Origin of the sequence: Nesterenkonia halotolerans (genome assembly GCF_014874065.1) — a bacterium.
Classification (GTDB): domain Bacteria; phylum Actinomycetota; class Actinomycetes; order Actinomycetales; family Micrococcaceae; genus Nesterenkonia; species Nesterenkonia halotolerans.
In genome coordinates this window covers 287,110-511,425 of sequence record NZ_JADBEE010000001.1, presented here as the reverse complement: position 1 = coordinate 511,425, position 224,316 = coordinate 287,110, and the positions used below count along the sequence as shown (strand labels likewise).

Sequence of the window (224,316 nt, the reverse complement as noted above, 5' to 3'; positions counted from 1 at the left end):
TAGAGGCGGGTCCGGACTGCCAAGCCGGCGCAGAGAATGACGGCGAAACCGCCCAACGCGATCGAGATCGAGATCTGTTCTCCTAGGATCAGCGCAGCCCAGAGGATGCCCATCACCGGTTGTACTAGCTGGACCTGGCTGACTTGGGTGATCGGTCCGATGGCAAGCCCTCGGTACCACGCGAAGAATCCGAGAAACATGCTGATCACGGCGAGGTAGGCGAATGATAACCACTCAGCCGGCCCCCCAGAAGGCGATTGTTCTATGATCGCGATGACGGTGAAGAGGCCCATGACCGGAGCGGCTACTACAAGCGCCCAGCAGATGGTCTGCCAGGATCCCAGTTCACGGGAGAGCAGCCCACCTTCGGCGTAGCCGAACGCGGCCGCGATCACCGCGGCGAATAACAAGAGATCTGACCAGGCGAGCTGGCCGAACCCGCCGCCCTGCAACGAGGCGAACACGATGGCCGCCGCTGCACCGAGCAATGCGAATACCCAGAACGACGGTGTCGGGTGTTCTCGTCCTCGCACGACCGCGACGATCGCCGTGGCAGCCGGTAGGACTCCGATGACCATCGCCCCATGACTGGCTGAGGCCGTATCCAGGGCGTATGAGGTCAACATTGGGAAGCCGATTACCACTCCGCCGGAGACAATCGCCAACCGCGCCCACTGAGCCCGGTGCGGCCAGCGCTGGCGCGTCACTGATAGCACCAGCACCGCCAAGACAGCGGCGATGACTGCACGGGCCGAGCCGATGAACAGGGGAGACAAGGTGCCCACCGCGATGCGGGTGAAGGGGAGCGTGAATGAAAAGGCCGCCACGCCTAGCAATCCCCATAGGAGACCGACACGAGAAGATAACACTGGTCCGCAGTACACTGTAGCGCTACTATAGTCTGACATGAACAACGATAGCACTGAGCGAGTGTCTACTGGCCTCCAGACCTGGATCCGGTCAGCGGCGCCAGGATCCCAGCTGCCTTCTAACCGCGAGTTGGTTGCGCAATACGGGGTCAGCCCGGTGACGGTACAGAAAGCCATGAAGGTACTCTCCGCGCGGGGCTTAGTGGAATCCCGGCCTGGAGTCGGCACGTTCGTCCGGCCCGCGCACACTACGGGCCCAGTTGATTACAGCTGGCAGACCGCCGCATTAGCAGCGCCCCAGCATCGCGGCCCGTCCCTGTCGGCGACACAGCGCACCGTTACCGCAGAGATGATCAGTCTGCATTCCGGGTATCCTTCCCGCGAGTTATTGCCTGAGAAGCTCGTGCGAACAGCCCTGGCACGCGCTGCCCGGACTGAGTCCGCGATGACGCGATCACCGGCACAAGGCCTACCCGAGTTGCAGGCGTGGTTCGCAGGACAAGTCGCAGCGGAGACCCCACATCATGTGACGCCGCCAGCGGCACGCGACGCGATCATTCTCAATGGCAGCCAGAGTGGTCTCAGCTCGGTGTTTCGCTCTGTCGTCGGAGCGGGCGGGACTTTATTGGTCGAGTCACCTACCTATTGGGGCGCAATCCTCGCTGCCCGCCAGACCGGTGTCGAACTAGTTCCTGTTCCCGCTGGCCCTTCGGGGCCAGATCCTGAAGACCTGGACCGGGCCTTCGCGGAAACGGGGGCACGAGCGTTTTACGCTCAACCGAACTTCGCCAACCCCACCGGAGTTCAATGGAGCCTGGAGCGGGGAGAGGCGGTGCTCGGGGTAGTCCAAGAGCACGGAGCGTTTCTCATTGAAGATGACTGGGCTCATGACCTGGGCATCGACGCGGAGTCCCGGCCCCTGGTGGCTCACGACCGCGACGGACGAGTCATCTACCTGAGGTCACTGACCAAGAGCGTGTCCCCGTCCCTGCGGGTGGCGGCGGTGATCGCCCGCGGTCCCGCGCGAGAACGGATCCTCGCCGATCGCGCCGCAGAGGCCATGTACGTCAGTGGCATCCTCCAGGCCGCAGCGCTGGACGTGGTCACGCAGCCCGGTTGGGCAACCCATCTGCGAGGGTTCCGCACCCGACTGCGCACCCGTCGGGATCACTTGATCGGGAGCCTTCAAAAATGTCTGCCCGAGGCCCATATCGAGCGCGCGCCCTTAGGGGGCCTTAACCTGTGGGTTCGTATGCCAGATGGAGTCGACGTTGACCAGCTCGCCCGTGATGCTTACGTCAAAGGCCTTGTCATCGCGCCAGGAACTGAGTGGTTTCCTGCCGAGCCCGCAGGGCCGTATATCCGACTCAACTACTGCGGCCCAGACCCGGAGCGCTTCGACGAAGGAATCGAGCTTCTAAAGCGTGCCCTCGACGATGCACACTGACAGATCGTCTTGCGCGGGATATGACTGTGTTAAGGAACGCACAGGGATCCTGGAGGGAGGCACGCTGGGTCGAGTCATTTGGTCAAAGCTTCACGGTGAAAGACTGGTCAGATGATCTCCAACGTGCCACTTCCAGAGTCACTACTCACGAACACCGGGAGTTTTACGCTTCGTCGCGCCTGCCACAATGATCTATCCGGCCTGGTGACACTCCTCGCAGACGACACCATCAGCGCAGGACGTGGCGACCGCGCCGCTTCGGAGGACACGACGCTCTACGAGACTGCGCTCGAAGAGCTCATCGCAGATCCATCTAATGAGATCCTTGTGGTCGTTGATGAGGGCGACTGGCCAGTGGCGACGATGCAACTGACTCGCATACCAGGTCTGTCCCGACGAGGCTCCACACGACTCTTGGTCGAAGCGGTGCGAGTTGCGAACAACCAGCGATCCAACGGTCTTGGCTCGGCCATGATGAAGTGGGTGATCGATGTTGCTGCTCGAGCCACGGGAGCTTCTCTAGTGCAGCTGACATCGGACGCCGCGAGGGTTGACGCCCACCGGTTTTACGAGCGGCTTGGTTTTGTGGGTTCCCATCGCGGATTCAAGTTCCAGATCGAACATTAGTTACAGCTGGTACCCCCGGTGAAGAACTGGTCATCTGCTTTAGAACTCTTCAAGGCACAGCCAGGTCTGTGCACCGGGTGGGTTCTGCCAGAATTACCGGGTGATCTCCTTTCTCTCCGCGCCCACAAACCTTGGGCTTCGACCCCCAGTCCCCGGCGGTGTGCCTGGTACGAACAAGGCCCCTGAAGCCCTTCGTCAGGCAGGATTGATTCATCGACTCACGGCCATGGGTGGGCGTGAAGCGGGAATCGTTTTACCGGGGCGCTACGTCGATGATGACGCGACGCGCCCGGCCGGTCGTGTCCGCAACCAAGAGGCGATGGTCGATCACGCGCGCCGACTCGCATCCAGTGTCGAGGACATTCTCGAAGCAGGTGACACGCCGCTGGTGATAGGGGGCGATTGCAGCCTCCTACTGGGGGGTTGGGCTAGCTCTCTCGAGACGGGGTCGCGCAGGGTTGGTCCACGTCGATGGGCACACCGACTTTCGTCACCCAGGCAATAGTCAGCGATGCGCGAGCGTCGCTGGAGAGGACCTAGCGGCTGCGGTCGGAATGCACTGGCCGGCTATCGCTGACATCGACGGCATGGGTCCGTACTTCACGCCCAGTCGGGTGGTGCATATCGGACATCGCGATGATGATGAGGAAGCCGAGGAAGCGCACCGCAGTCTCGGTCTGGTCATTTCGGCAGGCGGAGCGATCACCACTGGGCCGGCGAGCATGGTGTCGCAGGTCAGCGAAGTCGCTGGTGAAGGGTACTGGCTCCAGGTCGATGTGGACGTCCTTGATCCCACAGTGATGCCAGCTGTCGATAGTCCAGACCCCGGAGGCCTCGACGCTGAACAACTGATCGAGCTCCTTGATCACCTCGCTCCCCAGGCCATAGGCGCCTCGGTGACGGTTTTCGATCCAGATCTTGACCCCGATGGGCAATATGCGAGGGTCGTCACTGACGTGATCGCGAAAGGCCTTCACCGGTTGGGGCGGGACGTTCTACCGCTGGCTGAAGGACACCGGACTTCGTGGGAGCTCGAGTGAGACAAGACGCGGTTCACGCAAGAAGACCCACGCCCACAACATCAACAATGGCCACACCGGCGAGCCCCAAGTACACGGCACCGGCGATGTAGCTCAGGGTTGCGGCTCCCTTTCTCGAGCTAGTGAAGCGCGCGTTGAAGGTTCCAGCCAAGACGCCGATCGCCCCGTATAGGACGACTTCCATTACGACGTTGACCGCGCCCAGCATTGCTAGCTGGAGTCCTGTGCTCTGAGCGCGCCCCATGAACTGCGGAAGGACCGCCACGAAGAAGAGAATGATCTTCGGGTTCGTGAGGCTGATCAACAGACCCCGCACGTAAGGCCGTGCCGTGACGCTGACCTCGTGGCCATCGGTCGCCCGACGGGCGCTGCGAAAGGTTCCGATTGCCAGCCAGATCAGGTAGCCGGCGCCGAGTAGCTTCACCAGGTCGAAGAGCAGTGGGTGTGCTTGGGCTAGTTGTCCTATCCCGGCGACGGCTCCCGCGGCGTAGAGACTCATCCCGGTCCCGATGCCGAGGATCGCCGTGACGGCAGCCCGTCGACCTCGCTCGAGGCCCACGGCGACCATGAAAGCCATATCGGGTCCTGGAGGGATCAAGAACAGCAAGATCACGGCGATAAACGCCGGCAGGACCGCGGCATCAACCACCCCGCACCACCGAAGGATCAGTGTTGTCGATGTGGATGGAAAGCCCGGTTTCACCTGGGGCGATGTCTGGGACTAGTTCCCATTCGTCGGTGTACTGGCCGGTGAACTGGGGACGGTAAGGGATTGGTGTCTCGGTGGGAAGCTGATCCAACTTCTTCAGCAGGCTCTCACGTACTTGGTCGTAATCCTTGGTGAAGTCCGCGCTTGGTAGCGCCCATGGGGTCAGGACGCTCATCCCGGTGTAGGCGAACGTGCCGTGCAGAATGCCGTGGAGCAGTTCGGTGATCTCACCGCTCTTGCCCCTGGGGCCGATCGAAGCTGGGTGGTCACCCAGTGTGGTGAGAACCAGTGCTTTTTTATCGGTGAAGGGGCCCTGTTCGTAGCGCAGTCGCTTTCCGGTGTCTGGGTCTTTGCCGAAGGCGAAGCCGCTGATGAACAGTCGGTCGAACCATCCTTTGAGGATGGCCGGCATCCCGTACCACCACAGCGGGAATTGAACGATGACAACATCGGCGCGCAGGATCTTCTCGTGCTCCGTGCGGAGCTCTGCGGGCAGTGCGTCGTCGAGGTAGGCCTGGCGGACATCGGCAGAGACTCGGAACCGATGCCCCTCTGGAAGCTGTGCATCTGAGGCCCGGACGACCGGATCCCACCCCGTGGCGTAGAGGTCGGACTCCAAGACTTCGTGGCCTTGCGCGCGAAGGTGAGTGATGCTGTCGCGGCGGAGCTGATGTGTCAAGGACTGAGGCTCCGGGTGAGCACTCACCCAGAGAATGGTCTTCGCGTTGGTCATAGACCAATCGTCCCTGTTCGGGGGACACTTGTGTAGTACGGTCATTTTTGTCGCCAGGAGGTTCGGATGCGTGTACCGGTGGAGCGAGCGATGCAGGTGTGCCCGGTCGAGGTGGCTGTCTCAGTGCTCGGTGGCGCGTGGAAGCTGACGTTGGTGAAGTACTTGCTGGAGGGGACCCACCGTTTCGGGGAGTTGGGGCGCCGGGTGCCGACGGCGAATACCAAGACGTTGACTCGTCAGCTGCGTGAACTGGAGCAAGACGGAATCGTGGCGCGCAAGGTGTTCCAGCAGGTGCCTCCGAAGGTCGAGTACTCGCTTACCGAATGGGGATTGTCGTTGGCGCCGCTGGTGGCGTTGATGAATGAGTGGGGCACAGCGTTCGTCGATTCACCGCCATCATCTCGGTGATGAATCCTCCAAACATCGTCCGAGCATATCGACGCCGACGATGTAGCCGCTGCACGTATACCCCGCGCGAATATAGGCGCGCGAAAGGACCCCTCAACGTTCACCGGATAGTCGACAAAAGCTTAGGTGCCCGGAAGCGGACCCGCATATCGGTCACATGTGCCCGCGCAGCACCCACATTCGTTCTCACCCCTCATGCCCGGGCCACACCAAAAGACCCGACGGGCGAGGTGCCCTGCACCGTTACAGGCCCCTAACAATTCCTCGAAGTAGTTGCCGACCTGATCCACCATCTGCCTACGGTGAAGTATCAAGACGAGATTCACCCCGGGCTTGGAGGCCATCACATGACCCGTCGCCCCATGGCGTTCACTGCTGCCATCGCTGCCAGCACTCTGGCACTCACCAGCTGCGGAGCCTCCGATGACGACACAGAACCTGACCCGGCCACCACCGAGCAGGCTCCCACAGAGCAAAAACCATCAAGCGAGGCGTCGGGCACCGAGACCGCGACGCCTGAGAATGACGGGTCGTCCCCTGAGGCCGAGGACACCCCCACGGCCGAGCCCACGCAGTCTCAAGAAACCCCAGTGGACAAGTCTGAGCCCTTTGACCCTGAGGAATTCACCCTCGACGGCGTCCAGCAGGACACGGGATCGGCCGATCTTGGCGACATCACCGATGTCCGGCGCGGGCTCCACGACGGGTTCGAACGGGTGGTCTTCGAGTTCAGCACCAACGCGGAGCCGAGTTTCTACTCTGTCCAATGGGCAGAGGACCCGAGCTCCATGATGATGCAAGAACCTATCGACGTGGCAGGAGACGCTGCTCTCTTGTTCCGCGTCAATGGTGTCCATGCTGGCCTACCCGAGGACAGCCCCGCCGGTGATGAACTCTTCGAATTCGACGAGGGAGACCCGTTTGTGATCGAAGGAAGCTCCGTCTTCACTGAGGTCCATCCCGGTGGCCGTGTCGAAGCAGACGCCCAGTACTTCATCGGTCTGGATACTCAACGCGAGATCCGAGTAGAAGCACTCGGTGATCCTGGCCGGATTGTCATCGACGTCGCCACCGAATAAGACCAGGTCCTCACCCTATGGCCGGGTTGCGCCGCCCAGGCAGACGGTGCGCGACCCCTCACCCTTGGCTGACCATATTCCTGCCCAGTCCGAGTGCCGCTACGGAGTGACGCCTCTCCGACCGACAAGCGTGCGAGTTGCCTGGACTGCTGACAGAACTGCAAGCACGAGGACCAGAAAGCCTACAACCACACTGAGCGCTTCCCCTGTCATCCACAAAAGTCCACCGCCAATGGACAGCGTGTCGGAGAGCATTCCTAGAACTGTCGCAGCACACGACACCAGAGAAATGACACCTATCGCGACCAAAAGCTTTTTCGCGGCTCGGGACAGCCGCAGGACCAGGAGAGTGAGGATGAAGATCGCGATTGGGATGACAAGTCTGCAGGACCTCGGAACTCCCATATCGATCTCTAGCTCGTACTGCGAAATGAGATTCTGCCATGCACGAGCGCCGATAGCCGCGATAGCGACGAGAACAGCAAGACCGCTCACCAAAGCATGTCTCACCACTTGCCAATCTAGTTTCACGTTCGCCTTGGCAACCCTTCTTTTGGTGTCAGCCTAGCGTCAGGCCCATTCGAGGTTGCCGAGAGGATCAAGGATTGGAGGGGGTCTGCGGCTCTGCGCCCGTAAGCCAATCCTCTAGCGCGCGATGCAGTCGCCGTCCCGGAAAATCGGTCAACCCGCTAGGAAGTCTCCCGACGATCGGTCGTGTCCGGCTGCCACCCCTCCTTCTCTCGAATGGCACGCTGAATCCGCAAGCTGATATCCCGCAACTGGTGCTTCTGGGCACTTGTGAGCGGGTTCAGGATTAGATCCTTGACCGTTTGCGTATGCGTAGGCGTGGCGCGTCTGACTATCTCTGAGCCCTTCCCGGTCAATGTCGCCAAAGTGGACCTTCCATCAGAGGGGTCTTGAGACCGCTGGACCCATCCACGGCCTTCGAGCCGGGACGCCGCTCGAGAGAGGCGCGAAAGCGAACTGTTGGCGTACCCGGCCAGGGTGCTCATACGCAGTACGCCATCTGGTGCATCGTCCAACGCGAACAGGATGCCGTACTCGAAATGAGTGAGTCCATGGGCATCGCCCAAGGCGGAATCGAGTGCTGGTGGTAACCATTCAAGCACTGTCGCTAGTGCCGCCCACGTCTCGAGTTCCTCGCTCGCGAAGACCGATGTGCTGTTTGGATCGATCATGCCCCCAGGCTACACAGATACTTGCCCGAGTAACTAAACCGGCGTAGGTTTCGCTTGATCAATCAAGTAACTACGGGAGTCGAGAAATCCATGGATCTGCAGCTGGCAACTAAACGCGCCTTCATCAGTGGTTCAACCCAGGGCATCGGATACGCCATCGCAGGGGCACTCCTCCGTGAGGGTGCAGAGGTGGTGATCAATGGTCGCGACTCTGATCGTCTCGAGCAGTCAGTACAGACTCTGCGACACGAAGTGCCCGACGCGAACGTGACGGGTATGGCCGCCGATTTCGCCGACCCTGCCGGGGTGGACAATCTGCTGAGTTCACTTGGCAGCGTGGACATCCTGATCAATAACGTGGGGCTCTTTGAGCTCACTCCCTTTGCTGAGATCGCCGACACCGAATGGACGCGCTACTTCGACGTGAACGTGATGAGTGGGGTGCGACTATCCCGAGAGCTGTTGCCCGGGATGCTCCGCGTGGGGTGGGGTCGGATCGTCTTCATCGGGAGCGAATCAGGCGTAAACATCCCTGCTGACATGCTGCATTACGGCGTCACAAAAGCCGGAGTGCTGGCCTTGAGCAACGGCCTCGCCAAGCTGACCCGAGGAACGGGTGTCACGGTCAATACGATCCTGGGCGGCCCAACGTATTCGGATGGAGTGGCGCGCGCGATCACCGACATTGCACAGACCCAGGGGTTATCCCCGGACGAGCTCAAAGCAGGAATCATCGCAGGAAATCAGACATCACTCCTCGAACGCTTTATTGATCCTGAAGAGATCGCAAACCTCGCGGTTTACCTCGCAAGTCCTCGGTCCTCTGCAACCAACGGGAGCGCCGTGCGTGCAGACGGCGGAGTTCTGACCACGATGCTGTGACTGCCGTGACGGGTCCGCAGAACGACCTCGAAGAGAGCCCCTCTGTGTGATCGATTTCATTGATCAGAGACCGTCTGCTCCGAGACCTCCTGAATGGGCCGTGAACGCTGAGGGATCGTCTTACGTGCAGGCCAAGAGCCGCTGTGAGGGAGCCCGTGATTCCGCGTCCGGTGCCCGTGCAGCGAAGGCATCACCCTCTAGATGTCGAACAGGTGCAGAACTAGAAAAGCAGATGCCGTGAGCAAGAGGAGCCCTCCGGTCACCCAGCACACTCGAGCAGGTCCGGCCCGTTGAGGTTCTTTCGGCGCCGTTAACATCACGACCACTGCAGCGATGGAGATCAAGACAGCCATGACGATGTACCCGGGGGTCTGGTACAGCCATGAGTACAGCACGAAGTGCATGCTGACCATCGAGGCAAACGCTATCGGCAGCAACGCGTAGCGCTGGGTGATGACCAGGTAGATCATGAAGGGCAAGCCCAGTACCTGTGAGATGCCGATGAGAATGGAAAGCTGAGTGATGTCTCGGGGAACCGGGCTGGGCTCGCCGAGGGCCCCGACCAGGAAAGACAGTCCGATCGCTACGGGAAATGCGACCATCCCCTGAAAAAGCGTTGCTAGGGCAGCCGTGCGCGCGGTGGCCTTCTGCCACATCACTGCGCATACCAGCCAAGTTGCTCCGTATGCGATGAGAAAAGCCGCCCCGGAGATGTTCTGGTTGGCTAGTTCTTCCAGCGCAGAGGTGAGGTCCATGATCGGAGTGCTCCAACGGTCGGCAAATCACCAGACTACGGGAGCAGGTGTTCTCTCCGACCATGTCCACATTGGGCCCGCCTGAAGAACGCTGACACAAGGGCACTCCGCAACGACGTTCCCGGTAGCGTCTAGATGTACTGAGTCGCGACGTTGGTGACAACCGAGGAGCAGAAGGCATTCTCTTGCCGGTGTGGATGCGTTCAGTGTTGCAGTAGAGCTACGGGCTTTGGCTCAGCAGATGTACAGCTGGGTCGAGCGGATCAGGCGGATATACGGCGGAGAAGCGGGTCTGTCACAAGGCGTGATGGACCGCAGAGTGTTTGTCCAAGAACGGCAAAGGCGTCATCACGATTCGCGAAGTAGCCGTGATCGGCCCTGATGAAGTGCGACAAGTCGTGAGCGCCGCCCGCCTCTCGACCGTCCCAATCCACAGCGCAGCGTCCTACTGCCTCGAACAGCGTCTCTGATCCGTTGTTGGTGAATGAGCCGCCTCCGCGACATCCGATCGAACCGAACAGCTCTGAGGCAGGTGTCCACTGATGAATCCTGAATTCAGGCCACGCGAGCAGCATCTGATCGGGGAGGACGAACTTCACCCTGGGGAAGCGCGGGTACCAGAATGAGCGGTCAATGAGCAGGGCCCGCACGCGGGTCGGGATGTCTAGTGCGCGGGCGACGCTTTCCAGGATGGCGAGACGCTGGCTGCAGGAGCCGAAGCCACGGGAGAGTACATGAGAGGCGGGAGTGCGCTCCTCGAGTGCATAGACGGCGCGCACCTCATCTCGGATGATCGAATGACATTCCCCCAGGACCGCCACAGGATCGCCGCTTCCCGCCGATCGGTGTGAGCGTTTGACCAGGTGGGAGATGGCACTGGACCTGTGATCGAGAATCGCAGTGGGCTCAGTGGATCCAGGCTGATCGTCGCTTCCCGTCGAACGAGTGGGGACGCGCCTGTACCAAGGAGTCAAGAGCACCGTCATCGAGGTCACGGCTGGACCTCCGAAGTGCTGTGGTTGCCGGGCTTTCGCGTCTCACGCAAGGCCGTCTCCGAAGTTTCTGATCCGCCGGACCGGCGCCGTCGGATGCGGATCGGACCCCGGGCGGTCGCTGGGTCCACCACTTCGCCGCGCTGTGTGATGTCCACGGCGCCGACGGCCTCCAGGCGCCGCGCCGCTGCCCGGGCTGCATCCATCTGATCCCGCCATTCTTCTCCGCCGACGGCGCGTGCGGCATCGGAAGGACAGATCGTCGCGGACTCGGCGCGTTTCGCGAGCAGCTCGAGGATCGCGCTCTCCATATCGCGCTCGGATACTGCGGGTGAGTCGTCCATGGCTCCATTCTGCACCCATCCGTGTCAGTGTCGGACCCTAGGCTCACTCCTGTTGCTATCGAAAGTATGTTCGAATACGATGAGGCTCCCGGGCTTCCCATCGGCTTCGTCATACCTCTTGGAGAGATGAAAGAGGAGCCTGTCCATGTCCACTGTTATTCGTCCCGAAGCTGATCGAGCACCCCGCCGCGGAGCGGTGACGTTCACCGAATCCATCGAGGTGGAATGCGATGAACAGTCGCTGCCCCACCGGGTCATCTGGCAAGAGCGGAGGCACCTCGTGGTGGAAACACCGATTCGCTGGTTCCAACGGCGCAGCTGGTGGCTCGAAGAGCCTCGGGCCGAACGTGGCCGTCCCGGCCTGGTGGCCCATGAGATGTGGCGTCTGCAGGTCGAGCCCGAAGCCGTCTCCCGCACCGAGGTCGCCGAAGTGCGCACCATCGACGTCAGCCGCCATCTCGCCTCCGGGCGCTGGCGTGTGGTGAGGGTCCATTGACCTTCACCCATCTGAACGTGGCCAGCTCCTTCAGCAGCCACTACGGCACCAACCGCCCCCAGGAACTGGTGGCTGCCGCCGCAGCCGATGAGATGCGGGCGCTGGCCATCACCGACCGTGACGGGCTCTACGGCGCCGTCAAGCACATCGGTGCCTGCGTGGACCTCGGTGTCGCCCCGATCCTTGGTGTCAGCCTCGCCGTGGAGGAGCGCGGCCGAGCAGTGGTGCTGGCCAGCGGCGCCACCGGAGGATATGCCGCCCTGTGCCAGCTGATCTCGCGCGCCCACGAGCGTCCACAGGGTGAATCCGCGCGAGTGAGTCTGCAGGACCTGGCGGAGTTCGCCGCCCCTGCCGCAGGTGAGGTGCGGCGTCGTCTGTTTGTGCTGGCCGGGCCGGAGAGTGAGATCGGTGAAGCCGCGGCCTCCCGGGACTACCGGAGCACCCGGGCGCTGCTGCGGCAGTGGCGCGAGGTGCTGGGGGAGGCTCTGCGAGTGGAGGTGGTCTCACATCTCGCGCCTCCCGGTGAGGCATTGTCCACCGCTCATGCCGTGCGGATGCTCAGCGCCGCTCAGGTGAGCCGGGTCGCCCCGGTGCTGACCAATGCCGTGCGACTGTTGAGCACCGATGAGGCCGCCACTGCCGATGTGCTCGACGCCGTCCGGGTGCTCTCGGACCTGCATCACACCGCCGCGCTGCAGCCCACCGATCAAGGCTGGTTGAAGCCCGCCGCGCAGATGGAAGCCCTGGCCGCCGAGATCTGCGCTGCCAGCACCACCTCCACCTCCGCAGAAGAGCTGCTGGAGAACACGGCACGGCTGGCACGCCAGTGTGAGCTGGATCCGGTCACAGACATGGGCTGGGGCCAGCCCAAAGTGCCTGAGGCCACCGTCATCGGGATCGAAGGTGACCCCGATGAGGAGCTGCGCGCCCGCTGCGAAGCGGGCCTGGCGGAGATGCTCGCCGCCGAGGAGCAGACATCAGCAGACCAGGGGAGCGGGGCAGACTCGAGGAGCGGGACAGCCCAGGAGAACACAGCCCGGGAGCGTGCCGGCACGGCACGGGCGCGGCTGGAGCATGAGCTCAGCATCATCGCCGACCTGGGCTTCGCGCCCTACTTCTTGACCGTGGCCGAGGTGGCCCGGCTGATCCGGGAGATGGGTGTCCGGGCCGCCGCCCGCGGCTCGGCGGTCTCCTCCCTGGTGGTCCACGCGCTGGGGATCAGCCCCATCGACCCGCTGCAGCACGGCCTGATCTTCGAACGCTTCCTCTCCCGGAGGCGCTCGACCCTGCCCGATATCGACATCGACGTGGAATCGGCCGAGCGGCATCGGATCTACCGGGCGGTGTTCAAACGCTTCGGCTCCCAACGGGTGACCCTGATGAGCATGCAGAACGCCTACCGGATCCGCGGCGCGGTCCGGGACGCCGGGCTCGCGCTGGGACTTCCCGAGGAGGAGATCGATCAGCTGGCGGAGATCATGTGGCGCTTCCCCGCCCGGGAGTTCCGCCGCGCCTTGGAGGAGAAGCCTGAGCTGCGCAGCCTGGCCGAGCGGATCGAGACCGAACGCACCTCCGGACGTCAACAGCTGGACCTGCTGGTGGACCTCTCCGAGCGTCTGGACCGGCTGCCCCGGCACATCTCCACCCACCCCTGCGGTGTGATCCTGGGCAACAACAACCTGCTCAAGCTCACCCCGGTGGAACGCTCCGGGGTCAACGGGTTGCCGATGAGCCAGTTCGACAAGGACGATATGGACCCCATGGGGTTCATCAAGCTCGACGTCCTCGGGGTGCGCATGCAGTCAGCGATCGCCTATGCGCTGACCGAGCTGCAGCGCACCACCGGTGAGGTGATCGACATGGTCAAGGACGTGGACTATGCCGATCCCGCGACCTTCGCGATGATCCAGTCCACCCACACGCTGGGCTGCTTCCAGATCGAGAGCCCCGGCCAGCGTGAACTGATCGGCAAGCTGGTCCCCGAGACCCTCAATGACCTGGTGGTCGACATCTCGCTCTTCCGTCCCGGCCCCATGGGCTCGGGCATGGTCAAGCCCTACCTGGAACGTCGCCACGGTTATGAGGAGGTGGGCTACCCGCACCCCGACCTGGCCCCGATCCTGGATGAGACCTACGGCGTAGTGGTCTTCCACGAACAGGTGCTGCGGATCTTCGACACGATGACCGACTGCGGCCTCGACGTGGCCGATGAGCTGCGCCGAGCGATGAGCAAGGACAAGTCGGGACCGGTGGAGATCTTCTTCCGCGAGGAGACCGCCAAGCGAAACTATTCCGCCGCGGTGATCGACCGGGTCTGGGAGATCCTGCTCAGCTTCGGCAGCTTCGGATTCTGCAAGGCCCACGGAGCCGCCTTCGCCGTGCCCACCTACCAGTCGGCCTGGCTGAAGACCCATCACCCCGCCCACTTCCTCTGCGGCCTGTTCGAACATGATCCCGGCATGTACCCGCTGCGGCTGCTGGTCTCCGAGGCGCGCCGGCTCGGGATCCCGCTGCTGCCGATGGACGTCAACCGCTCCACCAGCAGCTATCACGTGGAGGCCACCTCCGTGGCGGGGTTGCCGGTGTGGGGAATCCGGATGTCGCTGAACGGGCTGAAGGGGATCTCCAAGACCGAGCTGCGCCGCATCGAGGCGGAGCAGCCCTTCTCCTCGCTGGCGGATCTGCGGGATCGTCCCCGGTTGAAGCGCTCCACGCTGCGCGACCTGGTCAAGGTCGGCGCCCTGGACTGCCTGCTGCCCGAGGGGCGCAAGGGCCGCAAGGACCTGATCCAGTGGGTGGAGTCCACCAACCTCGAATTCGGCAAGAAGCCGCCGGCCCGCCAGGTCCAGGGCCAGCTCTCCCTGCCCATCGAGGATGTGGAGATCGCCAATATGCCCACCGGGGCGGGGGAGCTGCAGGCCCGCGAGATCGTCACCACCGAGCTGGACCTGACTTCGCTGGACACCAGTGGTCACGTGATGGAGATCCACCGCCCGGTGCTCGAGGCAGCGGGCGCGACCTTCGCCGAGCAGCTGCTCTCGCTGCGCAATGGCGCCACCGTGCGGGTGGCGGGGATCCGTGTGGCCACGCAGACCCCGCCGATGGCCTCGGGCAAACGGGTCGTGTTCATCACCCTCGATGACGGCACCGGCTGCGTGGACCTGAGCTTCTTCGAGGAGGCCCAGTACAACACCGGTGAATGTCTCTTTGCAGCGAAGGTGCTCATGGCCGAGGGCACCATCCGGCGCACCGGACCCCGGGCGGTCACCGTGCAGGCGACGCGAGCCTGGGATCTGCGCGGGGAGACGGTGCCGGGACAGCTTCCCGCTGCAGCAGGCTCTGCTTGATCTCCACCCCGTAGCGGAAGCCGCCGAGCCCGCCGTCGGTCCGGATGATCCGGTGACAGGGCACGAACAGCGCAGCCGCGTTCTTCGCACACGCTCCCGCCGCCGCCCGGATCGCCGCCGGACTGCCTGCCCGCTGCGCGTACTCGGCGTAGCTGACCGGCTGCCCGGGGCTGACCTCTCGAAGGGCGGCCCATGCGTGTTCCCGGAAGGGTCCTGAGCGTTGACGCACCGGCACGCGGTCCACTGCGGTGAGGTCCCCGGAGTAATAGGCCTCCACCGCCTGTTGCGCCTGGGTGAGCACCGGGTGTCGGTCGTCCTCCGGGACCTGACTGGTCTGCGCGATGCCTCCGCGCAGCTGCGGGTGGATCAGGCTGAGCAGCTCGTTGATCTCCGCGGTCCATCCAGAGGCCAGCACGTCGGTCTCATCCGCGATCATACTGAAAGGGCCGTCGGGTGTGTGCAGCGTGAGGTGGCGCAGGGGTGTGTCGAGCAGGGTCATGAGCTGGGGTCCTTTCGGGGCTGATCAGCGGCATGCTGCGCTGCGGCTTTCCAGAGGTACATCGCGGCATAGGAGCGCCACGGAGACCACCGTTGCGCGTGGGTCTGCAGCGCGCGGTGAGCGGCTGCCTTGTTCAGTTCGGGGTCCAGAAGTCCAAGCTTCTTGGCCCCGGTGAGCAGGACGACGTCGCCGGTCATCCACACATCCGGATCGCCCAGCACCCGCAGCATCAGATAGGAGGCGGTCCATTGCCCGATCCCGGGCATAGCGGTGAGCTGGTCATGCAGCGCCCGGGTGTCTGCGCCCTGGTGCAGCTGCAGCTCTCCGCTGGCCAGGGCCTGGGCGGCGACCCGCACCGTGGAGATGGACCGGGCGGGGAGCCGCAGCGGACGCTCAGGGTCCAGCGCCGCATGAGGACCAGGTCCTTTCCGTGAAGGGGGTTCCGGCACCCCGGCAAGAATCTCCTCCGGGGTGGGGAACAACCGGGAGAGCCCGGTGAAAGAGGAGACGAGCGGGGTGCCCAGCACGTCGACCAGCCGAGTCAGCTGGGTGCGTGCCGCGACCACGGAGATCTGCTGACCCACGATCGCGCGGATCAGGTATTCGGGCCCGTCCGCGGTGCCCGGCATCCGCAGACCGGGCGACTCTCTCACCCAGGGCGCAAGGGCGGGGTCAGCGGAGAGCGCCGCCACCACGGCCTGCGGGTCGGCGTCGAGGTCAAAGATCCGGCGAGCCACCGCGACGGCCGCCGGGATGTCCGCGAAGGAGCTCAGCTCACAATCGAGCTGCAGCTGCCACCGGCGCGCCTTGGTCGAGGAATCGCCACCGTCCAGCGTGGAGGAGACCTCAGTGTCGGGGACTTCGATGGCGGCGGGCCCGTGGGTCAGACGCAGCGTGCGGGCGTAGACGAGCGCCTCGCCGTCGAGCTGGGTGGCTTCAACACCGGGGATCGCGCGCTCATCCAGGAAGCGGAAGACCTCCACAGCATCGAAGGGCTCGCGCACCGGCAGGGCCAGTCGCAGCGAGAGCCGTGGCCCGGCATCTGCCACTTTATGGCCGACCGGAGGTCTCTGCGCAACTTTCGACGATCTATGGGCACGCTGGCGGATCTCCCGCGGCGCGGCACCGAAGAGCGTGGATGCCGTCTCGTTGAACTGCCGCACCGAGGAGAAGCCTGAGGCGAAGGCGATATCGGTGATCGACATCTGGGTGCTGACCAACAGGCTGCGTGCCAGATGCATCCGGTGCGCTCGGGCCAGGGCGAGGGGGCCCGCGCCCAGTTCTGCGGTGAGTGTGCGGTGCAGGTGACGGCTGCTGTACCCCAGCCGGTCGCTCAGGGTCCCCACCCCGCCGTCGTTCATGGCGCCTTCCCGGATCAGCCGCATGGCACGCCCCGCGAGGTCCTGCCGGATGTTCCATTCCGGGGTCCCCGGGGTGGCATCGGGCAGGCAGCGTTTGCACGCGCGGTAGCCGTGCTCATGGGCAGCAGCAGAGGTGGAGAAGAAGGTGACGTTCTCCGGCTTGGGGGTCTGTGCCGGGCAGGAGGGACGGCAGTAGATCTTCGTGGAGGAAACGGCCGTGTAGAACTGCCCGTCGAAGCGGCGATCCCGCGATTGCACAGCCCGGTAGCGCCGGTCGAAGTCCTCGCTCTGCTCCATATGCTCTATTTCACAGTCTGCCCCGATAGAAAGCTAGCGGGAATCGGACCTGGCCGTGGGTGGTTGTGCGCAGAGCGCCCGGCACGGAAAGTGCCTGGGCACAGAATGACGACAGACTCGACTCCGCGAGGTATCGAGTCGGTGACTTCACGGAAGGACGCATATGACTACCGTTGCACTTATTGGAGCAGGACGCGGCCTGGGAGCCGCTGTGGCACGTCGATTCGGCCGCGAAGGTTTCAGCCTCGCACTGATCTCCCGCAGCCAGGAGCGCGTGGACGCCTTCGCCGAAGAGCTCAACGCCGAGGGCTTCACCGCCCGAGGCTTCGAAGCCAATGTGCGGGACACCCGGAGCTTGACCGAGGCTCTGGACAAGGCCGTGCAGGAACTGGGACCCATCGAGGTCATTACCTACAGCCCGCTGCCGCAGAAGGAATTCCTGCGCCCGCTGCTAGAGACCACAGCTCAGGATCTCGAGGGTGCGGTGGAGTTCTCCATCTACGGCCCCGTGGCAGCAACGCATCAGGTGCTGCAGGGCATGCGTGCCCTGGGCCGCGGCACGGTGCTGTTCATCAACGGCGGCAGTGGTGCGCGCCCCAGCGCGAAGGTCGCAGGAACCTCCATCTCCTTCGCCGGCGAGAGCGCCTTCGCCCAGATGCTGCACGATGAGCTGGCGGAGGAGAACATCCACGTCGGCCAGCTGATCATTCCCGGACAGATCACCGAGGGCAGCGAGAACAAGGACCCCCAGGTTCTGGCCGAGAAGCTCTGGGCCATGCACGCGGGGCGCAACGAGTTCCGCGTGTTCGCCGAACCCATGGATCAGTAGTTCACGCAGCAGCTCGACGAGTTCCGTCGCCTCACCCCAGCGGGCCCTGGTCATGTGACCGGGGCCCGCTGTCGTGTTCCTCTCCGGAAGGTCAGCAGCTCAGGCGCTGAACACTAGACTCACTGCTATCAGGCGCTGGAACCTACTGACTGCGGAGACATGACATGAGCGAGGAACGGCGCAGGGAGCTGGGCGACAACGACACTCCCGTCGAAGAAGAGCTGCAGGAGTCCTTCGACAACACCGTGCATGAGGGTGCCGAGCGGCTGCAGCGGACCTTCCGGGCGATGCTCATCACCGGGCTCTTCGGAGGCATGGAGGTCGGCCTCGGTGTGATGGCCTACTTGGCTGTGCTGCACGAGACCGACAATCATCTGCTGGCCGGCTTGGCCTTCGGCATCGGACTGGTCGCGATCCTGCTCGCCCACAGCGAGCTGTTCACCGAGGACTTCCTCATGCCGATCGCCGCGGTGGTCTCGCGAGAAGGCAGCATCGTCCAGCTGTGCAAGCTCTGGGGCGGCACGCTCGTGGCGAACCTGGTCGGCGGCTGGGTCTTCATGTGGCTGGTGATGCAGGCCTTCCCGGAATGGGAATCCACGGTGAGGGAATCCGCCGCCCATTTCCTCGACGCACCCTTTTCACTGCAGACCATGTCTCTGGCGATTCTGGGTGGAATGATCATCACGCTGCTGACGCGCATGCAGCAGGGCACCGATTCCGATCCGGCGAGGATCATCGCGGCAGTGGGCGCAGGCTTCCTGCTGGCCGGGCTCCAGCTCTTCCATTCGATCCTGGATTCGCTGCTGATCTTCGGTGCGATGCAGACCGGCGCGGACATCCCGTTCTTGGAGTGGCTCACCTGGTTCGGATTCACCCTGCTGTTCAACATCCTCGGCGGCGTCGGCCTGGTGACGGCGCTTCGCCTGGTCCGCACCAAAGAGCTCGTGGAACGACGACGCCGCGCCTCACCGGAAGATCCCGACGCCGCCCGCGGCGAGTAGGGGAGGGGAGCGCTCTTGGCTCCCGCGCCCTCCCCACCCGGCGCCCTGCCCACCCGGCGCCGGGTGATTATCGTAGAGCTTTAGCAAATCGTCGAGCTATAGCGCTACGACTTTTCATCAGCTCTACGATTCTTCGCCGGTGGCGCCGGCTGATCATCTGGTGATGGGCGCAGAGCCTAGGTCTCTCCGCGCTGCTCCTTGATGCGTTGGTTGCGTCCAGCGATGTAGGGCTCGAGGTCATCCACGCTCACCAGGCTCACTCCGGCCGGGTCAATATTGCGGGCCTCAACTGCGATCCCGTATCCAGGACGGCTCACAGCGGCCCACCAGCGTGACTCGTCCTCCCACACGTCGAACTCGAGGACCGCGCCGTCGATGGCGATAGGTCTCTGCACAGGTGCCTGAGCTTCAAATTCCAGGCGCCGCAATGCATGTTCCGCCTTGTCCTTGGACGGGCCGCTTCTGTTCACCCACAACTCACGCGCTGCTTCTCGGCCAGCGCGGGAACTCACGAGGACAGTGACGCAGGGTCGGCCATTTTCAGGATCGCCATGCACCAACGTCCGGTTCCCAGCGCCGAATGACCACTCGCCCAGGGCCCGTGAGCCTGACCAGTCTGCGGGTGCGAAGGCGGGCCGATGTGCCAATGACTCCCGGACCTGATCGTCGAATCCTCGCATGAGGGCCCAGAACTCAGCTGCGGAGTACATGCCCTTGAGTTCCATGCCGCTCAGTATGGCACTCGGCAAACTTGCCGGGCCGGGGGAGCGGTGCCCATGTGGACCAGATATGCGGCCTCGGACTTCAATGAGTTACCCATCCGGCAAGTCACACGTATAGTTGCCACTATGGCAAATCATTCTGTGCGTCCCAGCCACTCTGAATCCCACGACCCGCTCGCGCCAGCCGACGCGTTGAATGCCCTCTCGGACCTGGATCGCGACAGCGCGAATCTCGCGGAGCGGGTGATCACGCCGTGGTGGTACCACGCAGCGCTCGGAGCGATCGTGGCGTTGACCGTCGGAGCGCAGGCGCTGCCGCAGCCTGCCGCCAGCACGCTGGTCGTTCTCGGAATTCTTGCGATACCGCTGGTGATGCACTCATACAGTCGACGCCATGGCCTGGCCACGACCCAGCCCGCGGGTCCGCGCAGCAGGCGTCTGCTCCTGATCTCGGTGGGGGTGCTCGTGGGAGCTTTCATCGCTGTTCTGGCATTCAAGCTGATAGGCATCCCAGAGGTCTGGTTGCTCCTGCCCGCATCGGTGGCCGGCATGGCCACTGTTGCTCTGGGTCGTCGGTACGACGTGGCTCTGCGTCAGGAGATCGCGGAGGGATGGCGCCACAGGGCATGAAGGTCGCACCAGTTTTCAACCCCGTCATCCATTCGCCCGTCCGGCTGAGGGTATGTGCACTGATGCGGAAGATGCCCGAGCTGGAGTTCTCGGTCATCCGCGACACCCTCGAGCTCACCGATGCCCACCTGTCAAAGAATCTGAGGGTGCTGAGCGAGGTGGGCTTGGTGACTGTGCGCAAGGAGCGCTCGCCCAGCCGGACGGATTCGAGGAGGCTCACGTGGGTGGCGCTGACCGACGAGGGCAGGAGCGCCCTTGAAGCCCACCTCGCGGCACTTGCTGAGATTGCGGAGGGCAATCCCGGGTCCGCGTAACTCGAAACCCCCGCCACCGCGTTTATCGTAGAGCTCTAGCAAATCGTCGAGCTATAGCGCTACGACTTTTCATCAGCTCTACGATTTTCTTCCGCTGGCACCAGAGGACCCCTTGTCCGACCAGCCGCGATCCCACAGAATCGAGAAGATGGGCGTCAAACACCTCAGACTGTTTCTGATCTTCTTCGCGGGGCTGGTGCTCAGCACCTCCGTCCTGATGCTGCTGATCCCGGTCCTCTTCGCCTCGCCCTCGTCCCCATTGGGCTGGACGGCAGGAGTCCTGGGAGCACTGGCAGTCGTGTGCGGCATATGCGCCATCCGGCTGCGGCCTCCCCGCCCCGGTCCAGCTCAGGGGTAGCGTCCCGCGAGAAGACTTCGCTGGTGTACCCCTTCGGCCAAGGCGATTGCCGCGGACACTCGCATCTGCAAAGCTCAGACCATGTGTGGACGCTATGTCATGGCCAAAGACACCGGTGACCTGGCCGATGACCTCAACCGCGCGAGGCTGGGGCCGGTTCAGCCACCGGCCTTCGGGCTGCCCCCGAACTGGAACATCGCTCCGACCTCCACGGTCCCGATCCTGGTGGAACGCTACGACGACGCCGGGCAGCTGCTGCGCGAGCTCCACCCGGCGCGCTGGGGACTTCTCCCGGTGTGGGCCAAGGACATGACCTTCAGTTCCCGCACCTTCAATGCTCGCTCCGAGACCGTGGTCTCCAAGCCGAGCTTCCGCTCCGCAGCAAAGTCTCGGCGCTGCGCCGTCCCCGCCGAGGCCTACTACGAATGGAAGGCAGGAGGCGCGAAGAAGCGCCCCCACGCGATTCGCGCGGCCGACGGGTCGCCGCTGGTCTTCGCGGGTCTCTACGAGTGGTGGAAGGACAGAGACGCCGAGGCTCGGGGTGAGTCAGACCCCTGGATCCTCTCCTGCTCCATCCTCACCGGCCCCTCACCGGAGACCGCTGATGACGAAGCCGCCGGTGGCCAAGCCGCTGGCGGTCAGGCCGGCGTGCTCACCGACCTTGCTGATCTCCACGACCGGATTCCGCTGGCCATGACTCCGGAGTTCGCCGCCCAGTGGATCCAACCCGGGGACAAGAGTCCCGAGGAACTTGAGGTCCTGCTCGAACAGCTGCGCACCGAGATCCTCGAGGTCGCCAGCGGCTGGGAGATCTACGAGGTGGACCCTGGTGTCGGCAACGTCCGCAACAACGGGCCCGCACTGCTGGACCCTGTGCCCACGCTCTGGGGATGACGCCGGGAATGAACCCGCCCCGACGGGCCTTGGGATCAGCAGACTGATCCGCAACCCAGGAGTTGAACATGATCGCATTGGACCTCAGCGGCAAGACCGCCTTCGTCAGTGGTTCCACCCAGGGGATCGGCTGGGCGATCGCCAAGCGCCTGGCCGAGGCCGGAGCGCGGGTAGCCATTAACGGGCGCGGCGCCGAGCGGGTGAACGCGGCAGTCCAGGAGCTCGTTGCCGACGGGATCAGTCCGGAGAATCTGCTGGCCGCACCCGGTGATGTCACCACCGGTGAGGGGCTCTCCGCGGCGCTGGAGGCCACCGGACAGATCGACATCCTGGTGAACAACCTCGGCATCTTCGGAGCCGAACCGGCCCTGGAGATCTCCGACGCTGAATGGCAGCGCTTCTGGGAGGTCAATGTCCTCTCGGCGGTCCGCCTGATCCGAGCCACCCTGCCGCAGATGACCGCCCGTGGCTGGGGTCGCATCCTCAATATCGCTAGCGACTCTGCTGTGGTCATCCCTGCAGAGATGATCCACTACGGCGCCACCAAGTCGGCGTTGCTGGCGGTCTCGCGAGGTTTCGCGAAGGAAGCGGCGGGTTCGGGTGTGACGGTCAACGCGGTCATGGCCGGACCGACACTCACCGAGGGAGTGGAGGATTTCGTGTATCAGCTCGTGGACGCGGATACGCCCTGGCCCCAGGCCGAGCGCGAGTTCATGAAGGAGCACCGGCCACAGTCGCTGCTGCACCGGTTGATCGAGCCCGAAGAGATTGCGAACATGGTCGTCTACCTCGCCTCGCCGCTGGCCGCGGCCACGACCGGCGGTGCTCTGCGAGTCGATGGTGGCTACGTCGATTCGATCCTGCCGTGAGCCCGCACCCCTCATCTGGGGCGAGCAGTCTGCCGAGCAGCCCTGAAGGCGTCGCCCAGGGCTTCGCCGCAGCCTGGAACGCGGCCGACGCGGACGCACTGGCTGCACTGTTCGTCGAGGACGCCGACTTCGTCAACGTGGTGGGGCTGTGGTGGAACAACCGGGAACGCATCCGAGCCGCGCACGACTACGGCTTCCGCCGGATCTTCGCCGACTCGCAGATGCACCTGGACGAGGTCCGGGTCCGCGAGCTGGGGGAGAGCCTCGCCGTCGTCCACGCGCTCTGGACGCTGTCCGGCCAGTCAGCCGCCCCAGGCGAAGGCCCGGAGAACCCACCCGGAGACCGACAAGGCGTCATCAGTTTCACGGTGCAGAAAAAACAGCCTGACGACGACGGCGCCTGGCTGGCCGTCAGCGCACAGAACACCGACCGCGTTCCCGGCGCAGAGACCCTGACCGCCGAGGGTGAGGCCTTACGCCCGACGGCCTACCAAGACCTCGGTGGCCCGACTGGGGGTTAAGCAGATTTGGCTTGCCGACTTGGGTGGCCCCGGTCTACGAGGGCGGGACGACACGAGGCAGCGGCATCGTGTCTGCGACTCGTGTAGGGAACCTTCGTGTACAGCTAGGGCCGGGTCGGTCTTTTGTCCAAAATCGGGGGACCGTGCTGAGCCGCATTGAGCGGCGCACCCGGGCGAAACATCGTGCTCGCCGTTTAGTTCTCGAGCAGCGTCGCGAGCTGGTTCAGAGCAATCGAGTGACCATTCCGAGTGCCATCAATCATTTCTTGGCCGACGAACGACGTGACCTGGTTGGTGATCGAGACTAGTGCACCGTCAAGATTCTCCCTGAACTCCCAGGTGACGAGACTGCTAGAGAGTAGTTCATCGCCGGCTGTGACGGTTTCCGTATATACCATCAAGGACTCTGGCTCGACCACGAGGTATTCCCCTCGGACGTGGTACTTGAGTTCGCCAGGAGTCCCACACCGGTACTCTGTGAGGCCACCGCGTGTCAGTTGGTCGCGGGAGTAGACCATCTGCTCACCGGCCGGGACCGCCCATTCAGCTCGTCGTGCGGTGTCTTGGTATGCAGCCCATGCTTTATCGACGGGGATTCGTATCGAGCGGGATACTTGGACGGTGTCGTGAACAATCGTGACCGGGGACATAGAACCGATGATGCCAGTGGGCTAGTCCGGCTACAAGACTCGGCGAGGCAGCAGCAACCCTGAGACGCGTCGATCGTCCCCGGACACGCCGCGCATAACCAGTCGCGTGACTTCCGACTCGGACGGCGGTGTCTTGAGCACTTGTGGGTTGCCGATCAGCGTTCGTCGCCGCGCGGTGTAGCAGGCTGATCCCCGCGCAGATAGAACGCGCCGAGTGACCCGGCCAGAGTTGCGAAGACGCCCACCGAATACACCGCGAGCACCAGCTGCACTCCCTTGGAGAAGGGATCCTCGGTGGTGATCCCTGCGCCGGTCACGGTAGCCATCGCGGATTCATAGAGGGCAGCGCCGTAGCTGGTGTGAGATTCGAAGGCGTAGAGCAGCTGGCTCGCCGCAAGGATGACCACGACCGTCACTGCGGCCAGCCATCCGATCCTGCTGGAGAGCAGTCGGCCGGCCGAGCGGGAACCGCGTACGCCGGCCGAGAGGATGCCGCCGACCCTGGCCACTCGAGCCACGCGCAGCAGTCGTACGGCCTGCAGCGCGCGAACGAAGCGCAGGAAGGGCACCAGCAGGAAGATCACCTGCCACCAGTTGCGCCGCCAGAAGGTCGCCTGGAACCCAGCGATGTAGGCGCGCAGAAGAAACTCCGCGACAAAGACGGCCCAGAAGCCCCAGCCTGCGATGGTGAGGATGCGGCTCCACCCGGGTTCGGTCACCAAGAGCTGCCCCAGGAACACGAAGAGGAAGAGAATGCCGAGCAGGCCCATCGGCCGGTCGAGCTTGGCGGCCAGGACTTCCGCAGCCTCGACTCTCTCCGCCTGTTCGCTGGAGGCTGGCTGGGCTGCACTGCTCACGGTGTGGTGACCTCCGGGGCCGATGAGGATGGGTTTTCTTCCACCACTCTACGATCATGGCACCGCGCTAAGGCACCGACGCCGAGCGGTTTGTTGACCAAGGCAACCTGCAACGGGTGCAATAGCAGGATGGAGCTATTAGCGATCGTCCTCTGGGTTCTTGCGGCGGTGCTGCTCACCGCCTCCTTCGACATGCTCAGGCGGGTGAATCCCCACTCGCGGTTGCCGTTCTTCTTCGGAAAACCGCCGATCAACCCGCCGCAGGTATATGTGGTGCGGCTCCTGGCCTTCATCTTTTTCCTGGCGAGCGGGTGGATGTTCAGCGACATCTACGGTGGGGCGATGGGGCCCATCCTGATTCTGCTGGGCGCGGCCCCTGGGTGCGTGCGCAACTTTATGCATAACCGCAGGGTGGCGGTCGCTGAGGCCCAGACCCGGTAGGGACTCTCAGACGCCTAGGACGCCAGCCGCTCCGGGGCTTCGTGATCTGTCTCTCGCATCGGCCCATCGCGTTCCGGTGCACTCATCTCCGCCCACACTGTGTCCAGCGAGAGATCCAGCACCTGGGCGATGGCGGCGATGGTCGGGAAAGCTGGCGTCGCGACTCGGCCTGATTCAATCTTCCGCAGGGTCTCCGGAGACACGCGCGCCTCGAGGGCAGTGGCGAGCATGGAACGCTCGCCACGGGCTCGGCGCAGCAGCGCACCGAGCCGTTCTCCGCGTTCCACTTCTGCAGGGCTGAGCGGCAATCTGACCATGGCACCGATTCTAATACCGGGATAATATGACCGGTATAGTTATTGGCTCGTCGAGAGAGGCCCCGCATGATCGAAATCCTGAACGCCACCGCCCTGGGTCGGGCGCAGACCACCGGAACATTGGTCGCTGACATCCTGCAGACCATGAAGCGCCGTGCCACGGTGGGGACCAACCTGCTGGAGATCGATCAGTGGACCAAAGAGATGATCCTCGAAGTGAGAGCCACCTCCTGCTACGTGGGTTACGAACCCTCCTTCGGCCGCGGACCGTTCGGCCACTACATCTGCACCTCCGTCAACGATGGCGTGCTCCATGGCCGGCCCCACGACTACGCCCTCGGCGACGGCGACCTGCTCACCCTCGATCTCGCGGTCTCGCTGAACGGGGTCGTGGCGGATTCGGCGATCAGCTTCCTGGTGGGGGAGTCCGCGCAGCCGGAGAGTCTCGCGATGATCGACGCGACCGAACGCGCCTTGGCAGCGGGGATCGCCGCTGCGGTGCCGGGAGCCAGGATCGGGGACCTCTCGCACGCGATCGGCGCCGTGCTCAGCGAAGCCGGTTACCCGATCAACACTCAGTTCGGCGGCCACGGTCTCGGCTCCACGATGCACCAGGACCCTCACATCGCAAACACCGGACGTCCGGGCCGTGGCTACAAGCTCCAGCCCGGGCTGCTGCTCGCGCTGGAACCGTGGGTCATGGCCGACACCGATGAACTCGTCACGGCGGAGGACGGTTGGACGCTCAAGAGCGCAACGGGCTGCCGGACCGCGCACAGCGAGCACACCATCGCCATCACCGAGGAGGGCGCCGATATCCTCACCCTGCCCACGCGCTCCAGCGACGGTTCAGGCGTCTGAAGACATCGACCGCGCCGCGTGTGAGGCCACCACTGAGGCCGTGATGATGAACACCAGCAGCCACACCGTGCCCGCCATGACCCAGACGATGCCGTCCTGGCCGAGGACCAGAAGTGCGACCCCAGAGATCACCGGTCCTGCACCAGCAGTGACGATCCAGCGCCACGCGGCCTGATGCGACCGTGTCCAGGTCTCAGCGTCGACCATGGTGGAAGGGATCCGGATCCCGACGAGCGCGTTCATCGGAAGCTTCCCATCCCGACAGGTGAATCCGAGCCAGCTGGTGAGCAGCCCGGCCGCGCTCAGGGTGACTCCAAGGATGATCACCGCAGCCATCTAGCGCTGTTCCGTTTCTGCTTCCACTGACCGGTCCTCCCGGCGCTCGGCCAGGGAACGATCGTGCGATCCGCGCACCACGTTCGGTTCACCCGATCGGCGTGCGCTCCACAGGAACGCGGCGAATGGCACCACCCAGAGGCTCCAGGCGATGTCGGTGAGGGACCGCTCGCCCTCTACGAGGTAACGCACCACCTCGACGACGACGGCGAGGAGAAGCCCCAGCGCCGCTCCGACGAGCAGGTCCTTGGTCTTCTTCCCCATATCTTCCCTCTCCGTCCGGTCCGACGTGGCCACCACACTAGCTGGTCACTCCAACCTCCTGGCAAGGATCACCAGGTCTTCCAGGGTGGCCTCCTGACCATCAGGTCCCACCGCGGGCCGCTCCCGCAGCTCACCGACCTCGACCTCCCAGGCCACACGTGGATGCAGCGCCTCCAGGTCCCCTTCGAGGGTGGGCATCTCATCGGGCCCGTGCTGGTGCTGGGACCACGGCGGGGCGCTCGCGTGGGAGATCACCAGCAGGCAGCCCCCGATCGACACGCGCTCGGCGGCTGCGCTGAGGATCTCGAGTCGGTCCAGCGCTACGGGAGACTGCAGGAAGGAAGCCGTGATCAGGTCGAACGGGCCGGCGGGCATTTCCTCTGGCAGCGTGCCGACGAAGAACTCGGCGCTGCCCTCCTCGAAGTCCTCTGCCTCAGCGTGGGACTGTGCCCGGGCGACAGCGGTCTCGGAGATGTCGACGCCGATGGCCTTCCAGCCGCGGTGGGCCAGCCACAACACATCGCCGCCCTCCCCGCAGCCCAGATCGAGCGCGCGGCCTGCCGACAGACCTGTCACCAGCGAGCTCATCGTCGGATTGACCCGGCCGGACCACACTCGGTCCGAGCCGGCATAGCGGTTCTCCCAGAAGTCCTTCGGGCTTGCCTCGGTCACGCTCGGGCCCCTCTCGTCTCATGATCATCAGCACGGGCTGACCCGCGGGATCGCGATGTCCGCGGGCGTGTGGCCGCATACCAGCCAGCGAACAGCAAAACTATCAGCGTGACGTCGACAACGTCTCCGCCGTAGTACATCAGCTGCGCCCCTGCACGCCCGTCAGCGGGCTCCACCCCCTGCGGGGGATGGGCAAAAAGCCACTTCGCCAGAATCGAATGCGCGGCGATGAAAAGCACCAGCACCGCGGAGCGCACTGGCATCGAAGCACGGTGCGGATCAGGATCGGGCCCGATCAGCGAGGCGGTGAGGAGGTAGCCCGCGGCGAAGAGATGCAGGTGCACCAGGGCGTAGACCGCTGCGGAGGCATGCATCATGTGGAACAGCTCGGTGGTGTAGAGCAGCCAGAGGCCACCCGCATTCAGTGTCGCTGCAATCACCGGGTGAGTGAGCCCCCTGATCCAGGCACTGCGCAGGAGCCGGCTCAGCCTCCTGGCCGCGACGGCGGGCAGGGCGCGCATCGCCAGCGTGATCGGCGCGCCGAGCACCATCAGCAGCGGTGCGATCATCCCCAGCAGGAGGTGACCGAGCATGTGCGCGGTGAAGCTGGTGTGAGCCGCCTGGGCGACCGGCCCCAGGAGCCCAGCAGCGACGCACCCGATTCCGACATACCAGAAGAGGGTGCGTCGGAGCGGCCAAGGACTGCGGCCCCGGGCAGCCCAGAGACCCAGGGCATAGACCAGAGCACCGACACCGAGCAGCAGCACGACGACGACGTCGAGCACTTCCCAGTCCATACCGGCCATGGCAGGGTTCGCGCTGTGGCCGCCGTCGTGCTGATCCATGTGATGAAGGGGAACGGAGATGTTCACGGCGCTCAGGTCGTGGCGGGGTGATGACGAGTGCGGCGCAGCATGAGCAGTCCGATCAGCAGCAGCACCACGGCGCTGCCGATCCAGACCACGTCGTAGAGCAGCAGGTCCACGCCGTAACGGATCTGGTGGATGCCGAGCACCTTATGGCTGACCACGCCGTCCAGAAGCTGGAAGAACCCCACCCCGGTGATGACGGCACCGGCCCAGCGCTTCCAGGGAATCGCGGTGCGGCGGCGCAGATCCGCCAGCAGGAAGAGGCCCCAGACGGTGATGAACCAGCCGAAGGCGTGGAAGAAGCCGTCGGCGGTCAGGGCCACTTCAGTGGTGGAGAGGTCATAGAAGTGGTGCCACTGCAGAGCCAGATGGAAGATGAACAGATCGATCATCGAGGCTGCGATCCCTGAGCCGAAGAGCACACCGGAGAGCAGCACACGCCGGTCGAACTGGGCCTTGGAATGTCTGCTCACAAGGCCAGCCTAGTGATGCGTCAACACTCCTGGTTCGGAGTGCCGCTGGTGGCAGCGCATCACGCGTGGGTGTAGGTCAGGCAGTCTGCATTGTCGGCTCCCGGACCGACACGGACTTCGGGCGCATTGCACATCAGGTGATCGTTGTGGACGCACTCACTGCGCTGGCAGGCCCCGACCCCTGCGAGCACCTTTGGCAGTCCACCGTCGATGCCGATGTCGATGAAGGTGGCACAGGTTGCATGGTCTTCTTCCCCACCGACCGTGATGGCGGCCGCGTTGCAGTGGGAATGGTCGTTGAAGGAGCAGCGTGCGACGCTGCATTCCGAAACTTGTGTGCTCATGACAAGGATCCTCCTCGGTGTGGACGCCCGGTTGGGCTGCTCCATGTCACCACCGTAGACCTGAAAGGGGTGATCAAAAAGGGCCAGTGGTGTGACCTAATTGGGCTCCGCGACGCAGCTGCCGCGAGGTCGAGTCTGAATCCCCGGGCCGTCGTCCTCGGCCTGTTGCCACCGTCGAACCGTCCCGGTCATGCAAGAAGGCGGTCAGGTTTCGTCCAGTTGGTAGCCAGTTCTTGCTACGGAAACACTGTTGCAGTCAGAGCTGTATGGGGTTGAATGATCGGGCTCACATTCAGCGTCGTCGGCTGCCCCATCCGATGACCGCAACGCACTACCCACGAAGGACGTGACATGACTCAGGCTGACCTGACTTATCGAACACTGGGCCGAAGCGGCGCCATCGTCTCTACCCAGGCGCTGGGCACGATGACCTTCGGAGCGGAGGCCGACGAGGCGACTTCGCATGCGCTCATCGACACCTACGTCGCAGCCGGCGGCAATTTCATCGACACGGCCGATGTCTACAGCGAAGGCACGAGCGAGGAGATCATCGGCCGGTGGCTCGGCTCTCATCCGACCGAGGCGCGGCAGATCGTCCTCGCCACGAAGGGGCGGTTCCCGATGGGCCAGGGTCCCAACGATCTCGGGACCTCGCGCCGGCACCTGCGTGATGCGCTCGATGCGTCGCTGCGCCGCCTCGGCCTGGACCACATCGACCTGTACCAGCTGCATGCCTGGGACGCGATCAGCCCACTGGATGAGACCTTGCGCTTCCTCGATGATGCGGTCACGGCAGGAAAGATCGGATACTACGGCTTCTCCAACTTCACCGGGTGGCAGCTCACCAAGGCCGTCCATATCGCGGAGCGGCACGGCTGGTCGCTCCCGGTGACCCTGCAGCCGCAGTACAACCTCCTCGTCCGTGGAATCGAACAGGAGATCGTCCCCGCAGCCCTCGACGCCGGACTGGGCCTGCTGCCGTGGTCACCCCTGGGAGGCGGCTGGCTGAGCGGAAAATACCGCCGAGATGAGGCGCCCACCGGTTCGACGCGCCTCGGAGAGAACCCGAAGCGCGGCATGGAAGCCTGGGAGAAGCGCAACTCCGACGAACGGACATGGCGCGTCATCGACGCGGTCTCCGCCGTCGCCGAAGAGCATGGTGCGTCTCATTCGCAGGTGTCGCTGGCGTGGCTCAAGGCCCAGCCGACGGTCACCTCCGTGATCCTTGGAGCCCGCACGATCGAGCAGCTCCAGGACAACATGGGGGCGGACTCACTCGACCTGAGCACCGAGCAGCTGGATCGGCTGACTGCCGCCAGTGAGCCCGAGACTGAGGACTACCCCTACGGTGCCGCCGGTGTTCAGCAGCGCCACCGCAAGATGAGCGGCGGACGCTGAGAAGACGGAGGGACACGTATGAGCACCGTCGAGAGTATCGAGGCAGAAGCCTCCGACGTCGCTTCAGCTGTAGGGGCGATCCTCGCGGAGCGAGGCTTGACCGTGGCTGTGGCCGAATCTTTGACCGGCGGGAAGCTTGCGAATCAACTCGCTGCGGCCGGGGGGTCCGGTGACTGGTTCGTCGGAGGAGTGGTGGCCTATCAGTCGGACGCCAAGCATCGAGTCCTGGGTGTGCCTGAAGGCCCGGTGATATCCGAGGAGGCTGTGGTCGGCATGGTCGAGGGGGTCACGTCCATGTTCGGGGCGGATTCAGGAGTAGCTGCCAGTGGTGCCGCAGGCCCTGACGGGCAGGAGGGGCAGCCCCCGGGAACGACGTGGATGGCTGCAAGCGTATTCGGCGTCGTCCAGACGGCGCTTCACCACTTCTCGGGTGAGCCGCTGGAGGTGCTGGCCCAGACCCAGCTGCGTTCCCTGCAATTGCTGCGAGCCCTCCTGGCCAAGCAATCTCCTGAGGCGCCCCAGGGGCAATGAGCTCTGGTCCATGGTGTGGACGTTGTCCTGGGAACCTCGGTTGCCCGGCCACGAAAAACGCCACGTGCGCGGCGAAGCCTTGGGGCAAGTCCGCAGAAGCGGACTCCAGGCTCCGCCGCGCAGCATGGCGTTCAGCGGTGCGCATCTTCGTGAACCACGAGTGGTGTCACCATGAGCAGGAACTGAGGCGTCAGTTCGCGCTGAGGTACATGGTGTTGGACCAGTACGGGGAGTCCAGGGAGTACTGCACCGTGCCCACGCGGGGGTTGTTCGCGCCGATGAGCTGACCATTGCCCACGTAGATGGCGGCGTGGCTGCCACCGTTCTGGATGACGATGTCGCCCGGTGAGGGGGAGGAGACCTGCCGCATGGAGCTCATCATGGCGTAGGTGCTGCGGGGCACGTCCACTCCGGCCTGGGCGTAGGCCCAGTTGATGAATCCGGAGCAGTCCCAGCCGCTGGGGCTGGTCCCACCGAAGGAGTAGGGATTGCCGAGGCCTGCATACGCCGCCCCGACGATCGAGCCGTTGCCTCCGTTGGAGGCTGGCGCCTCGCTCTGTGCTGGCTCGGAGGAGGCGACCTGGGTGTTCCCCTGCGACTGCCCGCCGCTCTCAGACCGTTCAGCCTGCTGCCGCTGACCGTTGTCGGCCTGCTGTGTCTGCTGCTGCGGTGCTTCCTGAGTCTGCTCCTGCTGGACAGGTTCGGAGGGTGCCTCCTGCTCTGCCGGCTCAGCGGGCGTCTGCTGCTCTGCGGGCTGAGCAGGTGCTTCGGGCTCGGCGGGAGCGTCCGGCTCGGCCTGCGGGGAGGCGGGCACGACTTCTGCGGCCTGCTCGACGACCGTCTCAGGTTCTGGGGCTGGCTCCGGTTCCGGCTCGGGCTCCGGCGCGGGAGTGGAGGTGACGACGGGACGGTCGAAGGAGAGGTCAACCTCACGCGATGACGTGACCTCCACGGAGGAGGTGTTGCTGGCGCGCTCCACGCTGAGACCAGTTGCTGCGACCTCGAGGGTGGTGATCTCGGGGGTCTCGACGGTGGTGGATGCGTTGGCGGCGGCTCCAGAGGTGATCACCAGGCCCGAAGCTGCCATCGCGGCTACGGCGCTTCGTCCCATGGTGCCGGCATTGACTGCCACGGCCTGAGCCAGTGAAGGCTTGGCCTGGCGGCGCCGGTCGCGGCGTGGAACGGAAGTCATGTTGTGCGTCATTGTGGAAACCTCTCCCTGTAGGTTGCGGGGCCGCCTTCGTGAAGTGTGAGCCGGGAAGCCCACAGTCTTCAGGTCACGAGTGACAGCGAACCCGCACCCTGCCTAGCGGTAGTTTTTCGAACGGCACCGGTCAGCGGCAGGAGTAAATCTGGCCGGAGGAGCTTGCGACATCGGACAGCCGCCGCAAGCACGACTACGACGGTATAACAGATAGATAACGAATGTCACGTTATGGTCACGAACGTCACGTATGAGGCCGTGATGCTCCGGAGGAGGTCCAAGCAGACGCGAGAAATTAACGGGTACCGTCAAGTCATGTCGACGCCCAAACCCACTGTGCGACTTCGATTTCGAGAGATGGCCGAATCCGATCTTGAGGAGATCTCTTCTCTCCTCGGGGACCCCGTCGTCATGCGCTACTACCCCGCGCCCAAGACTCGCGAGGAAGCGTCACGCTGGATCTCATGGAACCAAGACAACTACGCTATCTACGGTTTCGGACTGTGGATCATCGAGACGAAAGCCGGAGACTTCGTCGGTGACTGCGGCCTGACCTGGCAGCAGGTCAACGGGGTGCCTCGGCTCGAAGTGGGATATCACGTCCGATCAGAGCTGCAGGGCCGCGGATACGCCACGGAGGCGGCCGGAGCGTGCCTGGAATTCGCGCGGACCTCTACAGACGCCGACGCGCTCGTTGCGATTCTGCACCCAGAGAATCGCGCCTCCGAGCGAGTGGCGGAGAAGCTCGGTATGACTCGTGTCGGCGACGACCGAGGCGGCAGCTTCCCGCGACGCGTGCTCAGTGTTTCGATTCACTGAGGTGGTTCGATTGACCGATGAAACATGGCGTACACGCGAAACGGCCCGCGCCATGGCAGATTGGTTGCTATGACTTTGGAGGAGGAACTCGACCAGATCTTCGCCGCCCGCGACCGTGACAACATGCAACCCACTATTGACGCGCTGCTCCGCATTCTCGACTCCCATCCAAGGAATGCGCGGGCCCTCTACGAGGTCGGTGGCGCGTATGACACCGGAGGGCACGGGGAGACCGCCCGAAGCTTCTATGAAGAGGCCCTGGCTGAGGGTCTCGACGGAGACCTTCTCCGGCGGTGCTACGTTCAGTACGGCTCCACACTCAGGAACCTGGGTGAGTACGAGAGGTCCCGCGAGGTGTTTCGGGCAGCCCGCGAGGCATTCCCAGATTCCCCTTCGCTGGGCGTATTCGAAGCCCTCACGCTCCAGGCCGCCGGAGAGCCCAACGCATCCGTTGCGAGTCTGCTTGACGTGATCGTGGCACACGTCGAAACGCCTGACATCGACCGCTACAAGGCGGCGATCACGGCGAATGCGACCGCCATCCGGGGCCAGACGACGCCGCTGTCCCGCTAGCAACGGCTTGTGCCCCCAGCGCGAGCGTCAGCCGGCCCCCACGGTGTGGGCCGGCGACACAGACTTGCCTCCCGATGTCAGGGCTTGCCCACCGATACCCCTCCAGTGCTCTTCGATCCTCTTGTCTCGGGGATGACCGAGAACCACCTCTAGGGCTCCGAGCGCGGACGACAACGTCTGATTCGTTGAGGTGATGAAGCGCTCTCCTCTGACAAATTGCGGACCCTGGTCGATGTCAAAGCGCAGCGCCCTTAGGTGTGCGGTACGTGAGGCCAGGTACCGCTCGAGCGGCATGAGCGAGATGCGGGTGAGCAGCAGACCCTTGTTGCAGGGCACACCACGCCGCAGAGCAAGTTCCATCAGAGGTTGGCTCATGACGAAGCGATACTCATCGCGCCACCTCAGGCCGGTGATGTCGTCTGGATCTTTGACGCCCAGATGACTTTCGTAGAGCTGATCAGTCCATCGAATCCTGTCCGGCGGTTCTATGAGGCGAATCATGTCGTGGCTCCTCTTCGTGGGTGCTGATGCAGAACGGCTCGGCCATGGCTCGTGCAGCGAGATGCGTCGTGCGTCGCTTCCGGCGTCAGTCCCTTCTCCTCGAGTCCCTGCTGTCTCTGGACGGGCCATGAGTCTCACGTGTCTCATTCTGCCGAGGGGCTTGCGGACATGTCACCGGCAGGGCGCATACTCTGGATATGCCCATGCACCCCACCGCAGACCGCAGCTTCTTCGAGAAGATGATCGCCGCCCATATTCGCCACTACGGAACGCCTACTTCGACTCAACGTGATTATCTTCAGCATGTGGCAGAGGACCTCGTGGCAGACCTTGGCGTCGGAGTCCAGTTCGCGGCCTCAGCTGGGCGCGGGGCGACGTCGGAGTGGAGCCGATCCCGGTTTCAGGCCCAGGGTCGGGCCGTCTCGTCGAAGCACCGCGTCATTCGACGTTTCGATACGCGGTCTGAAGACGACGACTAGCGCCTCGCGGGAGCTGCTGTCGAAGAGAACGCGGCCTCGCTCTCCAGCCGGTCGTCCCCCTCGGAGGAGACGATCCGCAGACCAGTCGAACTTGCTGGGGCGCAGTGGTCGCAGCAGTAGAGGTAGCCTCCCAAATGGGTGCCGTGCCCAAGAATCCTGCAGCCGCACTCTCGGCAGGTAGGTGCCATGCTGTGGATCGCGCATTCGAAGCTGTCGAAGGTGTGCATCACTCCCTCGCGAGCGATGGTCATCAGGGTGCTGCTGGGATTGCCGCAGGTGTCACATGCATCCATGTGCGTGCTCCTCTGGTAGCCGCCAGGGCGTTGAGGGAGCTGCTGATGCAACCCACGAGTCGCTGAGGCCTACTTGTCACAGTCCTCTACCCGAGCGAGTCCGTCAAGGCTCCGGCAACGCTGCGAGAACGGCCAGGCGACGGAGAGCATGAGCGGATTTGCACATACGTCGGAGAAGAACGCCGCCCCTGGTGACGGTGAAACGCTGGGAGCAGCTGCTGGTGCCCGGGCGAAGGCCCTGGATGCTGACTTCCCCTCGGCGGAATGGTCAGGACGGGCGGCGCGTCGACCAGACGGCCAGACCGATCAGCGCGGGCTGGAAGAACAGCCGCACCAGACGCTTGCGATCCGTATCCAGCCCGAACCCATCACGCTTGTGCACATATTGTGCGATGTTGCCGGGGAAGACAGCGGCGAAGAAGAGTCCTGCCGCATTGCCCGCCACGGGCCGGTGCTGCTGGGAAGAGAAGAGAAGCGCGGTTCCCAGCCCGATCTCGGCCACCCCTGAGGCCAGGACCGTCGTATCGGGATCCAGCGGCAGGGACTTCGGAACCTGGGCGCGAAACTCTTCACGGGCCCAAGCCAGGTGCGAGACCCCGGCAAAGGTGAGGGCGGATCCGAGGAAGATTCGGCCGGTGGTGCGCATAACGGAAGCCATGCCATCACAGTAACGCCGGGATCGGCCGCGAAGGCTGGAGGAGGAGGTTTTCACTCTAGAAGCGAAATGGTGGGCCCTGCCGGGATCGAACCGACGACAACCGCGGTGTAAACGCGGTGCTCTACCAGCTGAGCTAAAGGCCCGGGCGCAGATCCCGCCCGCAGGGCGCGATCTGCCGCAGCAAGAAGTGTAGCAACCCTCGGGTCGGGATCAGGACCGTCCGCGGGACTGGTTCAGCTGGGTCTGTTCGGCCGCATACAGCGCCGCTCCGACGATCCCGGCGTTGTTCTGCAGTGCCGCGACCTCCACCTTCGCGCGCAGGTCTTTGACCTGGGGCAGGAAGTCCTCGCTGCGCTTGGAGATCCCGCCGCCGATGATGAACAGTTCGGGGGACTGCAGCCGCTCCACATGCTTCAGGAATCGGTTCAACAGCTTGCCGTACTCGTCCCAGGGCATATCGGTGCGTTCGCGCGCGGCGGCAGACGCCTTCTTCTCAGCCACCTCGCCCTCGAACTCCAGGTGGCCCATCTCGCTGTTGGGGACCAGCACGCCGTCGTGCACCAGGGCCGAGCCTATGCCGGTGCCCAGGGTGATGGTCATGACCGTCCCCTCCAGGCCCTTGCCCGCTCCGTACCGGGCCTCAGCAAGACCCGCGCCGTCGGCGTCGTTGAGGGTGTGGATCTGACCGGGCAGATGCTTCAGCAGCGCGGCGGCGTCGGTGTTGATCCACGACTCGTCGATGTTAGCCGCGGACAGGACGATGTTCTTGTCCACGATCGCCGGGAACAGCACGCCCACCGAAAGCTCGGACTCCGCCGGAGACTTCTCCCGGCCCAACAGCTCCTCGAGGATCTGACCGATGACTTCGGCCACCGCCTCCGGGGTCGCCGGCTTCGGGGTGGGGATGCGGAAGCGTTCACCGGTCAGCGTGCCCTTGTGCAGGTTGACGATCCCGCCCTTGATCCCGGTGCCGCCCACGTCGATGCCGATCGCCCGCTTGGGCAGATCAGAGACGGTCTCGCTGGCAGGGGCGACGGCCTGGGCAGCCAGCGGCTGCTCGTGAGAAGAGCTCATAGTGGTGCAGTATCTCCGTGCTGTGGGGGGAGGGGACCGGACTCAGTCGCCAGAAGGCAGCGTGAGGATCTCGGCGCCGTCATCGGTGACGACCAGAGTGTGCTCGAACTGCGCGGTGCGCTTCCGGTCGCGGGTCACGGCCGTCCAGCCGTCCTCCCACATGTCCCAGTGGCGCGTGCCCAGGGTGAGCATCGGTTCGATGGTGAACACCATTCCCGGTTCCATCAGGCGCGCGTGGTCCGGTGCCGCATCGAAGTGCGGGATCACCAATCCGGTGTGAAACGCCTTGCCCACTCCGTGGCCGATGAACTCGCGTACCACACCATAGCCGAAACGCTTCGCGTAGGACTCGATGGCGCGACCGATCACATTGATGGGCCGTCCGGGCTTCACCGCGCGGATGGCGCGCATCATCGCCTCCTCGGTGCGCTCCACCAGCAGGCGGGACTCCTCATCAACCGCGCCGACGAAGAACGTGCGGTTGTGATCCCCGTGGACACCGTCGATGTACGCGGTGATGTCCAGGTTCACGATGTCGCCCTCAGCGAGCACGGTGGTGTCCGGGATGCCGTGGCAGATGACCTCATTGACCGAGGTGCAGATGGCCTTGGGGAACCCGCGGTAGGACAGGCAGGAGGGGTACGCGCCGCGATCGGTCAGGTACTGGTGTGCGTAGGCGTCGAGCTCCTCGGTGGTGACCCCGGGGCGGATCAGCTTCGAGGTGGCGACCATCGCGTCGGCGGCGAGCTGGGCGGCGCGGCGGATCCGCTCCACGGTGGGGGCGTCATAGACGTCCTCACCGGTGTACTCCGGCGGCGCCTCCAGGCCCACGTAGTTGGGCCGCTCGATATGGGCCGGGACCGCCCGCTCGGGGGAGACGGCACCCTTGGTCAGGGTGCCCACCGGGGCATGGGAGGACAGGGGAGTGGACTGCTGGGTAGCCATGGGCGCCATCCTATCGGTCAGCCGCGGCCGCGCTGCGGCGTGGGATCAGCCGCAGCACGAGGTGGGCGCAGCTGCAGCACCAGGGCCAGCACGGCGATGGCCACCACCACGCTGATCGCCACCGGCAGGGAGGAGCCCTGGGTCATCACGCCGATCGCCGGGGACAGGCTCAGCATCACCGCGCGCATGGCCCAGCTGATCCAGGTCACTCCGCTGTGGTCCGGAAGCCCCGGGACACGATCGGCCCGGGCGAAGGCCAACGGTACGGTCACCGCGCAGCCCAGTCCCGCGACGGCGAGGCTCACCAGGGTCAGTCCGATCCCCGGGGCCCAGGCTGCCCCGAGCAGCCCGAGGATCACGGCGCTCAGGCTGCCGATCAGCGAGGCGCGCTCACCGAGCCGGTCGATCACCCGGTCACCGAGCATCCTCCCGATGAACTGGGCACCCAGCAGCACGCTGAGTCCGACGCCGGCCGCGGCAGGGTCCATGCCCCGCTCCGTGGAGAGCAGCACCGCGGACCAGTTGTTGCCGATGTCCTCCACGGAGATCCCGGCCAGCGCGATCAGCGCCAGCGGGAGCAGGATCTTGGCCGTGGACCAGCCCGAGGGTCGCGCCGGGGCGTCGGCCGATTCGTCTCCCACCACAGGCTCGGGCATGAATGCCCGCGCGGCGAGAGCCATCGCGAGAACGCAGAACAGCGCCCAGATCGCCATGTGCGCCAGCAGCGGCACACCCAGCACCGCCGCCAGTGTTCCCACGCCGCCGCCGATCGCCGCGCCGATGCTCCACCCGGCGTGCATGGAGTTCAGCAGAGACCTGCGATAGGCCGCCTGGACGCGCAGGCCCTGCGAATTCTGCGCCACGTCCACGCTGGCATCGCCGAAGCCGGTCAGCAGCAGACCCAGCACCACCACCCAGGGGCTGCCCAGCGCGACCCCGGCCGCAGCCAGGGTAAGTGCGGCTCCCATCCAGACGCTGCCGAAGCTGGCGGTCCTGGCCACGCCGATCCTGCGCGCGATGACTCCGGGGAAATGCAGCGCCAGGGCCCCGCCCAGCCCGAAACCGACCACCACCAGACCGAAGATCGCCGGGCTCAGCCCAAGCGTGTCCTTGACCTCGGCGTACCGGGCGAGCAGCGAGGCCGGCAGGGCGCCGTTGGTGGCGAAGGCGGCCATGGTCGCCAGCCGGCTGCGTCGCAGGGAGGGCGCGCTGCGTCGTCGTCGTGAGGTGATTGATTCCGTGCCGGGTGGGGAGCTTGCGTGCATGAGCAGAAGTCTGGCACGTCGCCGCTTCTCTGACGGGAGAAGATCGTACGATGTGGGCATGCCGCATATCGTGAAGAGCCGCTGGGTCGTCACAGGAGCTGCCGGAAACATCGGTGGGGCCTTGCGTGCCGCGCTCCACGAACGGGAGGTGGAGTTGGTATCCACTGACGTCCGCCCGACCTCGCCCGTGGGTCCGTACGACCGGATCGTGACTGCCGATCTCTCGGACTTCGAGGCGCTGCTAGACCTCTTTGAGGGTGCGGACGGCGTGATTCACCTCGGGGGCATCCCGGACGAAGCCGATTTCCACGACTTGGCAGCGGTGAACATCGTGGGGACCTATCACGTGCTCGAAGCGGCCCGCCGCTCAGGAGTGCCCCGGGTTGTTTACGCCAGCAGCAATCGCGTGACGGGCATGTACTCCATGGGGACGATGGTTTCGTCGGAGATGCCGGCGCGTCCGGACGGCTTCTACGGTGTATCCAAGGCCTCAGGCGAAGCCCTGTGTCGCCTCTATACCGACAAGTTCGGCATCAGCACCGTGGCAGTCCGTATCGGCAGCTATGAGAAGCAGCCGGGCACACCGCGGGAGCAACGGACCTGGCTCAGTCCCTCCGATGCGGTGCGCGCGTTCCTTGCGGCTATGACGACCAACGAGTCTTTTGCCGTCTTCTACGCCGTCTCGGCGAACAGCGAACGTTGGTGGGACCTGGACGCTGGCGTCGCCGTCGGCTATATCCCCGAAGACGATGCCACCGATGGGGGCCCTGCCGAGCCGATGATTGGCAGCCTGCCACAGGGTGGCCCCTTTGCAGCCAAAGAATATTCAGTTGATCGGATGAATCACTGAACGCCTGCTGCCCGGAGCCCCGCTCGGTGAGGAACCGGATCAGGTCCCCGGGTGGAGTCGCACACCAGGGGCGTATTCTGGGTGCATGAGTACCGAATACTGGTTCAACGTGCGCACCGGAGCGATCGAGGAGGGTGCGCAGTCCTCCTGGAAACACCTGCTGGGTCCCTACTCCAGCCGGGATGAGGCTGCCGAGGCACTCAAGCGGGTGGAGGCCAACAACGAGGCCTGGGATGAGGAGACCTCCGAGCACTGGGACGACGACGGCGGCCACGGTCGCACCCCTAAGAGCTGAGTCAACGCTGGATCAGGACGGCGGACCAGTACTGAGTCAGCACTGAACCAGCGGCAGTTCTCGCTGAGCCGCCGGTTCAGTTGGTGAAGCTGTGCTCCTCGGCGGGGAAGTTGCCCTCGCTGACGTCCTTGCGGTACTGCCCCGCGGCGCGGGAGACCACCTCGCGGAGATTCGCGTACTGCTTGACGAACTTCGGCACCCGCCCGGTGCCCAGACCCAGCATGTCCTGCCAGACCAGCACCTGACCCGTGGTGCCGTTGCCGGCGCCGATTCCGATCGTGGGCACGCGCAGCTTGCCGTCCACCTCGGTGGCCAGGTCCGCCGGGACCATCTCCATGAGTACGCAGAACGCGCCCGCCGCCTCCAGCGCCAGCGCGTCGGCGCTGAGCGCCTCCGCGGCCTCCCCGCGTCCCTGCACTCGGTAGCCGCCCAGGGCATGCTCGGACTGCGGGGTGAACCCGATATGCGCGATCACCGGGATTCCGGCTGCGACCAGCGCACGGACATGCTCGGCCATCGCCGCGCCGCCCTCGATCTTCACCGCCTGCGCTCCGCCCTCCTTCATGAACCGCACACCCGTGGCCACCGCCTGGGCGGGGGAGGACTCATAGCTTCCGAACGGCAGGTCGGCCACGACCAGCGCGCGGTTCGCGCCGTTGACCACTGACCTGGTGAAGACCAGCATCTCTTCGGTGGTGATCGGCAGCGTGGAGGAGTGCCCCATCATCACGTTCGCCGCAGAGTCACCCACCAGCAGCAGCTCGATCCCAGACTCGTCGAAGATCGAGGCGATCTGCGCGTCATAGGCGGTCAACATGGAGAATTTCTGACCGGCATCCTTGAACTGCTGAAGATGCACGGTGCGTACCCGCTTGGGGCTGATCTGCTCGGACATGGGATCAGGCTACCGAACTCTGCGCGGACTCACCCGTGCGAGCGGGAGTAGTTGGGTAGAGTGGTCCCGGCGACACCCACGGCACTTCAGGAGGCTGCACCGCATGGATCGACAGCAGGAATTCGTACTGCGCACCATCGAGGAGCGCGACGTCCGCTTCGTGCGCCTCTGGTTCACCGATGTGGTGGGCTCCCTGAAATCCGTGGCGCTGGCCCCGGCCGAGGTCGAAGGGGTCTTCAGCGAGGGCCTCGGCTTCGACGGCTCCTCGATCGAGGGACTCTCCCGCGTCTTCGAATCCGACATGCTGCTCAAGCCGGACCCCTCCTCCTTCCAGATCCTGCCCTGGCGCGGTGAGGAAGAACCCACCTCGCGGATGTTCTGCGACATCCTCACACCGGATCAGGAACCCGCCGCCGGGGATCCGCGCAACGTGCTGCGCCGCCAGCTCGATGTCGCCGGAGAGATGGGCTTCACCTGCTACACCCATCCGGAGATCGAGTTCTACGTGCTCGAGTCCGATGAGACCGACGCCGATGGCAGCCCCGTGCCGGTGGACCGCGCCGGGTACTTCGACCACGTCACAGGCAGCGTCAGCCAGGACTTCCGCCGCCACACGGTCAACATGCTCGAGGCCGTGGGCATCTCCGTGGAGTTCAGCCACCACGAGGCCGGCCCCGGTCAGAACGAGATCGACCTGCGCTACGCCGACGCGCTGACCACCGCAGACAACATCATGACCTTCCGCACGGTGATCAAAGAGGTCGCGATCACCCAGGGCAAGTACGCCAGCTTCATGCCCAAGCCCTTCACCGAGCACCCGGGCTCAGGCATGCACACCCACTTCGGGCTCTTCGAGGGCGACACCAACGCGTTCTTCGCCCCGAACACCGAGTACAACCTCTCCACCACCGCGCGCCAGTTCATCGCCGGCATCCTGCGCCACGCGCCGGAGTTCACCGCGATCACCAGCCAGTTCGTGAACTCCTATAAGCGTCTCTGGGGCGGCGGCGAAGCTCCCTCCCACGTCTCCTGGGGCCACAACAACCGCTCCGCGCTGGTCCGGGTCCCGCTGTACAAGCCCACCAAGGGCGGCTCCGCCCGCGTCGAGTTCCGTGGGATCGACTCCGGTGCGAACCCGTACCTCGGCTACGCCGCAGTCCTCGGCGCAGGGCTCAAGGGCATCCGCGAGGGCTACGAGCTGATGGATCCGGTGGGCGAGGACGTGTGGTCGCTGACCACCTCCGAGCGCAAGGCGCTGGGCATCAAGCCGCTTCCGGGCACCCTGCATGAGGCGCTGCGCCAGATGGAGGATTCCGAGCTGATGGCCGAGATCCTGGGGGAGCAGGTGTTCGAGAACTTCCTGCGCAACAAGCAGCAGGAGTGGGACGACTACCGCGTCAACGTCTCCCCGTTCGAGATCAAGCGGTATCTCGGCCTGATCTGATCGTGGCCTCCTCCACGCTGACCCACCGGGACCTGATCGCCGCGGGCTTCCAGGAGCTCGAGCGGGCATCGGGCTTCCTCGCCGATGAACATCTCAGCGGGCTGGACGCCGCGGTCCTGGTGCGCACCCTGCACTACGCGCCCAACCCCGATCAGGCGCTGCTGCTGCTGATCCGCCTGGTCGAGCGTGCCGGTGACGTCTGTGACCTCTTCACCGACGACACCGACGGGGTCTACCTGCGGGCGGTTCCGCTGATTCGGCTGCTCGGGGCCTCCGAGGCCCTCGGCGAGTTCCTGGTCCGCCGTCCGGAGAACTGCGATCTGGTCTTTGAGATCGCCGACACCCTGGAGGCGGACCGGGACGAACGCCAGCACCACCACACCCCCGACGACGCCGCGGCCCTCGCCGACCCGGCGGTCACCGAACCCGAGGTGCTGCGCGCCCGGCTGTTGGAGTCCGTCCATGCCTACCCTGCAGCGGAGACGCCCTCCGCGGAGCTGACCGAGGAGTTCACCGCCAAGGAGGCTGGCGTCGCACTGCGTAGGGCCTACCGGCGTGAGCTCACCGCACTGGCGCTGGCAGATCTCAGCGCGGCCGATCCCGCCGCCTACCAGCCGCTGGTCTCCCGTCAGCTCGCCGACCTCGCCGCCGCTGCCATCGACGCCGCCCTGGCGGTCAGCCGGGCGGAGCTCACCGTGCGCAACGGTCGCACCGCTGCCACGGTGGAGCTCGCGGTCATCGGCATGGGCAAGTGCGGGGCGCGGGAGCTGAACTACATCTCCGACGTGGACGTGATCTTCGTGCACCGCGCCGCCGAGGACATCGACTCCGCCGCCGCCCGGAACACCGCCGTCGCGATGGCCTCGGGCATCTCCAAGGTCATCAACGGCAGCGGCCCCGAACCCGGCCTGTGGGAGGTGGACGCGAACCTGCGTCCCGAGGGTCGAGAGGGAGACCTTTCCCGCACGCTGGAGTCCCATCTGGAGTACTACAAGCGCTGGGCACACGGCTGGGAGTTCCAGGCGCTGCTCAAGGCTCGTCCCATCGCGGGCAGCCGCAGCCTGGGTCAGGACTACATCGAGGCGATCTGGCCACAGGTCTGGACCTCCTCCGCGCAGGAGAACTTCGTGGAGAACGTCCAGCGGATGCGCCGACGGGTCTTCGACAACATCCCCGCCGACGAGGTGGACCGGGAGATCAAGCTCGGACGAGGCGGCCTGCGCGACATCGAGTTCACCGTGCAGCTGCTGCAACTGGTCCACGGCCGGGTGGATGAGTCCCTGCGGGTGCGGGACTCGCTGACCGCCATCGAGATGCTTGAGGCCGGGGAGTACGTGGCCCGGTCCGATCGCGACGCGATGTCTCGCTGCTACCGGATGCTGCGACTCTTCGAGCACCGGATCCAGATGAGCCATATGCGCCGGACCCATCTGATGCCCGTGAAGTCCGATGAGATCCGCGCGCTGGCCCATGCCGTGCGGCCGCCGAACCGGCGTCGTCGTCCGGCCGGGGATGAGGTGCTGAACCAGTGGCGTGACATCGCCCGGGAGGTGGCCAGCTTCCACGAGCGGATCTTCTACCGCCCGCTGCTCTCCACCACGGCCGTGCTCTCCGACGACGAGGTGCGGCTCACCGCCAAGGCCGCCCAGGATCGACTCTCGGCACTGGGCTACCACGACGCCGCCGGCGCCATGCGGCACATCTCCGCGCTGACCTCGGGGCTGACCCGCCGGGCGAAGCTGCAGCGTCGGATCCTGCCGATGATGCTGGGCTGGTTCGGTGAAGGCGTGGACCCCGACGGTGGACTGCTCGCCTTCCGCCGGCTCAGTGAGTCCCTGGGCCAGAGCCCCTGGTACCTGACCATGCTGCGGGACTCGTCTGTGGCCGCCGAGCGGCTCTCACTCATCCTGGCCGGGTCCAAGTTCATCTCCGACATGCTGGAGCACTCGCCTGAGTCCACCAAGTGGCTCGGGGACAACGCGGCGCTGGCTCCGCGCAGCTTCGAGACCCTATGGCGCGAGGTCAGCAACAAGATCACCCGACACAAGGGTGACCTGGAGACCGGGATGCGACTGACCCGGCTGGTCCGCAAGCGCGAGACCCTCCGCGTGGCCATCGCCGACGCGGTCGGGCTGCTCGACGTCTCTGCCGTGGGCACGGCGCTCTCCGATGTGGACCGCGCCGCCACCCTGGGCGCGCTGCGAGTGGCCGAGCGCGAGATCTGGGACGCCGAGGGCCGGCACGCGGACCTCGCGGTCATCGCGATGGGACGTCAGGGCGGCCGCGAGATCGGATACAGCTCGGACATGGACGCCCTGTTCGTGCACACCGTGGCCGAAGGCGGGGACGCCTCCCTGGCCGATGTGCAGGCGCAGAAGCTCGCCGCGCGGGTCAGCGCCCTGCTCTCGAAACCGCTGAAGCCCGCGATCCGCGGCGAGTTCCCGCTCAAGCTTGACGCTGACCTGCGCCCGGAGGGCAAGAACGGGCCGCTCTCACGCTCCCTGGACTCCTACGGCGAGTACTACCGGCGCTGGATGGACGTCTGGGAGCGGCAGGCGCTGCTGCGTGCACGCCCGATCGCCGGAGATGATCGGCTCCTCGCGGAGTTCATGGAGATGGCCGATGCGGTCCGCTACGGCTCCGCTCCCAGCGCCTCACAGATCCGCGAGATCCGCCGGATCAAGGCGCGGGTGGAGTCCGAGCGGCTGCCCCGCGGAGCGGATCCCTCCCGCCACGTGAAGCTGGGCCGCGGAGGGCTCAGCGACGTGGAATGGCTGGTGCAGCTCCTCCAGCTCGAGCACGCCCATGCTAAACCGAGGCTGCGCACCACTTCTACGCTGACCGCGCTGGATGTGCTGGTGGACGAAGAGCTGCTCAGCCCGTCAGAGGCGGAACAGCTCACCGAGGCGTGGACCCTGTGCACCCGGGTGCGCTCGGCGAGCACGGTCTGGAGCGGCAAGACCTCAGACGTGCTGCCCTCGGCCCGGCGGGACCTGGACGCCGTCGCCCGGTGGTGCGGATTCGAAGCCGGCGGCAGCGCCGAGTTCGAAGAGCATTATCTGCGCACCACTCGGCGCTGCCGCCAGGTCTACGAGCGACTGTTCTACGACGAGGCCTGAGGTCAGCTGCGACCAGCCATTGCTCGCTCCGATGATGTTTCTGCGGTCAGACGCCGAGGACCGATAGCAGCTGCAGCTTCTCGTAGCTCTCGCTGCCTGGCGTGGCCGTGTAGACGAGAAGCATGTGCGGCTGGTTGCCATCGAGAAGGGTCTGGCAGTTCAACTCCAGCGCCCCCACCTGTGGATGGACGAAGTGCTTGACCTCGAAGGCACGAAGCCCCACTTCGTGCCGGTTCCAGGTATCCCGGAACTCCCTGTTGCTGTCGAAGAGCCGATTCACCAGCTGCGCAGCCTCTGAGCGGGGACCACGGAGCGTCGACACCTGACGAAGATGTGAGACCCAGAGTCGGGTGAGGAATGGGTGGTCCTCGGACCGGTAGAGCTCACGCGCACCGGGGTCGGTGAACCAGCGGTAGCCGATGCTGCGCGCAGGACCGGTGAATGAGGTCAGATTTCCAGTGAGAGCGACTCCGAGCGGGGTCTGCTTCAGAGTCTGCCCGAGTTCGGTGACGATCTCGGCCGGGGTGTCATTGAGCCGGTCAAGGATCCGCAGGAGACCTGGGCTGATATGGGCGCTTCCCGGGCCGCGGCTCGGCGGGTTGCGTCCAGCGAGCCGGAAGAGGTGGTCCCGTTCATCGAGGGAGAGGTGAAACCCCTGGGCGATCGAGGCGATCATCTGTTCGGATGGCTGAGTGGCTCGCTGCTGTTCCAGTCGTGTGTAGTAGTCGGTAGACATGTGACACAGGCTCGCTATCTCCTCACGCCTCAACCCGCCGGTCCTTCGGCGTTCTCCGCGGGGAAGTCCGACGTCTTCAGGCTGCAGAAGTTGCCGGCGTCGTCGCAGGAACTGCGCCAACCCGCTGCGGTCCAATGCCATAGAAGTCTCCTGTGTCCGTGGTCTCCTCAGTTCTACAGGCGCGCCGCATCTGGTGCCAGGGATAGTCCATCCCTGGATAAGCGAGCTCTGCCTGATTCTCTGCGACACCGCCACAGTGATTATGACCATCACACACCAAGGAGTGAGAAATGAACCGAAAAGCCGAGACTGCTGTTCCCGATCTGTCCGGTCGTCGCGCCGTCATCACAGGTGGCAGCGATGGCATGGGTCTGCAGATCGCTGCGCGCATCGCCGCGGCGGGGGCAGAGGTGGTCCTGCCGGTGCGCAACCGAAAGAAGGGGGAGGCAGCCGTCTCCGCGATCCGGCGGGAGAGCCCCAGGTCCCGCGTCGAGCTCGCAGACCTGGATCTGTCCTCGCTCGGGTCGATCGCGGCTTTCGGGCAGAAGGTGCGAGACGCTGGAGCGCCCATCCACATGTTGATCAACAACGCGGGAGTGATGACTCCACCCGCCCGGACGACGACTGCAGAGGGCCTCGAGCTTCAGTTCGGCACCAACCACCTGGGCCACTTCGCGCTCACAGCTCAGCTCTTCCCGATGCTCAGTGCCGGCCGCGCGCGAGTGAGCACGCAGCTGAGCGTGGCCGCCCGCAGCGGGGAGATCAACTGGAGTGACCTGAACTGGGAGCGCTCCTACAGCGGGATGAAGGCCTACCAGCAGTCCAAGATCGCCCTCGGGTTGTTCGCGCTCGAGCTGGATCGGCGCAGCAGAGCAGAGGGCTGGGGTCTGAGCAGCAACATCACTCATCCTGGGATTGCCCCCACGTCATTGCTCGCTGCTCGCCCGGAACTTGGGAGAGCTCAGCCGACTCATGGGCGACGCCTCATTCGTGCGCTCTCCCGAATGGGTGTGACAGGTACCGCTGAGAGCGCCGGCATGCCGGCGGTGGTGGCCGCCACAGCCGAGGACGCCCAGGGAGGACAGTTCTGGAGCCCAGATGGGTTCCAGCGCCTGGCTGGTGCACCGGCGCTGCAGAAGCTCTACGCGCCGCTGACTGATCGACATGCTGCCGCACGGATCTGGACGGTGTCCGAGGAACTGGCGGGAGTTTCATTCCCCGCGGCGTGAGCACATGTCACTTTGACCGGATTCCGGCGTGAGAGACAAAGGAACGGCCCCCGTCGCGGACGATGTGTCCACCACGGGGGCCGTCGAGCCAGCTCAGCTGTAGGTCAGGAGGTGAGCTTGGCGATCAGTGTCTCGGCAGTCTCTGCGGAGGACTGAGGGTTCTGCCCGGTGATCAGCAGACCATCTGCGACCACGTAGGAGCTCCAGTCATCGCCCTTCGAGTACTCGCCGCCGAGCTTGGTCAGCTCGTCTTCTACCAGGAAGGGCACGACGTCGACCAGGTCGACCCCGGCTTCCTCGGTGTTCGTGAAGCCCGTGACCCGCTTGCCCTTGACAAGCGGCGCGCCCTCCTCGTTGGTGGTGTGGCGCAGCACGCCTGGTGCGTGGCAGACCAGCGCGACGGGCTTGCCCGCGCTCAGGGTGGCTTCGATCAGCTGGATCGATGCGGGATCCTCGGCGAGGTCCCACAGCGGGCCATGTCCACCGGGGTAGAACACCGTGTCGTAATCGGCCTCGGTGACCGTCTCCAGGCGGACGGTGGATGCCAGCGCGGCACCTGCCTCGGCGTCGTCTTCAAAGCGGCGCGTGTCATCCGTCTGGAAGTCAGGCACATTGCTTGCGGGATCCAACGGCGGCTGGCCACCCTTGGGGGAGGCAAGCGTGATCTCATACCTGGCATCCTTGAACCGGTAGTACGGTGCGGCGAGCTCTTCGAGCCAGAACCCGGTCTTCTTGCCGGTGTCGCCGAGCTCGTCGTGAGAGGTGAGTACGATCAGGACCTTCATATGGTTCTCCTTGAAGTATGGGTTCTTGGGTTGAACTCCGGCGAGCAGGACTCAGGCCACCTGAGAGGCGTCCTGCGCGGAGTTCTTCTGGGATTCGGCCGCGCTGGGTGCGAGCAGCTCAAGGGTCCGGTGCTGGACGGACTCATCGGGCGCCAGATTCACCAGCATGAGCTCATCGGCCTGGACCTCTGCGGCGAAGGAGTCCAGCCAGGCGACGACCTCGCTCTGCGTGCCGACGGCGGCGCGCGAGAGCATGCTGAGCACCTGCCGGCCCGCGGGGTGGTCCCTGAGCATGTGGACGTCGTCGTCGGTGATCTGCCGGTTGCGTCCCAGGTGGTTCTTGATCCAGGCGTTCTCCGCCTGGGTCTTCTGCTCCTGAGCGACCTCGGCGTTGTCGTGAGCGATCACATTCGCGGCCGCGATGAAGTGCGGCTTCGCGTTCGGCCCGGCGAGGGAATTGGCCGCGTCGAAGTGTGTCCGGTAGGTGTACGCAGCCTCGTTGAGCATCTGCGGAGCGAAGTGCGAGGCGAAGGCGTAGGGCAGGCCGAGCTTCGCGGCCAGCTGCGCGCCGAAGAGCGAGGAGCCCAGGATGTAGAGCGGCACGTCTGTCCGCGACCCCGGGTAGGCGTTCACCCCCGGGATACGGCTGTATCCAGAGAGGTACCCGCTGAGCTCCATCACATCGGACTGGAACCGGTCGGCCTCGGTGCCGTCCCGGCGCAGCGCGCGCATGGTGGGGCCGTCGGTGCCGGGCGCCCGGCCCAGTCCCAGATCGATCCGTCCCGGGTAGAGCGTCTCCAAGGTGCCGAACTGTTCAGCGATCATCAGCGGCGCGTGGTTGGGGAGCATGATGCCTCCCGAGCCGACTCGCACGTTCTCCGTCTGCGAGGCCACATGCTGGATCAGCAGCGCGGTGGCGCTGGAGGCGATGTTGGGCATGTTGTGGTGCTCAGCGAACCAGATGCGCGAGTATCCGCGCTGATCTGCCGTCTGCGCCAGGCGCACGCTGCGAGCGATGCCGTCTGCAATCGTCTCTGGTGGGCGGACGAAGGCGAGGTCCAGCAGGGACAGCGGAGTAGATGCGGTTGTTGACATATCCCTTGCAACATCGTCGAGGTTGGATCTCATTCCGCAGCGCCCGCGAAATTTCCCAGAACCGACGGCTCCCGCAGAATCATCACTCATCAGCACGTTGAATGGGCACGGAGAGCTACTCGATATGTTCAACTTGAAGCATGTCGACCAAGAGACTCTACCCAGCCCTGATCGTGGTGAGCATCGCGCTGGCGGTGCTCATCTACGCAGCGATGATCTGGTCCAACTGCGGCTCCGTGGGAGCTGCCGACTTCCTCGGTGACCTCAGGTCATTCCATTCCGCCACTGGATGTTAACCGGTAGTGTGAGCCCATGGCTCTCATCTCCAGCAATGGCTTAGCCCATGTCCGACTGACCGTGACCGACATCGAAAGGTCCAAGAAGTTCTACGACCAGGTCTTCGGCTGGCCGGCCGCAGTGGACATGTCTGATCAGGCCGAGGACCCTGAGGTGCGAACGTCTCAGGAACAGTTCTACGGCGGCGTGATCTACCAGACCCCGCAGGGCACCCTGTTCGGACTTCGTCCCGTGGGGGAACAGTCCTTCGACGCCGACACCACAGGTCTGGACCACGTGAGCTTCTCCGTGGAGTCCCGCGAGGCGCTTCAGCAGGCGGCTGAGGCGCTCTCGGCAGCGGGGATCGAGCACGGTGAGATCAATGATCTGCACGACGCCGGACTGGCCATCCTCTCCTTCCAAGACCCCGACAACATCAACCTGGAGCTGACCGCACCGCTGTAGTCGGCGCGCTTCACACGCCGGGCACCGGAGGCAGTGTGCGAGTCTGGATGAGCTCTGAGTACCACCGGGCACTGTCCTTCGGAAGCCGCTCCAGGGTGTCGTAGTCCACGCGGACTATTCCGAACCGCTTGGAGTAGCCGTAGCCCCACTCATAGTTGTCCAGCAGGGACCACACCTGATACCCGCGCAGATCCACGCCACGGGCCATCGCGCGGTGCGCGGCGCTGAGATGCCGGCGGATATAGTCCGTCCGCTCGGTGTCGTGGACCGCGCCGTCGATCACCTCGTCCTCGAATGCCGCCCCATTCTCGGTCACCATCAACGGAAGCCCCGGGAACTCTTGGCTGAGTGAGACCAGCAGCTCCTCCAGCGCCTCGGGGGCGATGTTCCACCCCATGGCGGTGTAAGGACCGGGCTGTTGGATGAACTCCACATCATCGGCACCGGGCCAGGCAGATCCGCCCATGTCCTTATGGCCGTCGTTGCTCTGTTTGGCGGTGCTGCCGTCCCATTGCCGCACGGTGGTGGTCGAGTAGTAGTTGACGCCCAGCATGTCCAGGGGTTGGGAGATCTCCTTGAGGTCGCCGCTGTAGACGAAGGACCAATCAGTCAGTTCAGCCGTGTCTTCCAGCAGATCTGCCGGGTATTCACCGCGGAGCATCGGATGCGTGAAGGCCCGGTTGGCCAGGGCATCGACCCTCCTGACCGCGTCATGGGAATTCTCATCTGCAGCGCGGATGGAATGGAAGTTCAGCGTCACCGAGAACTCCGGGTCATTGGTCGCCACACTTCGCAGCCGCTGGATCGCCAGGCCGTGGGCCAGATTCAGATGGTGCACCGACTGCAGCGCGGATACCGGGTCGGTCCTGCCGGGGGCGTGGGCGCCGGAGCCGTAGCCCAGGTAGGCCGAGCACCATGGTTCATTCAGCGTGGTCCACATGCTCACCCGGTCACCCAGGGCCGCCCCCACGAGTTCCGCGTAGTCTGCGAACTTCTCGGCCGTCTCACGTCGTGGCCACCCGCCGAGGTTCTCCAGCGCCTGGGGCAGGTCCCAGTGGTAGAGGGTGGCGATCGGTCGAATGCCGCGTTGCAGCAGCCCATCGACCAGTTTGTCGTAGAAGCCGAGTCCTTCGGACAGCGCTGGACCGGTCCCGAGGGGTTGAATCCTGGGCCACGCGATCGAGAAGCGGTAGGCCTCGAGGCCCAGCTCCGCCATGAGGTCAAGGTCCTCTTCGACACGGTGGTAGTGGTCCACGGCGACGTCGCCCGTGTCCCCGTTGAGCACCTTGCCCGGGGTCTTGCTGAACGTGTCCCAGATCGAGGGTCCTCGCCCGCCCACGTCGAAGGCGCCCTCCACCTGGTAGGAGGCTGTGGCTGAGCCCAGGAGAAACTCCTCCGGAAAGATCAGTCCAGAATCCCTGAAGTCTGCTGAATATTCGGTCATGGGTGAACCTCCACCGTGATCTCGGGTGCGATGTGCATGGACTGTTCCGACTCCCCGGCTCGTACCGCGAGTGTGGCGCCCTCGCGGACATAGAGCGGCAGAGAGTCGAAGCCGTGCCGCTGCGTCAGCCAGCGACCGCCCTCGACGGTCTCGCCGGTGAGCAGCTGTGTCCAACGGCCCTGCGGAAGGTAGAACTCGACGGTCCCGTCCTCCTGCATCACCGGGGCGACCAGCAGATCCGGCCCGAGCATGTACTGCCGGTCGAGGTAGGCCACCGCGGGGTCCATGGGAAAAGCCAGTTGCATGGGTCTGAGGATAGGCGTCCCCACTGCTGCGGCGGTGCGACCCGCCTGAAGCAGATAGGGGGTGAGGGAGCGCTTCAGCTCGGCGAACTTGCGGGTCACCGAAACGGCACTCTCGGGGTGCTCCTCCGCTGTGCCGTCTGCCTGATCGAAGAGCCACGGCACGCGGTAGCTCTCGGACCCGTGGAGTCGACTGTGGCTGGACAGGAGCCCGAACGCCACCCAGCGCTTGAACACTGCGGGCGCCGCGGTGCCTTCGAACCCGCCGATGTCGTGGCTCCAGTAGCTGAAGCCGCTCATGGCAAGGGAGAGACCGCCACGCAGCGTCTCCGCCATGGATTCGAAGGTCGAGGTGGAATCCCCACCCCAGTGGACCGGCATGCTCTGACCCCCCGCGGTCGCGGAGCGTGCGAAGACCACCGCTTCCCCGGACCCGTGCGTCTCTTCCAAGACCTCGAAGACCGCGGTGTTGAAGAGGTGGGTGTAGTAGTTGTGCATGCGTTCGGGGGAGGAGCCGTCGAAGTAGTCGACCTCCACCGGGATCCTCTCGCCGAAGTCTGTCTTGAAGCAGTCGACCCCCTGGTGGACCAGCCGGCGCAGATGGTATTTGTACCATTCGACGGCGCCTGGGTTCGTGAAGTCCACCAGCCCCATGCCGGGTTGCCACAGATCCCACTGCCACACGTCGCCGTCGGGACGCTTGACCAGGTATCCGTTCTCCATAGCCTCGGCGAAGAGAGGGGATCGCTGGGCGATATAGGGGTTGATCCACAGCGAGACCTTCAGTCCACGGTCATGGAGTCGCTTCAGCATCGCCTCGGGTTCAGGGAAGACCCGGGGATCCCATTCAAAATCGCACCAGTTGAACTCGCGCATCCAGAAGCAGTCGAAGTGGAACACGCTCAGCGGGATGTTTCGAGCGTCCATCCCGTCGATGAACTGGTTGACCGTGTCCTCGTCGTAGTCGGTGGTGAAGCTCGTGGAGAGCCACAGCCCGTAGGACCACTCCGGGACCTCCGGCGGCCGGCCGGTCAGGGCCGTGTAGCGTTCCAGCACCCCGGCGGGTGCGCCCCCGTTGATCACGAAGTATTCGACCCGTTCGCCCGGCACCGAGAGCTGCACGCGTTCCACCGCCTCGGAGCCGACCTCGAACGAGACATGGCCGGGGTGGTTCACGAAGACGCCGTAGCCGCGGTTCGTCAGATAGAACGGGACGTTCTTATAGGACTGCTCACTGGAGGTCCCGCCGTCGGCGTTCCAGATGTCGATGGTCTGCCCGTTGCGCACCACCGGCCCGAATCGCTCACCGAGGCCGTAGACGAGCTCCCCGACTCCCAGGCTCAGCTGTTCATGGACATAGGTGTCCGAGGTGAATCGGGTGCTGCGCTCGCGTCCGTTGCCCACCGGGCCCCGGTCCACCTGGGCGTCCGGGTCCAGCCGCATGTAGCCCAGCGCCTTGTCCTTGCTGGAGGTGAGGATCTTGCCCGTCGAGGTGTCGATGAAGCGCAGGTCCCACGCGGCGCCGAGTGAGACCTCAGCGGTGATGTCGCCACTGACCAGGCGGGCGACGCCGTCGTCGACGGTGGCCTTGCCATGACCGGCCTCAGCGCCTGGCAGGTCGAAGGAGAGCTCCTTCCTCCGGCCCTGGTGGTGCTCCACCGTCACGCCGATGATGCCTGGCAGGGGCGAGGTCAGAGTGACGGTGAGGACCGGGCGATTCAGCGTGTCACCGCGCCCCTCGATCACCTTGGTGGGCACGGTGACCTTTATCGTCTTCGCCTCGGTCCAGGCCTCGTAGGCCTCTCGTCCGTAGAGGGCATCCACGCCTGGGCGGACTTGCCAGAATCCATCTGTGAACTTCATTTACTTGACTGCTCCTGCCGTGATTCCTCGGGTGAGGGTGCGCTGGAAGATGAGAAAGAAGATGAGCGTGGGGATCATGCCCAGCAGCGCTGAGGCGCTGGTCGTGGTGACATCCATGAGTCGATCGCCCTGCAGGGCTGTGATCGCCACCGGAACCGTCTGGTTGGCGTTGCTGATCAAGAAGGTCAGCGGAATCAGGAATTCGTTCCAGGTCCAGATGAAGAAGAAGACCATCAGCACGCCGAGGGTCGGCCAGCTGATCGGCACGACCACCGACCACAGGGTCCGCCACCGTCCCGAACCGTCGATAGCCGCTGCCTCGAGGATCTCTTTGGGGAATGTGCCGAAGACCGAGGACAGCAGATAGGTGCCGAAGGCGCTCTGGATCACGACGAAGGTGATGATCACTGACCACACGTTGTCGTACAGCCCGATGGTGCGGAAGATCGTGTACAGCGGGTACAGGAGCACCTCCTGCGGCAGCATGTTCGCCAGCAGGAAGAGCAGGATCAGTGAGACCCGTCCTTTGACCCTTCCGATCCCGATCGCGTAGGCGTTGAGCACGGAGATCACCACGGCGAGCACTGCGACGACTCCTGCGATGAAGAAGCTGTTCCAGACCTTCTCCGGGAAGTTCACCCTCTCCCAGAAGGTGGTGATCCCGTCCAGGTAGATCGAGGTCGGCAGCGACAGCGGACTGCCCGTGGCATAGTCGGTCGGCGACTTGAAGGAATTGATCAGGATGACGATGAAAGGAAAGACCACTGCCAACGCGAACGCCACGATGGCGGCGAGCACGATCCAGTCTCCCAAAGACCGGCGGCTGGTCTTCTTGAACTTCGGCGCAGGCTCGGGAGTCCCCGAACTGGTCTTTGGAGTTTCGATGGTGGTCTGCATCAGTGCCCCTGATCTGCTCGCTCGGAGCGGGTTTGTGCCACGACGAACAGGATCGAGACCGCGAGGATGACGATGGTGAGGGCGGTGGCGATGGTCGCTCCGTATCCGACCTGCTGGCTCTGGAAGAACTGGCTATAGGTGTAGTAGCTGGGAACGATCGTCGCGTTGTTGGGACCTCCACCGGTGAGTGCGTAGACCGGCGCGAACACCTTCAGTGCTGCGATCGTGCAGGTCAGTGCGACCACGAACGTCTCTGGGCGAATCTGCGGGAGCGTGATCGCATGGAAGCGCCGGAACCAGCCCGCGCCGTCGACCTCGGCTGCCTCGTACAGCTCGGGGTCCACCCGTTCCAGGGCGGCCATGAAGATCACCACGGGATAGCCGATCTGAACCCAGACCAGCACCGCCATGATGCTGATCAGTGCAGTGCTCGGGTCACCGAGCCAGTTGCGCTCGAGGGAGCCGAGCCCGACCATTCCCAGCAGTTCGTTCAGCGCCCCGTTCTCGGACCGGAGGATCCAGCCGATGACGATGGCGGCCACGACAGCGGGGATGATCTGCGGCAGGTAGTAGGTGGCGCGCAGGAAGCTGGCGAGCTTCGAACCGAACTTGCGGCCGATCACATCGAAGAGTGCAGCCGCGAGCACCAGGCCGACAAGCGTCGGAACGAGAACCATGGCGATGATCATCGCGATGCTGTTTCTGAAGGACAGCCAGAACGTCGCGTCCCCCAGCAGTCGAGTCCAGTTCTCCAGGCCGATCCATTGGGGCGACACCACGCCGCGATAGTCGGTGAAGCTGAGATAGATGTTCCATCCCAGCGGCACGATGATCACGATGGCGAGCAGCGCGAATCCGGGCAGCAGGTACCACCAGTAGCTTCGACCGCCGACCACACCGCGGTGGCGCGGCAGTGGCCTGGTCGCTTCTGACGTTTCTCTTTCCAGGGTTGTCATAGGACTCCTCCCATTGACCCGCTGTCGTCCACTCCGCCAGGCGGAGGCACGACAGCGGGTCCTCGTTGTGACAGGGGGATCAGTCCTGCGGAATGCCGGACTCGTAGTCTTCGGCGATCTGGGCGTTCATGGCGTCCGGATCAAGTCCGCCATTGACAAGGCCCTGCAGCCCGGCGTTGAGATCGTCGTAGAAGGTGGGGGTCGGCCAGTCCGGGTAGAACGCAAGGCCGTCACGGTCCAGGAGAGTGTTGAAGTTCTCGACCAGCGCGAGAGATTCCTCATCCGTGATGTCGGCTTCCTCGGCGGCCACTGGGACGCCTCCGCTGTTGCCCATCAGTGCCTGGATCTCGGCGCGCAGCGTGATGTCGATGAACTCGTAGGCAAGGTCCTTGTTCTGCGACGCCTCAGGCACCACCCAGAGGTTGCCGGAGGAGCCCGGGGACATTCCCTCGTTCGGGAAGAGTGCGGTCTCCCAGTCCTGGTCGACCTCTTCGAGGAACCGGCCGTACCACCAGCTCCCGGAGAAGAACATCGGATAGGTGCCGTTGATGAACGCGGTTCCTGCGTCCTCCGCGGTCAGGCCGGTGGAGTCCTCGGAGATGTAGCCATCATCCAGCCACTCGTCGAGGGTCTCGGACGCATACGCCAGCTCTGGGCCTTCGAAGTCGACCGGGTTTTCGTAGATCTGGAAGTCATTGACCCACTGCTGGTCGGCCTGTGTCAGGGCGAGCTGGTACCAGAGCTGGCCCAGCGGGTATTCGCTGGCTGCCTGCGCCAGGGGAGTGACTCCCTCGTCGACGAAGGCCTGCATCACGGACTCGAGCTCCTCCACGGTCTCTGGAACTTCCAGGCCGTATTCGTCAAGCATCTCGGTGTTGTAATACATCATCGTGAACTCGCCGTAGGTGGGGATTCCGTACCATGAGCCGGATCCCATGACCCCGTCCTCGTCGTAGCGGGAGGTGGTCTGCAGCGACTCCGCGAGCTTGGAGTCCCACCCGTATTCTTCGACGGCGCCGTCGAGGGGTTCCAGCAGACCCTGGCTGGCGAGAAGTCCAGCGGTGGCGTTGCCCTTGTTGTATTCCAAGATGTCCGGAGCTTCATCGGAGTTGATGACCTGGCTCGCGGTCTGGCGAATCTGTTCGAAGCTGCGCTCCTCGAACTCCACGGGGACGCCGGTCTCTTCCTCGAAGATCTCGATGGCGCGATCCCAGGCAATGCCCATCGCGGAGGTCTCGTTCTCGTAGTGCCAGAGCTTCAGGGACTCGCCGGCCCGGTCTTCGCCCTGAGAGCAGCCCGAGAGCATCGCGATGCTCATTGCCGTGATGCCGAGTACGCCGGCTGAACGTCGAAGTGTCATGTCTCTTTCACCTTCCACAGTGATCTGTTTGCTTGAGTTTCTAATGGTGTGTCGAAGCGTTTCGATAATGGTGACGAAAAGCTCTGAAGGAGTATGCGGGGAGCTATCTCTTATGCAGCGATCCGCGATCGATGAACTTGGGTTGCAGCAGGACCGGTTCGGCGGGCGGAAGGCCGTTGATCACGCGCATGGTCGTCTCCACGGCAACGGTGCACATCTCTTCGATGGGCAGCGAGATGCCGCTGAGCGGAATCTCGAGGGATGCGGGGTCGTAGCTCGCCGCGGCAGCAAACAGCGAGATCTGCTCCGGCACCCGGAGGTCAAGTTCACGCACGCGGCGTTCGACCTCCTCGACCACAGGTTCATTGCAGTGGAAGATGACGGCACTGAGGTCGGGGACCTGGCTCAGGAGAGCGTCGAGTGCCTTCCTGCCTGAGCCGCGCTCGAGGCCCGCCCACTGGGTGATGATCTGCACGTCGCGCTTCTTCGCCTCTTCCTGCAGAGCGGAGTCGAAGCGCTCGATGAAGCCGGAGTGGCGGTTGACGTAGCCATAGGGGTGTCCGACCAGCCCGACCGTGTGATGACCGAGCCCCGCGAGCCGCCCGATACAGTCTCGGGCCGCCGCCGCGAAGTCCAGGTCGACGTAGGCGTAGTCCTTCATCTGCTCCGGAATGCCGATGAAAGAGCCGGGAAGCTTCAGCTGGCGCAGCAGGGCCAGTCGTTCGTCACCCGTGGTGACGCCCATGCTGACGACACCATCGACGATCGAGGACGCTGCCACCCGCTTGATGCCTTTGACCTCGTCGTCAGTGGCGAGCATGACGACGTCGTAGTCGTGCTTTCTGGCGGCTCGGATGACTTCGGTGACGAAGCGCATGTGGGTGGGGAGGTGGCCGTCTTCGTGCAGCGGGGCGCTCAGCGCGATCAGATGAGTCTTGTCGCCCGCCAGCACCTTGGCCCCGAAATGGGGGTTATAGTCCAGTTCCGTGATGACGTCCATGATGCGCTGCCGAGTCTTCTCGGCGATCGAGCGCTTGCCGCTCAGTGCGTAGGACACCGTGCTGATCGAGACGCCGGCTGCGTCGGCGACATCTTTGATCGTGGCCATATAACCTCCCTCCGAGTGTGCGTGATGTAGATCATATTCGAAGCGCTTCGAGTCTGGCAATAGTTTTTGAGATCAGACGAAAGAGGCCCCGCACCAGGAGCTGGTGCGGGGCCTCTTATGCTGAGATTCAGCGGGGGATCAGACCGAGTAGTACAGCTCGAACTCGTAGGGGTTCAGCCGCAGGTTCAGCGGTGCGATCTCTTCTTCACGCTTGTATTCGATCCAAGCCTTGATCAGGTCCTCGGTGAACACGCCGCCTTCGAGCAGGAACTCGAAGTCGCCCTCGAGGGCGTCGAGTGCCTCTTCCAGCGAGCCGGGAGCCTTCTGGATATCGGCGAGCTCCTCAGCGGGCAGCTCGTAGAGATCCTTGTCCACCGGGTCAGCGGGCTCGATCCGGTTGCGGATGCCGTCCAGGCCAGCCATGAGCTGGGCTGCGAACGCCAGGTAGGGGTTCGAGGAAGGATCCGGTGCGCGGAACTCGAGGCGCTTGGCCTTCGGGTTCGAGCCGGTGATCGGGATGCGGATTGCCGCGGAGCGGTTGCCCTGCGAGTACACCATGTTGACCGGGGCCTCATAGCCCTTCACCAGGCGCTTGTAGGAGTTCACGGTCGGGTTGGTGAAGGCCAGCACTGCCGAGGCGTGCTTGAGCAGGCCGCCGATGTACCAGCGAGCGGTGTCGGAGAGGTTGGCGTAGCCCTTCTCATCGAAGAACAGCGGCTTGCCGTCGGTCCAGAGCGACTGGTGGCAGTGCATGCCGGAGCCGTTCTCGCCGAAGACCGGCTTCGGCATGAAGGTCGCGGACTTGCCGAACTGGTCCGCGGTGTTCTTCACGATGTACTTGAACTTCATCAGGTCATCGGCAGCGTGGGTCAGCGTGTTGAACTTGTAGTTGATCTCCTGCTGACCGGGGCCGGCGACCTCGTGGTGGGAGCGCTCGACCTCAAGGCCGACGGCGTCCAGCGCCACGCAGATCGCGTCGCGCAGGTCGGCGCTCTTGTCCTGCGGGCTCACGGGGAAGTAACCACCCTTGTGGCCCATCTTGTGGCCGAGGTTTCCGCCGGGGATCTCCTCAGAGGACTGCCAGGAGGCCTCATCGGAATCCAGGGAGTAGAAGGAGGCGTCGGGGCTGGACTGCCACTTCACATCGTCGAAGAGGAAGAACTCTGCCTCGGGGGCGAAGAATGCGGTGTCGGCGATGCCGGAGGCCTCGAGGTACTCCTCAGCCTTCTGCGCCACGCCGCGGGGGTCGCGGGCGTAGGGCTCACCGGTGCGCGGGTTCACGATCGAGAAGGTCATCACCAGGGTCTTCTCGGCGCGGTACTCATCGACGAAGGCGGTGGCCACATCGGGGATGAGCTGCATGTCGGATTCGGCGATGCCCTGGAATCCACGGATGGAGGAGCCGTCGAAGAGCTGCCCGTTCTCAAAGAAGTCGAGGTCAACGGTCTTGGCCGGGACATTGAAGTGGTGCTGAAGACCGGGAAGGTCGGTGAATCGAACATCGACGAATGCGATGTCCTCTTTCTCGATGAACTTCAGAACTTCATCAGGGCTTGTGAACATACGTCCGTGCTCCTCGTCAGGTGTCTGGGCTTGCGCGCGTAACAGTGGTGAACGCTCTGCTCTACGCTATGGGCCAGGCATTTCCCGGCCATCACGCAAATGTTTCGGTCATGTAACTTAACTTGCTCATGGAGCCGGTGACGAGGGCGCCTGGCCGGAGGAATAGACTGACCGGGGCCGTCGTCGCGCGGCGACATGCTCTACATCACCTTCTCATATCCCGTGCACAAGGAGACCTGTGGCGAAGAACGACGGCGCGCGCTCACCCGGAGCCGGCGCAGACCCCGGCGAGCCGCGATGGGCGGGCGAACAGCTGGGTCTGCCAGAGACCGGGCCGGGCAGCATGGCTCCCTGGAGCCAACGGATCATCGCCCTGTTCATCGATTGGGGCCTGGCCCTGCTGATCTCGCTGACCTGGTTCGATGGCAATGAACTGGTGACCCTGGGCGTCTTCGCCGCCACCGAGATCCTCTTCATCGGCCTGTTGGGCGTGACCGTGGGGAAGCGGCTGATGCGCATCCAGGTAGTGCGTGGGAACAGCATCCCGGGTCCGCTCTGGTCCACCGTCCGCACGCTGCTGCTGATGCTGATCCTTCCCGCCATCATCATGGGTTCCGACGGTCGCGGCGCTCACGATCGGGCAGCTGGCACCGTCCAGCTGCGGATGTGAGCGCGACCCCTCCTCCCCGGGTGAGTCGTCTGGTCGACCGCCCGGGACGCGGGCTGGCGGTGATCAGCGCCAGCGCGGTGAGCACTCAGTTCGGGGCCGCCGTCGGCTCGCTGGCTTTCACCGGTCTCACCCCGGTCGGTGTGGTCGCCGTGCGTCAGGTGGTCGCCTCCACAGTCCTGCTGGCACTGACGCGTCCCAGGTTCTGGCGCTTCACGCGCAGCCAGTGGTCCCCGGTGCTGCTGCTCGCGCTGTTCTTCGCCGGCATGAACACGGCGCTCTATGCCGCACTGGAGCGCGTGGGTCTCGGCACCGCCGTCACCATCGAGTTCCTGGGACCACTGGCCGTTGCGGTGCTGGCCTCCCGGCGCCTCCGCGATGGCGTCTGTGCCGTGATGGCTCTGATCGGGGTCGTGCTGCTGACCCGGCCCGGACCCACCAGCGATCTGCTCGGGCTGGGCTTCGCCGTGCTCGCGGCCGGCTGCTGGGCCGGATACATCCTGACCAATCGCGTCGTGGGTCAACGCCTCGACGGTGTCCAGGGTGTGGCGATGGGCACCGCGATCTCGGCACTGGGCCTGGTGCCGATCGCCGCCGTCGTCGTCTGGCACCTGCAGCCGCCCCTGGAGGCCTTCCTGTTCGCAGCGGTGGCCGGGGTCCTGGCCTCGGTGGTGCCGTACTCGCTGGACCTGATCGTGCTGCGGCACATCAGCCCGGTGATCTTCGGCCTCGGGATGTCCCTGCACCCGCTCTTCGCAGCTCTGATCGGCGCAGTGTTCCTTCACCAGCTGCTCCCAGCGGTGGCCTGGGTGGGAATCCTGCTGGTGGTGCTCAGCAATGCGCTGACCCTGGGCGGGGGAGAGCGCCGCCCGCGTTGAGCGGCGGATTCTACGAGTAGTTGAGTGCGTTCTAGGCCCTAGATGCTCGTAGAAGCCGCCCCCCAACGGAGAAGCCGAGAACGTGCAGCCTGCATCCTGAAAACAACTCTTTCCAGGCTGTAACCTTGAATGACCATATTGAAGGCTGTAGCCTGCTTGCATGTTCGTTCTTACCGCAGACCAGCATCGCAGCACCGAATCCGGGGAACGGGTCGATGAGCTGCTGAGTGAGCTCGCCGGCTGGAGTGCACAGTGGCGCGAGCAGATCGTGCTGCCGCTGGAGCGCACCGTGGGCGACGAGGTGCAGATCCTGCTGGGCAGCGCGGAGGCCGCCGTCGACCTGGCTCTGCAGCTGTGCCGCACGGAACAGTGGGCCGTGGGCATAGGGGCCGGCCCGGTGGATCAGCCGCTGGGTTCCAGCGCACGGGCCAGCTCCGGCGGCGCCTTCATCCATGCGCGCCACGCCGTGGAACGAGCCCGCGGTCGCACCGAACCAGTGCCTCTGGTGGTCCAGGGAGAGGACGCCGACGCCGCCGTGGCCGCCACCGCCGTGCTCCAGCTGATCGGGGGAGTCCTGCGGCGCCGCGCCGAGACCGGTTGGGAGGTCGCTGACCTCACCGCCGCAGGCCGCAGCCGCGCGGAGATCGCCGCGGCGCTGGGCATCACCGTGTCGGCCGTGAGCCAGCGCGCGCGCTCTGCCATGCTCGAGGAGGAACGACGCGCCCGCCCGGTGGTCCATGCTCTGGTCACCGCCGCAGCGGGGGAGCCCGGGTGGAGGGTCACGCCCCTGCCGGAGAAGGAGGACTGAGACCATGACGTGGCTGTGGATCACCGCCGTGGTGCTGCTGGCACTGGGAGTCTCGGCCCTGCTCGGCGCTGCCCTGGTCGGCCTGCTGCTGCGCCGGGTGGAGCCAGAGGGCTACGGTCCCGGCATCCTGCGCGGCGGAACCTGGATCGGCATCCTGGAACGCCTCGCCATCACCGGCGCGGTGTTCGCCGGCTACCCAGAGGCCATCGCGGTGGTGCTCGCGATCAAGGGGCTCGGTCGTTACCCCGAGCTGCGCGCCTGGAAGGCGGAGCACCGTGCGAAGGCCACCGAACGTTTCATCATCGGCACCCTGGCAAGCTACATCTGGGCCGGAGCGGTCGGACTCATCGGGGTGGCAGTGCTCGCCGCGATCAGCTGACTCGCACCTCTGGCGACCCTCATGATCAGTTGAGGCACATCAGCTGATGATGATGCCCGCTGACTGGTGCTCGGAAAGCCGAGTCTCGATGCTGCGGGCCAGCGCGAGCGCCGTCGAAGGAGCCAGGTGCAGATTCAGCGCAGGCTCGAAGAGCTCGGCCTCCAGCAGCACGGTGCCGAACTCCGCGGAATCCACCAGATCGACTCGACCGTAGAGCGGCATGGGCGTCTCGGTGCGCCGTCCCGCGGCCGCCAGCACACGCTCCCCGAAGTCCACCTCGGTCGCGGTGGCCTCCACCAGCTGCGGATCTTCCTGGTAGCTGCCCCCACGCAGTCCGCCGCCGCGAGCCAGCAGCGCCCCCTTGGCGATGGAGTGCGTGTGATGCCCGTCGATGAAGTACAGCGCCTTCTCCCGGCCCTCGCTGAGCTCTGGGATCTCGGGCTGAATCATGACCGTCAGACCGCGGGCCAGAATTCGCTCACCCAGGGCCATCGCCGCGGCGGAGTCCGCGCGCAGCAGCCCGGTGTCGAAGGACCCGGCGGAGATGGTCGGCTTGATCACGACCCATCCCTCGACGTGGGTGGCCAGGCCGCGGCGGAGTGCTGCGTCGTCGTCGGCCCACTGGGTGGGCACGGCGGCGATCCCCTCGGTCTCGAGCTCGCGCAGGTAGACCTTGTCCAGGTTCCAGCGGATCAGCGCCGGAGAGTTGAGCACCTGGACCTGCTCCTCAGCCCGGTCCAGCCAGCGCAGGAACTCTGCGGGGCGCGAGGAGTAGTTCCACGGGGTGCGGATGACCAACAGGTCATACTCCGGGTGAGGGGTCCACTCGTGCCAGATGACCGGCTCGGCCGCGATCCCGAGCAGCTGCAGCTGCGCGATCAGCGGAGCGGTGTCCCGGTCGGGAGCTTCCGAGTAGTCATCGGTGACCACGATCCCGACCCGGCGCGGCTCCGGGGTCGGGACCAGCGCATGCTCGGCGAGCCAGCGGAAGCGCTCGACGACGATGAGGTCCCGCTGGTCCCATCGCTCCTCGCTGAGCTCGCCCGTGCTGCGCCAGAAACGCTCATGCGCTTCGCGCCAGGTCTGCACAGAGTCGAATCCCTCACCCTCACCGCGGGCGATCTCCTGGGTGATCTCCCCCAGCGGCACCAGCGTCACGTCCACCACCTCGACGACGCCGAGGCTCTCGTCCCCGTGGCCCACGAGGCGCTGGAGCCCCGGGACGGGCAGCGGCTCGGAATCCGCCAGGTAGGAACGATGCAGGCTCGTGGTGATGGTCTTCACCCCGGCGATGACGGCCGTGGTCAGCGCCGTGCGAAGCTCGCCGTCGCCAAGCTCCATGGCGGGGAGGTCACGGATGTTCGCAGGGGTCATGGCTTCATGCTGCCTGTGCTCTGGTAGTTGCCGTGCCAGCTCAGGGCCTCGCTCAGCAGATGCGGGGTGTGCCGGCCGCGCGGGTTCTGCGCCAGGGCGCGGTCGAAGTAGTCCTGCAGCAGGTCCTGGTAATCCGGGTGGGCGCAGTTGGCGATGATGGTGCGGGCACGGGCCGCAGGGGAGAGGCCGCGGAGGTCCGCGAGACCCTGCTCTGTGACCAGGATCTGGGTGTCATGCTCGGTGTGATCGATGTGGCTGGCGAAGGGCACGATCGAGGAGATCGCCCCGCCCTTGGCCACCGAGCCTGAGACGAAGAAGTTCAGATAGGCGTTGCGGGCGAAGTCACCGGAGCCGCCGATGCCGTTGATAATGGAGCTGCCCATGACGTGGGTGGAGTTCACGTTGCCGTAGATGTCAGCCTCCACCATGCCGTTGATGGAGATCACGCCGAGGCGCCGGATGGCCTCCGGGTGGTTGGAGACCTCCTGGGTGCGCAGCAGGATCCTTCCCTTGTACTCCTCAGCGCGGGCGTTGAACTGTTCGGCCCGCTCCGCGGAGAGGGAGAAAGAGGTGGCGGAGACGGCGGTGAGCTTGCCGGTGTCGATCAGATCCAGCATGCCGTCCTGGATGACCTCGGTGTAGGCCAGCAGGTCCTCGAACTCGCTGTGTGCCAGCTCGGCCATCACCGCGTTGGCCACGTTGCCGATCCCTGACTGCAGCGGCAGAAGATTCTTCGGCAGCCGGCCATGGTTGATCTCATGGCGCAGGAAGTCCACCACATGCGAGGCCATCGTTTTGGATGCCTCGTCGGCGGGCTTGAAGGGCAGGTTCCGGTCCGGGGCGTCGGTCTGCACCACCGCGACGACCTTCTCCGGGTCGACGCGCAGGTATGGGTCACCGATGCGCTGCAGCGGATCGGTCAGCTGGATGGGGCGGCGCTCCGGGGGCAGCTTGGTGCCGTAATAGATGTCGTGGAAGCCCTCATAGGCGCGCGGATGCCAGTCGTTGACCTCGAGGATGACCTTGTCGGCGAGCTGGAGCCACGTCTTGTTGTTGCCCACCGAGCTGCCGGGGACCAGGAGCCCGTTGGGCAGGATCGCGGCGACCTCGATGACGGCGACGTTGAGGTTGCCGTAGAAGCCGAACCAGGCCTGCTGAGCAGAGTGGCTCAGGTGGGTGTCCACGTATTCGGTCTCACCGGTGTTGATGGCCTCGCGCAGGCTGGGATCCGACTGGAAGGGCAGTCGCTTGCGGATGGCACCGGCCTCGGCGAGCACGCCGTCCAGCTCGGGGGCGGTGGAGGCGCCCGTCCACAGGTCGATACCGAAGTCCTCGCCACGATCGTGGGCGTCCTTGACCCGCTCCGCCAGGGCGGCGGGCACCGCCTTGGGGTACCCGGCGCCGGTGAACCCGCTCATGCCGACCCGGTCGCCATCGTGGATGTGGGTGGCGGCCTCGGCGGCCGTGGTGACCTTGGTGGCCAGCGTGGGGCAGGTGATTCGACTCGGAACGGCACTCATTTTCCCAGCCTAGGCGACCGGTGACCCTGCTGCGATTCAGCGACTCCGGGCTACGCTACGTGTCATGGCACCGCGTGGAGTTCCTCCGGCGAGATGCTCCAGACCGCATGTGAGTCCTCATGGAAGGAACACCATGGACACCTTCGAGTCCTATCCGGTTCGAGACACCTATCGGCTGATCGAGCCGGGGCCCACGGTGCTGATCTCCACCTCCGATGGCGACCGTGACAATCTCATGACCAACGCGTTCAACATGCCGGTTCGTCACGACGGGATTCTGGCGGTGGTCGTGGGCACCTGGGACGCCAGCTTCGCCACGCTGCAGAAGAGCCGGCAATGCGTCATCGGGGTTCCCGGGGCTGAGCTCATGCAGACCACTGTGGAGGTGGGGAACTGCTCCGGGGATGACCTGGACAAGTGGGAGCATTTCGGGCTGACCCGGGTGCCCGGAATCAGCGTGGCGGCACCGCTGATCGGGGAGTGTGTGGCGAATATCGAGTGCAAGGTCGAGGACGACTCCCTGGTGGAGGACTACTCGCTGTGGCTGCTGCGCGCCACGGCCGCCTGGATCAGACCGGGCGCCGAGTTGACCAGCGAGTTTCACCACCGCGGGAATGGCACCTTCTCCACCAACGGTGAGCTCCACGATCTGCGCGAGCACATGACCAAGTGGAAGTACTTCTCGAACTGACCCGCCGGGTGAAGGCGCCCACGGGGTTTGCGGTGCCCTTTGAGTGCTCTGCGCTCAGTGCGCCCCGACCTTCCGAGCAGCCTCCACTGCGGCCTCGGCGCCGTCATGCCAGGCCTCCCCGTGTCCGGGCAGCACATGCTGGGCCTCGGTGAGCGCGACGGCCCGCAGCGAGTCCATGGCGTCGGCGGTGTTCTTCGTCGCCGCGCCGGCCACGATCTGCGGCCCGGTCTGGGCTGTGTAGGGGTCGAGAGTGACGAGCGCGTCGCCGGTGAACACAGCGCGGCGATCCGGCAGGTGCAGGATGCAGTGCCCGTCGGTGTGTCCCGGGGTATGCACGGGGACCGGGCTGCCTGGGATCTCGAGCATCACACCGTCAGGCATGAGCTGCATCCCGTGCACCCCTTTGACGTTGAGGGCTCCAGAGACTGCCATCTTCCCCAGCAGCGGCAGCGACCGCGGATGCGTGAAGGGGTGGAGGAGCCGGTTGCGCTCGGTGGCGTAGCGGTATGGGTGAGCGGCGAGCCATGCGTCCTGGTGATGCACGATCACCGGGATGCCGAGGCTCTGCTGGGCCCGCAGCGCGAATCCCATGTGGTCGAAGTGCGCGTGGGTCAGCACCAGCGCCTGGACCTCATGGGGCATGCGGCGGCGGGTCTTCAAGATCTCCATGACGCCTTCCCACATCCGCGGGAGCCCGGCGTCGACCAGGGTGATGCCCTCCTGGTCCTCGATGACGTAGCAGTTCACATTCGCTTCGGAGACCCGATGAATGCCTGGGGCGACGTCAAGCGTGATCATGGGGCAGACTCCATTCGGTCGACGAGCACGGGGATTAAACCAATCCTGGGGGTCCTGGACTGCTTGGTCAAGCAGGCCACCGCGGCCGGTGTGACGTCCGGTGCCTGCCTGGATCCGTGCTCAGACAGAAATGGCCCCCGTCCCTGGAGGAACGAGGGCCATCTGCTGAAGAGCTGCGGTCAGCGCGCTGGGCGCTGGGACCGTCCGGCCGAGCTGGACCCGCCGCGCGGGGCGCCGCTGCGCCCGCCGCGTGAGGGTCCACCCTGACCGCCGCGGGACTGTCCACCGGAACCACCCTGACCGCCGCGGGAGGATCCGCCGCGTCCGCCGCGAGCCGGACCGGCACCGCGGGAAGAGGGAGGACCGGAGCGACGGCGGGGCTGCTGCTGCTGCACGGCTGCGCGGGGGGAGGGCTTCACGAACGGCGCGGTCTCACCGACCAGATCGCTGACGGCCTCGGACTCGCTGTTGACCCGGACCGGGTGCACGGCGATGGCAGCCTTGCGCAGCAGGGCCTGGGTGTCGCGGCGCTGCTCGGGGAGCATCACCGTGACCACGTCACCGGCGCTGCCGGCGCGCGCGGTGCGGCCCGAGCGGTGCAGGTACGCCTTGTGCTCGGCCGGCGGATCCACGTGGACCACGAGTTCCACGGAATCCACGTGGACGCCGCGGGCGGCGACATCGGTGGCCACCAGGACCTTGATGTCACCCTCGCCGAAGGCTGCCAGGTTGCGATCTCGCTGGGACTGGGACAGGTTGCCGTGCAGGTCCACCGCGGGGGTGCCCTGCTCGGTCAGCTGCTTGGCCAGCTTCTTGGCCTGGTGCTTGGTGCGGGTGAAGAGGATGCGACGGCCGGTGCCGGAGGCGAGCTGCTTGACCAGGTCACGCTTGTCGTCGTTGTTGACCTCGAACACGTGGTGGGTCATCGCGGAGACGTGGGAGGTGGCCTCGTCCACGGAGTGCAGCACCTCGTTGTTGAGGAAGCGCTTGACCAGCTTGTCCACGCCGTTGTCCAGGGTGGCGGAGAAGAAGAGGCGCTGTCCCTGGGAGCCGGTCTTCTCCAGCAGGCGGGTGACCACGGGCAGGAAGCCGAGGTCGGCCATGTGATCGGCCTCGTCCAGCACGGTGATCTCCACGGACTCGAGGCTCAGCGCGCGCTGGTTCAGCAGATCCTCGAGGCGACCGGGGCAGGCCACCACGATGTCCACGCCGGACTTCAGCGCGTTGATCTGGCGTGAGGCTGTCACACCGCCGAAGACGGTGGTGGTCTTCAGGTTGTATGAGGCGGCCAACGGTTCCAGCACAGCGTTGATCTGGGTGGCGAGCTCACGGGTGGGTGCCAGCACGAGGCCGAGCGGGCGGCCCGGACGACGGCGCTTGGCCGCATCCTTCTCGCCGAGTCGGGCGACCATCGGGATGGAGAAGGCGAGGGTCTTGCCGGAGCCGGTCTTGCCGCGGCCGAGGACGTCGCGTCCGTTCAGCGTGTCGGCGAGGGTCTGCTGCTGGATGGCGAAAGCGTCAATCTTGCCGTCTGCAGCGAGTGCGCGCACCAGCGGTGCGGGGACGTTGAGATCGGCGAAGGTCTGGGTCTCAGAAATGGCGGGAGCCTTTCGGAAAGCGCAAGACGCAGAGAAGGCAGGGGTCACCGGCCGGGAACTGGTCTGGCAAAGGGCGAAGGCATCGGTTGATGCACTCGGTCGCCGCGAGAAAATCACTGCTGAAACGTGGGCCGGTGGAACGGCACGGCCCCGTTGATCAAGGCGTTCTTACGACGCAGGCAACCACACGAGGTGGGCACCAGGTTCTCCACTATACCTGTTCAGAGGCTCAGCCCTAATGTCAGCCCTTGCCGCTGATCTGGCTGTAGTGCGCCAGGGCCTCCTCGCGAGAAGCTTTCAGATCGATGATCGGGGTGGGGTAGTCCGGTGTGTTCAACTCTGGAATCCACGCGTTGATATAGCGCCCCTTCGGGTCGAAGCGGTCGCGCTGGCGCTCCGGGTTGAAGATCCGGAAGTACGGTGCGGCGTCCATCCCGCTCCCGGCCACCCACTGCCAGTTGGCGGGGTTGGATGCGGCGTCGGCGTCGACCAGGGTGTCCCAGAACCAGGCTTCGCCCTCACGCCAGTCGATGCCGAGGTTCTTGATCAGGAGGCTTGCCGAGGCCATGCGCACCCGGTTGTGCATATGCCCGGTCTCCCAGAGCTGACGCTGACCTGCATCGACCCAGGGGAAGCCGGTGCGTCCCTTTGCCCAGGCCTGAAACTCCTCGGGCGATTCGCTGCGGGACTTCCAGGGGTAGGCGTCGAACTGGGAGCGAAGATTGGTGTGCGGCAGGTGAGGGAAGTGGAAGAGCAGGTGCCAGCAGAACTCTCGCCAGCCGATCTCGGAGAGGAAGGTGCTCACCGAGTCGGGGCTCTGCTGGTGGGCGGCTTCCCAGACCTGGCGTGGGCTGAGCTGGCCGAAGCGCAGGTAGGGGGAGAGCCGCGAGGTGTCATCATCGGCGGGAACATCGCGGGCGTCGTCGTAGTCCTGCACCTGGGTCTCGAGGAAGTCGTGCAGACGCTCCTGGCCGCCGGCCTCGGTGGGGGTCCAGGTGCTGCGCAGTCCTGACGCCCAGTCCGGGCGGGTCGGCAGCAGCTCCCACTCCTCGAGTGTCTCTGTGCCCAGGCGGGCGTGCGGCAGCGAGTCCTCGGCGGCCTCCAGACTGCCCAGGGCCGCCGGTCGGTCCCGCGTGGGTCCGGGGTCGCGCACGCTGATCTGGCGCCAGAACGGGGTGTAGACCTTATAGGGCCCGCCGGTGTTGGTCTGCACGGTCCAGGGCTCGTGCAGCAGGGAGGCGTTGAAGCTCTCCACCTCGATGCCGCGCTCGGGCAGCGCGGCCTTGATGCTGGCATCGACCTCGCGTTCCGGGCCGCCGTAGCGCCGGGACCAGTGCACCCGCTGCGCACCGAGCTCGCCGCTGAGCTCGCGCAGGATCTGCCCCGGGTCACCGCTGCGCAGCAGCAGCGGGATGCCCAGCTCGGCGAGGTTCTGCTGCAGGGAGTCCAGCGCGTGGTGCAGCCACCACTTCGCCGCACCCCCGAGGGTCCTGACACCGGGGCTGACCTCGTCCAGGATATAGAGTGCGACGACGTCGCCCGGCCGCTCTGCGCGACGGCAGGCCTCCGCGAGCGCCTCGTGGTCTGCCGTGCGGAGATCGTCGCGGAACCAGACGAGGGTGCGGGTCATGAGTGCCTTTCAGTGAAGCGATGCCGCCGGCGCGGCCGTCCTGGCTGGCACAGTAGCAGGAGTAGACGTTCAGAAACTGGGCCGGTGAAGGAGATGTCGATGGCGGAGGACGCTGAACCTGCTGAGAGTGCGGAGGAGGAGTCCGCGCGCTGGCTGGTGATCAAGGGGCGACGCTGGCGGCGCGCAGACCCCGCGCTCCCGGCAGAGCTCGAAGCGAAGCTGAAGTCCCATCTGGGGCGGGGCAGGTCCGCTGTGGGAGCCGGGAAGAAGACCGGCGACGACGAGCGGGTCGCCCGCGCGCGGAAAAGGGTGAACCTCGCCAAGACCGGCCTGGGGGAGCGCGGTCCCTACTGGTGGGAGCGAGACGAGTCAGCGCGGCTCGAGGCGGCGCGCGCCGCTGTGGCGGAGCTCGACGGGCTCCCCGAGTGAACCTGTATGGCTTCCGCGTCTAGCATTGACCCATGTCAGCTCCCGTGACTTCCTCCCAGCGGCCAGCGCTCATCGTCATTGACGTGCAGCGCGGATTCGATGACGCGCAGTTCTGGGGACCACGTGACAATCCGGACTGCGAGCGCAACATCTCGACGCTGCTGGCGCACTGGCGAGACCGACAGTGGCCCGTGGTCTTCATCCAGCACGACTCAGAGCACCCCGACTCGCCGCTCGCGGCAGGTTCTCCCGGCCACGAGTTCAAGGACGTCGTCTCCGGCAGCCCAGACCTCCTGGTGCACAAGAGCGTCAACTCAAGCTTCTACGGCACTCCGGACCTTGATCACTGGCTTCGTTCGGAGGGCATCGAACAGGTCGTGATCTGCGGGATCACGACGAACCACTGCTGTGAGACCACTGCTCGGATGGCCGGGAATCTCGGCTATGAGACATATTTCGCCATCGATGCCACCCACACCTTCGACCGCGCCACACCTGAGGGTGAGACGGTCTCCGCGGCCATGCTCGCGAAGATCACCGCGACGAACCTGAACGGAGAGTTCGCCACGGTGCTGCGCACTTCCGCGCTGCTCGACGCGCTGGCAGGAACAGGTGCGCAGCAGTCTCGAGTCTTCTCCCCGAACTGGAAGTGACATCACGTGACCGTAGAGCTTCTGCACTGGAACCCCGAGCGCCCAGCTGTGAAGGGGCGACTCGGCGAGCGCTTCGCCCCCAAGCGTCCGCTCAACAATTTCGGGGACCTGCTGGGACCGGTGATCAGTCACGAACTTCTCCGCCGCTCCGGGATCGACACCGACGAACAGGGGCAGGCTGATCAGGCGAGCCCGGCACAGGACAAGAGACCACAGGCTCGGCTGGCCACGGTCGGGTCCATCCTGCACTTCTGCCGTAATGGGGACACGCTCTGGGGCACCGGGCGCAACGGCAAGATCAGCGACCGGCGGCACAAGTTCACGTCTCTCGACGTCAGGGCGGTCCGCGGCCCATTGACCCGCGACTTTCTGCGCGGCCGCGGGATCGACGCCCCGAGTCTCTTCGGGGATCCCGGCATCCTGGTGGGGCATCTGTGGGACCGCGAGCAACTTGCTGCAGGACACCGACTGCGTCCGCACCGGATAGTCCCGAACTTCCACGACTTCAGGGAAGTCCGCGACCGGATGTCCGCCCCAACACTGGACCCTCGCGGTGACCTGTGGGACGTCATCGGAGGCATCGCGGCCAGCAGCCTCATCGTCGGTTCCTCACTTCACGGCATCATCGTGGCGGAGAGCTTCGGCATCCCGGCACGGCTGGTGCTCCCACGCACGGAGACACTCTTCAAATATGAGGACTACTACCGCGGAACCGGACGCCGCAGCTTCACGCCGGCCCCGGATGTCAGAACCGCACTGAGCTGGGGAGGGGAGCCACTCCCGCAGTACGATCCTGCGCCCCTGATCGACGCGTTCCCGCGCGAGCTCTGGTCCAGCTAGCGCTGGGGGACTGTGCGGTCTGCTCGGCGCAGCAGATACCAGCCGAGACCCGCCAACACGATCTCCAGCGCAGCCACCGCGGTCGCGAGCGGAAGCAGCACAGGGTGCAGACCCGCGAGGCTGATGACGGAGTCCCCATGGCTGTGTGCCGGAATCGCGACACCCTCCGCGAGGACCCTGCCCGCAGCGCTGGTGAGTCCTCCCGCCGGAGCGAGCTGCGCAGAGTCTGCCGCGGTGAGCATCCCCAGATGCACTGCCAGCATGCCGGAGTTCATCACGCCGATCAGCGCCCAGGAGCGCACGCTCGCCATGCGCCAGAGATGACCGGCGCAGGGGAGGCAGACGATGGCCATGGCCGCCATGAGCAGGCTCCACCCCAGATGACCTCCGTGTCCCAGCATCAGCAGATGGAGGATCCCAGAGGTGGCCGCGCCCACGGCGGCTGTACGCCGGATACGCAGCATCACGTCCATGAGACCCTTCCGAAATACGTGTGAAATGTGTCATATTTATTCTTGAGCGTGCGCTCAACTATAAGGAGGACCACCATGGCTGACAAGACGTCAACCCCGCAGCCCCGACACCCCCTCACCCCACTCTCTGTGGAAGAGATCGAGTCCATGCGCGGCGTGCTCGAGAGTGAAGGGCTCATGACCGAGGCGACCCGCGTCTCCTATGTGACACTCCGGGAACCCGAGAAGCAGGCGGTTCTCGACTGGTCCCCGAAGGATCGGCTGCCGCGCGAGGTCTCACTGCTGCTCACCGACCTCTCTACGCTGACCCTGACAGACCTGGTGGTCGACCTCGATCAGCGCAGCATCGTGGAGCGCCGCGACGTCGATGCCGTCGCCGAGGGCACCGCCCCGAGCTTCGACGAGGACCTCGCCGGGGCGGACCCGATCGTGAAATCCGATCAGCGCTGGGTGGACGCCATCGCGAAGCGCGGTGTCACCGATCTGGACAAGGTCATCGTCGTCGGACTCTCAGCCGGGGTCTTCGGCTATGAGGATGAAGTGGGCGTGCGGGTGGTGCGTGCCTTGGCCTTCCGTCAGGACTACCCGACGGATTCTGTCTGGGCGCACCCGATCGACGGCGTCGTCGCCCATGTGGATCTGACGAACAAAAAGGTGCTGCGCGTCATCGAGACCGAGGTCATGGATGTCCCGGAGGAGTCCGGAGACTATCTGGATCCTGCGGTGCGCGGTGAGTACCGCACGAGCCTGAAGCCGATCTCCATCACCCAGCCCGAGGGAGTCAGCTTCTCCCTGGAAGACGGCGTGCTGGCCTGGGAGAACTGGAAGGTCCGGGTGGGATTCAACGGTCGTGAGGGACTCACGCTGCATCAGCTGAGCTTCCGGGACCAGGGGGAGGACCGGCCGATCCTCTACCGCGGCTCCATCGCCGAGATGGTGGTCAACTACGGCGACCCCACCCCCTCCCACGCCTGGCAGAACTACTTCGACGTCGGGGAGTACCAGTTCGGCCGGCTCGCCAACGCCCTGGAACTCGGCTGTGACTGCAAGGGCGAGATCACCTACGTGGACGCCGTCGTCGTCGATGACCTCGGTCAGCCGCAGACGCTGAAGAACGCGATCTGCATCCATGAGGAGGACTTCGGGGTGCTGTGGAAGCACAGCGATGACTTCTCCGGCACCCGGGAAGTCCGCCGCCAGCGCCGCCTGGTGATCTCCTTCTTCGTCACCGTGGGCAACTACGACTACGGCTTCTACTGGTACCTCTACCTGGACGGGAAGATCGAGCTCGAGTCCAAGGCCACCGGCATCGTGTTCACCTCCGGGATGCCTTCGGCTGACTACCCCTACGCGACGCATATCGCCCCCGGACTGGGTGCACCGGTGCACCAGCACCTGTTCTGCGCACGGCTGGACATGAGCGTGGACGGGACCCGAAACTCGGTGGACGAGATCGACGCCGCGCGCGTGCCGTCCAGCGCTGAGAACCCCTGGGGCAACGCCTTCACCCGCGACATCACCCGGCTCACCAGCGAGCAGCGTGCCGTCCGCGACGCCAAGGGGTCCGTGGGCAGGGTGTGGCGGGTCAGCAGCGCCGAACGGACAAACCGGATGGGCGCCCCGACCTCCTATGTGCTGCATCCTGAGGAGAGCCCCACGCTGCTCGCGGCCGAGGACTCCTCCATCCGCAGGCGCGCAGCCTTCGCCGGACACCACTTGTGGGTGACCCAGTACGACCGGGACGAGCGCTTTCCGGCCGGGGATCAGGTGAACCTCAACCCGGGTTCCGGAGGGCTTCCCGCGTTCATCACCCAGGATCGCTCGCTCGAAGGGGAGGACGTGGTGCTGTGGCACACCTTCGGGCTCACCCACTTCCCCCGCACGGAGGATTGGCCGATCATGCCGGTGGACTACGCCGGGTTCAAGCTGACCCCGGATGGGTTCTTCGACCGCAATCCCACGCTCGACGTCCCGCCCGAGACTCCCGGGCACTGTGCGACGGGCTCAGGAACCGCTGCCGATGGGTCGGCGGAGGCTGGCGGCTGCTCCTGTCACTGAGCGGAGCGGGGTGGCGCTGAGCGCAGGCTAGCGATCCGCCCAGCGGGGGCTGCTCGTGGAGGCCTGTGCGATGGCGCCGGTCCCGGTCTCGGTGAGCCAGGCGGAGAGGCAGTGGTGGATGGTCTCCCACTGCCTCTGCGCTGAGGCCAGGGTGGTCTGCAGCGCGCATTCCACCTGGAAACCGGTGATCAGCACCATCACGATATCCGCAAGTCCCGCCGCGGGGGCGGCCGGGGTGAGTTCACCGGCGTCCACCGCCTCCTGCAGGTGTGCGAGGATCTGCCGTCGCCATTGCGCGGTGACCTCGGTCTGAAACTGCGCCATGTCGGGTTTGGACGTCGCGCGGCCCCAGAAGTTGACGACGACGAAGGCCTCGCGCTCGGTCTCCGGCCCCACGGGGAGGATCTCCTCGAGCATCTCCCACAGGGCGCACAGCCCCGTATGCTCTGCCACGCCCTTGGCGATGCGGTCGTTGGTGCGATCGAAGATCAGCTGGAATGCCCGGAAGACCACATCATCGAAGCCGGCGAAGTAGTGCCAGAGCGATCCGGTGGAGACGCCCAGTTCGTTCGCCACGGCACGCGAGGTGGTGCTCTCGAGCCCGTCGCGCGCAGCGATCTTCAGATAGGTCCGCACGATCTGCGCTCGGCGGGCTTCGCGGTCGATCTTCTTCGGCATGGTCTTGATTCTTCCCCACCAGAGGCCGTCCGTGGTCACCGGGCGCGCTGAGGCGGTCGGGAGGCTGTGCTGGGGCGAGCCCGCTGACTGCCTCCTAGGACGCTGGGGCGAGCGCGTCGTGGCGCAGTCGCTGTCGCCGGTAGGCGCTGGGTGACTCGCCGTACTCGGCCCTGAACACCCGGGAGAAATGAGCCGCATCATGGAGCCCCCACCGTCCGGCGACCCAGGAGACCGGACGCTGAGCATAGACCGGGTCGAGGAGATCGCGGCGAATATGCTCAAGTCTGCGGGCCCGGATCCAGGCGGAGATCGTCTGGCTCTCCTCGGAGAAGATCGTGTAGAGGTACCGGACCGAGACGAAGTGGGCAGCCGCGATGGAGGCGGGGGTCAGCGTGTCATCGGCGAGATGGTCCAAGATGTACTCGCGGACCTCGCGCTCCAGCCCCCGGGTGGGAGAGCTGGGCCCCTCGCGGTGTGCATCGAGCTCGTGGGCGAGCATCGTGACCATCAGGTCAAGGGCGGAATGCACCAGCCGACTGCCGTAGGCGTCGGGCAGCTGTTCGATGCTGTTGCAGAGCTCCACGAAGAATGGATTGATGAGTCGGCCGAATCCATGTTCGCGGGAGAAGCAGATCGCGGTCACCCGGGAGATCTGTTCCGGGGTGAGGTCCACCGGCTCCTGTGGGATGACCATGACCATGGTGCGGCTGGATTCGGGGAAGTGCAGCGAATACGGGCGGTGGGTGTCGTAGATGGCAAGATCCCCGGGGCCCAGCACCGCGCGGCGGCCGTCCTGTTCCAGCACTGCGTGCCCGGAGAGCTGAAGACTGAGCTTGTAGAACCGTGAATCCTCACGCGAGATCAGCTCCGGGGTGCGCCGGACGGTGTGGGCCGTGGTGGCCAGCTCGAAGAGGCCCACGCCGTCGAAGGCGGTGTGACGCAGGTGGCCCTGGAAGGGGACTCCCGGCTTCTCTCGGATCTCCAGGGGCACGACGGCGGCCGCGATGGCTTCGCGCCAGGTGGCCAGGTTCACCGCGGGACGGGCGCGGTCGGGGGCAGGGCCGAAACGGTGGCTGGTGTGCATAGTCCCTCCTGCAAGTGAGTTCCCTCCATGATATTGAGCAAGCGCTCAATATCGATGGCAGGGGCATTTCGGGTATGTAAACCTTCGTGCTTGCTGAGTGTGACACCCCTCACAGGGCTTGTAAAGCATCATCCCGCGGGACGGTGGAGCCGGAGCCCGCCGGAATGGACAACTCAGGTGCACCGTGATGCAAGACTCCTCCGTCCTCTGCTCGGGATACTTCTCGACAACAGGTGGCGACGACGTCACCCAGATTCCGGAGAGTTCACCAGATGAGGAGAACAGACATGGCTGAATCCGCCGCGCCGGCACGACCGCCCACAGCCGAGGAGACCGCACTGGCCCGACGCACCCTGGGAGTCCCTGCCCTGGTGTTCCTGATCATCGCCGCCTCCGCGCCGCTGACCGTGCTGGCAGGAGGCGCCACCACCAGCTTCGCCATCACCGGGCAGACCGGGGTGCCCGTGGGCTACCTGCTGCTGGGCGTGATCCTCGGGCTCTTCGCCGTCGGGTACGGAAGGATGAGCACCTACGTGCAGAACGCGGGCGCCTTCTACGCCTACGTCTCCGCGGGGCTGGGAGTTCGACCGGGGATCGGCACCTCCTTTCTGGCGCTGGTGACCTATAACGCGATGCAGATCGGCATCTATGGTGTCTTTGGCTTCACTGCGTCCTCGATCATCCATGACCTCTTCGGGGTCACCCTCGCCTGGTGGATCTGCGCGCTGGTCGGCTGGCTGCTGGTGGCAGTGCTCGGGGTCAATCGGATCGATCTCTCGGCGAAGCTCCTCGCGGTCATCGTGCTGCTGGAGTTCCTCGTCGTGATCGTGGTCAGCCTGCTTTCCCTCTCCGTTGCTCCCGAAGGCGTCACCGCCGAGACGCTGATGCCGGAGAACTGGTTGAACGGCAGCCTCGGTGCGCTGCTGGCCTTCGGCATGGCCGCCTTCATGGGGTTCGAGTCCGGCGCGATCTACTCGGAGGAGGCGAAGAATCCCGAGCGTTCCGTGGCGCGAGCCACCTATATCGCGGTCGCCATCATCTCGGTGTTCTACGCCGCCTCCTCCTGGGCGCTGGCAGCTGGCCTCGGCCCCTCCCAGATCGTCGCGCAGGCCCAGGAATGGGGCCCTGATCTCGTCTTCGTCTTCCTGGACGGGAAGCTGCCGGCCCTGCTGGTCAACCTCGCGGCAGTGCTCTTCCTGACCAGCATCATGGCGGCGCTGGTGGCGTTCCACAACGCTGCGGCTCGATACTTCTTCTCCATGGGGCGGGCACGGGTGCTGCCCGCAGTGCTTGGACGCACAGGGAGGCTCAGCGGCGCTCCGGTGGCCGGCTCGCTCACCCAGAGCGGGCTCGGACTCGTGATGATCATCATCTTCGCCATAGCAGGGGCCGGCTCAGAACTGGGTCCGCTCTTCCCCGTGCTGACGATGTTTCCGTGGCTGACCAACGCCGCAGGATTCGGTCTGGTGCTGCTGCTGTGCATCACCTCCGTGGCGGCGCTGCGCTACTTCAACCGAGATCCCGAGCGCCACCCGCTCTTCGCGCGGACCATTGCCCCGCTGCTCGCAGCGATCGGACTCGGCATCATCGCCCTTCTGATCATGTTCAACTTCGACGTCATGATCGATGCGGAAGGGTTCTCCGTTCTGGTGATCCTGCTGCCCGGGGTGATCATCGGCTCTGGCCTGGTCGGTCTGCTCTGGGGGCACCACCTCAAGCGCTCACGACCCGAGATCTACCGCGGTGTCCGAGAGGCGAACATCGGTTGATCCCCGACTCCTGACGGGCAGAGGGGTGCAGCTGGGGGATGTCTCCAACGGCTGCACCCTTCTTCTCGCGTCTGCGCAGAAGTGGGCCCACTCAGGAGCGGTGCACAGAATCCCCAGCAGGGGTTGTGCGACAGATCACATAGCGTATACGATCTGGAATATCATCCCGCCGGAGCGATCCGGACCGGCTCGTCGAGGAGACCTATGACCGCGCATACCCTGGGCACACCCGGCAAGATCATCGCTGTCCACATCAGCTACGAGTCCCGCGCGGCCGAGCGGGGCCGCCGGCCGGAGGCACCCTCGTACTTCTTCAAACCGACCAGCTCCATCGCCGCCTCCGGGGAGACCGTGGTGCGTCCCGCCGGCACCGAGCTGCTGGCCTTCGAGGGTGAGATCGCCCTGGTGATCGGCACCGCCGGCCGCCATATCCGCACGCAGGACGCGTGGTCCCATGTCAGCGCGGTCACCGCCGCCAACGACTGGGGCCTCTATGACCTGCGAGCCGCAGACAAGGGATCCAACGTCCGCAACAAGGGCCGCGACGGCTACACCCCGCTGGGCCCGTCCCTGATCCCCGCGGCCGAGGTGAACCCGGACTCGCTGCGCCTGCGCACCTGGAAGAACGGGCAGCTGGTCCAGGACGACACCACCGACGCCATGATCTTCCCGCTGCGCCAGCTCCTCGCCGACATCTCCCAGCACCTGACCCTGGAGGCGGGGGACGTCATCCTGACCGGCACCCCGGCGGGAGCCTCTGTCGCAGAGCCCGGCGACATCGTCGAGGTCCAGGTGGATGCCGGCGAGCTCACCAGCGGTCGGCTGATCAGCACGGTCACCGAGGGCCGCGCGGGCTTCGATCCTGCCCTGGGCAGCCTGCCCCAGGTCAATGACACCCAGCGTGAAGAGGCCTGGGGCTCACGTGCATCTGCGGGACTCCCACAGGCGCCTGCCTCCATGCTGGACCAACAGCTGCGCGCGAAGCTGCTCGAGGCTCCGGTGGCCGGCCTGTCCCAGGAGATGCGCAAGCGAGGCTTCAACAACGTGACCATCGACGGCGTGCGCCCCACCCGCAGCGGAACCAAGCTCATCGGCACCGCCCGCACCCTGCGTTTCGTGCCGAACCGCGAAGACCTCTTCGCCTCTCACGGCGGCGGCTTCAACGCACAGAAGCGGGTCTTCGACTCCGTGGACGAGGGCGAGGTGATCGTGATCGAGGCACGCGGAGAGCGTGGCTCCGGCACCCTCGGCGACATCCTTGCGCTGCGCGCCCTGCAGCGCGGAGCGGCCGGCGTCGTGACCGACGGGGGAGTCCGGGACTACGCCACCGTGGCCGATATCGCACTGCCGGTCTTCAGTCAGGGCGCCCACCCGGCTGTGCTCGGCCGCAAGCACGTGCCCTGGGACGCCGATCTCACCATCGCCTGCGGCGGAGCCACAGTGCAGCCAGGAGACATCATCGTGGGTGACGACGACGGGGTCATCGTCCTGCCTCCCGGCATCGCCGAGGATGTGGCAGATGCGGCGCTGACCAAGGAGACCGAGGACGGCTGGATCGCGGACCAGGTCAAGGCCGGGCACCCCGTGGACGGGCTCTTCCCCATGAACTCCACCTGGCGCGCTCGCTACGACGCGGCCCAGGGCCACCGCGAGGCGGCGGGGCAGACTCAGGTAGAGGCTCCCGCCACCGATGGGGAGGGGCCGTGATCCGGATCGATGAACGCATCAGCAAGTCCGAGCTGACCTATGACTGGGTCCGGGAGCGCATCATCGGCCGTGAGTTCAACCCCGGATACCGGCTGGTGCTCGGCGCGATCGCCAAGGAGCTCGGGATCAGCGTGGTTCCCGTGCGGGAGGCCGTGCGTCGGCTCGAGGCCGAGGGCCTGGTGGAGTTTGAGCGCAATGTCGGGGCCCGGGTCGCCATGGTCAACAGCGCTGAGTACATCGACACCATGCAGACCCTCGGGGTCCTCGAAGGTGCAGCCACCGCACTGGCCCTGCCGCAGATGTCCCAGGAGGACATCGACCGGGCACAGTCGATCAACGATTCCATGCGCGCCATGCTCGAGAACTTCGACCCGGTGGTGTTCACCTCGCTGAACGAGAAGTTCCACCGCGCGCTCTTCCACCGCTGCCCCAACCCGCACATCGCGGAACTTGCCGATCGCGGATGGAACCGGATGGCCGGGCTGCGCAGCTCCACCTTCAGCTTCGTGCCCGAGCGCGCGCCACGCTCGGTGCAGGAGCACGACGAGATCCTGCGGCTGATCCGTGAAGATGCCGACCCCCTGGACATCGAGATGGCAGTCCGCCAGCACAAGTGGCGCACCGTGGAGGCCTATCGCGAACAGGGCCGGCACACTGCCACGACCGCCCGCTGACCTGCCACGAGCACCCATTGAGCCCAGCGCCCGAGCGCCAGAAGGAGAACACATCCGATGAACGACTATCAGACCCCCGTCCCGGCTGATCTGCCCGAACGGATCCAGCACTACATCGACGGCGAGTCCGTGGACTCGGCCGAGGGCGGCACCTTCGAGGTGCTCAACCCGGTCACCAACGAGACCTATATCCACGCCGCCGCCGGCACCAAGGCGGATGTGGACCTCGCCGTCGCCGCGGCCCGACGGGCCTTCGAGACCGGGCCCTGGCGCGAGATGCTCCCGCGCGAGCGTTCCCGGGTGCTGCACCGGATCGCGGACCTGGTCGAGGGCCGCGGAGACCGCCTCGCCGAATTGGAGTCCTTCGACTCGGGCCTTCCGATCACTCAGGCGCTGGGTCAGGCGCGCCGCGCCGCCGAGAACTTCCGCTTCTTCGCCGACCTGATCGTGGCCCAGGCCGACGACGTCTACAAGGTCCCCGGACGGCAGGTCAACTACGTCAGCCGCAAGCCCATCGGCGTCGCTGGACTGATCACCCCCTGGAACACGCCGTTCATGCTGGAGAGCTGGAAGCTCGCCCCCGCGCTGGCGGCGGGCAACTCCGTGGTGCTCAAGCCCGCCGAGTTCACTCCGCTCTCGGCCAGCCTGTGGGCCGGCATCTTCGCCGAAGCGGGACTGCCCACTGGAGTGTTCAACCTGGTCAACGGGCTGGGGGAGCAGGCCGGCGATGCGCTGGTGAAGCACCCGGACGTGCCACTGATCTCCTTCACGGGAGAATCCAGCACCGGGCAGACCATCTTCGCCAATGCCGCACCCGCGCTGAAGGGGCTCTCCATGGAGCTGGGCGGGAAGTCGCCCGCCGTCGTCTTCGCCGACGCCGACCTTGAAGCCGCCATCAACGCCACCGTCTTCGGAGTCTTCTCCCTCAACGGCGAGCGCTGCACCGCGGGCAGCCGGATCCTGGTCGAGCGCAGCATCTATGACGAGTTCGTCGAGCGCTATGCCGCCCAGGCCAAGCGGGTCAAGATCGGCTTCCCGCATGAGCGTGAGACCGAGGTCGGTGCGCTGGTACACCCGGAGCACTTTGAGAAGGTCATGAGCTATATCGAGATCGGCAAGGGCGAGGCCCGACTCGTAGCAGGCGGCGGACGCCCAGAGGGATTCCCGACAGGAAACTTCGTGGCTCCCACTGTCTTCGCCGATGTGCCCAGCGACGCACGGATCTTCCAGGAGGAGATCTTCGGCCCGGTGGTCGCCATCACGCCCTTCGACTCCGAGGAGGAGGCCCTCGAGCTCGCCAATAACACCAAGTACGGGCTCGCCGCCTATATCTGGACCAACGACCTCAAGCGTTCGCACAACTTCGCCCAGTCGGTGCAGGCCGGAATGGTGTGGCTGAACTCCAACAACGTGCGCGACCTGCGCACCCCCTTTGGCGGGGTCAAAGCCTCCGGTCTCGGGCACGAGGGCGGCTACCGCTCGCTGGACTTCTACACCGACCAGCAGGCCGTGCACATCAACCTCGGTGAAGTCCACAACCCCGTCTTCGGCAAGGCCGACTGACCACCCTCCTCCACCCTCACGTTTTCACCATCAAGCAAGGACGCTTCAGATGACAGACACCTCCTTCCCTCGAGTCCCGACTCCCTCCGTCCCCGCACCCGACATCCTGCGCTGCGCCTACATGGAGCTCATCGTCACCGATCTCCAGCGGTCGCGGGACTTCTACGTCGACGTCCTGGACCTCACCGTCACGGCCGAGGATGAGGATGCGATCTACCTCCGGTCCATGGAGGAGTTCATCCACCACAACCTGGTGCTGCGCCGCGGCGAGCAGGCCGCCGTCGCCGCCTTCTCCTACCGCGTGCGAGCCCCCGAGGACCTGGACAAGGCTGAGGCCTTCTACGCCGAGCTCGGCTGCGAGGTCATCCGCCAAAGAGAGGGCTTCACCCGAGGCATCGGGGATTCCGTGCGGGTCCAGGATCCGCTGGGCTTCCCCTACGAGTTCTTCCACGAGGTCGAACACGTGGAACGGCTCGCCTGGCGCTATGACCTCTACACCCCCGGCGCACTGGTCCGCCTGGACCACTTCAACCAGGTCACCCCCGATGTGCCCAAGGCTGTGGCGTACATGGAGGACCTCGGGTTCCGAGTCACCGAAGACATCCAGGACGAGCATGGCACCACCTACGCGGCGTGGATGAGACGCAAGCCCACCGTCCACGACACCGCCATGACCGGAGGTGCGGGACCACGCATGCACCACGTCGCGTTCGCCACTCACGAGAAGCACAACGTGCTGGCCATCTGCGACAAGCTCGGGGCGCTGCGTCTCTCGGATCATATCGAGCGCGGCCCCGGACGCCACGGCGTCTCCAACGCCTTCTACCTCTACATCCGTGACCCCGATGGGCACCGCATCGAGATCTACACCCAGGACTACTACACCGGAGATCCCGACAACCCCGTGGTGACCTGGGACGTGCATGACAACCAGCGCCGCGACTGGTGGGGCAACCCGGTGGTCCCGTCCTGGTATACGGAGGCCTCCACGGTGCTGGACCTCCACGGACGTCCCGTCCCCGCCGCGGAGCGCACCGATGCCTCCGAGATGGATGTCACCATCGGCGCCGACGGGTTCTCCTACACCCGCAAGGACGACGAGGAGTCCATGCCCTCCTGGAAACAGGGCGAATACAAGCTGGGTCACCAGCTCTGAGCCGTCGGGAGACACACCATGCTTGAGAAGAACCAGATCACCGCGATCGCCGATGAGCTCGCCGTCGCCGAGTCACAGCGCAGCACGATCCCGCTGCTGACCGCCCGGCACCCGGAGATGACCATCGAGGACTCCTACGCGGTGCAGAACGAATGGCGACGCCGCGCCGTCGCCTCCGGACGACGACTGGTGGGCCGGAAGATCGGACTCACCTCGAAGGTCATGCAGGTGGCCACCGGGATCACCGAACCCGACTACGGCGCCATCTTCGACGACATGGTCTACGAGAACGGCTCGGTGATCGAACACTCCCGCTTCTCCAACGTGCGGATCGAGGTGGAGCTCGCCTTCAAACTGGGCAAGCCGCTCTCCGGGCCAGGGATCACCGTCTTCGACGTGCTGGACGCCACCGACTACGTGGTGCCGGCCCTGGAGATCCTCTCCAGCAGGATCGAGATGGCCGGACGCACGATCGTGGACACGATCAGCGACAACGCCGCGATGGGCGCGATGGTCTACGGAGGCAACCCCGTGGCCCCGGATGCGGTGGACCTGCGCTGGATCTCGGCGCTGCTCTACCGCAACGAGACCATCGAGGAATCCGGGGTGGCCGCCGCAGTGCTCAACCACCCCGCCATGGGAGTGGTCTGGCTGGCCAATAAGCTCGCCGAACACGGAGACGGCCTGCAGGCAGGAGAACTGATCCTCGCCGGATCCTTCACCCGCCCCATGTGGGTCGAACAGGGCGACACCGTGACCTGCGACTACGGAGAACTGGGAACCCTGACATGCCGTTTCAACTGAAGCCCACGCTGCGCGAGGACCTCGCGACCGCGGACCGAGCGCTCGTCGGGGGCTGGGTCTGCTCAGGCTCCCCGGTGATGGCAGAGATCATGGCGGGATCCGGGCTCGACGTCGTGCTCATCGACATGGAGCATGCGCCGAACACCTTGGAATCCGTGCTGGCCCAGCTGCACGCGCTCTCCGGGTATCCGGTGACACCGATCGTCCGGGTGCCCTCCGCCGATCCGGTGATCATCAAACAGGTCCTGGACCTGGGCGTGCAGAATCTGCTGGTGCCGATGATCTCCACGCCGGAGCAGGCGCGCGATGTGGCCGCGGCGACGCAGTACCCGCCGCGCGGCATTCGAGGCATCGGCAACGCCCTGGCCCGGTCCGGACGCTGGAACCGGGTGCAGAACTACCTGGGGGAAGGCGCTGCGCACGTGAGCGTCTTCGTCCAGCTCGAGACGATCGAAGGTGTGGAGAACGCGGAGGTCATCGCCGCCGTCGAGGGCATCGACGGCATCTTCGCCGGACCCAGTGACCTCTCCGCCTCCATGGGGCTGCTGGGTCAGCAGACCCACCCCGACGTCGTCGCCGCCGTCAAGCGCACCTTCGCCGCGGCACGGGCCGCCGGCAAGACGGCCGGGGTCAATGCCTTCGATCCGAGCGCCGCCCACGACTACCTCGACGCCGGAGCGGCGTGGGTCCTCGTGGGCGCGGATGTCGCGCTGGTGGCGCGCGGTTCGGAGAATCTCGCCGCGGACTTCATCCCACCTTCCGCTCACTGAGGAGTCAGACATGCAGTTCCATCACCACGGCTACGTCTCGCAGAACCCGCGGGTCCAGGCCCCGGCAGGGATCGGACTCGATCGGCCCGAGCAGCTGCCCGAGCACATGGACGTGCTCATCGTCGGCACCGGACCCGCCGGGATGATCGCCGCCGCCCAGCTCGCGCAGTTCCCGCAGGTGCACACCCGCATCATCGAGAAGCGCGACGGACGCCTCGAGGTCGGTCAGGCCGACGGGATCCAGGCCCGCAGCGTGGAGACCTTCCAAGCCTTCGGCTTCGCCGACGAGATCTCCAACGAGGCCTACCACATCACCGAGATGGCGTTCTGGAAGCCGGACCCCGAGGCGCCGGAGAACATCACCCGCACCGCCCGGCCTGACGATGATCCCGAGGGAATCAGCGAGTTCCCGCACCTGATCGTCAACCAGGCCCGGGTGCTGGACTATTTCGGAGAGTCCATGGCCAATTCGCCCTCGCGGATGGCCCCCGACTACGGCTGGGAATTCCTCGGCCTGACCGTCCATGAAGAGGGCGAGCACCCCGTCGAGGTCACCCTGCGCCGCGCCGCCGGAGCGGAGGCCGGAGCCGAACGCACCGTCTGGGCGAAATACGTGCTCGGCGCCGACGGTGCCCGCAGCGGCGTGCGCACGTCCATCGGTCGCAGCCTCACCGGAGACCGGGCCAATCATGCCTGGGGCGTCATGGACGTGCTGGCAGTCACCGACTTTCCCGACATCCGCCGCAAATGCGCCATCCAGTCCCACTCCGGAGGCAGCATCCTGTTGATCCCCCGCGAGGGAGGCCACCTGTTTCGAATGTACGTGGACCTCGGCGAGGTTCAGCCGGGCCACGGCGAGCAGGTCCGCCAGACCACGATCGAGACGATCATCGAGAAGGCGAACACGATCATGGCCCCGTTCACCGTGGACGTGAAGCACGTGGCCTGGCACAGCGTCTACGAGGTCGGACACCGGGTGACGGACAAGTTCGACGACGTCCCCGAGGAGCTGACCGGCGAACGCGACCCCCGGGTGTTCATCGCCGGAGATGCCTGCCACACGCACAGCGCGAAGGCCGGGCAGGGCATGAACGTGTCCATGCAGGACGGCTTCAACCTGGGCTGGAAGCTGGGTCAGGTGCTCCAAGGGCGCAGCCCCGGCGCGCTGCTGCGCACCTACTCCGGGGAGCGTCAGGTGATCGCGCAGAACCTGATCGACTTCGACAAGGAATGGTCCACTCTGATGGCGCAGAAGCCCGAGGAGATGGAGGACCCCTCCACGCTGGAGGACTTCTACGTCAAGACCATCGAGTTCCCCGCCGGGTTCATGACCCAGTACAGCCCCTCGATCATCACCGGAGCCGACACGCACCAGGACCTCGCCAGCGGATTCACCGTGGGCAAGCGGTTCAAATCGGAGCTGGTCTGCCGGGTCAGCGACGGCAACCCGCTGCACCTGGGTCACCTGGCCACGGCCGACGGACGCTGGCGGCTCTACGCCTTCGCAGATGCTCCGACCGCGGGAGAGGACTCCGCGCTGAAGGACTGGGCGCACTGGCTGCACGCCGATCCCCGCTCCCCGGTGCGCCGCTTCACCCCGGCCGGAGAGGATGAGGACGCGCTCTTCGACATCAAGGTCATCTATCAGCAGCGGCATCCCGCGCTGGAGGTCACGGACGCCCCGCGCGCCTTCCTGCCGGTGGTCGGGCCCTTCGGCCTCACCGCCAGGGACCGTGTCTTCGGCACCCACCCCGAACGGGACATCTTCGACGAGCGTGGCATCAGCCGGGCGGGCTGCGTCGTCGTCGTGCGTCCTGACCAGTACGTGGCCCACGTGCTGCCGCTCACCGACCCCTCCGCCCTGGCCGACTTCTTCGCACCGATCTTCCTGGAGCCCACCTCATGACCATCGAGCACACCCAGAACGGCACCCTCGCCGTGTTGAACCCTGCCACCGGCGAGACGGTCGGTCGCGTCCACGATCACTCCGCTGCGGAGGCCGCAGCTCTGGTCGACGCTGCGCAGGCAGGCTTCGAAGCCTGGCGCGCCACCACGCCGCGGCACCGCTCAGAGGTGCTCACTGCTGCCTTCCTGGGCATGCGCGCCAATGCCGAGCGGCTGCGAGACCTGATCGTGGCGGAGAACGGCAAGTCTCGGGCCGATGCGGCCGCCGAGGTGAGCTATGCCAGTGAGTTCTTCCGCTGGTACGCCGAGGAAGCCGTACGCACCCCCGGGGGGTACACAGAGGCCCCGTCCGGGGGAGTGCGCAATGTGGTCACCCGGCACCCTGTCGGAGTGGCAGTGCTGATCACGCCCTGGAACTTCCCGGCGGCCATGGCGACCCGCAAGATCGGACCGGCCCTGGCGGCGGGATGCTCGGTGCTGCTGAAGCCCGCCAGCGAGACCCCGCTGACGGCCTCCGCCATCGCCGAGATCCTCACCGAGGCAGGAGTGCCCGAAGGCGTGGTGCAGGTGGCCGCCTCCAGCAGCGCCAGCACCGTGGTCTCCGCATGGTTGGCCGATGACCGGGTCCGCAAACTCTCCTTCACCGGGTCCACCGGTGTCGGCCGGAAGCTGCTCGCCCAGTGCGCCGAGCGGGTGGTCAACACCTCCATGGAGCTCGGCGGCAACGCACCGTTCATCGTCACCGCGGGAGCTGACATCGATGCCGCCGTGGAAGGAGCCATGCTGGCGAAGTTCCGCAACGGGGGACAGGCCTGCACTGCAGCCAACCGCTTCTACGTGCATCAGGACGTCCTCGGCGAGTTCACCGAGAAGTTCGGCGCCAGGATCGCGGCCCTGCGCGTCGGAGATCCCGCCCAGGGTGCCGACATCGGTCCGGTGATCACGCAGAAGGCGGCTGCGGAGATCCGGGGTCTGGTGCAGCGCGCCCAGGAGCAGGGAGCTGTCATTGCCGCCCAGGCGCTACTGCCCGACGACGCGAACCCGGCCTTCCTCGCGCCCACGCTGCTGACAGGGGTGCCCACGGACGCCGAGATCCTCAGGGAAGAGATCTTCGGCCCGGTGGCCCCCGTGGTCGCATGGACCGACCTGGACGCGATGATCGAACTCGCCAACGCACCCGAGGTCGGGCTCTCCTCCTACGTCTACGCCGGGAAGCTGCAGACCGCGATGAAGATCGCGGAGCGGCTTGAGGCCGGCATGGTCGGGGTCAATCGCGGGATCGTCTCGGACCCCAGTGCTCCGTTCGGCGGAGTCAAACAGGCCGGGATAGGCCGCGAGGGTGGGGCCTTCGGGATGGAGGAGTTCACCGAGGTCCAGTACCTGAGTGTTGATTGGTCCTGACAGACACGAGTCTGACGGGACTACGCACCTGACGGAATGACGGTCCTGGCAAGTGTCAGAATGTGCGATGCAGAAGGTCCTGCGCAAGGCTCAGCTGCGCAGGACCTTCTCCATCGGCCTGCCCTTGGCGAGCTCATCGATGAGCTTGTCCAGAGAGCGTATCTCGCGCATGGTGGGCTCCTCGATCTCCTCGACCCGGACACCGCAGATGACCCCGGTGATCAGGGACCGTGCGGGGTTCATGGCGGGCGCCTGATCGAAGAACGTCTCACAGTCGGTGCCGGCGTCCAGGACCGTCTGGAGCTGCTGCGCCGAGTATCCGGTCAGCCAGCCGATGACCTCGTCCACCTCGGCCTGGGACCGCCCCTTCTTCTCCGCCTTGGCCACATAGTGCGGATAGACCGCGGCGAAGCTCATGGTGTAGATCCGATGCCTGCTCATACGGGGTCCTCTCTGCGACGCCATTGAACTGCGATTCCGGTGAGCTGTGATCCCGTCCGATCCCCACACATCCCCTCCTTGAGGAGGGGACAAGGTCCCTCCGCTGGGAGGGGGTGCTTTCTCGGCCGCTGCGATGGACTGGAGTCACCGAACTTCCAGGACAGGCGCAGCAGCGCCGGGACGGACACTGACCACCATGACCACCACATCACCCAGCATAGAGATCACTCATCTCGCCAAGAGCTACGGCTCCACTCAGGCGGTGGCGGACGTCAGCTTCCATGCTGAATCCGGCCGCGTGCTGGCCCTGCTCGGCCCCAACGGTGCCGGCAAGACCACCACGATGCGCATCCTGCTCGGGCTGGCCACCGCAGAGAGCGGACACGCCCTCATCGACGGCACGGCTTATTCCGACCTCTCTTCGCCAGCCCACCGCGTCGGCGCCGTGCTCGACGCCGGCGGACTTCATCCCGACCGCACCGCACGGGAACACCTTCGGATCACGGCCGCCATGATCGGGGCCAGCCAGCGGATCATCTCACCGGTGCTCCAGCAGGTCGGCCTGGCCGATGCTGCCGACCGCCCCGTCCGCGGCTACTCCCTCGGCATGCGCCAGCGCCTTGCGCTGGCCAACGCGCTGCTCGGTGACCCTTCGATCCTGGTGCTGGACGAGCCGGCGAACGGGCTGGACCCGGCAGGCATCCGCTGGCTGCGCCAGTACCTGCGCGCCTTCGCCGCCCAGGGCGGGACGGTGCTCCTCTCCACCCACGTGCTGACCGAGGTGGCGCTGGTCGCCGACGACCTCGTGATTATCGATCGTGGCCGAAGCCTCATCACCGGAGCACTCGATGCGCTCACCGCGCACAGTGATCTCGAACAGCTCTACCTCTCCATGACCTCCGCCGGCTCAGACCAGCCCATTCACCACGCCTCCGGCGCACCCGCCGGCTCCACCTCGACAGATCGTGAGACCCTGCGATGATCCGCGCCGAACTGCTCAAGATGACCACCACGAAGGCCCCGAAGATCGCCGCCGCCGTCGGCATCCTCGGCGTGGCCGCCACCCAGCTCGCCAGCGGGTGGCTGCTGCCGGCCATCAGCCATATGGATCCTGACCTGCAGGACAGCGTGGCCGAGATGGCCACCTCCACGGCCGATCAGCAGCTCGCAGCCATGAACGTCCTCGGCGGCGGCTCGCTCTCCAGCGGATCCGTCAGCATCGGACTGGTCGCCGTGCTGCTCCTCGGCGCACTGATCGCGACCTCCGACTTCCGCTACGGCGGCATCATCGGCGCCGCGCTCGCCTCACCCCGTCGAGGCCGCATCCTGGGAGCCAAGACGGCGGCGACCGCCGTGGCCATGGCGACCCTGGGCATAGGCTACGCGCTGGTGCAGGGACTGCTGGTGGCGGTCGCCCCCAGCACCATCGGGGCTGGAGGGCTCTCGGCAGGCTGGTGGGACATCGCCGACGTGCTCGGCCGCGGGGTCCTCGCGCTGATCCCGCTGGGCGTGCTCGGCCTGTCGGCGGGGATGGTCATCCGCAGTCAGAGCGCCACCTTCCTGGTGCTCATCGGTGCCGCCGTCGCCGATGTCACCCTCGGTGCGATCCTTGCCGTCATCCCGGCCACCAGCAGCTGGGCCAGCTATACCCCGCTGGCCCTGGTCTCCACCGCCACAGGACCGTCCGGGGGTGCCGGCTCAGCCCTGGCGCTGGGCATCCTGACTATGATGGCGCTGGCAGCGGCAAGCGTGGCCTGGGTGACGCTGCGCCGCCGGGACCTCTGAGACTCGCCGCCCGGACCGCTGACAGGAGAAGACCCATGGAGCATTCCACGGCGACCGCGACCACCGCGCACACCTGGACGTGGACCCCCTCGTTGGTCATCCTGGCCATCATCCCGCTGCTCTTCGCCGTGCCGGAGTTCCTGAACTCCGGCACGGCGGTCTTCCTGACCACCGGAACGCTGGTGGTTCAGGCGTTCCTGCTGCTGGGCAGCTGGAGATGGCCCGGGACGATCCTGGCGGTGGTCACACTCAGCGACTGCCTGCTCTTCGCGCTGGATGAGGGCAATACCAGCGCTGGGCTCGCAGTGCTGTTTGCCGCCTATGCCACCAGGAGATCCCTGCCCCGTGACGCGGCGGCTCGGCGGATCATCCCCTGGGCTGTGATCAGCGTGATCGTGGCCGCGACGACCGGCGCCACCGGAGAGCTCGCCCAGTACGGTGAGATCCCGCTGGCCTTCGCCCGGGGCCTCGTGCTCTTCGGACTCGCCTGGCTGACCGCCGAGATCGTGATCGGACGGGCCCAGCTGATCCAGGCGCTGATCGAACGCGCCGAGATCGCCGAGCGCGAGCAGGAGCTCGTCGCCCAGCAGGCAGTCCAGGAGCAGCGCACCATGATCGCCCGAGAGCTCCACGACATCGCGGCCCACCACCTCACCGGGATCATCGTCAGCGCCCAGGCCGCCAATGCCCTGGCACAGACCGACCCGCAGGCCCAGCGGGGATACCTGAGCTCGGTGCAGCGCGACGCCCGGTCGGCGCTGGAGAACCTGCGCCGCACGCTCGGTCTGCTCCGCGCTGAAGAGGGTGCCACCACGCTCGGGGCACCCTCCATGGCCGATCTCCCGCAGGTCATCGAGGAGGCCGAAGCACGGGGAATCCGCGTTCAGCTGCGCCAGCAGGGTCAGGCCTGGCCGCTAGGACCGGTGGCTGGCGTCGTCGTCGTCCGCGGCATCCAGGAGGCGCTGGCAAACATCATCAAACATGCCCCTGGGGCCCGCGCGCGGCTCACGGTGGACTGGGGGAGTGATCAGCTGAACATCGAGGTCCACGACGACGGAGCCGAAGAGCCCCGCACCTCCCTGCCGGCCAGCGGCTATGGGTTGACCGGGCTGCGTGAACGCCTCGGGCTGGTCCATGGAAGCCTCGAGGCTGCGCCCATGGCGACCGGCTGGCGCACCGCGTTCAGCATCCCGCGGGAGCGCACCGAGAGCGCCGAACCGGCTGCGAAGGGACAACTGCTGTGATCAGCGTGCTCATCGTCGATGACCAGCCCGTGGTCCGCGCCGGGCTCGCCGTCGTTCTGAATGCGGAACCGGACCTCAAGGTGCTCGGCCAGGCCGCCGACGGCGCCGAAGCGGCCCGACTGACCGCAGAACTGGCTCCAGACGTGGTCTGCATGGACGTGCGCATGCCCGGCACGGACGGGATCACCGCCACTCGAGAGATCATCGCCTCGGGCTCCACGGCGAAGGTGCTGATCCTGACCACCTTTGACATCGATGAGTATGTCTTCGCGGCGCTCGAGGCAGGAGCCTCTGGGTTCCTGCTCAAGGGCGCTGAGGAAGAGGTGATCGCCCAGGCGATCCGCTCGGTGGCCGCAGGCGGGGGCACCCTTGATCAGCGCGTCACGCATAAGGTCATCACCGAGTTCGCCCAGCGCAGCGCTGGCCCCCGGGCCGGGACCCAGCCGCAGACGCTCACTCCGGGGACCCCTGCGCTGACGCAGCGGGAGACTGAGGTGCTGCGGCTGATCACTCAGGGTCTCTCCAACGCCGAGATCGCGGAATCCCTCGTCGTGGAGGTGACCACGGTGAAGTACCACGTGCAGTCGGTCCTGATGAAGACCCAGAGCCGGGACCGGCTGCAGGCAGCCATCTGGGGGCTCCGACAGGGTCTCACCGGGGAGGATCTTCGCTGAACGGTGCCGATCGAAGCCCCCTGGAAGTGCCCAGCGCCGCGTGACAGGATCGGAGGTGCAGGACCCGGCGAGGCGGTTCGACGTCGCTCTTCAGCGCTTCTGGGGCGCCGCCGCTGTGCACCTGGGTCAGGCACCAACCCCTGAGGAGGAACACGATGAAAGCACTCCAGTACGTCGCCATCGGCCAGCCGCCGGAAGTCCGCGAGGTCCCCACGCCAGAACCCGGACCGGGTGAGGTCAGGCTGCGGATCACCGCCGCCGGCGCCTGCCACTCCGACAGCTTCGTGATGAGTCTGAGCGAGGAGCAGTACGCGGACTTCGGCTACCCGCTGCCCATGACGCTGGGCCATGAGGGGGTCGGCGTCGTCGATTCGCTGGGGGAGGGGGCCACCGGTGTGGAGCTCGGTGACGCCGTCGCCGTCTACGGTCCGCTGGGCTGCGGTCGCTGCCATTCCTGCGCCCAGGGCTTCGAGAACTACTGCCCGCATGCAGCGGGCATGGGGATCACCCCTCCCGGCCTCGGCCGCGACGGCGCCATGGCGGAGTACCTGATCGTCAGCGACCCGCGTCTGCTGATCCCGATCAAGGATCTGGATCCGGTCAAGAGCGTGGCGCTGACCGACGCCGGACTCACCCCGTACCACGCCATCAAGGGCTCCCTGGACCTGCTGGTGCCGGGAAGCGTGGCCGTGGTCATCGGGGTCGGGGGTCTCGGCCACATCGCCGTGCAGCTGCTGCGCAGCCTCACCTCAGCCACGGTGGTGGCGCTGGACATCAGCGAGGACAAGCTCGAGTTCGCGCGCGAGGTGGGGGCTCACCATGCCTTCCTCTCCGACGACGACGCCGCCGCGAACGTCGCCGAGTCTGTGGGCCCGGGTCCGGTCACCGCGATCTTCGACTTCGTCACCAATGAACCGGTGATGAAGATCGCCCGGTCGCTCAGCGGGCCACGCACCGACCTGGTGCTGGTCGGAGCAGGCGCCGTGGAGACCAGCGTGGGTCTGCTCGGACAGCCCTACGGTTCGCGGATCCGCGCCCCGTACTGGGGGGCACGCCCGGAGCTGATGGAGGTCGTCGAACTCGCCCGGACCGGGCACCTCGAGGTGGAGACCGAACAGTTCAGCATGGACCAGGCGCCGGAGGCGTACCGCAAGCTGCACGACGGTGAGCTGCGCGGCCGCGCCGTCGTCGTGCCATAAGGCACCACCGCCGAACACGTAGCGCGTGCCAGCGCAGTGGGTAGAGTGGTAGCTGACGGGGATGGCCCTCATTGCGGGGGCCGCCAGCCCCGTCGGCTGCCACGAGGCCCCCGCGGGAGCGTCCTCATGAGCCACGAAAGCCACCACACCACCAGGCCGATCCCCTTTGAGCCCGCCCGGAGGGAGCTCGGGGTCATCGTAGGATTCGACGGCTCCAAGCAGGCGGTCCTGGCACTGCACTATGCAGCCCGTGCCTCCCGGCGCAGCGGACGCGTGCTGACCGTCATCACTGCCTTCACCGTCCCCACACCGCTGTACACGACCCTGGCGGCCGTCCCAGAGCAGTCCGAGGCCGAGGCCCATCTTGCGGGTGCCAGGAAGGTGCTCGAAGAAGCCCGGAACTACCTGAAGGACTACCCCGGAAAAGTCATCTACCGGGCTGAACGCGGCGATGCCGCCGGGGTGCTGGTGGATCTCTCCAGCATCGCCGAACTGGCAGTCGTCGGTGCGCGCGGTCGCGGCGGATTCCTCGGACGAGTCCTGGGGTCCGTGTCTTCGGCACTGCCAGCCCATGCTGACTGCCCGACTGTGGTGGTGCCCCGGCAGTATCAGGTCGGAGAGTCCGAGGGAGAGGCGCGGTTCGAGCCGAGCGCCGACCAGCGTCCCGTGGTGGTGGGGATCGACGGTTCGGCCCAGGGCCGGGTGGCCACGCTCCAGGCGGCACAGGCCGCGCAGAACCGCGGTGTGGAGCTCCATCTGCTGCTCGCCCTTCCTTCCCTGGAGGGATGGCTGGAATGGTATCCGGAGCTGGACACCCCCGAGGAGGCGGTGACCGATCACCGAAAGACCCAGCTGGAGAAGTCGCTGGAGGCTGAGGTGGAATGGCTGAAAAGGCACTACCCGTCCCTGGACGTCACCGCAAAGGTCAGGCCGGGGGATCCCACCGCGCTGCTTGCCAAACAGACCGAGCAGGCACAGCTGACGGTCCTCGGCACGCGCGGCCGAGGCGAGATCGCGGGCACGATGCTCGGTTCCGTCTCGCGCGGGGTGCTGCACAAGGCGACCGGCCCGGTGATGGTGGTCCCATATCTCAAGGATGATCGGTTGGCGGATCAGCCGGAGTTCATTCGGTGAGCAGCGCGGTGCCGCGCATCATTCTCATCCGCGCCGTAAACGTCGGCGGCACCGCGAAGCTGCCCATGGCGCAGTGGCGGGCACTGGCCGAATCACTCGGTGCCACCGGGGTGCAGACCTATATCGCCTCCGGCAACATGGTCTGCACCCCGGCCGGTGACCCCCAGGCCTTTGACCGTGCGCTGGAGAACTCCGTGCAGCGAGAGCCTGGCTTCTTTCGTGAGGTCATCAGCCGCTCTCTTCATGAGGTCACGTCCGCGCTGGCTGCGCACCCCTTCGAGGAACTCGACCCCAGGTTCTCCTACATCACGTTCCTGGCCGGCGAGCCGACTGCCGAGGCGGTGGCGAAGGCACAGAGCTTCGAGACCGGCGCAGATCAATGGCGGGTCATCGGCCAGGAGATGCACATCCTTTACGCCGAAGGTGCCGGCCGGGCCCAGATGAAAGATGTCGCGATCGGGCGGGCGCTGGGGGTGCCCGGCACGGCGCGGAATCTCAACACGGTGCGTCGGCTCATCAGTCTCGCCTCCGAATAGTCCGAACCGCCTCGGCTGATGCCGAAGAGGCAGATCTCCATATCAGAGCCATTCTCGTGACCTGGCGTACCGCGCGGCCTCGCGGCGATTGCGGGTCTGGGTCTTGTGCATGGCGTTCGAGAGGTAGTTCCGCACGGTTCCTTCGGCCAGGTACAGGCGAGCGGAGATCTCGCCGACGGAGTACCCCTCCAGCGTCTCGCGGAGCACATCGAGTTCCCGGTCGGTCAACGGGGAGTCATCGACCACCGCCAGCGCGGAGATGTCCGGATCGATCCAGCGTCTGCCCGCGTGCAGGGTCTCGATCACCTCAGCGATCAGGCTCGGATGGGCGGACTTGCTGACAAACCCACGGACGCCGAGTCTGAGCGCGCGGCGCAGCACTCCTGGCCGCGCGTGACGGGTGAGCATGAGCACCACCTGCTCGGGCCGCTGCCGAAGGATCATCTCCACTGCTGTGAGTCCATCGGTGCCGGGCATCTCGAGGTCGATGACCAGCACATCGGGACGGTGTGCCATGACGACGTCGACTGCGGCGGCCCCGTCGGCGGCCTCGGCGACGACCGTGATGTCAGCCTTCAGCGGCAGCAAGGAAGAAAGCGCTGAGCGCAGCAGGGCTTCGTCATCGACGAGCACGACACTGATCATGACAGGCTCGACTCCTCGGGTGAGGCGGTCATCGTCGGAAAGTGCACCGAGGTGCTGAATTCACCCTCCGCCTGAGCCACTGTGAGCGCCCCACCTTCGTTGGCCACCCGGGCGCGCAGAGTCTCCAGTCCGTTCAGGGCGGGCAGCGGGCCAGGGTCTGCGCCGTCGTTGATGATCTCGATCCCGGTCTCGGAGATCGTGATCGTCACCTGGCCTGAATCTGCGTGGCGCAGGATGTTCGTCGTCGTCTCCCGGAGTACCTGACCCAACAGCTCGCTGTGGCCGTCCGTGACCTCGCCGTGCCGAGTGATCCGCACCGACACCCCCGCGGCCTCGAAGAGATTCCGCGCATTCTCCAGCTCTGCACGCAGATTGAGCCTGCGACGTGCATACGCAAGGTTCTTCGTCTCTCGAATCGTCTCCTCCACCTGCGTGTAGACCTCGCGCAGTTCGGTCACCGCCCGTTCCGGGTCCCGCGTGACCAGTTCCTCGGCGAGTGCGATCTTGAGGTTGACCACGTGCAGCGTATGCCCCTGGATGTCGTGGAGGTCGCTGGCGAAGCGCATGCGTTCGCGCATGATGCCCAACTCAGCCTCCGCCTCCTGGGCACGCTCGAGGTCCCGCAGAATCCTCCAGTAGCTCTGCATCATGAGGATCACCGCGGCGACGAAGACGCTCAGCCCGCCCGGGATCAGGACGTAGCGCACCACATTGACCCAGGTGACGGGCTCGTTGAGGAAGTAGAGCGCACCGATGGCAGCGATCAGCACACCCAGGCCGATGATCCAGGACAGCGGTCGCCTCAGCAGCTGGGGGATCAGCACCCCGCTGAGCATCGCGGCGCCGAAGAACGCCACCGGATTCAGCGCGAGCACCGCACAGATGGCCCACACCAAGAACGAGAACCCCAGTGCCAGTGCGGTGGAGCGTGGGTGGCGCATCGGCGCGAACTCCAGCAGCACCAGGAAGGTCAGCAGTATGCCGGCACTGAAGCCGAGACCCTCTCGCCAGGACTGCGAGGTCATGGCCACGATCGCCAGCGCCACCGGCGCAATGGCCACCACTGTGGTGAGAACGGTGGCCCGGTGCATGCGCCGCTGGGCCGCGATCGAGGTCGAGGACATCAGCGGGCACCTCGGAGCGCGATTCTGGTCATGATCACCCATCCTCCCGGATTCACCTCCGCGGCAGAAGTGACAAAACGTCATGCCCGCTGATGACACCCTGTGACTGCCGCGCAGGCCCCTCGCGACGTGAAATGGAGTCATGAACTCAGAAACAGTCATCGACGTCGAACGTCTCAATGTCAGCTACGACGACTTCCACGCAGTCAAAGATCTCACGTTCGACGTGAGACGGGGAGAGCTCTACGCCCTGCTCGGGACCAACGGCGCCGGGAAGACCTCCACCCTCGAGGTCATCGAGGGCCACCGGGCTTCCTCTTCCGGGAAGGTGTCGATCCTCGGTGAGGACCCGCGGAATCGCAAGGCCGTGCGCCCACGCATGGGCATCATGCTCCAGGACAGCGGATTCGCCGCAGACCTGAGCGCCATGGAGACCCTCACGCTCATCGGTGGTCTCACGGGTCGCGAGGATCAGCCGAGCCGGGTGCTCGACGTCGTCGGGCTCACAGCTAAGGCCGAGACCCGTGTCTCGGCGCTCTCCGGGGGTGAGAAGCGCCGACTGGACTTCGCCACCGCCATCTATGGGTCACCGGAGCTGATCTTCCTCGATGAACCGACCACCGGACTGGACGTGGCGTCCCGCGATGACCTGTGGGATGTGGTGGATCGGCTCCGGGAGGACGGCGCGACGATCGTGCTGACCACCCACTACCTGGAGGAGGCCCAGCAGCGTGCCGACCGGATCGGACTCATGCACGAAGGCACCTTCCGGATGCAGGGCACCGTCTCCGAGCTGACCCAGACCCTGCCCGGCACGATCACCTTCCACCTCGCCGAGAACGCCCCACCGCTTCCCCTGGAGAGCTCACTCTCCGGGAACGGCACCCTGCTCATCGAGACCCACGGGCTGCAGCAAGACCTCCACACGCTGCTGTCCTGGGCCCAGGAGACCGGCACCGAACTGCGAGACCTCGACGCCGGGCCCACCCGGCTCGATGACGTCTTCCGCTCGATCACCCGCCACTGACCCGCACCTCGAGCGCGCATCCGACACTGACCCCCAACCTCTCCACAGCAAAAGGACACTCACATGCTCACCATTGCTCGCAGCGAGCTCCAACAGATCCTTCGCAACCGGATGGTCTTCTTCAGCGCCACCGTCATCCCCGTAGGCCTGAGCCTGCTCTTCATCGCCCAGCGTGAGGCTTTCAGTCAGGTCCCCACCGGCATGGGGTTCCTCGCCGGGGCCTTCATGATGATCCTGATCAGCATGGGCCTCTACTCCACGGCCGTGACCACCTTGGCCGCCCGCCGGCAGACGCTCTTCCTGAAACGGCTGCGCTCCACCGCGGTCAGTGACCCGGTCGCCCTCGCCGGGATCCTCGGACCCCCGGCGCTGATCGGGATCATCCAGGTCACCGCGGTGCTGACCGTGCTGGCGGTGCTCACCGAGGCCCCGGCAGAGATCCCGCTGCTGATCGTCTCCGGGCTCTCCCTGGTGCTGATGATGCTCGGACTGGCATTGGCCACCGCCGGGATCACCACCTCGCCCGAGCACGCGCAGGTGACCACGCTGCCGGTGACCATGGGCACCTCCGCGGTGGCGTTCTGGATCGGGTTCACCGGAACCGATGAGCTGGGCATGCTCAAGCGGGCGCTGCCGGGCGGTGCCGCGACCGAGCTGACCATCAACGCCTGGAACGGGGGCGTGGATCTGGTCGACAACCTGCTGCTGCTGCCACCGACGTTGGCCTGGATCGTCATCGGGGTGCTGCTGGCCAAGCGCTTCTTCCGCTGGGAGCCCCGACGCTGACGCGGGTGCTAGCGTCGCCTCGCGCGGGTGGCGGCCTTCTCGTAGAGGTTCTCCACCACGCGCTGGAAGTCACGCATGACCTCGGCTCGCCTGATCTTCAGCGAAGGCGTCAGGTGGCCGGAGTCGATGGTGAAATCGTCCTCGAGCACCGTGAAGCTGCGAATGGACTCGGCCTGTGAGACCGAGGCGTTGGCCGAGTCGATCACCTGCTGTACATGGGTCAGGACCTCCGGGTGCTCGGTGAGCTCCTTCATGGAGGTCTCGGGATCCAGCCCCTTCCCGCGCAGCCAGCTCGGCGCGACATCACCGTCCAAGGTGATCATGGAGCTGATGAAGGGCTTGCCGTCCCCGACGACCACCGCCTGGGAGACTAGAAGATCTGCTCGTATGGCGTCCTCGAGCTGGGCGGGGGAGACGTTCTTGCCTCCGGAAGTGACGATGATCTCCTTCTTGCGTCCGGTGATGATCAGCCGACCCTGCTCGTCGAGCCGCCCCAGGTCTCCGGTGTAGAACCAACCGTCGGCGCTGAAGGACTCGGCGTTGAGCTCCGGCCGATTGCGGTAGCCGCGGAAGAGCGAGCTGCCCCGCACCAGGACCTCGCCGTCCTCGGCGATGCGCACCGCGTTGCCGGGCAAGGGATGCCCGATGGTTCCGATCCGGTAGTGCGCCGGCAGATTGCCCGTGACCGGGGCGGTGGTCTCGGTGAGCCCATAGCCCTCGATGATCTGGATCCCGACACCGTTGAAGAAGTGTGCGAGGCGATCACCCAGCGGAGAGCCGCCGGAGAAGGCATGAGTGACGCGCCCGCCCATCCGGGCCCGAAGCTTGGAGTAGACCAGTCGGCTGAACAAGCGGTGCTTCAGGCGCAGAGTCCACGGCACCCTGCCCTCGGCGCTGGCCTGGGACCAGCGCACCGCCGTGTCCACCGCAGCGTCGAAGATGCGCGTTCTGCCGTCGCCGTCGGCCTTCAGCGCTGCGGAGTTGTAGATCTTCTCGAAGACCCGGGGCACGCCGAGCAGGAATGTCGGCTGGATGTCGCCGAGGTCCTCGATGAGCTGCCTGATGTCGGTGGTGTGCGCGACCCGTCCCCCGGCGGCGATGAACAGCACCGAGACGAAACGGGCGAAGACATGGGCCATGGGCAGGAACAGGACAGTGGAGGACTGCCTGCCCACGACCCCTTCCATTGCGGCGATGGTCTGCAGGCTGTGCTCGACGAAGTTCCCGTGGGTCAGCTCGCAGCCCTTGGGCCGTCCGGTGACTCCGGAGGTATAGATAACCGTGGCCAGGTCTTCGGTGGTCGCGGCGGCGCGCCGAGACTCCAGCTCCTGCGCGGAGACCTCGCGGCCAGAGTCCCGGAGCGCGGCGAGGTCCTCGCCCTCGATCTGCAGCACCGACGGCCGGGACTGCAGCGCGGACGCCTCCAGTCCTTCGTGGATGGTCTGCGCGTGCCGCGGGGTCTCGGCGAAGACCAGGCTGAGTTCGGCGTCCTCGGCGATCCACGCGATCTGCGCGGCCGAGGAGGTCTCGTAGATCGGCACCGAGACCGCTCCGGCGTACCAGAGGGCGAAGTCCAGCAGGCTCCACTCGAAGCGGGTGGCCGACATGATGCCCACCCGGTCTCCCGGCTGCGTGCCGCGGCTGATCAAGCCCTTCGCCAGGGCCACCACCTGGGCGTGGAACTGTGCCGCGGTGACGTCCACCCACGCTCCGGTCGAGTCCCGGCGGGTGAAGAGAACGTTATCGGGGTCTTCACGGCTCTGCTGCTCCAGGAAGTCGGTGGTGTTCATCTGTGCTGGCACATCGATCAGCGCCGGTGTCGCGGTGTCCTGCAAGGATGGCCTCCGTCTCGGTGACGCCCTCGTGGCGGGTGCCGCCGCTGAGGTCTCATGGCGACTGCTGCAGAGTACAGAATATCCTGCCCCTCACCCTGGGCGGGTGCGAGCGTCATATGCCCGGCTGAGCTTAGACTGCTGTGATGGCGGATGAGGACGAAAGCTCCACGAACCATCTCGCGCTCGGGATTGCCCTGGGATCGGTGTTCGGAATGCTGCTGGGACTGCTGTTCTTCGACAACGCCGGAATGGGCCTCGCCCTCGGCGCGGGAATGGGGGTCGCGCTCGGCGCGGGCCTCGAGTCACAGCGCTCGAAGAAGAAGGAAGAGGACGACGACGGCGCCGCCTCGACTTAGGAGCGGGCTGGGTGTTCGGGAGCCCCGAGCGAGGGGAGCCCGATCTCCCTGACCTTGTCTCCGCGCAGCAGCAGACGCACCTTCTCCGGCCGCGGGGCCCCGCCGATCTCGCGGTACTCCAGCGTGTAAGGCTCCGAGGGCGTCAGGGTGAAGGGAAGGCTGAGCGGCTCGAGCTTCAGGGTTTCACCCAGGGCGTCGTCGTCGTTGGTCACCGAGAGGATGTCGATCGGTTCACCGGCGGTCAGGGTGATCTGTCCCGGTCGATGCTCCGCCGTGATGGGCACATCGGCCCGCAGATGTCCCCGCACGATCGCGGCGATCACGGCGGCCACCGCCACTCCGCCGATAGCGAGGTAGGCGAGCGTGTCAGCAGTGATGGCATCCATAAAGGCAAGACTACGCATCATTGCCGCTGTGCCGGTCCACGCCGAGCCGCGCGACACGGGTTGAGCATCCAGCCCGTGCCCCGGTGTTCACGGCGACTCAGACGGGATCCTCCCGGGTGTCCTTCATCCGGGGGCTGCCATCCTCGATCAGTTCCGGCCGAGCCAGCACCGCCGCGACGATGCCGTGACTGTTGAAGAACCCGTGGCCGGTGGCTGCCGCGGCGATCGCGACTGCCAGGTAGCCGATCACGATGCCCACAATGTCATCCACCACGTAGTGCCAACCGAAGTAGAGCGTGGAGAGGACCGTCAGTCCGAAGAATGCCCAGGCGAAGATCCGCACCCCGAGGTGCTGACCGGTGCGGTGCATGAAGTAGGCGGCGGCGAAGGTGATCGAGACGTGCAGCGAGGCGAAGGCCGCCACCCCATGGATGGCTTCACTGGTCTCCGGGCTGGAGAGGAACCGCAGACGATTGCTCAGCAGGGATTCCTGCAGCTCGGCGACTCGCGTCTCGGGCAGGCTGTCATAGAGGTCGGGGCGCGCGTAGATCGGCCCCAGGGCCGGAAGCAGGTAGTAGCTGAGGGTTCCGATCACCCAGTTCAGGCTCAGCGTGGTGGCGTACCACGCGCCCACCGCAAGATTGCGGTTGAGCACCAGGAAGATCCCGAGCGTGAGCGGGATCAGCGGCAGGTACGCCATGTAGATGAAGGACAGCACCTGGGCTGTGAGCTCCACTCCGAAGATGTCGTGCAGCACGCGGGCCGGGTCCACGCCACCGAAGATCCAGCGGTCCAGCTGCAACAGCTCGCGGTCGAAGAGCACACCGTCGCGGTAGACCGGCAGCACGTTCTTGAGGTTGCGATACCCGACGTAGCAGACGTAGAAGGTCCCCAGACCAGTGGCGATGTAGAGCACGCGCCGAACGCTCCACTCGTGTCGCAGCACGTCTCGGACGCCGGACCCCAGGTTCCTCCAACCGGATCGCCGCACTGCGGCAGGCAGGAGTCCGATGGCGAAGAGCAGCAGCGCCAACAGAGGCAGCCGAACCCACGCCGGGCCGAGGAATCCTTCGGGATCCTTCAACGGGATTCCAGCGGAGACCGATGCCACCACCGCGATGGCTCCTACAAGAATGGAGACGCTCACCGCAAGGGTGTAGGGCCATGGCGAGGCAGTGTTCTGACGCTGTTCAACCTGCGTTTGCATTGTGGACATGGAACTACACCTGGAGAATCTAGGACCGGAATGGTGGCGAACTGTCAGAAGTGACGAGTCAAGATGGTGCTCTGACGGAACGCAGCTTCGAAAAAGGTAAAAATATCATGCGAACCACGCCTTCGCCGTATTTGCGCAGGCCGGCATTGAACGGCGGCAGCGCGAACAGCCACGTGGTCAGCACGGCGAGGAGCACACACGCGACAAGCATCACGGGGGAGGAGATGTGGTCCAGGCTGTCATCCAGCGGTATGTCGAGAAGCCTGACCACGAAGCCGTGGAGGAGGTAGACCGCCAGCGAATTTCGCCCCACAGTGCACAGGTAGCCCGCCCGGTTGGACATGAAGGTGCAGAACGCCACCGTGGTCAGGGCGGCGCTGAGGCCCACGATCAGGCGCGTGGCCGCCCCCTCAGGGACGCTGACATCGTGCCAGTCGAAGTTTCGGACGCCGTAGAACCAGATCTTGTTGGGATCGTAGAGATAGAACAGCAGCATTGGTGTGGCAGCCGCGAGGGCCAGCCCACCCTTCTGGCTCGGAGTCCGACCGCCGGCCCAGGTGAGGACCTGCGAGCCATAGAGCTTCCCGATGACGAAGAAGGGCCAGAACACCAGTGTTCGGGACAGTGACAGCTCGTAGTCATAGGTGGGGATGAGGCCCCCGAACAGGGCTGCCAGCACCGAGATCGCGAGGAGGGCGCGGGGGAATCGTTCGATCAGCGGCGTGCTGAGGGTCCACCACACCATGGCGAGCAGGAACCAGGTCAGCCAGTACGGCACCAGCGAGTCGAACTCTGGGTTGAGCCCGATGAGGCTCATCCAGCCGTAGTAGAGCGGCATGGCTGTGGCGAGCAGCACCAGGAAGAAGGCGACGCGCTGGGGCAGTCTGTCGGATTTCGCGGTGATGCCTGCCAAGAAGACGAAGGCGGGGATGTGAAAGGAATAGATGGCTGTCTGCAGCACCCGCAGGACATCCGAATCCCAAGGCGAGACTGCCGCCAACATGTGTCCGAGGACGACAAGGAACACCAGCGCACCCTTGGCGCGATCAAGTCGATGGTTTCTCTGTCCCACACCGTCACGCTATTCAGTGTTCTTCAGCACAGTCTTGATGCGCCCTGGAAGGACGCTGGGGGCGGGCCCCGCCACAGGAAGGGGATTCGACGCAACTCCTGCTCTGCTCAGCCGCACGAAGCAGTCAGGAAGAAAAACACCCCGAACCAGACGGTTCGGGGTGTTTGCTTTCTCTTCGAAGAAGACATGGGGTGAGCGACGGGGCTTGAACCCGCGACCCTCGCGACCACAACGCGATGCTCTACCAGCTGAGCTACGCCCACCATGTGAGCCGTGACCGGCTCCCTGACTCGCTGCGGATCGGTCTGAAACGGCCGAAAAGCAACGCATATCAGTCTACACAGAATCCCGTGCTTTCCCGAAATCCGCGCAGCTTCGGGTCACTCACCCCTGCTTGAACACGGTCCGCCGGTAGTGCTTCAGCTCCTCGATGGAATCCTGGATATCTCCGAGCGCCCGGTGGTTGCCGGTCTTGGCTGGGGCCGTCTTCTTCGCCTCCGGGTACCAGCGGGAGGAGAGCTCCTTGATGGTGGAGACGTCGATGATCCGGTAGTGCAGGTGCTTCATGAGCTCGGGCATGCCGATCCGCAGGAAGGCCTTGTCGGCGTGCACCGAGTTCCCCGCCAGTGGGGCGACTCCAGCCTCAGGAATCCACGCCTTGACGTACTCGAGCACGCGTTGCTCGGCCACCTGCGCGGAGACACCGTCCTTGAGGTCCTCGAGCAGGCCTGAAGCGGTATGCATCTTCTGCACGATCGGCGCCATGGTCTCCAGCCGTTCGGCAGGGTCCGGAGCGATCACCACCTGAACACCCTCGCCGAGGATGTTCAGCTCAGCGTCGGTGACCAGGGCTGCGATCTCCACGAGCACGTCGTGGTCAGGATTCAGCCCGGTCATCTCACAGTCGATCCAGACCATGCGCCCCGCCCAGGATCCTCCCGGGCGTGTGGGTGCTTCTGGAGTGGATGAGTCATTGGTCTCAGTCATATGGGAACTCACGCTGACCACTCTACCGACGGGCGCGAGCGCGCGGGGGAGGCCGGGAACGGTGGTGATAAATTCAAGGGCAATGAGCGCTGAGGCTGGAGCCGCCGAGAACAGCCCCGCACCCCGAGGTGCCGAGGGCTCCACTGGGCTCGCCACCACCAGCTCCACCCCAGAGGATGCGCCCGGCCCGCGCCGCGCCCGGCGCCGCGACCTCTGGCTGCACATCCTGCGCTCCTCCACCCGACCCAAGCACCTCTGGTCGCCCCTTCTCGAAGGGGTGCTCGGCTCGCTGCTGGTGCTGTTCGGCTCCCTGGGGGTGGGCTGGCTGGTCAGCTCCTCCCCGCTGTCCCGGGACCCCTGGCTCATCGTGCTGCGCACCGAGCCCGCCGGCGTCGTCGTCTCCACCATCGCCCTGACACTGGGCTGCTGGATCATGCTGCGCGCCTGGCTGCGACTGAGCCGAGTGCTGGAGGACCCTGACCCGCGCCGGCATTGGCCGGCCAGCTCACTGCGAGTGGTCAACTGGGCGGTGGTGCTCTGGTCCATCCCGCAGCTGATCACCGTGCCGATCTTCTCTCGAGACGTCTTCGCCTACCTGAACCAGGGAAGGCTCGTGCTGGCAGGGCAGGATCCCTACACCACCGGAGTCTCGAGCCTCAACAACTGGTTCCACCTGGGCACCGACATCCTCTGGGCCGAGTCCGAGACTCCCTATGGTCCGCTCTTCCTCTGGATCGAAGCCGCGGTCATGCGCACCGCCGCCGACAGCCCGGACCTGGCGCTGTTCCTGTTCCGCCTCGCCTGCGTGGGCGGGGTGGTCATGATGATGATCTTCGTCCCGAAGCTCGCCCGCCTGCATGGGATCGATCCGGCCCGTGCGCAGTGGATCACGCTGGCCAACCCGCTGCTGATCGTCAGCTTCATCTCCAGCGCGCACAACGACGCAATCATGGTGGGCTTCGCGCTGGCCGGAATCTACGCCGCGGCGCGCGGCAGGGGAGTGCTCGCCACGCTGCTCGTGGTGGTCTCCATCGGCATCAAACCGATCACCATCGTGCTGCTGCCCTTCATCGGACTGCTCTGGGCAGGACAGGGCGCGTCCTGGTCGCGGAAGTTCCAATACTGGTTCTTCACCGCCGGACTGGCCGCGGCCGCCATGATCACCATCGGCCTGGTGCAGGGCTATGGCTTCGGCTGGCTCGCCGTCCTGGCGGGCACCGGCACCGGCAGCGTCTACTGGTCTCCGATCGGCATCGCCGACGGCTGGCTGGGCACCCTGCTGCGCTCCTTCGGTCTGGACAGCGGGTGGACGCTCGAGGTGTTCAAGATCGTCGGCCGGATCCTGTCCGTCGCCGCGGTGCTGTGGCTGATGTTCCGCGGCAGCGACAAGTTCATCGTCCAGCGCATGGTCTGGGCCTTCACCGCGCTGGTGGTGCTCTCACCGATCATCCAGCCCTGGTACCTGCTCTGGCTGCTGCCGCTCTTCGCGATCACCGGGATCCGCAAGGACTGGCAGTTCAAATGGGTCGTGTTCACCATCGTGTTCTTCCTCGCCTTCGGCGCCTCGGATCAGCTTTCGATCTACCAGTTCCTGGAGCTGGACCAGCAGATGCTGGCCCTGTCCATCGCCGTCTCCTGGTTCGCCATCATCTGGCTGGCCCTGGTGGACCGACAGACCCGCTGGGTGATCTGGGACGACTGGGGTCTGCCACCGATGCGCTGGGAATGGCCCCGCCGACGACGGCGCGAGACTCTCGCCTCCGTCGAGCCCGGCGCCCCTGCAGACCTGGCAGAGCCCAAAGACCTGAAAGACCCTGCAGACCCCACCGGAGAGGAGCGCCCCTCCGGTGCACGCTAATCCCGTCTCGCGCCACGCCGAACGCGTACGCACGGCCCTGGGCCAGTGGCCTCCCACAGCCTGGCTCATCGGAGGCGAGGAGGCCGCGGCCTCGCACACCGCTCGACAGGGCCTGCTCGCCGCGCTCATGATCATGGTGGGCTCCTGGGGCGTCGGGTGGCTGGCCATGACCCCACAGTCCCTGCTGGCGCTGAACCCGCTGCTGCTGCCGCTGCGGACGACGACGGCCGGCGTCGTCGTCTGTACGGTGCTGCTGGTGCTCGGGGCGCTGTTGCTGCTGCGGTCCTGGCTCCGACTCTCCCAACGCGTGGGGTCCTGGTCACCGCGGGCCACACCGGTGATGCGCCGAACCCTGTTCATGTGGGCCACTCCGCTGATGTTCTCGCTGCCGATCTTCTCCCGCGACGTCTACTCCTACCTGGCGCAGGGCCGCGTGCTGCACGCGGGGCTGAACCCCTACGAGGACGGCGTGTCCGAGCTGCCCGGCTGGTTCATGGAGGGCGCCGACGGGCTCTGGGCGGAGTCGCCCTCTCCCTATGGGCCGCTTTTCCTGGTGCTGGCGCAGATCATCTGGTTCGTCTCCGGCGGGGTGCCGGAGATCGCCATCCTGCTGTTCCGCTGCCTCTCGCTGATCGGCATGGCGCTGATGCTCTACTGCATCCCGCGGCTCGCTCGCGCTTTCGGCTCAGAACCGTCCTGGGCGCTGTGGCTGTGCCTGCTGAACCCTATGACGCTGCTCGTCTTCGTCGCCGCCGCGCACAATGACTCGCTCATGATCGGGCTGATGCTGGCCGGAACGCTCGCCGCGCTGCGCCGTCGCCGGCTGCTCGGAGTGCTGCTGCTGGTCGCGGCGATCGCGGTGAAGCCCATCGCGCTGGTGGTGCTGCCCTTCATCCTGCTGCTGCCGCTGAAGGACACCGCAAGCCTCTGGCGGCGCGCGCGTGAATGGGCGCTCGGCGCAACGGTCGCCGTCGTGCTGCTGGTGGCCGGGGGAGCCGCGCTGGGCATCGGTCTGGGCTGGGTCTCCGCGGCACTTGGAGCGGGCGCAGCGGTGCTGCAGGCGGCCCCCGTAGGACTGCTGGGCATCGGCATCGGCGCCCTGGTCGAGGTTCTCTCCGGCGTGGACGCCACCCTGGTGACCGAGGCCGTCTACACCCTGGCGCGGGTCCTCGCAGGGGTGGTGGTCGCGACCCTGCTGCTGCGCCGCAGCGTGGGCAACCCTGTGCTCTGGGCCGCCTACGGTCTGACCGTGGTGGTGCTGACCTCCTCCATCATCCAGCCCTGGTATCTGCTGTGGCTGCTGCCGTTCTTCGCGGTGGTCCATGTGTATCGCGGGCGCGCACTGGTGCTCGTCACGACCATCATCACCGTGATGGTCCTGCTCTCCATGGTCGGTCAGCTCTCGGTGGCGCAATGGATCGACGCCGCGGTCATCAACGCGATCGCCATCTCGGTCGTCTCGCTGTACCTGATCTATGTGGTCTTCCTGGACCCCAACACCACTGAGTTCTTCGACATGAGGCGCCGCTCACAACGCTGGAATGCCGAGCTCGGCTGGAAGCGCCTGCGAGAATTGACTCCGCCGCGCCGCTCCTGGGCGGCCGAGGACATCTATGACAAGGACCCCAGGTGAAGATCCCCGGCTCACGATTGCTCTGGCTGCTGCTCGCGGCCACGGTGCTGGGCGCTGCACTCTCCGTGCTGGCGGTCCAATGGTGCCGCCTCAACGGCTGGACCGACCCGGGCCAGCACATCCACATGTGCTATTCCGACTTCTCCCTGCTGTTCAGTCAGCGCGGCCTGGGCGAGGGGCTCTTCCCCTTCGTCGACGACGTCCCGGCAGAGAAGGTGATGGAGTACCCGGTGCTGCTGACCATGGTGGCCGGAGTGCTCGCGCAGCTGGTGCCTGGCGAAGGCATCAGCGAGGCGCGGATCCTGGCCTTCTACGACCTCAACCACGTGGCGGTCATCCTCTGCTGGATCGGCGTGGTGCTCGCCACCGCCTACTCCACTGCCGGGTGGCGCCGCCACGATGCGCTGATGGTGGCGCTGGCACCGGGGATCATCCTCTCGCTGTCCATCAACTGGGACATGTGGGCGGTCTTCCTCGGCGGGCTCGCGCTGCTGCTGTGGGGACGTTCGCATCCGGTCTGGGCGGGGGTGCTGATCGGCGTGGGTGCCGCGATGAAGCTCTATCCGCTCTTCTTCCTGGGCGCGATCCTGGTGCTGTGCGTGCGCAGCGGTCGGCTGCGCTCCTTCGTGCTCACCACTGCAGTCGCCGTCGTGACCTGGCTGGCGGTCAATGTTCCCTTCATGCTGCTGCAGTTCGATCAATGGGCGACCTTCTACCGGTTCTCCTCGGACCGCGACGTCAGCTTCTCCTCGGTATGGCTCTTCTTCAGCTGGCTGCCGCTGGACGGGGCCGGATTCTCGCTGCTCTCCAATGGGCTGTTCCTGCTGTGCTGCCTGGGGATCGCCTATCTGACCTGGGCGGCGCCCACACGGCCACGGCTGGCGCAGATCTGCTTCCTGATCGTGGCGAGCTTCCTGCTGCTCGGCAAGGTCTACTCGCCGCAGTTCGTGATGTGGCTGATCCCGCTGCTGGTTCTGGCGCGCCCGCGCGTGCGTGGCTATCTGCTGTGGCAGGGGGCGGAGGTCTTCCACTGGGTCTCGGTCTGGATGATGAGCGCGAAGATCACCTCCGGAGGGGAGTTCGCCGGCGGCACCGAGCTGATCGACTGGGCCTATCACCTGGGCATCCTGGCGCATATGGCGACACTGATCTACCTGATGGTGCAGGTGATCCGCGAGATCCTGGATCCCGCGCGGGACATCGTGCGCAGCGCACCTTTCGAGCAGAGTGCGTCCCAGCAGGATCTGGGCACGACCGATCCGCTGGCCGGAGTCACGCGGGGCCACGAGGACGTCTTCGCCCTGCCGGGGCTGGGCCGCAGAACATCTGTGAAGCTGCGCTGGTGATCGGCGCCCGCGAAGCTGCACCGATGAGGGCAGCCCGGCTGACCGTGCCGGCGCGCCCGGCGGCAGGGGCGGTGTCCGATGCTTGAGATGCTCGGGGTCATCGGCCCGATGTTCCTGGTGATCGCCGTCGGATTCGCCGCGGGCTTCATCCCGAGATTCCGCGCCGGTCAGGACCACCTCAACGGCTTCCTGTTCTATTTCGCGCTGCCGACCTTCATCTACACCGCCATGGTCACCGCACCGCCGACTGCAGGTTTCCCCGTGCTGGCGGTGGTGATCGTCGCCGTCGTCACACCGCTGGTGTCAGTCGGCCTGTACTACGCGAGCTTCCTGCTGGGCACGCTCGCGCGGGATGGCGCGGCGGCGACCTCGCTGGCCGGAAGCTTCGGCAACGTCGGGTACTTCGGGATCCCGGTGGCGATCAGCGTGCTGGGTCCGGAGGCCGGACTCGCGGCGGGCATCATCCACATGCTGCACAATCTGATCTACCTCAACGGCTACCCGCTGGTGCGCACGGTGGTGGCAGCCCGCGCAGCGCCCGGCCCCCAGCGCGTGGGTGGAGTGGGGGAGCTGCTGCGTCGGCAGGTCGCGCCGATCCTCAAGCGTGCGCTGCTGATGAACCCGGTGTTCATCTCCATGGCACTGGCCCTGCTGGTGGTCTTCAGCCCGCTGCGGCTGCCTGCCGCCGTCGATGAGTCAGTGGGGCTGCTGGGCCAGACGGCTGTCCCGCTGGCGCTCTTCTGCGTGGGCCTCGCCCTGCATCCGGCCATCGAGGGCATCCGGAGCGGCGGGGTGCCCAAACGGTCCATCGCGCTGGGCACACTGGGCAAGATCGTGCTGCTGCCGGTGCTGACCTGGCTCGCGGTGCTGCCCTTCTATGACCAGCTCGGGCCGGTCTGGGCGGGCACACTGATCATCATTGCGGCCATGCCCTCCTCGACCACGGTCTACGTCTTCACCCAGCAGTATGAGGGCGATGGTCGGCTGGCGGCCTCGATCCTGGTGAGCAGCACACTGGCCTGTCTGCTCACGCTCCCGGTGCTGGCCGAGCTGCTGCTCTGAGCAGCCCCTGGTCGATCTCGTAGACGGTCTGCACGTGGCGCAGCACGGCGCTGCGATGGGCGATCATGATCACCGTGGCGCTGGTGGCCTCCGGCATCCGGCGCAGAATCTCCGCCTGGGTCAGCGGATCCTGGGCGGAGGTGATCTCATCCAGGATCAGCACCGGGCTGCGCCGCAGATACCCCCTCGCCAGCGCCAGGCGCTGAGCCTGTCCGCCGGAGAGTCGCGCCCCCTCGGCGCCGGGCTCGGTGTCCAGACCCTCGGCCATTGCCGCAATGTCGCCCTCCAGGCACGCTGCGCGGCAGGCGGCGAGGATCTCCTGCTCGCTCGCAGCCGGGATTCCCAGCAGCAGGTTCTCCCGGATGGTGCCGCTGACCAGCACCGGGCGCTGCTCGACCACGGTGATGTTCGCGCGCAGCGACCGCAGCGAGACCTCGCGGATATCCGTCCCGGCGAGCTGCACCTGACCCTGTTGCGGGTCCCAGACCCTGGTCAGCAGGGAGGCGAGCGTGGACTTGCCCGAACCGCTCACGCCGACGACGGCGGCCACCTCGCCCGGTTCGATGCGCAGGTCCACGCCGCTGAGCACCTCGCGGTCGGTGCCCGGATAGCCGAAGCTCACGTCGCGGAAGCTGACGGAAGCCGCGCCTGGCTCCTCGGGATGCACCATCACGGGCTGGGTCGGCTCGACGACGGCAGGCGGGCTCTCCTCGAGATCGCGAAGATTCGCCGCTGAAGCCAGCGCCGCCGGAAGCGAGATGCCCAGCGCCTCGACTGCCGAGAGCGCCGGGGCGGTGGCCGGCACCAGGGCGAGCACCACGAGGAGCTCGGTCCACCCGATCTCGCCTCCGCGCACCAGGGGCAGCCCCAGGAGCAGGACCGTGAAGAGGGCCGCCACCTGCCAGCCCTGTCCGGCCGCGGCCCGCAGCCCCTGCATCACCGACGTCCTGCGGGCGCTGGAGGCCAGCTGTGCGCCGAGCTCATCCACCCGCTGGGCGCGCTGTTCCTGGGCTCCGAAGATGGTGATCTCGCTGCGTCCGCGCAGGTCATCGCTGACCTCCTGGGCCAGCGAGCCACGGGTGCGGACCTGCGTGGTGCTGGTGGTGCGGCTGCTGCGCCTGCCGATGCCGATGAGCGCGGCCGCGGCGGCGAGGTAGATGCTCAGCAGAGCGATGCCCATGCCCGCGCCGGCGAGCATAGAAGCCAGCCCCACGGAAGCCAGCGGCAGCAGCACCGCGGTGATGACCGGGGCAAGCGTGTGCGCGAAGAAGACCTCCACCCTGTCCACATCTCGGGTCGCGCTCGAGAGCAGTCGACCGCTGCCGCGCGAGGCGGTCACTGCAGGAGCCAGCGGGATGAGCTTCTCGTAGAGCCTGACCCGCAGCTGCTCCAGCAGCGCGAAGGCCGCGGTGTGTCCCGAGAGCTGCTCGGCGTAGCGGGTGAGCCCCTTCGCGAGCGCCAGTCCGATCATCACCGCGATCACGGTTCCCAGTCCGGGGACGCTCAAGCCCTCGGCGAGGCGGCCGACGAGCCAGGCGGGGAACACCAGCAGCGCCGCGCCGCAGAGCAGTGTCACTGTGCGGGCCGCAGCAGAGAGCGCGAGCAGACCGGCGGACCCCCGGGCCATGGACAACAGATGACCGATCATCGGTGTTCACCCTCTCCTGCGGTGGCCTCGGCGTAGTAGCCCGTCTGCTGGAGCAGGTCATCGGGGGTGCCCAGCCCCGCAGGGCGCCCCGAGTCCAGCACCAGCACCTGATCGGCCCAGCGTGTGGTGGCGAGGCGGTGGGCGATGATGACCAGCGTGTGCTCCCCGGCCAGCGCCTGCAGCGATTCGTCCACCAGGCGCTCGGCCCGTCGATCGAGATCCGCCGTCGGCTCGTCGAAGATCAGCAGCTGCGCGTCGGAGAGCAGCGCCCGGGCGATGGCCAGGCGCCGGACCTGGCCTCCAGAGAGGGCGCCGCCGTCTTCTCCGACCTGAGTGGCCAGGCCTCGCTGCTTGGCCGCGATCTCAGCGGCCAGCCGGGCCTTCTCCAGAGCCTCCCAGAGGTCCTCGTCGCTGGCGTCGGGACGCGCGAGGCGCAGGTTCTCGGCCACCGTCCCTGAGAAGAGGAAGGGCTTCTGCGCCACGGTCACCGCGGCCCGCTGCAGATCTCGTGGGTCTGCCTGGCGTCCCTCGAGGAGCAGCTGCCCCGAGGCCGCTGGAAGAAGCCCCTGGAGCAGCATGGCCACAGTGGACTTTCCCGCTCCCGAGGGCCCGACCACCGCGAGGGTGCTGCCGCGTGGGATGTCCAGAGTCAGCCCGCTCAGCACGCTGGAGCCGCCGCGCTCCACGCCCAGGGACTCCAGCCGCAGCAGCGGATGGCCCGGGTCGGTGGAATCGCCCGAGGACTCTGTCTCCGTGAAGTTCACGGGTGAGGTCCGCGCCGCAGTGCCTGCGGTGGGGGAGACGGCGGTGTCTGTGGTGTGGGTGTCGGTGGTGCCCGGCGTCGTCAGGGTCTGGGTGAACATTCCCTGCTGTGTGCGCCCAGCCATGGCGACGTAGAAGGAGCGGCCGAGCTTGTCGATGGGCTCATAGAGCAGCGTGGCCAGCAGGACGACGGCCAGGAAGTCTCCCTCCGAGATCGCCCCGTCCTGGAAGCGCCACAGGGCCAGCGCCACGGTGGCGGTGATCATCACCAGCGAAAAGACCGCATCGTTGACCAGGATCATCAGCTGACTGCGTTTCAGCAGGGCCACGGCCTGTACGCGCAGCGCCGCGGCCGCCTCCGCCACGGTCTTGCGACCGGTGTTCTCCGCGCCGAGCAGCACCAGGCCGCCCAGCGAGCGCAGGACCTCCTGGAACCTGCTGGTGGCCGCTCCAGCGAGGCGGCGGTACTGCGCAGTAGGTCCGCGGAAGCGTGCCAGGAAGAACCGGACGAGGAGCGGAACCAGCAGCACCAGTGCCAGCAGAAGCACGGCGATCACCGGGTCCACGAGCACGCCCATCAGCAGCAGCACCAGTGCGGGGGCGGTGAAGGCCGCCAGCGCGGGGCCGAGGAACTCGGCCCGATACTCGGCGATCCGCTCCACCCCGCCGGTGAGCAGCTCAGCCTCGCCGCCGCCGGGACGAACGCCACCATGACCGCTGCCGGGACGGGCACCAGCATGACCTCCGCCAGGCTTGGCACCGCCATGGCCGCCGCGTGGAGCTCCACCGTGCGCGCCGCCACTGCGCCCAGCAGTGGTCGGCGCGGGGCTCGCGGCAGGATCACGGTGCAGCACGGCGCGGATGCCGCTTCCTCGCCACAGCCGCTCTTCGACCGCACGAAGTCTGGGCGGCAGGGCCGCGGCGATGCCGGAGCACACCACTGCGACCCCGCCCGCAGCGGCTGCAAGGATCATCGCGGCAGAGGTGTTCCCACCGTCGATGGCTGAGTCCAGGACCTGCCCCAGCGCGAGGAAGAGGGTCGCCAGCGCAATCGTCCGGATCCATTGCAGCACCGTGGCGACCCAGGCGCGGGAGGGCATATCTCGCAGAAGCACGCCCCTGATCATTGCAGGTTCAGCGGACCCCCGGGGGCCAGTGCAACATTTGCGAAGCGTTCCCCGATGCGGAGGTGGGCCTCGCTGCCTGGATGCAGCTGATCGCGGAACGGGAGTTCAGCCTCGTCCGCAGCGCCGAAGAGCTCGAGTCCGTCCAGGAAGTGCAGATGCGGGTCGGTGGCCATGCGCTGATCCGCGATCTGCCGCAATGCGGTCCGCACGCCCTGCAGGTTGAGCCGGCCCTGGCTCACCTCGTCTGGATCTCCGAGGGCTGAGTAGCGAGGTCCCGCGTCGAGCTCCTCGAAGAGCAGCGGCCCTGGCGTGGCCTCTTGGATCCCGCAGTGCAGCGGCGAGATCAGCAGCAGCGGGGTGTGGGCGTGCCTGCCCTCGCGGATGGTGTCGAGGAAACCATGCACCGCTGGGACGAAGGTGCGCAGCCGCATCGTGTCCGCATTCACGATGTTGATCCCCAGCTTCACGCTGATCACGTCCGCCTCCGCCGAGCGGAGGGTGCGGGCAGTGAAGGGGTCCAGCATCGCCTGGCCAGCAAGTCCCAGGTTGGTCAGCTCCACTCCCGCGGCTGCCGCCGCCACGGCCGGCCACGTTCCGCTCGGGTGGGCGGCGTCGAAGCCATGACTGATGGAGCTGCCGTGGTGCAGCCAGTGCAGCCGCGACGCGGTCGGGCTCGGACGGACGTCCGCGTCGGAGAGCAGGCCGATCAGCTCGGTGGTCTCGTTGTGCGGCAACCAGATCTGCACATGGTGTTCACCGGCCGGCAGGTCGGGCACGCTGAGTCGTGCATCCGGGCCCTTGGTCGTGGTGACCTTCCCGGTCGCCTGATCGGTGCGCAGGGTGGTGCCAGCATCCTCTCCGGGGGAGGGCAGCCGGGCGAAGAGTGCGCCGTCGAGAATCACGTCGTAGAAGGCCTGGGGCGCAGCCGAGTCTGAAGAGACTCGTCGGGTCGGGTGGGTGAGCAGCACCACCGAGGTCGCCGCCGTGTGGAAGTCCAGACGGACTCCCGTCGGTTCCCCCGCCACTCGTCCCACGGCGGGGTCGAAGCTCTGTTCCCGCGCCCAGCTGGGTAGCCGCCACGGCATCAGTCCGCGTGCCGTGGTCTCGTATTCCAGCGCACCGCGCAGCAGCGGAATCAGGTCGACGTGGTTGATCTGCATGCTGTCCCTCCGCAGGCGCACCCCGGCGGTGCGGCCCGAATTCAACTGCTGTTCACTTTGCTGTTCCAGGGTATGCGGTGATGACGCACCCCCCGCAGACCCCCTCCGACGACGCCGACGACGTCGCCCCGTCTGCCCAGCGCCACCCGGGGACCGTCGTCGAGGTCTTCCTGGTGTTTCTGCGGCTGGGCCTGACCTCTTTCGGCGGACCGGTGGCGCACCTCGCGTATTTCCGCGAAGCCTTCGTCACGCGCCGTCGGTGGCTCACCGAGAAGGCCTATGCGGACCTGGTGGCGCTGTGCCAGTTCCTGCCAGGCCCCGCCTCCAGCCAGGTGGGCATGGCGCTGGGGCTGCAGCGCGCAGGCTATGCCGGCATGGCCGCAGCATGGTTCGCCTTCACCCTGCCCTCGGTGCTGCTCCTGGTCGCGTTCGCGTTCTGGGTGCAGAACGCCGGTGACCTGGCCGAGGCCGGCTGGATCCAGGGGCTCAAGGCCGCCGCCGTCGCTGTGGTCGCCCATGCCGTGATCGGCATGGCCCGCGCCCTGACGCCTGATGCCCCGCGAGCCAGCATCGCGGCGGGGGCCATGGTCTTCGTGCTGCTCGTGCCGCACCCCTTCGTCCAGGTGGCCGCGATCCTCGCCGCTGGCCTGGCAGGGGCGCTCTGGCTGCGCGCGCCGGAGTCCGGCCCCGGGCGCCAGGATGCGTTCACCGTCCGGGTCTCGCGCCGCGTCTCGGTCACTGCGCTGATCCTGTTCCTCGGACTGCTCCTCGCGCTGCCTCTGCTGGCGGCTCTCAGCGGCAGCGCCTGGGCCTCGGCGGCTGACTCGTTTTACCGTGCGGGCGCGCTGGTCTTCGGTGGAGGCCACGTGGTGCTGCCGCTGCTGCAGTCCGAGACGGTCCCGCAGCTGGTCGACGCCGAGGTGTTCCTCGCCGGATACGGGGCGGCTCAAGCAGTGCCAGGACCGCTGTTCACCTTCGCCGGCTTCCTCGGCGCCTCCGGCGGGGCGGGCGTGTCAGGGCTGGCCGGGGCAGGACTCGCCGTCGCAGCGATCTTCCTGCCCGCCGCGCTGCTGGTCCTCGCGGCCGTGCCCTTCTGGGAGCGTCTGCGCAGCAATCCCCGGGCTCAGCGGGTCCTGCTCGGCGTCAACGCGGGGGTGGTCGGCATCCTTGCGGCAGCCCTCTACACACCGGTGTTCACGGTGGGGGTGCTTGAGGTGGGCACCACGGCGCTGGTGCTGGCGGTGCTCGCATTCGTGGCGCTGAACAGCTGGCGGGCCCCGGCCTGGGCCGTGGTCATCGCGGCTGGCCTGCTGGGCTGGGCGGTGCTCTGAACGACGCATGCCGCCCCCTCCGTACCGGGAGGGGGTACAGTTTTGAGGTACCTGATCGCCCGGGCTAGGAGGACCCTCCCGCATGCTGAGCTCCCAGGCTCGCGGACTGAGTCGCCTCTACGCCCTTGATGTGGCGAGGGCGCTTGCGATCTTCGGCATGATCATCGTCAACGTCGGACCGTACAACACCGACGGCTGGGCGTCCTGGATCGTGCGGGGGCTCAACGGGCGGGCATCGATCCTCTTCGTCGTGCTCGCCGGCATCGGGGTCACCTTCCTGGCGCGCCGATCACTGACCAAGGGCATCACCCGGCGCAGCACTCTGCTCTGGCGGGGCCTGCTGCTGCTGGCGCTGGGCCTGGCGCTGCAGACGCTCGACCATGGGGTCAACGTCATCCTCCCCACCTATGCCGCGCTGTTCTTCCTCGCGGCGTTCATGGTGAAGATGTCCACGCGTTGGCTCTTCTGGTCAGCCACCGCCTCTGCGCTGCTCGGCCCGGTGCTGTGGATCCTTGCCCGACAGTCCACCGACTTCCACATCGAACCCGCGCAGCTGGGCGACTCACCGTTCCAGATCGTGGCGGCGATCCTCGTCTCGGGCCCCTATCCGCTGGTCGTCTGGATCGCCCCGTTCTTCCTGGGAGTCTGGATCGGGCGGCAGCCGCTGGGCAACGTCAAGGTCCAGCGACGGCTGCTCTACGTCGGTGCGATCGCCGGGTTCGGAGCCTTCGGACTCTCCCAGCTGCTGGTGCGGATCCTTGGCCAGCCGGACACCAGTGATGTGGACTTCGACCGGCTGATCTCCGCCGTCGGACATTCCCAGATGCCGCTGTGGCTGATCAGCGCCAGCGGCACCGCCGTGATGCTGCTGGGGATCCTGCTGATCGTGGTGCCGTACTTCAGCCAGCGCATCCGACTGCTCGTGGCCGTGGGTCAGATGCCGCTCACCGCCTATACGGCCCACCTGGTGATCATCGCCCTGCTGATCTACCCCGGTCCGCAGGACCCGCTCGAGGGCCTGCTGATCAGCTGTGCGATCATGCTGGGGCTGGTCCTCTTCGCCGTCGTCTGGATCGCCAACCTCCGCTATGGTCCGCTGGAGGCCCTGCTGCGCAAGGCCCCGACCTTCCTGCGAGTGCACTATCGACTGCCCGAACGCCACCGCCGACGGCAGCACGCCCGCGCCTATCCCCGGCGGGCCAAGCCCGGAACATCCATGGAGCAGAAGCCGACGCCTTCCTGAGGGAGACGAATCATGCAGCCACAGACCAGCCAACCCCACATTCCAGAGAACCCTCACGGTCCAGCCGGCAGAGGCCGTCTGGGACGCAGCCGGGCCGGACGCAGCGCCGCCCTGCTCGCCACCCTGGGCCTGCTCGCCTCCTGTGCGGCAGAGGAGGAGCCGCCGCCCCCACCGCCGACTGCCGAGCCTGAAGAGCCCAGCGTGGAACCGCCGGAGCCGAGCAGCTCCGCGGAGCCGGAGGACGAAGCGGTGCTCTCGCAGCAAGGCGTGAGCGCCGGCAATGAGCTCGCGGTCCAGGCCGGAGAGGAGGTCCTGGCCGAGGGCGGGAACTCCGTGGACGCCGCGATCGCCACCGCCTTCGCCGTGTCTGTGGTGGAGCCCTACGCCTCCGGGCTCGGCGGCGGCGGCTCCGTGGTGATCGCCGGGCAGGACGGTGACCCGCTGTTCTATGACTACCGCGAAGAGGTGGGGGTCGACGGCGAGATCCCCGAATCAGGGATCGGCGTTCCCGGGTTCGTCGCTGGGATGGGGCGGCTCCACGAGGAGCACGGCAGCCTCGAATGGGACCGCCTGGTCCAGCCGGCCCAGCAGCTGGCCTCCGAAGGCTTCGAGGTCTATGACTTCCTCGCGACCCGGATGACCGAGGACCTCGGACCCGACGCGATCGACGGGGTGGAGCCCTTCGAAGTCGATGGTGCCCCGCTGCAGGCCGGCGAACAGCTGGTCCAGACAGAGCTGGCAGAGACCCTGGGGACGATTGCCGAGGAGGGCTCGGAGGCCTTCTACACCGGCAGCCTGGCCTCCGATCTCACCGCGGTCGAGGGCCTCGACGAACAGACCCTGGCCGATTACGAGGTCACTCTCTCCGATCCGGTCTCCGGTGAGTTCGGAGACTACGGCGTGCTGGCGGCGGCACCCGCCCTCCCAGGGGTGGCCCTGGTGCAGATGCTGCAGGTCGCCGAGGCCCAGGGCATCGCCGAGATGGAGCCCGACTCCGCCGAGTACATCGAGACGCTCTCCGAGGCCTGGCTGGTCGCGGAGGAGACGGTGCTCACCGAGCTGGGGGATCCCGCCTTCGTGCAGGTCCCGGTGGAGGAGATCACCGACCAGCAGGCCAATGCGCAGATCGATCTCTCCGCGAACACCGCGCCCGAGCCCGAGCCGGGAGAGACCTCCGAGCAGGGAGAGGCCGCAGAGCCGGGCCAGACCTCAGTGGCTGGACGCGCGCCCATCGACGCCAACACCACCCACATCTCCGTGGTGGACGACGAGGGCGTGATGGTCTCGATGACCAATACGCTGACGAACTTCTGGGGCGCTGGGGAGGCCACGAACGGCTTCTTCCTGAACAACCAGCTCAGCCGGTTCGAGGCGGTGGACTCCCCGGCGAACCGCCCCGAACCCGGTCGCCGCTCGGTGACCTGGTCCATGCCGACCATCATCCTCGATGAGGACCAGCGTCCGGTGCTGGGCATCGGGACCCCCGGCGGCAACCAGATCCTCAACATCATGGGCACGGTGCTCACGCAGTGGGGCCTGCAGGACGCTTCGCTGCAGGACTCCTTCGACGCGCTGCGCTTCCGCTTCGACGACGAGTCCAGCACGCTGTTCCTCGATGATCAGCCCGGGGCGCAGACCGTGAGCGGACTCGAGGATCTGGGCTGGGAGCTGCAGGTCTGGCCCGACGAGTGGGGCGGCTTCGGCTCGGTGCAGGCGCTCGAGGTGGACTACGAGACGGGCGAGGTCACCGGCGCCACCGATGACCGCAGGGTCGGCACCTATTCGGTGCTGGAGTGACGATTAGCATGGGGCTATGAGCTCCACTTCCGCGCGCACGATCCCGAACATCCTCTCGATCGCAGGAACCGACCCCACCGGGGGAGCCGGCGTCCAGGCGGATCTCAAGAGCTTCGCCGCACATCGCGGGTACGGGATGTGTGTGGTCACAGCCCTGGTCGCGCAGAACACCCAGGGGGTCCGGGAGATCCATCTGCCGCCGGCCAGCTTCCTGCGTGCTCAGCTCGACGCGGTCTCCGACGACGTCGCCATCGACGCGATCAAGATCGGCATGCTCGGTACCGAGGAGATCATCACCACCGTGGCCGACTGGCTGGACACCACGTGGACCGACGACGACGCCGCGCGCCCACGGCTCGTCCTCGATCCCGTCATGGTCGCCACCTCGGGCGACCGGCTCCTCGATGCCGTCGCGGAGTCGGCGCTGATCTGGTTTCTTCATCGCGCCGAGCTGATCACCCCGAACGTCCCCGAGCTCGCGCTGCTCGCCGGAGCCGAACAGGCGCAGGATTCGCAGGCGATGGTTCTCCAGGCGCGTGCCGTGGCGGACGCCCATCAGGTGGTGGTCCTGGCCAAGGGCGGGCACCTGGAGGACGACACGGCGCAGCAGCAGGTGGTGGACACCCTGGTCTTCCCGCTGCACAACGGTGTGCGCCCGCGCGAGGAACAGTTCACTTCTCCGCGCATCCACACCCAGAACACCCACGGCACCGGATGCTCCGTCTCGGCGGCCCTGGCCACACTCGCCGCCCGCGGCTGCACCTGGACCGAGGCGCTGCCGGTGGTCAAGGAATGGATGACCCACGCGCTCGAGGCCTCGGAGACCCTCGATGTGGGAACCGGCCACGGGCCCATCCAGCACTTCGCGGACCTCTGGGGCTGAGCCGGCAGCTCAGGTCCGGTTAGGCCTGAGGACCTTCGTGGGGCCCGCTGGCATGCTTGGCGATGTCCTCCCACTGCCAGGTGGTGCCCATCGCATCGTCGGAGGGGAACCAGGCGCCCGTCGTCCGATCGCTGGGAGTCGGTCCGGTGGCGCCCTGGCCGGAGACCGGGGCCTGATCCTTCAGGGCGGTCACACGATCTCGGATGGAGGCCATCTGCTTGTCCAGGGCCGCCGCCTGCACCGCGGCATCGCGGAGCTCGTCGAGGATGTCCCCGGGGACCTCGCCGTCGTACGTGTAGTAGATCTTGTGCTCGAGCGAGGCCCAGAAGTCCATGGCCACGGTGCGGATCTGGACCTCGACGTAGACGAACTCGGTGCGGTTGGACAGGAAGACCGGGACCTGCACGATCACGTGCAGGCTCTGGTATCCGTTGAGCTTGGGGCGGCGGATGTAGTCCTTGACCTCCACCACGCGCAGGTCCGGCTGGCTGCACAGCATCTCCGCGACCCAGTAGGCATCGGAGACGAAGGAACAGGTGATCCGGATCCCGGCGATGTCGCGGATGGAGTGTTTGATGCTCTCCAGCGTGGGCTCGCAGCCGTAGCGCTGCACCTTGTCCATGATCCGATCCAGGGACTTGAGCCGGTAGTTCACATGCTCGATGGGGGAGTAGTCGCGGGTGTGCTCGAACTCCTCGCGCAGCACATTGATCTTGGTGAGCACCTCATCCATGCCGAACTTATAGTGCAGCTGGAATTCGGTGAGCTGGCGACGGATATCGGCCATCCGGACCGCGACGTCCTCGCCCTGCGTCCCCGATGTCGTGTGCAGCTGAGACAGCAGCTGCTGATAGACGTTGCTCTCGCTGCTCGGCGCTGTTCCGCCGGAGCCATCCGTCGGGGTCCCCGTCGGCCCGCTGCGCCGCGGGGTGTTCTGCCGGGGTCGCGCCGCCTGACGGTGACGATCCAGATCCCTGCTGCCCAGCCGGCGCCCGTCGGTGCCGAGGGAGGCCACATTGGGCGCCTCCGAGGGAAGAAACTGACTGTCAGTGGCAGGAGGGCGTCCAGCGGACATGGGGAAGATCTCCTTGGAGTTCAGGGACCCAGCAACGTGGAGCTGCGAGGCGTCGGTCACAGGACCGGTGGTTCGATTCTCGACCCTAAATGCCCAGTCTGTGAAGTCCCTCGACAGTTTCTGTCTGAGCTCTCAGTCCCACCCCCATCTGAGACTCGGAACACAACATCTAGTGCTATGACAGCTTCCAAGCCTCAACATCTTCGGCTGATGCGCGATGACACGCCGAGACACGCCGTCTGCTCAGAAACTTCTTCGTGGGAGTTTCCCCCTCCCCAGCTGTGGAGGACCGGGTGCCGAGCCCGCTGGTTCCGCGCCATTGCAACGAAGTGGTGATCCACAGGTCCTGTGGACTCGCGGTGGAGAACTACACGGGTGTGAGTACAGCATCTAGTGGCTAGTGATATCCCAGAACCCAAGATGTAGTATTGGAGCAACGCAAGAACACCACGGAAAATATCGGGGAGCCACATGTCTGTCACTGTCTACACCAAGCCTGCCTGCGTCCAGTGCAATGCTACATATCGCGCCCTGGACAAGAACGGCGTGACCTACGAGACCGTCGACATCACTCAGGATGCCGAGGCCCTCGAGCGGCTGCGCGCGCTCGGATATATGCAGGCTCCCGTCGTGATCACCGACGCCGACCACTGGTCCGGATTCCGTCCCGACAAGATCTCCGAGCTCGCCGTCCAGCATGCTGCGGTCAGCTCGGTCGCCTGATGCAGCCGTGAACACCACGGCAAGGCTGATCTACTTCTCTTCGGTGTCGAACAACACGCACCGCTTCGTGGAGAAGCTTCAGCACGGTGCGGGGGAGGTTGCGAGACTCCCGCTGCGCACCAAGGATGAGACCCTCGCGGCGGAGCAGCCCTTCGTCCTGGTCCTTCCCTCCTACGGCGCCGACGCCGGTGAAGGCTCGGTGCCGAAGCAGGTCATCAAGTTCCTCAACGTCGAATCCAACAGGAACCTCCTGCGCGGAGTGATCGGTGCGGGCAACACGAATTTCTATGAGAGCTATTGCATCGCAGGGGACATCGTCGCCGCCAAATGCGGAGTACCTCACCTATACAGATTTGAACTGATGGGCACACCCGAAGACGTGGCCACGGTCGAAACGGGATTGGAAGAGTTTTGGAAACAGCAACCAAGCCGCTGAACGCGGCGAGCACCGCACAGACCCAGAACGGCCGGGACACCATGGACGCACCGCTGGCCAAAGTGATGCCCGCTCAGTGGCAGGGCCTGAGCTATCACGAGCTCAACGCCATGCTCAACCTGTACGGCCCCGACGGCGAGATCCAGTTCGAGGCCGATCAGCTGGCCGCCCGGCAGTACTTCCTGGACCACGTGAACACCAACACGGTCTTCTTCCACAACCTCTCGGAGAAGCTCGGCTATCTGGTCGAGAACGAGTACTACGAACCAGAGACCCTGGAGCAGTACTCCGAGGAGTTCATCCAGGCCATCTTTGATCGCGCCTATGCCGCGAAGTTCCGCTTCCCCACCTTCCTGGGCGCCTTCAAGTTCTACACCTCCTATGCGCTGAAGACCTTCGACGGGGACCGCTACCTGGAGCGCTACGAAGACCGCGTCACCATGGTCGCGCTGCACCTGGCCCGCGGCGATGAACAGCTGGCTTGCCGGATGGTCGACGAGATGATCTCCGGCCGGTTCCAGCCCGCGACCCCGACCTTCCTGAACTCAGGCAAGAAGCAGCGCGGCGAGCTGGTCTCCTGCTTCCTGCTGCGCATCGAGGACAACATGGAGTCCATCGCGCGCGCCATCAACTCCTCCCTGCAGCTCTCCAAGCGCGGGGGAGGCGTGGCCCTCTCGTTGACCAACATCCGGGAGAACGGCGCCCCGATCAAGCACATCCAGAACCAGTCCTCCGGCGTGATCCCGGTGATGAAGCTGCTGGAAGACTCCTTCTCCTACGCCAATCAGCTCGGCGCGCGTCAGGGCGCCGGCGCGGTGTACCTCAACGCCCACCACCCGGACATCTTCCGCTTCCTTGACACCAAGCGGGAGAACGCGGACGAGAAGATCCGAATCAAGACCCTCTCGCTCGGCGTCGTGGTCCCCGACATCACCTTCGAGCTCGCCAAGAAGAACGAGCCGATGTACCTGTTCAGCCCCTACGACGTCCAGCGCGTCTACGGGAAGGCATTCAGCGAGATCTCCGTGACCGAGAAGTACCACGAGATGGTCGACGACGCGCGGATCCGCAAGACCAAGATCAACGCCCGCGAGTTCTTCCAGACCCTGGCCGAGATCCAGTTCGAATCCGGCTACCCCTATGTGATGTTCGAAGACACCGTCAACCGGGCGAATCCGATCGCCGGCCGGATCTCCATGTCCAACCTGTGCTCGGAGATCCTCCAGGTCTCAGAGCCCAGCGAGTTCGCCGATGATCTGAGCTACTCCGAGATCGGCAAGGACATCTCCTGCAACCTCGGTTCGATGAACATCGCGAAGGCGATGGACTCCCCAGACTTCGGGCAGACCATCGAGACCGCGATCCGTACGCTGACTGCGGTCTCGGACATGTCCTACATCAACTCGGTCCCCTCCATCGCTGAGGGCAACCGTCGCTCCCACGCGATCGGCCTGGGACAGATGAACCTGCACGGCTACCTGGCGCGGGAGCGCGTGCACTACGGCTCCGAAGAGGGCATCGACTTCACCAACATCTACTTCTACACCGTGCTCTTCCATGCGCTGCGGTCCTCGAACCAGCTTGCGATCGAGAGTGGTCAGAGCTTCGACGGCTTCGAGAACTCGCAGTACGCCAGCGGCGAGTTCTTCGACAAGTACACGGAGCAGCTCTGGGCGCCGGCGACCGAGAAGGTGCGCACACTGTTCAGTCACGTGAGTGTGCCGACCCAGGAGGACTGGAAGCAGCTGAAGGCCTCGGTCATGGCCCACGGCATCTACAACCAGAACCTGCAGGCCGTGCCGCCCACCGGTTCGATCTCCTACATCAACAACTCGACCTCGTCGATCCACCCGGTGGCCTCGAAGATCGAGATCCGTAAAGAAGGCAAGCTCGGGCGCGTCTACTACCCGGCGCCCTACCTGACCAATGACAACCTGGAGTACTACCAGGATGCCTATGAGATCGGGTACGAGAAGATCATAGACACCTACGCCGCTGCCACCCAGCACGTCGACCAGGGCCTGTCACTGACGTTGTTCTTCAAGGACACCGCCAGCACCCGCGACATCAACAAGGCGCAGATCTACGCATGGCGCAAGGGCATCAAGACGCTCTACTACATCCGTCTGCGCCAGCTCGCGCTCGAAGGCACCGAGGTCGACGGCTGCGTCTCCTGCATGCTGTGACCTCAGCAGCTGCAATCCATCGCGGTGGCCACCACGTGTGATCACCGAGGGAACATCCGGAACCGCACGCTTTTCTTAGAAAGAGATCCCTGACGTTGACACCATCTAAAGCGCTCCTCGAGCACGTCGAGGCGATCAACTGGAACCGCCTCGAAGACGAGAAGGACAGCGAGGTCTGGAACCGGCTGGTCAACAACTTCTGGCTGCCGGAGAAGATCCCGCTCTCCAACGACGTCCAGTCCTGGGCCACGCTGACCCAGGAGGAGAAGACCCTCACCATGCGGGTCTTCACCGGGCTGACGCTGCTGGACACCATCCAGGGCACCGTGGGCGCCGTCGCGCTGATCCCGCATGCGCTGACCCAGCATGAGGAGGCGGTGATGACCAACATCTCCTTCATGGAGTCGGTCCACGCCAAGTCCTACTCGCAGATCTTCTCCACCCTGTGCTCCACCAAGGAGATCGACGAGGCCTTCCGCTGGTCCAAGGAGAACGTGAACCTGCAGCGCAAGGCGCAGATCGTCATGGACTACTACCACGGCGATGACGGACTTAAGAAGCGGGTGGCCTCCACCATCCTGGAGTCCTTCCTCTTCTACTCCGGCTTCTACCTGCCGATGCACTGGTCCTCCCGGGCCAAGCTGACGAACACCGCCGACATCATCCGGCTGATCATCCGCGACGAAGCCGTGCACGGCTACTACATCGGCTATAAGTACCAGCGTGCCCTCGAGCGTGAGAGCCCGGAGCGTCAGCAGGAGCTCAAGGACTACACCTACGAGCTGATGTACGAGCTCTACGAGAACGAGCTGCAGTACACCCACGACCTCTATGACGGGGTGGGCCTCAGCGAGGACGTCAAGAAGTTCCTGCACTACAACGCCAACAAGGCGCTGATGAACCTGGGCTACGAGGCAATGTTCCCCAAGGAGATCAGCGACGTGAACCCGGCCATCCTCTCGGCGCTGAGCCCCAACGCGGATGAGAACCACGACTTCTTCTCCGGCTCCGGCTCCTCCTACGTGATCGGCAAGGCCGAGGAGACCGAAGACGACGACTGGGACTTCTAGAACCGAGCAGAGACGAAGAGATGACGCGCGCGGGCCGGCTTCAGGTCTACCGACAGCAGGCCAGCAATGGTGCTCAAGGGGACCTGGAGCTGGCCCTCGCGCTCTTGCAGCGCACGAGGAATCCGGGCCAACGCTCCGGTGACGAGCCTGCCCCGCTGCTCAGGCTCTATCGCCCCGAGCCCACAGTCGCCTTCGGTCAGCGGGATCAGCGGCTTCCAGGGTTCGACGACGCCGCGGAGGCCTGCCGCCGCTCGGGCTTCACTCCCTTGGTGCGCCGGGCAGGCGGACGTGCTGCGGCGTACCATCAGGGGTCGCTGGTGATCGACCACATCGAGCCGGACAGCGATCCGATCCGCGAGACCCAGGCGCGATTCACCGCCTTCGGAGAGCTGCTCCAGGAGGCGCTGCGCCAGGTGGGCGTCGACGCCCGGCTCGGGCCGATCCCGGGGGAGTACTGCCTCGGGGATCATTCTGTCCACGGAATCTCCCTGGTGGACCCGGACCGGCGCATCAAGCTCGTCGGCACCGCCCAGCGGGTTCTCGGCTCCGGCTGGCTGTTCTCCTCATCGATCATCGTGGAGGACGGCGCGGTGATTCGTCGGGTGCTCTCCGAGGCCTATGCGGCGCTGGAGATTCCCTGGGACCCGCTCACCGCCGGTTCAGCCACCGAGCTCGGCCTGGATCTCACCGTGGATGAGGTGGAGCAGTCGGTGCTCGATGTCTACCGGCGGCACTGGGACCTGGAAGAGATCGCGGAGTCTCCGGCGATCTCCTCCAGCACCCCAGCCCTGCAGCTCTGAAGCTTCGGCGTCACTCGCCGCGGTCGATCCATTCCTGCAGGTGCGGAGCCTCCGCGCCGATCGACGTCGAGGGACCGTGACCGGTGTTGACCAGCGTCTCCGTGGGCAGCTCCTGGAACAGCCGCGTCCTGATCGACTCGATGATCGTCTCGAAGCTGGAGAAGGATCGGCCCGTGGCTCCGGGGCCACCGGCGAAGAGCGTGTCTCCGGAGAACAGCACCGGCTGGACCGCGCCGTCGGGCCCTGCGAGGGAGGACGCGTAGAAGCAGGTGGAACCGGGGGAGTGGCCAGGGGTGTGGATCGCCACCAGCTGCGCGTCTCCCACCGTGAAGACGTCTCCGTCGCTGATGTCCACATCTGGCATGGTGCCCTCGTGGACCGCGTCCCAGAGCATCTGGTCCTCGGGGTTGAGGTGGATCCGGCCGCCCAGGCGCTTCTGCACCTGAAGGGCCTGGCTGATGTGGTCATCGTGCCCGTGGGTGAGCAGGATGTCGGTGACCGCGCGTTCGCCCACGGCTGCCACCACGGCATCGGCGTCGTGGGCCGGGTCGATCAGGATGACCTCGTCCTCGTCACCGATGATCCAGACGTTGTTGTCCACCTCCCAGGTGCCGCCGTCGAGTGAAAAGGTGCCGGAGGTGACAAGGTTCTCAAAGCTGGTGCTCATGGGGGTCCTCAATTCTTCGGGGCGGACTGGAGCTCGACGACGGAGCGCAGCACTTCACCGCGGTTCATCGTGTCGAAGGCCTCCTGGACCTGGTCCAGCGCCACGCGTTCGGTGACGAAGGCGTCCAGGTCGAGGTTTCCGTTGCGATAGTGGCTGACCAGCATCGGGAAGTCCCGGGAGGGCAGGCAGTCGCCGTACCAGGAGGACTTCAGTGAGCCGCCTCGACCGAAGACGTCGGCCAGCGGCAGGTCCAGGGTGTGCGAGGGGTCCGGGACGCCGACCAGCACCACGCGACCGGCGAGGTCGCGCGCGTAGAAGGCCTGCTTGTAGGTCTCGGGGCGGCCGACCGCATCGATGACCAGGTCTGCGCCGAATCCGCCGGTCAGCTCACGGATGCGCTCGACGGCGTCGGCTTCGCTGGGATTGACCGTGTGGGTGGCGCCGAGCTCGGCGGCCGTGGCCAGCTTCCGCTCATCGAGGTCCACCGCGATGATGGTGGTCGCGCCGGCAAGCTTCGCGCCGAGCACGGCGGCAGTGCCGACACCGCCGACGCCGATCACCGCGACCGACTCACCGCGCTTGACCTCACCGGTGTTGATGGCGGCGCCGATGCCCGCCATGATGCCGCAGCCCAGCAGACCGACGGCGGCGTTGGACTCTGCCGGAAGGTCCGCGACCACGGTGCACTGACCGGCTGCCACGAGGGTCTTCTCGGCGAAGGCGCCGATCCCCAGGGCCGCTTCGAGCTCGGTGCCATCGGTCAGCGTCATCTTCTGCTCGGCGTTGTGCGTGTCGAAGCAGTACTGCGGCTGGCCTTTGCGACACGCCCGGCATTCTCCACAGACAGCGCGCCAGTTCAGGATGACGGTGTCGCCGACCTTGACGTTCGTGACGCCCTCCCCGATCTGGGACACCCGGCCGGTGGCCTCATGACCGAGCAGGTAGGGGAAGTTATCGCCCACCTCGCCCTGCTGGTAGTGCTGGTCGGTCTGGCACACGCCACAGGTCAGGACGTCGACGACGACCTCCCCGGCGATCGGATCGGGAACCACGATCTGCTCGAGAACAGCCGGTCCGTTCTTCTCTTTGACGACGACGGCATTTACGGTCTGGGACATAGCCAGCCCTCCATATCAGCAGGTCTCAGGTGAAGCGGGGATTGCTTGCCTGATTCCACGATATCCCAGGGCCAGGAGGGGAGGTTCTCACCCGGTGAAGGCGTTGGGGAACTGCACGATGATGCTGGCCAGGACCACCAGATAGATCAGCACGATGGCGACCCACCACCAGTCGGCTGAGATCTTGCGCAGCCCAGGCCCGGCGGGGATGGCCCCATTGGCGATGTTGCTCTTCGTCACGACGATGAACATGGGCACCACGGCTGCCCAGACGACCATGCAGTAGGGGCACAGTGCCCCGATGGAATAGACCGCCTGTGACCACAGCCAGATGCAGAACCCGAAGGCGAATGTGACGCCGGCTTGGAGTCCCAGCCAGTACCAGCGGGGAAGCGGCACTCGGGCCAGGATCGTGACGGCCACCAGGATCGCCAGGGGGAAGCCCACGACGCCGAGGAAGATATTGGGAAATCCGAAGGTCGATGCCTGCCAGGAGTCCATCACCAGGCCGCAGGAGACCCAGGGATTGATGTCACAGGCGGTGGTGTAGTCCGCGTCCTGCCACAGCGCGATGCGTTCACGCATCAGCAGGAGACTCGCCACCGCGCCGATGGCCGCTGTCACCAGCAGCCACAGCCCGAGGGCCGGTGAGGAGGTGATGCGGGGCTGGGTGCGCTGGTCTGCGGGGTGAAGGGCCATGCGGGGATTCTACGCAGGATAGCTGGAGGGGTATGCGATACTGAGTGGCATCGGCGAGCGGACCACACCCGCAGACCGAGAAGGCTTGCACGCCATCGCTCCCGCATCGGACGAATGACGCCGCGGATGAACACCCCGCAGCAGATGCACAGGAGTGGTGAACAGCCACTGGAAGGCCGCGCAGAGCGCGCTCCGTGAGAAATGGGAGCAGCGCCCGGAACGCCAGTGGAGCTTGAATATAGGTTTGAGACAACATCAATACGTGGAATGAGCAGGTCGCACCCGTCGTGAGAGCCAGGGGCAACGCGACCGGCTGAATCCACCCAAGCAGAGCCGCGGACGCGGTGAGTGTGGCACCGTGGGAGCGGTCAGGAGCAGTTCCACAATGTCCCACAACGAGACCCCCGCAGACGACACGGCGGGCAATAACGATATCTTCAATCCCTTCAGCGTGCCCCCGGCCCCGAAGAGCGGATCAGAGACCGCCTCCAGCCAGGCGTCGGAGCCGGTCGAGTCGGCTCACGCCGCGGACCCGGTCAACGTGCTCTTCCAGGCACCCGACCTGGCCACTGCCAAGCCAAAGACGAACCGTCGCTCCAGCAAGGACGCGGATCCGCAGCCCGACTCGCAGGATCGCGACTCCGAGGACGACCGTGACAACGGCCGACAGACTCAGTCAGATTCCGCCCGGCAGGGGAGCTCCCAGCGCAGCGATTCCGACGACTCGCAGGATCGGGACTCCGAGGACGAAGACGGATCGGGTCGCCGCTCACGGCGCAAGCGCCGCCGCGGAGGTCGGAACAAGAACCGTAGCTCTGAGGCCGAGTCGGGCGATTCCACGCATGATTCCGGAGCTCGAAACTCGGGTCGAAACTCCAGTCAGAACGCCGAACAGGATGCAGAAGCCAGCGATCCGCGCGAGAATTCGGAGCCGCGGAACTCGAAGGGATCGGCCGCGTCTGACGCGGACAGCGATTCCGGCAACGACTCCCGTGACGGGGGGAGCTCGCAGCGAGGCGACTCCCACAGCAAGGATGACGAAGGCCCGGTGATCCGCAAGCGCCGCCGTCGTCGTCGTGGCACTTCGGACCTCGAGGTGGAGTCCAACGAGGATGATGCGCATACCGTCACCCGCGTGCGGGCTCCCCGCGAGGCGGCTGAGGCACCTGCCTCGGACAAGGTGACCAGCCTGAAGGGCTCCACCAGGCTCGAGGCGAAGCGGCAGCGCCGGCGTTCATCGCGCGAAGGTGGTCGCCGCCGCCAGGTCATCACCGAGGCGGAGTTCCTCGCGCGTCGTGAATCAGTGGACCGCAAGATGATCGTGCGTCAGCGTGGGGAGCGCATCCAGATCGGCGTCCTGGAAGATGGCGTCCTGGCGGAGCACTACGTCTCGCACACCACCCAGGACTCCCTGATCGGCAACGTCTACCTCGGCAAGGTGCAGAACGTGCTGCCCTCCATGGAAGCGGCGTTCGTCGACATCGGTCGCGGACGCAATGCTGTGCTCTACGCCGGTGAGGTCGATTGGGCCGCATCACGGCTCAACGGCGGCCCGCGCAAGATCGAGAATGCACTGAAGTCCGGCGACTCGGTGCTGGTGCAGGTCACCAAGGATCCCGTGGGACATAAGGGAGCCCGGCTGACCAGCCAGATCTCCCTGCCAGGCCGCTACCTGGTCTTCGTCCCCGGCGGTTCCATGACCGGCATCTCCCGCAAGCTCCCCGACACCGAGCGGGCGAGGCTCAAGAAGGTCCTGAAGGACCACATGCCGGACAACGCCGGGGTCATCGTGCGCACCGCGGCTGAAGGCGCCTCCGAGGAGGAGCTGACCAACGACATCAACCGGCTGCGCGCCCTCTGGGAGCAGATCCAGAGCCAGACCGGGGAGAAGAAGGTGCTGGCCCCGGAACTGTTCTACGCCGAGCCTGACCTCACCATCAAGGTCGTGCGCGATGTCTTCAATGAGGACTTCTCCTCCATGGAGGTCCAGGGCGAGCAGACCTGGGACAACATCGAGGCCTACGTCACCTATGTGGCACCACATCTGCTCGACCGGCTGAAGCAGTGGATCCCCGAAGAGCAGAAGGCCGACGACATCTTCGCCCACCATCGGATCGATGAGCAGCTCAACAAGGCCCTGGAGCGCAAAGTCAATCTGCCCTCCGGCGGTTCGCTGGTCTTCGACCGCACCGAGGCGATGACTGTGGTCGACGTCAACACCGGCAAGTTCACCGGCTCCGGCGGCAACCTCGAAGAGACCGTCACGAAGAACAACCTGGAGGCCGCGGAAGAGCTGGTCCGTCAGCTTCGCCTGCGCGACATCGGTGGCATCATCGTCATCGACTTCATCGATATGGTCCTCGAGGCCAATCGCGATCTGGTGCTGCGCCGCATGGTGGAATGCCTGGGCCGTGACCGAACCAAGCACCAGGTCGCCGAGGTCACCTCGCTGGGTCTGGTGCAGATGACCCGTAAGCGGATGGGCACCGGGCTGCTGGAAGTCTTCTCCGAGGACTGCCAGCACTGCGCGGGACGCGGAGTCGTCACCCAGGCAGAGCCCGTCGAGCACCGCGCCGCCTACACCTCCCACGGCGAGCAGCAGAACTCCAAGCCCGCCAAGAAGCGCCGCAAGGGCCGGAACCGTCGTGACGACGAGTCCGAGACCCAGCAGTCGACCCCGGAGGTGGACCCGCAGGAGAGGGAGCGCCAGGAGAAGGCACGTCAGGCTCTCGCCCAGGTCGCCGCCGCCACGGCGAGCAAGCATGCCGAGGAGGAGGAGCAGAACGCCTCCGCTGAGAGCCCAGCGCAGCAGCCGCGTGGCTCGCGCCGAAGCGGTCGGCGCAGCGCCAGCCAGCCGGCAGGAAGCACGAACTCCACACAGTCAGCAGCCAGCACCGAAGCCCAGTCCACACAGGAGAAGTCCAGCTCAGCGGACTCGGCCCCCCAGCAGTCCAGCGCCGAAGTGCTGCGGATCGGCGGGGAAGAGGTGCCGCTGCCGCGCGCCGAGAAGAGCGAGACCGCAGGCTCCCGAGCGAAGCCTGCGGCGGCCGAGCAGAAGCAGGTCTCCCTCGACACCCTCGGACAGGCGCTGGATTCGCGTGAACCGCGCACCCCCGCACAGCCGGCGCGCCGTCGTCGTCGTGCTGCCGGTTCGGTCCAGGGCGCCTCCGGAGAGGTGCAGCAGATCGCTGCCGCCGAGAAGCCGGCGAGCAACTCGTTCTCCTCCGCTGCCACAGAGCAGCCGGCTGCGCAGGCCCCCAAGAAGGCCGCAGCCGCCGAGCCGGTGATGCTCGGAGTGGGCGTCAAGGCGGAGGAGATCGCACGACCCGAATAGGCAGCGGACCGGGCCCGCTGGACGGGTCCGGTCAACTTGCTGTCACCGAGCACGTCGCGTAAGGTTGACCCTTGGTGTTATAGGCACCAACATGTCTTCCGCACAGCTCGACGGAGAACAACTCATCAGAGGATTCCCCGAAGAGATGTGCGATTGGTTTAGTCCGAAATGATCATCGAGAGAAGTGAGTCCCAAGTGGTGTACGCGATTGTCCGCGCTGGCGGCCGCCAGGAAAAGGTTTCCGTTGGAGACCTCGTGACCGTTGACCGAGTTCCGGGCGCGGCAGGCAGCACCATTAAGCTGCCGGCAGTGATGCTGGTGGACGGGGACAAGGTCACTACCGCAGCAGATGAGCTCGCCAAGGTCTCGGTCGAGGCCGAGGTTCTGGAGAACATCCGCGGTAAGAAGATCGTCATTGAGAAGTTCAAGAACAAGACCGGCTACCGCAAGCGCCAGGGTCACCGTTCAGAACTCACCCGTATCAAGGTGACCTCGATCGCCTGAGGCGTTCAAGGTTCGCATATTCCCCGTTCTCCCCGAGAGGTAGGCAGACCCAATGGCACATAAAAAAGGTGCGAGCTCGACTCGCAACGGCCGCGATTCCAACGCACAGTACCTGGGCGTGAAGCGCTTCGGCGGTCAGACCGTCAACGCTGGTGAGATCCTCATCCGCCAGCGCGGCACCAAGTTCCACCCCGGCGTCAACGTCGGACGCGGTGGCGACGACACGCTCTTCGCGCTCTCGAACGGAGCTGTCGAGTTCGGCAGCCGCCGCGGGCGTAAGGTCGTGAACATCGTCCCAGCAGCCTGATCCAGGCCTGCACAGACGTTTCGAACGTACAGTCGAGGGTGGGCCCACTTGATGGGCCCACCCTCGACTTGTCTTAAGTCAGCATTTTCTTCAAGGAGTCTCCAGCCATGGCACATTTCGTCGACCGAGTGGTCCTCCACACCACAGGCGGTAACGGTGGCCACGGCTGCGTCTCCGTGCACCGCGAGAAGTTCAAGCCCCTCGGCGGGCCCGACGGCGGCAACGGCGGCGACGGCGGCTCAGTGGTGCTGGTGGTCGATCCCCAGACCACCACGCTGCTCGAGTACCACCACCGCCCCCACCGCCACGGCCAGGACGGTGGCGTCGGCCAGGGCGATCTCAGGCACGGAACGCGTGGACCGGTGCTGGAGCTCCCGGTGCCCGAGGGCACCGTGGTCAAGGACCGTGAGGGTCGCGTGCTCGCGGACCTGGTGGAGCCAGGTGCCCGGTTCGCGATCGCTGAAGGCGGTCAGGGCGGTCTCGGCAATGCCGCACTGTCCTCCAAGAAGCGCAAAGCTCCTGGCTTCGCGCTGCTGGGCACTCCCGGCGACGCTCAGGACGTGGTCCTGGAGCTGAAGTCCGTCGCTGACATCGCCCTGGTCGGCTTCCCTTCAGCGGGCAAATCCAGCTTGATCGCTGCGATGAGCGCAGCCCGCCCCAAGATCGCCGACTACCCGTTCACCACGCTGGTGCCGAACCTGGGCGTGGTCGAGGCCGGAGAGACCCGCTTCACCGTGGCGGACGTTCCGGGGCTCATCCCCGGTGCCGCCGAGGGCAAGGGTCTGGGACATGAGTTTCTGCGCCATGTGGAGCGCTGCGCCGCTCTGGTCCATGTCCTCGACTGTGCCTCCCTGGAGAGCGACCGCGACCCACTGGGTGACCTGGACGCGATCGAAGCCGAACTCGCGGCATACGCCCCGGACAAGGTCGAAGGTGCCGGCGGCACCGAGGACAACTCTTCCAACGCTGTGCCGCTCAACGAGCGCCCGCGGTTGATCGCCCTGAACAAGACCGACCTTCCAGACGGTGCCGCCATGGCAGAAATGGTGCGCGCCGACCTGACCGAGCGCGGCTACCGCGTGTTCGACGTCTCCGCGCTCAATCGCGACGGACTGCGGGACTTGGGCTTCGCCATGGCCGAACTGGTGCGCGAGGCGCGCGCTCAGCGGGAGATCGAGCCCGCTCCGGTTCCTGTCACGGTGCGCCCCCGGGCCGTGAACCGCAAGCAGTTCACCGTCACCGCAGAATCCAAGGGCGGTGAGCCGCTGTGGCGGGTCCGCGGCGACAAGCCTGAGCGTTGGATCCTGCAGACCGACTTCGGCAACGACGAGGCTGTCGGGTACCTCGCTGACCGCCTGGTTGCTGTTGGAATCGAAGACGAGCTCTTCAAGCAGGGCGCCAAGCCCGGTGAGGCCGTGGTCATCGGCTCGGAGGATGACGGCGTCGTCTTCGACTGGGAGCCCACGATGGCCGCAGGTGCCGAGCACCTGGGTGGCCCCCGCGGCACCGACCTGCGTCTCGACGACCACTCCCGGCCCACTCGCGCCGAGAAGAAGCAGGACCAGGCCGACCGCCGCGCCGCCAAGGCCTCCACTCGCGCCGAGATGGAGGTCGACTATCGCGCCCAGGACGGCGCTCCCACCAAGCGCAGCGCTGAGGCTGCGAACGCCAAGCGCCGCGATGACGGTGCGCCCACCAGCACCAAGAACGCCGACGGCGTGGAGATCCACTACCCGCACGGCAACCCGGACGATCTGCAGGACGAGGGCTTCGGCGCTGACGAGGTGGAGGCCGACACGCGATGAGCACCCCGCGTCTGACCGAGTCCCTGGTCGCCTCCCGGAGCGACCTGCGCCATGCCAGGCGACTGGTGGTGAAGATCGGCTCCTCCTCGCTCACCACGATCGACGGAGGCATCTCGGTGGACGCGCTGAACCGGCTGGTCGCTGACCTGCAGGTGCTGCGCGAGCGGGGGACCGAGGTCGTGCTCGTCTCCTCTGGCGCCATCGCGGCAGGACTGGCCCCGCTGGGTCTGGGGAGCCGCCCGCAGGATCTGGCCACCCAGCAGGCCGCCGCCGCCGTCGGCCAGGGTCTGCTGCTGGCGCACTACACGCGTGCCTTCACCCAGTACCAGACCACCGTTTCGCAGGTGCTGCTGACCGTGGAAGACCTCATGCGACGCACGCAGTACACCAACGCGCTGCGCACCCTGGAGAAGCTGCTGAGCCTGGGTGCCGTGCCGGTGGTCAATGAGAACGACGCCGTGGCCACCCACGAGATCCGTTTCGGCGACAATGACCGGCTTGCGGCGCTGACCGCGAACCTGCTGCGGGCCGATGCGCTGATCCTGCTCTCCGATGTCGATGCGCTCTACGACGGACCCCCCGACGAGGGTGGCCGTCAGGTCCCGTATGTCGCCGGTCCCGAGGATCTGCGCGGGGTCACCCTCGGACGGCGCGGCAAGGCCGGCGTCGGCACCGGGGGCATGGTCACCAAGGTCGAGGCCGCGCAGATCGCCGCCTCCAACGGCATCCCCGCACTGCTGACCTCCGCCCCCAACGCGCGGCGCCTCTTCCAGGGCGAGGAGGTGGGCACCTTCTTCGGTGCTCGCGGTCGCAGGCGCGGGGCACGTTCGGCCTGGATCGCTCACCTGGCCCATCCCAAGGGTCGCCTCACCATCGACGACGGCGCCATCGCCGCCGTCGTCGAGGGCCGCCGCTCGCTGCTGTGCGCCGGGATCATCGCGCTGAGCGGTGACTTCGAGGCCTCCGACCCGGTGGAGATCACCGACCGTGCAGGGACGGTCCGCGCCAGGGGACTGGTGGGGTATTCCTCCGTCGAGCTCCCGCAGATGCTGGGCCGCTCCACCGCCGAGCTGGGCGCGAACCTCGGTCCGGAATATGAACGAGCAGTGATTCACGCAGACGACATCGTGCGCATCGAGACTAGGCTGTGAACATGGCAGAGGAACAGCAGACCCAGCACACCGATCAGGACACTGACCAGCAGACTGACCAGGACATCGAGTCGGGCATCCGCGAGGTCACCTCGCGGGCGCGCTCCGCCTCGCGCGGCCTGGGATCCATGGACCGTGAGCACAAGGACCGGACGCTGGCCGCCGTCGCCTCCGGGCTGCGCGAATCGGCAGCCTCGCTGACCCAGGCCAACGACGAGGACCTGGAGCGCGGCCGTGAAGCCGGGCTCAGTCGGTCGCTGCTCGACCGGCTCGCACTGAGCCCGGAGAGGATCGAGGCTCTGGCCGCCTCCGTGGAGGAGGTCATGGGACTCAGCGATCCCGTAGGCCGCGTCCTGCAGGGCCGGACCCTGCCGAACGGGCTTCGCCTGACCCAGGTCAGCGTGCCGCTGGGCGTCATGGGAGTCATCTACGAGGCTCGACCCAACGTGACCGTGGACATCGCGGCGCTGGGCCTGAAGTCCGGAAACGCCGTCATCCTGCGCGGCGGCTCTGCAGCCAAGAACACCAATGAGATGCTGCTGGCCATCATCCGCGAGGCGCTGCGCACCACCTCCGTGCCGGTGGACTCCGTGCAGTCGATCGACGCCTTCGGCAGAGCCGGCGCCACCGCTCTGATGACCCAGCGCGGCTCGGTGGATGTGCTCATCCCGCGCGGCGGCCACGAGCTCATCCAGCATGTGGTGCAGAACTCCCGGGTTCCGGTCATCGAGACCGGCGAGGGCAATGTGCACATCTACATCGACGCCAATGCGGATCCGGAGACCGCACGCAACATCGTGGTGAACTCCAAGACCTCGCGGCCCAGCGTCTGCAATGCTGCTGAGACGCTGCTGCTGCATGCCGAGGCGGAGGACGCGGGCCGGGAGGTGCTGCGTGGACTGCTGCGCTCGGGAGTGAACCTGCATGTGGACCCTCGAGTGCGTGAATGGCTCCCCGCAGAAGAGCCCGCGGACCTCTCACAGGACCGCGCCCCCTTCGGCACCGTCAGCGAGGCCACCGAGGAAGACTTCGCCACCGAGTTCCACGACCTCGAGATGGCCGTCGGCGTGGTGGACTCCCTCGATGACGCGATCACCCACATCGGCCGGTGGACGACCGGGCACACCGAGGCCATCGTCACCGACTCCGTGGCCCGCGCCGATCGTTTCGTCGCTGAGGTCGACGCGGCCGCGGTCATCGTCAATGCCTCGACGCGCTTCACCGACGGCGGGCAGTTCGGCCTGGGCGCCGAAGTGGGCATCTCTACCCAGAAGATGCACGCTCGAGGCCCGATGGGCATGGCAGAGCTGACCACCACCAAGTGGGTCGTGCGCGGCGAGGGCCAGGTCCGTCAATAGTTCCCGTACACTGGGAACCGATAATTCCGCGTTCACATCGTCGTTCATCCCATATGAGGGAGAAGCATGCTCAACCTGCACGTGCTCGCCACCGTCCTCGGGGCAGAGACTGAAGAACACCACGCGCTTCCGATCGAGGCCCACTGGTACGGCATCATCATGTTCGCCCTGCTGCTCCTGCTGCTGCTGGTGACGCTCGGCTTCGCCAACAAGGGCCGCGAGCTGCCGGCCCAGACCCACGGCGACCACTGACGCCGTTGGCTCAACGACACCCGCGGGCAGCCGCCACCTCTGAGCGGGCCCCCGGTCCGCTTCGTCTGGGGATCATGGGCGGAACCTTCGATCCGATCCACCACGGACACCTGGTGGCCGCCAGCGAGGTGGCGACGGAGTTCGAACTCGACGAGGTCATCTTCGTGCCCACCGGCCAGCCCTGGCAGAAGGCGGGCCGTGAGGTCGCGGAGGCCGAGCACCGTTATCTGCTGACCGTCGTCGCCACCGCCGCCAACCCCCGGTTCACCGTGTCCCGCGTGGACATCGACCGAGGCGGAGCCACCTACACCATTGACACGCTCCGAGATTTCCGTGAGATGTACCCGGATGCCGAGCTGTTCTTCATCACTGGGGCAGACGCGATGGCCCAGATCATGTCGTGGAAGAACGTCGATGAGCTCTGGGAGCTCGCGCACTTCGTCTCTGTGACCCGACCGGGCTACATCTCGGAGGACTTCGGACGCACCAACGAGATCTCTCTGATGGAGATTCCGGCGATGGCCATCTCCTCGACCGACTGTCGAGAGCGCGTGCGGGCCGAGAAGCCCGTCTGGTACCTGGTCCCCGACGGCGTCGTGCAGTACATCGCCAAGCATCGGCTCTATCAGTCGGATTCCATCTCCTCCGCGCGTTGAGCGTGCCGCACCGCCGTGGCGCGGCATACGATGGAGATTGGTGCTCCACCGAAGAGACCGATCAATTTGCAGGCAATGTTCTGGCGCGGGCAGCACAGCCTGACCAGGGCCTTCAGGAGGCTGGACGATGACCGCAGAGAACACCGAGTCGACTGACGCCTCGGGCGGAGATGACCTGCGCGCCAGGTATCTCCCGGTCTCCCGCAAAGAGCTGCGCCGCCGCCGCGAGGCCGAACTTGCCGCTGAACGCGCCTCCACGGGCGCCGGTGAGGACGACGCGGACACCTCGGATGCGGCAGACGCAGACGACGCGGAGCAGCATCTTCCGTCAGCGGTCTCAGCAGAGACTCCCGGAGAAGCCCTGGAGTCGGACGACACCGAAGACCCGGCAGAGGCCCTCGCCGCGGAGGATGCCTCCGAGCCCGAGCCCGAGCCCTGGGGCTTCACCTCGCCGATCCCGACAGCACCCGCGGCCGCCGCATCTCCGACGCCGGCAGTGGATCAGGATCTCCTCGACGAGGAAGCTGGCGACGACGCGGAAGATGACGACGACGACCATGATGGCGAGGACCGCGAGGTCGACGCCGAGCAGGACGCCCCCGGGTCCGGTGCCGCCGATGATGAGGCAGCGGACCTCGTCGAGGTCGCCGCGGCGGACGCCGCCGCGGGTGACGAGGACCTCGAAGGCGATGCGGACCTCGAAGACGATGCGGACGACGAGGCAGTCGTGGAAGACCCGCAGGACGCTGAAGAAGCCGAGCTTGACGAGGATGAGGTCTCCGGCGCCGAGGATGCCGGTCTGCCCGAAGATCGGGCAGAGGCCGAGGCAGGAGGCTTCGATGATGTCGAGGCGACTGTCGATGTCGATGCGACCGCCTCCGCGGCTGACGGCACCGAGATCGAGCCGGCTGCAGAGACCGATGAGGACCCGCTGAGCCTGCCCGAGCCACCGCGGAGCGACACCTCATCCGCACGCCCCCAGGATCTGCCCGGGACCGAGCTCGAAGATGACGACGAGGCCCCGGTGCCCGCCTCCAGGAAATCCCGTCGCAGCCTTCGCCTGACCGGAAGCATGTCCGTGCTCTCGGAGGAGAAGCTGGCGGAGCTCAACGAGATCCACCAGGCGGTGATCGCCTCCGATGACCCGAACCGTGTCGACCCCGAACTGCTGAAGAAGCAGCAGGCACTCGCCGCCCGCGCCATGCAGGCGAACCAGGAGCGCCGCCGCGCGGAGCAGGTCGAGGCCGAGCGTGACGAGCGCATGCGCCGTCGTCGTCTTCTTCCAGAATCTGAAGTGATCACGCGCAAGGCGCTGCGCGCGCATATGGAGTCTGACGAGGAGGCGGAACACACCGAATACGCCACCGGATCCATCGAACCCATCCAGGCTCGAGGCGCCCACGGCCTCGAGATCGACGCGATGGTCGAGCACAGCACCCGCCAAGGTGCACGTCAGTCCATGATGGGCTGGCTTGTGATCATTCTCGCGGTGCTGCTGGTGATCGCCGTCGGCGTCGTTCTCTCATTCATCCTCTAAGCTTGGACGTCTATGGCTATCACCGAACTTGTGCTCACCGAACTCCGCACCGCCGCCGCCGCGGCCGCGGACAAACTCGCCACGAACATCGTTGGACTGGACGTGGGGGAGCGGCTGGGCATCACCGACGCCTTCCTGGTCTGCTCCGCACCCTCTGAACGGCAGATCGGCGCGATCGTCGACGAAGTCGAACGTCAGCTCAAAGAGGCCCATGGTTCCTCCCCGCTGCGCCGCGAGGGACGAGGAACCGGCACCTGGGTGCTGCTGGACTATGGTCACATGGTCATCCATGTCCAGCACGAGGAAGAGCGCGCTGTCTACGGTCTGGATCGGCTCTACGCCGACGTCGACAAGGTTGATCTGCAGCTCCCCGAGACCGCCTAGGTTCACAGTTAAGCCCCAGGTCAGCGCCTGGGCTACGGTGACTTCCAGACACTGAGCGTCGATTTGCACAGCACTTCAGATTCACAGTAGAGTAGGGGAGTTGCCGCGGCCCGGACGCTGATCCGGGAGGGCAGATGCACAACACTATGGGGGTATGGCGCAGCTGGTAGCGCGTCCGCATGGCATGCGGAAGGTCAGGGGTTCGAATCCCCTTACCTCCACCACGAGGGTCAGGCCCGAAGTCCACATGGACTTCGGGCCTGACCTGTATCCGGACACTTCTGGGCCCGAATCACCTCAGGATTCTGCAGCCTGTGACACCTGACCTGGGCGCCGACTCTCGATCCAGGAGTAGGGTGGGAAGCAACGTCGCAGTCAACCCTGGAGGTTCTCCTATGCAGCATCGTGTCCTCGGCCGCACCGGTCGCGAAGTGTCCACCATCGGTCTTGGAACCTGGCAGTTCGGCGGCGACTTCGGCCATGTCGAAGAAGCCGACGCCTATGCCGTCATGGACGCGGCGGCCGAACATGGTGTCACCCTGTTCGACACCGCCGACGTCTACGGCGATGGACTCAGCGAGCAGCGGATCGGCAAGTGGCTGGCCAAGAACCCCGCCTGGACCGGGATGGTCGCGACCAAGATGATCCGCCGCGCCGAGGAGCCCAGCCTCGCCCATGCCACTGCAGAGAACTTCCAGGCCTGGATCGATCGCTCCCGGAAGAACCTCGGGATGGACACGTTGGACCTGGTGCAGCTGCACTGCCCCACGGATGACGTCTACAGCTCCGATGTGGTCTTTGACCGCCTGGATGCGCTGGTGGAATCCGGCGCCATCGCCCACTACGGCGTGAGCGTGGAGACCGTGGACCAGGCACTCAGCGCGATCGCGCGGCCCAACGTCGCTTCGGTGCAGATCATTCTCAACGCCTTCCGGCAGAAGCCTCTCGAGGCTGTCCTGCCGGCGGCCCGCGAGGCAGGCGTGGGCATCATCGCCCGCGTGCCCCTGGCCAGCGGCCTGCTCAGCGGACGTTATACCAAGGACACCACCTTTGAAGAGAGCGATCACCGCAGCTACAACCGCTCCGGTGAGGCCTTCGACATCGGGGAGACCTTCTCCGGAGTCGACTTCGCGACCGGTGTCGACGCCGCCGCCGAGTTCTCCGAGCTTGCCCAGCAGGAGGGCCTGAAGCCCACGACGGCGGCACTCGCCTGGATCACCCAGTGCTCCGGCGTCAGCACCGTCATCCCGGGAGCGCGCAATCCCGAACAGGCACTCCAGAACGCGGAGGCCGGGTCCGCGCCGCAGCTCTCCGATTCCTTCCAGCAGGGCGTCAAGGCCCTCTATGAGGAGCGGATCGCGCCAGCAGTGCACGGCCGCTGGTGACATTGTCTGAGAATCCCCAGGAGATCACATGCGCATCGCCGTCATAGGAGCCACCGGCAACGTCGGGACAGCCGTGCTCGACGACCTGAGCAGCCGCCCCGAGGTGGATTCCATCCTGGGAGTCGCTCGCCGACTTCCGGACACGGACGCCGCCCCATATTCCGCAGCGCAGTGGCACCAGGCGGATATCCAGTGCAGCGACGTCATCCCGGAGCTTGCCCAGGCGCTGCAGGGCTGCGATGCGGTGATCCATCTGGCCTGGCTCATCCAACCCAACAGTGAGCGCAGCCTGCTGCGCCGGGTCAACGTGGACGGCACCCGCCACGTGCTTGAGGCGGCCGCGCGCGCCGGCATCCGTCAAGCCGTGGTGGCCTCCTCGGTCGGAGTCTATTCCCCGGCCGAGGACGCCGCCCCGCGTGACGAGAACTGGCCGACCGAGGGGATCCCAGGTTCCCACTACAGTGTGGACAAGGTCGCGCAGGAACGGGTCATGGACGAGTTTCTCCAGCAGCATCCCGATTTCTCGCTGGCCCGGCTGCGGCCGGGTCTGGTCTTCCAACGCGGTGCCGGATCGGAGATCCAGCGCTACTTCGCCGGGGAGCTCGCACCGGTTCAGCTGCTGCAGGTCCTGAGACCCCCTGTGGTTCCGCTGCCTGCCGGTGTCCGGACCCAGGCCGTGCACGCTCAGGACCTGGCAGCCGCCTATGCTCAGGCCGCGCTGCTCGGCGCGCACGGTGCGTTCAACATCTGCGCAGACGATCTGCTCGACGGCCAGGCCATCGCTCGGGTCACCTCCGGGGCAGGCCCTGTGGGGCTTGCGCTCCCGCTCCCCGCACATGTGGTCAGGGCGCTCATCAAGGCCGCCCACCGCGCCCGCGTGCTGCCGATGGATGAGGGGTGGTTGGACCTGGCCCGTCACGTCCCGGTGATGGACGCGACCAAGGCCCGGGACCAGCTCGACTGGTCTCCCCGGTACACCGCGGCCGAAGCCCTGGAAGAACTGATCCAGGGCATGGCGGCGGGGGAGGGGAGACCCTCTGTGCCGTTGCGCCCGCGCGAGCTGAACGCTCAGGACCGGTCTGAGCTCCCTGCGAAGAACCACGAGCTGGACGACCAGGTGGATCCCGTGCTGCTTCGCCACTACATGGCGGATCACCTGGCCGGTGCCACGGTCGGGGTCCAGCGGATCAAGCGGATGTCCGCGGACTACGTGGACACTCCTGTCTTTCCGGAGATCTCAGAGGCCGCCGAGGCGATCCGGCGTGAGCGGGTCTTCCTCATCGAACTGATGAAGCGCCAGGGCTTTCCCCGCGCCATGGGCTCCGCCGCGCTGGCGTGGGCAGGGGAGCGGGTCGGAAGACTCAAGCCCAACGGACGGCTCCCGCTGGACCGTTCACCCTCGACCCTCGTGCTGGAGGCAGAGATGATGCTCTCCGCCGTCACCGGCAAGCTGCACGGCTGGTCCACGATGAAGGAACACGCCCACGCCCTCGGCGTCGACCCGGCGGTCTTCCAGTCCCTCATCGACGACGCGGAGGTTCAGCGTGACCAGCTGGAGACCGTGCATCGCTATGCCCGGCGCCGAGCGTTCCGGACCGACCGGGAGACCTTCGAGAAGACACGATGACGGCGTTGTTCTGAACTACTCGTAATAACGGGGTGAGCTTGCTAAGCTCGGGAGAGTCCACCCCATCAGCCTGCCCATCATGAAGCGGGCCAGTCCGATCCCCGTGAGTCCTCGAGATTCCGGCACCGGACTGCAGCGAAAGGAGAGCGAATTGGCACAGACCGATCCGATCCTGACCACTCGACAGGGCCACCCTGTCGCCAATAACCAGAACCAGCGCACCGTGGGCACCCGCGGACCCGCCACGCTGGAGAACTACCAGTTCCTCGAGAAGATCAGCCACTTCGACCGTGAGCGGATTCCGGAGCGCGTCGTCCACGCACGCGGCTTCGTCGCCTACGGCGAGTTCGAGGCCACAGGGATGATCGGCGACGAGCCGGCGTCGAAGTACACCCGCGCCAAGCTCTTCCAGGAGGCCGGCAAGAAGACCGACCTGGCCATCCGCTTCTCCACCGTCATCGGTGGCCGTGACTCCTCGGAGTCGGCCCGGGACCCCCGCGGCTTCGCGGTGAAGTTCTACACCGAGGACGGCAACTGGGACCTCGTGGGCAACAACCTTCCGGTGTTCTTCATCCGCGATGCGATCAAGTTCCCCGACGTGATCCACTCGCTGAAGCCGGACCCCATCACCTTCCGCCAGGAGCCCAACCGCATCCTGGACTTCATGGGCCAGACTCCCGAGTCCATGCACATGCTGACCCACCTCTTCAGCCCGCGTGGCATCCCGGCCACCTACCGCCACATGGAGGGCTTCGGGGTCAACACCTACAAGATGGTCAACGCCGAAGGCGAGACCGTCCTGGTGAAGTACCACTTCCACCCGCGGGCGGGCGTCGCCTCCATGACCGAGGCCGAAGCTGCCAAGGTCCAGGGGCAGGACCTCGGTCACGCCTCCAAGGACCTCTTCGAGGCGATCGAACGCGGCGACTTCCCGCAGTGGGACGTCCACGTCCAGATCATGGAAGACCATGAGCACTCCGAGCTCGGCTGGGATCCCCTGGATGACACCAAGATCTGGCCCGAGGATCAGTTCCCGCTGCGCAAGATCGGCGTGATGACGCTGAACCGCAATGTGGGAGACCACCACAATGAGAACGAGCAGATCGCCATGGGCACGGGTGTCCTGGTCGACGGGCTGGACTTCTCTGACGACAAGATGCTGGTGGGACGGACCTTCTCCTACTCGGACGCCCAGCGCTACCGCGTGGGCCCGAACTACCTGCAGCTTCCGGTCAACCAGCCCAAGGGTCGCGATGGCAGGGTCTACACGAACCAGCGCGGCGGACTCATGTCCTACGGCAACGATGTGCACCCCGAGCAGAACCCGCACGTGAACTACGAGCCGTCCATCCACAACGGTCTGCACGAGTCACCGGAGCCGCAGCCGAACAACGCGCCGGCCGTCGGTGGTCAGGTGGTGCAGGCGAACCTGGATCGTCGCAACGACTACCTCCAGGCCCGGGGCCGTTACAACACCATGATGGACTGGGAGCGCGACGAGCTGATCAACGTGCTCACCGGGATGTTGGAGCAGTCCGAGCGCGATGTGCAGGAGCGCATCGTCTGGCACTTCTTCATGATCCACGATGACTACGGTCAGCGGATCGCGAAGAACATCGGTCTGACGGTGGATGACGTCAAGCACCTCAAGCCGCTGGCAGTGCAGAACTTCACCGAGGAAGAGGAAGAGCGCCTCGCAAACCTCGGCAACAATGGCGACACCATCGATCCCGAGGCGTGGGGGAGCTGGACTGCTTCCGTAGAGAACCGCCAGGCCTCCGGTGAAGATGTGCTCGCCGGCACGCTGGGAAGCCCCAGCTACAGCCAGTGAGCTGACGGCTCGGCGACCGTTGACTCGAAAGGTCGAGCCACACCGCTGAGCACGCTCGCATGAGCACTGGTCGCGGAGAACACAGAGATGGCCGGAACCCCGCTGGGTTCCGGCCATCTCTGTGTCTGTGTCAGCTGCTTCAGTGGTTGCGAAGCATGTCGATCAACTCGTCCTTCTTCTTGTCTGAGTATCCGCTGAGCCCAAGTTCCTTGGCTCGGTCCTGGAGCTCAGCCACGGTACGGTCTTCATAGTTCGACGCTTCACCGCCCTTCTCGCCTTCCGCGCTGCGGCCCTTGTTCGCCGCTGCGTTGGCGATGCGGGCGGACTTCTCCTTGGAGTTGCCCTCCTCGCGGAGGCGTTCGTAGAGCTCTTCGTCCTTGATCGGCGACCCTGCCATGGGGGTCTCCCTTCTGTGTTCGCGTGCTGATCTTCACTGTCTCCGGCTCAGAAGCCCTTGCCGCCCGTGACTGGAATGACAGACCCGGAGACGTAGGAGGCCTCTTCGCTGGCGAGATAGACGTAGGCACCGGCGAGTTCTGCGGGCTGTCCCGGGCGGCCCAGGGGAGTGTCCTGGCCGAACTCAGCGACGCCGTCGAATCCTGTGGCGGGAATCAGCGGAGTCCAGATCGGTCCCGGAGCCACGCCGTTGACGCGGATGCCCTTCTCCGCCAATTCCGCTGCCATGGATTCGATGAACGCGACCTGGGCGGCCTTGGACATCGCATAGTCGAACAGCTCAGGCTTCGGGCCCACCGCCTGGATGGAGGTCGTCACGATGATAGAGGCCCCGGGTTTCATGTGAGGCACCGCTTCACGGGTGGTGACGATCTGCGCGACGAGGTTCGTCTCGAAGACCTTGCGCACCTCCTCGGTGGGCACCGAGTCAATTCCTGTGCGAGCGCGCTGATAAGCAGCGTTGAGGATCAGCACGTCGATGCCACCTAGGTCCTCCACCGTGCGGCGGACGATGTCTGTGGCGTCAGCCTCGACCGTGATGTCCACCGGGTAGGTCGCACAGATCCGACCCGCCTCGCGCACCAGAGCTGCCGTGTCTTGGGCGTCCTGCTCCTCTTCCGGGAGATGAGCAATCGCGACATCGGCCCCCTCCCGGGCGAAGGCGATCGCTGTCGCACGACCGATCCCGGAGTCCCCACCGGTGATCAACATCCGTCTGCCCTGCAGGCGACCGCGACCGACCCAGCTCTGTTCCCCGTGATCGGGGGAGGGATCCGTGGCCCCGGTGAGGCCCGGCTGATCGGACTGCTCCTGCTCCGGCAGAGCCGCGTTCCGGTACTTGGTGCGTGGATCCTGCATAGCGGTGGGATCACTGGTCATCTCTGTCTCCCTTCGGGAAACGTCAGGGCGGACTATGCCGCGCAGAAACTGGCTGGGAGGTTCAGGCTGACGCCAAGGTGGGGTCCAGCACGACCTTGATGCAGCCATCTTCCTTCTTCTGGAACATCTCGTACGCGCCCGGCGCTCCGGTGAGTGGCAGAGTGTGGGTGATGAAGTCGTCGACACCCAGCGGATCCTTCGGGTCCTCGACCAGCGGCAGGATCTTGTCGACCCAGTTCTTCACATTGGCCTGGCCCATCTTCACGGTGATCTGCTTGTCGAACATGGTGATCAGCGGAAGCGGGCTGGCCGCTCCGCCGTACACGCCGCTCAGCGAGATGGTGCCTCCGCGACGCACGAGCTCGATGGCCGAGTACAGGGCGGCAAGGCGGTCGATCCCGACGGTCTGCATCATCGCCTTGCCGACGGCGTCGGGGACGAACTGTGCCGAGATCTGCGCGGCCTTGGCCACGGGGGAGCCGTGGGCTTCCATTCCGACCGCGTCGACGACGCCGTCAGGTCCGCGACCGTTGGTGGCCTCGCGGATCTGCTCGATGGACTCCTCTCCCGTGTCGAAGACCATCACGCCGTGGCGGGCAGCCATCTCCCGACGCTCGGCCACAGGATCAATCGCATAGACCTTCATGCCGTGGTGCTTGGCGATGCGGGCAGCGAACTGGCCGATCGGGCCGAGCCCGATGATCGCGATGCTGTCACCGCTCTTCAGCCCGGTGTAGGCGACACCCTGCCACGCAGTGGGGATGACGTCGGAGAGGAAGAGGTAGCGGTGATCGGGGAGCTCGTTGCCCACCTTGATCGGGCTGTAGTCGGCGTGGGGCACCCGCAGGTACTCGGCCTGACCGCCCGGGACGGCGCCGTACATCGCGGAGAAGCCATAGAGTGCGGCGCCCATGCCCTGATCGCGGACCTGGGTGACCTCGCACTGGGTCTGCAGACCGCGCTGACACATGAAGCAGCTGCCGCAGGAGATCTGGAAGGGGATGACGACACGGTCACCGGCGGTCAGATTCGACTCCGGGCCTGCCTCGACCACACGACCCATGGGCTCGTGGCCAAGAATGTCACCTGGTGTCATGAACGGACCGAGCACCTCATAGAGGTGGAGATCCGAGCCGCAGATGGCGGTGGAGGTGACTTCGATGATGGCATCGTTGGCCTGCTGGATCTTCGGATCCGGGACCTCTTCAACGCTGACTTTGTGATGGCCCTGCCACGTCACTGCTTTCACGATGTGTCTCCTCTTGAAGTCTCTGGAAGGCAGACTGGGGAGCGCTGTCATCTCTCACTCCGCCAGCTACCCTTACAGACTCCACGTTATCGACTACTACCTTGGCGTTGCCTGAATGCCACCACGGGTTTGGCCTCCAGTGGACGTGTTGCGTGCGGTCACGAGACGTGAACTGATGATCCTGCGGGCAAGGAGCAGCACGCCCAGCACTAACGTTGCCACCAGAACAAAGGACCATTGGGCTCCGCCGGTGCCGCTGAGGACTCGAAGAACCATCCCCAGCGCGACAGTGCCGAGGATCACCACCAGAGCATCGGGCCAGAGTCTGGAGGGGCGGCGCCAGAAGCGCACCGCGAGGGAACTGATCAGCAGACCCAGCAGAAACGGCGCCGCAGTCTGCAGCACGTCGGTCAGCGCAAGGCCCGTGGCGTGGTTCCGGTTTCCCATCGCGGCGAAGCCGATCACCAGCAGGCCGTCGAGTGCCAGGAGCATCCAGGGGAGGACCCGTCGAGCCGAACCGCGGCGGACAGAGGATGGAGCAGCTGATGAGGACATGGACGTAGTCTAGGCCGCGTAGATACAAGTTGACATAATGTAGATTATCGGCGCTTTGGAAACAGTGTTGAGCAATCTGCACAGGGCGTGAGTCACCGGATGTGCAGCCGTGCCCGTCGGCGCGCACACCGAGGCCCGCAGGCCGATACCGTAGACCGCGTGATCACATCTTGGCCGTTGAGCTGCCCCCATTGCGCCACGTCCTTGGATCTTCGCTCTGCGGCATCGGATCTTCGCTCTGCCTCGATGACCGCACGGCCTCCAGGACCCAGGGTCGATGAGTCGGCTGACGACAGCATTGCTTCGACGAAAGACCGAGCACCGGCGGGCCTCATCTGCCCCAATGGTCACAGCTTCGATGCTGCGCGGCAGGGTTATGTCAACCTTCTAGCAGGGCGCGGGACCCGCTTCACCCCGGACACCGCAGCGATGATCATGGCTCGAGAACGCGTGCACACCGCTGGCGTGTTTGCCGCGCTCAGTGACCTGCTGGCTCAGGTGAAGCTGCCGGAACCAGCCCCGGTGGTCCTCGACTGCGGCGCGGGCACCGGACACTATCTTCACCAAGTGCTTGACGCTCACCCAGACAGCCGTGGCATAGCACTGGATCTCTCCACGGCTGGCCTCAAACGCGCTGCCCGCCACCCGCGGACCCTCGCTCTGGCATGGGACCTGTGGCAGCCCCTCCCCCTCCTCGATGACAGCGTGAACCTGCTCATCGGCGTCTTTGCTCCACGTCATGTCAGCGAGTACGCGCGAGTGCTGAAGCCCGGAGGCACGGCCGTGGTCGTCACGCCCAGGCGAGGCCACCTCGCCGAGCTGCGTGAGACCGGACTGTTGGGGATGCAGGGCGAGAAGCTGGACCAGCTGCGCAGCCAGATGGCGCCGAGCTTCGGGGCGCCGGAATCCACGCAGCAGGTGCTCAGCGAGGTGCCGGTGGATCCGAACCTCGTGGCCGACCTGATCTTCATGGGACCCGCGGGACATCACCGGCAGCACACGGAGCTGCGCGCAAAGGCAGAGCGCAGCGGAGTGTCACACATCACCGTCGACCTCGACGTGAGCCTGTGGCGCGGATAGGCTGATGGCAGGGAAACAAGGGCTGATGAGGAGCTGAGATGATCGAGTGGTTCGGCGATAACCTCTGGGCGCCGTGGCTCGCACTTGCCCTGGGGCTCCTCGTGCTCGAAGCCATCACGCTCGATCTGCTGTTCCTCATGCTCGCGGTCGGCGCAGGTGCCGCCACGACCGTCGCACTCGCCGGTGGTGAACCCTGGCTTCAGGTAATCGTGGGCTGCGCAACGGCTCTGCTGATGCTCGGCGCGGTTCGTCCGGTGGCGCTCAAACACCTGAAGAAGGGCCCTGAGAACCAGCTCACCAACATTGATCGGATGGCGGGCATGGAAGCTCACCCGTTGGAGGCCATCACCGCAGACTCCGGCCTCGCCGAAGTCGATGGAGACACCTGGACGGCCCGCACTGCAGGCAACTCCAGAATTGAACTCGGCATGTCCGCCGTCGTCGAGTCCGTGGACGGGGCGACCCTGTACCTGCGAGCAACGCGGGAGATCGAATGGGACGAGAACCAGCCCGACACTCTGGGGCCTGACAGTCCCCGACCGGAAGGTGCCTGAGAGACCCTCAGGCGCCCCACACGTATAGATCGGAACGCAATGGAATTCACCGCATTGATAGTCCTCGTGGTCCTGGTCGCGCTCGTGGTGATCATCATCGCCCGCAGCGTGCGCATCGTCCCCCAGGCCCGCGCAGGCCTGATCGAGCGCCTCGGCAAGTACCAGCGCACCCAGGGACCGGGTCTGACCCTGCTCGTCCCCTTCATCGACCGGCTGCTGCCGATGCTCGACATGCGCGAGCAGGTCGTGTCCTTCCCGCCCCAGCCGGTGATCACCGAGGACAACCTGGTGGTCTCCATCGACACGGTGGTGTACTTCCAGATCACCGATCCCAAAGCCGCGACCTATGAGATCCAGAACTACATCATCGCGGTGGAGCAGCTGACCACGACCACCCTGCGCAACGTGGTCGGTGGCCTGAACCTGGAAGAGGCGCTGACCTCTCGCGATCGGATCAACGGGCAGCTCCGCGGTGAGCTGGACAAGGTCACCGGCCGCTGGGGCATCCGTGTCGCCCGAGTGGAGCTCAAGGCCATCGAGCCGCCACACTCCATCCAGGACTCCATGGAGAAGCAGATGCGCGCGGAGCGCGAACGCCGTGCCGCGATCCTCACCGCTGAGGGAACCAAGCAGGCAGCGATCCTCACCGCAGAAGGTGAGCGCCAGGCCTCGATCCTCGCGGCCGAAGGTGATGCACAGGCTCGAATCCTCGGAGCCAATGCCGAGGCGCAGGCCATCGAGACCGTGTTCAACGCGGTCCACGATTCCGAGCCGGGACCGGAGCTGCTGTCCTACCAGTACCTGCAGATCCTTCCCGAGATCGCCAAGTCGGAGTCCAACACCATGTGGATGATTCCCGGCGAGTTCGGCGACGCACTGAAGAACCTCGCCGGTGCGTTCGGCGGACCCGAGTCGACTCAGCCGGGCCAGAGCCTGGAAGACCGTGAGGCCGAACGTGCGGCCCGCACCGAGCGGCTGAAGCAGCGCCGCCTGGAGAAGGAGCAGGACGCCAAGCAGAACCGGGGCAAGCCTGCCATCTCCTCAGCCATCGCTGACCTCGCAGAATCGGCCCGAAGCACCTCCGTCACCGATGAGAATCCGCACTACACCAGTCGCGAAGAGATCGAAGACGAGGCGAAGAAGGCCCAGGTGGGCAATGCCGCCGTGGCGGAGCAGCGTACTGAATCCCCTGCGTCGACTGGTTCAGACATGGAATCGCAGCCGACGTTCACGCAGCAGGAGCCTGAGCCGATGGGTGAGGAGCAGCGCTGAGCCGAGCGCACGCCCCAACCCCGCGAGGCCTTCGACCGCTGGGTCGTCGGGCTCGGCCCCGCTAGGGGAATAACTCGGCCGTGCTCTAGAGTTGTACACCGAGAATAAGTCTGCCCATCACACTGGAGGAATATCGATGAGCGATCGCAGCCTGCGTGGCATGCGCCTCGGCGCACAGTCCATGGAAACCGAGCAGGGCGTCGAGCCGGCACCCCGCCAGGAGATCGAGTACCGCACCGAAGATGGAGAGATCATGCGCGTGATGTTCTCCGCCGAGGCTGAAGTGCCCGCCACCTGGGTCTCCCCCACGGGCAAGGAGGGTCTGCGCGTCGATGTGGACCGTCCCGACGCCGAGCCGCAGAAGGCCGTCCGAAGTCACTGGGACATGCTGCTGGAGCGGCGCTCCACAGAGGACCTCGAGGTGATCCTCGAGGATCGACTCAAGCTGCTCCGGGAGCGCCGCGGCGAAGCCGCCTGACTCTCCGAAGTCCAGAGACAGACAGCGACGGCGTCCTCCCCACGTGGGGCGGACGCCGTCGCTGTCTGTCTCTGTGCCGGTTCAGCTGCCGGTCAGCCGGGACTTCAAGGTCCTGGCGCGCGCAGCCAGGCCCCACCGGGTCACGTTGATCATGGCCTCGGCGATGATGTCCGAGCTCATCTTCGAGACTCCCTGAGTGCGCTCGACGAAGGCGATCGGCACCTCGGCGATGGTCTTGCCCATAGTGGCCACCCGGAAGGTCATGTCCACCTGGAACCCGTATCCCACCGATTCAATGCTGCTGAGGTCAATCTCCTCGAGCACCGAGCGTCGGAAGACCCGGAAGCCTGCTGTGATGTCGCGGACCTTGAGGCCCAGCAGGGTGCGTGAATAGAGGCTGCCTGCCCGTGAGATCGCCACGCGATGCAGCGGCCAGTTCACCACCGAACCCCCGGGCACCCAGCGCGAGCCGATCACGAGGTCGGCCTCGTCGATCTTCGCCAACAGGCTCGGCAGCTGCTCGGGCTGGTGAGACCCGTCTGCATCGAGCTCGACGAGCACGTCGTAGCCGGCTTCGAGCCCCCAGCCGAATCCCGCGATATACGCCCCGCCCAGGCCGTTCTTGGAGGTGCGGTGCAGCACGTGGATCTGCCTATCCTGGCGGCTCAGCTCGTCTGCGAAATCGCCGGTTCCATCGGGGCTGTTGTCATCGACGATGAGCACGTCCGACTCCGGCACCGCAGCCCGAAGCCGCTCCACCGTGCCGGGCAGGGCGTCGATCTCGTTATAGGTGGGGATGATCGTCAAGATCTTCACGTGGTGTCTCAAGTCCTTTTCGGGGTAGATGGGACCGGTCCATGCCAGTCTATGGGAGCTCCGGCGGGGCCTTCAGCTGGTGGGCGGATGCACCTGATCGCCGTCGATCACCGTGGCGCGGAGCACCGGCAGCGTCTCGCCATCGAGGTACGGCAGCAGCGGCGTCCGCGCACGCACATCGGTGCTCCAGGCAGCGGTCCGGGAGTCCGGCGTCTGCACGGCCAGGGAGTCGACCTCCCAGACTCCGTAGGTCGCCCGCGACCCGGTGTCCAGCTGGGCGGAGGTGGCCGCAGTCCCGCTGGCCTCCGGCAGGGACCTGTACGCCCCCCGGGTCTGGGCGTTGAAGCCAGCCCGCACAGAGACCGGATCCTGCTCGTGGTGGACGTGGCGCGTCACCACCGCCCACGGGTTCTCCCCCGGTGCACCGACCGCACTGACCGGCACGCCGACGCTCAGCGCCGTGGCCAGGTGACCGTGGCCGCGGATCAGCACGTGGACTCCGGTGTTGAGCAGCGCCTCCCAATCCTGGCGATCTGCAGAGTCGAAGCCCACGAGCACGGTGGGCAGTCCGCCCGGAGTGCTTCGACGCTGTGCGCGCATCTCCGCGGTGGAGTCCACCAGCGCCGCCACCAGCTCGGCAGGGGTGGGAGCCTGGCTGTGCGTCGGGGCCGGTTCCCCGTCGGCCACGCGCAGGAGCAGCTGACGCTTTGCCTGGGTGGCGAGCAGTCGAACTTCAAGGAGCTGGTCCACGATCTCCCCGAGCGGCAGCTGCACCGCAGCGGGGCGGTCGAGCAGCAGATCCACCGGCTCGAGCATGGAAAAGAACCTGTCCAGGGCTGCCAGCGCATCTTCGGCATCGAGCAGACCCAGCCCGGTGAGCGTGACCACCGGGTAGGAGCGCACCGCGTGGGATGCCGCCGCAGAGAAGACAGCCTCCAGAGCGTCGGCGGCAGACGGCTCGCTCAGGCGTGTGGCGCTGAGCTCCACGTTGAGCCGCACGGCCCCACAGCCCAGGGCTGCCGCCGCATCGAGCACCTGCACCGCGGCGACGTCCAGTCCCCGGCCCTTCGCAGTGTCCGTCGCAGCGTCCGCCCCGGACGGGCCGTCACCCACGACGTCCGCCCAACCGACGAAGGCCGGTGCCACCAGAGTCCGGTCGAGGTCCTGGACCTCCAGGGCGGAGGCGTCGAAGGTCTCCGCCGTCTCCGCGGAGCCGACCCAGGCGATCAGCCCGTCTTCGACGAGCATGGCGTCCGCGTACGGCTCGGCGGGCGAGTGGATCGTGCCGTTGGTCAGCAGCCGCGCGGGGCGTGCGGCACCGTTGTCAATCATCTGTGGGCTCCTCCAGGTTCTGATAGGCCACGGAGGAGTATGCCACCACTCCCCGGCCGATGAGCTCCACTGCTTCATGGCAGCGCGCCGCCAGCTTCGCCGGGGTATGGGGGATCTTCGCGAGCTGGTCCAAGGTGTCGATGCACTGCTTGGTCCACCGCACGAAGTCCCCGGCGGCCAGCGGTGAATCGTTCAGCGCATTGCGCAGACTCTGGCCACCGGCCCAGGCGTACATCGGCAGGACGAGTCCGAGTTCCGGAGCCGCGGTGGGCTCGAGATGGTGGCGCTTCTCCAACGTCTCGAGTTCAGCATGAACCTCAATGCCGGTCTGGGCGGCCTGGGCGAGACGTCTGGTGGGCATGACGGGCATCGCGCCCTCGTCCTCACGCTTGGCCTGATAGACCAGAACGGTGACGAACGCGGCAAGCTCCTGGGCGGAGAGGGCCGAGAGCACGCCACGCTCCATGAGCAGCCCGGTGAAGAGGTCCCGCTCCCCGTAGATCCGTCGCAGCTGCTGCCCCCGGTCGGTGACGGCGAATTCTGCCGCGTACCACTCGTCGTCGGCGGATCCGGCATTCTGCGGGGATGGCGCTGCGACGGCGTCCTGGAGCAGCTCGGGCGGCCCGACCTGGGGCATGAGCTCGGGGTCCACCACTTCCATATGACCGAGTTCATGCAGGACCCCGCAGACGCGGTCGAAGATCTTCGCGATGGACCCGGTGCGCCGATCGATCTTGACCTTGAGCTGGTCGATCTCACGCTGGAGCTTCCACCCGCGCTCGGCCCAGCGCGCATGATCCTCCCGCTCGCTGCAGCCGTGGCAGGGGTGACGCCGCAGCTGCGCCAGCAGGTCTTCGAGCGATTCAGAGTCAGGCTCCTCCTCGACGAAGCCGAAGCCGGCGCTCGGAGCGCTGCTGCGGGCCGGAACCCGTTCATGCAGCGCAGCTCTCATCGAGGCGGCGAGATCACGTCGTACCTTGGGAACCTTCACCTGAGGCTTGCGCGGGAGTCGGATGCTGGAGATCACTTCGGGGGGCTGCCCGAAGTCCTCTGCGGTGACGTTGCGGAACTTGCCATCGGCGGTGATGACCCCAGGGCGGGGATCATGTTCGGGGGCGCTGTGCACCACGAGGGATTCCCCGAAGCCACGCTTGCCCTCCACCTCGATGATGTCCCCGGGCTGCAGGGCGGCCAGCACGCGGATGATCTCCCGGCGCCGCTGCCGGTGACGAGATTTGGCCTGGTCCTTCTCGGCCTCGTTGAGCCGGCGGCGCAGGGCGGCGTACTCCCGGAAATCGCCGAGGTGACACGTCATCGCCTCCTCATAGCCGGCGAGCGACGATTCGCGCTTGGCCACGTCCCGGGCGATGCCGACCACGGAGCGGTCTGCCTGGAACTGGGCGAAGGAGGATTCGAGGATCGTCCGGGCGCGACGTCGGCCGAACTGGGCGGTCAGGTTCACCGCCATGTTGTAGGAAGGCTTGAAGCTTGAATTCAGCGGGTAGGTGCGTTTGGACGCCAGCCCTGCGACCTGGCGCGGGTCCATGCCGGGCTGCCAGACGACGACGGCGTGGCCCTCCACGTCGATTCCGCGTCGACCGGCGCGACCGGTCAGCTGGGTGTACTCCCCCGGCGTGATGTCCACATGGGATTCGCCGTTGAACTTGTCCAGCTTCTCCAGCACCACGGTGCGCGCCGGCATGTTGATCCCCAGCGCCAGGGTCTCAGTGGCGAAGACGACCTTGAGCAGGCCTTCGGCGTACATGTCCTCGACGAGCTCCTTGAACGGAGGAAGCATGCCGGCATGGTGAGCGGCCACCCCGTTGATCAGGGCTTCGCGAAAGCTGTCGAACCCGAGGATCGAGAGGTCCTCGGCCGGCAGCTCCCAGCCCATCTGCTCCACCCGAGAGGTGATCTCCGCAGCTTCTTCGCGGGTGGTCAGCACGATGCCGGCATTGAGGCACTGTTCCACCGCCGCCTCACAGCCCACTCGCGAGAAGATGAAGCCGATGCAGGGCAGCAGACCTTCGCGATCCAGCGCGCGGATCATCTTCGGACGGTTCAGCCGGGGGCGGCCTGCGGCGGACCCGGAGATGCCCGAGACCTCCCCTCCCCCGCGCTTGCCGGCTGGACTGCTGCCCGACTGGCGACGCGGGTCTCCCCCGCGGGAGCGGTCCCCGGATCCGCGACCCGCCCCTCCGCTGGACCCACGGTGAGGTCCGCGGCCGCGTCCGTTGGCGCGAGAGCGGTTCCCGCCGCTGCGCCGGGACATCGGTGCCTGACTGTGGTGGGCCAGGCGCTGAAGCTCCGGATTGACCAGGGTGCCGGCGGCGCCGTCGTCCTCGGAGATGAAGAGGTCATGGAGCTGGTGGTCCACGAGCATGTGCTGGGTCAGCGGGACCGGGCGGTGTTCCGAGACGACCACCGAGGTCTCTCCGCGCACCGTGTCCAGCCACGCGCCGAACTCTTCGGCATTGGAGACCGTGGCCGAGAGGGCCGCGACCTGCACATGTTCGGGAAGGTGGATGATGACCTCTTCCCAGACGGCGCCACGGAACCGGTCCGCCAGATAATGCACCTCATCCATCACCACGTAGCCGAGATCTCGGAGGGTGGCAGAGTCCTGGTAGAGCATGTTGCGCAGCACCTCGGTGGTCATCACCACGATCTGCGCCTCGGAGTTGATCGACGTGTCGCCGGTCAGCAGTCCCACACGCTCGGTGCCGTGATCCTCCACCAGCTCCTGATACTTCTGGTTCGACAGGGCCTTGATCGGCGTCGTGTAGAAGGTCTTGGTGCCGTGGGCGAGGCCCAGGTGGACCGCGAACTCGCCCACGATGGTCTTGCCGGCCCCCGTGGGAGCCGCTACGAGCACGGCTCGACCCGCCTCGAGGTGGCGGCACGCCTGGAGCTGGAAGTCATCCAGGTCGAAGGCCTGGGACTGGCGGAAGACGCCGAGCTGAGACTTGGCCTCTGCTGCTCGTCGACGTGACTCTGCATAGCGCTCGGCCGGTGAACTCATGCCTCCAGCCTATGACATCGCCGCCGGGTGCAGATCCCGCTCGCACGGCGTGCATCGCCCTCTGCGGACCCGACCCTCGAGCTGGTTAGACTGCAGCGATGAGCACTGGTGGTTCCGCGCGACGGCAGATCCTTCTGGGAGCTCTGCTTCCCGCATTCATCTTCAGCATCGGTGTGGGAGCGATGATTCCGGTGCTGGCTCCCTTCGCGGTCCAGCGCGGCGCGACGCTGGCGGTCGCCGGGATCATCGCGGCCATGCTTCCGGTGGGGCAGATCCTCGCGGATCTGCCTGCTGGAGCCCTGGCGGCGAGAGTGGGCGATCGACGTGCCATGCTGCTCGCCTCGGGCGCGGCCGCGCTCGGCTTCCTGGCGGCGGGCCTCGCCCCCTCACTGATCACGCTGGGCATCGCGATTCTGCTGGTCGGAGCTGCCAACGCGGTCTTCCAGCTGGCCCGGCATTCTTACCTGACGCAGGTGACCCCGGTGCACCAGCGCGCCAGGGTCCTCTCCACCCTCGGCGGCGTGCACCGGATCGGACAGTTCATCGGTCCCTTCTTCGGGGCGGGAGTGATCGCCGTCGGTGACCTGCGTGCGGTGTTCCTGCTGGCGCTGCTCACCGCTCTCGCCGCAGGAGTCACCGTGGTCCTGGCCCCGGAGATGGAGCCCCGGCCGCTCCGCGCGGAGGGCCACGCGCGCAAGGGCTTCGGCGCCGTCATCACCGCGCACCGTGAGCTGCTGCTCACTCTGGGCATGGCGTCCATGCTGGTCGGAGCCGTACGCGGTGCCCGGCAGCAGGTGATCCCGCTGTGGGGCGAGCACATCGGACTGGATCCGACCGCGATCTCGCTGATCTATGGACTCGCAGGCGGGATCGACATGCTGCTGTTCTATCCCGCAGGCAAGATCATGGACCAGTTCGGGCGTCTCTGGATCGGGATCCCCTCCATGGTCGGCCTCGGCCTGGCGATGGTGCTGGTGCCGCTCAGCGACTCGGCGACCGGCCTGGCCCTCGTGGCGGTGCTTCTGGGCATCAGCAACGGCCTGGGTTCGGGGGTGATGATGACCATCGCCTCCGACATCGCCCCGCCCGAGGACCGGCCGCAGTTCCTCGGGGCCTGGCGGCTGCTGCAGGACCTCGGCATCGCGGCCGGACCGCTCACACTTGCCGCCGGCGCAGCGCTCGGCACGCTCGCCGGCGGCGTGTGGGTGGCAGCGGCCATGGGCCCACTGGCCAGCGCAGGTCTGCTGCGCTGGCTCCCGCGATACTCCGTGCACGCGAGCAGACGCACCCGTCGCCGCGCGGGACTGGATTAGCTGCGCCCGGGCGACCTCAGCCTGAGGTCACCGGCTCGAGCTGCCGGGACTCTTCGTCGCTGAACAGCCTCGACCTGATCATGAAGCGCAGTCCGGTGGGACCTTCGATGCTGAACCCGGCTCCCCTGCCAGGGGTGACATCGATGGTGATGTGCGTATGAGACCAGTACTGGAACTGGGCCTGGGAGATCCAGACCGGCACAGGCTCTGGTGTTCCCGGCTCCAACCGGCCCAGCAGCACATCTGCTGGGCCGGTCAGGAACGTGCCCTGAGTGAAGCACATGGGCGCAGAACCATCGCAGCATCCTCCCGACTGGTGGAACATCAGCGGTTTGCCATGGCTCTCCCGCAGCTTCCGCAGCAGCTCGGCCGCGGCCTCGGTCACGGCGATGCGTGCAACACTCATGATCTCTCCTCTAGAAGAATCCCAGTTTGTCTTCGCTGTAGCTGACCAGCATGTTCTTCGTCTGCTGGTAGTGCGAGAGCATCATCAGATGATTCTCCCGGCCGATCCCGGAGTTCTTGTATCCGCCGAAGGCAGCATGCGCCGGATACTGGTGATAGCAGTTCGTCCAGACGCGCCCCGCCTGAATGTCCCGCCCGGCCCGGTAGGAGATGTTCGCCTCGCGTGACCAGACGCCGGCGCCCAGGCCGTAGAGCGTGTCGTTGGCGATCTGGATGCCTTCGGCGTAGTCCTTGAACTCGGTGACCGAGACGACGGGACCGAAGATCTCCTCCTGAAAGACCCGCATGGAGTTCGAACCCTTGAAGATGGTCGGCTGCACGTAGTACCCCTCAGCGAGATCTCCGCCCAGATCAGCGCGACTGCCGCCGGTGAGCACCTCCGCTCCCTCCTGCTGTCCGATGTCGATGTAGCTGAGGATCTTCTCCAGCTGATCGTTGCTGGCCTGGGCGCCCACCTGCATGTCGGTGTCCAGCGGGTTGCCCTGCTTGACCATCTTGGTGCGCTCCACCGCGTCGCCGAGGAACTGCTCGTAGATGCTGGACTGGATCAGCGCCCTGGACGGGCAGGTGCAGACCTCACCCTGGTTCAGCGCGAACATGGTGAAGCCCTCCAGCGCCTTGTCGTAGAAGGCGTCATCTTCGCGTGCCACGTCGGCGAAGAAGAGATTCGGGCTCTTGCCCCCGAGCTCCAGGGTCATCGGAATCAGATTCTGCGAGGCATACTGCATGATCAGGCGTCCGGTGGTGGTCTCCCCGGTGAAAGCGATCTTGCGGATCCTCGGGCTCGAGGCCAGTGGAGCACCGGCCTCGGCGCCGAAGCCGTTGACCACGTTGAGCACACCGGCCGGCAGCAGGTCACCGATCAGCTCCATCAGCACCAGGATCGATGCCGGTGTCTGTTCGGCCGGCTTGAGCACGACGGCGTTGCCCGCCGAGATGGCCGGGGCGAGCTTCCACGTCGCCATCAGGATCGGGAAGTTCCATGGAATGATCTGTCCGACGACGCCGAGGGGCTCATGGAAGTGGTAGGCGACCGTGTCGCCGTCGATCTCGCTGATGCCGCCTTCCTGGGCCCTGATGGCTCCGGCGAAGTAGCGGAAGTGGTCCACCGCAAGCGGCAGGTCCGCCGCGAGAGTCTCCCGCACGGGCTTGCCGTTCTCCCAGGTCTCGGCCACGGCCAGCATCTCGAGGTTTGCTTCGATCCGATCCGCGATCTTGTTGAGCACCACCGCCCGCTCCGCCACCGATGTCTTTCCCCAGGCCGGGGCCGCGCGATGGGCCGCGTCCAGCGCGAGCTCGATGTCTTCCGCGGTGGAGCGCGGCACCTCGGTGAAGGTCTTTCCGGTGACCGGTGATGGATTCTTGAAGTACTCGCCCTTCACCGGCGGAACCCACTCACCCCCGATGTAGTTCTCGTAGCGCGGCTTGAAGCTCAGCAGACCACCTTCGGTCCCTGGCTGTGCATAGATGCTCATGAGTCTTCCCTTCGTCTCGGCACTGCTCGCGAGACCCACACCATGAGGTGATGTGGATCACATACTCCACAGCGTAGACCTGAAGAGGTTGCATGAAGGTTGCAGGACTAGACTGTGATCGAGACCACAGAAGACGAGCACGAGGAGCTGCCATGCAGGCTCTGCCCACAGAGCCAAACACCTGGTCCAGCCTGCCCCCCGTGCTGCGGGAATCCTGGCGGCGATCGGCACAGAAGGTCCAGGATCCGGTGCGTGCTCTGCCTCCGATCGAACTCGACGGTGCAGAGCTGGCCAGCCACCGCCGCACTCACCCGTTGGGCCTCGTGCTGCCGGTGCTGCGTCGATTGCTCGTGCAACCGGCTGCTGAGGCCGGTCTGATCGTGGCGATCGGAGATGCGCGCGGGCGGCTGCTCTGGGTCGATGGAGCTCGTGAGACGCTGCGCCAGGGAGAGCGCTCGGGCTTTCAGCCTGGGGCCAACTGGTCCGAGCAGGCGATCGGCACCTCGGCACCTGGGCTCGCGCTTGCCACGGGCGGCGGTGTCCAGGTGCATCGCGAACAGCACTTCTCCTACACCGCGCACCGCTTCTCCTGCTCGGCGGCCCCGGTGCACCACCCAGGCACTGGGGAGCTGCTGGGGGTGGTGGATCTGACGGGTGGGGACCACGCCGTGGCAGTGCACTCACTGCCGCTGCTCTGGGCGGCGATCTCCGCGGCGCAGGCACAGCTCCGGCTGATTCCCGTGGAGCCCTCCCCCATCCGATTGGCCGCCCTGGGTCGACAGGCTGCGACGCTGAGCATCTCCGGCTCGGAGCAGCCCTTGGGTCTCCGCCACGCCGAGATCCTGTTCCTGCTCGGCTGGCACAGACAGCAACGTCGAGGCCAAGGGCTCTCCGCCGAGGAGCTGGCGGAGCTGCTCTTTGGTGAGCCTGCGCATGAGGTCGCGGTGCGGGCTGAACTGGTGAGGCTGCGTCGACTGCTGCTGAGCCGGGGTTCGACCCCGCTCGCGCTGCTCTCCCGGCCCTACCGGCTGAGCGCACCGGTGCAGCTGGATGCCCACGAGGTCAGAGCGGCGCTCATCGCGGGTGACCATCAGCGTGCGCTGGAGATCTACTCCGGAGAGCTGCTGCCCGGAAGCGAGGCTCCTGGGGTGCTGCGCGTGCGCCGTGAGCTCTCCACGCAGCTGCGCGAGAGCATTCTCTCCGACGGAACCGGCGAGGACCTCTGGCGGTACCTGCAGCTGCCTGAGGCAGCGGAGGACCAGGAGGCGATCAGGCTCGCCCTTCGGCTGCTTCCCCCTGCGGCGCCCGAGCGAGCCGCACTCATCGCCGGGGTGGAAAGCAGCGCGGCGTCGTAGACTTCCCGCTATGCCCGAGCACGCCGAGTCCTACACCGTGCTGCGACGCGGTGCGCAGATCCATCATGAGATCGAGCGGAAACGCTCCCGCTTCGTGACAGTGCTGCGGCGCGTCGAGACGCCCGAGGACGCGCAGCACGTGCTGTCCGAGCTGCGCCAGGCGAACCCCACGGCGCGACACCACTGCAGCGCGTGGGTCATCGGGCCCGAGCGTTCGGTCCAGCGCGGCCAGGACGACGGTGAACCCTCCGGCACCGCGGGCGCCCCCATGCTCGCGGCACTGCTGAAGTCCGAGATGCCCAGCGGGGCTGCTGACCTGAGTGACGTCCTTGCCGTGGTGATCCGCTGGTTCGGGGGCACCTTGCTGGGCGCCGGCGGGCTGGTGAGCGCCTATTCGGACTCGATCCTCGAGACCCTCCGCACGAGTGGCGAGCAGGGAGACATGGTCACGCGCAGAAGCATGCAGCGCTTCGAGGTCGCTGCTCCCATCGCTGAGGTGGGGCGGTGGGAGAATGAGTTCCGGGTGCTCGGCGCCCACGTGCTGGGCACCGACTACAGTCCTGACGGCTCTGCGGCGCGGCTGCTGGTCGCGGTGCAGGACAGCACGCCGCAGGTCGCCGAGCTGCACAGACATGTGGCAAGCCTGAGCTCAGGAGCTGCGGTGCCTGTGGCGGCGGGGCAGCACTGGACCGATCTGGGTGGACCCTGAGCACGGTCTCTAGGTGTCGAAGCTCGTCGTGGGGGTCGCGCGACCCACGGAGGACACCAGCTCCTCGGCGAGCACCCGCAGCTTCACGTTGCGGTGACTGGAGGCCTGGCGGAGGATTCCGAAGGCCTCGTCCTGGCTGCAGCGGTTCTGCGCCATGACAACCCCTATGGCGATATCGATGGCGGTCCGTGATTGCATCGCCGCCTGAAGGTGCTCCACATTCTCCGAGTACGCGGCCAGACGCAGCGCGATGACCCCGACCTTGGACGCGAGATCGGCGTAGCGGCGAGCGGCAGCGATCTCCGCCGGCCCAAAAGCTTCGGGCGTGCTCGTGTAGAGGTTCATGGCGGCTCGGGCCTCAGACTGCAGCGTGAGCGGCATGGCGAGCACGCTGCGCATGCCGAACTTCCGCACCGCATCCATATATCCCGGCCACCGCTGCTCGGAGCGCACATCTGCCACGCTGATCACCGTGTTGGTGCGCTGAGCCTCGAGGCACGGGCCCTCGTCGAACCCGGCCTGAACCTCATCGAGCCGCTCCGCCTCGGGGCTGCTCGCGGCCACCACCACGTTGCGCTTGGACCGGTCAAGAATGATGCCGCAGAGCACCGGCTGACTTCCGCTGAATCGCTCTGCCGTCGCTTCTGCCAGACCGCGGAGGAAGCTCGAGATGTCACTGTCACCCTGGATGAGCGCCTGCAGGTCGGCTGAGACGTTGAGCTCAGCGGCCTCGGTGTCGATGGCGTCCAGGACAGCGTCGTCGACGGTATCTGTGTTCATAGTCGCCTCGCTCAGCGTGGGCTTGGTGCTCATCGGTTCTCCGATCCGACGGGGCATGGTGCGCTCGAGCGCAGCATCACATTGGAGTTTACTCGACACCGACGGCGCGATGTCCTCGGCCCTGCAGAGCTGACGGCTGCGGAGTCGAGGAGCCGAGCCTGAGCCCTTCTCCCCCAGAAGGCCGATGACTACACTGAGGAACGAGTTCAGCAGTGGGCTCGCCTCATCACTCTCAGGAGCAGACATGAGACGACCACTGCTAGGCGCGCCGCAGGGCATCGCAGTTTCACCCCGCACCGCCCTTCGCTCGCCGGGCGAGATCGAAGCAGACGCGGCACGCCACTACCCGTCGAGGAGAGTGGACATGTCCGAGATCGACGAGATCATGGCCCCACTGGGAGCCACCATTCTGGGAACCAGATCGCTGGCCGATGCGGCCCGAGTGCTGGAACATTCCGAGACCGCCGTCGTGCTGAATCTCTCCTACCGTGCGATCGGTCTGATCACTCGAGCGGATCTCACTCGGCTGCAGGAGCAGGACCCCCACGGCTGGCCGAGAAAACGCTGCGCGGGGGTGGTGCACCCCGGCGATCAGCCCGTTCAGCGCAGCACTTCGATTCGGGAGCTTCTGCTGAACTCCCGGCTGGACTCCACGCGCCCGCTGCTGGTCCTTGACCACGAGGAGCCTGCTGGGATCGTCCACCCGGAGGCCATCAGCGCCTGGCGGGCGAAGGCTCAGCCCATCAGCGGCGAGCCGATGAAGGGATCCACCCACAGCCCGATGAACAGCAGGGTGAGGTAGAGGATCGACAGGTGGAAGACCTTCATGGCCTTCTTGTCGGTGAGGGTCCCGTCTCCTGCCTGACGATGCAGGGCGTGGGCCTCGAAGATGAACCAGGCGCCGGCCGCGAGGGCGAAGGCCGTGTAAGTGATGCCGGCCCAGCCCATAGGGATCAGCAGCAGCGAGCACATCACGGTGGCCCAGGCGTAGAGCACCACCTGGACCGAGACCGTCTGGGCCGTCGCGATGGCGCCCAGCATGGGCACGTGGGCGGTCTGGTAGTCCGTGCGGTACTTCATCGACAGCGGCCAGTAGTGCGGGGGCGTCCACAGGAAGATCACCACGAACAGCACCACTGCAGGCCATTCCAGGGTCTCTCTGACCGCAGCCCAGGCGATGACCACGGGGAAGCACCCCGCGATGCCGCCCCAGATGATGTTCTGTTCGGTCCGTCGCTTCAGAATCATGGTGTAGACGACGACGTAGAAGAAGATGGCGGCGGCGCCGAGACCTGCCGCCAGCGGGTTGGTGCCGAACCACAGCACGACGATCGATGCGACGCCCAGCGCGGAGGCAAAGATGAGTGCCTCGCGAGGACTGAGCTCTCCGGTCACCAGCGGACGCTTCTTGGTGCGGTTCATCAACTTGTCCATATCGCGATCGATATAGCAGTTGAATGCCCCCGCCGACCCGGCGGCCATCGCACCGCCCACCAGGGTGGCCAGGGCCAGCCAGAAGCTTGGGACGCCCTGTTGGGCGAAGAACATCGTGGGCAGGGTGGTGACCAGAAGCAGCTCGATGACGCGCGGTTTGGTCAGCGACCAGTAGGCGGCCACCTTGCGTCGCCATCGAGGCTGCTCAACCGCCGCGCCATCGGCTGCGGGGGCGGCATCGCCGGTCGGGGCGACAGAAGTCTGTTGGGTCACGTCTCAGCTCACATTGGGGTCAAGGTGCACTCGTCGTCGTCGTTCAGTGTACCGGTCGCGGAGGGGGGCATCAGGGCCAACCAGCCTATTGCACGAATTATTTCTACACGCGGTAGAACTATACGCGCAGGAGGTCTCGCGTGGGACAGGGAGCCGGCGTTGGCGCAGCGGGCGGCCTCACGCGTCGATCCGCTCGCGATCCAGCGCCTGCGAGCCTTCAATGATGAAGTCCTTTCGCGGAGCGACCACAGACCCCATGAGCAGGTCGAAGACCCGTTCTGCAGCCTCGGCGTCCTGGACCCTGATGCGTCGCAGCGCTCGGTGCTCCGGGTCCATGGTGGTCTCGGAGAGCTGATCAGCGTCCATCTCCCCCAGCCCCTTATAGCGCTGGATGGGCTCCTTGTAGTTGAGGTTCTGCTCTTCCAGCTCAGCCAGCAGGCGGTTCAGCTCCGCCTCGGAGTAGGTGTACTTGACCTCGTTCGCTCGGCGACCGGGGTGGATGACCTCCACCCGGTGCAGCGGTGGGACCGCGGCGAAGACTCGTCCGGCCTCGATCATGGGCCGCATGTAGCGGAAGAAGAGGGTCAGCAGCAGCGTGCGGATGTGGGCACCGTCGACGTCGGCATCGGTCATCAGCACCACTTTGCCGTAGCGAGCGGCCTCGATGTCGAAGCTGCGTCCCGAGCCCGCGCCGATGACCTGCAGCAGCGCTGCGCATTCGGTGTTCGAGAGCATGTCCGCCACGGAGGCCTTCTGGACATTGAGGATCTTGCCGCGGATGGGCAGCAGCGCCTGGAAGTCTGAGGACCGCGCAAGCTTGGCGGTGCCCAGAGCGGAGTCGCCCTCGACGATGAACAGCTCGGTGTCCGCGACCCCCTTGGAGCGGCACTCGACGAGCTTCGCCGGCATCGAAGAGGTCTCCAGCGCATTTTTCCGACGCTGAGTCTCCTTGTGCATCCTGGCCGAGATGCGGGACTTCATCTCGGCGACGACCTTCTCCAGCACCGCAGAGGCCTGCTGCTTGTCTCCGCGCTTCGTGGAGGCAAGCCGTGATTCCAGCTCCTTGCTGACCACGCGGGAGACGATCTGGCGGGCGGCGGGCGTGCCGAGGATCTCCTTCGTCTGACCCTCGAACTGGGGTTCGGCGATGCGCACGGTGACCACGGCGGTCAGTCCGGCCAGGACGTCGTCCTTCTCCAGCTTGTCGCTGCCGGCCTTGAGCCGCCGGGCATTGGCCTCCACGGTCTTGCGCAGGCTCTTCAGCAGAGCCTGCTCGAACCCGTTCAGGTGGGTGCCGCCTTTGGGGGTGGCGATGATGTTGACGAAGCTGCGCACCGTGGTCTCGTAGCCGATCCCCCAGCGCAGCGCGATGTCGACCTCACAGTCTCGTTCCACGTCCTGCATGTGGCTGCGCCCGTCCTCGGCGAGCACGGGGATGCGTTCGGTGAACTTGCCATGTCCCTGGATGCGCCAGATATCGGTGACCGAGGCGTCGCTGGAGAGGTGCTCGGCGAACTCGCTGATCCCGCCGTCGTACTGGAAGACCTCTTCCAGCGGTTCTGCGCCGCGCTCGTCGCGCACGGTGATCCGCAGTCCCGGAACGAGGAACGCCGTCTGGCGCGCCCGGTTGGCGATCTCGGTGTCGTCGAAGCCGGCGTCGGACGTGAAGATCTGCCGGTCCGACCAGTAGCGGATGGTGGTGCCGGTGACGCCACGTTTGGCCTTGCCCACCACGTCCAGCGGGGAACCCTCCGCAGCGGGGGTGAACTCCGCGTCGGGGTCTGGTCTCGCGCCGGCAAAGACACCAGGCTCTCCGCGTCGGAACGAGAGCTGGTGGACCTTGCCGCCTCGGGTGACCTGGGCGTCCAGACGGGCCGAGAGGGCGTTGACCACCGAGGCGCCGACTCCGTGCAGTCCGCCGACGGCGTTGTAGGAGCCCCCGCCGAACTTTCCCCCGGCGTGGAGCTTGGTGAAGACCACCTCCAGTCCAGAGAGCCCTGTGCGCGGTTCGATGTCCACGGGGATACCGCGGCCGTCGTCGCTGACCTCGACGGAGTCGTCCGGATGCAGGGTGATCGAGATCGTGGAGGCGTGGCCGGCCAGCGCCTCATCCACCGAGTTGTCGATGATCTCCCAGAGGCAGTGCATCAGACCGCGCGAGTCCGTGGAGCCGATGTACATGCCGGGACGCTTGCGGACAGCCTCTAGGCCTTCCAGCACCGATAGGTGCCGGGCGTCGTACTCGGAGCGCTTGGCCACGCAGTGTCCTCCTGTGGATGGGGGTGGATGTCTCATATCGTAGTGGCGCGTCGAGCCACGGCGGCGCAGAAGCACCGCAGCCGCTACGCGCACAGCGAAAGCTCGCCGCTTCTGGGCCGTTCCTGCGAATGAAACGGCGCGCTTCGTGGTTCTATGGAACACCAAGAGATCCTGAAGCGGGAGATCCCGCTCGGCGGACCTCTGGAGCATTCACCCTGAGGAGGCGAAGAGCATGACCGGAACAACTGGCACCCTGGAAAATCAGCCGACAACCCTGACTGCCCTTGACCGTTGCGACCGCTGCGGGGCACAGGCCTATGTGCGAGCGGCCCTGCCGTCCGGCGTTCTGCTCTTCTGCAACCACCACGCACGGCAGGTCGAGGATTCACTGCGGCCGAAGACCGTCGAGTGGATCGACGAGTCGGATCGACTGGCGACCGCCAAGTAGGTCCAGACACAGACCGGGCGGCCCTGTCACGCAGTGCCGCTCGGGAGCCTCACGAGACAAGAGGGGCGGCCCGGATGATCATCCGGGCCGCCCCTCTTGTCGTCTGAGCGTCTGGATCAGTCCAGGTAGTCCCGCAGCACCTGGGACCGGCTCGGGTGGCGCAGCTTGGACATTGTCTTGGACTCTATCTGCCTTATACGTTCGCGGGTCACACCGTAGACCTTGCCGATCTCGTCCAAGGTCTTCGGCTGACCGTCAGTGAGGCCGAATCGCATCGCGACGACGCCGGCCTCACGCTCGGCCAGAGTGTCCAGCACCGAGTGCAGCTGCTCCTGGAGCAGCGTGAAGCTCACGGCGTCCGAGGGGACCACTGCTTCCGAGTCCTCGATCAGGTCACCGAACTCCGAGTCACCGTCCTCGCCCAGCGGCGTGTGCAGCGAGATGGGCTCGCGGCCGTACTTCTGCACCTCCACGACCTTCTCCGGGGTCATGTCCAGCTCTTGGGCGAGCTCCTCCGGAGTGGGCTCACGGCCCAGATCCTGGAGCATCTGGCGCTGCACGCGGGCAAGCTTGTTGATGACCTCGACCATGTGCACCGGGATGCGGATCGTACGAGCCTGATCAGCCATGGCACGCGTGATGGCCTGGCGGATCCACCAGGTGGCGTAGGTCGAGAACTTGAAGCCCTTGGTGTAGTCGAACTTCTCCACCGCGCGGATCAGGCCGAGGTTTCCCTCCTGGATCAGGTCCAGGAAGAGCATCCCACGCCCGGTGTAGCGCTTGGCCAGTGAGACCACGAGGCGGAGGTTGGCTTCGAGCAGGTGGTTCTTGGCGCGCTTGCCATCCGCGACGACGAGCTCAAGGTCTCGGCGCAGCCGCTTGTCCTTGATGTCATCCCGAGCGAGCTTGTGGTCTGCGAAGAGACCGGCCTCGATGCGCAGAGCGAGATCGACTTCCTGTTCCGCGTTGAGCAGCGCGACCTTGCCGATCTGCTTGAGGTAGTCCTTGACCGGATCAGCGGTGGCGCCGGCGGAGACCACCTGGATCGCCGGGGCATCATCTTCATCCGCATTGGAGATGACGAAGCCGCGACCCTTGGACTCTTCCTCGTCATTGTCCTTGGGCTTCTGGCCGTCTTCGGCAATGACCTCTGGGTCCTCACCGTCAGCGACCGCCTTGGCGACAGCCTTCTCCAGCGCAGCGGTCGGGGCCGCCTGCTCTTCGGCGTCTACTTCGGCCAGCACCTCATCAACTGGGTCTGCTGCCTTCTTTCGTCCGCCGGTCTTCTTCGCAGGAGGCTTGGTCTCCGCGGCCGGGGCCTTCTTGGCGGCGGCTCCCTTGGCGGAGGCGGCCTTTGCCGGAGCCGTCTTGGCGGCAGCGGTCTTCTTCGTCGCAGCACCGGCGGTGCTCTTCTTCGCCGCAGTGGACGTGGCGCTGCCGGCACCGCGTGCAGCGGTGCCCTTCTTGGCAGGCGCCTTCTTCTCCGCTTCGGCAGCGGCCGCGTTCTCTTCAGTGGACTTGGACGCAGTAGTGGGCACGGTGACCTTCCGACTTGGACATATGAAGCAGATGCGCTGAACTTGATGGTCAACACACCTATGACCCTGTCAAGGCCATTATTGAAGTCACAACCTCTGGAGAGCTGTCAACAGCTCCCGCACTCGGTGTGATCCCAACAATGGTTGCAGGGTCTCAGCAGTTGACAACATAGCGTGTTCCGCTCGCATTCCCAATCTCAGGAAGAAATTCTCAGCTGCGCGATTGAGCCTGGCTCTGTGCCCAGGACCAGCTGTGCTTCTTGACCCGGGCCCAGAGACAGACCCCCTTCAGCTGCATGAGCTGGTCGATCAGCCGGCTGAACTGGTTCTCCGGAAATTCGGCGAGACATTGGTCGATGAAGGAACCTGCGGCGGTGCCTCGGCCTCGGACCCATTCGATCCATGCCATCACGCAGAGAAGGTTCTCTCGCTCGGACCCGGCCGCATAGGGCACCAGCGCACCGAGAACGTGTTCCAGGGCATCGACACGCTCCCAATCCGGGCGTCGACCAGTTTCGCCGAGGAAGCAGGACGCGTAGTCCTCCAGCAGCCGCGCCTGGGCCGGACCGGTCGGCCGTCGTCCATCACCATGGTCTGCCTCAAGCCCCATGAGCGTGGCAGGAAGCCCCACCGTGGCCAGCGGAATGAGCAGGTCCCTGGAGGATGCACTCCGCAGCTGCTTCAGCAGCTCCGGGGCGTCTTGAGCAGCGTCGGCCCCGGTGCCGCGGGCGAGAGCTTCCAGCAGGATGTCCCACCGGTGGAGCAGTCGCTGAGCCGCTGCCGGATCGAGCCGCTGTTCAGGGCTTCGCCGATGCAGCTGAACCCGATCCAGCACGGTCGCCTCCGGAGCGGGGGCCTGGCGCAGGAAGAGCTCTGCGGCGTCACGCAGAGGGCGGGGTCTTCGCACTGCGGACTGGGAGTGCCCAGTCGGGTGACCGAGCAGCTCCTCGATCGGCTGCCCGGGGAGCTTACAGCAGCTGTGTTCCGAGCAGCTCGGATCGCGAATATGTCCCGCGCAGAGGAACCAGCACTGCACGATGCGCACACAGTACTCCGCTTCCAGGATCAGCCCCAGTGCCTCGAGGCAGCGGCTCCACTCGGCATCCTGTCCGCGCGACGCGGGCGTCGTGCCGATGAGCATGACCATCGCCGCTTCGGGGGCCGGTTCTGCGCCGGGTCCGGCGAGACATTCAGCGACCATCTGAGCCGCCGCGAACGGGTCCGTCAGGGCGGGGCCGAGGTCGATCCGCATATGTCCGCCGGTGAAGCCGTCCAGCAGCCCGATGACGATCAGCGAGTCGCTGGGGAGACAGCCGAAGGTGTGCTCCACGAGTCGCGCGGAATCCCCAGGCTGCTGGATGTCGAGCCGGGATGTGCCGGTCCGTTCGGCCGGAGCTGCTGGACCATGTGGTCCATCGAAGGGGTGTCCCGCAGGGGCTGCTGAGTCCATGGACCAAGCCTGCTTCAGCAGGATGCCGCGCGACCGTGAACGTGCCTGACCTGTGGAGGGGGCTGGTGCGGAGGAAGGCTGAGCTGCCGCTGGGGAAAACTTCCGCCCGGGTCAGCGGTCCTGGTGAGGATCCTCGTCGGTCTCCGGATCAGCAGGGTCCGCACCCGAATCGTGGGTCCCCGGATCGACACGTGTCTCAGACCCGCCCGGTGTCTCAGCCTCATCCGGCGAGTCCGGGGCCGGCAGCGACTCGGGAGCGCCGAGGGCCGCGGGACTGTCCGGCGCCTCGTCCTCAGCAGCGGCGGCCGCGTCTTCAGCCGGATCATGGTGGCGCAGGTAGGCCTCCACGGCCGCGCCGAGCTCCTCGGCGTCCGGGACGGCGTCGTCGTCCTTGACCAGTAGGGACCGCTGCTGCGGGGTCGCGTACTCGTCGAAATTGCGCTCCAGGCGCTCGACCATGCCCTCGATCTCGGAATTCTGCCGGACCTGGCGCGAGATGTCGTGCTCCACCAGCCGAGAGGCCTCACGGAGCTCCTCGGTGGGAAGCATGAGCTCCAGCGCCGCGCCTGCGTACTCCATGGCCGCCACGGCGACGTGAGGGAACTTTCCACCGGCGAGATAGTGCGGCACGTGCAGGGTGTAGCCGACAACGTCGCGCTCCGCCTCAGTCATGCGCAGCTCCAGGAACTGGCTCAGGCCAGCCTCGATCTGGGCGCTGGGACCCCAGGTGGAGATCCCCTCGATGAGGTCCTGCCGGTTGCCGTGGGCGGTGACTCCGATGGGACGGGTGTGCGGAGTGGGCAGGCCCAAGGCGTCCAACAGGACGACGAGCTTCACGTCGAGGCGGTCGACGAGCTGCAGAACTGCGGTGGATACGCGCTCCCACTGGTAGTCCGGCTCGTCTCCGGTGAGGAAGAGGAACGGGTGGCCCAGTGCATCGCGCACCTCGTAGAGCTCCAGTGCGGGACTCTTGTAGTCGCTGAACTGGTTGTCGGTGAACGTGATCTGCGGACGCCGTGATCGGTAGTCGAAGAGCTCATCGACGTCGAAGCTCGCGAGCAGGTGGTGCGGAAGCGAGCTGAGCAGCGACTCGGAGAGCTGTTCGCTCAGGCTTCCTGCATCGGTGTGGCCGGCCCAAGACACCAGCATGCTCAGGCTCTGCGCGGGACCCTGGTCCTCGCGCAGCACCAGCGCACCTCCTTCGGCACTGACCGTGGACTCGGGTGCTGCGAGGCTGCCGAGGTTCACGGAGGAGTCGGGCTCGTCGTTCGCATCGGCTGCGGGGTGGACATGCAGCAGATCCAGGGGGTCCTTCACCTGACGGCTCCTCTTCAATGTCGGGACTGGGGCGCCAGGACCAGAGAGTGTCCGGCCCGGCCGACCCAGAGAGTCATAGGTACAACAGGATGCCAGCTGCGGGCATTCCCGCGCGGATTGTGGTTAGGATCGATGGTCGAGAACCACCATGACGACTTTGCAGATTCCGTCACCCTCGGAATCAGATGGGATAGATGTGATCAACGATTTTCAGCCCAGCCTCTCCACCGTATCGACCTCGGTCGAGAAGACTGCGACCGACGCCCTCGTGCTCGGCGTCGCGAAGAGCCCCCAGGGCCCCATCCTGCTTCCCAACCCGCTGGCCGATGAGGCCGCGAAGGGGGTCGCCGACTCGCTGAAGGCGCTGGGAGCCACCGGCGCTCCGGATCAGCTGCTGCGACTGCCCGGCATGGACGGTTTCAGCTCCGAGACCCTGGTCCTGATCGGTGTGGGACCGCTCACCGGCGAAGCCACCGGCGGCATCACCCTGGAGGCCCTGCGCCGCGCCGCAGGTTCCGCGGTGCGCCAGCTGGGCAGCATCGACTCCGTGGCCATCGCGCTGCCCGCCTCCACGGTGGAGCAGGTCGGCGCCATCGCAGAGGGTGCGGCGATCGGCGCCTACTCCTTCAACCACTTCCGCAGCTCGGAAGAGGCTCGCACCTCGACTCCGGTGCGCGACGTCCAGATCCTGACCGAGCTGAAGGAGAAGCAGACCCGAGCGGCTCTTGACCGCGCCGCCGTCGTCGGCTCCGCCGTGCGGGCGACCCGCGACCTGGTCAACACTCCCCCCAGCCACCTGTTCCCGGAGAGCTTCGCCGAGATCGTCTCCGAGCTCTCGGATCGCACGAAGGCCCCGGCACACGCCGGCGGCTCGGCCCGCGCCGCCAAGGTCAAGACCAAGGTCTGGGGTGAGAAGGAGCTGGCACGCGACGGCTTCGGAGGAATCCTCGGGGTGGGCAGCGGCTCCTCCCGCAAGCCCCGTCTCGTCCGCATGGAGCACTCCCCCGCAAAGCCGGTCGCCCACATCGCGCTGGTCGGCAAGGGCATCACCTTCGATTCCGGCGGGCTCTCGCTGAAGCCTGCCGCCGCGATGACCACGATGAAGCTGGACATGGGCGGCGCGGCCACCGTGGCCGCCGTCGTGCGCGCCGTGGCGGACCTGAACCTCCCGGTCAAGGTCACCGGCTGGCTCTGCCTGGCCGAGAACATGCCCTCGGACACCGCGCAGCGCCCAGAGGACGTGATCACCATCCACGGCGGCAAGACCGTCGAGGTGCTCAACACCGACGCCGAGGGTCGCCTGGTCCTCGCTGACGGTCTGGTGGCCGCGTCGGCCGAGCAGCCCGATGCGATCATCGACGTCGCGACGCTCACCGGCGCACAGATGATCGCTCTGGGCGTGCGGACCTCCGGGGTCATGGGCAACGAGGATCTGCGCGAAGCCCTGGTGATGGCGGCCGACGACGCAGGCGAGAGCCTCTGGCCCATGCCGATCCCTGAGGAGGCGCGCTCCGGCTTCGATTCCGAGGTCGCCAACCTCACCAACCTGGGTGACCGCTTCGGCGGCATGATGAACGCCGCCGCCTTCCTGCGCGAGTTCGTGGGCAACCGGGCAGGAGCCTCCGCCGAGGCCCTGGATCCGGAGACCAGCCGGATTCCCTGGGCCCACGTGGACATCGCCGGCCCCGCCTTCAACGAGAAGGGCGCCTACGGATACACGCACAAGTCGGGCACCGGCGTGATGGTCCGCACACTGATCAGCTACCTCGAGGGCCTGACCCGCTGATCCAGTGGCTGATGCCTGCGCACAAGCGATAGGCTGAACGCAGTGAACACCTGTGGTGCGCTTCGAACGGGTCGCATGTCCCGCTCGAAGCGCGCCACAGGCGAAATCAAGAAACTTCACGTCTCACTCGATGCAAGGGAGCAATGACAGTGGCCGACCAGCCTCAGGAATTCGACGTACTCGTTCTCGGCGGAGGCAGCGCAGGCTATGCTGCGGCGCTGCGCTCGGTCCAGCACGGCCTCACAGTGGGCCTCATCGAGAAGGACAAGCTCGGCGGCACGTGTCTGCACTGGGGCTGCATCCCCACCAAGGCCTACCTGCATGCCGCTGAGCTCGCCGACGAGGCGCGCTCCTCGGAGAAGTACGGCGTCAAGACCACTTTCGAAGGCGTGGACATGGCCAAGGTCCGCGAATACAAGGACGGCATCGTCGCCGGAAAGTACAAAGGCCTCACGGGCCTGCTGAAGATGCGCAAGGTCACGGTCGTCTCCGGCGAGGGAAAGCTCGTGTCCGAGAACGAGATCGAGGTGGACGGCACCCGGTACACCGGCAAGAACATCGTGCTGGCCACCGGCTCCACCTCCAAGACGTTCGGCCTGCCGCTGAGCAAGAAGATCATCACCTCCACCGAGGCGCTGGAGATGGATTCCACCCCGAAGTCGGCGATCGTGCTCGGCGGCGGCGTCATCGGCTGCGAGTTCGCCTCCGCGTGGACCTCCTACGGCACCGAGGTCACCATCATCGAGGGCCTGCCTTCGCTGGTGCCCAATGAGGATCCCTCCATCGTCAAGCAGCTTGAGCGCACCTTCAAGAAGCGCGGCATCACCTTCAACACCGGCACCTTCTTCAACGAGGTCAAAGAGACCGACGACGGCGTCAAGGTCACCCTCGAGGACGGCAAGACCTTTGAGGCCGAGATCTGCCTGGTCGCCGTCGGGCGCGGACCGGTCACCGAGGGCTTCGGCTTCGAAGACGCAGGGATCACCCTCGATCGCGGCTTCGTGATCACTGACGAGCGGCTGCACACCGGCGTCGGCAACATCTATGCGATCGGGGACATCGTCCCGGGTCTCCAGCTCGCGCACCGCGGGTACCAGCAGGGAATCTTCGTCGCCGAGGAGATCGCCGGGAACAACCCGATGATCGTTGAGGACATCAACATCCCCAAGGTCACTTATTGCGACCCCGAGATCATGTCGGTGGGCTACACCCAGCCCGCGGCTGAAGAGAAGTACGGCAAGGACGAGATCGAGATCACCGAGTACAACCTCGCTGGCAACGGCAAGTCCTCCATCCTGGGCACCGGCGGCATGATCAAGATGGTCGGCGTCAAGGGCGGCCCGATCGTCGGAGTCCACGGCATCGGCACTCGCATCAGCGAGCAGGTCGGCGAGGCTCAGCTGATCGTGAACTGGGAGGCCTACCCCGAGGACGTCGCCTCCCTGATCCATGCCCACCCCACGCAGAACGAAGCCATGGGTGAGGCTGCGATGGCGCTCTTCGGTCACCCGCTGCACGGCTGATCCACACCTCCCGGACCGCCGGGGCCCTTCCAGTACCGCCCGTTGAGATAATGCTCCAGCCGTGAGGCTGCGTCGAACTTTGAGAGTAGGAGTCGGACACCATGTCTGAAACCGTGAACCTTCCAGCCCTTGGTGAATCAGTCACCGAAGGCACCGTGACCCGCTGGCTCGTAGAGGTCGGTGACACCGTCGAGGTCGACCAGCCTCTGCTGGAGGTCTCCACCGACAAGGTGGACACCGAGGTCCCCTCCCCCGCCGCCGGCACCATCGAGGAGCTCCTCGTGGCCGAGGACGAGACCGTGGAGGTAGGTGCGCCGCTGGTCAAGATCGGCGACGGCTCCGGATCGGGCGACGACTCCTCGGATGACTCCGCGGAGGAGAGCGGCGAGGCCGAGGCATCCGCAGACAGCGATGCCAGCGAGGACGACCAGGCTCCCGAGCCAGAGCCTGAAGAGGCCGAGGATGCCGCCACCGAGGCTGAGCAGCCCGAGGCCACCGAGCAGGCCGCCGAGGAGAACGCACCCCAGCAGGACGAGGGCGGCTCAGAAGGCGGTGGCTCAGAGGGTGAATCTCAGGAGGTGACCCTCCCGCAGCTCGGTGAGTCAGTGACTGAAGGCACCGTGACCCGCTGGCTCGTCGAGGTCGGCGACACCGTCGAGGTCGACCAGCCCCTGCTTGAGGTCTCGACTGACAAGGTCGACACCGAGGTCCCGTCCCCCGTGGCGGGAACCATCCAGGAGATCAAGGTCTCCGAGGACGAGACCGTCGAGGTCGGGGCGGTCCTCGCCCTCGTGGGCTCCGGCAGCGGCGGATCCTCCGCGCCTGAGCAGAGCGAAGCCGAGCAGGATTCCGAATCCTCCAGCGACGAAGGTTCCTCCGATGAGGGGTCCTCTGCGGACGAGTCCGCTGAGTCGCAGCAGGCTGCCGAAGAGAAGTCGGAGCCTGCCGAGGAGCCCGCTCCCGAAGAGCGGACCGAGGCCCCCTCGTCGAAGTCCGAGAAGTCCGAGGGCTCTGCGAAGTCTGAGAAGGCCAGTGACTCCGGCTCTTCGGCAGCGAAGTCTGACTCCTCCGACTCATCGGCCGAAGGCTATGTGACTCCCCTGGTGCGTCGGCTTGCCAAGAACGAGGGTGTCGACCTCTCAGACGTGAAGGGCACGGGCGTCGGCGGTCGCATCCGCAAACAGGATGTCGTCGATGCGGCCGAGGCGAAGAAGTCTCAGTCCACGTCCTCCGACGAGGCTCCGGCTTCCAGCGCTGCGGAGAAGTCCGCCCCCAAGGTCGAGGCGGACACCACCAAGCGTGGGTCCACCGAGAAGGCCCCGCGCATCCGCCAGGTCATCGCCCAGCGGATGAACGAGTCGCTGGACATCTCCGCCCAGCTGACCCAGGTCCACGAGATCGACATGACCCGCATCGTGAACCTCCGTGCCAAGGCCAAGGCCTCGTTCCGCGAGCAGAACGGCGTGAACCTGACCTACCTGCCCTTCATCGGCACCGCTGTCACCGAGGCGCTCAAGCAGCACCCCAAGCTGAACGCCGAGTATGACGAGACGAACCAGCAGATCACCTACCATGACAGCGAGCACCTCGCGTTGGCGGTGGACACCGAGAAGGGCCTGCTGGTCCCCGTCATCAACGACGCCGGAGACCTGAGCATGGCCGGGCTGGCAAAGAAGATCGTCGATGTGGCTGACCGGACGCGCAAGTCCAAGATCGGCCCCGGGGAGCTCTCCGGCGGCACCTTCACCATCACCAACTTCGGTTCGGTGGGCGCGCTGTTCGACACCCCGATCATCAACCAGCCGCAGGTGGCGATCCTGGGCACCGGGGCGATCGTGAAGCGTCCGATGATCGTCGAGGATGGAGATGGCAACGAGACCATCGGCATCCGGCACATGATGTACCTGTCCCTGACCTACGATCACCGCCTGGTGGACGGGGCCGACGCCGGACGGTTCATGCAGACGCTGAAGGCACGGCTGGAAGGCGGAAACTTCGAGGCTCAGCTGGGCCTGGAAGGCTGACGCTCAACACTGCGTGAGTCAGCAGAAGAGGGCCCGTCCACCAGGACGGGCCCTCTTCTGCGTCTGCACCACGTCGGGTTCAACCGGACTCCTCGACGCTGTCCAACAGCCACGCACCACCGTGCCGCTGCAGTCCCAGCACCACCCGTTGGGTCTGCGCCGGGCCGCCCTGTAGCCCCGCCGCAGTCACCCTGACCTGCAGCCGAACCTCGCCAGAGGCCGGTCCAGCCGAGTGCTGCGCTGCGGGTTGCACCTCGATCTCCAATGCCCGACCCTCGTAGCTCAGCCCTCGCGCACGGAAGCTGCGAATCAGTTCCTCATCGGCGAGTCTCGCCGGCGAGCCCTCCACGGTGTAGCGATGCACAAGGCCAGGATCGGCGCGGCGCAGCGCCTGGGTCCGCAGCACCGCGATTCCCTCCAGAGCCGCCGCCGGGTCCTCGAGCTGCAGCAGGTTCCCAGCATCGGGGGTCTCCTGCAGCTCGGAGGGTTGTCCGGGGCCGCGAGGGCTTGGCGCGCGAGTTCCTTCCGCTGCCTCTCTGCTCTCTGGTGAATCTCTGCTCTCTGGTGACTCTGTGCTCTCCGGTGATGCTGGGCTCTCCGGTCCGGCCGGGGCCTGCACCGCCGATGCAAGGCCAGGGTCGCCGCCGTCGTCCTGCGGGACGACCACCATGGCCCCGACTCCCGATCCCAGCAGCGTCAGCGCCGCGACAAGGGCCACGCGACGGCGAGGGTCAGGCGACCGTGTGTTCACCGAAGGAAGCTCCGGCACCACCTCTTCACCCACGTACGGCGTCAGGTCCAGGGGCGTGGGCACCGCCGCTCGGAAGAGGGCCACCGCAAAATCCCCGGCACCGGGACGCCGCTGGGGATCCTCCTGCAGCGCGGACTCCAACAGCATGACAAGGGCACCGGGAACCTCGGGGCGCAGGGCCTGCAGCGGAGCCCGGTACTGGGTACGCGCGGGCACAGACCCACACAGGGCGAACCAGGCCACCGCGGCGAGCGAATAGACATCGGACTCAACACGCGGCCACGATGATCGCTGCCTCGCCCTCCCCGCGCCAGGACTGCGCCACCGGTTCGACAGCGCCTCCGGGGCGATGAACCCTTCGGTCCCGGTGCGTGCCCCAGGCAGTCCGAGCGCCTGCGCATCGGCGAGGTCACCCAGAGCGGGCTTCCCGTCCGGGGCGAGCAGTATGTTCCCCGGAGAGACATCCCCGTGCACCACACCTTGCTGGTGGAGGCTCTCCAGTGCGGTGGCGATGGGGGTGAGCACAGTGACCAGCTCACCGGTGCTCAGCCGCCCGGCCCGGCGGAGCACCGACCCCAGAGAGCCGGCGCAGTATGGCTCCAGCATGAGACCGAGACCGTGAGAGGTCTCCACCGTGCCATAGGCTCGCACCAGATGCTCATGGCGCAGCCAGTCCAGGGCCTGGAGCTCCTTGGCAGCAGCTCCCGCGGCCGGACATCGCAGGCCCGGGAGGTGCGGCAGCTTCAAGGCGAATCGCGAGGGAGGCACCGCATCGACCAGGTGCCAGCCAGGCGCAGCTGGACCGTCCCAGCTTGCCAGCCAGACGGTGCAGGAGCCACCCATGCCGAGCATCCGCTCCACGGTGATCCCCTCGGCTCGCGGACACTCGGAGCGTCGCCCGACGGCGGGTGACGACGTGTCACCGCTCGCCTGAACCGCATCCTCTCTGACCAGCTGCATAGAGATCATTGTGAACCCGTCAGCTGCCCGGCACCCCTGTTATCCACAGGGCCGCTCCGACACGTTCCCATACGAGGACCGATCTGGGTCTAGGGTGGTGCCATGGAGCTCGCATTCACGCGGCTGGGTTTCGACCCCCAGCTTCTCGACTACTCCGAGACACACGCCGTCCAGCAGCGGCTGCACGCTGCGGTGCACGATGGCACAGCCCCCTCCACGGTGCTGCTGCTCGAGCACGCAGACGTCTACACCGCCGGACGCCGCACCGAGCCACAGGATCGGCCCAAGGACGGGACCCCGGTGCTCGACGTCGACCGTGGTGGGAAGATCACCTGGCACGGTCGGGGCCAGCTCGTCGGGTACCCGATCCTGCATCTTCGGGACCCCTCCCTGGTCAGGGACTATGTCTGCGTTCTGGAAAAGATGCTGATCAGCCTGCTCTCCGAGGACTTCGGGATCTACGGCACCCAGGTCGAGGGCCGTTCCGGGGTGTGGCTGATCGACGGCGAGGGCCAGCGCAAGATCGCGGCGATCGGTCTGCGGGTCCACCACTCGGTCACGATGCATGGATTCGCGCTCAACTGCTCCAACGATCTCGCTCCCTTCGAGAACATCATTCCGTGCGGAATCAGCGACGCCGGCACGACCAGCATCAGCGCAGAGCTTGGACGCCGGGTCACACCCGAGGATGTTGCCGACAGTGTGACCGCCCGCCTTCAGTCCGTCCTCCCCCATCTCCTCAGGAGCACACCCCCGCCCACCCCTCAGGCGGCTCCTCACGTTTCAGCAGGCTCTGCCGGCTCCCCCGATCCACGCGTCAGCCAGCGAGGCTGCGACATCTCTCGAACAACAGAAGGAGTCCCACAGTGACTGTGGCACCTGAAGGTCGACGCATGCTGCGCGTCGAAGCACGAAACGCCTCGATTCCAGTGGAGCGCAAACCCGAATGGATGCGCACCAAGGTCAAGATGGGCAACGAGTTCGCCGCGATGAAGAAGCGCGTCGGCGAGAAGGGGCTGCACACGGTCTGCGAAGAGGCCGGATGCCCCAACATCTTCGAGTGCTGGGAGGACCGCGAGGCCACCTTCCTCATCGGCGGCTCGGCCTGCACCCGACGCTGTGACTTCTGCGAGATCGACACCGGGCGGCCGGGGGCCGTCGATGAGTCCGAGCCGCTGCAGGTGGCCCAGTCGGTGCAGGAGATGCAGCTGCGCTACGCCACCGTCACAGGCGTCGCCCGGGACGACCTCCCGGATGAGGGCGTGTGGCTCTACGCCGAGACGATCCGCAAGATCCACGAGCTGAACCCCGGCACCGGCGTCGAGATCCTCATCCCGGACTTCTCGGGTCGCGAGGAGAACATCGCTGGGATCTGCGAGGCAGCTCCCGAGGTCTTCGCCCACAACGTCGAGACGGTCCCGCGCATCTTCCGCCGCATCCGCCCGGCTTTCCGCTACGAGCGGTCCCTGGACGTGCTCACCCAGGGACGGGCGCACGGCATGATCACCAAGTCCAACCTGATCCTGGGCATGGGCGAGACCCGCGACGAGGTCTCCGAGGCGCTGCAGGATCTGCATGACGCCGGATGCGATCTGCTGACCATCACCCAGTACCTGCGTCCCACGCCGCGGCACCTTCCGGTGGATCGCTGGGTCAAGCCCCAGGAGTTCCTGGACATCTCTGAAGAAGCCGAAGAGATCGGCTTCCTCGGCGTCATGTCGGGACCCCTGGTCCGCTCCTCCTACCGGGCCGGCTCGCTCTGGGCCAAGGCGATGCAGAAGAAGGGCTGGGAGATCCCCGCCGCCCTGTCGCACATCGAACCCTCGGGAGCCACCAAGCAGGAGGCGTCCACTCTCGTCGCGGCAGGCTTCTGAGCCTGCGGTAGACTGGGGTCACTATGGCACCAGCTGACACCACTCCCCCGGTCTCCTCCAAGGCGGAGGCGAAGACCGCGCTCAAGAACCTCAAGGCCGAGCAGAAGGCAGAGAAGCGGGACCGCAAGGCTCGCAAGAAGGCCAATAAGCAGGACGGCTTCTTCGCCCGGATCAAGCAGGTCTTCTCGATGACCCGCTCCTATGACCCGAACATCGGGTGGTGGATGGCGCTGGCGTTCTTCGCCACGTTTGCGGTGATCTTCCTGATCGTCACGCTGCTGCTGAACTGGGTCACCGGGCTTCTGATCGCTCTGCCGCTGGCTCTGCTGGCCGCGATGATTCTGATGAATCGACGCGCCGAGAAGGCGGCCTTCTCCCGCATCGAGGGCCGTCCCGGCGCCGCAGCCGCGGCGCTGAGCACGCTCAAGCGCGGGTGGATCGTCACGGAAGAACCTGTGGCGATGGACCCGAAGACCCAGGACGCGATCTTCCGCGTCGTGGGCAAGCCCGGGCTGATCCTGGTCACCGAAGGCCCCTCACACCGGGTGAGCAAGCTGGTGCAGAAGACGCGCAAGCGCTTCAGCCCCATCCTGCGCGACACCGGTGTCCCGATCCACATCATCCAGGCCGGGCGCGGCGACCAGCAGGTCCCCCTGCAGAAGCTGAACCGGGCGATCAAGAAGCTGGACAAGAAGCTCACCAAGCACGAGGTCAATGCCGTCGAGCGTCGCCTCGCCGCGCTGCCGATCTCGCGGCCACCGATTCCCAAGGGCGTCGATCCTTACCGCACCCGCCCCGACCGCAAGGCGCTGCGCGGCTAGACGTCCCCAGCATTCAAGAGCTGTCAGAACCCCCATCATCCTGATGATGATTGGGGTTCTGCTGTCCCCGGTGCTAGGCTGTTGTGCTGTCTGGCAGGCCTCGCATGTCTAGAGAAGATCCTGCACTCGGACATCCCCCTCAGAACGTCGGTGGGGCTGCCGCGTGCCGATGCGAGGTCGCAGTGAAGTGAGCTTTCGGCAGCTCACGCTCTCCGGTTCTGGGATCCCGGAGGCCAGGTACCTGATCGTTTGTCGCGATCAGGGTTAAACATCAATCGCCGACAAGACAGAAAGGCAGTCAATGCCCACATCACCATTGCGCAGTCGTCGGACTGTGAAGGCATCGCGTGCCCTTGGCATCGCGCTGACCCCCAAGGCTCAGAAGTACCTGGACCGCCGCCCCTACGGCCCCGGCCAGCATGGACGTACGCGTCGTCGTCAGGATTCTGACTACGCCGTGCGTCTGAAGGAGAAGCAGCGTCTGCGCGCGCAGTACGGCATCCGTGAGGCGCAGATGACGCGCTACTACGAAGAGGCCAAGCGCATGCACGAGGGCCTGACCGGTGAGAACCTCATCGAGCTGCTCGAGTCCCGGCTCGATGCCCTGGTTCTGCGTTCGGGCTTCGCCCGCACCATCGCCCAGGCTCGCCAGTTCGTGGTTCACCGCCACATCACGGTCAACGGCAAGCGCGTGGACCGTCCGTCCTTCCGCGTCAAGCCGGGCCAGCTGATCGCTGTGCACGAGCGCTCCGAGAGCTTCGAGCCCTTCCAGGTGGCCGCCGCAGGCACCCACCAGGACGCGCTCCCAGCAGTTCCCGGCTACCTCACCGTCGAGATCGAGAAGCTGCAGGCGACACTTTCCCGCAAGCCCAAGCGCGAAGAGGTCCCCGTCACCTGTGAAGAGCAGCTCGTGGTCGAGTACTACGCACGCTGATCTTCCACAGATCGCTCAGAACAGACACGTTCTGAAATCCACAGAGCCCGCTGCACTCCCCACGGGGAGACCGCAGCGGGCTCTGTGTTTGAACTAAGCTGGTCCCGGCGCAGATCCACCCAGGTCACAACACCGGGGCGGCCGACTCGCAGCGACCATCAGCAGGAGGATCCCAGAATCTCATGAAGACCGAGGACATCGCCCGGACGTGGTACGACTACTTCGCCGCCCAGGGGCATGAGCGCGTCCCCAGCGCATCGCTGATCTCACCCGACCCCTCGGTGCTGTTCACCATCGCCGGGATGGTGCCGTTCATCCCTTACTTCATGGGAACCGAGAACCCGCCCTATGCACGCGCGGTGTCCGTGCAGAAGTGCATCCGCACCGCGGACATCGAGGAGGTCGGCAAGACCGCCCGCCACGGCACGTTCTTCCAGATGTGCGGCAACTTCTCGTTCGGGGACTACTTCAAGGAGAAGGCCATCCCGATGGCCTGGGAGCTGCTGACCAACCCCACCGCAGGCGACCCCGAGACGGGTCTGCCCGGCTACGGGCTGGACCCCGAGCGGCTCTGGGTCACGGTCTACCAGGACGACGACGAGGCGTACGCCATCTGGCGCGACGAGGTGGGTGTGCCCGAGGCTCGGATCCAGCGCTTCGGTCCCGAGGACAACTATTGGAACACCGGTCAGGCCGGTCCGGGCGGGCCCTGCTCCGAGATCTACTACGACCGGGGTCCCGCCTACGGGATCGAGGGCGGCCCTGCGGCCGACGAGACCAGGTACGTCGAGATCTGGAACCTTGTCTTCATGCAGTACCGGCTCTCCGCCGTGCATTCCAAGACCGAGTTCGAGGTCGCCGGTCCGCTGCAGAACAAGAACATCGATACCGGGCTCGGTCTCGAACGCCTCGCCATGGTGCTCCAGGGCGTGGAGAACATGTATGAGACCGACCAGGTCCGTCCCGTTCTGGACCGCGCAGCGGCGCTTGCCGGGATCAGCTACACCTCCACAGAGGACCCCCAGGACCCCCATCGCGCCAATGACGTGCGCCTGCGGATGATCGCCGATCATGTGCGCAGCTCGCTGATGCTGATCTCCGACGGGGTGCGACCCTCCAACGAGGGCGGCGGCTTCGTGCTGCGCCGACTCATCCGACGGGTCATCCTCGCGATGCGGCTGATGGGCGTGGAGGAGCCGGTCTTCGGTGACCTGGTCTCCGTGTCCAAGGACGCGATGAAGGGCGTCTACCCGGAGGTGGAGACCGGTTTCGAGAAGATCCACGCCACCGCGGTGAAGGAGGAACAGGCCTTCCTGCGCACGATCTCCGCGGGGACGGCCAAGCTGCAGTCGGCCGTGTCCTCCGCGCAGAGCGCCGGGGCGGCCGTCACCGGCGCCGACGCCTTCGCTCTGCATGACACCTACGGCTTCCCCATCGACCTGACGCTGGAGATGGCCGCTGAAGCGGGGGTCAGCGTGGATGAGACGAGCTTCCGCGCCCTGATGACCGAACAGCGTGAACGCGCCCGTGCCGACGCCAAGGGCAAGAAGTCCGGCCACGCCGACACCGGGCTCTATCAGCAGCTGCGCGCGGACTCCCCGACCCGCTTCACCGGGTACACCGAGCACACCACTGAGTCCACGGTGCGCGGGCTGCTCGTGGCCGGCGAGTCCCGGCGCAGCGCCTCCGCCGGTGAAGACATCGAGCTGGTCCTCGACGCCACACCGTTCTACGCCGAATCCGGAGGCCAGGCACCGGACACCGGACGGGTCACCGGCGACGGCTTCGAGCTCGAGGTGCTCGATGTTCAGTCACCCATCAAGGGTCTCTCGGTGCACCGGGCACGAGTCATCTCCGGCGAGGTGCCGGTGGGAGCCGCCGCCCTCGGCGCCATCGACGTACGACGCCGGCTGGACGCACAGAAGGCACACACCGGCACCCACCTGATCCATGCGGCCCTGCACGACGTGCTGGGCCCCGAGGCCGTGCAGGCAGGCTCCTTCAACAAGGAGGGCTACCTCCGCTTCGACTTCACCGCCGACGAGGCGATGAGCTCCGGGGCACGCCAGGAGCTCGAAGAGGCAGCGAACGTCGCCATCCGTGACAACTACGAGGTGATGACCCGCGTGACCTCGCTCGAGGAGGCCCAGGCCATGGGGGCGATGATGCTCTTCGGAGAGAAGTACGGCGAGGAGGTCCGCATGGTGGAGATCAACGGCGCCTGGTCGCGTGAACTCTGCGGCGGCACCCACGTCGACGCCACGGCTGAGATCGGGACGCTGGCGCTGATGTCTGAAGCCTCGGTCGGTGCAGGCAACCGTCGTGTCGAAGCCCTCGTGGGTCTCGATGCCTTCAACCACTTCGCAGCAGAGCGCACGCTGGTGAACCAGCTCACCGAGATGCTCAAGGTCCCGGCAGACCAGGTGCAGGACCGCATCGCCTCCACGCTGACCAAGCTCAAAGAGGTCGAGCGTGAGCTGGAGAAGCTGCGCAGCGCCCAGCTGCGGGCCAAGGCTTCAGAGCTGCTGTCCCACACCGTGGATGCAGGCGGGGTAGACGTGCTGGCCCACGACGCCGGAGCGGTGTCCAGTGCCGACGATCTGCGCGGCCTCGCACTGGACCTGAGAGGCCGGCTGGGCTCCCGGGCCGCGGTGGCCGCAGTCGCGGGCGTCGCGAAGGGGCGTCCCGTGATCGTGGTCGCCACGACCGAAGCCGCCCGGCTGCAGAACGTCTCTGCCGGAGACCTGGTCAAGCTCGCCTGCGGCGTGCTCGGCGGAGGCGGCGGCGGCAAGGCCGACCTCGCCCAGGGCGGCGGACAGGACGCCACGAAGATCGGCGAAGCACTCAACGTCGTCGTCTCGGCGGTCGGACAGCGTGGCTGAGCCGACTCCGGAGTCCCCTGCCGCTGGCCCGCCACGAGCCGGCGTCCGTCTCGGGGTCGACGTCGGCGAGGCGAGGGTGGGGCTGGCAGCCTCAGATCCCGACGCGCTGGTCGCCACGCCGGTCATGACTCTTCGTCGTGACCACAATCGAGCCTCCGACCTGAAGATGCTGCTCAAGATCATCCGTGAGCGGAAGGTCAGCGCGATCTACGTGGGCCTTCCGCTCTCGCTCTCCGGGGCCGAGACGCTGTCCACGGAGAAGGCTCGTGACTATGCACAGCAGCTCGCCCAGCTTCTGAAGGAGGCCGAGATCGCGGCAGGGGTCTACCTCGTGGACGAACGGCTCTCCACCGTCTCGGCGGCTGAGAAGATGCGGGCCTCCGGGGTCACCTCACGGGAGCAGCGTGACCGCATCGATCAGGCGGCCGCCGTCGAGATCCTCACCCACGCGATGGACCTGCGCCAGGCCTGGGGCAGAGAACCCGGCGCCGCTGTCTCCGCAGACTGAGCCACCCGCCCGCCGCCGGGTCTCTTCTCGCAGCAGAGCCGCGGACGCTCTGCTCAGCTTCTCCACAGCGCAGGGCGTCGGCGTCGGGCCGTGCCGAATCTCCACAGCCCGTGTCCGCCACGACGCGGTGCGATCGCGACTGCCTCATGCTTGGCTCATGACGACACGAACCGCGGCCCCCCTGCCCGAAGGACTCTACCGAGCGGGCCCGCAGTTCAGCGCGGCCGAGCTGCAGGTCCTGGTCCACGAGGGAGCACTCCGCCTGCTGGTCGCAGATGTCTACGCGTCGGTGCGGCTGCCGGACTCACCCGGTCTTCGTGCCCTGGGCTGCCAGGAGCTGCTTGCTCCTGGGCTGCGCGCAGGGTCCGTTCTCTGCGGCGAGACGGCCGCCTGGGTGCACCTGGGAGGCGCGGTGCGGCCCGAGAAGGTCTCGGTGATCACCGACGGCGTGTTCCGCCGCACGACGGCGGCGGCGACCGGGTGGCAGGTTCATCAGATGCCGCTGGAGCCTGGTCACGTGGTGCATCTGCAGGGGGTCGCCGTGACCTCTCCGCTGCGCACCGCGGCGGACATCTTTCTCGGCATCGGCACCTCGGCGAGCCGAAGCGCCCTGGACCAGCCGGCTCCGCATGCAGAGGCCTCGGACCAGGAGGACACCCGAGCCTCAGCTCGTCGGTGGGAGCTGATCCGGCGCCTTGCAGACGCGGGTCCCGAGACGGTCTCGGTGCAGCAGCTCACCGCCCAGATCCACCACCAGCTGCGCGGCAGGACCGCGGTGCAGAGACGGCAGGAAAAGATCGCCGCGCTGCTGAAGGCACGTGTCTTCGGCGTTCGTCCTTGAGCCGCCGATGCTCAATGATCGCGACGTTTGCCCACAGTTCGGTAGACGTCATAGACCCCGTCGATGCGCCGAACCGAGTTCAACACATGGTTAAGGTAGCGAGGGTCACCCATCTCGAAGGAGAAGCGTGACAGCGCCACCCGATCGCGGGAGGTCTGCACACTGGCAGAGAGAATGTTGACCTGAGACTCGGCGAGGATCCGCGTGACGTCCGAGAGCAGGGACTTGCGGTCCAGCGCCTCGACCTGAATCTCCACCAGGAACACCGAGGATTTCGTCGGCGCCCATTCCACCTCGACGAGCCGACCCGGCTGGTCCCTCAGCTGCTCGACATTGCGGCAGTCAGCACGGTGGACCGAGACGCCCTGACCACGGGTCACGAAACCCTCGATCTCATCGGGAGGAACCGGCGTGCAGCAGCGCGCCAGCTTCACCAGCACATTGCCGGCACCCTTGACGATCACCCCAGCGTCGGAATACTGGTTCGCCGGCGTCACGGGCGAGGTGATCGGCGTGGTGTCGTGCTCCTCGGACTCCTCCTCCTCGGGCTCGAAGAGCGCGATCAGGTGCTCGATGACGTTCTGGGTGGAGACATGGTCCTCCCCCACCCCGGCGTAGAGTCCAGCCACCTCGGTGTAATGCAGCTGCTTGGCGACGGTGTCGAGGACCTCGGGGTTCATCACCTTCTGCAGCGGAAGCTGAGACTTCCGGATGGCCTTGGTCAGGCTCTCCTTGCCGCGCTCGATGGACTCCTCGCGACGCTCCTTGGAGAACCAGTGCCGGATCTTGTTCCGGGCGCGAGCACTGTTGACGAACTGCAGCCAGTCGTTGCTGGGGCCGGCCGTCTCGGACTTGGAGGTGAAGATCTCCACCCAGTCCCCGTGCTGGAGCTCTGAGTTCAGCGGCACCAGCTTGCCATTGACGCGCGCACCGATCGTCTTGTGCCCGACATCGGTGTGGATCGCATAGGCGAAGTCGACCGGAGTGGACCCGGCGGGCAGGGACATGACCTCGCCCTTGGGCGTGTAGACGAAGACCTCTTTGGCGTTGATCTCGTAGCGCAGCGAGTCCAGGAACTCGTCGGGGTCCTTGGTCTCGGACTGCCAGTCCACCAGGGACCGCAGCCAGCCGATGTCCTCGGTGGCTTGGGACTGCTGGGTTGCGGTGCCGGCCAAGGAGCCGCCCGCCGGCGGTGCGGAGGAGGCCTGCGGAGCCGAGAAGTCCTGCTTGTACTTCCAGTGCGCGGCCACCCCGTACTCGGCGCGTCGATGCATCTCATGGGTGCGGATCTGAATCTCCACCGGCTTGCCGGCAGGTCCCAGAACCGTGGTGTGCAGCGACTGGTACATGTTGTACTTCGGCATCGCGATGTAGTCCTTGAAACGCCCGGGCAGCGGATTCCATCGGGCATGCAGGGCTCCGAGCACCGCATAGCAGTCGCGGATGGTGTCCACCAGGACGCGGACACCCATCAGGTCATGGATGTCGTCGAACTCTTTTCCGCGCACGATCATCTTCTGATAGATCGAGTAATAGTGCTTGGGGCGTCCCGTGATGGTCGCGGAGATACTGGCCTCGTTGAGATCATCGGCGATGGTCTCGCGCACCTGGGAGAGGAACTTCTCCCGCTGCGGGGTCCGGTCCCCCACCAGGCGCACGATCTCCTCGTAGACCTTCGGGTAGAGCGCCGCGAAGGAGAGGTCTTCGAGTTCCCACTTGATGGTGTTCATCCCGAGCCGGTGGGCCAGCGGGGAGAAGATCTCCAGAGTCTCCTTCGCCTTGCGTGCGCTGGACTCGGCGGCGACGTAGCGCCAGGTCCGGGCATTGTGGAGCCGGTCCGCAAGCTTGATCATCAGCACGCGGATGTCCTTGGCCATGGCGAGGACCATCTTGCGCACGGTTTCGGCCTGCGCGGCATCCCCGAACTTCAGCTTGTCGAGCTTCGTGACGCCATCGACGAGCAGCGCGATCTCGGCGCCGAACTCCTCGGTGAGCTGCTCCAGGGAGTAGGCGGTGTCCTCGACGGTGTCGTGCAGCAACGCCGCCGCCAGGGTGGAACCGGTCAGTCCCAGTTCGGCAAGGATGGTCGCCACCGCCACCGGATGGGTGATGTAGGGGTCGCCGCTCTTGCGCTTCTGGTCCCGGTGATGGTGATTGGCCGCCGCGAAGGCACGCTCGACCAGCGGGAAGTCCTGCTGGGAGTCATTGGCTCGCATGGCACGCAGAAGCGGTTCGAGCAGCGGCGAGGATGATGCCTCGTCGCTGACCACACCCACCGCGCGCGCTCGCCTGACCACGGGCGGTGAGGCTGCACTCGCGGCCGCGAGCTGCGTGGTGCCCTCTGGAGCCGGGCGATCCTCGTTCACCAGTGCGGACCTGCTTTCCCTCGAGCGGAATCGGGATGCCGAAGACGGCGTGTCGGCAATTCTAGCCCCATTCCAGGTCACGCCGTGACTCAGTGCTCGTGCGGGGCCTGAATGATGACCTGGTACTCGTCGTCGTCTTCCATCTCGACCTCTGGCTCAGGCTCTGGAAGCGGCGGGAACACGGTCGGCTGGCCCGCTGCGTCCAGCGCCATGCCGGAGGAGGTCACCGCATGCACGCCGCGCTGCTCGCGCAGGGTGAGCACCTCAGTGGTGTGGGACTTGATCTCTGCGTCGTTGCGGCGCATCCGGGCGTACAGCGGCGCCTGGATGAAGATCGTGGCGAGGGTGCCCACAATGATGCCCACGAACAGCGACAGCGAGATGTCGCGCAGCGTTCCGGCGCCGAGCAGCAGAGAGCCGATGAACAGGATCGAGCCCACCGGCAGGATGCCCACCACAGAGGTGTTGATCGAGCGCACCAGGGTCTGGTTCACCGCCAGGTTCACCCGCTCGGTGAAGGTCTGGTCCAGCTGGGAGCGTAGCCCGTCAACGTTCTCCCGGATCTTGTCGAAGACGACCATGGTGTCGTAGAGCGCATAGGACAGGATGGTCAGGAAGCCGATGATGGCGCTCGGGGTGACCTCGAACCCCGTCGCGGCGTAGATGCCCACCGTCACGATGACCACGAAGCCCAGGCCCAGCATCGCCGCGATCGACATGGTCCACGTGCGGAAGTAGAAGGCCATGTACAGCGCGACCAGGACCACGAAGATGATCAGTCCCAGCAGCATCTGTTCTGAGATCTGCTCTCCCCAGACCGGGCCGATGAAGGTGGAGCTGACCTGCTCGGCTGAGACGCCGTAGCCCTCTTGGAGGGCCTCTGCGACCTCGAGCGTCTCGGTGTCGCTGAGCTCCTCGGTCTGCACGCGCACCGTTCCCGGCGCCACGTTGGTGACGGTGGCCTCCTGGCCGGAGACCTCCTCCACGGCGTCCTGGCCCACGGCGATGTCCGTGTTCTCGGACTGCGAGACCGTGAACTCGGACCCGCCGGTGAACTCGATGCCCAGGTTGAAGCCGCCTCGGAAGAACGGCACGGCGATGGAGGCCAGGATCAGCACCGCGGCGAGGATGAACCACAGGTTCGACCGCTGGATGAACGGGTAGGCCCGCTCGCCCGTGTAGAGCTGGTTGCCTGCCTTGGCGAAGTTTGCAGCCATCAGCGCTCCTCCTCGGTCTCGTCGGTGTCCTGCTGACGTGCTGCGGAGGCCCGGGCCCGGCGCCGTTCGGCGATGGTCATCTGGGCCCATTCAGATTCGGAGATCTCCGGAACTTCCTGGATCCGGTCCTCGCGGGCGTGCTCGGGGGTGCGTGCGGAGGGCCGCAGCGGTGAACTGGGCAGGCTGCTCGCTGAGCTGCCTGCGAGAGCTGGGGCAGGAGCCCCCTGCGAGGCGGTCTCGGTGGTGCTGCTGGGCCCGCGACGAGCGAATCGCCCGGAGCCCCGGTACAGCACGTCGACTCCGAGTTCCTTCTCGGAGAGCCCGGAGAACTTCTTTCCGGCGGCGAAGAACTTCCTGCGGGCAATCAGCTGCATCAGCGGATGGGTGAACAGGAAGACCAGGATCACGTCGATGACCGCGGTGAGGCCCAGGGTGAATGCGAATCCGCGCACATTGCCCACGGCCACCAGATAGAGGACGACGGCGGCGATCACGTTGACCGCCTTCGAGGCGAGGATGGTGCGTCGGGCACGCGACCAGCCGGCCTCCACGGCGCCAGGCAGGGATCTGCCCTCGCGCAGCTCGTCCTTGATGCGCTCGAAGTAGACGATGAAGGAGTCCGCGGTCAGACCGATGGAGACGATCAGGCCCGCGATGCCGGCCAGGGAGAGGCGGTAGCCGTCGCTCCAGCCCAGCAGCGCGATGGCCCACCAGGTCATGACACCGGCCACGACCAGCGAGACGATCGTGACCAGTCCCAGCGTGCGGTACTGGAAGAGGGCGTAGCCCGCGACGAGCACCAGTCCGATGATGCCGGCAAGCAGGCCCAGTCGCAGCTGCTCCTCACCCAGCGTGGCGGAGATCTGCTGTTCCGACTCGATCTCGAAGCTGATCGGCAGCGAGCCGTAGCGCAGCTGTTCGGAGAGTCCCCGCGCCTCGTCTTCGCTGAAGTCGCCGGTGATCTGCGGGCGTCCGTCGACGATGGCGGCCTGCGTGGTGGGAGCTGAGATGACCTGTCCGTCGAGCATGATGGCGAACTGGTTCCGCGGGGCCTCCAGGCCAAGGAGCCGGGTCGTCGTGTCGCTGAAGGCCTCGGTGCCCTCGGCGTCGAAGTTGATCGTCACGGCCCAGCGTCCGGTGGACTGACCGGCCCCGGACTGCTCCATGCCGAAGCTGGAGTCCTCGATGTTGGTGCCGGGCACTGCCACGGGTCCCAGCAGATACTTCATGCCGCTCTCCGGGTCGCAGGAGACCAGGGGCTCATCCGGCGAGGATTCTGCTCGATCATCGAGGCTGATCTCGCTGCTGCATTCGAAGTTCGCGAAGTCCGCTGCGACCTCGGGAGTGATCCAATTGGGGTCTGAGCCGTTTTCAGGCTCGGCGGTGGGCTCCTCGAAGTCCTCGGGCCGCGCCTGTTCCTCATCCTCGGTGGCGCCAAGCTGCTCCTCGAGAGCCTCGGCCTCCTCCTCAGAGAGGTCTTCGTCCTCTGCGAGAAGCTCCTCCATGAACGCCATGTCCTGCTCGACTCTCAGGACGGGCCGGAACTCCATATCCGCTGAAGCCTGGATGAGCTCTCGGGTCTCCGCGTCAGGGGTTCCGGGGAGGCCGACGACCACGTTCTCACCACCCTGCGTGGTGATCTCGGCCTCGGTGACACCGGAGCCGTCAACACGCTGACGGATGACCTCCACCGCCTGCTGGAGCTGCTCTTCGTCGATCTCTGCATCCCCGTCGACCTGAGGAGAGAGGACCATCTGGGTGCCGCCCTCGAGGTCCAGGGCCAACAGCGGCGCCCACTGGGCGCGGCCGTCCTGGACTGCGAAGGCCAAGAGTCCGCCCATGCCGAGAAGCAGCACGAGCAGGCCGATCAGAACGCCGCGGGCATGAGCGGCCGGGGTACGTGTCGCCATAGAGCGGGAATCAGTCCTCTGTGGTGGCGGCGGGTTCAACCACCTGCTGAATGGCGCCGATGAGGAAGTCCACACGATCTCCGGAGCTGAACTCCAGGGTCACTCGCTGGGCCTCCTCATCACGAGAGACCACTGTTCCCACCATTCCGCCGGCGGTGACGACCTGTGCGCCGACCACGGCGCCGCCGCGAGCCTTGGACTGCTCGTCGCGCAGCTTCTTTCCGCGACGGAAGGTCAGCACCATGAAGATCACCAGGATGGCGATCATGATCAGCAGGAGCGGATCGAATCCAGGGGCCGAGCCGGTGCCTTCAGAGGCAGAGACCTGGGCGTAAGGGAGCAGAGCGTTCACAGATCGGGCCAATCTCTCGTCGCGGGACGTGCTTGCCAGGGCTGCGGCGCAACCGCTGCTGAACCTGGCCGGACATTCAACCCGACAGACTATCAGGGTGGCGCTCGGGCGGCGTCAGCCCCAGATGCCGCCACGCCTCATCGGTGGCGACGCGCCCTCGGGGTGTGCGCGCGAGCAGCCCTTCGCGGACCAGATACGGCTCCGCCACCGTCTCCACGGTCTCCGTCTCCTCCCCCACCAGGACTGCCAGCGTGGACAGCCCCACCGGGCCGCCCTTGAACTTCAGGCAGAGCGCCTCCAGGACTGAGCGGTCCAGCCGGTCGAGGCCGCGCTCGTCGACCTCATACATCTCCAGCGCGGCGGCTGCGGTGGCCTGATCGACCTCGGGCACACCATGCACCAGCGCCCAGTCGCGCACCCGGCGGAGCAGTCGATTCGCGATGCGCGGGGTTCCGCGGGAGCGCGAGGCGATCTCCGCGAAGCCGGCTCCCGCGACGTTCATATCCAGCATCACCGAGGACCTGCGCAGCACCAGCTCCAGTTCGTGCTCGCTGTAGAACTCCAGGTGCCCGGTGAACCCGAACCGATCACGCAGCGGGCCCGGGAGCAGGCCGGCCCGGGTCGTCGCCCCGACCAGGGTGAACGGGGGAAGCTCCAACGGGATGGAGGTCGCTCCGGCTCCCTTGCCCACGATGACGTCGACCCGAAAGTCCTCCATCGCCATGTAGAGCAGCTCCTCGGCGGGCCGCGACATCCGGTGGATCTCGTCGACGAAGAGGACCTCGCCCTCGGTCAGCGAGGACAGGATCGCAGCCAGATCACCTGCATGCTGGATCGCCGGACCGGAGCTGATGCGCAGGGCGGCATTCATCTCCGCCGCGATGATCATGGCCAGAGTGGTCTTGCCGAGGCCGGGCGGGCCGGAGAGCAGCACATGATCCGAGGCGGTGCCGCGCATGCGCGAGGATTCCAGCACGAGTGAGAGCTGGCGGCGCACGGTCTGCTGGCCGACGAAGTCGCTGAGCGCCTTCGGCCGCAGGGCGGCTTCCATGGCTCGCTCCTCGGTCATCGAAGAGCCGCCGAGCAGTTCGCGGGGCCCGTCCGTGCTCACCGTGCACCTCCCAGGCTGCGCAGGGCTTGGCGAAGCACGGTGCTGACATCGGCCTGAGCCAGCTCGGGCTCCGCGATGAGAAGCTTCTCCACCGCAGTCCTGGCATCGCGCTCGATCCAGCCCAGTGAGACCAGTGCTTCACGCACCTGAACGGCGACCTCAGGCTCGTCCGAACCGGAGGCGGCTCCTGCCGGCGCTTGGGGCTGGTCGATCACCAGCTTGCCCGCCAGCTCCAGCAGGATGCGCTGCGCCGTCTTCTTGCCGATCCCGGGCACCTTGGTGAAGGCCGCGGTGTCGGATTCGGCGATGGCACGGTGGACCTCCGTGGGAGTGTGCACGGCGAGCACGGCCAGGGCCATGCGTGGGCCGATGCCCGAGATCGCGACCAGGGTGGTGAAGATGACGCGCTCAGCGAGCTCGGAGAAGCCGAAGAGCAGCGGGGCATCGTCCTGTCGGGGCACGAAGCTGGTGTGCAGCCGGGCTTCGGTCCCGGGGTGCAGGTCGGCGAGGGTCTTCGGGGTCGCGGAGACGTGCAGCCCGAATCCGGAGACCTCGACCACTGCGTGGTCGGTGCCGATGTGGAGCACGTCGCCCCGGATGGAAGAGATCATCATTCACCTCACCGTCGCCGCTGGCGACTGGTCGCATGCCGAGGGCGGGCCCCGGCATGACTAGAACATGTATTCGAACACTTTAGCGCGCCCGTTTATCGGCTGCCATCCAGGCGCGCTGGGCAGGGGTCAGCTGATCAGCCGCTGTCCGAGCGGAACCTCTGGCGGCTGGAGCCTTCGCCGCTGAGCTTTTCGCCGCCGCTGCGGCCTGGGCGCGCTGCAGGGCGGTGGTGGCACCCTGGTGGGTCTGTGTCCCGGCGGACATGTTGAAGCGCGCGCCGATCCCGGAGCGCCAGGCGTGGCAGATGGCGACCGCGTAGGCGTCTGTCGCGTCCACCGGCTTGGGCAGCCCGGGGAGCTTGAGGATCCGCTGGACCATGCGCGCGACGGCCTGCTTATCGGCGTTTCCATCATCGGTGACAGCGGCCTTGACCTCGGAGGGAGTGTGCCAGGCTACCGGTATGCCGCGGGCGGCCGCGGCCGCGATGATGACCCCTGAGGCCTGCGCCGTGGTCACGACGGTCGGTGCGTTGTTCGAGGCGAAGACGCGTTCGATGGCGAGCACATCCGGGGCGAAGCGGTCCAACAGCACTTCGGCCGCACGCTGGATGCTCAGGATCCGCTCGGCGAGGTCCTGGCTCGCCTTGGTGCCGGTGACCTCCACATGCAGCGAGGCGCCGGTTCGGTTCAGGTTCATCTCCACCACCGCGAAGCCGCACCGGGTCAGACCGGGGTCCACCCCCAGGATCCGCTGCGCCGTGCGGGACGTGCCGGCGGTCCCGGAGACCACAGCCGACTGACTCATGTCCAGGATCCCTGGCTCATGCGCTGCCTGATTCACTCACCGTTGACTCCGGTGCATCAGTCCTCGTCCTCCAGTGCCGCAAGGGTCTCGGCACTGAGGTCGGCATTGCTGTGCACGTTCTGGACGTCCTCGAGGTCTTCGAGCGCGTCGGCGAGCTTGAAGAACTTCTTCGCAGCGTCGACGTCGAGGTCCACCGTGACCTCCGAGATGAACTCGACCTCATCGGACTCGTACTCGATGCCGGCCTCCTCAAGCCCCTTCACGACAGCTTGGAGGTCCTGCGGCTCGCAGCGCACCTCGAAGCTGGAGTCGTGTTCGATGACATCTTCGACCCCGGCCTCCAGCACGGCGGCGAGCACGTCATCCTCGCCGAGCTCCTGCTTGGGAAGCGCGACCACGCCTTTGCGCTGGAACATGTAGGCCACCGAACCGGGATCGGCGACGGTGCCGCCTGAACGCGTCACCGCGGTCCGCACCTCGGCGGCCGCCCGGTTGCGGTTGTCGGTGAGGCATTCCACCAGCAGTGCGGAGCCCTGCGGCCCGCGCACCTCGTAGGTGATCTCCTCATATTCGACGCTGTCCCCGGTGAGGCCCGCCCCGCGCTTGATGGCACGGTCAATGTTGTCGTTGGGCACCGAGTTCTTCTTCGCCTTGGACACCGCCAGATCAAGGCCCGGGTTGCCGGCCATATCGGGGCCGCCGTTGCGCGCGGCCACCTCGATCTGCTTGATGTAGCGCGCATTGAGCTTGGCGCGCTTGGCGTCGACGGCAGCCTTGCGGTGCTTCGTGTTGGCCCATTTGGAATGGCCGGCCATAGTTCTCCTTGTGGGTGAGATCACGACGTTCACGGGAAACAGTTGCGTGCGGCAACCGTCATATAGTCTTGCCACCAGCCTATCGGAGAGGACGTGGTGACACGTGGAGCGCACCGAGCCACCGGCACACGCAGAGATGCCCGGGAGCACGCCGCCCGGAGCGGACAATCCCCTGCTCCGTGCGGGGACACTCGACTACGGACTCACCGACCTCAGCAAGATCCGCGACGAGCACTGGCTGCCCGCGCTCGAGGCCGGAATCGATGCTCAGCGCAGGGCCGTGGAGGCCATCGCGGAGGACCCCGCCCCCGTTGAGGTGTCCACCGTCCTGCACCCGCTGGGCCGCTCCCATGAACTCCTCTCTCGGGTCGAACGTGCCTTCTCCTGCATGTTCTCTGTCGATGCCACCGAGGCACGACAGCAGGTGCAGCCGGAGATCACGCAGCGCGTGGCAGCGCATCGCGACTGGCTGGCCATGCACGAGAATCTCTATGAGCGTCTGCAGGCACTGCAGTCGGCGTTGGCGCGGGGTGAGACCAGCGCCACGGAGGAACAGCGCAGGATGCTGCAGCACGTCCTCGACGAGGCGCGCGCAGCGGGAGCCGGACTCGGTGGGGCCGAGCAGGAGCAGCTGCGGGCGCTCAATCTCGAGCTCGGCGCGGCCGAGACCGCCTATGAGCAGCTGCAGCGCCGTGAGGCCGCAGCCCACGCCGTCTTCTTCTCCGATCCCGCCGAGCTCGAGGGACTCGATGCCGCGGAGTCAGGAGCTGCGCAGGCCGCAGCGCGGGAGGCCGGACACGCCGACGGGGCCCTGCTGAGTCTGACTCTGCCAGTGCAGCAGAGCCCGCTGGAGCGGATGACCAGGCGCCAGGCGCGCCGTCGGCTGCACGAGGCCTCTGTGTCACGTGGCACCTTGACCGACGACGACGGACGGACCACGAGCCAGATCGGCGCGCACATCGCCGTGCTGCGGGCTCGCCGCTCCCGTCTCCTGGGCTTCGAGCATCACCTGGCCAGCGTCCTGCCCGGACGCACGGCACCGGACCGGACCAGCATCGAGAGGATGCTCAAGACCATCGTGACAGGCGCCCTGGTCCGCCTGGACGCCGAGATCCAGGCTCTGCGCGAGGCCGGCATCCACCAGACCTCCGATCCCGACGGGCCGGCTGAACTCGCACCCTGGGACGTCAGCTTCGGCCTCGCAGCGCTGGCGAGACGGCAGCAGTCCTCGGAAGGAGCCGGCGGCGAGAGTCCAGGGCTTGCAGCGGAGCACACGCGAGATGTCCCTCTGGAGCAGGCTCTGCGTCGGGTCTTCGACGCGGCGTCCCAGCTCTATGGGATCACCGTGGTCGAGCGCGAGGACCTGCCCGGCTTCGCTCCCGGAGCACGCAGCTTCGAGGTCTTCGAAAGCTCCGCAGAGAAGCGTCCCGGTGCAGGGATCGGACTGTTCCTGCTCGACCTCTATGCCCGACCGAGCAAGTCCGGAGGAGCGTGGATGAACTCCTTCTCAGTGGCGTCCACGCTGACGGGTTCCGCACCGGTGGTGATCAACGCGCTGAACATCACCGCCCCTGCCGTGGGAGAACAGCCGGCGCTGGGACCATCGACCATGCGCACGCTCTTTCACGAGTTCGGCCACGCACTGCATGGACTGCTTGCGGAGGCGGAGTTCGAGGAGCTCTCCGGTACCTCCGTGCCCCGTGACAATGTCGAGTTCCCCTCCCAGGTCAACGAGATCTTCCAGGAGTTCAGCGCTGGGCTGGCTGCCCCCGGGCAGCAGCCCACCACGGAGGAGCTCTGGGGCAAAGGGTTCAGCACGGTCGAGCACGCAGCGGCCGTGGTGCTGGACCTCGCCTGGCACACGCTCTCGGCAGAAGAGGCCGAGGCCGCCGTCGAGGACCCCGAGGCATTCTCCGAGGCTGCACTGGCCGCCTGGGGACTCGACCACCCGCTGGTGCCACCGCGGTATGGCATCGGATTCTTCAAGCACATCTTCGCCGGGTCCGGCTATGCGGCTGGCTATTATTCGTATCTCTGGGCGCAGGTCCTGGCCGCCGATGCCTCCGAGTGGTACCGCGAACAGCTGGCCCAGAACCGGGGACAGCAGCTCAGTGAGGCGATGGCTGCCGCCGGGGCCCAGGTGCGCCGGGAGCTGCTGTCGCGAGGCAATACGCGCGATCCATTGGAGTCCTATCGGATCGCCTTCGGCAGGGACCCTGGAACGGACGCCCTGCTGCGTCAGCTGGGCCTGGACGAGTCCTGACCCGAGCCGCACACGCGAACCACCCCCGAGGGAGACGTCTACCGGGCGGTCCGCGTGGCGCCGGCAGGTGACTCGGTGGAAGGCCAGTGGAGCAGCTCACCCAGCGGGCAGGAGGGCAGGATGATCCAGCCCTCTCGCTCCGCCCGCTCCTGATGCTCGGCGGGTGGAGGATCGTACCGCCCGGTCGCCGCGGCGCGCGCCGCAAGGGCAGCCACGACGGCGTCGAAGGCGTCGGTGGATTCCACCATCAGCTCCGCACGCGCGCCGAGCTCGAACCAGGGAGCTTCCCGGCGCATCCGCTGGACCAGCGACCGACGCACCTCGGGGTCGCTCCGATACCCGCGCATCTCCCACTTCCACACCCTCAGGGTTGCACCGGGGTAGACCTCCACGACGGCGCCGTCGCGTCCCGACCGGTCGACGACGAGTCCGCTGCCAGCGAGTCGTCCCAGCAGGCCGGCGCAGCGCATCGCCGTCAGACCGATCCGGTCGGTGGACACGCTCAGCGGCCACCGTCCGCTCCGCTCGCGCACTTGCCGGTCGGTCTCCCGGTACGCCAGCGTGCGCCTCCATGCCATGCCCCCGTCGGGAGTCTGAGGCTGCGCGAGGTCGGCGTGGGCCGTGACGAAACCGACGAACTCATCGGGCCAGCCGAAGGCGCAGTCGATGCCCAGCCTCGCGACGCCTGCCGCGACCTCCGTGATCTCCGCATCATCGACATCGAGGCTCAGCTGCTCCAGGCGGGCACGGTCCGGAGTCCACTCGATGACGGCGAGGGCCGTTCCCTTGTTCTCCGCCGCAAGATCAACGCCACCGGTCCGCATGGTTCCATCGCTCATGACGACGACGCTACCGAATAGCGCCGATCGGGGAGCAGGCTGGCACCACAGTGCCTGTCACACTCCCTCGCCGCGTCAGTCTGCGGCAGCAGCCGCCTGGGTGATCACGGTGCGGAATCGCTGGATGATGGTGGCCACGGAGGCGACCGCCAACAGCGTCAGCACCACCAGAAGCACTCCTGGATGCAGACCGAGCCCGGTGAACCCGGTGAAGACCAGAGTCAGCACCATGCGTTCGGAGCGTTCAGCGATCCCGACGTCGGCGGTATACCCCAGCGACTCGGCTTTGGCCCGCACATAGGAGACGAGGTTGCCGGTGAGCAGGCAGAGTCCTGCGGCGATGCCCAGCCAGATGTTCTCACCCCCGGTGAAGAACCAGATGAGCAGACCCAGGAACACGGCCCCGTCCTGCACGCGGTCCAGGCAGGAATCCAGGAATCCGCCCAGCACGGAGCCCCGGCCGCTCAATCGAGCCATCAGACCATCGATCAGGTCGGAGAAGACGAAGACCGTGACGAACACCGTGCCCCAGAACAGCTCCCCCATCGGGTAGAAGACCAGCGCACCCAGGCTGACGCCGATGGTGCCGATGACCGTCACCATGTTGGGGGTCATTCCGAGGCCCAGCAGCGCCTTCGCGATGGGGGTGAACAAGCCGCTGAAGAAGGCGCGGGCATGACGGTTCAACATCAGCGGCTCGCGTCCCAGGTCGCGGCCACGAGGTCGCGGGTCTCCCCCAGCGTCTGCGAAAGGTTCTTGGTCTGCGCGATGATCGGCATGAAGTTGGTATCCCCGTTCCAGCGTGGGATCACGTGCTGATGCAGATGAGCCGCGATGCCCGCGCCGCCCACCTTTCCCTGGTTGATGCCCAGGTTGAAGCCCCCGGGGTTCGCAGCCTCGCGGAGGACCACCATGGCACGCTGGGTCAGTGCCGTGAACTCCTGGGCCTCCGCGTCGTCGAGATCCGTGAGATCGGGGACGTGCCGGTAGGGACAGACCAGCAGGTGTCCCGGGTTATAGGGATAGAGGTTCAGCAGCACGAAGCAGCTCTCCCCCCGGTGCACGATCAGCGAGTCTTCATCGCTGCGCCCCGGCCCCTGGCAGAAGGGGCAGTCTGCGGAGCCGCTGACCTGGTCCTGGCCGCGATTCTGGTAGGCCGCTCGGTGTGGGGTCCACAGTCGCTGGAAGGCGTCGGGGACGCCTGCCAGCTCGAACTCGTCTGCAGTCCCCACGTCCGCTCAGGCCTCCTTGGACTCGATGGCGGCGAGGATGCGGGCCACGGCCTCGTCCACCGGCACCTGATTGTCCTGGCTGCCATCGCGGAATCGGAAGGAGACCGCGCCGGCGTCGACGTCGTCGCCCCCGGCGATCAGCACGAAGGGAATCTTGTCCTTCGAGGCGGTGCGGATCTTCTTCGGGAACCGGTCGCTGCTGTCCTCCAGCTCGGCGCGCACTCCGGCGGCCTTGAGCTTGTCCACAACCTCGGCGAGGTAGTCGTTGAAGGGCTCCGCCACCGGCACGGCGCGGACCTGGACCGGCGAGAGCCAGACCGGGAACGCACCCGCGTAGTGTTCGGTGAGCACCCCCAGGAATCGTTCGATGGAACCGAACTTCGCCGCGTGGATCATCACCGGCTCCTGGCGGGAACCGTCGGCCGCCTGGTATTCGAGTCCGAAGCGCGCAGGCTGGTTGAAGTCGTACTGAACCGTCGACATCTGCCAGGTGCGTCCGATCGCGTCGCGGGCCTGTACCGAGATCTTGGGCCCGTAGTAGGCGGCACCGCCCGGATCGGGAACGAGCTCGAGCCCGGTCTCGGTCGCTGCCTCTTCGAGGACTGCCGTGGCCTCGGCCCACTGCTCCGCGCTGCCGATGAACTTCTCCGAGTTCTCATCGCGGGTGGAGAGCTCGAGGTAGAAGTCATCGAGCCCGAAGTCGCGCAGCAGCGAGAGCACGAAGGTCAGCAGATGCCGGACCTCGTCGGGGGCCTGTTCCTTGCTCACATAGGAATGGGAGTCATCCTGGGCGAAGCCGCGGACTCGGGTGAGGCCGTGGATGACGCCGGACTTCTCATAGCGGTAGACGGAGCCGAACTCGAAGAGCCGCATCGGCAGCTCTCGGTAGGACCGTCCGCGGGAACGGAAGATCAGGTTGTGCATGGGGCAGTTCATCGCCTTGAGCCGGTAGTCCTGGCCTTGTTTGGTGATGTTGCCCTCGGCGTCGCGCTCCTCATCCACATGCAGCGGAGGGAACATGGTGTCGGCGTAGTAGGGCAGGTGGCCCGAGGTGTGGAAGAGCCCATCCTTGGAGATGTGCGGGGTGCCGACGTACTGGAAGCCCGCCTCGATGTGGCGGTTCCGGACGTAGTCCTCCATCTCCCGCTTGATGATTCCGCCCTTGGGATGGAACACCGGCAGTCCGGAGCCCAGCTCGTCAGGGAAGCTGAAGAGGTCGAGCTCGGAGCCCAGACGCCGGTGATCGCGACGTTCAGCCTCCGCCAGCCGCTCCTTATAAGCCTTCAGATCGTCCTTGGTCGGCCAGGCGGTGCCGTAGAGCCGCTGCAGCTGGGGGTTGGACTCCTTGCCGCGCCAGTAGGCGGCGGCCGAGCGCATCACGGCGTAGGCGTTGGCGATCAGCTTGGTGTTGGGCAGATGCGGGCCGCGGCACAGGTCGGACCAGACGCGCTCCCCCTGTCGGTCGACGTTGTGGTAGATGGTGATCTCGCCACCGCCGACCTCGACGCTGGCTCCCTCTGCCGCTTCACCCTCGCTGCTGGAGACGCCGAGCAGCTCGAGCTTATAGGGCTCATCCGCCATGGCGGCCTTGGCCTGCTCCTCGGAGACGACCTCGCGTTCGAACAGCTGGCTCTGGTTGATCAGCTTCTGCATGGCCTTCTCGATCTTCTTCAGATCCTCGGGCGTGAAGGGATCCGCGACGTCGAAGTCGAAGTAGAAGCCATCGGTGATGTAGGGGCCGATGCCCAGCTTGGCGGTGGGGAACAGCTCCTGGACGGCCTGCGCCATCACATGCGCGGTGGAGTGGCGCAGCACGTTGAGCCCGTCCTGGCTGCTGATGTCGACAGCCTCGACGACGGCGCCCGCCGGGATCTCCCGGGTCAGGTCCCAGAGCTCGCCGTCGACGCGCATCACCACCGTGGTCTTGTCCGCCGCGAAGAGCGTGGTGCCGGTGGTGCCGTGCTCGATGCTGGTCGTCTCACCGGCTACGGTGATACTGATGGACTCAGCCGGCTGTGCTGCCTGGGACGGGACTTCCGACGCTGCGTTCTCGGACACTGGGGGTGTTCTCCTCACGGATGTTCTACGGACCAGGTGATTCTACGGGAACCCCGGCGCGGCGTCCTGATCCGACTCAGCCCTGCTGGCAGCCGGGACACCAGTACAGCCGACGACCCTGCAGCTCGCGGACCGTGATCTGCGCTCCGCAGCGCAGACAGGCCGAACCCTGGTGCTGGTAGACCCAGTGCCGGCGGTCGCCCTCGGCGCGCAGCGTCCGGATCAGACCCTCCCGGACCCCGGTGCGCAGCTGCTCGGTGAGCCGGTCCCACAGGGCCTCGCCCCGGACCCGGCTGAGTGCATTGCTGGGCGTGGCCGGGTCGATGCCCTCCAGGAAGAGCGATTCGGCACGGAAGATGTTCCCCACCCCCGCGATGACTGCCTGATCCATCAGGGCCGCGCCGATGCTGATCCGGCGACGTGAGAGGTTGTGCAGGAAGCGCTCAGATCCTGAGCCTTCGGAGCCAGTGTCTTCGGCATCAGAATCTTCGGCATCAGAGTCATCAGAGCCGGGGCCTTTTGAACCGGGTGTCGGATCCGACGCCTTCGGCAGATGCCGCAGCGGGTCTGGGCCGAGCCGCGCGATCACGGTGTGGTACTCGCTCGGTTCCAGCACCGCGCAGGTCGTGGGCCCGCGGAGATCCGCCCATCCCGATCTGGACTGGACCCGTGCCCGCACCGCTCCGCGCGGCAGCTCCGGGATCAGCCAGCCAGCTTCGTCATAGGCGGGCGTCAGCTCCTCGACCCACGCGCGGGGTGCACCGATGGAGGGCGGAGCGGAGAACTCGCTGTCGCCACGGAAGCTGAAGGCGCCGTAGAGACCCAGATGGACATGCCAGATCTCGGTCTCCAGGTGGACGAAGAGGTGTTTGCCCCAGGCTTCAGCGCGCTGCGGGACGCCTCCGTCGAGGCGCCTCGCCCCTGCGGAGAATCGGCCCTGCGGGGAGCTGACCTGCCAGTCTCGGCCCACGAAGACCTCGTTGAACTGGGCAGCGAGCCGGTGGAGCGTGTGGCCTTCAGGCATGGATCAGTCGAGGATCTCGCGGGTCAGCTCATAGTGGGCGATCTTCGAGATCCGTCGTGCATGGCGCTCGTCGCCGCTGAATCCGGTCTTCAGGAAGGCCTCGACGATGCTGGTCGCCTCCTCGAGGCTGTGCTGGCGACCGCCCAGCGCCACCACATTGGCGTCGTTGTGTTCACGGGCCAGGACTGCGGTGTCAAGGTTCCACGCCAGGGCTGCGCGTGTCCCGGAGACCTTGTTGGCGGCGATCTGCTCGCCGTTGCCCGAGCCGCCCAGCACGATGCCCAGCGCGTTCTTGCCAGCAGCTCGAGCCGCGACCACTGCTTGAGCCGCGCGGATGCAGAACGCCGGGTAGTCATCCGCGGCGTCATACTCCTGCGGACCATGATCGATGAGCTGGTAGCCGAGTCCACGCAGGTGGCTGACCAGGTGGGCAGAGAGCTCCATGCCGGCGTGGTCAGTGGCGATGTGGACTTCCATGATGTCTTCCATGTGGTCTCCGGGATCTTTCGGGAGCAGTGCGCGGGACGGTGGGCCGGGACAATCCTACGTTCTCGAGGAGGGAACATGGCCGCAGCGAGTATCGTTGCACCCTGCACAGCGTCAAGGACGAACTGCGTCCAGGAGGAACATGTCTGACGAAGATCCACAGCCCCCTCGCGAGCTCCCGAAGTTCTCGAACCGCCTCGGCGCGCCGATCGCCACCGTGAAACCGGTGGGTCGTCCTCCGTCGCAGGTCTCCGGCCTGCCCTCGGCCCAGCCCAGTCTCAGCCAGCCCGGACAAGTGCAGCCCGGCCAGGCACAGGGATCTGCGGAGCAGTCAGGGGCTGAGCAGCAGAGCTTCTACGAGGCCGTCGGCGGACGGGAGACCTTCCAGACGATCGTCGATGTCTTCTACGCCCACGTCGCCGAGGACGATGACTTCAAAGCCATGTACCCAGAGGAGGATCTGGCTCCGGCCAAAGAGCGGCTGCTCACCTTCCTCGAGCAGTACTGGGGCGGCCCGCGGACCTACCAGGAACAGCGCGGCCACCCCCGGCTGCGCATGCGTCACATGCCTTTCACCGTGGACGCCGAGGCGCGGGACAAGTGGCTGCGCTTCATGCGCGCAGGGGTCGACGCCGCAGAGCTCTCCCCGCTGCACGACCAGATCCTCTGGGACTACCTCGAGCGCGCCGCCCATTCGATGGTCAACAGCTGACGGCCCTGACCCTCACGATCGCACGGACCCAGCCTGTGCCGAGGTCAGTCCAGGGGTGCGGAGTCACTGCTCGCGCGCTCACTGCTCCCTGGTGCTGCGGCACAGGATGAAGCCACCCTGAGAGCTCAGCCGGATCCAGCGCCCGCGGCGGTGCACCGTGGTTGCACCGCCTGCGGCGTCGCCCGCGAGGAAGTTCAACGCATGGGCCCCGAACGCTGCACCAGCCGGAATGTGCTGAGCCGCCGAATCCGCCTGAACCTCCAGCGTCCTTCCCCAGACGCGTTCACGGACCTGTTCGACGACGGCGGCACCCGCCGAAGTGGGCACTGCCTCGGCAATCTCTGCGATCCCGGCCTCTGCCTGGCGCCTGAGCTCGTCGTCGTCCAGGCTCCCGAGCGGCTCCCAGCCGGAGCGCGGCGGGGTCACTGCGGCCCAGGGCACGGTCAGCCGGCTCGGCGGCAGTGCCAGGGTGGTCTCTGCAGGGTTCATCCGCGCGATCCGTTCGCTGATCGAGCTGAGTTCTGCGGTGACATCGGTCTGCGATGCCTCCGCCAGCGCAAGGGTGCGCAGCCCCAGCACCGCCGGCAGCTGACCCGTGAGCGAGCTGGGCGTCATCACCGGGACCCAGGCCGCCAGCACCTGGCCTACGGACTGGAGCCGGATGCCCTGTTCCTGGATGCGGCGGGCGCGCTTGATGTAGGTGGAGAGATCCTGCAGGGAGACGGCCTCTGCGAATCTCAGCGATTCAGTCATGGTCCTCATTGTTCCAGAGCCGAGCGCACCTCACCGACGAGGATCTCCATCTGCCGGCGTGCGGCCTCGGGATCCTGGTCGGCGATGGCCCGGGCGACGCCGTCATGGGCGTCGAGCGCCTCTGGCATGGGGCGAGTCGGCATGAGGCCGTGCTGTGTGCGTCCGGTGAGCACCTCGGCCACCACCTCGGCCAGGGCCGCGAACATCGAGTTCGCCCCGGCTTCGAGCAGGAGCCGGTGGAAGGCCACATCCGCCAGCATGAACTCTTCGACCTGCTCGGCCTCACCGAGGCGCCGCATGCTCGCGGCGAGGTCCAAGAGTCGGCGTGCCTGGTCCTCCGTGCGCCGCAGGGCCGCCATCGCCACCGCTTCGGTCTCCACGGCGATGCGCAGCTGGGTCAGCTCGATGAACGCAGTGCGGGCATGGCGGGAGGCCAGGCGCCAGGCGATCACCGCCGGAGCGAAGACGCTCCAGTGTTCGGGTCCGGTGACGACAAGCCCGACCCGGCGCTTGGAGTAGAGCAGACCGTGGGACTCGAGCACCTTCACGCTGTCTCGCGCGACCGTGCGGGAGACCCCGAAGCGCAGCTGCAGCGACTCGAGCGTGAGCACCGTGCCGGGGCTCAGCGCACCGTCCACGATCTCGCGGCCGAGGGTCTCGGATATCGCGTCGCGGCCTACGCGGGCGACGGCGGAACTCTTCGGCACAGGACTGCTTTCTGATCGGTCGATGGTGCAAACATGACACCTTTAGCGATAAAGGTGCTATCTTAGCTGGCACGTGGTCCCCGTCACAGGGGCCTCAGCACATGTCCTCAGCACAAAGGAATTCGATGACGAATCCCCCCACCAACCCTAGCCCGAGCAGAGCGGCTCCTCCTTGTCACCTCGTCGTGATGGGGGTCTCCGGCTCCGGCAAATCGACGCTCGCCGCGGCACTGGCAGAAGAGCTCCAGCTGCCGATGGCCGAAGCCGACGAGTTCCATCCCGAGGCGAACATCGCCAAGATGGCGGCCCAGACTCCGCTCACCGATGAAGACCGGTGGCCCTGGCTCCGTGCGCTGCGGGACTGGATGTCAGAGCAGGCGCAGACCGGAAGCGTCATCACCTGCTCGGCGCTGCGCCGAAGCTACCGTGATCTGCTGGACACCGCCGAGGGCCGGGTGATCTTCCTGCATGTGGATGTCGACGTCCCGCGACTGAGCACCAGACTTGCCCACCGCAGCGGACACTTCATGCCGCCTGAGCTGCTCGAATCTCAGCTGCAGACCTTGGAGCCCCTGGACCCGGAAGAGGACGGAGTCCGGCTGCCCAACGACACCACCATCGAGGACCTCCTCTCCGCCGCGCGGGGCTGGCTCAGCTCCACGCGGGACGCGGCTGCCTCCGCAGACGCGGCCCCCTTCACAGACCACAGCACTGATTGGAAGAACTCATGACCCTCGAAGGCTGGGAACAGACCCTCGGCACCGGACCGCTGCTCGGCATCGCCGCAGCCTCCATCGCGGTGCTTCTGCTGCTCATCATCCGGTTCAAGGTCCACGCCTTCGTGGCCCTCATCCTCGTCTCGCTGCTGACCGCTGCCGCGGCGGGCATCCCCACGGCCCAGATCGTGCCGGTGCTGACCTCAGGGTTCGGCTCCACGCTGGCTTCAGTCGCGCTCCTGGTGGGTCTCGGCGCCATGCTCGGACGCATCGTGGAGGTCTCCGGCGGCGCCAAGGTCCTCGCGGACGCCCTGGTCACCCGATTCGGCGAGAAGCGAGCACCGCTCGCCCTGGGCGTCGCGTCGCTGCTCTTCGGCTTCCCGATCTTCTTCGACGCGGGCCTGGTGGTCATGCTGCCCGTGGTCTTCGCCGTGGGCCGTCGACTGGGCGGCTCGGTGCTGATCTACGGACTCCCCGTGGCCGGTGCGTTCTCGGTCATGCATGTCTTCGTCCCGCCGCACCCCGGCCCCGTGGCCGCCAGCGAGTTCTTCGAGGCCAATGTCGGCATCCTGCTGCTGGTCGCTCTGCCGATCGCGGTCCTCACCTGGTACGTCACCAGCTATCTCTTCGGGATGTGGGCCGGTCGCCGGTTCGAGCTGCCCATCCCGATGCTGCTGGGCCAGGCCGATGAAGAGGCGGAGAAGAACCCGCCCAGGTTCTCCACGGTGGTGCTGATCCTGCTGCTGCCGATGCTGCTGATCTTCCTGAACACCGGCCTGGACACGCTCTCCACGGCGGGGGTCGTCTCTGCCGATCAGACCGAATCGGCCTGGTATGGCCTACTCACCACGCTGGGCGCGACTCCGGTGGCGCTGATCATCACGCTGCTCGTGGCCGTCGCGGCTGTCGGCACCCGGGGTGGACGCGGCATGAGCGGCGCCCAGGACGTCATGGACAAGGCGCTGGCTCCGGTCTGCGCGGTCATCTTGATCACCGGCGCGGGCGGCATGTTCGGCGGTGTGCTGCGTGAATCGGGCATCGGCGAGGCCCTCTCAGACTCCCTATCTGGGATGGGCATCCCGCTGATCGTCGCGGGCTTCGTGATCGCCGGCGTGCTGCGCATCGCTCAGGGTTCGGCCACCGTGGCGCTGACCACGGCCGCAGGACTGCTGGCCACCGGCGTGGCCGCCGCGGACTTCAACGAGCTGCAGCTCGCGGCGATGGTCATCTCGGTGGCAGGCGGCTCAGTGATCGCCTCCCACGTCAACGACTCCGGCTTCTGGCTCATCTCCCGCTTCTTCGACATGGATGTGAAGACCACGCTGAAGACCTGGACCGTGCTCGAGACGCTCATCGGTGTGATGGCCTTCCTGCTGGCCTGGGCGCTCTTCGGGGTCGCTTCGCTGGTCTGATCGCGTCCAGGTGATCTGGCCGGGACAGCCCCGGCCTCGGCTCACCGAGCGTCGCGCTGACACCCTCACGGCCCGCCCCCGGGTCTGGCCCGACCAGGTCAGACCCGGGGGCGGGCCGTTAGAGTAGGAGCAATGACCCTGTCCCGGCCTGGAAGGACATCGCATGCCCGATGATCACCGGTACCGCGTGCCGAGCGCCGCTGACTCCGTGCAGCAGCTCGTCGACATGCTGCAGCTGCAGCACCTGGATCCGGACGACGCCGCGGGGGCCGGTCCCAGCGCCGAGGACCACTTCCTGGGCCCGGTGTTCCAACAGGCCTACTGGCGCGTCTTCGGCGGACAGGTCCTCGCGCAGGCGGCGACTGCGGCGATGCAGACCGTCGAGCCCGAACGGCTGATCCATTCGGTGCACGGGTATTTCCTGCGCCCGGGAGACGCCACCAAGCCGATCCAGGTTTCGGTCGAGCGACTGCGCGACGGCGGCTCCTTCTCCGCCCGCCGGAGCCAGGCCTATCAGGACGGCACCCCCATCCTGTCCATGATCGCCTCTTTCCAGCGCCCCTCCCCCGGGGTCGCGCACCAGCGTCGGATGCCGCAGGGCGTGCCGGACCCCGAGGACCTCGCAGAGCCGCAGGAGCTCGTCGGTCACGTGAAGCACCCGATCGTCCACGAGTGGGCGCATGGTCGGCCCTTCGACATCCGGCACGTGGACCGGCCGATCTACCTGGAGGCAGACCAGGACCCACATGCCACCAGCGCAGTGTGGCTTCGGACCAAGGCTCCGCTGCCCGATGATCCCAATATCCACCGGGCCGCGATCCTCTACGCCTCGGACTACACGCTGCTGGAGCCGATCCTGCGTCGGCACGGGCTCTATTGGGCCAAACCGGAGATGAAGGTCGCGTCGCTGGACCACGCGATGTGGTGGCACCGCGACGCGCGTGCCGACGAGTGGCTGCTCTATGTCCAGCAGAGCCCGAGTGCCCAGAACGCGCGCGGGCTGGCCCAGGGGTCCATCTATAGCCGCGACGGAGCTCTTGTGGCAACGGTGGCCCAAGAGGGCATGGTCCGTCCACCGGAAGGTCTCCGACCGAAGCTCTCCGAGAAGATGCAGCAGACCCTGGTCCATAGCTCCCGAGCCACCCGTGAAGTCAACAAGAAGTACTCACAGACCTGGTCCTCGCGCTACCTGGACAGCTGACTCAGCTGCTGCCCACCAGGGCCACGCTGCGATAGGCCTTGAGGGTGGCGTCAGCGGTCGCCTCCCAGGAGTATGACTCAGCACTCGCGGCCGCCGCCGCGCTGTACCGGGCCCAGGCACCGCGGTGGCGCACCAGCCAGCGCAGATGTCCCGCCCATTCGGCGGGATCCAGGCTGGGAATGAGTCTGCCGCTGCGACGATGCCGCACCAGCGACGAGAGTCCGCCGACATCGTGCGCGAGCACCGGAGTGCCGCAGGCCATGGCCTCCAGCGCCACCAGCCCGAAGGACTCGCTGTAGGAGGGCATCAGCACGGCATCGCTGCGCCGGAAGAGCTCGGCAAGCTCCTGATGCGGCAGCGGCGGCACCGCCCGCACCGAGTCCGCCACACCCGCGGCGGCGGCCAGGGCGTGCAGATCAAACAGGTCCTTGCCGCTCTGACTGCCGGCGACGACGAGCTCCACCGGAATCTCCGGCAGCATGCGGCGGAGCTCCCCCAGTGCCTCGACGGCGACCTGGGGCCCCTTATGAGGCTGCAGCCTGCCAGCGAAGGCCAGCCGCAGCGGCCTTCCCTCGAGCGGACCGCCGCGCGGATCCTCGCCGCGCGGAGGGTGGAACACACCGAGATCGACGCCGGGCCTGACCAGGGCGATGCGGGCACCGTCGAGCTCGAAGAGCCGCCTGAGGTCAGCGATTTCGCGGTCGGTGTTTGCCGTGACGAGGTCGGCCACCTGCGCGATGGTGGCTTCAGCAAGCCGACGCCGAGGATTCTCCGCCGTGTTGGGGTCGCGTTCGCGCTTGACAGCGGCGATCGTGTGCATGGTGTGCACCAGGGGCGCTCCCAGCGCCTGGGCGATCTTGATCCCGGCGAGGCCAGAGATCCAGTAGTGCGAGTGGACCGCGCTGACCTGGGCAGGACTCGCCGACTCCAGGCTGCGCAGCGCTCGGTCGGCGAGTGCGTCGACCTGCCCGACCAGCAGAGATTTCTCGGACCGTGCCTGAGAACCGACCGCGAGGGTATGGACGCGCCGCCCGTCCGACAGCACCTTGAGCCGGTCGGCATGCAGCGGCTGCTCGGCATCGGCGTCCGTGGTGACGATGTCCACGGCGACGCCTGTCTGCGCGAGGGCTCGGCTGAGCTCGTTGACGTAGACGTTCAGGCCCCCCGCATCACGGCTGCCCGCCTGAGCCAGCGGGGAGGTGTGCAGACTGATCATCACCACACGCATCGACTGATGACCGGTCGGCGGGGCTCCGCTGAGCGCCGAGGGGACGCAGTCGGTGGACATGTGGCTCTCCGTGACGCCGCGCGAAGTCTCGACGCGGCTGAGGGTGTGATGGTTCGGTGCTAATGCTACAGCGCGGTCACGGCCGGAGGTATTCCGCGCACTCCTGGGCAGCTGGGTCACCCGGGAGCTCTCGACTCAGCACCCAGAGCCCCTCATCGTCTTCGATGACCGTCGAGAAGCCGAGTCTCTCGGCGCGCGCGAAGGCCTCGGCGGGCGTGAGCGGATCAGACCCGCCCAGCTCCTCGACCTGATCATCGATGATGATCCAGGTCAGATTCGCCTCGTCGGTCGTGCCGTTGAGCCCCACCGAGGTGCGGTCCACCAGGTGTGGGACCGCGGTGTCCGCCGCCTCCACGCAGACACCGTCCGGAATCGCCTCCACGGCGCGCTGATGCGCCTGCGCACGCTCATCGATGCTCCAGTTCTCCGCCGTGACGGTTCGCTGGAGCGGAAAGACTCCGGGGAACGCCAGAGTGCCCACGAGACCGACCGCAATGACCGCCCCCGGAAGCACCACTGCCAGCAGCTTCAGTCGCGGCCAGTGCCGGACCAGCCGCCGCGCGACGTCGAACGCCGCGAGCAGAAAGATCGGCGCCAGGATCGCATCGTACTGATAGATGACCTCCCAGACGTTCTGCCGATCGTTGAACAGCCGCGAGAGCAGGATCGGAGCACCGAGGATGACATAGGGAGAAGCCAGCGGCAGCAGAAGCAGGGGAAGGAAGTGCAGCGCCCACAGACCGAGCTTCACCGGATGATCGAAGAGCAGACCCACGGCGTTCCATGGCTGGGTCAGCAGAAACGCCACTGCCGCGCCCGCGCTGGGACCCAGGGCAGTGAACTCCCAGTAGCCGAACTCCCCGGCGGCCGAGAAGTGCGGGATCACCACCTCGACCGCGACCCAGTATCCGGCGAGACCCAGCACGGCCGTGGTCGCCGCAGGCGCCCAGGCCCGCTTCAACGCCAGCACCATGGCCAAGGCGATCAGGGTGACCCCCATGTCCTCGCGGACCAGCAGCAGCAGCGAGCCCAGCCCCGATGCAAGCCACATCCTGCGACGCTCGATGGCCCAGATGACCCAGCCGATGATCGGCACGCCGAAGGCGATCTCATGGAAGTCCCAGTTCACCAGCGCCTGAAAGGGCCAGAAGAGGAGCAGCGCGACGGCGGCGAGCAGCGCTGGAACGTGGCTGAACCACCCTCGTACGACGAGGTAGACCGGCAGAGCCGTGGAGACCAGCAGCGCGATCATCGCGATGTTGAGCATCCGCGGGTCGTCCCAGATCCAGTACAGGGGCGCGAGCAGGGCGATGATCGGGTGGAAATGGTCTCCCAGCAGATGAAAGTCCTCGCCCTTGATCGGCACGATCGGTGCCTTGAACATCGCGTACTGGCGGACGGCCTGATCGAAGATGCCGAGGTCATAGCCCTTGGCCTCGAAGTTGCGGAATCGCAGCGCGGAATGTGCCAGGTACAGCAGAGCGGCCGCCGTCATGACGGCGGCCAGCTGGAGTCTATGCGGTCTGGACAAGTGCCCCGGGGGGGATTCGAACCCCCGACCAGCGGATTAGAAGGCCGCTGCTCTATCCCCTGAGCTACCGAGGCGTGGACACGCGGAGAACAGCCTTGCCGCGCAGGTCCAGGCAGAGAGTCTACCTGCTCTCCCCCACCGGGGTTCTCCCACACACGGTGGTCTTCCCCAGGCGAGGTCCGGCGATCTCGAGCCGGAAGTCTCTCCACAGGCCGCAGCGATCGGTAGCGGTCCCCCGCATGTCTGCCCAGACTGGAGGCACCCCCACATCGCGGAACCACGGCGCTCGAGGTGGGCGGGGAGCGCGGCTCCTACCCTGGCTGCCGTGAAGAGATGGAAGGCAACGATGAGCGAGACAATCACAGTGCGAGGCTTCCTCGGTGGCGAGGTCGAAGACTTCACCACCCCGCAGGGGCTGCCGATCTCTAATTTCCGACTGGGCTGTACTCCGCGTCGGTACGACCGCAAGTCCGAGAAATGGGTCAACGGGGAGACCAACTGGTACACGGTCTCTGCGTTCAGGCAGCTCGCCCAGAACGTCAAGAGCAGCCTTTCGAAGGGTGATCCCGTGGTCGTCACCGGAAGGCTCCGCGTCCGCCAGTGGGAGAACGACAAGGGGCAGCGTGGCACCTCAGTGGAGATCGACGCCGAGTCTGTGGGCTATGACCTCACCTTCGGCACGGGGTCCTTCACTCGGCTGGCATCCTCGACCGGCGCTGAGGACGGTGGCCGCGACTCCACTCAGGGAGGCTCTGCCGCCCACGGCTCCGAGAGCTCCGACACGGACCAGGAATCCGGCGACCGCGAGCTCCAGGGCGCGGCGCAGGCCGCTCCCTTCTGAGCTGGTGCGTCGTCAGCCGTGGCGGCCCACCACAGAGCGAAGGCCCGCCTGCATCGTGAACGCGGGCGGGCCTTGGCTTCTGCGGCGTAACGTCTCAGTCGCGCGTGAGCTTGCGGTGCGTGACACGGTGCGGACGCGCAGCGTCAGCGCCGAGACGCTCGACCTTGTTCGCCTCGTAGGACTCGAAGTTGCCCTCGAACCAGTACCAGTTCGCGGGGTCCTCATCGGAGCCCTCCCAGGCGAGGATGTGCGTGGCGACGCGGTCGAGGAACCAGCGGTCGTGCGAGATCACGACAGCGCAGCCGGGGAACTCCAGCAGGGCGTTCTCCAGTGAGCCCAGCGTCTCGACGTCGAGGTCGTTCGTGGGCTCATCGAGCAGCAACAGGTTTCCGCCCTGCTTCAGCGTCAGCGCGAGGTTCAAACGGTTGCGCTCGCCGCCGGAGAGCACTCCTGCCTTCTTCTGCTGGTCGGGGCCCTTGAAGCCGAAGGCGGAGACATAGGCACGTGACGACATCTCCACGGCACCGACGTGGATGAAGTCGAGTCCATCGGAGACGACCTCCCAGAGGCTCTTCTCGGCGTCGATGCCCGCACGGGACTGGTCGACGTATGAGAGCTTCACCGAGTCGCCCACGGCGAGCTTGCCGCCGTCGAGCTCTTCCATGCCCACGATGGTCTTGAACAGCGTGGACTTGCCGACGCCGTTGGGACCGATGACGCCGACGATGCCGTTGCGCGGCAACGAGAAGGACAGCCCCTCGATCAGCTGACGGTCGCCGAAGCCCTTCTGCAGGTTCTCGGCCTCGATGACCTGTGTACCCAGGCGCGGACCTGGTGGGATCTGAATCTCATCGAAGTCCAGCTTCTTCGTGCGCTCGGCCTCGGCGGCCATCTCCTCGTAGCGGTTCAGGCGGGCCTTGGACTTGGTCTGGCGGCCCTTGGCGTTGGAGCGCACCCACTCCAGCTCTTCGGAGAGTCGCTTGGCCATCTTGATGTCTTTCTTGCCCTGAACCTTCAGGCGGGCCTGCTTCTTCTCCAGGTAGGTGGAGTAGTTGCCCTCATAGGGGTACAGCCGACCGCGGTCGACCTCGCAGATCCACTCCGCCACGTGATCCAGGAAGTAGCGATCATGGGTCACGGCGAGGACAGCGCCCTCATAGGCCGCGAGATGCTGCTCAAGCCACAGCACCGACTCGGCGTCGAGGTGGTTCGTGGGCTCATCGAGCAGCAGCAGGTCGGGCTTGGAGAGGAGCAGCTTGCACAGGGCCACGCGGCGTCGCTCACCACCGGAGAGGACGCTGACGTCCGCCTCCGGGGGTGGGCAGCGCAGGGCGTCCATCGCCTGCTCGAGCTGGGAATCCAGGTCCCAGGCGTTGGCGGCGTCGATCGCCTCCTGGAGCTTGCCCATCTCACCCATCAGGGCATCGAAGTCCGCATCCGGGTTCGCCATCTCCTCAGAGATCTGGTTGAAGCGCTGCAGCTTCTCGTAGATCTCACCGACGCCCTCTTGTACGTTGCCGAGGACGCTCTTGTCCTCATTCAGGGCGGGCTCCTGCATCAGGATGCCCACCGAGTAGCCCGGAGAGAGCCGGGCCTCGCCATTGGAGGGCTCATCGAGCCCTGCCATGATCTTCAGGATCGTCGATTTGCCCGCACCGTTCGGACCCAGCACGCCGATCTTCGCACCTGGATAGAACGACATCGTGACGTCGTCGAGGATGACCTTGTCGCCCACCTTCTTGCGGGCACTGACCATGGTGTAAATAAACTCTGCCATGGTGTCCAGGCTAGTCGGCGGAGCAGAGATTCTGCTAATGGACCACTATCGCGCAGACCGACTCAGCTGATCAGATCCAGCTGATGCGGGCTGCGACCGGTGGCGCCGCGCAGCTCCACGCGCCAGCGCTGCGACGCCAGCTCGGCCACGTCCTCCACGCCGAACTCTGCTCTCTCAGCCTCCGGGGCCCTCAGCAGCATCCCGGCGAGCAGTCCTCGGGCGTGCTTCGCGAAATGCGTGACGACCTTGCGCGTGCCGTCACGCTCGGTGACGCTGTTCACCACCAGTGTCTGCTCGGGTGCGGGGCGATAGACCTGCGCGTACGAGCTGGAGCGGGCATCGACCACGAGCTGTTCTCCCACCAGGATGTCGAGCGGGGCCTTCAGCGCGTCCTTCCAGAAGCTGCCCAGGCGCCCAGGGCGCGTCCGCGCACGGACAGCTCCCGGGCCCTGTTCGGTCCCTGAGCCGTTCAGCGTCACCCCCATGGAGAGTCGATACGCTGGAATCCGGTCCGTCAGCGATGTCAGCCCGAACAGACCCGAGAAGACGAGCACGTCGCGCCGTGCGCGTGTCAGCTGCTGCGGATCCAGCGAGCCGGCGTCCAGGGCTTCGTAGAGCACACCGGTGTAGACCTCATGCGCGGGAGCGGTGGGCGCACTGAACAATTCGGTGTTCGCTCGCACCTCGCCCATGATCCGGGCGCCCACGTTCAACGTCTCCTGTGCGACCTCGGTTCCGCTGAGTTCAACCAGCGCGCGCATGACTGCGCGGCGCTCCTCGGCCAGCTCGGGCAGGGCCAGGCGCTCCGGGTCCACCGGCGGCGCGCTGCTGTCTTGCGGGGGCGTCTTGCCTTCAGAAGGCGGGAGGAAGATCAACACCGATCAAGGCTAGCAACGCCGTGGACAGGGACGCGTCAGCCGGAGTCAGCTCCGTGGCGAATCGGCGCTGATCCCGTAGGATGATGAGCCGGGACGGGTCGGTCAGACCATCGCGGCCCAGACTGCGGCCCGCTGTTCACAGCGGATAACTGTCTGCGCGCCGAGGAAAGTCCGGGCTCCACAGGGCAGGATGGTGGGTAACGCCCACTCGGGGAAACCCGCAGGCCAGTGCCACAGAAAAGAGACCGCCAGCGGCACTCGATGCCGCTGGTAAGGGTGAAACGGTGGTGTAAGAGACCACCAGCGCCTCAGGTGACTGAGGTGGCTCGGCAAACCCCATCCGGTGCAAGGTCGAACAGGATGTGTTTGAAGGCTGCCCGCCTGAGCATCCGGGTTGATCGCTCGAGGTCCGTGGCAACACGAGGCCCAGATGGATGATGGTCCCGGCAGGTGAGCAATCACACTCGCCGGACAGAACCCGGCTTATCGACCGACCCGTCCCCTCTCCCGGCACGCTCCGCCTCCTCGTGCTCCTCCCCTGCCCTGTCCGCAGCGTTCGGCTAGACTCGCTCACGGACACATCGGCGTGTTCCCCCGCATGGCGTGAAGCCGGCATGGCGCGAGTTCGCGCGCGAATCACCCGATGGGTCCGACTAGACAATGACGTCTTAAACGTGAGGACACATCTGAACATGCCCACTGAAGCAGAACAGCACCTGCGCAGCTGGATAGACCGAGAGTCTCAGGCGGAGGCCATGATTCCGCTCATCGGCCGGCTCTATCGTGACAACAATGTCGTCACCGGGATCTACGGACGCCGGCTGGTGAACCGGTCAGCCATCGACATCCTCAAGGCCCATCGCTTCGCCCGCCAGGTCGACGAGACTGAACTGCCCGTGTCCCAGACGCTTCCGCTGGTCCGGGCGCTCACCACGCTGGACCTCGGCGCCTCGAGCATCGACATCGCCCGTCTGCACGCTCGCTATCGGACCTCCGCCCACGCCTCCACAGGCGATCTCGACTCCTTCCTGCGCGAGGAGCTTGCCGAGGTGATCGGACGCGCAGGTGTTGGTCTGGCGGCACCCCGCGACATCGTCCTCTACGGCTTCGGCAGAATCGGACGACTGCTTGCCCGCATCATCGTCGGAACAGCCTCCTCGGCCTCGGGGCTGCGGCTGCGCGCCATCGTGGTGCGCCAAGGCGGAGCCGATGACCTCGCCAAACGCGCCTCTCTGCTGCGCCGCGACTCAGTCCACGGTCCCTTCGAAGGCTCGATCAGAGTCGATCAGGAGAATCAGGCGATCATCGCCAACGGCACGTTCATCAAGGTCATCTATGCCTCCGATCCCGCCGCGGTGGATTACACCGCCCACGGGATCTCGGATGCGGTGGTCGTCGACAACACGGGCCGGTGGCGCGATGAAGAAGGGCTGAGCCAGCATCTGCGTGCCAAGGGCGTCTCACGAGTTCTACTGACCGCTCCGGGCAAGGGCGAGCTGAAGAACATCGTCTTCGGGGTCAACCACGAGCAGATCGGCGCGGAGGACCAGATCATCTCGGCCGCCTCGTGCACCACCAACGCGATCACCCCGGTGGCGAAGCTGATGGACGACGCCTACGGCATCGATCACGGTCACGTGGAGACCGTGCATTCCTACACCAATGACCAGAACCTGATCGACAACTTCCACTCCGGCGAACGCCGGGGCCGTTCGGCGGCGCTGAACATGGTGCTGACAGAGACCGGCGCCGCGAAGGCAGTGGCCAAGGCGCTCCCGCGTCTGAGCGGCAGGCTCTCGGGCAATGCCATCCGCGTGCCCACGCCCGATGTCTCCATGGCGATCCTGAACCTCGAGCTGGACCGAGAGACGACCAAGGATGAGCTCAACCGATTCCTGCGTCGCGAGTCCCTCGAAGGCTCCCTGCACAAGCAGGTGGACTACATCGATTCCGCTGAGGTGGTCTCCACCGACTTCGTCGGCACCCGAGCCGCCGGCATCGTCGATGGACTCGCGACCATCGTCAACGGCCGCCAAGCCATCCTCTATGTCTGGTACGACAACGAGTTCGGCTACTCCGCGCAGGTGGTCCGAGTGCTGGAGCATATGACCAACAGCGCCCCGGTCAAGTACCCCAAGGTGGAACCGGGACACCTCGCGTCGAGCAACGGAGCCGCACTGCCGGCGACCTAGGGCAGATCAGCCCTGCGGTCGGATACGACTTCTGCTGGGATCCCACTCGACACCGGCGGCGCAGGCGTCCATTGCTTCATTGCTGAGGGCGTCGGCGTCGCCGTTGTCCTTGCGCGGGATCCAGGTGTACCGGACCTGCAGAGGCGGCAGGATGGTGGCGGCCTCGGCGGCAAGGCGCTTCATGTCCTCGTGCTTGATCTTCCAGCGTCCGCTCATCTGCTCCACCACGAGCTTGGAGTCCAGTCTGACCTCCACGAAGGCCTCCGGGTCCAGGTCACGTGCGAGCCGCAGACCTTCTATGAGCCCGGTGTACTCGGCGACGTTGTTGCTCGCCTTCCCCAGCGGGGTGGCTTTGGTCGCCAGGATCTGGCCCTGTTCATTTCGGACCAGGGCCCCGGAGCCGGCGATGCCTGGATTGCCGCGGCTTCCGCCGTCGGCCTCGACGAACAGAGTGGTCATGGCTCACGCACCTTCATGGACTGCTGTTTGCTGGCGGACTGTTTCCCGCCCCGGTTCGGGGCGAGTGTCGGTGTGCCGGGGTCAGGACTGACGCCACCGGGGTGGGGACTGAAGTCAGTGCCCCGGGGTCAGGACGAAGTCCCAAGGATCGGTGTTGATGCCGCTGACCACGACCTCAACATCGTAGCCGCGATCGTTCAGCGCGCGGTCCAGCGCCTCCGCCGCCGCCGGCAGCCACAGCCATTCGGAGGCAAAGTGAGAGACGTCGATCAGATAGGGGCGCTGCTGGGCGGCGGCCTCGCGCGCCTCAGAGGCTGGGTGATGACGCAGGTCGGCAGTCAGGAAGACATCTGCCTGGGCCCGCACCGCCGCGTCCAGCAGTGAATCGCCGGCACCTCCGCACAGCGCGACGCGCTGGACCAGGGCATCCCTGTCCCCGGCGACTCGCACGCCTCCCGCCACCGACGGCAGGACCGAGAAGACCGTGGAGGCGAAGTCGGAGAGAGTGACGGGGGCAGCGAGGGTGCCGATGCGTCCCAGGCCCTCGGCGGCAAGCCCTGCCTCGGCAGGGCGCAGCGGCTCCGTGTCCTGGACCCCCAGAAGACCGGCGAGGACGTCGTTGACTCCCCCCATCGCAGAGTCAGAATTCGTGTGGGCGCTCAGCAGCGCACAGCCGGCCTCGATGAGATCGTGGACCAGTCCGCCTTTGAAGTGTCCCGCCTCCACCGAATGCACCCCGCGCAGCAGCAAGGGGTGATGAGTGATCAGCAGATCGGCCCCACTCGTGCAGGCCTCGGTCACCACAGCCTGCACAGGGTCCACAGCGAAGTGGATGCGCCGCACCGAACGGTCGCGGCGACCGGTGACCAGACCCACGGCATCCCAGGATTCCGCCAGCGCCTGAGGCCACAGCTCCTCCGCGATGCTGAGCACCTCCTCGAGCAGCGGCGCCGGGCCGCCGGTGGAGGACTGAACCGGACGCGGGACTGGGCTCGAGGACATGACTCAGTTCTACAGGGAACTGCTCAGGAATACAGCGCGGCACACGGAAGGTTGTGCCTGTCATGGAGAACTCACTCAAGACCGTGGTCCTCGCCGCAGGCTGCTTCTGGTGCCTGGATTCCGTGGCGCGCAGGCTCAGCGGGGTCCACTCTGTCCGCAGCGTCTACACCGGAGGCACCGGCCCCGCCGTCTACGAGGCCGTGGCCTCGGGAGGCACCGGACATGCCGAGGCGGTGGAGATCAGCTACGACCCCGCCGTGCTCCCCGACCAGGTGCTCCACGACGTCTTCTTCTCCAGCCACGACCCGACGACCTTGAACCGCCAGGGCTACGACGTGGGCACCCAGTACCGTTCCGCGATGTTCTACTCCACCGAGGACGAGCATGAGGAGTTCGCCGCCGCCATCCAACGCGCGCAGGACTCCTTCGATCAGCCCATCGTGACGACCCTGGAACCGTTGGGACCGGTGTACGAGGCCGAGGAGGTCCACCAGGACTTCCACTCCCGTCGACCCGAAGTCGGATACTGTCAGGTCATCATCGACCCCAAGGTCGCGAAGCTCCGCAGAGACTATGCTTCATGGTTGAAACCCGAGGAAGAAAGGTCCACCCACTAATGGCCAAGATTCTTGACGACATCACCCAGGCAGTCGGCAACACTCCCCTCGTGCGGCTCAACCGCCTGGGAGCAGACCTGCCCGGCAACATCGCCGTGAAGCTCGAGTTCTACTCGCCGGCGAGCTCCATCAAGGACCGCATCGGTGCTGCCATCGTCGACGCCGCTGAAGCCTCGGGAATGCTCAAGCCCGGCGGGACCATTGTGGAGGGCACCTCCGGCAACACCGGAATCGCGCTGGCGATGGTCGGAGCCGCGCGTGGATACCGGGTGGTGCTGACCATGCCGGAGACCATGTCCACCGAGCGTCGAGTGATGCTGCGCGCCTATGGCGCCGAGATCGTCCTGACTCCCGGAGCTGAGGGCATGCGCGGCGCCGTGGAGCGCGCCAAGTCCATCGTCGAGGAGACCGAGAACTCCATCTGGGCCCGACAGTTCGCCAATGAGGCGAACCCTGCGGCGCACTATCGGACCACCGGAGAAGAGATCTGGCGCGACACCGACGGCGAGGTCGACATCTTCATCGCCGGCATCGGCACCGGCGGCACGATCACAGGTGCCGGTCGTCGGCTCAAGGAGTACAAGCCCGGAATCCACCTGGTAGCGGTCGAGCCCGAGGACTCCCCCATCCTCTCCGGCGGCAAGGCGGGGCCGCACAAGATCCAGGGCATCGGTCCGAACTTCGTCCCGGACATCCTGGACCAGGAGATCTATGACGAGGTCTATCAGGCGAACCTCGAGAAGGCCGTCACGATGGCGCGGGACCTGGGAATGCAGGAGGGAATCCTGGGTGGCATCTCCACCGGCGCGAACATCGCGGCCGCACTGGAGCTGGCCTCCCGCGAGGAGAACCGCGACAAGCTCATCGTGACCATCGCCTGCGACTTCGGGGAGCGATACATCTCCACGCTGCTCTACGAAGACATCCGCGGCTGATCTCGGCCTGCACCGCCACGCCGCGCTCCGGCGTGCATCCCCTCTGATCTACCCCGAAAGGTGATGACCCCTTGGGCCTACTGAAGCGTCTGCGCGAGGACATCAAGGCTGCGCGTGAACACGACCCTGCGGCCCGCAGCTCCGCCGAAGTCGTCCTCGTCTACTCGGGCCTGCATGCGGTGTGGTCCCATCGGGTGGCACACCGCATGTGGCGCCACGACGGCCTCAAGACGCCGGCGCGGGTGCTCTCCCAGTTCACCCGCGGGCTCACAGGAATAGAGATCCATCCCGGGGCCCAGATCGGCCGGCGATTCTTCATCGACCACGGAATGGGCGTGGTGATCGGTGAGACCGCTGAGATCGGCGACGACTGCATGCTCTACCAGGGCGTCACCCTGGGTGGCCGGTCCCTGGAGCACACCAAACGACATCCGACGCTGCGCGATGGAGTCGTGGTGGGCGCCGGAGCGAAAGTCATCGGACCGGTGGAGATCGGGGCGGGCTCTGCCGTAGGTGCAAACGCCGTGGTGGTGAAGTCCTCACCGCCGGACTCGATCCTCACCGGCATCCCGGCCAAGGCGCGTCAGCGAGGCGTGGCCGAGAAGAAGCCACACGTCGATCCGGCAGAGTACGCGCTGGATCCGGCACTGTTCATCTGAGCGGCCCTGCTGCCGTTGATCTGAGCGGCGTCACTGCCCCGCAAGCCGACGCAGGATCACCTCTGCCGGCTCCTGGCGAGCCTCGGCGAACCCGGTGCCGGCCCACAGATTGAGACCCTCCGGATCTCCGACCTCGGCAAAGGCACGACGCAACGACGCCGTCAGGTGATGCAGCGCGGGAAAGCCCAATGGTGCCTGGGCCGTGAGATCGGCGGTGAAAGCATTGGGCAGGGCGCGCGCCGGCCGCCCGGAGAAGGCCGTGGTCACCACGGTCGAAAGTTCCGGACTCGCCTCCGCCAGCGCCTGTTGGTGCGCGACCTGGGCACCGCTTTCACCCGAACGCAGCAGCACGGTGCCCACCGCAGCAGCCTCCGCGCCATGTGCCAGCACGGCGTGCACGGCCTCTGGCGTGGACAGTCCCCCTGCGGCCCAGAGCGGCAGATCGCTGCGGACACGGACATTCGCCAGAAGCTGCCGCAGACTGACCTGCTCTGGTTTGCGCACCGGAGTCCAGCTTCCGTGATGCCCTCCGGCCGCGGTGGACTGGACGATCAGCCCGTCGGCCCCGGCTGCCTGGGCACGTGCGGCCTCGCTGGCATCGGTGACCGTGACCACCACCGTGGCACCAGTGGCCTGTAGGCGTCGCATGTCCTGCTCGGCGGGGAGTCCGAAGGTCAGGCACACCACCGGGACCGGCTGTTCCTCCAGCAGCGCGAGCTTTTCGTCCCAGGCGTCGTCGTCGACCCGGGCATCAATCGGCAGGGCCACCTCAGCCACATGCGCGCGGTCAGACGTCTCTTCCGCGTCATGCGCCCGGTCCACGTACTGCCTGATCCACCGTTGAAGCTCCGAGCGGTACCGCGCGAAGTCTTGGCGGCTCACGGGGACGGGGTTCGGCACGAAGAGGTTGACTCCGAACAGCGAGGTCTCAGACTGCACCGCGCTGATCTGCGCCTGAAGCTGTGCGGCGTTCTTGTATCCGCCCGCAAGGAACCCCAGTCCTCCGGCTCGGGAGGCTGCAAGTACCAGCTCGGGTCGGCTCGGCCCGCCGGCCATGGGTGCCGCCACCAGTGGAGAGGCGGCACCCAGCTGGGCCAGCAGGCCTGTGGCGGGCAGGATCATGGGTTCACCGCGAGCAGGTCAGCGAACCGACCCCGTCGCGCGGGAACCCTTCTGCCCAGCAGAGGTTCAGGCCTCGATCTCGCCGCGGTCACCCGACCACTGGGTGTGGAAGGTCCCTTCCTTGTCCACCCGCTGGTAGGTGTGCGCACCGAAGTAGTCACGCAGACCCTGGGTCAACGCCGCTGGCAGGCGATCGCGGCGCAGGCTGTCGTAATAGGCCAGCGAGGAGGAGAACACCGGTGCCGGCACGCCGTAGGTCGCGGCGGCGGCCACGACGCGGCGCCAGGCGGGGAGGCACTCGTTGATCGCTTCGTTGAACTCCGGGGCGAGCAGCAGGTTCTTCGGCTGCTCCTCGCGGGGGGCGTCGTAGGCCTTCATGATGGTGTCCAGCAGATCGGCGCGGATGATGCACCCGGCCCGCCAGAGCGACGCGATGGCCTTGAGGTCCAGCTCCCAGCCGAACTCCTCGCCGGCGGCGACCAGCATGTCCAGGCCCTGCGCGTAGGCGACCAGTTTGGAGGCGTAGAGCGCGCGGCGGACATCTTCGACGAAGTCCTGGCGGTCCTCCGCACTGCCGTACTTCTCCTGGGCGGAGAGCGTCTCATCGATGCCTGCGCTGAAGGTGGCGTTGGTGACCGCGCGCAGCTCTCGCTGCGAGGAGATGGATCGTGCGAAGACGGACTCAGCGATGGCCGTCACCGGGGAGCCGACCTCCAGTCCGGAGATCGCCGTCCAGCGTCCTGTGCCCTTCTGTCCGGCGGAGTCGACCACGACGTCCACGAGCGGGTGGCCTGTGGTCTCATCCTCCTGCTCGAGGACCTCGGCGGTGATCTCGATCAGGTAAGAGGCGAGATCGGTGGTGTTCCACTCACGGAAGACGCCGGCCTGCTCGCGCGGCTCGATTCCGGCCAGGGAGCGCATCAGATCGAAGGCTTCACCGATGACCTGCATGTCGGCGTATTCGATGCCGTTGTGGACCATCTTGACGTAGTGCCCGGCACCATCGGTGCCGATCCAGGTGCAGCATGGTTCACCGTTGTACTTGGCGGAGATCGTCTCAAGCATCGGGCCCAGGGAGTCGTAGGACTCGCGGGAGCCGCCGGGCATGATGGAGGGCCCGTTCAGGGCACCCTCCTCACCGCCGGAGACGCCCACGCCGACGAAGTGCAGACCCTTGGCGCGCAGAGTCTCCTCGCGGCGGCGGGTCTCTTCGAAGAAGGAGTTTCCGCCGTCGATGATGATGTCACCCTCGTCCAGCAGCGGGACGAGATCCTCGATGACAGCATCCACGGGGGCGCCGGCCTTGACCATGATCAGGACTCGGCGGGGGCGCTCAAGGGACTCCACCAGTTCGGCGAGCGTCCCGGTGCGGATGAATTCGCCCTCGCTGCCGTGGGCCTGAAGGAGCGCGTCGGTGCGCGATGCAGAGCGATTGTGCAGGGCTACGGTGTAGCCGTTTCGAGCCAGATTGCGAGCCAGGTTGGCTCCCATCACGGCTAGGCCGGTCACTCCGATGTGGGCACTCATGCATTCTCCTTCGTCGAGGTCAAACAGACAGTCTCTTCCCATCCAGGCAGGGTGGGCGCTGCAGTGTCGCGAGTCCCGCCCACGTCTGCGAGGCGCGGTGCGCTCGCTCGGCTGACATGGAATCCCGCCATCGTGAACCTCGATGTTCGCGTGGCGAGCACATTCACTCTACCGCTTCGACCCCGGGCAGGCCCGTTGCCCGGCGATGCGGGTATCAGTCGCCCACGGCGTCGCGGCCGCGGCGGACG

At 66.2% G+C, this 224,316-nt stretch carries 214 protein-coding genes, 4 tRNA genes, 1 other RNA gene and 1 pseudogene (2 of these 220 cut by a window edge); 117 read left to right on the top strand and 103 right to left on the bottom strand.

From position 1 onward, the window contains the following. Positions 1-908, bottom strand: the 5' portion of a protein-coding gene (locus tag H4W26_RS02360; RefSeq protein WP_192590568.1) for a DMT family transporter. 19 nt of this gene lie to the left of the window's left edge; the window shows 908 of its 927 coding nt (coding positions 1-908); its start codon is at positions 906-908; the stop codon falls past the left edge of the window. On the opposite strand from H4W26_RS02360, the gene H4W26_RS02355 reads away from it, so the two are divergent. The 4 genes from H4W26_RS02355 (at position 907) to H4W26_RS02345 (ending at position 3,983) form a co-directional block, all read left to right on the top strand. Further along, positions 907-2,316 carry an aminotransferase-like domain-containing protein gene (locus tag H4W26_RS02355; protein WP_192590567.1) on the top strand — a complete coding sequence of 470 codons (1,410 nt, stop codon included), beginning with the start codon at positions 907-909 and terminating at the stop codon, positions 2,314-2,316. The two genes, H4W26_RS02360 and H4W26_RS02355, sit on opposite strands and share 2 nt — an antisense overlap. 111 nt (positions 2,317-2,427) lie before the next feature. Further along, a complete protein-coding gene (locus H4W26_RS02350) occupies positions 2,428-2,943 on the top strand; it encodes a GNAT family N-acetyltransferase (protein ID WP_192590566.1) in 516 nt (171 codons plus the stop codon). Positions 2,944-3,043: 100 nt separating this feature from the next. After that, positions 3,044-3,448: an arginase family protein gene (locus H4W26_RS13860; RefSeq protein WP_318779742.1), complete on the top strand. Its 405-nt coding sequence runs from the start codon at positions 3,044-3,046 to the stop codon at positions 3,446-3,448. Further along, complete coding sequence (locus tag H4W26_RS02345) at positions 3,402-3,983, top strand: arginase family protein (protein WP_264080819.1); 582 nt, start codon at positions 3,402-3,404, stop codon at positions 3,981-3,983. The genes H4W26_RS13860 and H4W26_RS02345 overlap by 47 nt, the downstream gene beginning before the upstream one ends. Before the next feature lie 13 nt (positions 3,984-3,996). On the opposite strand, the gene H4W26_RS02340 is transcribed toward H4W26_RS02345, so the two are convergent. Both H4W26_RS02340 and H4W26_RS02335 read right to left on the bottom strand, forming a co-directional pair. Beyond that, positions 3,997-4,596, bottom strand: a complete 600-nt coding sequence (locus H4W26_RS02340) for a LysE family translocator (RefSeq protein WP_318779838.1) — start codon at positions 4,594-4,596, stop codon at positions 3,997-3,999. Between the two features lie 28 nt (positions 4,597-4,624). Then, positions 4,625-5,425: an NAD(P)H-dependent oxidoreductase gene (locus H4W26_RS02335; protein ID WP_192590564.1), complete on the bottom strand. Its 801-nt coding sequence runs from the start codon at positions 5,423-5,425 to the stop codon at positions 4,625-4,627. A gap of 66 nt (positions 5,426-5,491) precedes the next feature. On the opposite strand from H4W26_RS02335, the gene H4W26_RS02330 reads away from it, so the two are divergent. Both H4W26_RS02330 and H4W26_RS02325 read left to right on the top strand, forming a co-directional pair. After that, on the top strand, positions 5,492-5,833 hold the full coding sequence (locus H4W26_RS02330; protein WP_192590563.1) for a winged helix-turn-helix transcriptional regulator: 342 nt from the start codon (positions 5,492-5,494) through the stop codon (positions 5,831-5,833). 347 nt (positions 5,834-6,180) lie between these two features. Continuing rightward, positions 6,181-6,912: an AMIN-like domain-containing (lipo)protein gene (locus H4W26_RS02325; RefSeq protein WP_192590562.1), complete on the top strand. Its 732-nt coding sequence runs from the start codon at positions 6,181-6,183 to the stop codon at positions 6,910-6,912. A 689-nt stretch (positions 6,913-7,601) separates the two neighbouring features. Here the strand turns inward: H4W26_RS02325 and H4W26_RS02320 are convergent. Further along, positions 7,602-8,111, bottom strand: coding sequence for a MarR family winged helix-turn-helix transcriptional regulator (locus H4W26_RS02320; protein ID WP_192590561.1), 510 nt, complete (start codon positions 8,109-8,111; stop codon positions 7,602-7,604). A 90-nt stretch (positions 8,112-8,201) separates the two neighbouring features. On the opposite strand from H4W26_RS02320, the gene H4W26_RS02315 reads away from it, so the two are divergent. Further along, complete coding sequence (locus tag H4W26_RS02315) at positions 8,202-8,993, top strand: SDR family NAD(P)-dependent oxidoreductase (RefSeq protein WP_192590560.1); 792 nt, start codon at positions 8,202-8,204, stop codon at positions 8,991-8,993. A 197-nt stretch (positions 8,994-9,190) separates the two neighbouring features. Here H4W26_RS02315 and H4W26_RS02310 read toward each other — a convergent pair whose 3' ends face one another. The 3 genes from H4W26_RS02310 to H4W26_RS02300 form a co-directional block, all read right to left on the bottom strand. After that, on the bottom strand, positions 9,191-9,748 hold the full coding sequence (locus tag H4W26_RS02310; protein ID WP_192590559.1) for a DUF7010 family protein: 558 nt from the start codon (positions 9,746-9,748) through the stop codon (positions 9,191-9,193). A 263-nt stretch (positions 9,749-10,011) separates the two neighbouring features. Next, positions 10,012-10,527, bottom strand: a complete 516-nt coding sequence (locus H4W26_RS02305; RefSeq protein WP_225939561.1) for a hypothetical protein — start codon at positions 10,525-10,527, stop codon at positions 10,012-10,014. A 212-nt stretch (positions 10,528-10,739) separates the two neighbouring features. Continuing rightward, positions 10,740-11,084: a DUF3253 domain-containing protein gene (locus tag H4W26_RS02300; RefSeq protein WP_192590558.1), complete on the bottom strand. Its 345-nt coding sequence runs from the start codon at positions 11,082-11,084 to the stop codon at positions 10,740-10,742. Between the two features lie 145 nt (positions 11,085-11,229). Between H4W26_RS02300 and H4W26_RS02295 the strand changes: the two genes are divergently transcribed. Then, positions 11,230-11,580, top strand: coding sequence for a hypothetical protein (locus tag H4W26_RS02295; protein WP_192590557.1), 351 nt, complete (start codon positions 11,230-11,232; stop codon positions 11,578-11,580). Continuing rightward, positions 11,577-14,927 carry a DNA polymerase III subunit alpha gene (locus H4W26_RS02290; RefSeq protein ID WP_192590556.1) on the top strand — a complete coding sequence of 1,117 codons (3,351 nt, stop codon included), beginning with the start codon at positions 11,577-11,579 and terminating at the stop codon, positions 14,925-14,927. Before H4W26_RS02295 ends, H4W26_RS02290 begins: the two co-directional genes overlap by 4 nt. Here H4W26_RS02290 and H4W26_RS02285 read toward each other — a convergent pair. After that, positions 14,845-15,426, bottom strand: a complete 582-nt coding sequence (locus H4W26_RS02285; RefSeq protein ID WP_192590555.1) for a methylated-DNA--[protein]-cysteine S-methyltransferase — start codon at positions 15,424-15,426, stop codon at positions 14,845-14,847. The genes H4W26_RS02290 and H4W26_RS02285 overlap by 83 nt on opposite strands. After that, positions 15,423-17,084, bottom strand: a complete 1,662-nt coding sequence (locus H4W26_RS02280; protein ID WP_192590554.1) for a DNA-3-methyladenine glycosylase 2 family protein — start codon at positions 17,082-17,084, stop codon at positions 15,423-15,425. The genes H4W26_RS02285 and H4W26_RS02280 overlap by 4 nt, the downstream gene beginning before the upstream one ends. A 163-nt stretch (positions 17,085-17,247) precedes the next feature. Between H4W26_RS02280 and H4W26_RS02275 the strand changes: the two genes are divergently transcribed. Continuing rightward, on the top strand, positions 17,248-17,913 hold the full coding sequence (locus tag H4W26_RS02275; protein WP_192590553.1) for an SDR family NAD(P)-dependent oxidoreductase: 666 nt from the start codon (positions 17,248-17,250) through the stop codon (positions 17,911-17,913). Positions 17,914-18,077: 164 nt separating this feature from the next. Continuing rightward, positions 18,078-18,914, top strand: coding sequence for a formate/nitrite transporter family protein (locus H4W26_RS02270; RefSeq protein ID WP_192590552.1), 837 nt, complete (start codon positions 18,078-18,080; stop codon positions 18,912-18,914). Between the two features lie 176 nt (positions 18,915-19,090). On the opposite strand, the gene H4W26_RS02265 is transcribed toward H4W26_RS02270, so the two are convergent. Continuing rightward, positions 19,091-19,309, bottom strand: coding sequence for a hypothetical protein (locus H4W26_RS02265; RefSeq protein WP_192590551.1), 219 nt, complete (start codon positions 19,307-19,309; stop codon positions 19,091-19,093). Between the two features lie 453 nt (positions 19,310-19,762). Between H4W26_RS02265 and H4W26_RS02260 the strand changes: the two genes are divergently transcribed. The 6 genes from H4W26_RS02260 (at position 19,763) to H4W26_RS02235 (ending at position 23,222) form a co-directional block, all read left to right on the top strand. Next, positions 19,763-20,266 (top strand): hypothetical protein, encoded by a 504-nt coding sequence (locus H4W26_RS02260; RefSeq protein ID WP_192590550.1) that lies wholly within the window; start codon positions 19,763-19,765, stop codon positions 20,264-20,266. After that, the gene (locus H4W26_RS02255; protein ID WP_318779741.1) at positions 20,248-20,580 is read left to right on the top strand and encodes a transcriptional regulator; all 333 of its coding nucleotides are present in this window, start codon (positions 20,248-20,250) and stop codon (positions 20,578-20,580) included. Before H4W26_RS02260 ends, H4W26_RS02255 begins: the two co-directional genes overlap by 19 nt. A gap of 148 nt (positions 20,581-20,728) precedes the next feature. After that, positions 20,729-20,938 (top strand): hypothetical protein, encoded by a 210-nt coding sequence (locus tag H4W26_RS02250; protein ID WP_192590548.1) that lies wholly within the window; start codon positions 20,729-20,731, stop codon positions 20,936-20,938. Positions 20,939-21,019: 81 nt separating this feature from the next. Further along, a complete protein-coding gene (locus H4W26_RS02245) occupies positions 21,020-21,832 on the top strand; it encodes an SOS response-associated peptidase (protein ID WP_192590547.1) in 813 nt (270 codons plus the stop codon). A 71-nt stretch (positions 21,833-21,903) separates the two neighbouring features. Further along, positions 21,904-22,701, top strand: coding sequence for an SDR family NAD(P)-dependent oxidoreductase (locus H4W26_RS02240; protein WP_192591966.1), 798 nt, complete (start codon positions 21,904-21,906; stop codon positions 22,699-22,701). Continuing rightward, positions 22,698-23,222, top strand: coding sequence for an SgcJ/EcaC family oxidoreductase (locus H4W26_RS02235; RefSeq protein WP_318779740.1), 525 nt, complete (start codon positions 22,698-22,700; stop codon positions 23,220-23,222). The genes H4W26_RS02240 and H4W26_RS02235 overlap by 4 nt, the downstream gene beginning before the upstream one ends. 194 nt (positions 23,223-23,416) lie before the next feature. Here the strand turns inward: H4W26_RS02235 and H4W26_RS02230 are convergent, their stop codons facing one another. Together H4W26_RS02230 and H4W26_RS02225 are read right to left on the bottom strand one after the other, a co-directional pair. Continuing rightward, positions 23,417-23,872, bottom strand: coding sequence for an SRPBCC domain-containing protein (locus H4W26_RS02230; protein ID WP_192590546.1), 456 nt, complete (start codon positions 23,870-23,872; stop codon positions 23,417-23,419). A 155-nt stretch (positions 23,873-24,027) separates the two neighbouring features. Next, the gene (locus H4W26_RS02225; RefSeq protein ID WP_318779739.1) at positions 24,028-24,729 is read right to left on the bottom strand and encodes a hypothetical protein; all 702 of its coding nucleotides are present in this window, start codon (positions 24,727-24,729) and stop codon (positions 24,028-24,030) included. A gap of 93 nt (positions 24,730-24,822) precedes the next feature. Between H4W26_RS02225 and H4W26_RS02220 the strand changes: the two genes are divergently transcribed. Further along, complete coding sequence (locus tag H4W26_RS02220; protein ID WP_192590545.1) at positions 24,823-25,170, top strand: hypothetical protein; 348 nt, start codon at positions 24,823-24,825, stop codon at positions 25,168-25,170. A gap of 14 nt (positions 25,171-25,184) precedes the next feature. On the opposite strand, the gene H4W26_RS02215 is transcribed toward H4W26_RS02220, so the two are convergent. Beyond that, positions 25,185-25,487: a helix-turn-helix domain-containing protein gene (locus tag H4W26_RS02215; protein WP_192590544.1), complete on the bottom strand. Its 303-nt coding sequence runs from the start codon at positions 25,485-25,487 to the stop codon at positions 25,185-25,187. 66 nt (positions 25,488-25,553) lie between these two features. Here H4W26_RS02215 and map (H4W26_RS02210) point away from each other — a divergent pair, with 66 nt between their 5' ends. Then, complete coding sequence (gene map / locus H4W26_RS02210) at positions 25,554-26,348, top strand: type I methionyl aminopeptidase (RefSeq protein WP_192590543.1); 795 nt, start codon at positions 25,554-25,556, stop codon at positions 26,346-26,348. Here map (H4W26_RS02210) and H4W26_RS02205 read toward each other — a convergent pair. From H4W26_RS02205 to H4W26_RS02180, 6 genes are read right to left on the bottom strand one after another with little or no spacing between them, the layout of a single operon-like run. Next, positions 26,337-26,684, bottom strand: a complete 348-nt coding sequence (locus tag H4W26_RS02205; RefSeq protein ID WP_192590542.1) for an SdpI family protein — start codon at positions 26,682-26,684, stop codon at positions 26,337-26,339. The two genes, map (H4W26_RS02210) and H4W26_RS02205, sit on opposite strands and share 12 nt — an antisense overlap. Then, a complete protein-coding gene (locus tag H4W26_RS02200) occupies positions 26,685-26,948 on the bottom strand; it encodes a hypothetical protein (protein WP_192590541.1) in 264 nt (87 codons plus the stop codon). Positions 26,949-26,993: 45 nt separating this feature from the next. After that, positions 26,994-27,620 carry a class I SAM-dependent methyltransferase gene (locus H4W26_RS02195; protein ID WP_192590540.1) on the bottom strand — a complete coding sequence of 209 codons (627 nt, stop codon included), beginning with the start codon at positions 27,618-27,620 and terminating at the stop codon, positions 26,994-26,996. Further along, positions 27,617-28,465: a cytochrome c oxidase assembly protein gene (locus H4W26_RS02190; RefSeq protein WP_192590539.1), complete on the bottom strand. Its 849-nt coding sequence runs from the start codon at positions 28,463-28,465 to the stop codon at positions 27,617-27,619. Before H4W26_RS02190 ends, H4W26_RS02195 begins: the two co-directional genes overlap by 4 nt. Positions 28,466-28,497: 32 nt before the next feature. Next, positions 28,498-28,962 carry a DUF2243 domain-containing protein gene (locus H4W26_RS02185; RefSeq protein ID WP_192590538.1) on the bottom strand — a complete coding sequence of 155 codons (465 nt, stop codon included), beginning with the start codon at positions 28,960-28,962 and terminating at the stop codon, positions 28,498-28,500. A 59-nt stretch (positions 28,963-29,021) separates the two neighbouring features. Beyond that, positions 29,022-29,306, bottom strand: coding sequence for a DUF1540 domain-containing protein (locus H4W26_RS02180; RefSeq protein ID WP_192590537.1), 285 nt, complete (start codon positions 29,304-29,306; stop codon positions 29,022-29,024). Between the two features lie 366 nt (positions 29,307-29,672). Here H4W26_RS02180 and H4W26_RS02175 point away from each other — a divergent pair, with 366 nt between their 5' ends. Further along, entirely contained in the window at positions 29,673-30,704 is a 1,032-nt protein-coding gene (locus tag H4W26_RS02175) for an aldo/keto reductase (protein ID WP_192591963.1), read from the top strand. An 18-nt stretch (positions 30,705-30,722) separates the two neighbouring features. Beyond that, positions 30,723-31,235: a CinA family protein gene (locus tag H4W26_RS02170; RefSeq protein WP_192590536.1), complete on the top strand. Its 513-nt coding sequence runs from the start codon at positions 30,723-30,725 to the stop codon at positions 31,233-31,235. Between the two features lie 190 nt (positions 31,236-31,425). On the opposite strand, the gene H4W26_RS02165 is transcribed toward H4W26_RS02170, so the two are convergent. Then, positions 31,426-32,427 carry a C40 family peptidase gene (locus tag H4W26_RS02165; protein WP_192590535.1) on the bottom strand — a complete coding sequence of 334 codons (1,002 nt, stop codon included), beginning with the start codon at positions 32,425-32,427 and terminating at the stop codon, positions 31,426-31,428. A 327-nt stretch (positions 32,428-32,754) separates the two neighbouring features. Here H4W26_RS02165 and H4W26_RS02160 point away from each other — a divergent pair, with 327 nt between their 5' ends. Both H4W26_RS02160 and H4W26_RS02155 read left to right on the top strand, forming a co-directional pair. Next, positions 32,755-33,258, top strand: a complete 504-nt coding sequence (locus tag H4W26_RS02160; RefSeq protein ID WP_192590534.1) for a GNAT family N-acetyltransferase — start codon at positions 32,755-32,757, stop codon at positions 33,256-33,258. 69 nt (positions 33,259-33,327) lie between these two features. Continuing rightward, on the top strand, positions 33,328-33,831 hold the full coding sequence (locus H4W26_RS02155; protein ID WP_225939559.1) for a tetratricopeptide repeat protein: 504 nt from the start codon (positions 33,328-33,330) through the stop codon (positions 33,829-33,831). Between the two features lie 27 nt (positions 33,832-33,858). Here H4W26_RS02155 and H4W26_RS02150 read toward each other — a convergent pair whose 3' ends face one another. Further along, a complete protein-coding gene (locus H4W26_RS02150; RefSeq protein WP_192590532.1) occupies positions 33,859-34,332 on the bottom strand; it encodes a hypothetical protein in 474 nt (157 codons plus the stop codon). Between the two features lie 197 nt (positions 34,333-34,529). Here H4W26_RS02150 and H4W26_RS02145 point away from each other — a divergent pair, with 197 nt between their 5' ends. Then, positions 34,530-34,811 carry a hypothetical protein gene (locus tag H4W26_RS02145; RefSeq protein WP_192590531.1) on the top strand — a complete coding sequence of 94 codons (282 nt, stop codon included), beginning with the start codon at positions 34,530-34,532 and terminating at the stop codon, positions 34,809-34,811. A gap of 561 nt (positions 34,812-35,372) precedes the next feature. Here H4W26_RS02145 and H4W26_RS02140 read toward each other — a convergent pair. From H4W26_RS02140 to H4W26_RS02120, 5 genes are all read right to left on the bottom strand, one after another. Further along, positions 35,373-35,762, bottom strand: a complete 390-nt coding sequence (locus H4W26_RS02140; RefSeq protein WP_192590530.1) for a DoxX family protein — start codon at positions 35,760-35,762, stop codon at positions 35,373-35,375. A 67-nt stretch (positions 35,763-35,829) separates the two neighbouring features. Next, positions 35,830-35,905 (bottom strand) — tRNA-Val (locus H4W26_RS02135). A gap of 67 nt (positions 35,906-35,972) precedes the next feature. After that, positions 35,973-36,836 carry a polyphosphate--glucose phosphotransferase gene (ppgK, locus tag H4W26_RS02130; RefSeq protein ID WP_192590529.1) on the bottom strand — a complete coding sequence of 288 codons (864 nt, stop codon included), beginning with the start codon at positions 36,834-36,836 and terminating at the stop codon, positions 35,973-35,975. Positions 36,837-36,878: 42 nt separating this feature from the next. After that, positions 36,879-37,781 (bottom strand): type I methionyl aminopeptidase, encoded by a 903-nt coding sequence (gene map / locus H4W26_RS02125; protein WP_192590528.1) that lies wholly within the window; start codon positions 37,779-37,781, stop codon positions 36,879-36,881. Positions 37,782-37,798: 17 nt separating this feature from the next. Then, a complete protein-coding gene (locus tag H4W26_RS02120; RefSeq protein ID WP_192590527.1) occupies positions 37,799-39,046 on the bottom strand; it encodes an MFS transporter in 1,248 nt (415 codons plus the stop codon). Between the two features lie 58 nt (positions 39,047-39,104). Between H4W26_RS02120 and H4W26_RS02115 the strand changes: the two genes are divergently transcribed. Further along, positions 39,105-39,896 (top strand): NAD-dependent epimerase/dehydratase family protein, encoded by a 792-nt coding sequence (locus H4W26_RS02115; RefSeq protein WP_192590526.1) that lies wholly within the window; start codon positions 39,105-39,107, stop codon positions 39,894-39,896. Between the two features lie 85 nt (positions 39,897-39,981). Further along, a complete protein-coding gene (locus tag H4W26_RS02110; RefSeq protein ID WP_192590525.1) occupies positions 39,982-40,191 on the top strand; it encodes an SPOR domain-containing protein in 210 nt (69 codons plus the stop codon). A gap of 76 nt (positions 40,192-40,267) precedes the next feature. Here the strand turns inward: H4W26_RS02110 and panB are convergent, their stop codons facing one another. Then, a complete protein-coding gene (gene panB / locus H4W26_RS02105; RefSeq protein WP_192590524.1) occupies positions 40,268-41,086 on the bottom strand; it encodes a 3-methyl-2-oxobutanoate hydroxymethyltransferase in 819 nt (272 codons plus the stop codon). Positions 41,087-41,189: 103 nt separating this feature from the next. On the opposite strand from panB, the gene glnA (H4W26_RS02100) reads away from it, so the two are divergent. Next, the gene (gene glnA, locus H4W26_RS02100; RefSeq protein WP_192590523.1) at positions 41,190-42,530 is read left to right on the top strand and encodes a type I glutamate--ammonia ligase; all 1,341 of its coding nucleotides are present in this window, start codon (positions 41,190-41,192) and stop codon (positions 42,528-42,530) included. Positions 42,531-42,532: 2 nt separating this feature from the next. Continuing rightward, positions 42,533-45,649 (top strand): bifunctional [glutamine synthetase] adenylyltransferase/[glutamine synthetase]-adenylyl-L-tyrosine phosphorylase, encoded by a 3,117-nt coding sequence (locus tag H4W26_RS02095; protein ID WP_192590522.1) that lies wholly within the window; start codon positions 42,533-42,535, stop codon positions 45,647-45,649. A gap of 46 nt (positions 45,650-45,695) precedes the next feature. Here the strand turns inward: H4W26_RS02095 and H4W26_RS02090 are convergent, their stop codons facing one another. Next, on the bottom strand, positions 45,696-46,526 hold the full coding sequence (locus H4W26_RS02090) for a helix-turn-helix transcriptional regulator (protein ID WP_192590521.1): 831 nt from the start codon (positions 46,524-46,526) through the stop codon (positions 45,696-45,698). Positions 46,527-46,675: 149 nt separating this feature from the next. Here H4W26_RS02090 and H4W26_RS02085 point away from each other — a divergent pair, with 149 nt between their 5' ends. Beyond that, positions 46,676-47,614, top strand: coding sequence for an SDR family oxidoreductase (locus H4W26_RS02085; protein ID WP_192590520.1), 939 nt, complete (start codon positions 46,676-46,678; stop codon positions 47,612-47,614). A 104-nt stretch (positions 47,615-47,718) separates the two neighbouring features. Here H4W26_RS02085 and H4W26_RS02080 read toward each other — a convergent pair whose 3' ends face one another. Both H4W26_RS02080 and H4W26_RS02075 read right to left on the bottom strand, forming a co-directional pair. After that, positions 47,719-48,399: a type 1 glutamine amidotransferase domain-containing protein gene (locus H4W26_RS02080; protein ID WP_192590519.1), complete on the bottom strand. Its 681-nt coding sequence runs from the start codon at positions 48,397-48,399 to the stop codon at positions 47,719-47,721. 51 nt (positions 48,400-48,450) lie between these two features. Further along, positions 48,451-49,494: an LLM class flavin-dependent oxidoreductase gene (locus H4W26_RS02075; protein WP_192590518.1), complete on the bottom strand. Its 1,044-nt coding sequence runs from the start codon at positions 49,492-49,494 to the stop codon at positions 48,451-48,453. A 140-nt stretch (positions 49,495-49,634) separates the two neighbouring features. Between H4W26_RS02075 and H4W26_RS02070 the strand changes: the two genes are divergently transcribed. Together H4W26_RS02070 and H4W26_RS02065 are read left to right on the top strand one after the other, a co-directional pair. After that, complete coding sequence (locus H4W26_RS02070) at positions 49,635-49,790, top strand: hypothetical protein (protein WP_192590517.1); 156 nt, start codon at positions 49,635-49,637, stop codon at positions 49,788-49,790. 16 nt (positions 49,791-49,806) lie between these two features. After that, positions 49,807-50,235 carry a VOC family protein gene (locus tag H4W26_RS02065; protein WP_192590516.1) on the top strand — a complete coding sequence of 143 codons (429 nt, stop codon included), beginning with the start codon at positions 49,807-49,809 and terminating at the stop codon, positions 50,233-50,235. A gap of 10 nt (positions 50,236-50,245) precedes the next feature. Here H4W26_RS02065 and H4W26_RS02060 read toward each other — a convergent pair whose 3' ends face one another. From H4W26_RS02060 to glnA (H4W26_RS02030), 7 genes are all read right to left on the bottom strand, one after another. Beyond that, positions 50,246-51,679 (bottom strand): GH1 family beta-glucosidase, encoded by a 1,434-nt coding sequence (locus H4W26_RS02060; protein WP_192590515.1) that lies wholly within the window; start codon positions 51,677-51,679, stop codon positions 50,246-50,248. Next, on the bottom strand, positions 51,676-53,844 hold the full coding sequence (gene yicI, locus H4W26_RS02055) for an alpha-xylosidase (RefSeq protein ID WP_192590514.1): 2,169 nt from the start codon (positions 53,842-53,844) through the stop codon (positions 51,676-51,678). The genes H4W26_RS02060 and yicI overlap by 4 nt, the downstream gene beginning before the upstream one ends. Continuing rightward, entirely contained in the window at positions 53,845-54,741 is an 897-nt protein-coding gene (locus tag H4W26_RS02050) for a carbohydrate ABC transporter permease (RefSeq protein WP_192590513.1), read from the bottom strand. It abuts the gene before it with no gap. Next, the gene (locus tag H4W26_RS02045) at positions 54,741-55,697 is read right to left on the bottom strand and encodes a carbohydrate ABC transporter permease (RefSeq protein ID WP_192590512.1); all 957 of its coding nucleotides are present in this window, start codon (positions 55,695-55,697) and stop codon (positions 54,741-54,743) included. Before H4W26_RS02045 ends, H4W26_RS02050 begins: the two co-directional genes overlap by 1 nt. Positions 55,698-55,776: 79 nt before the next feature. Continuing rightward, positions 55,777-57,057: an ABC transporter substrate-binding protein gene (locus H4W26_RS02040; protein ID WP_192590511.1), complete on the bottom strand. Its 1,281-nt coding sequence runs from the start codon at positions 57,055-57,057 to the stop codon at positions 55,777-55,779. Positions 57,058-57,160: 103 nt separating this feature from the next. Next, the gene (locus tag H4W26_RS02035; RefSeq protein ID WP_192590510.1) at positions 57,161-58,165 is read right to left on the bottom strand and encodes a LacI family DNA-binding transcriptional regulator; all 1,005 of its coding nucleotides are present in this window, start codon (positions 58,163-58,165) and stop codon (positions 57,161-57,163) included. A 138-nt stretch (positions 58,166-58,303) separates the two neighbouring features. Beyond that, positions 58,304-59,728 carry a type I glutamate--ammonia ligase gene (glnA, locus tag H4W26_RS02030; RefSeq protein WP_192590509.1) on the bottom strand — a complete coding sequence of 475 codons (1,425 nt, stop codon included), beginning with the start codon at positions 59,726-59,728 and terminating at the stop codon, positions 58,304-58,306. Between the two features lie 238 nt (positions 59,729-59,966). On the opposite strand from glnA (H4W26_RS02030), the gene H4W26_RS02025 reads away from it, so the two are divergent. The 4 genes from H4W26_RS02025 to H4W26_RS02010 all read left to right on the top strand — a co-directional run bounded on the left by H4W26_RS02025 (position 59,967) and on the right by H4W26_RS02010 (position 62,460). Beyond that, complete coding sequence (locus H4W26_RS02025; RefSeq protein WP_192590508.1) at positions 59,967-60,398, top strand: RDD family protein; 432 nt, start codon at positions 59,967-59,969, stop codon at positions 60,396-60,398. Beyond that, a complete protein-coding gene (locus H4W26_RS02020; protein ID WP_318779738.1) occupies positions 60,395-61,273 on the top strand; it encodes an EamA family transporter in 879 nt (292 codons plus the stop codon). The genes H4W26_RS02025 and H4W26_RS02020 overlap by 4 nt, the downstream gene beginning before the upstream one ends. A gap of 160 nt (positions 61,274-61,433) precedes the next feature. Next, complete coding sequence (locus tag H4W26_RS02015; protein WP_192590507.1) at positions 61,434-62,081, top strand: hypothetical protein; 648 nt, start codon at positions 61,434-61,436, stop codon at positions 62,079-62,081. A 4-nt stretch (positions 62,082-62,085) separates the two neighbouring features. Then, positions 62,086-62,460, top strand: a complete 375-nt coding sequence (locus H4W26_RS02010; protein WP_192590506.1) for a hypothetical protein — start codon at positions 62,086-62,088, stop codon at positions 62,458-62,460. A gap of 39 nt (positions 62,461-62,499) precedes the next feature. On the opposite strand, the gene H4W26_RS02005 is transcribed toward H4W26_RS02010, so the two are convergent. Together H4W26_RS02005 and H4W26_RS02000 are read right to left on the bottom strand one after the other, a co-directional pair. After that, a complete protein-coding gene (locus tag H4W26_RS02005) occupies positions 62,500-63,834 on the bottom strand; it encodes an ASCH domain-containing protein (RefSeq protein ID WP_192590505.1) in 1,335 nt (444 codons plus the stop codon). Further along, positions 63,831-65,354 (bottom strand): acetyl-CoA hydrolase/transferase family protein, encoded by a 1,524-nt coding sequence (locus H4W26_RS02000; protein WP_192590504.1) that lies wholly within the window; start codon positions 65,352-65,354, stop codon positions 63,831-63,833. The genes H4W26_RS02005 and H4W26_RS02000 overlap by 4 nt, the downstream gene beginning before the upstream one ends. A gap of 133 nt (positions 65,355-65,487) precedes the next feature. On the opposite strand from H4W26_RS02000, the gene H4W26_RS01995 reads away from it, so the two are divergent. Next, entirely contained in the window at positions 65,488-66,045 is a 558-nt protein-coding gene (locus H4W26_RS01995) for a flavin reductase family protein (RefSeq protein ID WP_192590503.1), read from the top strand. 54 nt (positions 66,046-66,099) lie between these two features. Here H4W26_RS01995 and H4W26_RS01990 read toward each other — a convergent pair whose 3' ends face one another. From H4W26_RS01990 to H4W26_RS01980, 3 genes are all read right to left on the bottom strand, one after another. Beyond that, entirely contained in the window at positions 66,100-66,843 is a 744-nt protein-coding gene (locus H4W26_RS01990; RefSeq protein WP_192590502.1) for an MBL fold metallo-hydrolase, read from the bottom strand. A 179-nt stretch (positions 66,844-67,022) separates the two neighbouring features. Beyond that, positions 67,023-68,393 carry a DEAD/DEAH box helicase gene (locus H4W26_RS01985; RefSeq protein WP_318779737.1) on the bottom strand — a complete coding sequence of 457 codons (1,371 nt, stop codon included), beginning with the start codon at positions 68,391-68,393 and terminating at the stop codon, positions 67,023-67,025. 289 nt (positions 68,394-68,682) lie between these two features. Beyond that, the gene (locus tag H4W26_RS01980; protein WP_192590501.1) at positions 68,683-70,071 is read right to left on the bottom strand and encodes a cryptochrome/photolyase family protein; all 1,389 of its coding nucleotides are present in this window, start codon (positions 70,069-70,071) and stop codon (positions 68,683-68,685) included. A gap of 99 nt (positions 70,072-70,170) precedes the next feature. Between H4W26_RS01980 and H4W26_RS01975 the strand changes: the two genes are divergently transcribed. The 3 genes from H4W26_RS01975 to H4W26_RS01965 are packed head-to-tail and all read left to right on the top strand — an operon-like array spanning position 70,171 to position 71,993. Beyond that, positions 70,171-70,500, top strand: a complete 330-nt coding sequence (locus tag H4W26_RS01975) for a biopolymer transporter Tol (RefSeq protein WP_192590500.1) — start codon at positions 70,171-70,173, stop codon at positions 70,498-70,500. Positions 70,501-70,532: 32 nt separating this feature from the next. Continuing rightward, a complete protein-coding gene (locus tag H4W26_RS01970; protein WP_192590499.1) occupies positions 70,533-71,153 on the top strand; it encodes a cysteine hydrolase family protein in 621 nt (206 codons plus the stop codon). A 6-nt stretch (positions 71,154-71,159) separates the two neighbouring features. Further along, positions 71,160-71,993, top strand: a complete 834-nt coding sequence (locus H4W26_RS01965; RefSeq protein ID WP_192590498.1) for a polysaccharide pyruvyl transferase family protein — start codon at positions 71,160-71,162, stop codon at positions 71,991-71,993. On the opposite strand, the gene H4W26_RS01960 is transcribed toward H4W26_RS01965, so the two are convergent. Beyond that, positions 71,990-72,460: a hypothetical protein gene (locus H4W26_RS01960; RefSeq protein ID WP_192590497.1), complete on the bottom strand. Its 471-nt coding sequence runs from the start codon at positions 72,458-72,460 to the stop codon at positions 71,990-71,992. The genes H4W26_RS01965 and H4W26_RS01960 overlap by 4 nt on opposite strands. A gap of 81 nt (positions 72,461-72,541) precedes the next feature. Here H4W26_RS01960 and H4W26_RS01955 point away from each other — a divergent pair, with 81 nt between their 5' ends. Then, on the top strand, positions 72,542-74,524 hold the full coding sequence (locus H4W26_RS01955; RefSeq protein ID WP_192590496.1) for a primary-amine oxidase: 1,983 nt from the start codon (positions 72,542-72,544) through the stop codon (positions 74,522-74,524). 27 nt (positions 74,525-74,551) lie between these two features. Here the strand turns inward: H4W26_RS01955 and H4W26_RS01950 are convergent, their stop codons facing one another. Both H4W26_RS01950 and H4W26_RS01945 read right to left on the bottom strand, forming a co-directional pair. Then, on the bottom strand, positions 74,552-75,202 hold the full coding sequence (locus H4W26_RS01950; RefSeq protein WP_192590495.1) for a TetR/AcrR family transcriptional regulator: 651 nt from the start codon (positions 75,200-75,202) through the stop codon (positions 74,552-74,554). Positions 75,203-75,296: 94 nt separating this feature from the next. After that, complete coding sequence (locus H4W26_RS01945) at positions 75,297-76,286, bottom strand: AraC-like ligand-binding domain-containing protein (protein WP_192590494.1); 990 nt, start codon at positions 76,284-76,286, stop codon at positions 75,297-75,299. A gap of 287 nt (positions 76,287-76,573) precedes the next feature. Here H4W26_RS01945 and H4W26_RS01940 point away from each other — a divergent pair, with 287 nt between their 5' ends. The 9 genes from H4W26_RS01940 (at position 76,574) to H4W26_RS01900 (ending at position 88,035) form a co-directional block, all read left to right on the top strand. Next, the gene (locus H4W26_RS01940; protein ID WP_192590493.1) at positions 76,574-78,055 is read left to right on the top strand and encodes an APC family permease; all 1,482 of its coding nucleotides are present in this window, start codon (positions 76,574-76,576) and stop codon (positions 78,053-78,055) included. A gap of 177 nt (positions 78,056-78,232) precedes the next feature. After that, the gene (locus tag H4W26_RS01935; RefSeq protein WP_318779837.1) at positions 78,233-79,762 is read left to right on the top strand and encodes a fumarylacetoacetate hydrolase family protein; all 1,530 of its coding nucleotides are present in this window, start codon (positions 78,233-78,235) and stop codon (positions 79,760-79,762) included. Beyond that, entirely contained in the window at positions 79,759-80,436 is a 678-nt protein-coding gene (locus H4W26_RS01930) for a GntR family transcriptional regulator (RefSeq protein WP_318779736.1), read from the top strand. Before H4W26_RS01935 ends, H4W26_RS01930 begins: the two co-directional genes overlap by 4 nt. Positions 80,437-80,493: 57 nt before the next feature. After that, a complete protein-coding gene (hpaE, locus tag H4W26_RS01925; RefSeq protein ID WP_192590491.1) occupies positions 80,494-81,999 on the top strand; it encodes a 5-carboxymethyl-2-hydroxymuconate semialdehyde dehydrogenase in 1,506 nt (501 codons plus the stop codon). A 49-nt stretch (positions 82,000-82,048) separates the two neighbouring features. Then, on the top strand, positions 82,049-83,155 hold the full coding sequence (gene hpaD, locus H4W26_RS01920; RefSeq protein WP_192590490.1) for a 3,4-dihydroxyphenylacetate 2,3-dioxygenase: 1,107 nt from the start codon (positions 82,049-82,051) through the stop codon (positions 83,153-83,155). 18 nt (positions 83,156-83,173) lie between these two features. After that, positions 83,174-83,959 (top strand): 2-oxo-hept-4-ene-1,7-dioate hydratase, encoded by a 786-nt coding sequence (gene hpaH, locus H4W26_RS01915; protein WP_192590489.1) that lies wholly within the window; start codon positions 83,174-83,176, stop codon positions 83,957-83,959. Continuing rightward, positions 83,944-84,729, top strand: coding sequence for an HpcH/HpaI aldolase family protein (locus tag H4W26_RS01910; protein ID WP_192590488.1), 786 nt, complete (start codon positions 83,944-83,946; stop codon positions 84,727-84,729). Before hpaH ends, H4W26_RS01910 begins: the two co-directional genes overlap by 16 nt. 10 nt (positions 84,730-84,739) lie before the next feature. Continuing rightward, the gene (locus H4W26_RS01905; RefSeq protein ID WP_192590487.1) at positions 84,740-86,635 is read left to right on the top strand and encodes an FAD-binding monooxygenase; all 1,896 of its coding nucleotides are present in this window, start codon (positions 84,740-84,742) and stop codon (positions 86,633-86,635) included. Next, entirely contained in the window at positions 86,632-88,035 is a 1,404-nt protein-coding gene (locus tag H4W26_RS01900) for an NAD-dependent succinate-semialdehyde dehydrogenase (protein WP_192590486.1), read from the top strand. Before H4W26_RS01905 ends, H4W26_RS01900 begins: the two co-directional genes overlap by 4 nt. Positions 88,036-88,125: 90 nt before the next feature. Here the strand turns inward: H4W26_RS01900 and H4W26_RS01895 are convergent, their stop codons facing one another. Next, entirely contained in the window at positions 88,126-88,476 is a 351-nt protein-coding gene (locus H4W26_RS01895) for a DUF2200 domain-containing protein (protein WP_192590485.1), read from the bottom strand. Positions 88,477-88,672: 196 nt separating this feature from the next. On the opposite strand from H4W26_RS01895, the gene H4W26_RS01890 reads away from it, so the two are divergent. From H4W26_RS01890 to H4W26_RS01860, 7 genes are all read left to right on the top strand, one after another. Then, a complete protein-coding gene (locus H4W26_RS01890; RefSeq protein ID WP_192590484.1) occupies positions 88,673-89,458 on the top strand; it encodes an ABC transporter ATP-binding protein in 786 nt (261 codons plus the stop codon). Continuing rightward, a complete protein-coding gene (locus H4W26_RS01885) occupies positions 89,455-90,261 on the top strand; it encodes a hypothetical protein (RefSeq protein WP_192590483.1) in 807 nt (268 codons plus the stop codon). The genes H4W26_RS01890 and H4W26_RS01885 overlap by 4 nt, the downstream gene beginning before the upstream one ends. A gap of 35 nt (positions 90,262-90,296) precedes the next feature. After that, positions 90,297-91,505, top strand: a complete 1,209-nt coding sequence (locus H4W26_RS13940) for a sensor histidine kinase (RefSeq protein ID WP_192590482.1) — start codon at positions 90,297-90,299, stop codon at positions 91,503-91,505. Further along, a complete protein-coding gene (locus tag H4W26_RS01875; RefSeq protein ID WP_192590481.1) occupies positions 91,502-92,179 on the top strand; it encodes a response regulator in 678 nt (225 codons plus the stop codon). The genes H4W26_RS13940 and H4W26_RS01875 overlap by 4 nt, the downstream gene beginning before the upstream one ends. 155 nt (positions 92,180-92,334) lie before the next feature. Beyond that, positions 92,335-93,378 (top strand): NAD(P)-dependent alcohol dehydrogenase, encoded by a 1,044-nt coding sequence (locus H4W26_RS01870; protein ID WP_192590480.1) that lies wholly within the window; start codon positions 92,335-92,337, stop codon positions 93,376-93,378. A gap of 126 nt (positions 93,379-93,504) precedes the next feature. Next, entirely contained in the window at positions 93,505-94,512 is a 1,008-nt protein-coding gene (locus H4W26_RS01865; protein ID WP_192590479.1) for a universal stress protein, read from the top strand. Continuing rightward, entirely contained in the window at positions 94,509-95,048 is a 540-nt protein-coding gene (locus H4W26_RS01860) for a DUF1697 domain-containing protein (protein ID WP_192590478.1), read from the top strand. Before H4W26_RS01865 ends, H4W26_RS01860 begins: the two co-directional genes overlap by 4 nt. A 42-nt stretch (positions 95,049-95,090) precedes the next feature. On the opposite strand, the gene H4W26_RS01855 is transcribed toward H4W26_RS01860, so the two are convergent. Both H4W26_RS01855 and H4W26_RS01850 read right to left on the bottom strand, forming a co-directional pair. Beyond that, positions 95,091-95,693: a response regulator transcription factor gene (locus H4W26_RS01855; RefSeq protein ID WP_192590477.1), complete on the bottom strand. Its 603-nt coding sequence runs from the start codon at positions 95,691-95,693 to the stop codon at positions 95,091-95,093. Then, entirely contained in the window at positions 95,690-96,817 is a 1,128-nt protein-coding gene (locus tag H4W26_RS01850) for a sensor histidine kinase (protein ID WP_192590476.1), read from the bottom strand. The genes H4W26_RS01855 and H4W26_RS01850 overlap by 4 nt, the downstream gene beginning before the upstream one ends. A gap of 142 nt (positions 96,818-96,959) precedes the next feature. On the opposite strand from H4W26_RS01850, the gene H4W26_RS01845 reads away from it, so the two are divergent. Together H4W26_RS01845 and H4W26_RS01840 are read left to right on the top strand one after the other, a co-directional pair. Beyond that, positions 96,960-97,844: an ABC transporter ATP-binding protein gene (locus H4W26_RS01845; protein ID WP_192590475.1), complete on the top strand. Its 885-nt coding sequence runs from the start codon at positions 96,960-96,962 to the stop codon at positions 97,842-97,844. Between the two features lie 63 nt (positions 97,845-97,907). Continuing rightward, positions 97,908-98,630 (top strand): ABC transporter permease, encoded by a 723-nt coding sequence (locus H4W26_RS01840; RefSeq protein WP_192590474.1) that lies wholly within the window; start codon positions 97,908-97,910, stop codon positions 98,628-98,630. Positions 98,631-98,638: 8 nt separating this feature from the next. On the opposite strand, the gene H4W26_RS01835 is transcribed toward H4W26_RS01840, so the two are convergent. Beyond that, a complete protein-coding gene (locus tag H4W26_RS01835; RefSeq protein ID WP_192590473.1) occupies positions 98,639-100,465 on the bottom strand; it encodes an AMP-dependent synthetase/ligase in 1,827 nt (608 codons plus the stop codon). A 143-nt stretch (positions 100,466-100,608) separates the two neighbouring features. Here H4W26_RS01835 and H4W26_RS01830 point away from each other — a divergent pair, with 143 nt between their 5' ends. After that, on the top strand, positions 100,609-100,821 hold the full coding sequence (locus tag H4W26_RS01830) for a glycine zipper family protein (protein WP_192590472.1): 213 nt from the start codon (positions 100,609-100,611) through the stop codon (positions 100,819-100,821). Here the strand turns inward: H4W26_RS01830 and H4W26_RS01825 are convergent. The 5 genes from H4W26_RS01825 to orn all read right to left on the bottom strand — a co-directional run bounded on the left by H4W26_RS01825 (position 100,818) and on the right by orn (position 104,494). After that, entirely contained in the window at positions 100,818-101,207 is a 390-nt protein-coding gene (locus H4W26_RS01825) for a hypothetical protein (RefSeq protein ID WP_192590471.1), read from the bottom strand. The genes H4W26_RS01830 and H4W26_RS01825 overlap by 4 nt on opposite strands. Positions 101,208-101,304: 97 nt before the next feature. After that, positions 101,305-102,423 carry a phosphatase PAP2 family protein gene (locus H4W26_RS01820; protein ID WP_225939558.1) on the bottom strand — a complete coding sequence of 373 codons (1,119 nt, stop codon included), beginning with the start codon at positions 102,421-102,423 and terminating at the stop codon, positions 101,305-101,307. Positions 102,424-102,481: 58 nt separating this feature from the next. Beyond that, positions 102,482-103,495, bottom strand: coding sequence for an acyltransferase family protein (locus H4W26_RS01815; RefSeq protein ID WP_192590470.1), 1,014 nt, complete (start codon positions 103,493-103,495; stop codon positions 102,482-102,484). Between the two features lie 187 nt (positions 103,496-103,682). Next, positions 103,683-103,758, bottom strand: a tRNA-His gene (locus tag H4W26_RS01810). 121 nt (positions 103,759-103,879) lie between these two features. Then, a complete protein-coding gene (gene orn, locus H4W26_RS01805; protein ID WP_318779734.1) occupies positions 103,880-104,494 on the bottom strand; it encodes an oligoribonuclease in 615 nt (204 codons plus the stop codon). Positions 104,495-104,564: 70 nt separating this feature from the next. Here orn and mptB (H4W26_RS01800) point away from each other — a divergent pair, with 70 nt between their 5' ends. The 4 genes from mptB (H4W26_RS01800) (at position 104,565) to H4W26_RS01785 (ending at position 110,381) form a co-directional block, all read left to right on the top strand. Continuing rightward, positions 104,565-106,340, top strand: coding sequence for a polyprenol phosphomannose-dependent alpha 1,6 mannosyltransferase MptB (gene mptB, locus H4W26_RS01800; protein WP_192590469.1), 1,776 nt, complete (start codon positions 104,565-104,567; stop codon positions 106,338-106,340). Further along, positions 106,330-107,973, top strand: coding sequence for a polyprenol phosphomannose-dependent alpha 1,6 mannosyltransferase MptB (gene mptB, locus H4W26_RS01795; protein WP_192590468.1), 1,644 nt, complete (start codon positions 106,330-106,332; stop codon positions 107,971-107,973). Before mptB (H4W26_RS01800) ends, mptB (H4W26_RS01795) begins: the two co-directional genes overlap by 11 nt. After that, complete coding sequence (locus H4W26_RS01790) at positions 107,970-109,319, top strand: glycosyltransferase family 87 protein (RefSeq protein ID WP_192590467.1); 1,350 nt, start codon at positions 107,970-107,972, stop codon at positions 109,317-109,319. Before mptB (H4W26_RS01795) ends, H4W26_RS01790 begins: the two co-directional genes overlap by 4 nt. A gap of 78 nt (positions 109,320-109,397) precedes the next feature. Continuing rightward, positions 109,398-110,381 carry an AEC family transporter gene (locus H4W26_RS01785; RefSeq protein ID WP_192590466.1) on the top strand — a complete coding sequence of 328 codons (984 nt, stop codon included), beginning with the start codon at positions 109,398-109,400 and terminating at the stop codon, positions 110,379-110,381. Here the strand turns inward: H4W26_RS01785 and H4W26_RS01780 are convergent. Genes H4W26_RS01780 through H4W26_RS01770 form a run of 3 tightly spaced genes read right to left on the bottom strand, consistent with a single transcriptional unit; the run spans position 110,347 to position 115,078 of the window. Next, complete coding sequence (locus H4W26_RS01780) at positions 110,347-112,029, bottom strand: amino acid ABC transporter ATP-binding/permease protein (protein ID WP_192590465.1); 1,683 nt, start codon at positions 112,027-112,029, stop codon at positions 110,347-110,349. The genes H4W26_RS01785 and H4W26_RS01780 overlap by 35 nt on opposite strands. Continuing rightward, the gene (locus H4W26_RS01775) at positions 112,026-113,906 is read right to left on the bottom strand and encodes an ATP-binding cassette domain-containing protein (RefSeq protein WP_192590464.1); all 1,881 of its coding nucleotides are present in this window, start codon (positions 113,904-113,906) and stop codon (positions 112,026-112,028) included. The genes H4W26_RS01780 and H4W26_RS01775 overlap by 4 nt, the downstream gene beginning before the upstream one ends. Positions 113,907-113,914: 8 nt before the next feature. Beyond that, positions 113,915-115,078, bottom strand: a complete 1,164-nt coding sequence (locus H4W26_RS01770) for an SGNH/GDSL hydrolase family protein (RefSeq protein ID WP_192590463.1) — start codon at positions 115,076-115,078, stop codon at positions 113,915-113,917. 80 nt (positions 115,079-115,158) lie between these two features. On the opposite strand from H4W26_RS01770, the gene chrA reads away from it, so the two are divergent. The 4 genes from chrA (at position 115,159) to thiD (ending at position 120,332) form a co-directional block, all read left to right on the top strand. Beyond that, the gene (gene chrA, locus H4W26_RS01765; protein ID WP_192590462.1) at positions 115,159-116,409 is read left to right on the top strand and encodes a chromate efflux transporter; all 1,251 of its coding nucleotides are present in this window, start codon (positions 115,159-115,161) and stop codon (positions 116,407-116,409) included. Positions 116,410-116,491: 82 nt separating this feature from the next. Then, positions 116,492-117,652 (top strand): DUF418 domain-containing protein, encoded by a 1,161-nt coding sequence (locus H4W26_RS01760; protein WP_192590461.1) that lies wholly within the window; start codon positions 116,492-116,494, stop codon positions 117,650-117,652. 12 nt (positions 117,653-117,664) lie between these two features. Beyond that, positions 117,665-119,449 carry a gamma-glutamyltransferase family protein gene (locus tag H4W26_RS01755; protein WP_192590460.1) on the top strand — a complete coding sequence of 595 codons (1,785 nt, stop codon included), beginning with the start codon at positions 117,665-117,667 and terminating at the stop codon, positions 119,447-119,449. Positions 119,450-119,465: 16 nt separating this feature from the next. Further along, positions 119,466-120,332 carry a bifunctional hydroxymethylpyrimidine kinase/phosphomethylpyrimidine kinase gene (gene thiD, locus H4W26_RS01750; RefSeq protein ID WP_192590459.1) on the top strand — a complete coding sequence of 289 codons (867 nt, stop codon included), beginning with the start codon at positions 119,466-119,468 and terminating at the stop codon, positions 120,330-120,332. 19 nt (positions 120,333-120,351) lie between these two features. Here the strand turns inward: thiD and H4W26_RS01745 are convergent, their stop codons facing one another. Further along, positions 120,352-121,407, bottom strand: a complete 1,056-nt coding sequence (locus tag H4W26_RS01745; protein ID WP_225939557.1) for a GTP pyrophosphokinase — start codon at positions 121,405-121,407, stop codon at positions 120,352-120,354. A 471-nt stretch (positions 121,408-121,878) separates the two neighbouring features. Between H4W26_RS01745 and nrdH the strand changes: the two genes are divergently transcribed. The 5 genes from nrdH to H4W26_RS01720 all read left to right on the top strand — a co-directional run bounded on the left by nrdH (position 121,879) and on the right by H4W26_RS01720 (position 126,622). Then, positions 121,879-122,130, top strand: coding sequence for a glutaredoxin-like protein NrdH (gene nrdH, locus H4W26_RS01740; protein WP_192590458.1), 252 nt, complete (start codon positions 121,879-121,881; stop codon positions 122,128-122,130). After that, entirely contained in the window at positions 122,105-122,566 is a 462-nt protein-coding gene (nrdI, locus tag H4W26_RS01735) for a class Ib ribonucleoside-diphosphate reductase assembly flavoprotein NrdI (RefSeq protein ID WP_192590457.1), read from the top strand. Before nrdH ends, nrdI begins: the two co-directional genes overlap by 26 nt. Positions 122,567-122,607: 41 nt before the next feature. Then, positions 122,608-124,752 (top strand): class 1b ribonucleoside-diphosphate reductase subunit alpha, encoded by a 2,145-nt coding sequence (gene nrdE / locus H4W26_RS01730; protein WP_192591956.1) that lies wholly within the window; start codon positions 122,608-122,610, stop codon positions 124,750-124,752. Positions 124,753-124,847: 95 nt separating this feature from the next. Then, positions 124,848-125,822 carry a class 1b ribonucleoside-diphosphate reductase subunit beta gene (gene nrdF, locus H4W26_RS01725; protein WP_192590456.1) on the top strand — a complete coding sequence of 325 codons (975 nt, stop codon included), beginning with the start codon at positions 124,848-124,850 and terminating at the stop codon, positions 125,820-125,822. Positions 125,823-125,842: 20 nt separating this feature from the next. Continuing rightward, entirely contained in the window at positions 125,843-126,622 is a 780-nt protein-coding gene (locus tag H4W26_RS01720; protein ID WP_192590455.1) for a lipoate--protein ligase family protein, read from the top strand. Positions 126,623-126,632: 10 nt separating this feature from the next. Here H4W26_RS01720 and H4W26_RS01715 read toward each other — a convergent pair whose 3' ends face one another. The 3 genes from H4W26_RS01715 to H4W26_RS01705 form a co-directional block, all read right to left on the bottom strand. Continuing rightward, the gene (locus H4W26_RS01715; protein WP_192590454.1) at positions 126,633-127,289 is read right to left on the bottom strand and encodes an MBL fold metallo-hydrolase; all 657 of its coding nucleotides are present in this window, start codon (positions 127,287-127,289) and stop codon (positions 126,633-126,635) included. Between the two features lie 8 nt (positions 127,290-127,297). Beyond that, complete coding sequence (locus H4W26_RS01710) at positions 127,298-128,407, bottom strand: S-(hydroxymethyl)mycothiol dehydrogenase (protein WP_192590453.1); 1,110 nt, start codon at positions 128,405-128,407, stop codon at positions 127,298-127,300. 87 nt (positions 128,408-128,494) lie between these two features. Next, complete coding sequence (locus tag H4W26_RS01705; RefSeq protein WP_192590452.1) at positions 128,495-129,106, bottom strand: vitamin K epoxide reductase family protein; 612 nt, start codon at positions 129,104-129,106, stop codon at positions 128,495-128,497. Between the two features lie 385 nt (positions 129,107-129,491). On the opposite strand from H4W26_RS01705, the gene H4W26_RS01700 reads away from it, so the two are divergent. The 14 genes from H4W26_RS01700 to H4W26_RS01635 all read left to right on the top strand — a co-directional run bounded on the left by H4W26_RS01700 (position 129,492) and on the right by H4W26_RS01635 (position 145,237). Next, positions 129,492-132,440 (top strand): Rne/Rng family ribonuclease, encoded by a 2,949-nt coding sequence (locus H4W26_RS01700; protein WP_192590451.1) that lies wholly within the window; start codon positions 129,492-129,494, stop codon positions 132,438-132,440. A 195-nt stretch (positions 132,441-132,635) separates the two neighbouring features. Continuing rightward, positions 132,636-132,944 carry a 50S ribosomal protein L21 gene (gene rplU / locus H4W26_RS01695; protein WP_058889479.1) on the top strand — a complete coding sequence of 103 codons (309 nt, stop codon included), beginning with the start codon at positions 132,636-132,638 and terminating at the stop codon, positions 132,942-132,944. A 52-nt stretch (positions 132,945-132,996) separates the two neighbouring features. After that, a complete protein-coding gene (rpmA, locus tag H4W26_RS01690; RefSeq protein WP_192590450.1) occupies positions 132,997-133,251 on the top strand; it encodes a 50S ribosomal protein L27 in 255 nt (84 codons plus the stop codon). A gap of 107 nt (positions 133,252-133,358) precedes the next feature. Further along, entirely contained in the window at positions 133,359-135,056 is a 1,698-nt protein-coding gene (gene obgE / locus H4W26_RS01685) for a GTPase ObgE (RefSeq protein WP_192590449.1), read from the top strand. After that, complete coding sequence (proB, locus tag H4W26_RS01680; RefSeq protein ID WP_192590448.1) at positions 135,053-136,207, top strand: glutamate 5-kinase; 1,155 nt, start codon at positions 135,053-135,055, stop codon at positions 136,205-136,207. The genes obgE and proB overlap by 4 nt, the downstream gene beginning before the upstream one ends. Positions 136,208-136,209: 2 nt before the next feature. Then, positions 136,210-137,565: a glutamate-5-semialdehyde dehydrogenase gene (locus tag H4W26_RS01675; RefSeq protein ID WP_192590447.1), complete on the top strand. Its 1,356-nt coding sequence runs from the start codon at positions 136,210-136,212 to the stop codon at positions 137,563-137,565. Positions 137,566-137,631: 66 nt separating this feature from the next. Then, positions 137,632-137,817: a hypothetical protein gene (locus H4W26_RS01670; RefSeq protein WP_192590446.1), complete on the top strand. Its 186-nt coding sequence runs from the start codon at positions 137,632-137,634 to the stop codon at positions 137,815-137,817. A gap of 65 nt (positions 137,818-137,882) precedes the next feature. Next, entirely contained in the window at positions 137,883-138,473 is a 591-nt protein-coding gene (gene nadD, locus H4W26_RS01665) for a nicotinate-nucleotide adenylyltransferase (protein ID WP_264080829.1), read from the top strand. A 127-nt stretch (positions 138,474-138,600) separates the two neighbouring features. Beyond that, the gene (locus H4W26_RS01660) at positions 138,601-140,010 is read left to right on the top strand and encodes a hypothetical protein (RefSeq protein WP_192590444.1); all 1,410 of its coding nucleotides are present in this window, start codon (positions 138,601-138,603) and stop codon (positions 140,008-140,010) included. A 12-nt stretch (positions 140,011-140,022) separates the two neighbouring features. Continuing rightward, entirely contained in the window at positions 140,023-140,394 is a 372-nt protein-coding gene (gene rsfS / locus H4W26_RS01655; RefSeq protein WP_192590443.1) for a ribosome silencing factor, read from the top strand. Positions 140,395-140,542: 148 nt separating this feature from the next. Then, positions 140,543-140,618: transfer RNA gene (locus tag H4W26_RS01650), tRNA-Ala, on the top strand. A 171-nt stretch (positions 140,619-140,789) separates the two neighbouring features. Beyond that, complete coding sequence (locus tag H4W26_RS01645) at positions 140,790-141,779, top strand: aldo/keto reductase (RefSeq protein ID WP_192590442.1); 990 nt, start codon at positions 140,790-140,792, stop codon at positions 141,777-141,779. A 28-nt stretch (positions 141,780-141,807) separates the two neighbouring features. Continuing rightward, positions 141,808-143,406 carry an NAD-dependent epimerase/dehydratase family protein gene (locus H4W26_RS01640; protein WP_192590441.1) on the top strand — a complete coding sequence of 533 codons (1,599 nt, stop codon included), beginning with the start codon at positions 141,808-141,810 and terminating at the stop codon, positions 143,404-143,406. A gap of 151 nt (positions 143,407-143,557) precedes the next feature. Then, positions 143,558-145,237 (top strand): catalase, encoded by a 1,680-nt coding sequence (locus H4W26_RS01635; RefSeq protein WP_318779733.1) that lies wholly within the window; start codon positions 143,558-143,560, stop codon positions 145,235-145,237. Positions 145,238-145,376: 139 nt separating this feature from the next. Here the strand turns inward: H4W26_RS01635 and H4W26_RS01630 are convergent, their stop codons facing one another. The 4 genes from H4W26_RS01630 to H4W26_RS01615 form a co-directional block, all read right to left on the bottom strand. Beyond that, positions 145,377-145,634, bottom strand: coding sequence for a DUF7218 family protein (locus H4W26_RS01630; protein ID WP_192590439.1), 258 nt, complete (start codon positions 145,632-145,634; stop codon positions 145,377-145,379). 47 nt (positions 145,635-145,681) lie between these two features. Continuing rightward, entirely contained in the window at positions 145,682-146,572 is an 891-nt protein-coding gene (locus H4W26_RS01625; protein ID WP_192590438.1) for an SDR family oxidoreductase, read from the bottom strand. A 61-nt stretch (positions 146,573-146,633) separates the two neighbouring features. Continuing rightward, positions 146,634-147,821: an alcohol dehydrogenase catalytic domain-containing protein gene (locus tag H4W26_RS01620; protein ID WP_192590437.1), complete on the bottom strand. Its 1,188-nt coding sequence runs from the start codon at positions 147,819-147,821 to the stop codon at positions 146,634-146,636. Between the two features lie 96 nt (positions 147,822-147,917). Next, complete coding sequence (locus H4W26_RS01615) at positions 147,918-148,376, bottom strand: DUF3054 domain-containing protein (protein ID WP_192590436.1); 459 nt, start codon at positions 148,374-148,376, stop codon at positions 147,918-147,920. Positions 148,377-148,475: 99 nt separating this feature from the next. Between H4W26_RS01615 and H4W26_RS14085 the strand changes: the two are divergent. From H4W26_RS14085 to H4W26_RS01595, 5 genes and pseudogenes are all read left to right on the top strand, one after another. Continuing rightward, positions 148,476-148,763, top strand: a pseudogene (locus H4W26_RS14085) (putative RNA methyltransferase); the annotation flags it as partial. Positions 148,764-148,811: 48 nt separating this feature from the next. Beyond that, positions 148,812-149,456, top strand: coding sequence for a methyltransferase domain-containing protein (locus tag H4W26_RS01610; RefSeq protein ID WP_192590435.1), 645 nt, complete (start codon positions 148,812-148,814; stop codon positions 149,454-149,456). 38 nt (positions 149,457-149,494) lie between these two features. Continuing rightward, the gene (locus H4W26_RS01605) at positions 149,495-150,010 is read left to right on the top strand and encodes an NfeD family protein (RefSeq protein WP_192590434.1); all 516 of its coding nucleotides are present in this window, start codon (positions 149,495-149,497) and stop codon (positions 150,008-150,010) included. A 39-nt stretch (positions 150,011-150,049) separates the two neighbouring features. Then, on the top strand, positions 150,050-151,282 hold the full coding sequence (locus H4W26_RS01600) for an SPFH domain-containing protein (protein ID WP_192590433.1): 1,233 nt from the start codon (positions 150,050-150,052) through the stop codon (positions 151,280-151,282). A gap of 136 nt (positions 151,283-151,418) precedes the next feature. Beyond that, positions 151,419-151,760 (top strand): RNA polymerase-binding protein RbpA, encoded by a 342-nt coding sequence (locus H4W26_RS01595; RefSeq protein ID WP_192590432.1) that lies wholly within the window; start codon positions 151,419-151,421, stop codon positions 151,758-151,760. Positions 151,761-151,841: 81 nt separating this feature from the next. Here H4W26_RS01595 and H4W26_RS01590 read toward each other — a convergent pair whose 3' ends face one another. The 3 genes from H4W26_RS01590 to H4W26_RS01580 all read right to left on the bottom strand — a co-directional run bounded on the left by H4W26_RS01590 (position 151,842) and on the right by H4W26_RS01580 (position 156,930). Further along, on the bottom strand, positions 151,842-152,576 hold the full coding sequence (locus H4W26_RS01590; protein WP_192590431.1) for a polyprenol monophosphomannose synthase: 735 nt from the start codon (positions 152,574-152,576) through the stop codon (positions 151,842-151,844). Between the two features lie 72 nt (positions 152,577-152,648). Beyond that, complete coding sequence (locus tag H4W26_RS01585) at positions 152,649-153,908, bottom strand: hypothetical protein (RefSeq protein WP_192590430.1); 1,260 nt, start codon at positions 153,906-153,908, stop codon at positions 152,649-152,651. Beyond that, complete coding sequence (locus tag H4W26_RS01580) at positions 153,901-156,930, bottom strand: DEAD/DEAH box helicase (protein ID WP_192590429.1); 3,030 nt, start codon at positions 156,928-156,930, stop codon at positions 153,901-153,903. Before H4W26_RS01580 ends, H4W26_RS01585 begins: the two co-directional genes overlap by 8 nt. 98 nt (positions 156,931-157,028) lie before the next feature. Between H4W26_RS01580 and H4W26_RS01575 the strand changes: the two genes are divergently transcribed. Beyond that, the gene (locus tag H4W26_RS01575; RefSeq protein WP_192590428.1) at positions 157,029-158,243 is read left to right on the top strand and encodes an MFS transporter; all 1,215 of its coding nucleotides are present in this window, start codon (positions 157,029-157,031) and stop codon (positions 158,241-158,243) included. Between the two features lie 16 nt (positions 158,244-158,259). On the opposite strand, the gene H4W26_RS01570 is transcribed toward H4W26_RS01575, so the two are convergent. Together H4W26_RS01570 and adh are read right to left on the bottom strand one after the other, a co-directional pair. Next, positions 158,260-158,649, bottom strand: coding sequence for a DUF779 domain-containing protein (locus H4W26_RS01570; RefSeq protein ID WP_192590427.1), 390 nt, complete (start codon positions 158,647-158,649; stop codon positions 158,260-158,262). Positions 158,650-158,659: 10 nt separating this feature from the next. After that, positions 158,660-160,183, bottom strand: coding sequence for an aldehyde dehydrogenase (gene adh / locus H4W26_RS01565; protein WP_192590426.1), 1,524 nt, complete (start codon positions 160,181-160,183; stop codon positions 158,660-158,662). Positions 160,184-160,335: 152 nt separating this feature from the next. Here adh and H4W26_RS01560 point away from each other — a divergent pair, with 152 nt between their 5' ends. Both H4W26_RS01560 and H4W26_RS01555 read left to right on the top strand, forming a co-directional pair. After that, positions 160,336-161,538 (top strand): sigma-54-dependent transcriptional regulator family protein, encoded by a 1,203-nt coding sequence (locus tag H4W26_RS01560; protein WP_192590425.1) that lies wholly within the window; start codon positions 160,336-160,338, stop codon positions 161,536-161,538. Between the two features lie 10 nt (positions 161,539-161,548). After that, entirely contained in the window at positions 161,549-162,247 is a 699-nt protein-coding gene (locus tag H4W26_RS01555) for an IMPACT family protein (protein ID WP_192590424.1), read from the top strand. A gap of 9 nt (positions 162,248-162,256) precedes the next feature. Here the strand turns inward: H4W26_RS01555 and H4W26_RS01550 are convergent, their stop codons facing one another. Further along, positions 162,257-163,060, bottom strand: coding sequence for a GAF and ANTAR domain-containing protein (locus tag H4W26_RS01550; protein WP_192590423.1), 804 nt, complete (start codon positions 163,058-163,060; stop codon positions 162,257-162,259). Between the two features lie 211 nt (positions 163,061-163,271). Here H4W26_RS01550 and H4W26_RS01545 point away from each other — a divergent pair, with 211 nt between their 5' ends. Beyond that, the gene (locus H4W26_RS01545; RefSeq protein WP_192590422.1) at positions 163,272-163,829 is read left to right on the top strand and encodes a hypothetical protein; all 558 of its coding nucleotides are present in this window, start codon (positions 163,272-163,274) and stop codon (positions 163,827-163,829) included. Here the strand turns inward: H4W26_RS01545 and H4W26_RS01540 are convergent. Both H4W26_RS01540 and H4W26_RS01535 read right to left on the bottom strand, forming a co-directional pair. Further along, the gene (locus H4W26_RS01540; protein ID WP_192590421.1) at positions 163,763-164,734 is read right to left on the bottom strand and encodes a heme o synthase; all 972 of its coding nucleotides are present in this window, start codon (positions 164,732-164,734) and stop codon (positions 163,763-163,765) included. The genes H4W26_RS01545 and H4W26_RS01540 overlap by 67 nt on opposite strands. Positions 164,735-164,911: 177 nt before the next feature. Continuing rightward, positions 164,912-166,993, bottom strand: a complete 2,082-nt coding sequence (locus H4W26_RS01535) for a DNA gyrase/topoisomerase IV subunit B (protein ID WP_192590420.1) — start codon at positions 166,991-166,993, stop codon at positions 164,912-164,914. Between the two features lie 232 nt (positions 166,994-167,225). Between H4W26_RS01535 and H4W26_RS01530 the strand changes: the two genes are divergently transcribed. Then, positions 167,226-167,441: a DUF7455 domain-containing protein gene (locus H4W26_RS01530; protein WP_192590419.1), complete on the top strand. Its 216-nt coding sequence runs from the start codon at positions 167,226-167,228 to the stop codon at positions 167,439-167,441. Positions 167,442-167,557: 116 nt separating this feature from the next. On the opposite strand, the gene H4W26_RS01525 is transcribed toward H4W26_RS01530, so the two are convergent. The 3 genes from H4W26_RS01525 to H4W26_RS01515 form a co-directional block, all read right to left on the bottom strand. After that, the gene (locus H4W26_RS01525) at positions 167,558-169,012 is read right to left on the bottom strand and encodes an RNA polymerase sigma factor (RefSeq protein WP_378626007.1); all 1,455 of its coding nucleotides are present in this window, start codon (positions 169,010-169,012) and stop codon (positions 167,558-167,560) included. Between the two features lie 178 nt (positions 169,013-169,190). Then, positions 169,191-170,429, bottom strand: coding sequence for a DUF4192 family protein (locus tag H4W26_RS01520; protein WP_192590417.1), 1,239 nt, complete (start codon positions 170,427-170,429; stop codon positions 169,191-169,193). Positions 170,430-170,540: 111 nt separating this feature from the next. Beyond that, positions 170,541-171,746, bottom strand: coding sequence for a PAC2 family protein (locus tag H4W26_RS01515; protein WP_318779732.1), 1,206 nt, complete (start codon positions 171,744-171,746; stop codon positions 170,541-170,543). Positions 171,747-171,942: 196 nt separating this feature from the next. Here H4W26_RS01515 and H4W26_RS01510 point away from each other — a divergent pair, with 196 nt between their 5' ends. From H4W26_RS01510 to sucB, 3 genes are all read left to right on the top strand, one after another. Beyond that, complete coding sequence (locus H4W26_RS01510; protein WP_192591954.1) at positions 171,943-173,532, top strand: leucyl aminopeptidase; 1,590 nt, start codon at positions 171,943-171,945, stop codon at positions 173,530-173,532. Positions 173,533-173,675: 143 nt separating this feature from the next. After that, positions 173,676-175,055: a dihydrolipoyl dehydrogenase gene (gene lpdA / locus H4W26_RS01505; RefSeq protein WP_225939554.1), complete on the top strand. Its 1,380-nt coding sequence runs from the start codon at positions 173,676-173,678 to the stop codon at positions 175,053-175,055. 101 nt (positions 175,056-175,156) lie between these two features. Next, positions 175,157-177,079: a 2-oxoglutarate dehydrogenase, E2 component, dihydrolipoamide succinyltransferase gene (gene sucB / locus H4W26_RS01500; RefSeq protein WP_192590415.1), complete on the top strand. Its 1,923-nt coding sequence runs from the start codon at positions 175,157-175,159 to the stop codon at positions 177,077-177,079. 79 nt (positions 177,080-177,158) lie between these two features. On the opposite strand, the gene H4W26_RS01495 is transcribed toward sucB, so the two are convergent. After that, the gene (locus H4W26_RS01495; RefSeq protein ID WP_192590414.1) at positions 177,159-178,790 is read right to left on the bottom strand and encodes a serine/threonine protein kinase; all 1,632 of its coding nucleotides are present in this window, start codon (positions 178,788-178,790) and stop codon (positions 177,159-177,161) included. 102 nt (positions 178,791-178,892) lie between these two features. On the opposite strand from H4W26_RS01495, the gene lipB reads away from it, so the two are divergent. From lipB to H4W26_RS01460, 7 genes are all read left to right on the top strand, one after another. Continuing rightward, entirely contained in the window at positions 178,893-179,660 is a 768-nt protein-coding gene (lipB, locus tag H4W26_RS01490) for a lipoyl(octanoyl) transferase LipB (protein WP_192590413.1), read from the top strand. Further along, a complete protein-coding gene (gene lipA / locus H4W26_RS01485; protein ID WP_192590412.1) occupies positions 179,657-180,664 on the top strand; it encodes a lipoyl synthase in 1,008 nt (335 codons plus the stop codon). Before lipB ends, lipA begins: the two co-directional genes overlap by 4 nt. Positions 180,665-180,687: 23 nt before the next feature. Continuing rightward, entirely contained in the window at positions 180,688-181,485 is a 798-nt protein-coding gene (locus H4W26_RS01480) for a DUF4191 domain-containing protein (protein WP_192590411.1), read from the top strand. A gap of 301 nt (positions 181,486-181,786) precedes the next feature. After that, a complete protein-coding gene (rpsD, locus tag H4W26_RS01475; RefSeq protein WP_192590410.1) occupies positions 181,787-182,419 on the top strand; it encodes a 30S ribosomal protein S4 in 633 nt (210 codons plus the stop codon). 182 nt (positions 182,420-182,601) lie between these two features. Then, positions 182,602-185,301, top strand: coding sequence for an alanine--tRNA ligase (alaS, locus tag H4W26_RS01470; RefSeq protein ID WP_192590409.1), 2,700 nt, complete (start codon positions 182,602-182,604; stop codon positions 185,299-185,301). Further along, entirely contained in the window at positions 185,294-185,809 is a 516-nt protein-coding gene (gene ruvX, locus H4W26_RS01465) for a Holliday junction resolvase RuvX (protein WP_192590408.1), read from the top strand. Before alaS ends, ruvX begins: the two co-directional genes overlap by 8 nt. 157 nt (positions 185,810-185,966) lie before the next feature. Continuing rightward, positions 185,967-186,650, top strand: coding sequence for a hypothetical protein (locus tag H4W26_RS01460; RefSeq protein ID WP_192590407.1), 684 nt, complete (start codon positions 185,967-185,969; stop codon positions 186,648-186,650). An 11-nt stretch (positions 186,651-186,661) separates the two neighbouring features. On the opposite strand, the gene H4W26_RS01455 is transcribed toward H4W26_RS01460, so the two are convergent. From H4W26_RS01455 to H4W26_RS01420, 8 genes are all read right to left on the bottom strand, one after another. Next, positions 186,662-188,947 (bottom strand): RelA/SpoT family protein, encoded by a 2,286-nt coding sequence (locus tag H4W26_RS01455; protein WP_318779835.1) that lies wholly within the window; start codon positions 188,945-188,947, stop codon positions 186,662-186,664. A gap of 158 nt (positions 188,948-189,105) precedes the next feature. Next, on the bottom strand, positions 189,106-190,233 hold the full coding sequence (secF, locus tag H4W26_RS01450; RefSeq protein ID WP_192590406.1) for a protein translocase subunit SecF: 1,128 nt from the start codon (positions 190,231-190,233) through the stop codon (positions 189,106-189,108). After that, positions 190,233-192,143: a protein translocase subunit SecD gene (gene secD / locus H4W26_RS01445; RefSeq protein ID WP_192590405.1), complete on the bottom strand. Its 1,911-nt coding sequence runs from the start codon at positions 192,141-192,143 to the stop codon at positions 190,233-190,235. Before secD ends, secF begins: the two co-directional genes overlap by 1 nt. Positions 192,144-192,153: 10 nt before the next feature. Further along, the gene (locus tag H4W26_RS01440) at positions 192,154-192,495 is read right to left on the bottom strand and encodes a preprotein translocase subunit YajC (RefSeq protein ID WP_192590404.1); all 342 of its coding nucleotides are present in this window, start codon (positions 192,493-192,495) and stop codon (positions 192,154-192,156) included. A gap of 76 nt (positions 192,496-192,571) precedes the next feature. Further along, positions 192,572-193,564 carry a Holliday junction branch migration DNA helicase RuvB gene (gene ruvB / locus H4W26_RS01435; RefSeq protein ID WP_192591952.1) on the bottom strand — a complete coding sequence of 331 codons (993 nt, stop codon included), beginning with the start codon at positions 193,562-193,564 and terminating at the stop codon, positions 192,572-192,574. Positions 193,565-193,602: 38 nt separating this feature from the next. Further along, positions 193,603-194,217 (bottom strand): Holliday junction branch migration protein RuvA, encoded by a 615-nt coding sequence (gene ruvA / locus H4W26_RS01430; RefSeq protein ID WP_192591951.1) that lies wholly within the window; start codon positions 194,215-194,217, stop codon positions 193,603-193,605. An 82-nt stretch (positions 194,218-194,299) separates the two neighbouring features. Then, on the bottom strand, positions 194,300-195,022 hold the full coding sequence (ruvC, locus tag H4W26_RS01425; protein ID WP_192590403.1) for a crossover junction endodeoxyribonuclease RuvC: 723 nt from the start codon (positions 195,020-195,022) through the stop codon (positions 194,300-194,302). Between the two features lie 56 nt (positions 195,023-195,078). Then, positions 195,079-195,837: a YebC/PmpR family DNA-binding transcriptional regulator gene (locus H4W26_RS01420; RefSeq protein ID WP_192590402.1), complete on the bottom strand. Its 759-nt coding sequence runs from the start codon at positions 195,835-195,837 to the stop codon at positions 195,079-195,081. A gap of 103 nt (positions 195,838-195,940) precedes the next feature. Between H4W26_RS01420 and H4W26_RS01415 the strand changes: the two genes are divergently transcribed. After that, positions 195,941-198,100: a M3 family metallopeptidase gene (locus H4W26_RS01415; protein WP_192590401.1), complete on the top strand. Its 2,160-nt coding sequence runs from the start codon at positions 195,941-195,943 to the stop codon at positions 198,098-198,100. 38 nt (positions 198,101-198,138) lie between these two features. Here the strand turns inward: H4W26_RS01415 and H4W26_RS01410 are convergent, their stop codons facing one another. The 6 genes from H4W26_RS01410 to H4W26_RS01385 all read right to left on the bottom strand — a co-directional run bounded on the left by H4W26_RS01410 (position 198,139) and on the right by H4W26_RS01385 (position 203,730). Beyond that, on the bottom strand, positions 198,139-198,939 hold the full coding sequence (locus H4W26_RS01410) for a DUF429 domain-containing protein (protein ID WP_225939553.1): 801 nt from the start codon (positions 198,937-198,939) through the stop codon (positions 198,139-198,141). Positions 198,940-199,014: 75 nt separating this feature from the next. Then, positions 199,015-199,629, bottom strand: coding sequence for a phosphatidylinositol phosphate synthase (gene pgsA / locus H4W26_RS01405; RefSeq protein ID WP_192590400.1), 615 nt, complete (start codon positions 199,627-199,629; stop codon positions 199,015-199,017). Then, a complete protein-coding gene (locus H4W26_RS01400) occupies positions 199,629-200,171 on the bottom strand; it encodes an HIT family protein (RefSeq protein WP_192590399.1) in 543 nt (180 codons plus the stop codon). Before H4W26_RS01400 ends, pgsA begins: the two co-directional genes overlap by 1 nt. A 6-nt stretch (positions 200,172-200,177) precedes the next feature. Then, the gene (gene thrS / locus H4W26_RS01395; protein ID WP_192590398.1) at positions 200,178-202,229 is read right to left on the bottom strand and encodes a threonine--tRNA ligase; all 2,052 of its coding nucleotides are present in this window, start codon (positions 202,227-202,229) and stop codon (positions 200,178-200,180) included. A 76-nt stretch (positions 202,230-202,305) separates the two neighbouring features. Then, positions 202,306-203,253 carry an Fpg/Nei family DNA glycosylase gene (locus H4W26_RS01390; protein WP_192590397.1) on the bottom strand — a complete coding sequence of 316 codons (948 nt, stop codon included), beginning with the start codon at positions 203,251-203,253 and terminating at the stop codon, positions 202,306-202,308. Positions 203,254-203,256: 3 nt separating this feature from the next. Then, positions 203,257-203,730 carry a ribose-5-phosphate isomerase gene (locus tag H4W26_RS01385; protein WP_192591949.1) on the bottom strand — a complete coding sequence of 158 codons (474 nt, stop codon included), beginning with the start codon at positions 203,728-203,730 and terminating at the stop codon, positions 203,257-203,259. 304 nt (positions 203,731-204,034) lie between these two features. On the opposite strand from H4W26_RS01385, the gene H4W26_RS01380 reads away from it, so the two are divergent. Then, a complete protein-coding gene (locus tag H4W26_RS01380) occupies positions 204,035-204,451 on the top strand; it encodes a globin (RefSeq protein WP_318779834.1) in 417 nt (138 codons plus the stop codon). Positions 204,452-204,529: 78 nt separating this feature from the next. Here the strand turns inward: H4W26_RS01380 and H4W26_RS01375 are convergent, their stop codons facing one another. Continuing rightward, positions 204,530-205,204, bottom strand: a complete 675-nt coding sequence (locus H4W26_RS01375) for a hypothetical protein (protein ID WP_225939552.1) — start codon at positions 205,202-205,204, stop codon at positions 204,530-204,532. A gap of 5 nt (positions 205,205-205,209) precedes the next feature. Further along, positions 205,210-205,911 (bottom strand): FadR/GntR family transcriptional regulator, encoded by a 702-nt coding sequence (locus H4W26_RS13935; RefSeq protein ID WP_192590394.1) that lies wholly within the window; start codon positions 205,909-205,911, stop codon positions 205,210-205,212. Positions 205,912-206,036: 125 nt separating this feature from the next. Here H4W26_RS13935 and H4W26_RS01365 point away from each other — a divergent pair, with 125 nt between their 5' ends. From H4W26_RS01365 to H4W26_RS01355, 3 genes are all read left to right on the top strand, one after another. Then, entirely contained in the window at positions 206,037-206,642 is a 606-nt protein-coding gene (locus H4W26_RS01365) for a gluconokinase (RefSeq protein ID WP_192590393.1), read from the top strand. Continuing rightward, entirely contained in the window at positions 206,639-208,039 is a 1,401-nt protein-coding gene (locus H4W26_RS01360; RefSeq protein ID WP_192590392.1) for a GntP family permease, read from the top strand. The genes H4W26_RS01365 and H4W26_RS01360 overlap by 4 nt, the downstream gene beginning before the upstream one ends. A 163-nt stretch (positions 208,040-208,202) precedes the next feature. Continuing rightward, on the top strand, positions 208,203-209,240 hold the full coding sequence (locus H4W26_RS01355) for an acyl-CoA thioesterase (protein WP_192590391.1): 1,038 nt from the start codon (positions 208,203-208,205) through the stop codon (positions 209,238-209,240). Between the two features lies 1 nt (position 209,241). Here the strand turns inward: H4W26_RS01355 and H4W26_RS01350 are convergent, their stop codons facing one another. The 3 genes from H4W26_RS01350 to H4W26_RS01340 all read right to left on the bottom strand — a co-directional run bounded on the left by H4W26_RS01350 (position 209,242) and on the right by H4W26_RS01340 (position 212,133). Beyond that, positions 209,242-210,528 carry a glycosyltransferase gene (locus H4W26_RS01350; protein ID WP_192590390.1) on the bottom strand — a complete coding sequence of 429 codons (1,287 nt, stop codon included), beginning with the start codon at positions 210,526-210,528 and terminating at the stop codon, positions 209,242-209,244. A gap of 76 nt (positions 210,529-210,604) precedes the next feature. Continuing rightward, complete coding sequence (locus H4W26_RS01345) at positions 210,605-212,059, bottom strand: DUF2079 domain-containing protein (protein WP_225939551.1); 1,455 nt, start codon at positions 212,057-212,059, stop codon at positions 210,605-210,607. A gap of 1 nt (position 212,060) precedes the next feature. Then, positions 212,061-212,133, bottom strand: a tRNA-Arg gene (locus H4W26_RS01340). 272 nt (positions 212,134-212,405) lie between these two features. On the opposite strand from H4W26_RS01340, the gene ssb reads away from it, so the two are divergent. Next, entirely contained in the window at positions 212,406-212,900 is a 495-nt protein-coding gene (ssb, locus tag H4W26_RS01335; RefSeq protein WP_192590389.1) for a single-stranded DNA-binding protein, read from the top strand. A gap of 94 nt (positions 212,901-212,994) precedes the next feature. Here the strand turns inward: ssb and ettA are convergent, their stop codons facing one another. Further along, positions 212,995-214,677: an energy-dependent translational throttle protein EttA gene (gene ettA / locus H4W26_RS01330; protein ID WP_192590388.1), complete on the bottom strand. Its 1,683-nt coding sequence runs from the start codon at positions 214,675-214,677 to the stop codon at positions 212,995-212,997. Positions 214,678-214,739: 62 nt separating this feature from the next. Further along, the gene (locus tag H4W26_RS01325) at positions 214,740-215,555 is read right to left on the bottom strand and encodes a YaaA family protein (RefSeq protein WP_192590387.1); all 816 of its coding nucleotides are present in this window, start codon (positions 215,553-215,555) and stop codon (positions 214,740-214,742) included. A gap of 94 nt (positions 215,556-215,649) precedes the next feature. Between H4W26_RS01325 and rnpB the strand changes: the two genes are divergently transcribed. Together rnpB and H4W26_RS01315 are read left to right on the top strand one after the other, a co-directional pair. Further along, positions 215,650-216,057: RNase P RNA component class A (gene rnpB, locus H4W26_RS01320), an RNA gene on the top strand. A 190-nt stretch (positions 216,058-216,247) separates the two neighbouring features. Then, a complete protein-coding gene (locus tag H4W26_RS01315; RefSeq protein ID WP_192590386.1) occupies positions 216,248-217,747 on the top strand; it encodes a glyceraldehyde-3-phosphate dehydrogenase in 1,500 nt (499 codons plus the stop codon). Between the two features lie 6 nt (positions 217,748-217,753). Here the strand turns inward: H4W26_RS01315 and H4W26_RS01310 are convergent, their stop codons facing one another. Both H4W26_RS01310 and H4W26_RS01305 read right to left on the bottom strand, forming a co-directional pair. Continuing rightward, complete coding sequence (locus tag H4W26_RS01310) at positions 217,754-218,206, bottom strand: reverse transcriptase-like protein (protein WP_192590385.1); 453 nt, start codon at positions 218,204-218,206, stop codon at positions 217,754-217,756. A gap of 114 nt (positions 218,207-218,320) precedes the next feature. Continuing rightward, positions 218,321-219,208 carry a Nif3-like dinuclear metal center hexameric protein gene (locus H4W26_RS01305; protein WP_192590384.1) on the bottom strand — a complete coding sequence of 296 codons (888 nt, stop codon included), beginning with the start codon at positions 219,206-219,208 and terminating at the stop codon, positions 218,321-218,323. A 62-nt stretch (positions 219,209-219,270) separates the two neighbouring features. Here H4W26_RS01305 and msrA point away from each other — a divergent pair, with 62 nt between their 5' ends. The 3 genes from msrA (at position 219,271) to epsC (ending at position 221,419) form a co-directional block, all read left to right on the top strand. Continuing rightward, positions 219,271-219,825: a peptide-methionine (S)-S-oxide reductase MsrA gene (gene msrA / locus H4W26_RS01300; RefSeq protein ID WP_192590383.1), complete on the top strand. Its 555-nt coding sequence runs from the start codon at positions 219,271-219,273 to the stop codon at positions 219,823-219,825. Next, positions 219,825-220,760: a cysteine synthase A gene (gene cysK / locus H4W26_RS01295; RefSeq protein WP_192590382.1), complete on the top strand. Its 936-nt coding sequence runs from the start codon at positions 219,825-219,827 to the stop codon at positions 220,758-220,760. Before msrA ends, cysK begins: the two co-directional genes overlap by 1 nt. A 71-nt stretch (positions 220,761-220,831) precedes the next feature. After that, positions 220,832-221,419 (top strand): serine O-acetyltransferase EpsC, encoded by a 588-nt coding sequence (gene epsC, locus H4W26_RS01290; protein ID WP_192590381.1) that lies wholly within the window; start codon positions 220,832-220,834, stop codon positions 221,417-221,419. A 30-nt stretch (positions 221,420-221,449) separates the two neighbouring features. On the opposite strand, the gene H4W26_RS01285 is transcribed toward epsC, so the two are convergent. From H4W26_RS01285 to ppk2, 3 genes are all read right to left on the bottom strand, one after another. Continuing rightward, the gene (locus H4W26_RS01285; protein WP_192590380.1) at positions 221,450-222,541 is read right to left on the bottom strand and encodes a nitronate monooxygenase; all 1,092 of its coding nucleotides are present in this window, start codon (positions 222,539-222,541) and stop codon (positions 221,450-221,452) included. Between the two features lie 66 nt (positions 222,542-222,607). Further along, entirely contained in the window at positions 222,608-224,068 is a 1,461-nt protein-coding gene (gene gndA, locus H4W26_RS01280; RefSeq protein WP_192590379.1) for an NADP-dependent phosphogluconate dehydrogenase, read from the bottom strand. A 214-nt stretch (positions 224,069-224,282) separates the two neighbouring features. After that, positions 224,283-224,316, bottom strand: the final stretch of a protein-coding gene (gene ppk2, locus H4W26_RS01275) for a polyphosphate kinase 2 (protein ID WP_192590378.1). 890 nt of this gene lie beyond the right edge of the window; 34 of the gene's 924 nt are visible here — the last part of the coding sequence; its start codon lies beyond the right edge, outside the window — the gene reads right to left on this strand; it ends in the stop codon at positions 224,283-224,285.

Excerpts from the sequence above, each read along its gene's own strand:
- H4W26_RS02355 (WP_192590567.1), top strand. The coding sequence starts at position 907 with ATGAACAACGATAGCACTGAGCGAGTGTCTACTGGCCTCCAGACCTGG.
- H4W26_RS02350 (WP_192590566.1), top strand. The coding sequence starts at position 2,428 with ATGATCTCCAACGTGCCACTTCCAGAGTCACTACTCACGAACACCGGG.
- H4W26_RS02335 (WP_192590564.1), bottom strand. The coding sequence starts at position 5,425 with ATGACCAACGCGAAGACCATTCTCTGGGTGAGTGCTCACCCGGAGCCT.
- H4W26_RS02330 (WP_192590563.1), top strand. The coding sequence starts at position 5,492 with ATGCGTGTACCGGTGGAGCGAGCGATGCAGGTGTGCCCGGTCGAGGTG.
- H4W26_RS02325 (WP_192590562.1), top strand. The coding sequence starts at position 6,181 with ATGACCCGTCGCCCCATGGCGTTCACTGCTGCCATCGCTGCCAGCACT.
- H4W26_RS02320 (WP_192590561.1), bottom strand. The coding sequence starts at position 8,111 with ATGATCGATCCAAACAGCACATCGGTCTTCGCGAGCGAGGAACTCGAG.
- H4W26_RS02315 (WP_192590560.1), top strand. The coding sequence starts at position 8,202 with ATGGATCTGCAGCTGGCAACTAAACGCGCCTTCATCAGTGGTTCAACC.
- H4W26_RS02310 (WP_192590559.1), bottom strand. The coding sequence starts at position 9,748 with ATGGACCTCACCTCTGCGCTGGAAGAACTAGCCAACCAGAACATCTCC.
- H4W26_RS02300 (WP_192590558.1), bottom strand. The coding sequence starts at position 11,084 with ATGGACGACTCACCCGCAGTATCCGAGCGCGATATGGAGAGCGCGATC.
- H4W26_RS02295 (WP_192590557.1), top strand. The coding sequence starts at position 11,230 with ATGTCCACTGTTATTCGTCCCGAAGCTGATCGAGCACCCCGCCGCGGA.
- H4W26_RS02285 (WP_192590555.1), bottom strand. The coding sequence starts at position 15,426 with ATGACCCTGCTCGACACACCCCTGCGCCACCTCACGCTGCACACACCC.
- H4W26_RS02280 (WP_192590554.1), bottom strand. The coding sequence starts at position 17,084 with ATGGAGCAGAGCGAGGACTTCGACCGGCGCTACCGGGCTGTGCAATCG.
- H4W26_RS02275 (WP_192590553.1), top strand. The coding sequence starts at position 17,248 with ATGACTACCGTTGCACTTATTGGAGCAGGACGCGGCCTGGGAGCCGCT.
- H4W26_RS02270 (WP_192590552.1), top strand. The coding sequence starts at position 18,078 with ATGAGCGAGGAACGGCGCAGGGAGCTGGGCGACAACGACACTCCCGTC.
- H4W26_RS02260 (WP_192590550.1), top strand. The coding sequence starts at position 19,763 with ATGGCAAATCATTCTGTGCGTCCCAGCCACTCTGAATCCCACGACCCG.
- H4W26_RS02255 (WP_318779741.1), top strand. The coding sequence starts at position 20,248 with ATGGCGCCACAGGGCATGAAGGTCGCACCAGTTTTCAACCCCGTCATC.
- H4W26_RS02250 (WP_192590548.1), top strand. The coding sequence starts at position 20,729 with ATGGGCGTCAAACACCTCAGACTGTTTCTGATCTTCTTCGCGGGGCTG.
- H4W26_RS02245 (WP_192590547.1), top strand. The coding sequence starts at position 21,020 with ATGTGTGGACGCTATGTCATGGCCAAAGACACCGGTGACCTGGCCGAT.
- H4W26_RS02230 (WP_192590546.1), bottom strand. The coding sequence starts at position 23,872 with ATGTCCCCGGTCACGATTGTTCACGACACCGTCCAAGTATCCCGCTCG.
- H4W26_RS02215 (WP_192590544.1), bottom strand. The coding sequence starts at position 25,487 with ATGGTCAGATTGCCGCTCAGCCCTGCAGAAGTGGAACGCGGAGAACGG.
- map (WP_192590543.1), top strand. The coding sequence starts at position 25,554 with ATGATCGAAATCCTGAACGCCACCGCCCTGGGTCGGGCGCAGACCACC.
- H4W26_RS02205 (WP_192590542.1), bottom strand. The coding sequence starts at position 26,684 with ATGGCTGCGGTGATCATCCTTGGAGTCACCCTGAGCGCGGCCGGGCTG.
- H4W26_RS02200 (WP_192590541.1), bottom strand. The coding sequence starts at position 26,948 with ATGGGGAAGAAGACCAAGGACCTGCTCGTCGGAGCGGCGCTGGGGCTT.
- H4W26_RS02190 (WP_192590539.1), bottom strand. The coding sequence starts at position 28,465 with ATGGATCAGCACGACGGCGGCCACAGCGCGAACCCTGCCATGGCCGGT.
- H4W26_RS02180 (WP_192590537.1), bottom strand. The coding sequence starts at position 29,306 with ATGAGCACACAAGTTTCGGAATGCAGCGTCGCACGCTGCTCCTTCAAC.
- H4W26_RS02170 (WP_192590536.1), top strand. The coding sequence starts at position 30,723 with ATGAGCACCGTCGAGAGTATCGAGGCAGAAGCCTCCGACGTCGCTTCA.
- H4W26_RS02165 (WP_192590535.1), bottom strand. The coding sequence starts at position 32,427 with ATGACTTCCGTTCCACGCCGCGACCGGCGCCGCCAGGCCAAGCCTTCA.
- H4W26_RS02160 (WP_192590534.1), top strand. The coding sequence starts at position 32,755 with ATGTCGACGCCCAAACCCACTGTGCGACTTCGATTTCGAGAGATGGCC.
- H4W26_RS02155 (WP_225939559.1), top strand. The coding sequence starts at position 33,328 with ATGACTTTGGAGGAGGAACTCGACCAGATCTTCGCCGCCCGCGACCGT.
- H4W26_RS02150 (WP_192590532.1), bottom strand. The coding sequence starts at position 34,332 with ATGATTCGCCTCATAGAACCGCCGGACAGGATTCGATGGACTGATCAG.
- H4W26_RS02145 (WP_192590531.1), top strand. The coding sequence starts at position 34,530 with ATGCCCATGCACCCCACCGCAGACCGCAGCTTCTTCGAGAAGATGATC.
- H4W26_RS02140 (WP_192590530.1), bottom strand. The coding sequence starts at position 35,762 with ATGGCTTCCGTTATGCGCACCACCGGCCGAATCTTCCTCGGATCCGCC.
- ppgK (WP_192590529.1), bottom strand. The coding sequence starts at position 36,836 with ATGAGCTCTTCTCACGAGCAGCCGCTGGCTGCCCAGGCCGTCGCCCCT.
- map (WP_192590528.1), bottom strand. The coding sequence starts at position 37,781 with ATGGCTACCCAGCAGTCCACTCCCCTGTCCTCCCATGCCCCGGTGGGC.
- H4W26_RS02120 (WP_192590527.1), bottom strand. The coding sequence starts at position 39,046 with ATGCACGCAAGCTCCCCACCCGGCACGGAATCAATCACCTCACGACGA.
- H4W26_RS02115 (WP_192590526.1), top strand. The coding sequence starts at position 39,105 with ATGCCGCATATCGTGAAGAGCCGCTGGGTCGTCACAGGAGCTGCCGGA.
- H4W26_RS02110 (WP_192590525.1), top strand. The coding sequence starts at position 39,982 with ATGAGTACCGAATACTGGTTCAACGTGCGCACCGGAGCGATCGAGGAG.
- panB (WP_192590524.1), bottom strand. The coding sequence starts at position 41,086 with ATGTCCGAGCAGATCAGCCCCAAGCGGGTACGCACCGTGCATCTTCAG.
- glnA (WP_192590523.1), top strand. The coding sequence starts at position 41,190 with ATGGATCGACAGCAGGAATTCGTACTGCGCACCATCGAGGAGCGCGAC.
- H4W26_RS02090 (WP_192590521.1), bottom strand. The coding sequence starts at position 46,526 with ATGGCATTGGACCGCAGCGGGTTGGCGCAGTTCCTGCGACGACGCCGG.
- H4W26_RS02085 (WP_192590520.1), top strand. The coding sequence starts at position 46,676 with ATGAACCGAAAAGCCGAGACTGCTGTTCCCGATCTGTCCGGTCGTCGC.
- H4W26_RS02080 (WP_192590519.1), bottom strand. The coding sequence starts at position 48,399 with ATGAAGGTCCTGATCGTACTCACCTCTCACGACGAGCTCGGCGACACC.
- H4W26_RS02075 (WP_192590518.1), bottom strand. The coding sequence starts at position 49,494 with ATGTCAACAACCGCATCTACTCCGCTGTCCCTGCTGGACCTCGCCTTC.
- H4W26_RS02070 (WP_192590517.1), top strand. The coding sequence starts at position 49,635 with ATGTCGACCAAGAGACTCTACCCAGCCCTGATCGTGGTGAGCATCGCG.
- H4W26_RS02065 (WP_192590516.1), top strand. The coding sequence starts at position 49,807 with ATGGCTCTCATCTCCAGCAATGGCTTAGCCCATGTCCGACTGACCGTG.
- H4W26_RS02060 (WP_192590515.1), bottom strand. The coding sequence starts at position 51,679 with ATGACCGAATATTCAGCAGACTTCAGGGATTCTGGACTGATCTTTCCG.
- yicI (WP_192590514.1), bottom strand. The coding sequence starts at position 53,844 with ATGAAGTTCACAGATGGATTCTGGCAAGTCCGCCCAGGCGTGGATGCC.
- H4W26_RS02050 (WP_192590513.1), bottom strand. The coding sequence starts at position 54,741 with ATGCAGACCACCATCGAAACTCCAAAGACCAGTTCGGGGACTCCCGAG.
- H4W26_RS02045 (WP_192590512.1), bottom strand. The coding sequence starts at position 55,697 with ATGACAACCCTGGAAAGAGAAACGTCAGAAGCGACCAGGCCACTGCCG.
- H4W26_RS02040 (WP_192590511.1), bottom strand. The coding sequence starts at position 57,057 with ATGACACTTCGACGTTCAGCCGGCGTACTCGGCATCACGGCAATGAGC.
- H4W26_RS02035 (WP_192590510.1), bottom strand. The coding sequence starts at position 58,165 with ATGGCCACGATCAAAGATGTCGCCGACGCAGCCGGCGTCTCGATCAGC.
- glnA (WP_192590509.1), bottom strand. The coding sequence starts at position 59,728 with ATGTTCACAAGCCCTGATGAAGTTCTGAAGTTCATCGAGAAAGAGGAC.
- H4W26_RS02015 (WP_192590507.1), top strand. The coding sequence starts at position 61,434 with ATGTTCGTTCTTACCGCAGACCAGCATCGCAGCACCGAATCCGGGGAA.
- H4W26_RS02010 (WP_192590506.1), top strand. The coding sequence starts at position 62,086 with ATGACGTGGCTGTGGATCACCGCCGTGGTGCTGCTGGCACTGGGAGTC.
- H4W26_RS02005 (WP_192590505.1), bottom strand. The coding sequence starts at position 63,834 with ATGACCCCTGCGAACATCCGTGACCTCCCCGCCATGGAGCTTGGCGAC.
- H4W26_RS02000 (WP_192590504.1), bottom strand. The coding sequence starts at position 65,354 with ATGAGTGCCGTTCCGAGTCGAATCACCTGCCCCACGCTGGCCACCAAG.
- H4W26_RS01995 (WP_192590503.1), top strand. The coding sequence starts at position 65,488 with ATGGACACCTTCGAGTCCTATCCGGTTCGAGACACCTATCGGCTGATC.
- H4W26_RS01990 (WP_192590502.1), bottom strand. The coding sequence starts at position 66,843 with ATGATCACGCTTGACGTCGCCCCAGGCATTCATCGGGTCTCCGAAGCG.
- H4W26_RS01980 (WP_192590501.1), bottom strand. The coding sequence starts at position 70,071 with ATGACCCGCACCCTCGTCTGGTTCCGCGACGATCTCCGCACGGCAGAC.
- H4W26_RS01975 (WP_192590500.1), top strand. The coding sequence starts at position 70,171 with ATGGCGGAGGACGCTGAACCTGCTGAGAGTGCGGAGGAGGAGTCCGCG.
- H4W26_RS01970 (WP_192590499.1), top strand. The coding sequence starts at position 70,533 with ATGTCAGCTCCCGTGACTTCCTCCCAGCGGCCAGCGCTCATCGTCATT.
- H4W26_RS01955 (WP_192590496.1), top strand. The coding sequence starts at position 72,542 with ATGGCTGACAAGACGTCAACCCCGCAGCCCCGACACCCCCTCACCCCA.
- H4W26_RS01950 (WP_192590495.1), bottom strand. The coding sequence starts at position 75,202 with ATGCCGAAGAAGATCGACCGCGAAGCCCGCCGAGCGCAGATCGTGCGG.
- H4W26_RS01945 (WP_192590494.1), bottom strand. The coding sequence starts at position 76,286 with ATGCACACCAGCCACCGTTTCGGCCCTGCCCCCGACCGCGCCCGTCCC.
- H4W26_RS01940 (WP_192590493.1), top strand. The coding sequence starts at position 76,574 with ATGGCTGAATCCGCCGCGCCGGCACGACCGCCCACAGCCGAGGAGACC.
- hpaE (WP_192590491.1), top strand. The coding sequence starts at position 80,494 with ATGAACGACTATCAGACCCCCGTCCCGGCTGATCTGCCCGAACGGATC.
- hpaD (WP_192590490.1), top strand. The coding sequence starts at position 82,049 with ATGACAGACACCTCCTTCCCTCGAGTCCCGACTCCCTCCGTCCCCGCA.
- hpaH (WP_192590489.1), top strand. The coding sequence starts at position 83,174 with ATGCTTGAGAAGAACCAGATCACCGCGATCGCCGATGAGCTCGCCGTC.
- H4W26_RS01910 (WP_192590488.1), top strand. The coding sequence starts at position 83,944 with ATGCCGTTTCAACTGAAGCCCACGCTGCGCGAGGACCTCGCGACCGCG.
- H4W26_RS01905 (WP_192590487.1), top strand. The coding sequence starts at position 84,740 with ATGCAGTTCCATCACCACGGCTACGTCTCGCAGAACCCGCGGGTCCAG.
- H4W26_RS01900 (WP_192590486.1), top strand. The coding sequence starts at position 86,632 with ATGACCATCGAGCACACCCAGAACGGCACCCTCGCCGTGTTGAACCCT.
- H4W26_RS01895 (WP_192590485.1), bottom strand. The coding sequence starts at position 88,476 with ATGAGCAGGCATCGGATCTACACCATGAGCTTCGCCGCGGTCTATCCG.
- H4W26_RS01890 (WP_192590484.1), top strand. The coding sequence starts at position 88,673 with ATGACCACCACATCACCCAGCATAGAGATCACTCATCTCGCCAAGAGC.
- H4W26_RS01885 (WP_192590483.1), top strand. The coding sequence starts at position 89,455 with ATGATCCGCGCCGAACTGCTCAAGATGACCACCACGAAGGCCCCGAAG.
- H4W26_RS13940 (WP_192590482.1), top strand. The coding sequence starts at position 90,297 with ATGGAGCATTCCACGGCGACCGCGACCACCGCGCACACCTGGACGTGG.
- H4W26_RS01870 (WP_192590480.1), top strand. The coding sequence starts at position 92,335 with ATGAAAGCACTCCAGTACGTCGCCATCGGCCAGCCGCCGGAAGTCCGC.
- H4W26_RS01865 (WP_192590479.1), top strand. The coding sequence starts at position 93,505 with ATGAGCCACGAAAGCCACCACACCACCAGGCCGATCCCCTTTGAGCCC.
- H4W26_RS01855 (WP_192590477.1), bottom strand. The coding sequence starts at position 95,693 with ATGATCAGTGTCGTGCTCGTCGATGACGAAGCCCTGCTGCGCTCAGCG.
- H4W26_RS01850 (WP_192590476.1), bottom strand. The coding sequence starts at position 96,817 with ATGTCCTCGACCTCGATCGCGGCCCAGCGGCGCATGCACCGGGCCACC.
- H4W26_RS01845 (WP_192590475.1), top strand. The coding sequence starts at position 96,960 with ATGAACTCAGAAACAGTCATCGACGTCGAACGTCTCAATGTCAGCTAC.
- H4W26_RS01840 (WP_192590474.1), top strand. The coding sequence starts at position 97,908 with ATGCTCACCATTGCTCGCAGCGAGCTCCAACAGATCCTTCGCAACCGG.
- H4W26_RS01830 (WP_192590472.1), top strand. The coding sequence starts at position 100,609 with ATGGCGGATGAGGACGAAAGCTCCACGAACCATCTCGCGCTCGGGATT.
- H4W26_RS01825 (WP_192590471.1), bottom strand. The coding sequence starts at position 101,207 with ATGGATGCCATCACTGCTGACACGCTCGCCTACCTCGCTATCGGCGGA.
- H4W26_RS01820 (WP_225939558.1), bottom strand. The coding sequence starts at position 102,423 with ATGTCCACAATGCAAACGCAGGTTGAACAGCGTCAGAACACTGCCTCG.
- mptB (WP_192590469.1), top strand. The coding sequence starts at position 104,565 with ATGAGCGCTGAGGCTGGAGCCGCCGAGAACAGCCCCGCACCCCGAGGT.
- H4W26_RS01785 (WP_192590466.1), top strand. The coding sequence starts at position 109,398 with ATGCTTGAGATGCTCGGGGTCATCGGCCCGATGTTCCTGGTGATCGCC.
- H4W26_RS01780 (WP_192590465.1), bottom strand. The coding sequence starts at position 112,029 with ATGATCGGTCATCTGTTGTCCATGGCCCGGGGGTCCGCCGGTCTGCTC.
- H4W26_RS01770 (WP_192590463.1), bottom strand. The coding sequence starts at position 115,078 with ATGCAGATCAACCACGTCGACCTGATTCCGCTGCTGCGCGGTGCGCTG.
- chrA (WP_192590462.1), top strand. The coding sequence starts at position 115,159 with ATGACGCACCCCCCGCAGACCCCCTCCGACGACGCCGACGACGTCGCC.
- H4W26_RS01760 (WP_192590461.1), top strand. The coding sequence starts at position 116,492 with ATGCTGAGCTCCCAGGCTCGCGGACTGAGTCGCCTCTACGCCCTTGAT.
- H4W26_RS01755 (WP_192590460.1), top strand. The coding sequence starts at position 117,665 with ATGCAGCCACAGACCAGCCAACCCCACATTCCAGAGAACCCTCACGGT.
- thiD (WP_192590459.1), top strand. The coding sequence starts at position 119,466 with ATGAGCTCCACTTCCGCGCGCACGATCCCGAACATCCTCTCGATCGCA.
- H4W26_RS01745 (WP_225939557.1), bottom strand. The coding sequence starts at position 121,407 with ATGTCCGCTGGACGCCCTCCTGCCACTGACAGTCAGTTTCTTCCCTCG.
- nrdH (WP_192590458.1), top strand. The coding sequence starts at position 121,879 with ATGTCTGTCACTGTCTACACCAAGCCTGCCTGCGTCCAGTGCAATGCT.
- nrdI (WP_192590457.1), top strand. The coding sequence starts at position 122,105 with ATGCTGCGGTCAGCTCGGTCGCCTGATGCAGCCGTGAACACCACGGCA.
- nrdE (WP_192591956.1), top strand. The coding sequence starts at position 122,608 with ATGGACGCACCGCTGGCCAAAGTGATGCCCGCTCAGTGGCAGGGCCTG.
- H4W26_RS01720 (WP_192590455.1), top strand. The coding sequence starts at position 125,843 with ATGACGCGCGCGGGCCGGCTTCAGGTCTACCGACAGCAGGCCAGCAAT.
- H4W26_RS01715 (WP_192590454.1), bottom strand. The coding sequence starts at position 127,289 with ATGAGCACCAGCTTTGAGAACCTTGTCACCTCCGGCACCTTTTCACTC.
- H4W26_RS01710 (WP_192590453.1), bottom strand. The coding sequence starts at position 128,407 with ATGTCCCAGACCGTAAATGCCGTCGTCGTCAAAGAGAAGAACGGACCG.
- H4W26_RS01705 (WP_192590452.1), bottom strand. The coding sequence starts at position 129,106 with ATGGCCCTTCACCCCGCAGACCAGCGCACCCAGCCCCGCATCACCTCC.
- H4W26_RS01700 (WP_192590451.1), top strand. The coding sequence starts at position 129,492 with ATGTCCCACAACGAGACCCCCGCAGACGACACGGCGGGCAATAACGAT.
- rpmA (WP_192590450.1), top strand. The coding sequence starts at position 132,997 with ATGGCACATAAAAAAGGTGCGAGCTCGACTCGCAACGGCCGCGATTCC.
- obgE (WP_192590449.1), top strand. The coding sequence starts at position 133,359 with ATGGCACATTTCGTCGACCGAGTGGTCCTCCACACCACAGGCGGTAAC.
- proB (WP_192590448.1), top strand. The coding sequence starts at position 135,053 with ATGAGCACCCCGCGTCTGACCGAGTCCCTGGTCGCCTCCCGGAGCGAC.
- H4W26_RS01675 (WP_192590447.1), top strand. The coding sequence starts at position 136,210 with ATGGCAGAGGAACAGCAGACCCAGCACACCGATCAGGACACTGACCAG.
- H4W26_RS01670 (WP_192590446.1), top strand. The coding sequence starts at position 137,632 with ATGCTCAACCTGCACGTGCTCGCCACCGTCCTCGGGGCAGAGACTGAA.
- H4W26_RS01660 (WP_192590444.1), top strand. The coding sequence starts at position 138,601 with ATGACCGCAGAGAACACCGAGTCGACTGACGCCTCGGGCGGAGATGAC.
- rsfS (WP_192590443.1), top strand. The coding sequence starts at position 140,023 with ATGGCTATCACCGAACTTGTGCTCACCGAACTCCGCACCGCCGCCGCC.
- H4W26_RS01645 (WP_192590442.1), top strand. The coding sequence starts at position 140,790 with ATGCAGCATCGTGTCCTCGGCCGCACCGGTCGCGAAGTGTCCACCATC.
- H4W26_RS01640 (WP_192590441.1), top strand. The coding sequence starts at position 141,808 with ATGCGCATCGCCGTCATAGGAGCCACCGGCAACGTCGGGACAGCCGTG.
- H4W26_RS01630 (WP_192590439.1), bottom strand. The coding sequence starts at position 145,634 with ATGGCAGGGTCGCCGATCAAGGACGAAGAGCTCTACGAACGCCTCCGC.
- H4W26_RS01625 (WP_192590438.1), bottom strand. The coding sequence starts at position 146,572 with ATGACCAGTGATCCCACCGCTATGCAGGATCCACGCACCAAGTACCGG.
- H4W26_RS01615 (WP_192590436.1), bottom strand. The coding sequence starts at position 148,376 with ATGTCCTCATCAGCTGCTCCATCCTCTGTCCGCCGCGGTTCGGCTCGA.
- H4W26_RS01610 (WP_192590435.1), top strand. The coding sequence starts at position 148,812 with ATGGCTCGAGAACGCGTGCACACCGCTGGCGTGTTTGCCGCGCTCAGT.
- H4W26_RS01605 (WP_192590434.1), top strand. The coding sequence starts at position 149,495 with ATGATCGAGTGGTTCGGCGATAACCTCTGGGCGCCGTGGCTCGCACTT.
- H4W26_RS01600 (WP_192590433.1), top strand. The coding sequence starts at position 150,050 with ATGGAATTCACCGCATTGATAGTCCTCGTGGTCCTGGTCGCGCTCGTG.
- H4W26_RS01595 (WP_192590432.1), top strand. The coding sequence starts at position 151,419 with ATGAGCGATCGCAGCCTGCGTGGCATGCGCCTCGGCGCACAGTCCATG.
- H4W26_RS01585 (WP_192590430.1), bottom strand. The coding sequence starts at position 153,908 with ATGATTGACAACGGTGCCGCACGCCCCGCGCGGCTGCTGACCAACGGC.
- H4W26_RS01580 (WP_192590429.1), bottom strand. The coding sequence starts at position 156,930 with ATGAGTTCACCGGCCGAGCGCTATGCAGAGTCACGTCGACGAGCAGCA.
- H4W26_RS01575 (WP_192590428.1), top strand. The coding sequence starts at position 157,029 with ATGAGCACTGGTGGTTCCGCGCGACGGCAGATCCTTCTGGGAGCTCTG.
- H4W26_RS01570 (WP_192590427.1), bottom strand. The coding sequence starts at position 158,649 with ATGAGTGTTGCACGCATCGCCGTGACCGAGGCCGCGGCCGAGCTGCTG.
- adh (WP_192590426.1), bottom strand. The coding sequence starts at position 160,183 with ATGAGCATCTATGCACAGCCAGGGACCGAAGGTGGTCTGCTGAGCTTC.
- H4W26_RS01560 (WP_192590425.1), top strand. The coding sequence starts at position 160,336 with ATGCAGGCTCTGCCCACAGAGCCAAACACCTGGTCCAGCCTGCCCCCC.
- H4W26_RS01555 (WP_192590424.1), top strand. The coding sequence starts at position 161,549 with ATGCCCGAGCACGCCGAGTCCTACACCGTGCTGCGACGCGGTGCGCAG.
- H4W26_RS01550 (WP_192590423.1), bottom strand. The coding sequence starts at position 163,060 with ATGAGCACCAAGCCCACGCTGAGCGAGGCGACTATGAACACAGATACC.
- H4W26_RS01545 (WP_192590422.1), top strand. The coding sequence starts at position 163,272 with ATGAGACGACCACTGCTAGGCGCGCCGCAGGGCATCGCAGTTTCACCC.
- H4W26_RS01530 (WP_192590419.1), top strand. The coding sequence starts at position 167,226 with ATGACCGGAACAACTGGCACCCTGGAAAATCAGCCGACAACCCTGACT.
- H4W26_RS01520 (WP_192590417.1), bottom strand. The coding sequence starts at position 170,429 with ATGGACTCAGCAGCCCCTGCGGGACACCCCTTCGATGGACCACATGGT.
- lpdA (WP_225939554.1), top strand. The coding sequence starts at position 173,676 with ATGACAGTGGCCGACCAGCCTCAGGAATTCGACGTACTCGTTCTCGGC.
- sucB (WP_192590415.1), top strand. The coding sequence starts at position 175,157 with ATGTCTGAAACCGTGAACCTTCCAGCCCTTGGTGAATCAGTCACCGAA.
- H4W26_RS01495 (WP_192590414.1), bottom strand. The coding sequence starts at position 178,790 with ATGCAGCTGGTCAGAGAGGATGCGGTTCAGGCGAGCGGTGACACGTCG.
- lipB (WP_192590413.1), top strand. The coding sequence starts at position 178,893 with ATGGAGCTCGCATTCACGCGGCTGGGTTTCGACCCCCAGCTTCTCGAC.
- H4W26_RS01480 (WP_192590411.1), top strand. The coding sequence starts at position 180,688 with ATGGCACCAGCTGACACCACTCCCCCGGTCTCCTCCAAGGCGGAGGCG.
- rpsD (WP_192590410.1), top strand. The coding sequence starts at position 181,787 with ATGCCCACATCACCATTGCGCAGTCGTCGGACTGTGAAGGCATCGCGT.
- alaS (WP_192590409.1), top strand. The coding sequence starts at position 182,602 with ATGAAGACCGAGGACATCGCCCGGACGTGGTACGACTACTTCGCCGCC.
- H4W26_RS01460 (WP_192590407.1), top strand. The coding sequence starts at position 185,967 with ATGACGACACGAACCGCGGCCCCCCTGCCCGAAGGACTCTACCGAGCG.
- secF (WP_192590406.1), bottom strand. The coding sequence starts at position 190,233 with ATGGCTGCAAACTTCGCCAAGGCAGGCAACCAGCTCTACACGGGCGAG.
- secD (WP_192590405.1), bottom strand. The coding sequence starts at position 192,143 with ATGGCGACACGTACCCCGGCCGCTCATGCCCGCGGCGTTCTGATCGGC.
- ruvB (WP_192591952.1), bottom strand. The coding sequence starts at position 193,564 with ATGACCGAGGAGCGAGCCATGGAAGCCGCCCTGCGGCCGAAGGCGCTC.
- ruvA (WP_192591951.1), bottom strand. The coding sequence starts at position 194,217 with ATGATCTCTTCCATCCGGGGCGACGTGCTCCACATCGGCACCGACCAC.
- ruvC (WP_192590403.1), bottom strand. The coding sequence starts at position 195,022 with ATGAGTCAGTCGGCTGTGGTCTCCGGGACCGCCGGCACGTCCCGCACG.
- H4W26_RS01420 (WP_192590402.1), bottom strand. The coding sequence starts at position 195,837 with ATGGCCGGCCATTCCAAATGGGCCAACACGAAGCACCGCAAGGCTGCC.
- H4W26_RS01410 (WP_225939553.1), bottom strand. The coding sequence starts at position 198,939 with ATGAGCGATGGAACCATGCGGACCGGTGGCGTTGATCTTGCGGCGGAG.
- pgsA (WP_192590400.1), bottom strand. The coding sequence starts at position 199,629 with ATGTTGAACCGTCATGCCCGCGCCTTCTTCAGCGGCTTGTTCACCCCC.
- H4W26_RS01390 (WP_192590397.1), bottom strand. The coding sequence starts at position 203,253 with ATGCCTGAAGGCCACACGCTCCACCGGCTCGCTGCCCAGTTCAACGAG.
- H4W26_RS01385 (WP_192591949.1), bottom strand. The coding sequence starts at position 203,730 with ATGGAAGTCCACATCGCCACTGACCACGCCGGCATGGAGCTCTCTGCC.
- H4W26_RS01375 (WP_225939552.1), bottom strand. The coding sequence starts at position 205,204 with ATGACTGAATCGCTGAGATTCGCAGAGGCCGTCTCCCTGCAGGATCTC.
- H4W26_RS01365 (WP_192590393.1), top strand. The coding sequence starts at position 206,037 with ATGACGAATCCCCCCACCAACCCTAGCCCGAGCAGAGCGGCTCCTCCT.
- H4W26_RS01360 (WP_192590392.1), top strand. The coding sequence starts at position 206,639 with ATGACCCTCGAAGGCTGGGAACAGACCCTCGGCACCGGACCGCTGCTC.
- H4W26_RS01355 (WP_192590391.1), top strand. The coding sequence starts at position 208,203 with ATGCCCGATGATCACCGGTACCGCGTGCCGAGCGCCGCTGACTCCGTG.
- H4W26_RS01350 (WP_192590390.1), bottom strand. The coding sequence starts at position 210,528 with ATGTCCACCGACTGCGTCCCCTCGGCGCTCAGCGGAGCCCCGCCGACC.
- ssb (WP_192590389.1), top strand. The coding sequence starts at position 212,406 with ATGAGCGAGACAATCACAGTGCGAGGCTTCCTCGGTGGCGAGGTCGAA.
- ettA (WP_192590388.1), bottom strand. The coding sequence starts at position 214,677 with ATGGCAGAGTTTATTTACACCATGGTCAGTGCCCGCAAGAAGGTGGGC.
- H4W26_RS01315 (WP_192590386.1), top strand. The coding sequence starts at position 216,248 with ATGCCCACTGAAGCAGAACAGCACCTGCGCAGCTGGATAGACCGAGAG.
- H4W26_RS01310 (WP_192590385.1), bottom strand. The coding sequence starts at position 218,206 with ATGACCACTCTGTTCGTCGAGGCCGACGGCGGAAGCCGCGGCAATCCA.
- H4W26_RS01305 (WP_192590384.1), bottom strand. The coding sequence starts at position 219,208 with ATGTCCTCGAGCCCAGTCCCGCGTCCGGTTCAGTCCTCCACCGGCGGC.
- msrA (WP_192590383.1), top strand. The coding sequence starts at position 219,271 with ATGGAGAACTCACTCAAGACCGTGGTCCTCGCCGCAGGCTGCTTCTGG.
- cysK (WP_192590382.1), top strand. The coding sequence starts at position 219,825 with ATGGCCAAGATTCTTGACGACATCACCCAGGCAGTCGGCAACACTCCC.
- H4W26_RS01285 (WP_192590380.1), bottom strand. The coding sequence starts at position 222,541 with ATGATCCTGCCCGCCACAGGCCTGCTGGCCCAGCTGGGTGCCGCCTCT.
- gndA (WP_192590379.1), bottom strand. The coding sequence starts at position 224,068 with ATGAGTGCCCACATCGGAGTGACCGGCCTAGCCGTGATGGGAGCCAAC.